Origin of the sequence: Alcaligenes sp. YSL9 (genome assembly GCF_030515105.1) — a bacterium.
GTDB lineage: Bacteria > Pseudomonadota > Gammaproteobacteria > Burkholderiales > Burkholderiaceae_B > Alcaligenes > Alcaligenes phenolicus.
Window position 1 is genome coordinate 518,015 of the sequence record NZ_JALXJU010000002.1, and the last position, 229,026, is coordinate 747,040.

General features: G+C 56.7%; 217 protein-coding genes, 8 tRNA genes and 1 pseudogene (2 of these 226 only partly in view). 107 read left to right on the forward strand and 119 right to left on the reverse strand.

Going from position 1 to position 229,026, the window contains the following annotated elements; all coding sequences use genetic code 11:
- The 8 genes from M2Q46_RS10470 to dacB all read right to left on the reverse strand — a co-directional run.
- Positions 1-349, reverse strand: partial view of an aromatic ring-hydroxylating dioxygenase subunit alpha gene (locus M2Q46_RS10470; protein WP_137431417.1) — the 5' portion only. The gene continues 875 nt to the left of window position 1, outside the view; 349 of the gene's 1,224 nt are visible here — the first part of the coding sequence; the start codon lies at positions 347-349; its stop codon lies off the left edge, out of view.
- Between the two features lie 534 nt (positions 350-883).
- A complete protein-coding gene (locus M2Q46_RS10475; RefSeq protein WP_302357202.1) occupies positions 884-1,762 on the reverse strand; it encodes a LysR substrate-binding domain-containing protein in 879 nt (292 codons plus the stop codon).
- Positions 1,763-1,920: 158 nt separating this feature from the next.
- Positions 1,921-2,310: a hypothetical protein gene (locus M2Q46_RS10480; protein ID WP_035271170.1), complete on the reverse strand. Its 390-nt coding sequence runs from the start codon at positions 2,308-2,310 to the stop codon at positions 1,921-1,923.
- Positions 2,307-2,696 (reverse strand): phage holin family protein, encoded by a 390-nt coding sequence (locus tag M2Q46_RS10485; RefSeq protein WP_009455164.1) that lies wholly within the window; start codon positions 2,694-2,696, stop codon positions 2,307-2,309. Before M2Q46_RS10485 ends, M2Q46_RS10480 begins: the two co-directional genes overlap by 4 nt.
- Positions 2,697-2,854: 158 nt before the next feature.
- Positions 2,855-3,172, reverse strand: coding sequence for a YqjD family protein (locus tag M2Q46_RS10490; protein ID WP_009455165.1), 318 nt, complete (start codon positions 3,170-3,172; stop codon positions 2,855-2,857).
- A 145-nt stretch (positions 3,173-3,317) separates the two neighbouring features.
- Positions 3,318-4,040, reverse strand: coding sequence for a hypothetical protein (locus M2Q46_RS10495; RefSeq protein ID WP_009455166.1), 723 nt, complete (start codon positions 4,038-4,040; stop codon positions 3,318-3,320).
- Between the two features lie 101 nt (positions 4,041-4,141).
- Complete coding sequence (upp, locus tag M2Q46_RS10500; protein WP_009455167.1) at positions 4,142-4,792, reverse strand: uracil phosphoribosyltransferase; 651 nt, start codon at positions 4,790-4,792, stop codon at positions 4,142-4,144.
- Positions 4,793-4,862: 70 nt separating this feature from the next.
- The gene (gene dacB / locus M2Q46_RS10505) at positions 4,863-6,311 is read right to left on the reverse strand and encodes a D-alanyl-D-alanine carboxypeptidase/D-alanyl-D-alanine-endopeptidase (protein ID WP_302357203.1); all 1,449 of its coding nucleotides are present in this window, start codon (positions 6,309-6,311) and stop codon (positions 4,863-4,865) included.
- A gap of 158 nt (positions 6,312-6,469) precedes the next feature.
- Between dacB and queA the strand changes: the two genes are divergently transcribed.
- The 5 genes from queA to secF all read left to right on the forward strand — a co-directional run bounded on the left by queA (position 6,470) and on the right by secF (position 12,024).
- Positions 6,470-7,534 carry a tRNA preQ1(34) S-adenosylmethionine ribosyltransferase-isomerase QueA gene (queA, locus tag M2Q46_RS10510; protein WP_302357204.1) on the forward strand — a complete coding sequence of 355 codons (1,065 nt, stop codon included), beginning with the start codon at positions 6,470-6,472 and terminating at the stop codon, positions 7,532-7,534.
- On the forward strand, positions 7,531-8,667 hold the full coding sequence (gene tgt / locus M2Q46_RS10515; RefSeq protein ID WP_115634229.1) for a tRNA guanosine(34) transglycosylase Tgt: 1,137 nt from the start codon (positions 7,531-7,533) through the stop codon (positions 8,665-8,667). Before queA ends, tgt begins: the two co-directional genes overlap by 4 nt.
- Positions 8,668-8,756: 89 nt before the next feature.
- Positions 8,757-9,101, forward strand: coding sequence for a preprotein translocase subunit YajC (yajC, locus tag M2Q46_RS10520; protein WP_003803689.1), 345 nt, complete (start codon positions 8,757-8,759; stop codon positions 9,099-9,101).
- Positions 9,102-9,161: 60 nt separating this feature from the next.
- A complete protein-coding gene (gene secD, locus M2Q46_RS10525; RefSeq protein ID WP_022983425.1) occupies positions 9,162-11,033 on the forward strand; it encodes a protein translocase subunit SecD in 1,872 nt (623 codons plus the stop codon).
- A gap of 52 nt (positions 11,034-11,085) precedes the next feature.
- The gene (secF, locus tag M2Q46_RS10530; protein ID WP_009463846.1) at positions 11,086-12,024 is read left to right on the forward strand and encodes a protein translocase subunit SecF; all 939 of its coding nucleotides are present in this window, start codon (positions 11,086-11,088) and stop codon (positions 12,022-12,024) included.
- 594 nt (positions 12,025-12,618) lie between these two features.
- On the opposite strand, the gene map is transcribed toward secF, so the two are convergent.
- Together map and M2Q46_RS10540 are read right to left on the reverse strand one after the other, a co-directional pair.
- Positions 12,619-13,386, reverse strand: coding sequence for a type I methionyl aminopeptidase (gene map / locus M2Q46_RS10535; RefSeq protein WP_226348957.1), 768 nt, complete (start codon positions 13,384-13,386; stop codon positions 12,619-12,621).
- Positions 13,383-13,604, reverse strand: a complete 222-nt coding sequence (locus M2Q46_RS10540) for a ParD-like family protein (protein ID WP_239055145.1) — start codon at positions 13,602-13,604, stop codon at positions 13,383-13,385. Before M2Q46_RS10540 ends, map begins: the two co-directional genes overlap by 4 nt.
- A gap of 262 nt (positions 13,605-13,866) precedes the next feature.
- Between M2Q46_RS10540 and miaB the strand changes: the two genes are divergently transcribed.
- From miaB to lnt, 5 genes are all read left to right on the forward strand, one after another.
- Positions 13,867-15,267 carry a tRNA (N6-isopentenyl adenosine(37)-C2)-methylthiotransferase MiaB gene (gene miaB / locus M2Q46_RS10545; RefSeq protein WP_009463849.1) on the forward strand — a complete coding sequence of 467 codons (1,401 nt, stop codon included), beginning with the start codon at positions 13,867-13,869 and terminating at the stop codon, positions 15,265-15,267.
- A gap of 3 nt (positions 15,268-15,270) precedes the next feature.
- On the forward strand, positions 15,271-16,266 hold the full coding sequence (locus M2Q46_RS10550) for a PhoH family protein (protein ID WP_009463850.1): 996 nt from the start codon (positions 15,271-15,273) through the stop codon (positions 16,264-16,266).
- Positions 16,259-16,735 (forward strand): rRNA maturation RNase YbeY, encoded by a 477-nt coding sequence (gene ybeY, locus M2Q46_RS10555; RefSeq protein ID WP_022983424.1) that lies wholly within the window; start codon positions 16,259-16,261, stop codon positions 16,733-16,735. Before M2Q46_RS10550 ends, ybeY begins: the two co-directional genes overlap by 8 nt.
- A 148-nt stretch (positions 16,736-16,883) precedes the next feature.
- Positions 16,884-17,765 carry an HlyC/CorC family transporter gene (locus M2Q46_RS10560; protein WP_009463852.1) on the forward strand — a complete coding sequence of 294 codons (882 nt, stop codon included), beginning with the start codon at positions 16,884-16,886 and terminating at the stop codon, positions 17,763-17,765.
- Complete coding sequence (gene lnt, locus M2Q46_RS10565) at positions 17,752-19,371, forward strand: apolipoprotein N-acyltransferase (protein ID WP_302357206.1); 1,620 nt, start codon at positions 17,752-17,754, stop codon at positions 19,369-19,371. Before M2Q46_RS10560 ends, lnt begins: the two co-directional genes overlap by 14 nt.
- A 53-nt stretch (positions 19,372-19,424) precedes the next feature.
- On the opposite strand, the gene M2Q46_RS10570 is transcribed toward lnt, so the two are convergent.
- On the reverse strand, positions 19,425-22,247 hold the full coding sequence (locus tag M2Q46_RS10570) for an EAL domain-containing protein (RefSeq protein ID WP_302357207.1): 2,823 nt from the start codon (positions 22,245-22,247) through the stop codon (positions 19,425-19,427).
- Between the two features lie 556 nt (positions 22,248-22,803).
- On the opposite strand from M2Q46_RS10570, the gene M2Q46_RS10575 reads away from it, so the two are divergent.
- The 6 genes from M2Q46_RS10575 to M2Q46_RS10600 all read left to right on the forward strand — a co-directional run bounded on the left by M2Q46_RS10575 (position 22,804) and on the right by M2Q46_RS10600 (position 23,475).
- Positions 22,804-22,879 (forward strand) — tRNA-Ala (locus tag M2Q46_RS10575).
- Between the two features lie 27 nt (positions 22,880-22,906).
- Positions 22,907-22,982: transfer RNA gene (locus M2Q46_RS10580), tRNA-Glu, on the forward strand.
- Between the two features lie 20 nt (positions 22,983-23,002).
- Positions 23,003-23,079: transfer RNA gene (locus tag M2Q46_RS10585), tRNA-Asp, on the forward strand.
- Positions 23,080-23,202: 123 nt separating this feature from the next.
- Positions 23,203-23,278: transfer RNA gene (locus M2Q46_RS10590), tRNA-Ala, on the forward strand.
- 25 nt (positions 23,279-23,303) lie between these two features.
- Positions 23,304-23,379, forward strand: a tRNA-Glu gene (locus tag M2Q46_RS10595).
- 19 nt (positions 23,380-23,398) lie between these two features.
- A tRNA-Asp gene (locus M2Q46_RS10600) sits at positions 23,399-23,475 on the forward strand.
- Between the two features lie 91 nt (positions 23,476-23,566).
- Here M2Q46_RS10600 and M2Q46_RS10605 read toward each other — a convergent pair.
- Complete coding sequence (locus M2Q46_RS10605; RefSeq protein ID WP_302357208.1) at positions 23,567-24,754, reverse strand: MFS transporter; 1,188 nt, start codon at positions 24,752-24,754, stop codon at positions 23,567-23,569.
- A gap of 121 nt (positions 24,755-24,875) precedes the next feature.
- Here M2Q46_RS10605 and M2Q46_RS10610 point away from each other — a divergent pair, with 121 nt between their 5' ends.
- From M2Q46_RS10610 to M2Q46_RS10630, 5 genes are all read left to right on the forward strand, one after another.
- The gene (locus M2Q46_RS10610) at positions 24,876-27,587 is read left to right on the forward strand and encodes a winged helix-turn-helix domain-containing protein (protein ID WP_302357209.1); all 2,712 of its coding nucleotides are present in this window, start codon (positions 24,876-24,878) and stop codon (positions 27,585-27,587) included.
- Positions 27,588-27,762: 175 nt separating this feature from the next.
- Positions 27,763-28,374, forward strand: a complete 612-nt coding sequence (locus M2Q46_RS10615; RefSeq protein WP_035271186.1) for a TetR/AcrR family transcriptional regulator — start codon at positions 27,763-27,765, stop codon at positions 28,372-28,374.
- 54 nt (positions 28,375-28,428) lie between these two features.
- Entirely contained in the window at positions 28,429-29,514 is a 1,086-nt protein-coding gene (locus M2Q46_RS10620) for an efflux RND transporter periplasmic adaptor subunit (RefSeq protein WP_302357210.1), read from the forward strand.
- Positions 29,511-32,573: an efflux RND transporter permease subunit gene (locus tag M2Q46_RS10625; RefSeq protein WP_088451106.1), complete on the forward strand. Its 3,063-nt coding sequence runs from the start codon at positions 29,511-29,513 to the stop codon at positions 32,571-32,573. Before M2Q46_RS10620 ends, M2Q46_RS10625 begins: the two co-directional genes overlap by 4 nt.
- Positions 32,574-32,688: 115 nt before the next feature.
- Positions 32,689-33,171 carry a DUF3293 domain-containing protein gene (locus M2Q46_RS10630; protein ID WP_035271189.1) on the forward strand — a complete coding sequence of 161 codons (483 nt, stop codon included), beginning with the start codon at positions 32,689-32,691 and terminating at the stop codon, positions 33,169-33,171.
- On the opposite strand, the gene M2Q46_RS10635 is transcribed toward M2Q46_RS10630, so the two are convergent.
- Complete coding sequence (locus tag M2Q46_RS10635; RefSeq protein ID WP_060186313.1) at positions 33,148-33,570, reverse strand: thioesterase family protein; 423 nt, start codon at positions 33,568-33,570, stop codon at positions 33,148-33,150. The two genes, M2Q46_RS10630 and M2Q46_RS10635, sit on opposite strands and share 24 nt — an antisense overlap.
- Positions 33,571-33,858: 288 nt before the next feature.
- On the opposite strand from M2Q46_RS10635, the gene bioB reads away from it, so the two are divergent.
- The 3 genes from bioB to M2Q46_RS10650 all read left to right on the forward strand — a co-directional run bounded on the left by bioB (position 33,859) and on the right by M2Q46_RS10650 (position 36,912).
- Positions 33,859-34,875 carry a biotin synthase BioB gene (gene bioB / locus M2Q46_RS10640; RefSeq protein WP_083054143.1) on the forward strand — a complete coding sequence of 339 codons (1,017 nt, stop codon included), beginning with the start codon at positions 33,859-33,861 and terminating at the stop codon, positions 34,873-34,875.
- 1 nt (position 34,876) lies between these two features.
- Positions 34,877-35,728 (forward strand): hypothetical protein, encoded by an 852-nt coding sequence (locus M2Q46_RS10645; RefSeq protein WP_060186311.1) that lies wholly within the window; start codon positions 34,877-34,879, stop codon positions 35,726-35,728.
- 164 nt (positions 35,729-35,892) lie between these two features.
- Positions 35,893-36,912, forward strand: a complete 1,020-nt coding sequence (locus M2Q46_RS10650; protein WP_257113013.1) for a BMP family protein — start codon at positions 35,893-35,895, stop codon at positions 36,910-36,912.
- Positions 36,913-37,014: 102 nt separating this feature from the next.
- Here the strand turns inward: M2Q46_RS10650 and M2Q46_RS10655 are convergent, their stop codons facing one another.
- The 3 genes from M2Q46_RS10655 to tet form a co-directional block, all read right to left on the reverse strand.
- Entirely contained in the window at positions 37,015-38,523 is a 1,509-nt protein-coding gene (locus M2Q46_RS10655; protein WP_257113012.1) for an MFS transporter, read from the reverse strand.
- Positions 38,524-38,690: 167 nt separating this feature from the next.
- A complete protein-coding gene (locus M2Q46_RS10660) occupies positions 38,691-39,200 on the reverse strand; it encodes a peroxiredoxin (protein ID WP_009463866.1) in 510 nt (169 codons plus the stop codon).
- Positions 39,201-39,397: 197 nt separating this feature from the next.
- Positions 39,398-40,585, reverse strand: coding sequence for a Tet(A)/Tet(B)/Tet(C) family tetracycline efflux MFS transporter (gene tet / locus M2Q46_RS10665; RefSeq protein WP_302357365.1), 1,188 nt, complete (start codon positions 40,583-40,585; stop codon positions 39,398-39,400).
- Between the two features lie 194 nt (positions 40,586-40,779).
- On the opposite strand from tet, the gene tetR reads away from it, so the two are divergent.
- The gene (gene tetR, locus M2Q46_RS10670; RefSeq protein WP_302357211.1) at positions 40,780-41,415 is read left to right on the forward strand and encodes a tetracycline resistance transcriptional repressor TetR; all 636 of its coding nucleotides are present in this window, start codon (positions 40,780-40,782) and stop codon (positions 41,413-41,415) included.
- Positions 41,416-41,602: 187 nt separating this feature from the next.
- On the opposite strand, the gene M2Q46_RS10675 is transcribed toward tetR, so the two are convergent.
- From M2Q46_RS10675 to M2Q46_RS10685, 3 genes are all read right to left on the reverse strand, one after another.
- Positions 41,603-42,928: a TRAP transporter large permease gene (locus tag M2Q46_RS10675; RefSeq protein ID WP_035271195.1), complete on the reverse strand. Its 1,326-nt coding sequence runs from the start codon at positions 42,926-42,928 to the stop codon at positions 41,603-41,605.
- Positions 42,925-43,560 (reverse strand): TRAP transporter small permease, encoded by a 636-nt coding sequence (locus M2Q46_RS10680; RefSeq protein ID WP_035271196.1) that lies wholly within the window; start codon positions 43,558-43,560, stop codon positions 42,925-42,927. The genes M2Q46_RS10675 and M2Q46_RS10680 overlap by 4 nt, the downstream gene beginning before the upstream one ends.
- Before the next feature lie 119 nt (positions 43,561-43,679).
- On the reverse strand, positions 43,680-44,663 hold the full coding sequence (locus tag M2Q46_RS10685; RefSeq protein ID WP_026485094.1) for a TRAP transporter substrate-binding protein: 984 nt from the start codon (positions 44,661-44,663) through the stop codon (positions 43,680-43,682).
- Positions 44,664-44,778: 115 nt separating this feature from the next.
- Between M2Q46_RS10685 and M2Q46_RS10690 the strand changes: the two genes are divergently transcribed.
- The 7 genes from M2Q46_RS10690 (at position 44,779) to glp (ending at position 50,550) form a co-directional block, all read left to right on the forward strand.
- Positions 44,779-46,749 carry a PAS domain S-box protein gene (locus M2Q46_RS10690; protein ID WP_302357212.1) on the forward strand — a complete coding sequence of 657 codons (1,971 nt, stop codon included), beginning with the start codon at positions 44,779-44,781 and terminating at the stop codon, positions 46,747-46,749.
- Positions 46,742-47,380 (forward strand): response regulator transcription factor, encoded by a 639-nt coding sequence (locus M2Q46_RS10695; RefSeq protein WP_239055136.1) that lies wholly within the window; start codon positions 46,742-46,744, stop codon positions 47,378-47,380. The genes M2Q46_RS10690 and M2Q46_RS10695 overlap by 8 nt, the downstream gene beginning before the upstream one ends.
- 79 nt (positions 47,381-47,459) lie before the next feature.
- On the forward strand, positions 47,460-47,963 hold the full coding sequence (moaC, locus tag M2Q46_RS10700; RefSeq protein WP_009463872.1) for a cyclic pyranopterin monophosphate synthase MoaC: 504 nt from the start codon (positions 47,460-47,462) through the stop codon (positions 47,961-47,963).
- A 19-nt stretch (positions 47,964-47,982) separates the two neighbouring features.
- On the forward strand, positions 47,983-48,240 hold the full coding sequence (moaD, locus tag M2Q46_RS10705; protein WP_009463873.1) for a molybdopterin converting factor subunit 1: 258 nt from the start codon (positions 47,983-47,985) through the stop codon (positions 48,238-48,240).
- Between the two features lies 1 nt (position 48,241).
- Positions 48,242-48,721: a molybdenum cofactor biosynthesis protein MoaE gene (locus tag M2Q46_RS10710; protein WP_302357213.1), complete on the forward strand. Its 480-nt coding sequence runs from the start codon at positions 48,242-48,244 to the stop codon at positions 48,719-48,721.
- Positions 48,714-49,244, forward strand: coding sequence for a molybdenum cofactor synthesis domain-containing protein (locus M2Q46_RS10715; protein WP_060186308.1), 531 nt, complete (start codon positions 48,714-48,716; stop codon positions 49,242-49,244). Before M2Q46_RS10710 ends, M2Q46_RS10715 begins: the two co-directional genes overlap by 8 nt.
- Before the next feature lie 100 nt (positions 49,245-49,344).
- Entirely contained in the window at positions 49,345-50,550 is a 1,206-nt protein-coding gene (glp, locus tag M2Q46_RS10720; RefSeq protein ID WP_083054421.1) for a gephyrin-like molybdotransferase Glp, read from the forward strand.
- Between the two features lie 229 nt (positions 50,551-50,779).
- Here glp and mobA read toward each other — a convergent pair whose 3' ends face one another.
- The 3 genes from mobA to M2Q46_RS10735 form a co-directional block, all read right to left on the reverse strand.
- Positions 50,780-51,379, reverse strand: coding sequence for a molybdenum cofactor guanylyltransferase MobA (mobA, locus tag M2Q46_RS10725; protein ID WP_302357214.1), 600 nt, complete (start codon positions 51,377-51,379; stop codon positions 50,780-50,782).
- Positions 51,376-52,620: a GTP 3',8-cyclase MoaA gene (gene moaA / locus M2Q46_RS10730; protein WP_035271206.1), complete on the reverse strand. Its 1,245-nt coding sequence runs from the start codon at positions 52,618-52,620 to the stop codon at positions 51,376-51,378. The genes mobA and moaA overlap by 4 nt, the downstream gene beginning before the upstream one ends.
- A 69-nt stretch (positions 52,621-52,689) precedes the next feature.
- Positions 52,690-53,796, reverse strand: a complete 1,107-nt coding sequence (locus tag M2Q46_RS10735; RefSeq protein WP_026485086.1) for a substrate-binding domain-containing protein — start codon at positions 53,794-53,796, stop codon at positions 52,690-52,692.
- Between the two features lie 201 nt (positions 53,797-53,997).
- On the opposite strand from M2Q46_RS10735, the gene M2Q46_RS10740 reads away from it, so the two are divergent.
- The 5 genes from M2Q46_RS10740 to M2Q46_RS10760 are packed head-to-tail and all read left to right on the forward strand — an operon-like array spanning position 53,998 to position 60,151.
- A complete protein-coding gene (locus tag M2Q46_RS10740) occupies positions 53,998-54,504 on the forward strand; it encodes a formate dehydrogenase subunit gamma (RefSeq protein ID WP_042483136.1) in 507 nt (168 codons plus the stop codon).
- Positions 54,501-56,069: an NADH-quinone oxidoreductase subunit NuoF gene (locus M2Q46_RS10745; RefSeq protein ID WP_302357215.1), complete on the forward strand. Its 1,569-nt coding sequence runs from the start codon at positions 54,501-54,503 to the stop codon at positions 56,067-56,069. The genes M2Q46_RS10740 and M2Q46_RS10745 overlap by 4 nt, the downstream gene beginning before the upstream one ends.
- A gap of 13 nt (positions 56,070-56,082) precedes the next feature.
- Positions 56,083-59,004: a formate dehydrogenase subunit alpha gene (gene fdhF / locus M2Q46_RS10750; RefSeq protein WP_060186304.1), complete on the forward strand. Its 2,922-nt coding sequence runs from the start codon at positions 56,083-56,085 to the stop codon at positions 59,002-59,004.
- Between the two features lie 32 nt (positions 59,005-59,036).
- Entirely contained in the window at positions 59,037-59,903 is an 867-nt protein-coding gene (gene fdhD, locus M2Q46_RS10755) for a formate dehydrogenase accessory sulfurtransferase FdhD (protein ID WP_302357217.1), read from the forward strand.
- Entirely contained in the window at positions 59,900-60,151 is a 252-nt protein-coding gene (locus M2Q46_RS10760; RefSeq protein ID WP_009463888.1) for a formate dehydrogenase subunit delta, read from the forward strand. Before fdhD ends, M2Q46_RS10760 begins: the two co-directional genes overlap by 4 nt.
- 60 nt (positions 60,152-60,211) lie before the next feature.
- Here M2Q46_RS10760 and M2Q46_RS10765 read toward each other — a convergent pair whose 3' ends face one another.
- Both M2Q46_RS10765 and M2Q46_RS10770 read right to left on the reverse strand, forming a co-directional pair.
- Complete coding sequence (locus M2Q46_RS10765) at positions 60,212-60,673, reverse strand: universal stress protein (protein ID WP_009463889.1); 462 nt, start codon at positions 60,671-60,673, stop codon at positions 60,212-60,214.
- Between the two features lie 87 nt (positions 60,674-60,760).
- Entirely contained in the window at positions 60,761-61,102 is a 342-nt protein-coding gene (locus tag M2Q46_RS10770; RefSeq protein WP_009463890.1) for a TIGR01244 family sulfur transferase, read from the reverse strand.
- 50 nt (positions 61,103-61,152) lie between these two features.
- Between M2Q46_RS10770 and M2Q46_RS10775 the strand changes: the two genes are divergently transcribed.
- Entirely contained in the window at positions 61,153-61,749 is a 597-nt protein-coding gene (locus tag M2Q46_RS10775; protein ID WP_239055132.1) for a GNAT family N-acetyltransferase, read from the forward strand.
- A gap of 9 nt (positions 61,750-61,758) precedes the next feature.
- Here the strand turns inward: M2Q46_RS10775 and M2Q46_RS10780 are convergent, their stop codons facing one another.
- Positions 61,759-62,517, reverse strand: a complete 759-nt coding sequence (locus tag M2Q46_RS10780) for a ChbG/HpnK family deacetylase (protein ID WP_239055131.1) — start codon at positions 62,515-62,517, stop codon at positions 61,759-61,761.
- A 60-nt stretch (positions 62,518-62,577) separates the two neighbouring features.
- Here M2Q46_RS10780 and M2Q46_RS10785 point away from each other — a divergent pair, with 60 nt between their 5' ends.
- Complete coding sequence (locus tag M2Q46_RS10785; RefSeq protein WP_022983235.1) at positions 62,578-62,955, forward strand: GtrA family protein; 378 nt, start codon at positions 62,578-62,580, stop codon at positions 62,953-62,955.
- On the opposite strand, the gene M2Q46_RS10790 is transcribed toward M2Q46_RS10785, so the two are convergent.
- Positions 62,894-64,564 carry a glycosyltransferase family 39 protein gene (locus tag M2Q46_RS10790; protein WP_302357220.1) on the reverse strand — a complete coding sequence of 557 codons (1,671 nt, stop codon included), beginning with the start codon at positions 64,562-64,564 and terminating at the stop codon, positions 62,894-62,896. The two genes, M2Q46_RS10785 and M2Q46_RS10790, sit on opposite strands and share 62 nt — an antisense overlap.
- Before the next feature lie 142 nt (positions 64,565-64,706).
- Positions 64,707-65,726 carry a glycosyltransferase family 2 protein gene (locus M2Q46_RS10795; protein ID WP_060186300.1) on the reverse strand — a complete coding sequence of 340 codons (1,020 nt, stop codon included), beginning with the start codon at positions 65,724-65,726 and terminating at the stop codon, positions 64,707-64,709.
- 343 nt (positions 65,727-66,069) lie between these two features.
- Between M2Q46_RS10795 and M2Q46_RS10800 the strand changes: the two genes are divergently transcribed.
- Positions 66,070-66,474 carry a group III truncated hemoglobin gene (locus tag M2Q46_RS10800; RefSeq protein ID WP_009463895.1) on the forward strand — a complete coding sequence of 135 codons (405 nt, stop codon included), beginning with the start codon at positions 66,070-66,072 and terminating at the stop codon, positions 66,472-66,474.
- 2 nt (positions 66,475-66,476) lie between these two features.
- Positions 66,477-66,929, forward strand: a complete 453-nt coding sequence (locus tag M2Q46_RS10805) for an Rrf2 family transcriptional regulator (RefSeq protein WP_035271217.1) — start codon at positions 66,477-66,479, stop codon at positions 66,927-66,929.
- Positions 66,930-67,005: 76 nt separating this feature from the next.
- On the opposite strand, the gene serA is transcribed toward M2Q46_RS10805, so the two are convergent.
- The 7 genes from serA to M2Q46_RS10840 form a co-directional block, all read right to left on the reverse strand.
- The gene (gene serA / locus M2Q46_RS10810; RefSeq protein WP_035271218.1) at positions 67,006-68,214 is read right to left on the reverse strand and encodes a phosphoglycerate dehydrogenase; all 1,209 of its coding nucleotides are present in this window, start codon (positions 68,212-68,214) and stop codon (positions 67,006-67,008) included.
- A gap of 219 nt (positions 68,215-68,433) precedes the next feature.
- A complete protein-coding gene (locus M2Q46_RS10815) occupies positions 68,434-69,435 on the reverse strand; it encodes a cytochrome-c peroxidase (RefSeq protein WP_009462237.1) in 1,002 nt (333 codons plus the stop codon).
- 275 nt (positions 69,436-69,710) lie between these two features.
- On the reverse strand, positions 69,711-70,415 hold the full coding sequence (locus M2Q46_RS10820) for an ABC transporter ATP-binding protein (RefSeq protein WP_009462239.1): 705 nt from the start codon (positions 70,413-70,415) through the stop codon (positions 69,711-69,713).
- Positions 70,408-71,229, reverse strand: coding sequence for an ABC transporter ATP-binding protein (locus M2Q46_RS10825; protein WP_302357222.1), 822 nt, complete (start codon positions 71,227-71,229; stop codon positions 70,408-70,410). The genes M2Q46_RS10820 and M2Q46_RS10825 overlap by 8 nt, the downstream gene beginning before the upstream one ends.
- The gene (locus M2Q46_RS10830) at positions 71,226-72,188 is read right to left on the reverse strand and encodes a branched-chain amino acid ABC transporter permease (RefSeq protein WP_250756716.1); all 963 of its coding nucleotides are present in this window, start codon (positions 72,186-72,188) and stop codon (positions 71,226-71,228) included. Before M2Q46_RS10830 ends, M2Q46_RS10825 begins: the two co-directional genes overlap by 4 nt.
- 3 nt (positions 72,189-72,191) lie before the next feature.
- Positions 72,192-73,112, reverse strand: a complete 921-nt coding sequence (locus M2Q46_RS10835; RefSeq protein ID WP_022983237.1) for a branched-chain amino acid ABC transporter permease — start codon at positions 73,110-73,112, stop codon at positions 72,192-72,194.
- Positions 73,113-73,132: 20 nt separating this feature from the next.
- Complete coding sequence (locus M2Q46_RS10840; RefSeq protein WP_009462245.1) at positions 73,133-74,302, reverse strand: ABC transporter substrate-binding protein; 1,170 nt, start codon at positions 74,300-74,302, stop codon at positions 73,133-73,135.
- 325 nt (positions 74,303-74,627) lie between these two features.
- On the opposite strand from M2Q46_RS10840, the gene M2Q46_RS10845 reads away from it, so the two are divergent.
- The 4 genes from M2Q46_RS10845 to M2Q46_RS10860 all read left to right on the forward strand — a co-directional run bounded on the left by M2Q46_RS10845 (position 74,628) and on the right by M2Q46_RS10860 (position 77,495).
- Entirely contained in the window at positions 74,628-75,065 is a 438-nt protein-coding gene (locus tag M2Q46_RS10845) for an Ivy family c-type lysozyme inhibitor (protein ID WP_009462247.1), read from the forward strand.
- Positions 75,066-75,138: 73 nt separating this feature from the next.
- Positions 75,139-75,333 (forward strand): heavy-metal-associated domain-containing protein, encoded by a 195-nt coding sequence (locus M2Q46_RS10850; protein WP_022983238.1) that lies wholly within the window; start codon positions 75,139-75,141, stop codon positions 75,331-75,333.
- 230 nt (positions 75,334-75,563) lie between these two features.
- The gene (gene ada, locus M2Q46_RS10855; protein WP_254002695.1) at positions 75,564-76,628 is read left to right on the forward strand and encodes a bifunctional DNA-binding transcriptional regulator/O6-methylguanine-DNA methyltransferase Ada; all 1,065 of its coding nucleotides are present in this window, start codon (positions 75,564-75,566) and stop codon (positions 76,626-76,628) included.
- A 117-nt stretch (positions 76,629-76,745) separates the two neighbouring features.
- Positions 76,746-77,495 carry an SDR family oxidoreductase gene (locus M2Q46_RS10860; RefSeq protein ID WP_302357224.1) on the forward strand — a complete coding sequence of 250 codons (750 nt, stop codon included), beginning with the start codon at positions 76,746-76,748 and terminating at the stop codon, positions 77,493-77,495.
- A 64-nt stretch (positions 77,496-77,559) separates the two neighbouring features.
- Here the strand turns inward: M2Q46_RS10860 and M2Q46_RS10865 are convergent, their stop codons facing one another.
- From M2Q46_RS10865 to ccmA, 10 genes are read right to left on the reverse strand one after another with little or no spacing between them, the layout of a single operon-like run.
- On the reverse strand, positions 77,560-78,297 hold the full coding sequence (locus tag M2Q46_RS10865) for a cytochrome c biogenesis CcdA family protein (protein WP_170978553.1): 738 nt from the start codon (positions 78,295-78,297) through the stop codon (positions 77,560-77,562).
- A gap of 1 nt (position 78,298) precedes the next feature.
- Positions 78,299-79,174, reverse strand: a complete 876-nt coding sequence (gene ccmI / locus M2Q46_RS10870; protein ID WP_022983240.1) for a c-type cytochrome biogenesis protein CcmI — start codon at positions 79,172-79,174, stop codon at positions 78,299-78,301.
- Positions 79,171-79,644 (reverse strand): cytochrome c-type biogenesis protein, encoded by a 474-nt coding sequence (locus tag M2Q46_RS10875; protein ID WP_302357226.1) that lies wholly within the window; start codon positions 79,642-79,644, stop codon positions 79,171-79,173. The genes ccmI and M2Q46_RS10875 overlap by 4 nt, the downstream gene beginning before the upstream one ends.
- The gene (locus tag M2Q46_RS10880; RefSeq protein WP_009462261.1) at positions 79,641-80,171 is read right to left on the reverse strand and encodes a DsbE family thiol:disulfide interchange protein; all 531 of its coding nucleotides are present in this window, start codon (positions 80,169-80,171) and stop codon (positions 79,641-79,643) included. Before M2Q46_RS10880 ends, M2Q46_RS10875 begins: the two co-directional genes overlap by 4 nt.
- A complete protein-coding gene (locus M2Q46_RS10885; RefSeq protein WP_088451144.1) occupies positions 80,168-82,135 on the reverse strand; it encodes a heme lyase CcmF/NrfE family subunit in 1,968 nt (655 codons plus the stop codon). Before M2Q46_RS10885 ends, M2Q46_RS10880 begins: the two co-directional genes overlap by 4 nt.
- Positions 82,132-82,581 (reverse strand): cytochrome c maturation protein CcmE, encoded by a 450-nt coding sequence (ccmE, locus tag M2Q46_RS10890; RefSeq protein ID WP_022983242.1) that lies wholly within the window; start codon positions 82,579-82,581, stop codon positions 82,132-82,134. The genes M2Q46_RS10885 and ccmE overlap by 4 nt, the downstream gene beginning before the upstream one ends.
- Positions 82,574-82,759 carry a heme exporter protein CcmD gene (gene ccmD, locus M2Q46_RS10895; protein ID WP_080655600.1) on the reverse strand — a complete coding sequence of 62 codons (186 nt, stop codon included), beginning with the start codon at positions 82,757-82,759 and terminating at the stop codon, positions 82,574-82,576. Before ccmD ends, ccmE begins: the two co-directional genes overlap by 8 nt.
- Positions 82,759-83,490, reverse strand: coding sequence for a heme ABC transporter permease CcmC (ccmC, locus tag M2Q46_RS10900; RefSeq protein WP_009462363.1), 732 nt, complete (start codon positions 83,488-83,490; stop codon positions 82,759-82,761). The genes ccmD and ccmC overlap by 1 nt, the downstream gene beginning before the upstream one ends.
- Positions 83,491-83,495: 5 nt before the next feature.
- Positions 83,496-84,164 carry a heme exporter protein CcmB gene (gene ccmB / locus M2Q46_RS10905; protein WP_022983243.1) on the reverse strand — a complete coding sequence of 223 codons (669 nt, stop codon included), beginning with the start codon at positions 84,162-84,164 and terminating at the stop codon, positions 83,496-83,498.
- Positions 84,158-84,778, reverse strand: coding sequence for a cytochrome c biogenesis heme-transporting ATPase CcmA (gene ccmA / locus M2Q46_RS10910; RefSeq protein ID WP_115634255.1), 621 nt, complete (start codon positions 84,776-84,778; stop codon positions 84,158-84,160). The genes ccmB and ccmA overlap by 7 nt, the downstream gene beginning before the upstream one ends.
- A gap of 222 nt (positions 84,779-85,000) precedes the next feature.
- On the opposite strand from ccmA, the gene M2Q46_RS10915 reads away from it, so the two are divergent.
- Positions 85,001-85,537 (forward strand): ureidoglycolate lyase, encoded by a 537-nt coding sequence (locus M2Q46_RS10915; protein WP_302357228.1) that lies wholly within the window; start codon positions 85,001-85,003, stop codon positions 85,535-85,537.
- Between the two features lie 45 nt (positions 85,538-85,582).
- On the opposite strand, the gene cynR is transcribed toward M2Q46_RS10915, so the two are convergent.
- Positions 85,583-86,470 carry a transcriptional regulator CynR gene (gene cynR / locus M2Q46_RS10920; RefSeq protein WP_009462356.1) on the reverse strand — a complete coding sequence of 296 codons (888 nt, stop codon included), beginning with the start codon at positions 86,468-86,470 and terminating at the stop codon, positions 85,583-85,585.
- Positions 86,471-86,578: 108 nt separating this feature from the next.
- Here cynR and M2Q46_RS10925 point away from each other — a divergent pair, with 108 nt between their 5' ends.
- Both M2Q46_RS10925 and M2Q46_RS10930 read left to right on the forward strand, forming a co-directional pair.
- A complete protein-coding gene (locus M2Q46_RS10925) occupies positions 86,579-87,229 on the forward strand; it encodes a carbonic anhydrase (protein WP_022983244.1) in 651 nt (216 codons plus the stop codon).
- 260 nt (positions 87,230-87,489) lie between these two features.
- Positions 87,490-89,289 (forward strand): autotransporter outer membrane beta-barrel domain-containing protein, encoded by a 1,800-nt coding sequence (locus M2Q46_RS10930; protein WP_302357229.1) that lies wholly within the window; start codon positions 87,490-87,492, stop codon positions 89,287-89,289.
- An 85-nt stretch (positions 89,290-89,374) separates the two neighbouring features.
- On the opposite strand, the gene M2Q46_RS10935 is transcribed toward M2Q46_RS10930, so the two are convergent.
- Positions 89,375-90,016 (reverse strand): DsbA family protein, encoded by a 642-nt coding sequence (locus M2Q46_RS10935; protein WP_302357230.1) that lies wholly within the window; start codon positions 90,014-90,016, stop codon positions 89,375-89,377.
- A gap of 488 nt (positions 90,017-90,504) precedes the next feature.
- On the opposite strand from M2Q46_RS10935, the gene M2Q46_RS10940 reads away from it, so the two are divergent.
- Positions 90,505-92,118: an ABC-F family ATP-binding cassette domain-containing protein gene (locus tag M2Q46_RS10940; protein ID WP_302357231.1), complete on the forward strand. Its 1,614-nt coding sequence runs from the start codon at positions 90,505-90,507 to the stop codon at positions 92,116-92,118.
- A 205-nt stretch (positions 92,119-92,323) separates the two neighbouring features.
- On the opposite strand, the gene M2Q46_RS10945 is transcribed toward M2Q46_RS10940, so the two are convergent.
- The 4 genes from M2Q46_RS10945 to M2Q46_RS10960 all read right to left on the reverse strand — a co-directional run bounded on the left by M2Q46_RS10945 (position 92,324) and on the right by M2Q46_RS10960 (position 96,937).
- Positions 92,324-93,112 (reverse strand): aminoglycoside adenylyltransferase domain-containing protein, encoded by a 789-nt coding sequence (locus M2Q46_RS10945; RefSeq protein WP_170978554.1) that lies wholly within the window; start codon positions 93,110-93,112, stop codon positions 92,324-92,326.
- 107 nt (positions 93,113-93,219) lie between these two features.
- A complete protein-coding gene (locus tag M2Q46_RS10950) occupies positions 93,220-94,104 on the reverse strand; it encodes an EamA family transporter (protein WP_115634260.1) in 885 nt (294 codons plus the stop codon).
- Between the two features lie 51 nt (positions 94,105-94,155).
- A complete protein-coding gene (asnB, locus tag M2Q46_RS10955; RefSeq protein WP_115634261.1) occupies positions 94,156-96,063 on the reverse strand; it encodes an asparagine synthase (glutamine-hydrolyzing) in 1,908 nt (635 codons plus the stop codon).
- A gap of 103 nt (positions 96,064-96,166) precedes the next feature.
- Complete coding sequence (locus tag M2Q46_RS10960; protein ID WP_115634262.1) at positions 96,167-96,937, reverse strand: crotonase/enoyl-CoA hydratase family protein; 771 nt, start codon at positions 96,935-96,937, stop codon at positions 96,167-96,169.
- 96 nt (positions 96,938-97,033) lie between these two features.
- Here M2Q46_RS10960 and M2Q46_RS10965 point away from each other — a divergent pair, with 96 nt between their 5' ends.
- Positions 97,034-97,831, forward strand: coding sequence for a helix-turn-helix domain-containing protein (locus M2Q46_RS10965; protein ID WP_115634263.1), 798 nt, complete (start codon positions 97,034-97,036; stop codon positions 97,829-97,831).
- Between the two features lie 144 nt (positions 97,832-97,975).
- Here the strand turns inward: M2Q46_RS10965 and ychF are convergent, their stop codons facing one another.
- From ychF to M2Q46_RS11010, 9 genes are all read right to left on the reverse strand, one after another.
- The gene (gene ychF, locus M2Q46_RS10970; protein WP_009461081.1) at positions 97,976-99,067 is read right to left on the reverse strand and encodes a redox-regulated ATPase YchF; all 1,092 of its coding nucleotides are present in this window, start codon (positions 99,065-99,067) and stop codon (positions 97,976-97,978) included.
- A gap of 131 nt (positions 99,068-99,198) precedes the next feature.
- The gene (locus M2Q46_RS10975; protein ID WP_302357234.1) at positions 99,199-100,020 is read right to left on the reverse strand and encodes a CPBP family glutamic-type intramembrane protease; all 822 of its coding nucleotides are present in this window, start codon (positions 100,018-100,020) and stop codon (positions 99,199-99,201) included.
- A gap of 3 nt (positions 100,021-100,023) precedes the next feature.
- On the reverse strand, positions 100,024-100,620 hold the full coding sequence (gene pth, locus M2Q46_RS10980) for an aminoacyl-tRNA hydrolase (protein ID WP_009461083.1): 597 nt from the start codon (positions 100,618-100,620) through the stop codon (positions 100,024-100,026).
- A gap of 128 nt (positions 100,621-100,748) precedes the next feature.
- On the reverse strand, positions 100,749-101,348 hold the full coding sequence (locus M2Q46_RS10985; RefSeq protein ID WP_035271240.1) for a 50S ribosomal protein L25/general stress protein Ctc: 600 nt from the start codon (positions 101,346-101,348) through the stop codon (positions 100,749-100,751).
- A gap of 96 nt (positions 101,349-101,444) precedes the next feature.
- Positions 101,445-102,395: a ribose-phosphate pyrophosphokinase gene (locus tag M2Q46_RS10990; RefSeq protein ID WP_009461085.1), complete on the reverse strand. Its 951-nt coding sequence runs from the start codon at positions 102,393-102,395 to the stop codon at positions 101,445-101,447.
- Between the two features lie 104 nt (positions 102,396-102,499).
- Positions 102,500-102,576 (reverse strand) — tRNA-Gln (locus M2Q46_RS10995).
- Positions 102,577-102,581: 5 nt separating this feature from the next.
- A complete protein-coding gene (ispE, locus tag M2Q46_RS11000) occupies positions 102,582-103,520 on the reverse strand; it encodes a 4-(cytidine 5'-diphospho)-2-C-methyl-D-erythritol kinase (protein ID WP_302357235.1) in 939 nt (312 codons plus the stop codon).
- 21 nt (positions 103,521-103,541) lie between these two features.
- Complete coding sequence (locus tag M2Q46_RS11005; protein ID WP_254002683.1) at positions 103,542-104,138, reverse strand: outer membrane lipoprotein LolB; 597 nt, start codon at positions 104,136-104,138, stop codon at positions 103,542-103,544.
- Complete coding sequence (locus M2Q46_RS11010; protein ID WP_226348149.1) at positions 104,135-105,880, reverse strand: tetratricopeptide repeat protein; 1,746 nt, start codon at positions 105,878-105,880, stop codon at positions 104,135-104,137. Before M2Q46_RS11010 ends, M2Q46_RS11005 begins: the two co-directional genes overlap by 4 nt.
- A gap of 122 nt (positions 105,881-106,002) precedes the next feature.
- Here M2Q46_RS11010 and mutM point away from each other — a divergent pair, with 122 nt between their 5' ends.
- From mutM to fahA, 6 genes are all read left to right on the forward strand, one after another.
- The gene (gene mutM, locus M2Q46_RS11015) at positions 106,003-106,830 is read left to right on the forward strand and encodes a bifunctional DNA-formamidopyrimidine glycosylase/DNA-(apurinic or apyrimidinic site) lyase (RefSeq protein WP_009461089.1); all 828 of its coding nucleotides are present in this window, start codon (positions 106,003-106,005) and stop codon (positions 106,828-106,830) included.
- 164 nt (positions 106,831-106,994) lie between these two features.
- Entirely contained in the window at positions 106,995-107,951 is a 957-nt protein-coding gene (locus M2Q46_RS11020) for an MBL fold metallo-hydrolase (protein WP_009461090.1), read from the forward strand.
- A 24-nt stretch (positions 107,952-107,975) separates the two neighbouring features.
- A complete protein-coding gene (locus M2Q46_RS11025) occupies positions 107,976-109,649 on the forward strand; it encodes an FAD-dependent oxidoreductase (RefSeq protein WP_115634267.1) in 1,674 nt (557 codons plus the stop codon).
- Entirely contained in the window at positions 109,637-109,846 is a 210-nt protein-coding gene (locus M2Q46_RS11030; protein WP_009461092.1) for a DUF2783 domain-containing protein, read from the forward strand. Before M2Q46_RS11025 ends, M2Q46_RS11030 begins: the two co-directional genes overlap by 13 nt.
- 15 nt (positions 109,847-109,861) lie before the next feature.
- Positions 109,862-111,166, forward strand: a complete 1,305-nt coding sequence (hmgA, locus tag M2Q46_RS11035; protein WP_115634268.1) for a homogentisate 1,2-dioxygenase — start codon at positions 109,862-109,864, stop codon at positions 111,164-111,166.
- Positions 111,163-112,488: a fumarylacetoacetase gene (gene fahA, locus M2Q46_RS11040; protein ID WP_009461093.1), complete on the forward strand. Its 1,326-nt coding sequence runs from the start codon at positions 111,163-111,165 to the stop codon at positions 112,486-112,488. Before hmgA ends, fahA begins: the two co-directional genes overlap by 4 nt.
- Before the next feature lie 171 nt (positions 112,489-112,659).
- Here fahA and M2Q46_RS11045 read toward each other — a convergent pair whose 3' ends face one another.
- On the reverse strand, positions 112,660-113,346 hold the full coding sequence (locus tag M2Q46_RS11045; protein ID WP_115634269.1) for a phosphatase PAP2 family protein: 687 nt from the start codon (positions 113,344-113,346) through the stop codon (positions 112,660-112,662).
- Between the two features lie 21 nt (positions 113,347-113,367).
- Entirely contained in the window at positions 113,368-114,783 is a 1,416-nt protein-coding gene (locus M2Q46_RS11050) for an FAD-binding oxidoreductase (RefSeq protein ID WP_026485046.1), read from the reverse strand.
- Between the two features lie 129 nt (positions 114,784-114,912).
- Here M2Q46_RS11050 and M2Q46_RS11055 point away from each other — a divergent pair, with 129 nt between their 5' ends.
- Positions 114,913-116,301: a phosphomannomutase/phosphoglucomutase gene (locus M2Q46_RS11055; RefSeq protein WP_302357236.1), complete on the forward strand. Its 1,389-nt coding sequence runs from the start codon at positions 114,913-114,915 to the stop codon at positions 116,299-116,301.
- 280 nt (positions 116,302-116,581) lie between these two features.
- Here M2Q46_RS11055 and M2Q46_RS18770 read toward each other — a convergent pair whose 3' ends face one another.
- From M2Q46_RS18770 to M2Q46_RS11095, 9 genes and pseudogenes are all read right to left on the reverse strand, one after another.
- Entirely contained in the window at positions 116,582-117,697 is a 1,116-nt protein-coding gene (locus M2Q46_RS18770) for a glycosyltransferase family 4 protein (protein ID WP_338018800.1), read from the reverse strand.
- Between the two features lie 255 nt (positions 117,698-117,952).
- Positions 117,953-118,975: pseudogene (locus M2Q46_RS18775) on the reverse strand (glycosyltransferase); the annotation flags it as partial.
- The gene (locus M2Q46_RS11065; protein WP_009461098.1) at positions 118,972-120,099 is read right to left on the reverse strand and encodes a glycosyltransferase family 4 protein; all 1,128 of its coding nucleotides are present in this window, start codon (positions 120,097-120,099) and stop codon (positions 118,972-118,974) included. The gene M2Q46_RS11065 and the pseudogene M2Q46_RS18775, both read right to left, overlap by 4 nt.
- Positions 120,100-120,162: 63 nt before the next feature.
- Positions 120,163-121,272, reverse strand: a complete 1,110-nt coding sequence (locus M2Q46_RS11070) for a glycosyltransferase family 4 protein (RefSeq protein WP_060186276.1) — start codon at positions 121,270-121,272, stop codon at positions 120,163-120,165.
- Positions 121,273-121,311: 39 nt separating this feature from the next.
- On the reverse strand, positions 121,312-122,673 hold the full coding sequence (gene murJ, locus M2Q46_RS11075) for a murein biosynthesis integral membrane protein MurJ (RefSeq protein WP_203145112.1): 1,362 nt from the start codon (positions 122,671-122,673) through the stop codon (positions 121,312-121,314).
- Positions 122,670-123,695: an SDR family oxidoreductase gene (locus tag M2Q46_RS11080; protein WP_022983250.1), complete on the reverse strand. Its 1,026-nt coding sequence runs from the start codon at positions 123,693-123,695 to the stop codon at positions 122,670-122,672. Before M2Q46_RS11080 ends, murJ begins: the two co-directional genes overlap by 4 nt.
- A gap of 14 nt (positions 123,696-123,709) precedes the next feature.
- Positions 123,710-124,984, reverse strand: a complete 1,275-nt coding sequence (gene tviB / locus M2Q46_RS11085; RefSeq protein ID WP_026485039.1) for a Vi polysaccharide biosynthesis UDP-N-acetylglucosamine C-6 dehydrogenase TviB — start codon at positions 124,982-124,984, stop codon at positions 123,710-123,712.
- A 55-nt stretch (positions 124,985-125,039) separates the two neighbouring features.
- A complete protein-coding gene (locus tag M2Q46_RS11090; protein WP_009461102.1) occupies positions 125,040-126,164 on the reverse strand; it encodes a glycosyltransferase in 1,125 nt (374 codons plus the stop codon).
- A gap of 198 nt (positions 126,165-126,362) precedes the next feature.
- The gene (locus tag M2Q46_RS11095; RefSeq protein WP_009461103.1) at positions 126,363-127,319 is read right to left on the reverse strand and encodes a LysR family transcriptional regulator; all 957 of its coding nucleotides are present in this window, start codon (positions 127,317-127,319) and stop codon (positions 126,363-126,365) included.
- 289 nt (positions 127,320-127,608) lie between these two features.
- Between M2Q46_RS11095 and uraD the strand changes: the two genes are divergently transcribed.
- The 6 genes from uraD to M2Q46_RS11125 all read left to right on the forward strand — a co-directional run bounded on the left by uraD (position 127,609) and on the right by M2Q46_RS11125 (position 132,727).
- Positions 127,609-128,139, forward strand: coding sequence for a 2-oxo-4-hydroxy-4-carboxy-5-ureidoimidazoline decarboxylase (gene uraD / locus M2Q46_RS11100; RefSeq protein ID WP_035271248.1), 531 nt, complete (start codon positions 127,609-127,611; stop codon positions 128,137-128,139).
- A 145-nt stretch (positions 128,140-128,284) separates the two neighbouring features.
- On the forward strand, positions 128,285-128,797 hold the full coding sequence (locus tag M2Q46_RS11105) for an ureidoglycolate lyase (protein ID WP_203145113.1): 513 nt from the start codon (positions 128,285-128,287) through the stop codon (positions 128,795-128,797).
- Entirely contained in the window at positions 128,794-129,585 is a 792-nt protein-coding gene (locus tag M2Q46_RS11110; RefSeq protein WP_022983252.1) for a class II aldolase/adducin family protein, read from the forward strand. The genes M2Q46_RS11105 and M2Q46_RS11110 overlap by 4 nt, the downstream gene beginning before the upstream one ends.
- Before the next feature lie 27 nt (positions 129,586-129,612).
- Positions 129,613-129,798: a 4-oxalocrotonate tautomerase gene (locus M2Q46_RS11115; protein WP_009461108.1), complete on the forward strand. Its 186-nt coding sequence runs from the start codon at positions 129,613-129,615 to the stop codon at positions 129,796-129,798.
- Positions 129,799-130,171: 373 nt separating this feature from the next.
- Positions 130,172-131,656, forward strand: a complete 1,485-nt coding sequence (locus tag M2Q46_RS11120; RefSeq protein ID WP_302357237.1) for a nucleobase:cation symporter-2 family protein — start codon at positions 130,172-130,174, stop codon at positions 131,654-131,656.
- A gap of 195 nt (positions 131,657-131,851) precedes the next feature.
- Complete coding sequence (locus tag M2Q46_RS11125) at positions 131,852-132,727, forward strand: hypothetical protein (protein WP_115634274.1); 876 nt, start codon at positions 131,852-131,854, stop codon at positions 132,725-132,727.
- Between the two features lie 65 nt (positions 132,728-132,792).
- Here M2Q46_RS11125 and M2Q46_RS11130 read toward each other — a convergent pair whose 3' ends face one another.
- Positions 132,793-133,710, reverse strand: a complete 918-nt coding sequence (locus M2Q46_RS11130; protein ID WP_026485032.1) for a LysR family transcriptional regulator — start codon at positions 133,708-133,710, stop codon at positions 132,793-132,795.
- A gap of 110 nt (positions 133,711-133,820) precedes the next feature.
- On the opposite strand from M2Q46_RS11130, the gene gcl reads away from it, so the two are divergent.
- From gcl to pyk, 6 genes are all read left to right on the forward strand, one after another.
- Positions 133,821-135,596, forward strand: a complete 1,776-nt coding sequence (gcl, locus tag M2Q46_RS11135; protein WP_035271252.1) for a glyoxylate carboligase — start codon at positions 133,821-133,823, stop codon at positions 135,594-135,596.
- A 28-nt stretch (positions 135,597-135,624) separates the two neighbouring features.
- Positions 135,625-136,413 carry a hydroxypyruvate isomerase gene (gene hyi / locus M2Q46_RS11140; protein ID WP_026485030.1) on the forward strand — a complete coding sequence of 263 codons (789 nt, stop codon included), beginning with the start codon at positions 135,625-135,627 and terminating at the stop codon, positions 136,411-136,413.
- A 39-nt stretch (positions 136,414-136,452) separates the two neighbouring features.
- Positions 136,453-137,337: a 2-hydroxy-3-oxopropionate reductase gene (locus M2Q46_RS11145; RefSeq protein WP_035271253.1), complete on the forward strand. Its 885-nt coding sequence runs from the start codon at positions 136,453-136,455 to the stop codon at positions 137,335-137,337.
- Positions 137,338-137,558: 221 nt separating this feature from the next.
- Positions 137,559-138,836, forward strand: coding sequence for a glycerate kinase (locus M2Q46_RS11150; RefSeq protein WP_060186272.1), 1,278 nt, complete (start codon positions 137,559-137,561; stop codon positions 138,834-138,836).
- 22 nt (positions 138,837-138,858) lie between these two features.
- Positions 138,859-139,257: a heme-binding protein gene (locus tag M2Q46_RS11155; RefSeq protein WP_009461115.1), complete on the forward strand. Its 399-nt coding sequence runs from the start codon at positions 138,859-138,861 to the stop codon at positions 139,255-139,257.
- Positions 139,258-139,286: 29 nt separating this feature from the next.
- The gene (pyk, locus tag M2Q46_RS11160; protein ID WP_009461116.1) at positions 139,287-140,708 is read left to right on the forward strand and encodes a pyruvate kinase; all 1,422 of its coding nucleotides are present in this window, start codon (positions 139,287-139,289) and stop codon (positions 140,706-140,708) included.
- A gap of 605 nt (positions 140,709-141,313) precedes the next feature.
- Here pyk and coq7 read toward each other — a convergent pair.
- The 6 genes from coq7 to M2Q46_RS11190 are packed head-to-tail and all read right to left on the reverse strand — an operon-like array spanning position 141,314 to position 146,202.
- The gene (gene coq7 / locus M2Q46_RS11165) at positions 141,314-141,982 is read right to left on the reverse strand and encodes a 2-polyprenyl-3-methyl-6-methoxy-1,4-benzoquinone monooxygenase (RefSeq protein WP_009461117.1); all 669 of its coding nucleotides are present in this window, start codon (positions 141,980-141,982) and stop codon (positions 141,314-141,316) included.
- Positions 141,983-142,013: 31 nt separating this feature from the next.
- Positions 142,014-142,649 (reverse strand): hypothetical protein, encoded by a 636-nt coding sequence (locus M2Q46_RS11170; protein WP_035271257.1) that lies wholly within the window; start codon positions 142,647-142,649, stop codon positions 142,014-142,016.
- On the reverse strand, positions 142,649-143,284 hold the full coding sequence (locus tag M2Q46_RS11175) for an SCO family protein (protein ID WP_009461119.1): 636 nt from the start codon (positions 143,282-143,284) through the stop codon (positions 142,649-142,651). Before M2Q46_RS11175 ends, M2Q46_RS11170 begins: the two co-directional genes overlap by 1 nt.
- 21 nt (positions 143,285-143,305) lie before the next feature.
- Positions 143,306-143,893 carry a cytochrome c gene (locus M2Q46_RS11180; RefSeq protein WP_026485026.1) on the reverse strand — a complete coding sequence of 196 codons (588 nt, stop codon included), beginning with the start codon at positions 143,891-143,893 and terminating at the stop codon, positions 143,306-143,308.
- Between the two features lie 55 nt (positions 143,894-143,948).
- Complete coding sequence (locus tag M2Q46_RS11185) at positions 143,949-144,539, reverse strand: cbb3-type cytochrome c oxidase subunit II (RefSeq protein ID WP_302357238.1); 591 nt, start codon at positions 144,537-144,539, stop codon at positions 143,949-143,951.
- Between the two features lie 7 nt (positions 144,540-144,546).
- Positions 144,547-146,202 carry a cbb3-type cytochrome c oxidase subunit I gene (locus M2Q46_RS11190; RefSeq protein WP_031232725.1) on the reverse strand — a complete coding sequence of 552 codons (1,656 nt, stop codon included), beginning with the start codon at positions 146,200-146,202 and terminating at the stop codon, positions 144,547-144,549.
- A gap of 593 nt (positions 146,203-146,795) precedes the next feature.
- Between M2Q46_RS11190 and M2Q46_RS11195 the strand changes: the two genes are divergently transcribed.
- From M2Q46_RS11195 to M2Q46_RS11205, 3 genes are read left to right on the forward strand one after another with little or no spacing between them, the layout of a single operon-like run.
- Positions 146,796-147,218: an OsmC family protein gene (locus tag M2Q46_RS11195; protein WP_009461122.1), complete on the forward strand. Its 423-nt coding sequence runs from the start codon at positions 146,796-146,798 to the stop codon at positions 147,216-147,218.
- A gap of 7 nt (positions 147,219-147,225) precedes the next feature.
- Positions 147,226-148,026: a thymidylate synthase gene (locus M2Q46_RS11200; RefSeq protein WP_009461123.1), complete on the forward strand. Its 801-nt coding sequence runs from the start codon at positions 147,226-147,228 to the stop codon at positions 148,024-148,026.
- A complete protein-coding gene (locus M2Q46_RS11205) occupies positions 148,023-148,517 on the forward strand; it encodes a dihydrofolate reductase (RefSeq protein ID WP_035271262.1) in 495 nt (164 codons plus the stop codon). The genes M2Q46_RS11200 and M2Q46_RS11205 overlap by 4 nt, the downstream gene beginning before the upstream one ends.
- Before the next feature lie 171 nt (positions 148,518-148,688).
- Here the strand turns inward: M2Q46_RS11205 and gcvH are convergent, their stop codons facing one another.
- From gcvH to apbC, 7 genes are all read right to left on the reverse strand, one after another.
- Positions 148,689-149,063 (reverse strand): glycine cleavage system protein GcvH, encoded by a 375-nt coding sequence (gene gcvH / locus M2Q46_RS11210; protein WP_021446974.1) that lies wholly within the window; start codon positions 149,061-149,063, stop codon positions 148,689-148,691.
- Between the two features lie 86 nt (positions 149,064-149,149).
- Complete coding sequence (locus tag M2Q46_RS11215) at positions 149,150-150,379, reverse strand: NAD(P)/FAD-dependent oxidoreductase (RefSeq protein ID WP_302357239.1); 1,230 nt, start codon at positions 150,377-150,379, stop codon at positions 149,150-149,152.
- 6 nt (positions 150,380-150,385) lie between these two features.
- The gene (locus M2Q46_RS11220; RefSeq protein WP_009461127.1) at positions 150,386-152,659 is read right to left on the reverse strand and encodes an arginine/lysine/ornithine decarboxylase; all 2,274 of its coding nucleotides are present in this window, start codon (positions 152,657-152,659) and stop codon (positions 150,386-150,388) included.
- Between the two features lie 9 nt (positions 152,660-152,668).
- Positions 152,669-153,232, reverse strand: coding sequence for a dCTP deaminase (gene dcd, locus M2Q46_RS11225; protein WP_009461128.1), 564 nt, complete (start codon positions 153,230-153,232; stop codon positions 152,669-152,671).
- A 128-nt stretch (positions 153,233-153,360) separates the two neighbouring features.
- A complete protein-coding gene (locus M2Q46_RS11230) occupies positions 153,361-157,419 on the reverse strand; it encodes a translocation/assembly module TamB domain-containing protein (RefSeq protein WP_302357240.1) in 4,059 nt (1,352 codons plus the stop codon).
- A complete protein-coding gene (locus M2Q46_RS11235; protein ID WP_302357241.1) occupies positions 157,419-159,197 on the reverse strand; it encodes an autotransporter assembly complex family protein in 1,779 nt (592 codons plus the stop codon). Before M2Q46_RS11235 ends, M2Q46_RS11230 begins: the two co-directional genes overlap by 1 nt.
- A 6-nt stretch (positions 159,198-159,203) precedes the next feature.
- Positions 159,204-160,289 (reverse strand): iron-sulfur cluster carrier protein ApbC, encoded by a 1,086-nt coding sequence (gene apbC / locus M2Q46_RS11240; protein WP_302357242.1) that lies wholly within the window; start codon positions 160,287-160,289, stop codon positions 159,204-159,206.
- A 102-nt stretch (positions 160,290-160,391) separates the two neighbouring features.
- On the opposite strand from apbC, the gene M2Q46_RS11245 reads away from it, so the two are divergent.
- The 3 genes from M2Q46_RS11245 to M2Q46_RS11255 all read left to right on the forward strand — a co-directional run bounded on the left by M2Q46_RS11245 (position 160,392) and on the right by M2Q46_RS11255 (position 164,030).
- A complete protein-coding gene (locus M2Q46_RS11245; protein ID WP_009461132.1) occupies positions 160,392-160,649 on the forward strand; it encodes a hypothetical protein in 258 nt (85 codons plus the stop codon).
- 218 nt (positions 160,650-160,867) lie between these two features.
- Positions 160,868-162,937 (forward strand): methionine--tRNA ligase, encoded by a 2,070-nt coding sequence (gene metG, locus M2Q46_RS11250; protein WP_035271267.1) that lies wholly within the window; start codon positions 160,868-160,870, stop codon positions 162,935-162,937.
- Positions 162,938-163,133: 196 nt separating this feature from the next.
- Positions 163,134-164,030: a cation diffusion facilitator family transporter gene (locus M2Q46_RS11255; RefSeq protein ID WP_035271268.1), complete on the forward strand. Its 897-nt coding sequence runs from the start codon at positions 163,134-163,136 to the stop codon at positions 164,028-164,030.
- A 42-nt stretch (positions 164,031-164,072) separates the two neighbouring features.
- Here M2Q46_RS11255 and M2Q46_RS11260 read toward each other — a convergent pair whose 3' ends face one another.
- Positions 164,073-164,978, reverse strand: a complete 906-nt coding sequence (locus M2Q46_RS11260; protein ID WP_302357245.1) for a LysR family transcriptional regulator — start codon at positions 164,976-164,978, stop codon at positions 164,073-164,075.
- Between the two features lie 231 nt (positions 164,979-165,209).
- Here M2Q46_RS11260 and M2Q46_RS11265 point away from each other — a divergent pair, with 231 nt between their 5' ends.
- The 10 genes from M2Q46_RS11265 (at position 165,210) to M2Q46_RS11310 (ending at position 175,928) form a co-directional block, all read left to right on the forward strand.
- Complete coding sequence (locus M2Q46_RS11265; protein ID WP_026485011.1) at positions 165,210-166,046, forward strand: bifunctional allantoicase/(S)-ureidoglycine aminohydrolase; 837 nt, start codon at positions 165,210-165,212, stop codon at positions 166,044-166,046.
- 174 nt (positions 166,047-166,220) lie between these two features.
- Complete coding sequence (locus M2Q46_RS11270; protein ID WP_042482892.1) at positions 166,221-166,694, forward strand: nucleoside deaminase; 474 nt, start codon at positions 166,221-166,223, stop codon at positions 166,692-166,694.
- Positions 166,695-166,825: 131 nt separating this feature from the next.
- Positions 166,826-167,995 (forward strand): YncE family protein, encoded by a 1,170-nt coding sequence (locus M2Q46_RS11275; protein WP_009461136.1) that lies wholly within the window; start codon positions 166,826-166,828, stop codon positions 167,993-167,995.
- 370 nt (positions 167,996-168,365) lie between these two features.
- Entirely contained in the window at positions 168,366-169,775 is a 1,410-nt protein-coding gene (locus M2Q46_RS11280; protein WP_302357247.1) for a GNAT family N-acetyltransferase, read from the forward strand.
- Between the two features lie 13 nt (positions 169,776-169,788).
- A complete protein-coding gene (locus M2Q46_RS11285) occupies positions 169,789-169,968 on the forward strand; it encodes a hypothetical protein (RefSeq protein ID WP_137430725.1) in 180 nt (59 codons plus the stop codon).
- 179 nt (positions 169,969-170,147) lie between these two features.
- Positions 170,148-170,933, forward strand: a complete 786-nt coding sequence (locus M2Q46_RS11290; RefSeq protein ID WP_026485007.1) for an aldolase — start codon at positions 170,148-170,150, stop codon at positions 170,931-170,933.
- Between the two features lie 39 nt (positions 170,934-170,972).
- On the forward strand, positions 170,973-172,301 hold the full coding sequence (locus tag M2Q46_RS11295; RefSeq protein ID WP_009461140.1) for an MFS transporter: 1,329 nt from the start codon (positions 170,973-170,975) through the stop codon (positions 172,299-172,301).
- Complete coding sequence (locus tag M2Q46_RS11300) at positions 172,298-172,906, forward strand: 2-hydroxychromene-2-carboxylate isomerase (RefSeq protein ID WP_083054187.1); 609 nt, start codon at positions 172,298-172,300, stop codon at positions 172,904-172,906. The genes M2Q46_RS11295 and M2Q46_RS11300 overlap by 4 nt, the downstream gene beginning before the upstream one ends.
- A 692-nt stretch (positions 172,907-173,598) precedes the next feature.
- Complete coding sequence (locus M2Q46_RS11305; RefSeq protein WP_035271274.1) at positions 173,599-174,477, forward strand: DNA-binding response regulator; 879 nt, start codon at positions 173,599-173,601, stop codon at positions 174,475-174,477.
- Between the two features lie 311 nt (positions 174,478-174,788).
- Positions 174,789-175,928 (forward strand): calcium:proton antiporter, encoded by a 1,140-nt coding sequence (locus M2Q46_RS11310; RefSeq protein WP_302357248.1) that lies wholly within the window; start codon positions 174,789-174,791, stop codon positions 175,926-175,928.
- Positions 175,929-176,060: 132 nt separating this feature from the next.
- On the opposite strand, the gene M2Q46_RS11315 is transcribed toward M2Q46_RS11310, so the two are convergent.
- Entirely contained in the window at positions 176,061-176,516 is a 456-nt protein-coding gene (locus M2Q46_RS11315; RefSeq protein WP_239055103.1) for a GNAT family N-acetyltransferase, read from the reverse strand.
- A 68-nt stretch (positions 176,517-176,584) separates the two neighbouring features.
- Complete coding sequence (locus M2Q46_RS11320; protein WP_060186258.1) at positions 176,585-177,487, reverse strand: LysR family transcriptional regulator; 903 nt, start codon at positions 177,485-177,487, stop codon at positions 176,585-176,587.
- 193 nt (positions 177,488-177,680) lie between these two features.
- On the opposite strand from M2Q46_RS11320, the gene M2Q46_RS11325 reads away from it, so the two are divergent.
- Complete coding sequence (locus tag M2Q46_RS11325) at positions 177,681-178,454, forward strand: SDR family oxidoreductase (RefSeq protein WP_251196522.1); 774 nt, start codon at positions 177,681-177,683, stop codon at positions 178,452-178,454.
- A 129-nt stretch (positions 178,455-178,583) separates the two neighbouring features.
- Here M2Q46_RS11325 and M2Q46_RS11330 read toward each other — a convergent pair whose 3' ends face one another.
- From M2Q46_RS11330 to M2Q46_RS11340, 3 genes are all read right to left on the reverse strand, one after another.
- Positions 178,584-178,793, reverse strand: a complete 210-nt coding sequence (locus M2Q46_RS11330) for a helix-turn-helix transcriptional regulator (protein ID WP_060186256.1) — start codon at positions 178,791-178,793, stop codon at positions 178,584-178,586.
- Positions 178,794-179,204, reverse strand: coding sequence for a hypothetical protein (locus M2Q46_RS11335; RefSeq protein ID WP_302357250.1), 411 nt, complete (start codon positions 179,202-179,204; stop codon positions 178,794-178,796). It lies immediately after the preceding gene.
- 244 nt (positions 179,205-179,448) lie between these two features.
- Positions 179,449-180,396, reverse strand: a complete 948-nt coding sequence (locus M2Q46_RS11340; protein WP_302357251.1) for a helix-turn-helix domain-containing protein — start codon at positions 180,394-180,396, stop codon at positions 179,449-179,451.
- A 285-nt stretch (positions 180,397-180,681) separates the two neighbouring features.
- On the opposite strand from M2Q46_RS11340, the gene M2Q46_RS11345 reads away from it, so the two are divergent.
- Entirely contained in the window at positions 180,682-181,317 is a 636-nt protein-coding gene (locus M2Q46_RS11345; protein WP_009461152.1) for a cysteine hydrolase family protein, read from the forward strand.
- A 108-nt stretch (positions 181,318-181,425) separates the two neighbouring features.
- Here the strand turns inward: M2Q46_RS11345 and M2Q46_RS11350 are convergent, their stop codons facing one another.
- The 3 genes from M2Q46_RS11350 to M2Q46_RS11360 all read right to left on the reverse strand — a co-directional run bounded on the left by M2Q46_RS11350 (position 181,426) and on the right by M2Q46_RS11360 (position 183,432).
- A complete protein-coding gene (locus M2Q46_RS11350; protein WP_302357253.1) occupies positions 181,426-182,463 on the reverse strand; it encodes a DUF72 domain-containing protein in 1,038 nt (345 codons plus the stop codon).
- A 245-nt stretch (positions 182,464-182,708) separates the two neighbouring features.
- Positions 182,709-183,122, reverse strand: coding sequence for a helix-turn-helix transcriptional regulator (locus tag M2Q46_RS11355; RefSeq protein ID WP_302357254.1), 414 nt, complete (start codon positions 183,120-183,122; stop codon positions 182,709-182,711).
- Positions 183,123-183,358: 236 nt separating this feature from the next.
- Positions 183,359-183,432, reverse strand: a tRNA-Gly gene (locus M2Q46_RS11360).
- Positions 183,433-183,634: 202 nt separating this feature from the next.
- Between M2Q46_RS11360 and trmB the strand changes: the two genes are divergently transcribed.
- The 4 genes from trmB (at position 183,635) to lysM (ending at position 186,163) form a co-directional block, all read left to right on the forward strand.
- Entirely contained in the window at positions 183,635-184,402 is a 768-nt protein-coding gene (gene trmB / locus M2Q46_RS11365) for a tRNA (guanosine(46)-N7)-methyltransferase TrmB (RefSeq protein ID WP_009463250.1), read from the forward strand.
- Positions 184,399-185,346 carry a prolyl aminopeptidase gene (gene pip, locus M2Q46_RS11370; RefSeq protein ID WP_302357255.1) on the forward strand — a complete coding sequence of 316 codons (948 nt, stop codon included), beginning with the start codon at positions 184,399-184,401 and terminating at the stop codon, positions 185,344-185,346. Before trmB ends, pip begins: the two co-directional genes overlap by 4 nt.
- Positions 185,347-185,388: 42 nt before the next feature.
- Complete coding sequence (gene thiS / locus M2Q46_RS11375; RefSeq protein WP_060186249.1) at positions 185,389-185,589, forward strand: sulfur carrier protein ThiS; 201 nt, start codon at positions 185,389-185,391, stop codon at positions 185,587-185,589.
- A gap of 130 nt (positions 185,590-185,719) precedes the next feature.
- Positions 185,720-186,163 carry a peptidoglycan-binding protein LysM gene (lysM, locus tag M2Q46_RS11380; protein WP_026484988.1) on the forward strand — a complete coding sequence of 148 codons (444 nt, stop codon included), beginning with the start codon at positions 185,720-185,722 and terminating at the stop codon, positions 186,161-186,163.
- Between the two features lie 102 nt (positions 186,164-186,265).
- Here lysM and ffh read toward each other — a convergent pair whose 3' ends face one another.
- On the reverse strand, positions 186,266-187,690 hold the full coding sequence (gene ffh / locus M2Q46_RS11385) for a signal recognition particle protein (RefSeq protein WP_009463242.1): 1,425 nt from the start codon (positions 187,688-187,690) through the stop codon (positions 186,266-186,268).
- A gap of 103 nt (positions 187,691-187,793) precedes the next feature.
- Here ffh and ccsA point away from each other — a divergent pair, with 103 nt between their 5' ends.
- From ccsA to ampD, 3 genes are read left to right on the forward strand one after another with little or no spacing between them, the layout of a single operon-like run.
- Positions 187,794-188,645, forward strand: a complete 852-nt coding sequence (gene ccsA / locus M2Q46_RS11390) for an inner membrane protein YpjD (RefSeq protein ID WP_009463240.1) — start codon at positions 187,794-187,796, stop codon at positions 188,643-188,645.
- Positions 188,638-188,889, forward strand: a complete 252-nt coding sequence (locus M2Q46_RS11395) for a PP0621 family protein (RefSeq protein ID WP_009463238.1) — start codon at positions 188,638-188,640, stop codon at positions 188,887-188,889. Before ccsA ends, M2Q46_RS11395 begins: the two co-directional genes overlap by 8 nt.
- A 13-nt stretch (positions 188,890-188,902) precedes the next feature.
- The gene (ampD, locus tag M2Q46_RS11400) at positions 188,903-189,529 is read left to right on the forward strand and encodes a 1,6-anhydro-N-acetylmuramyl-L-alanine amidase AmpD (protein WP_302357256.1); all 627 of its coding nucleotides are present in this window, start codon (positions 188,903-188,905) and stop codon (positions 189,527-189,529) included.
- On the opposite strand, the gene M2Q46_RS11405 is transcribed toward ampD, so the two are convergent.
- From M2Q46_RS11405 to M2Q46_RS11425, 5 genes are all read right to left on the reverse strand, one after another.
- Positions 189,517-190,629 (reverse strand): alpha-hydroxy acid oxidase, encoded by a 1,113-nt coding sequence (locus tag M2Q46_RS11405; protein ID WP_060186245.1) that lies wholly within the window; start codon positions 190,627-190,629, stop codon positions 189,517-189,519. The two genes, ampD and M2Q46_RS11405, sit on opposite strands and share 13 nt — an antisense overlap.
- Positions 190,630-190,650: 21 nt before the next feature.
- Positions 190,651-191,331 carry a Fe2+-dependent dioxygenase gene (locus M2Q46_RS11410; RefSeq protein WP_083054198.1) on the reverse strand — a complete coding sequence of 227 codons (681 nt, stop codon included), beginning with the start codon at positions 191,329-191,331 and terminating at the stop codon, positions 190,651-190,653.
- A gap of 99 nt (positions 191,332-191,430) precedes the next feature.
- Positions 191,431-193,626 carry a TonB-dependent siderophore receptor gene (locus M2Q46_RS11415; RefSeq protein WP_302357257.1) on the reverse strand — a complete coding sequence of 732 codons (2,196 nt, stop codon included), beginning with the start codon at positions 193,624-193,626 and terminating at the stop codon, positions 191,431-191,433.
- A 424-nt stretch (positions 193,627-194,050) separates the two neighbouring features.
- On the reverse strand, positions 194,051-195,955 hold the full coding sequence (htpG, locus tag M2Q46_RS11420; protein ID WP_302357258.1) for a molecular chaperone HtpG: 1,905 nt from the start codon (positions 195,953-195,955) through the stop codon (positions 194,051-194,053).
- Between the two features lie 94 nt (positions 195,956-196,049).
- Complete coding sequence (locus M2Q46_RS11425; protein WP_302357260.1) at positions 196,050-196,934, reverse strand: EamA family transporter; 885 nt, start codon at positions 196,932-196,934, stop codon at positions 196,050-196,052.
- 166 nt (positions 196,935-197,100) lie between these two features.
- Between M2Q46_RS11425 and M2Q46_RS11430 the strand changes: the two genes are divergently transcribed.
- Positions 197,101-197,412, forward strand: coding sequence for a monooxygenase (locus M2Q46_RS11430; protein WP_302357261.1), 312 nt, complete (start codon positions 197,101-197,103; stop codon positions 197,410-197,412).
- Positions 197,413-197,476: 64 nt separating this feature from the next.
- Here the strand turns inward: M2Q46_RS11430 and M2Q46_RS11435 are convergent, their stop codons facing one another.
- Positions 197,477-198,019 carry a carboxymuconolactone decarboxylase family protein gene (locus tag M2Q46_RS11435; protein WP_009463226.1) on the reverse strand — a complete coding sequence of 181 codons (543 nt, stop codon included), beginning with the start codon at positions 198,017-198,019 and terminating at the stop codon, positions 197,477-197,479.
- Positions 198,020-198,149: 130 nt separating this feature from the next.
- On the opposite strand from M2Q46_RS11435, the gene M2Q46_RS11440 reads away from it, so the two are divergent.
- A complete protein-coding gene (locus tag M2Q46_RS11440; RefSeq protein WP_060186239.1) occupies positions 198,150-199,004 on the forward strand; it encodes an AraC family transcriptional regulator in 855 nt (284 codons plus the stop codon).
- Here M2Q46_RS11440 and M2Q46_RS11445 read toward each other — a convergent pair.
- On the reverse strand, positions 198,996-199,889 hold the full coding sequence (locus tag M2Q46_RS11445) for a LysR substrate-binding domain-containing protein (protein WP_026484978.1): 894 nt from the start codon (positions 199,887-199,889) through the stop codon (positions 198,996-198,998). The genes M2Q46_RS11440 and M2Q46_RS11445 overlap by 9 nt on opposite strands.
- A 154-nt stretch (positions 199,890-200,043) precedes the next feature.
- On the opposite strand from M2Q46_RS11445, the gene M2Q46_RS11450 reads away from it, so the two are divergent.
- From M2Q46_RS11450 to M2Q46_RS11460, 3 genes are all read left to right on the forward strand, one after another.
- Positions 200,044-201,036 carry a tripartite tricarboxylate transporter substrate binding protein gene (locus M2Q46_RS11450; protein ID WP_035271329.1) on the forward strand — a complete coding sequence of 331 codons (993 nt, stop codon included), beginning with the start codon at positions 200,044-200,046 and terminating at the stop codon, positions 201,034-201,036.
- A gap of 15 nt (positions 201,037-201,051) precedes the next feature.
- Positions 201,052-202,218, forward strand: coding sequence for an amidase (locus M2Q46_RS11455; RefSeq protein ID WP_045930793.1), 1,167 nt, complete (start codon positions 201,052-201,054; stop codon positions 202,216-202,218).
- 261 nt (positions 202,219-202,479) lie between these two features.
- Positions 202,480-203,793 (forward strand): ferric reductase-like transmembrane domain-containing protein, encoded by a 1,314-nt coding sequence (locus M2Q46_RS11460; RefSeq protein WP_035271333.1) that lies wholly within the window; start codon positions 202,480-202,482, stop codon positions 203,791-203,793.
- Between the two features lie 95 nt (positions 203,794-203,888).
- Here M2Q46_RS11460 and M2Q46_RS11465 read toward each other — a convergent pair whose 3' ends face one another.
- A complete protein-coding gene (locus M2Q46_RS11465; RefSeq protein ID WP_115634288.1) occupies positions 203,889-204,497 on the reverse strand; it encodes a TetR/AcrR family transcriptional regulator in 609 nt (202 codons plus the stop codon).
- A gap of 144 nt (positions 204,498-204,641) precedes the next feature.
- Between M2Q46_RS11465 and M2Q46_RS11470 the strand changes: the two genes are divergently transcribed.
- From M2Q46_RS11470 to M2Q46_RS11490, 5 genes are all read left to right on the forward strand, one after another.
- Entirely contained in the window at positions 204,642-206,150 is a 1,509-nt protein-coding gene (locus M2Q46_RS11470; protein WP_302357262.1) for a DHA2 family efflux MFS transporter permease subunit, read from the forward strand.
- A 34-nt stretch (positions 206,151-206,184) separates the two neighbouring features.
- Positions 206,185-206,565, forward strand: coding sequence for an RNA-binding S4 domain-containing protein (locus M2Q46_RS11475; protein ID WP_060186234.1), 381 nt, complete (start codon positions 206,185-206,187; stop codon positions 206,563-206,565).
- 435 nt (positions 206,566-207,000) lie between these two features.
- Positions 207,001-208,155, forward strand: coding sequence for a mandelate racemase/muconate lactonizing enzyme family protein (locus tag M2Q46_RS11480; RefSeq protein WP_302357263.1), 1,155 nt, complete (start codon positions 207,001-207,003; stop codon positions 208,153-208,155).
- A gap of 30 nt (positions 208,156-208,185) precedes the next feature.
- Positions 208,186-209,160 (forward strand): tripartite tricarboxylate transporter substrate binding protein, encoded by a 975-nt coding sequence (locus M2Q46_RS11485; protein WP_302357264.1) that lies wholly within the window; start codon positions 208,186-208,188, stop codon positions 209,158-209,160.
- 115 nt (positions 209,161-209,275) lie between these two features.
- Positions 209,276-209,917, forward strand: a complete 642-nt coding sequence (locus M2Q46_RS11490; RefSeq protein ID WP_302357265.1) for an HD domain-containing protein — start codon at positions 209,276-209,278, stop codon at positions 209,915-209,917.
- A gap of 13 nt (positions 209,918-209,930) precedes the next feature.
- On the opposite strand, the gene M2Q46_RS11495 is transcribed toward M2Q46_RS11490, so the two are convergent.
- The 5 genes from M2Q46_RS11495 to M2Q46_RS11515 all read right to left on the reverse strand — a co-directional run bounded on the left by M2Q46_RS11495 (position 209,931) and on the right by M2Q46_RS11515 (position 212,517).
- Entirely contained in the window at positions 209,931-210,305 is a 375-nt protein-coding gene (locus M2Q46_RS11495) for a nucleotide pyrophosphohydrolase (RefSeq protein WP_009463202.1), read from the reverse strand.
- Positions 210,306-210,376: 71 nt separating this feature from the next.
- Complete coding sequence (locus M2Q46_RS11500; RefSeq protein ID WP_009463200.1) at positions 210,377-210,838, reverse strand: YaiI/YqxD family protein; 462 nt, start codon at positions 210,836-210,838, stop codon at positions 210,377-210,379.
- A gap of 3 nt (positions 210,839-210,841) precedes the next feature.
- A complete protein-coding gene (locus tag M2Q46_RS11505; RefSeq protein ID WP_083054211.1) occupies positions 210,842-211,108 on the reverse strand; it encodes a hypothetical protein in 267 nt (88 codons plus the stop codon).
- Between the two features lie 323 nt (positions 211,109-211,431).
- A complete protein-coding gene (locus M2Q46_RS11510; RefSeq protein WP_009463196.1) occupies positions 211,432-211,713 on the reverse strand; it encodes a peptidylprolyl isomerase in 282 nt (93 codons plus the stop codon).
- Positions 211,714-211,809: 96 nt separating this feature from the next.
- A complete protein-coding gene (locus M2Q46_RS11515) occupies positions 211,810-212,517 on the reverse strand; it encodes a TerC family protein (protein WP_035271346.1) in 708 nt (235 codons plus the stop codon).
- A gap of 457 nt (positions 212,518-212,974) precedes the next feature.
- On the opposite strand from M2Q46_RS11515, the gene M2Q46_RS11520 reads away from it, so the two are divergent.
- From M2Q46_RS11520 to M2Q46_RS11530, 3 genes are all read left to right on the forward strand, one after another.
- Positions 212,975-213,481 carry an RNA polymerase sigma factor gene (locus M2Q46_RS11520; RefSeq protein WP_247966005.1) on the forward strand — a complete coding sequence of 169 codons (507 nt, stop codon included), beginning with the start codon at positions 212,975-212,977 and terminating at the stop codon, positions 213,479-213,481.
- Positions 213,471-214,466, forward strand: a complete 996-nt coding sequence (locus tag M2Q46_RS11525) for a FecR family protein (RefSeq protein WP_302357266.1) — start codon at positions 213,471-213,473, stop codon at positions 214,464-214,466. The genes M2Q46_RS11520 and M2Q46_RS11525 overlap by 11 nt, the downstream gene beginning before the upstream one ends.
- 147 nt (positions 214,467-214,613) lie before the next feature.
- Positions 214,614-217,049 (forward strand): TonB-dependent siderophore receptor, encoded by a 2,436-nt coding sequence (locus M2Q46_RS11530; RefSeq protein ID WP_302357267.1) that lies wholly within the window; start codon positions 214,614-214,616, stop codon positions 217,047-217,049.
- Between the two features lie 123 nt (positions 217,050-217,172).
- Here M2Q46_RS11530 and M2Q46_RS11535 read toward each other — a convergent pair whose 3' ends face one another.
- From M2Q46_RS11535 to kynU, 12 genes are all read right to left on the reverse strand, one after another.
- Entirely contained in the window at positions 217,173-217,982 is an 810-nt protein-coding gene (locus tag M2Q46_RS11535) for a phosphodiesterase (RefSeq protein WP_302357268.1), read from the reverse strand.
- A 9-nt stretch (positions 217,983-217,991) separates the two neighbouring features.
- Positions 217,992-218,834 (reverse strand): carbohydrate ABC transporter permease, encoded by an 843-nt coding sequence (locus M2Q46_RS11540; protein WP_052159361.1) that lies wholly within the window; start codon positions 218,832-218,834, stop codon positions 217,992-217,994.
- The gene (locus M2Q46_RS11545) at positions 218,834-219,724 is read right to left on the reverse strand and encodes a carbohydrate ABC transporter permease (RefSeq protein ID WP_009463182.1); all 891 of its coding nucleotides are present in this window, start codon (positions 219,722-219,724) and stop codon (positions 218,834-218,836) included. The genes M2Q46_RS11540 and M2Q46_RS11545 overlap by 1 nt, the downstream gene beginning before the upstream one ends.
- Positions 219,725-219,736: 12 nt before the next feature.
- On the reverse strand, positions 219,737-220,999 hold the full coding sequence (locus M2Q46_RS11550) for an ABC transporter substrate-binding protein (RefSeq protein ID WP_257112951.1): 1,263 nt from the start codon (positions 220,997-220,999) through the stop codon (positions 219,737-219,739).
- Positions 221,000-221,018: 19 nt separating this feature from the next.
- On the reverse strand, positions 221,019-222,119 hold the full coding sequence (locus tag M2Q46_RS11555; protein ID WP_302357269.1) for an ABC transporter ATP-binding protein: 1,101 nt from the start codon (positions 222,117-222,119) through the stop codon (positions 221,019-221,021).
- The gene (locus M2Q46_RS11560; RefSeq protein WP_060186224.1) at positions 222,116-222,886 is read right to left on the reverse strand and encodes a DeoR/GlpR family DNA-binding transcription regulator; all 771 of its coding nucleotides are present in this window, start codon (positions 222,884-222,886) and stop codon (positions 222,116-222,118) included. Before M2Q46_RS11560 ends, M2Q46_RS11555 begins: the two co-directional genes overlap by 4 nt.
- 153 nt (positions 222,887-223,039) lie before the next feature.
- Positions 223,040-224,779 (reverse strand): amidohydrolase, encoded by a 1,740-nt coding sequence (locus M2Q46_RS11565; RefSeq protein WP_257112949.1) that lies wholly within the window; start codon positions 224,777-224,779, stop codon positions 223,040-223,042.
- A 91-nt stretch (positions 224,780-224,870) separates the two neighbouring features.
- Positions 224,871-225,422, reverse strand: a complete 552-nt coding sequence (locus M2Q46_RS11570; protein ID WP_203145142.1) for a peroxiredoxin — start codon at positions 225,420-225,422, stop codon at positions 224,871-224,873.
- Positions 225,423-225,510: 88 nt separating this feature from the next.
- The gene (locus tag M2Q46_RS11575) at positions 225,511-226,020 is read right to left on the reverse strand and encodes a TetR/AcrR family transcriptional regulator (RefSeq protein ID WP_239055079.1); all 510 of its coding nucleotides are present in this window, start codon (positions 226,018-226,020) and stop codon (positions 225,511-225,513) included.
- Positions 226,021-226,258: 238 nt separating this feature from the next.
- Positions 226,259-227,203 (reverse strand): hypothetical protein, encoded by a 945-nt coding sequence (locus M2Q46_RS11580; RefSeq protein ID WP_035271363.1) that lies wholly within the window; start codon positions 227,201-227,203, stop codon positions 226,259-226,261.
- 359 nt (positions 227,204-227,562) lie between these two features.
- Positions 227,563-228,936, reverse strand: a complete 1,374-nt coding sequence (locus tag M2Q46_RS11585; protein WP_026484954.1) for an amino acid permease — start codon at positions 228,934-228,936, stop codon at positions 227,563-227,565.
- Between the two features lie 37 nt (positions 228,937-228,973).
- On the reverse strand, positions 228,974-229,026 hold the 3' end of the coding sequence (gene kynU, locus M2Q46_RS11590) for a kynureninase (RefSeq protein WP_009463162.1). Its footprint extends 1,198 nt past the window's final position; the window shows 53 of its 1,251 coding nt (coding positions 1,199-1,251); its start codon lies beyond the right edge, outside the window — the gene reads right to left on this strand; the stop codon is at positions 228,974-228,976.

Consider the following 229,026-nt stretch of genomic DNA (forward strand, 5'->3'; position numbering starts at 1 on the left):
CGTGCAAGGGGCAGCTGATGCGGCGTACATTGCCTGCACCTTCCAGCAACAACATATTGCGGTGACGACAGACATTGGACAGTACATTGATGCCACCTTCACGAGTGCGGATGGCAAACAGCGCATCATTGCCTACATCGAAGGTGAAGAAGTCACCGGCGTTGGGGATGTCAGTGGCGCGGCCCACACAGAACCACTGCTTTTTCCAGACGGCATTCAGCTCAAACTGGAAAAACTCTTCCGAGGTAAAGCACTCGGGGGGCAAGGCGAAAACCTCGTCGGTTTCCTGCTGAAAGTAGCTGCGGTCAAATTCTTCAATCGCAATGGGCGAGCGTAGAGCGGTATTCATCTCAGTATCTCCTCTGGTTTGCATAAGCACCATGAATGGCTTTTATTAGGTCAGGCCAATCATGCGACAGGGAGCGACACTTGAAAATTGAGCAAATTTGACGGAACGATGAGTTTTTTTTGTTGCTGAATATGGATAACGAGAAAGCGGTAGGTCGCAAGCACTGCAAAGTGTGGAAATTCGCAGCGTCATGAAACCCGATTCATGGCTGCGTGTCAGGTATTTGGCAAGCAGGCATGAGCGGTGTGAGAACTATGCGAAGCTTGATATAGCCTCCAGTCACACGCATCAGATCGGGGTTCCACACCCTGATCGTTGAGAAGTGAGCAATGAACGACGTGCGATGAGCGATGAGCGATGAGCAATGAGCAATGAGCAATGAGCATCCAGCCTGGTTCAGAAAGGCCGACACATAAAAAAACCTGCATATTTGCAGGTTTTTTTAAAGACGCAGGGACAGCGACAAGATCAGCAAAGAGCGGAGAAAGCCCGGTCACCGAGCACAACACATAGAAGCCATCTAGCAGCTATCGCCTAGCGTATTGCAATCGACGCCACCCAATCCACAAACTCCTGCTCCTGTCGGCTAAGGTTTGCCTCCTTGGGGTAGGCCAGGAAATAGGCGTACTCTTCCAGGCACACATTGAACAGCTGGACGATTTCCTTCCTGTCGATCAAAGGCTTCAGCAAGGCCGGACAGCCCAGCATCACCCCTTGGCCATTCAAGACCGCATTCATGCGCACATTGGTGTCATCAATGTGAAAGCTCTTCTTGGCCGTCAGTTCCTGCCCCGCCGCCTTGCGCAACCACTGCTCCCAGCACAGCTGATTTTCTTCATGAATCAGCACATGTAGGTTCAGATCTTGCGGGGACATAATCTGGCCATGCGCCTGCAGGTAAGACGGCGCACAAACAGGCGTCAAATTGCCGGGGATGATACGCAAGGTTTGCAACTGCGGCCAATCGCCCTGCTTGCCCCAGACGATAGCAAAATTGATGTTGTCCCTGAAAAAATCCGGAGCCTGCAGCCTGTGCAGCAAGTTGATTTCAATGTCTGGATGCTTCAGCCAGAAGTCTCCCAACTGCCCGGTAAACCACATGCTGGACACAAAGGGCCGCAAGGATAGATTGATGCGGCTCTTGCCGTGCGGCATGCGCAATTCGCTCAAAGCCTGATTGATCTCGTAAAAAGGCCGTTGCAAACGGTCAAACAGAAACTGGCCCTGATCCGTCAGCTCCAGGGAACGGTTCTTGCGCAGAAACAGCTTGCAAGCCAAATACTCCTCCAGCACCTTGATCTGGTGGCTGACTGCCGAGGGAGAGACCAGCAGGTCTTCTGCCGCCTTGGTGAAGTTCAACCTTTGCGCCGACACCGTAAAGGTTCTTAAGGCATTCAGTAATGGCACCTGCATGACGGGCTATGTCTCCTGATGTGGGTAGCTTTGTTCTGGAATTATTTATTATCGGAGCATAAGCCTTGCCGCCTTCAAAAACCAGTCAGGCAGAACGCCGAGCTTGCGGCAGGCAAAAAAAAACCGGCCTGGGCCGGTTTTCAAACAGACAAGCAGACTTACTCGTCCACATCGGTTTTGCGTCGTACCGGAACCAGTACATTGCGTGCTTTCTCGCGTGCCGACTTGGAAGAATCAAACAGCTTCCAGGCTCCCAGAGCCAAAGCCCCGATACGCATCCAGCGCCCGCCGAAACTGCTCAGCACGGCAGAAGCACCGGACAACAGGAACGGATAACGGCGCGACAAGGACAGCGCGCTAGTGACCACACCGCCCATGCTCAAACCCGAAGGCTTGACGCTGTTCCACAAATTGCCGGGGCTTAAATCTTCGCCCAGGGAGTGGATCTGGGACGACATGGTCTGCCGCTCCAACGAGGCGCGGACTCGCAACAGTTCAATACGCACAGCCCGCTCCTGGGCGGACATGCTCTCTTGCTTCGTGCTCATTTGCCGTCTCCCTCGGAATCCCTCAAGCGCTCAATAAATGCGACATCGCGACGCAACTCGGACAAGGTGGCTGAAAAAGGAATCGGGCCTGTGGTCAGACGGCGGCGTACGGCCAGGAAAAGCCCCACCCCCAAACCGGCATACAGAACGACCAGCACTCCCAAAGCCCAGTAACGATAATCCGTAGGCCAGAAGTACAACGCCAGCAACAAGCTGAAAACCAGCACCGCCAGAGTGGAGAACAGCAGTGCGCCAAACACCATGCTGAAAATGGTGATCAGGCTTGCCTTTTGCTGACCGGCTTCCAGAGCGAACAGCTCCAGCCTGGTACTGACAGCCCCTATCAAGGTAGAACCAAGCTGACTGATAGTTTGCCTAAGCGCCATGATTTATCCCTGCTCTGCGACATCCTGCCATTGCATGCAATGACAAGAGCCTGATTTCTAAGAGGCTGCCGATCTGGACCGCAAAGTCCAGATCGGCAGGGCTGCTTTTTATGCTGCTGCAGCCCAGCAAAGGGCTCGCAGCGCAGAGCAAAGACAGATTAACGTCGGCTGATCAGCATACCGAACATCAGACCCACAATACCGGCCACGCCGATGGCTTGCCAGGGCTTGTCGTGGACATAGTTGTCGGTTGCCTTGGCGGCACGCACACTGTGCTCGACCACGGCTTCCTGAGCATCATGCAGGGAATCCCGGGTCACACGCAGAGAGCGCAGCGCTTTCTCACGCAGCTCACCGGCCTTGTCGCCCGTGGCTTCAGCGGCCTCACGCATCAGTTTTTCAGCTTCATCCAAGCTCGCTTTCACTTCTTCGATGAATTTGTCTCCGCTGTTTTCCACACTTTTCTTGGTAGCCATAAATAACTCCTTGCAGTTGAAAGGGACACGCGACAAATACGTATCGCCAAGTGAATGGCGCCATAGCAGCGCCGCACAAAATTCTTTAACCCGCTGTTTTCAGGATAAAGATACTCGGTGTACCTGAGACCAGTCAGTCGCAGGTTTACTTCAGTTGCGTCACATCCACCGTGGACGGGACACCGTTCTGAATACTTTCTTGCTTCATCACCATCTGCACATCCGGGCAATACCAATCCGTAACCTGGGAATTGATGCCCGGTATGGGAAGGCTGATGCCACTGAAACTGGCCTGGGTAGGCTCGATCTCGCGTTGATAACGAATAGGCCAACATTGGTAATTGCCCAATGCGGTCTGTACCGATTGTTGAGCTCCAACCGTCTTGGCACCGGTATGAATGCGCAAGACATTGGCGTTGGACTGGGAGCGCTTGTCCAGATTGATCTGGAAATCCTGGCGCGGGAAGGTCTGCCCTTCCTGCAGCCCACCGTGTTCGTAGGAAAACAGGCCCAGCAGGCGCAGGTCAAACGAACCTTGAACGGCTTCCAGCCCACCACGGCCATCATCGCGCTGGAAACGGGTGCGGCCATCGCGCACCGTCATCACGTAGTCAATATTGGGCTTGCTGGCCGGCAAACCGGCCAGGGCTACACTGGCCTTGCCCTGTACACGCGCCTGGCACTGATCACCGCCCTGCTTTTTCACGTCAGAAAAAGCCAGATCAGCGCCCAAGGCCAGAAAGCCCGAGCCAGTCAGTTGTATCTGCCCACCGTCACGCATGAAAGGCACGTCACACAAACCAGCCTGAGCCGAGCTCAGGCCCAACATGACCAACAGCGGTGCAGCCATCCAAGCATTCAGTTTCATGTACATCCTGATTCAGTGAAACTTAGATTCGACTCTTTATTATGCCTATCCCCTCTGGCGTACTAGCAAGGGATTGTAAAAAAGCACGACAAGTTCTGGACTTAGAGTTCGCCGTCCTGAACCTTCTGGCGAGTACCAAAAATACGGTCGCCCGCATCACCCAGCCCCGGCACGATATAACCATGCTCGTCCAGATGCTGATCAATGGACGCGGTATAGATATGGACATCAGGGTGATGTTTTTCAAGTGTGGCAATGCCTTCCGGAGCCGCCACCAACACCAAAGCGCGAATATTCTTGCAGCCTGCTTTTTTCAGCAGATCAATCGTGGCGACCATGGAACCACCTGTTGCCAGCATGGGGTCGATAATCAGGGCCAAACGCTGATCCAGCTCACCGACCAGACGCTCCAGATAGGTCTGGGCCTCAAAGGTTTCTTCGTTGCGAGCAATACCGATCACGCTGACTTTGGCGCCAGGAATCAAGCTCAACACCCCGTCCAGCATGCCAATACCAGCGCGCAAGATGGGCACAACTGTCACTTTCTTGCCAGCCAGCTTTTCCACTTCCACATTGCCACACCAACCCTCAATGGTGGTGGGTTCCAGGGGCAGATCCTTGCACGCCTCGTAGGTCAGCAAAGAGGCAATTTCCTGAGACATTTCGCGGAAATTTTTCGTGCTCAGATCTGCCTTGCGCATCAAGCCCAGCTTATGGCGGATCAAAGGGTGGCGTATTTCGTGTATGGGCATGATTGCTTCATCAAATTAGGGACTAACCAAAAACAGGGCCGCTGCACAGCAGCCCTCACTATCGTGATCGTTAACGTACTGCCAGCCACTTCACCACCGCGTCAAAAAAGGGTCGGGCAGAGGCAGAACGTTCGTCATTGACCATCATGACGACAATATACCGCTTTCCGCTGGCTCCCAGCACGTAACCGGCCAGTGCACGGCTATCGCGCAACGTGCCGGTTTTCAGGTGGGCACGGCCCTGAACCTCGTCATCGCGCAAGCGCGAACGCACCGTACCGTCCACACCGGAGATCGCAAAAGAGGAAATGTACTCGGGCATCCAGTTCGAGCGCCAGGCAACTTTCAGCATGTCAGCCATGCCGCCCGCCGTGACGCGGGCATTACGGGACAGGCCCGAGCCGTTATCCACCGTCCAGCCCGCTGTATTTACCCCCTGACGGCCCAGCACGTTCATGACCGCGCGCTCGCCAGTGGCCACGGTAGCACCGGGACCATTCATTTCCGCGCCCACGGTCAGCAGGATGGTGCGGGCCATCACATTATTGCTTTGCTTATTAACAAGACGAATCAGGTCAGACAGGGACTGGGAATCATGCCAGGTAATCGCCTGGGCACGGGCAGGCACACGGCCTGCCTTGATGTCGCGTGCCAAGGTGCCGCCCAGATCGCGCCACAGGCTGCGGAACAGCTTGTCGAAAAATTCGGTTTGGGAATGCACCAAACGGTACACGCTGAACTCGCCGCAGGAAGCGGCGGCTTTGCCACTGACTCGGACCACCATGCCACCGGCTTCGGGCTGAATCTGGGTACCAACGACTGGCGAACCGGGACAAGTTGCCGTCGACCACTCGACTTCACCCTGTACGCGCACGCCGGGCAAAGGCGGGTCGATAATCGCAATCCATTTGCGCGCCTGGGTGTCGGGTTGAAACACCAGCCGAGAGGCCCCCAGCCCTACCATCATGGCATCCGGGCTGGCGTTATAGGGACGGTCACCCGCATTATCGAAGTCACCCGGATTGATGGTGACGTTGCCGAAGATGGAACGATCCACAATAACTTCGGTCAGATTCTTCACCCCACGCAAGCGGAGCTCGCGCAACATGTCCCATAACTGCGGCACGGTCAAAAACGGATCGCCCCCCGCCTTGATGTACAAAGGCCCTTTCAAAGTGCCTTGTTCGTCCACCTGCAGGCCATCCTGGGCCATTAACGTCGTACGCCAGGTATATTCTGGCCCCAGAGCGGACAAACCGGCCCAGGTACTGACCAGTTTCATTACCGAGGCGGGGTTACGGGGCTCCTGGGGATTGACGCCGATCAGGCGCGGACCGTCCGCCTCGTCTACCACGATGGACAGAGACGATTGCGGCAAGCGGCTGGCGTTCCATACCGAAGCCAGCTCGGGCGGCAAGGCCTGGGCCAGGGCTAGTGATGCGCCTTGCACCATGAGCAAGGTGGCCAGAGCCACGTGCTTGCAACGACTCAAAACAGGCTTTGCCTTTAAAACGCCCATGCCCTCGTCTCCAACAGATCAATTCAGGAAAGACCCAAGCATACCGAAAGAAAAACACCACGGATATGGCCGTTTCAGCAATCTGGCGGCAAAGCGTTAAAATAGTCGGTTACCCCATCAGGCCCGGCCTTCTGGCCAGTGGCCCTTTACGACAAACCATGAGCATCGACCCCTCTTTAACTATCGCCCAGTTCGACTACGAGCTTCCCCCTGATCTGATCGCTCAAAGCCCGCCGGCCCAGCGCCAGGGCAGCCGTCTGCTGCATCTGGACGGTGCCAGCCAATTGCATGACCGCCAGTTCACCGACCTGCCCAGCCTGCTGCGCAAGGGTGACCTGCTGGTCTTTAACGATACGCGCGTCATCAAGGCCCGCCTGCATGGCCAGAAAAGCAGCGGCGGCAAGGTGGAAGTGCTGATCGAGCGCGTAACCGGCCCCGATACGGCTCTGGCCCATATCCGCGCCAGCAAGTCCCCCAAACCTGGCACTTTGCTGAAACTGGCCGACGGCAAGGTACTGGCCGATTGCACCGGGCGGGAAGACGCCCTGTTTGCGCTGCGCTTTCACGAGCCTGTGCTGGACATGCTGGAGCAATACGGCGCCACGCCTTTGCCACCCTACATTACCCACGCAGCGGACGAGGAAGACGACTCGCGCTACCAGACTGTTTACGCCCGTCACCCCGGTGCCGTGGCCGCCCCGACGGCTGGCCTGCACTTTACCGACGACATGCTGAACACCTTGCGCGAGCAAGGCGTGGACCAGGCCTTTGTGACCTTGCACGTGGGTGCAGGCACTTTTCAGCCTGTGCGTGTGGACAATATCAGCGAACACGTCATGCACGCCGAGCGTTACCATGTGCCCGCCGCCACCCTGGCCAAGATCGAAGCCACCCGCGCTGCCGGTGGCCGCGTCATTGCCGTGGGCACCACCAGTGTGCGTTCGCTGGAGTCTGCCGCCAGCAAAGAGCCCGGCATGAACCAGCGCTGCGCCGATGGCAGCATTGAAGGCGACACGCGCCTGTTCATTACCCCCGGCTTCCAGTACCAGTGGGTGGATGCACTGATCACCAATTTTCATTTGCCCCAGTCCACCTTGCTGATGCTGGTATCGGCCCTGGCGGGGATCGAACCCATACAACGTGCCTACCAGCACGCCGTCCAATCCCGGTATCGCTTCTTTAGTTACGGCGATGCTATGTTCATTGAGCCTCCTACCCCATGAGTGGACTGAAGTTTGACCTCTTAAGCACCGATGGCGCCGCTCGCCGTGGCCAGATCACCCTGAACCACGGTGTGGTGCAAACCCCCATTTTCATGCCGGTAGGCACCTATGGCAGCGTCAAGGCCATGATGCCGCACGAGCTGAACGAGATTGGCTCGCAGATCATATTGGGCAACACCTTTCACCTGTGGCTGCGTCCGGGCACGGATGTCATGGACAAGTACCAGGGCCTGCATAATTTCATGCAATGGGACAAGCCCATCCTGACGGACTCGGGCGGTTTTCAGGTATTCAGCCTGAAAGGCATGCGCAAGATTACCGAGGAAGGGGTGAAGTTTGCCTCCCCCATCACTGGCGAGCGCCTGTTTCTGACGCCTGAAGTGTCGATGCAAATCCAGTACTCCCTGAACTCCGATATTTCCATGGTGTTCGATGAATGCACGCCCTACTTGATTGACGACCGTCCCGCCACGCATATCGAAGCGGCTAAATCCATGCGCATGTCCTTGCGCTGGGCTCGCCGTTCACGCGAGGAATTCAAGCGTCTGAATAACCCCAATGCCCTGTTTGGCATTGTGCAAGGCGGCATGTACGAGGACCTGCGCGACGAATCCCTGGCTGGTCTGACCGAAATCGGCTTTGAAGGCTATGCCATTGGCGGCCTGTCCGTAGGCGAGCCCAAAGAAGACATGATGCGCATTCTGGCGCACACCACTCCAAAACTGCCCACGCATGCCCCCCGCTATCTAATGGGTGTGGGTACACCGGAAGATCTGGTCGAAGGGGTCAGCCAGGGCGTGGACATGTTTGACTGCGTCATGCCCACCCGCAATGCGCGAAATGGCTGGCTGTTTACCCGTTACGGCGACATCAAGATACGCAATGCCCGATACCGCGACGATACCCGCCCGCTGGATCCCAGCTGCACCTGCCATACCTGCAAGCATTTCTCGCGTGGCTACTTGCATCATTTGCAGCGTTCCAATGAAATTACCGGCTCGCGTTTGAATACCTTGCACAATCTGCATTTCTATTTGCAGATCATGCAAGAGATGCGCGATGCTATCGAGCAAAAGCGTTTCGCGGCCTGGCGGGAGCAGTTCCACCAGGATCGGGCGCGCGGTATTGAATGACACGCTGTTTGTGATACCGCAATAAAGTGCCGCTACAATACACCGTTAGTTTTTGACAACCCACACAAAAAAATCCTCAGGAGCCCCACATGTCCGCTGTTGACATTCTGACTCTCATCCCCGCCCAGGCAGCTGCCGGCGGCGAAAATGCCTTGATGGGCATGCTGCCCATCATCTTGATGTTCGTTGTGCTGTACTTCTTGATGATTCGTCCTCAAATGAAGCGTCAGAAAGAGCACCGCAACCTGGTCTCCAACCTGGCCAAAGGCGACGAAGTAATCACCTCCGGCGGTCTGCTGGGCAAAGTCAGCAAAGTTCACGACAACTACCTGACCGTTGAAGTGGCCAACCTGACCGACAAGCCTGTTGAAGTTCTGGTCCAACGCGTGGCCGTTACGACTGTTCTGCCCAAAGGCACGATCAAGTCGCTGTAATGCCTCCGACCCCGGACCTCGGTCCGGGGTTGCCATTTCTGCACCCGTCGTAGATATCCCATGAATCGTTATCCTCTCTGGAAATATGTCATCGTCTTGGTCGCGCTGGCGATCGGCCTGATCTATACCTTGCCCAATCTGTTTGGTGAGTCTCCTGCTGTCCAGGTTTCCAGCGCCAAATCCACGGTCCGGCTTGAAACCAACCTGATCAGTCACGTTGAAGAGCTGCTCAAGAAAAACAATATTCCTACGACGGGCTCGTATTTTGAACAAAACGGACCTAGCGCCACTGCGCGTTTCCGTTTTGAGTCCACCGATGTTCAGCTCAAGGCCAAAGACCTGATCGAGCGCGAACTGAACAAGGACTCCACAGCTACCGCCCCCGACTACACCGTCGCCCTGAACCTGGTGTCTGCGTCGCCTGCCTGGCTGACCGCACTGGGCGCCCACCCCATGCACCTGGGCCTGGACTTGCGCGGTGGCGTGCACTTCCTGCTGCAAGTGGATATGCAAGGCGCGCTTCAAGCCCGCTACGACTCCATGGTGGCAGATGCCCGCAGCGTGCTGCGCGAAGCCAAAGTGCCTGTTGGCGGCATCGAGCGTGATGGTCACTCGCTGCGCATGAGCTTTGCCTCGGCAGACGATCGCGACCGCGCTCAATCAGAAATGCGTCGCGCCATGCCTGATCTGGCTTTCACCCCTGCCGGTGACAGCGGTCTGACAGCCCGTTTGACCGAAGCCGCCACCATTCAGGTGCAATCGAACGCCCTCAAGCAAAACATCACCACCTTGCATAACCGAATCAATGAGCTGGGCGTAGCCGAGCCTGTGATTCAACAGCAAGGGTCCGATCGCATCGTGGTTCAACTGCCTGGCGTGCAGGATGTAGCCAAAGCCAAGGAAATTCTGGGTCGTACGGCCACACTGGAACTGCGCATGGTGGAAGACTCGCCTGCCGCCGTTGCGGCCTTGAACTCGGGCACCGTGCCCTTTGGTCTGGAGCGCTACACCGAGCGTGGTGGTGCCCCCCTGCTGCTGCGCCGCCAGGTTATCCTGACAGGTGAAAACCTGCAGGACGCCCAGCCCGGTCGTGATTCGCAAACCCAGCAACCCACCGTCAACCTGACGCTGGACAATAAGGGCTCGCGCATTTTCCGCGACATTACCCGCAACAACATCAACAAGCGCATGGCCATTGTGCTGTTTGAAAATGGCGTGGGTGAAGTGGTGACGGCTCCGGTTATCCGTAGCGAAATTCCTAACGGCCAGGTACAGATCAGCGGCAGCATGAATGCTCAGGAAGCCGCCGATATTTCCCTGCTGCTGCGTGCCGGTTCGCTGGCCGCCCCCATGAGCATCATTGAAGAGCGCACCATTGGCCCTAGCCTGGGTGCCGACAATATTCGCCAAGGCTTTAACGCCACGCTGTACGGCTTTATTGCGATCGCCATCTTCATCATGCTGTACTACCACCTGATTGGTCTGTTCTCCACCATTGGCCTGACCTTCAACGTGCTCTTGCTGCTGGCTGTCTTGTCCATGCTGCAAGCCACCCTGACCTTGCCGGGTATTGCTGCCATCGCCCTGACACTGGGTATGGCCATTGACGCCAACGTGCTGATCAACGAGCGTATCCGCGAGGAGCTACGCAATGGTGCCTCGCCGCAACAAGCCATTCACCTGGGTTTTGATCGTGCCTGGGCCACTATTTTCGACTCCAACCTGACCAGTCTGATTGTGGGTGTCGCTTTGCTGGCCTTCGGTTCCGGTCCTATCCGTGGTTTTGCGGTCGTCCACGTGATCGGTATTCTGACCTCCATGTTCTCTTCGGTGGTTGGGGTTCGTGCCCTGGTCAACCTCTGGTATGGCAACCGTCGTCGCCTGCAGGGTATTTCCATTGGTCAGGTCTGGAAACCACAGGACAAGAAGTAAAGTGCCGGGGCCGGTGCAAACCGGCCAGGCCCAACTACAGGCATAAAGCATCATGGAATTTTTTCGTATTCACCGCACTATCCCGTTCATGCGCCATGCGTTGGTGCTGAACCTGATCAGTTTTCTGACATTTATTGCAGCGGTCGTCTTCATTATTGTGCGCGGCTTTCACCTGTCCATCGAATTTACCGGTGGTACGGTCATGGAAGTGCACTATCAGCAAACCGTGCAGGTAGAAGATGTGCGCGGCTCGATTCAGTCGCTGGGTTATACCGACTTCCAGGTACAGAACTTCGGCACGTCGCAGGACATCATGATCCGCTTGCCCGTTCTGGACGGACAAGACTCTACCCAGCAAAGCGAGCAAGTACTCCAGGCCTTGAAGCAGCAGCACTCGGACGTGGAGCTGCGCCGTGTGGAGTTCGTCGGCCCACAGGTGGGGCAGGAACTGCTGCATAACGGTTTGATGGCCCTGGCCTTTGTGGTCGCCGGTATCTTGCTGTACCTGGGTTTCCGCTTTGAGTGGAAGCTGGCGCTGGCTTGTGCGATTGCCAACTTGCACGACGTGGTCATCATTCTGGGCTTTTTCGCGTTCTTCCAATGGGAGTTCTCGCTGTCGGTGCTGGCCGGTGTTCTGGCGGTGCTGGGTTACTCCGTGAACGAATCTGTTGTGGTGATGGACCGTATCCGTGAGAACTTCCGCAAGCAGCGCAAGATGTCGGTATCGGACATTATTGATCTGTCCATCACCCAGAACATCTCGCGTACCATCATCACCCACGGTTCTACCCAGATGATGGTGCTGTCGATTTTCTTCTTCGGTGGCCCAACGCTGCACAATTTCTCGCTGGCGCTGACCATCGGTATCTGGTTCGGTATTTACTCCTCCGTGTTCGTGGCCGCCGCCATTTCCATGTGGCTGGGCGTGAAGCGTGAGGATCTGGTCAAGCCGATCAAGAAAGACGAAGGCGGCGAGGTTGTAGAAGGTTAAGTTGCTTCTTGGCTCGCTGTTAACGAAAGCCCGACATTAAAACAATGTCGGGCTTTTTTGTTTCTAAGGCTGCTGGATTGCGAGTAATAGGGTGGCGGCAGTAAGCCTCTTTTTGTTTTATTGAGGGCCGGAGCAGGTCGGCGGGCGAGTCAGGTTATTCGCCGCGGGCAGAGGCCGGATGCGGGGTGCAAGGGTCGTGCTGTTTGAGGAGCACGCTTGCGGTTTGTCCGGGGGACAAACCGCGCTCCGAGTTCACGACCCGCCCGCATCTGGACTCTGACAAGGGGACCCGTGCGCAGCACGGGCGAATGACCCGCCAAGCCGACCTGCTCCGGCCCTCAATAAAACAAACGCCTGCCACCCTATATTGATCTGAAGGGATACTTCGGCACGACGGTTATACAACGGGCAATACTGCCATCACGATATGACGGGATCTCGCAGCTGTGGCGGCATCAACGAGGTTTACAGAAAATCTCATTTCCATCGGGCTGAAATAATTTGCTGCTGTCGTTTTCAGTGCACAAGCTGCAATGACTGGATGACACACTACAAGCCGTAAGTAATGCAAGGGAGGGACGACCAACTACTTAATTAATTCGGGATGGTTTCATCAGGCCGCAGCGTCAATACGCGCACACCACTGTCTGTCACCGCTACCGTGTGCTCAAACTGTGCTGACAGCAAGCCATCGCAAGTGCGCACGGTCCAGCCATCTTTCCCGGTTTGCACCGCATGGCCACCTTGATTCAGCATGGGTTCAATCGTGAAAGTCATCCCCTCTTTCAGTCGCAAACCTGTGCGCGGCATGCCCCAGTGCAAAACTTCAGGCGCTTCGTGCATTTCCCGCCCGATGCCGTGCCCACAGTAATCACGTACAACGGAATAGCCGTTCTTGCGTGCGTACTGGGAAATGGCAAACCCCACATCACCCAAAGTCGCGCCGGGGCGCACGGCTTGTATACCTTTCCACATCGCCATATAGCAGGCATCGACCAGTTTTTGCGCAGCAGGAGTCACCTGCCCCACCGTGTAGGTTTTGCTGGAATCCGCGATAAAACCGTTCTTCTCCAGGGTGATGTCGAAATTCACGATATCCCCCTCCTTCAGTACATCCGTCGTGGACGGCATACCGTGGCACACGACTTGATTGGGCGATGAATTCAGAACATAGGCGTAACCGTACTGCCCTTTGCTGGCGGGCCGGGCTTGCAGATCATGGACGATGTAGCTCTCGACCAGATCATTGATCTGCATGGTGTTCATGCCAATCAGATCTAACTGATCCAGGCGCGTGAACACTTGAGCCAGCAAACGGCCCGATTCGGCCATCAAGGCAATTTCATCTGCCGTCTTGATCATGCTGACTCCACCTGATCCAGAGGCACGGCAGGCTCACCCAAACCAGCCGCCTTCATTTCACGGGCGACAATCTCGTTAAAGCTCAAGGTCGGGTTCAGTTCGCACAACAGCCCCATACGTATCCAGAAAGCCGCCTGCGCATTGATGGAGCGACATGAAACCGTACTCGCCTTGCGTAGCTGGTCGTGCAGCTCGTCATCAATATTCACGATACCCATTTTTCAATCCTTATATGATCCATATACGAATCATATAATTCACAAAAACAGGACGCAAGTAGAAGCTGACTGAAAATCCTGATCCAGCTTCATGCCCCGACAAGACTATTTCCAGCCTTCCCACTCCAAAGGGCGGCCTGTCTGCAACAAGTCCTCCCACATGATCCCAGCTTGCTTGTGGCTCACGGGAGGCTGGGCGTTATAATGCCCGATTCATCATTTTCAATGGCCCGCGGGATATACACCCGTCACGGCTCCTTCTATGACCGACACCACAATCTCTACCCCCGCCAGCGCGGATGCTGCTACCAAGCCTGCCCGCAAGCTCTTCATTCGCACCTTTGGCTGCCAGATGAACGAGTACGACTCCGAAAAAATGGCCGATATCCTGAATCAGGATCGCCCCGTGGAGTTGACAACCAACCCCGAAGAAGCAGACATCATCCTGTTCAATACCTGTTCGGTGCGCGAAAAAGCGCAAGAAAAGGTGTTCTCGGATCTGGGCCGGGTTCAGCATTTGAAAGCGCTCAATCCCGATCTGGTCATTGGCGTAGGTGGCTGTGTGGCCAGTCAGGAAGGCGACACGATTATTCGTCGTGCTCCCTACGTGGATGTCGTGTTCGGACCACAAACCTTGCACCGCCTGCCCGAGCTGATCGTCAAGCGCCGCAACAGCGGCCGCTCGCAGGTAGATATCAGTTTTCCTGAAATCGAAAAATTCGACGCCCTGCCTCCCGCACGCGTGGAGGGTTATTCGGCCTTTGTGTCCATCATGGAAGGCTGCAGCAAGTACTGCAGTTTCTGTGTAGTGCCCTACACCCGTGGCCCCGAAGTCTCCCGTCCCTTTGACGACGTACTGATGGAAGTGGCTGACCTGGCCGACCAGGGTGTGCGGGAAGTGACGCTGCTGGGCCAGAACGTGAACGCCTACCGTGGCCCGACCGACGTCGCTGGCGAGATTGCCGACTTTGCCATGCTGCTGGAGTACGTGCACGAGATCCCTGGTATCGAGCGCATTCGCTACACCACCTCGCACCCCAAGGAAATGACCTCGCGCCTGATCGCCGCCCACGGCAATCTGCCCAAGCTGGTCCCCTTTCTGCACTTGCCCGTACAGGCCGGCAGCGACCGTATTCTGGCTGCAATGAAACGCGGCTACACTGCGCTGGAGTTCAAATCCATCGTGCGCCGCCTGCGTGAAGCGCGTCCCGACATCGTCTTGTCCTCGGACTTTATTGTGGGCTTTCCCGGTGAGACGGAAGAGGATTTCCAGAAGACACTGAAGCTGATTCGCGATGTGAATTTCGACCAGTCTTTCTCTTTTGTGTATTCGCGTCGCCCCGGCACACCCGCCGCCGACCTGGAAGACAACACCAGCAAAGAAGAAAAGCTGGACCGCCTGCACCGCCTGCAAGCGCAAATCAACGAGCAGGCCCAGGCCATCAGCCAGGCCATGGTCGGCAGCGTACAACGCATTCTGGTCGAAGGCACCTCGCGCAAAGACGACTCGGAACTGAAAGGCCGTACCGAAAACAACCGCATCATCAACTTCCCCGGCGACCCTCGCCTGATCGGACAAATTGTGGATGTGCACGTGACCCAAGTACTGACCAATACCTTGCGCGGAGAAATCGTGACCCATGACCGGGTTGCAGGAGCCTGATCTATGACTAGCCAACGCCGCCGCATGCCCACTTCCTTGCGCCTGGACGGGGACAATACCCATCTGGCCAATATGTGTGGCCCCTTGGACGAGAACATCAAGCAGATTGCCATTGCCTATGACGTCACCCTGCGTCGGCGTGGCAGTCATGTTTCGATTGAAGGCGAGCGCGCGGAGGAGGCTGCCAAGGCCATTGACTGGTTCCATTCGCGTGCCGTACACCGTGCGCTGAATATCGACGATATTCAGTTGGGCCTGGTTGAGCTAGGCGCCAGCCGCCGCCACGAAAAAGAGGAAAAGCCCGAGCCCCTGCCCGAGCTGCCCCCCGTCGGCCAGGAAGAAATTTCCCTGCGTACCGCCAAACGCGACCTGCGTCCTCGCACACCCGGTCAACGCGAGTACCTGCGCAATATCCTGAACAATGACATCAACTTCGGCGTAGGCCCGGCCGGGACTGGCAAGACCTGGTTGGCAGTGGCTTGCGCCATCGATGCGCTGGAGCGCGAATCCGTCCATCGCTTGGTGCTGACACGTCCTGCTGTCGAGGCGGGTGAGCGCCTGGGCTTTTTGCCCGGTGATCTGGCCCAGAAGGTAGATCCCTATCTGCGTCCTTTATACGATGCTTTGTATGACTTGATGGGTGTGGAGAAGGTACAGCGCCTGTTCGAAAAACAAATCATCGAAATCGCACCGCTGGCCTATATGCGCGGCCGCACGCTGAACCATGCTTTCGTGATCCTGGACGAAGCCCAGAACACCACACCGGAACAAATGAAAATGTTCCTGACGCGCATCGGTTTTGGCAGCAAGGCGGTAATTACCGGCGACCCCACTCAGGTGGACTTGCCTAAAGGCCAGCGCAGCGGCTTGAATCATGCCGTCAAGGTGCTGGAAAACGTGCAGGGTATTTCCTGCTCGCGCTTTAGCAGCCGTGATGTCGTGCGCCACCCGCTAGTTGCGCGAATTGTGGACGCCTACGAACGAGCCGGTGATGCCTGATCTGTCCCTGAGCGTCCAGTACGCTGTTGATTGCCCCGAGCTGAGCCGCTCCCGTATCCGCCGCTGGATGCAGCGCACGATTGATATGGCAGTCGAACGCATCCACCCCGAAGATCGCTTCACCGCCCTTTCCGCCACCTTGCGTATTGTGGACGCCGAAGAAGGCCAGAGCCTGAACCTGAGCTACCGGGAACGCGACTACGCCACCAATGTGCTGACCTTTGAATATGGTCAGGACGAGGACGGCGTGGTCCACGGCGATATCGTCTTGTGCCTGCCCGTGCTGGAGCGTGAAGCCCAGGAACAGCAAAAGCCATTTCTGCACCATGCCGCTCATCTGGTGGTGCACGGCTGTCTGCATTCCCTGGGTTACGACCACATTGAAGAGGACGAAGCCCAGGACATGGAAGCGCTGGAAACCGCTGTTCTGGCCAGTTTGCGCATCCCTGATCCCTACCAGGAGCGCTAGCTCGCCCACTTGTCACAAAGGGCCTCCCATCCCTGACAAAGCTGCGCCAATCCTCACTTGCCTTCCCGCATTCCGAATGATGACAGGTACATACCTTGTCATCATTTTTCGGTTATGCTTGTTTCTTCCTTAACTCGTCCTTCGGACAATGTCAGACTCTGCTCCCGACCCCGAGCCCCGCCCTTCCAAGGCCAGCTCAAACAATCCCATCTCTCGCTTAAGTGCTTTTTTCAATCGGCGTCACGAACCCGAAGACCGAGAAGACCTTAAGTCTGTCCTGGTTGCGGCCCACGCCCGCAAAGTTATCGACGACGAATCGCTGTCCATGATCGCCGGAACACTGGATATGGCCAACAAAACAGTGGCCGATATCATGGTGCCCCGATCCAAGATCGATATGCTGGACATCGCCAAACCGTTGACCGAGATGCTGCCCATCATTATTGAAACGGGCCACAGCCGCTTTCCGATCTACGAGACGGAGCGCGACAATATCATCGGTATCTTGCTGGCCAAGGACCTGCTGCTCTCGATCGCCAATCCCACACTGGATTTGCGCCCGCTGATTCGCCCTGCGGTATTCATTCCCGAGACCAAGCGCCTGAACGTCTTGCTGCACGAGTTCCGTGGCAGCCGCAATCACCTGGCCGTCGTTATTGACGAGCACGGTGGTACAGCAGGCCTGGTCACCATGGAAGACGTGCTGGAACAAATTGTGGGCGACATCGAAGACGAATACGATGAAGACGCCGAGCAGACCATTTTCCAGGCCGGCCCCGACAGCTGGCGTGTCATGGCACTGACTGAAATCCCCGATTTCAACGAAGCCTTCCAGACCCACCTCCCTAACGACGACTTTGACACCGTAGGTGGTTGGCTGGCGTCCGAATTGGGACATATCCCTCGCCGGGGCGATGTGGCCCAGCTTGATGGCATCAGCCTCACGGTTGTCCGTGCGGATGCCAAACGAGCCCTTTGGTTGCACGTTCAGCGAGCCACACCCGCCGAGCCTAATCTTGAACAAGCCTGATTCCAAACCTTTACCCCAGGCGCTTGGCGTCGCTTTACTGCTGGTCCTGGGGGGCTTGCATGCCCTGTCCTTTTCCATTGGCCCGCTGCCATCCTGGATTCTGCCCTTCTACCAGATCACCTTGTTGGCCATTGCCTGCTCGCAGATCATGGGTTCGACGTCCGTGCGCCAGGCCTTTGGTCGCAGTTATCTGTTTGGGCTAGGGCATTTTGGCGTAGGGGTTTACTGGCTGTACATCAGCATGCACCAGTATGGTGGCATGCCCTCCTGGATGGCCGCCCTGGGCGTTTTGCTGCTGGCTGCCGCCCTGGCCCTCTTTCCTGCTCTGGCTTCAGCGGTTTGGCAAAAACTGCGCCCCAAACACGATAGCGATTCCTGGCTACCACGATTATTGTTATCAGCAGGCTGGGCAAGCTGCTGGGCACTCAGCGAATGGCTGCGCGGCAATTTGCTGACTGGCTTTCCTTGGTTGAATATCGGCTACGCCCACGCAGAAGGGATGTTTACCGGCTGGGCACCCGTTGTGGGTGTGTATGGCCTGGCCTGGATGTCGGCTTTCAGCGCCGCCGTGATTGCCCAGTTTGCCGCCTCCAAAGACAAGAACCAAAGCCCTTCCAGCGCGATCGGCATTGGTATTGCCATGATTTTCGGCCTGATCGGGATCAGTCTGCCGCATATTGCCTGGGTCCAGCCCCATGGCGCGCCCTTTATTGCCCGCCTGGTGCAAGGCAATATCGATCAAAGCGCCAAGTTCGGCCCCAATATGAGCGAAGGCATAGAGCGTTACTACGAGCTGGCAAACCTGCCGGCCAAGACCCCCGAAGACGCGCCGCGCCTGATTGTTCTGCCTGAAACCGTTATTCCCGTGTTGCAAAACCGCCTGGAAACCAGCTTCTGGTTGCGCTGGACGGAACTGGCTCAGCGCCATCAAGCCAATCTGGTGCTGGGTGTCCCCATGGACCGTGGCACGGTCAACGGCAAGCTGAGCTACACCAACAGCGCCTTGCTGATCAGCCCCGAGACTCAGCCCCAGGACATCATCAACAGCACGGCCAGCTACTACGACAAGCATCATCTGGTGCCTTTCGGCGAATTCATCCCCACCGGCTTTCAATGGTTTGTGGACATGATGAATATCCCGCTGGGGGACTTCCATCGTGGCGCCTTGCCGCAAGCGCCCTTCAAGATGGCAGAGGGTCGTGTTGCCCCCAACATCTGCTATGAAGACGTGTTTGGCGAAGAGATCATCCAGGCCGTGCAAGGCAGTCCTGGCCAGGAAGGCGCTACCTTGTTGTTGAACATCAGCAATCTGGGCTGGTTTGGCGATTCCTGGGCCTTGAGCCAGCACTTGCAGATCTCACGTATGCGGGCTCTGGAAACAGGCCGTCCCATGCTGCGTGCCACCAATACCGGCATGACAGCCGCCATTGATCCTTATGGGCGTGTTCGTGCGGTTCTGCCGCCCCTGACGCCGGGTGTGCTGGATGTGGAAGTTCAAGGCACAACGGGCCTGACTCCCTACGTGAAATACGGCAATCTGCCCTTCTTGATCTGGGCAGGCCTGCTTCTGATTATTTTTGCCTGGCTCTCTCGTCGTCAGGACTGAGCACCAACAAACTCACGGCAGGCTTTGCGCTAGCAGGGATTGAAAGGATTCTGCTATTGCAAAGCCTGCGGTGCATTCGGGTACAAGCGCGCGGCAAAACCACCGGCACGCTCCCGATTCCAGGTCTTGCACCAGTCCACGAACTCATCCGCCGGGATGGGCGTAGAGCACAAATAGCCCTGCATATAGTCGCAACCGGCGTTGTTCAACAAATCCAGTTGCTCGTGACTGGTCACACCTTCTGCCACTACCCGCAAGCCCAGCTTTTGCGCCATGACAATCATGGCCTGAGTCAGCACCAGATCCTCGCTGCTCAGGGCCAGATTGCGGATATAGCACTGATCAATCTTGAGCACATTGATGGAAAACCGCTTCAGGTGCGACAGCGAGGAGTAGCCGGTGCCAAAATCATCCAGCGCCACACTCATGCCGTACTCACGCAAGGAGCGCAACTGCTGCAAGGCTTGCCCCTGATCGTCCAGCAACAAGCGCTCGGTAATTTCCACCACCAGCGCATCGCCCGGAATGCCTTGGGTTTGCAGATACTCCACCCACTCGCGCGCGCAGGAGCCATTGAGCTTGAACTGCGCGGGCGAGACATTCAGGCTGACCCGGAAACCGGGGTCCAGCTCGTTGCGTAGTTTCACCGCGGCCTGGGCAGCCGTCTCGAACACCCATTCGCCAATCAGCACAATCAGACCGGAATCTTCGGAAAACGGAATGAATTCTGAAGGGGGCACCAAGCCCAACTGCGGGTGTTCCCAGCGTATCAAGGCCTCGGCACGGGTGACCTGCCCTGTACGCAAATCCACAATGGGTTGGTAATACAGCTGGAACTGCTGCTCGCTTAGTGCCTTTTGCAAATCCTGCGAGAAACGCAGGCGCGCTTCCACGGCTTCGCTCATGGCAGGCAGGAAGCGGCAGTATTGATTACGGCCGCAAGCCTTGGCGGCGTACATGGCCATATCCGCATTCTTCAAAAGCTGGCCGGCATCATCGCCATCTTCGGGGAACAGTGTGATTCCCACACTGGCAGAAACAGACACCGAGTTCTTGCCCAACTGGAAAGGCTCTTCAATCGTGTCCAGCAAACAGCGACAAGTGCGCTCCACAATCGAGGTATCGCTGATATCCGAGATAATGACGGTAAACTCGTCACCACCAATACGGGCCACGGTATCTGTTACCCGCACACAGCGCTGCAAACGCTGGGCCACTTCCTGCAGCAGGACGTCGCCCTTCTCGTGCCCCAAGGAATCGTTCACATCCTTGAAAAAATCCAGATCCATAAAGATCAGCGCGAAAGGTAAACCTGTGCGACGCGACTGCTCGCGCGCTTGCTGCAAGCGATCCTGGAACATCTGCCGATTGGGCAAGCCCGTCAAATGATCGTAATGCGCCTGCTTCCACATCTGCGCTTCACGCTTCTTATGGCTGGTGATGTCGGTGAACAAGCCAATATGGCGATACACCGTGCCATCCGGGTTCCAGGCAGTGCTGATGGTCAAACGCTCGGCAAAATCCTCGCCGTTCTTGCGTCGATTCCAGATATCGCCCTGCCACCGCCCGGTTTCCGAAATCTCGCGCCACATCTTGCGGTAGAACTCCGTGTCCTGACGCCCCGAGTTCAGGATAGACAAGGTGCGGCCCCGCACTTCGTCCAGCTCGTAGCCGGTGATGCGGCTAAACGCCGGGTTGGCATCTACCACATGGCCAAAACGATCCGTTACAACAATGGCTTCGCAAGTGTTCTCGTACACCACGGCCGCCAAACGGCCCGTCACTTCGTTGCGCACCCGCGTGGTGATGTCCTGCACTACTGCCACCATGCCCATACGGCCCTCGAGCTCGATGGGAATGGCACAGATCTCGACATCAATGGATTTGCCGTCATAACGCAATGCCCGCGTTTCATAGCGCAAACTGCTGCCACCAGAACGCGAATCGGGCACCACTTGAGTCAAAGAAGGAAATCGCGGCGACAGAAAGACTTGATCAACCGTGAACTCCTGGCGCAATTGTGCACGGCTATATCCCAATGTCTCAGCCAGCTTTTTATTGACGAAATCAAAGCGGCCATCGCGGGATAAATAAACTCCCAATAAAGGGTTGTGGCTCAAACTGCGGCATATGGCGTTGAGCTGGGATAAATTGCGCTGCTGAATAGAAAGCTGCGCATCCAGCTGTTGAATCTGCAAACCGCAGTAATTCAAAATCTGCGACAAATAACGCGTTTCACTAGTGCCTGAACTGGTGCTTTTTGCAAGGTAATTGCCGCCAGTAAAAGCCTGGCCTTGAGCCACCAGCTGTCGCAAGGGATCGGCTGCCCAGGCACGCAACATAAAGTAGGACAGACACAGCGCGATCAAATCCAGACCCAGCATGAAGAACACCGTCCAGCGGTGCTGCGAGCGGACGCTTTCACGCGAGGCATCAAACGCATCCAGCAATTGCTGGGTGTTATGACGAAATAACGAGTCTTCCGCGTTCAGGCTGGCCGCTGGCAAGAGCACTTGCTCGGAGCTGACCGGAAAATCCAGACGCATCAAGCGCCGCTGCCATTCATTACTTAGTTGGGAGACCAGCCCCAGCAAGGGCTTGTCCAACGGGACCAGGACCACACCATCGACTACCCCGCCATCACGCAACAACTGCACCACCCCTTGGAACTGCTGATCCAAGTGGCGCAAACGGGCAGGCGTCGAACTGGAAGGCGCGGCCAGCGCCACGGAATAGCTGATATCAGAGAGCTGGCGCAGGAGGCCGCTACTTGCCTGCAGGCGAATTTCTGCCTGGTTTTGCTTGTAAATGACAGTAACCGTTGCGGAGATCAACAACAGCCAGACCAACAGCACCCAAATCAGCAAAGCACTCAAACTGATTCGTCTTTGTGCATCCACTGGAACAGGCAGAGGTGATGATATGCACTGCTTTGCTGACATAGCGCCATTAAATAAAAAAATGCAGGCTAAGTGAGGGGCCTACAAAACGTAATTATTGCAGGTGAAATGTTACTCAACGAAGCATACCATCATTAGATTACAGAGCAGCGCAAATTTCTCACAAACCCTGCATTTATGCGCCTAAGAAGGGAATTAGACGAGCCTGAAAGGGACAAAAAAACGACGCTAATAGTTGAAAGCATTTCCTTCTATTGAGCCACAAATGAAATGTTATGACACAAAAAAGATACAAAACTCCGTATAAAACAAAAAGATACAAGCGCATTTCAGGCTCACCCTGAGCCCTGTTTTCGGCTTCCGCACGCCGGGGGTATCGCCTCCTCTGCCTGCCCCATGCCCCTCCTCTGGCAGCCCCTCTGAAGTTTTTTCACTTTATTTTGGTTTTTTTCTTCAAAAGACTTGCACAAAGATAAAAACACCTTCATAATCTCAATTCTTCGTTGGTGGTCGACAAAAAGAACACCGAAATGGGGGTATAGCTCAGCTGGGAGAGCGCTTGCATGGCATGCAAGAGGTCAGCGGTTCGATCCCGCTTACCTCCACCAAAAAACGAAGATTAGCTGTAGAGTCCTGTCCCCTTCGTCTAGAGGCCTAGGACACCACCCTTTCACGGTGGGTACAGGGGTTCGAATCCCCTAGGGGACGCCAAGATTCTTGGCAACCGCTGCGGAGCGGTAGTTCAGTTGGTTAGAATACCGGCCTGTCACGCCGGGGGTCGCGGGTTCGAGTCCCGTCCGCTCCGCCAAAAGATTTAAAAATCAGTCCCAGACTGGTTTTAGCAGTTTGAAGTGGCAAGCCTCGTCAAGCCTGACACTTATTTCGATACTTTGGTTTTTTGACGCAGTTAAAAAACGAAGTAAAGAAAATTGGGGGTATAGCTCAGCTGGGAGAGCGCTTGCATGGCATGCAAGAGGTCAGCGGTTCGATCCCGCTTACCTCCACCAAAACGACGATTTAGTTGTAAGTCCTGTCCCCTTCGTCTAGAGGCCTAGGACACCACCCTTTCACGGTGGGTACAGGGGTTCGAATCCCCTAGGGGACGCCAAGATTCTTGGCACCGCTGCGGAGCGGTAGTTCAGTTGGTTAGAATACCGGCCTGTCACGCCGGGGGTCGCGGGTTCGAGCCCCGTCCGCTCCGCCAAAAAATTCAAAAAGCCTGATAGATTTCGATCTGTCAGGCTTTTTTCATTGGTGGACTCCGGCCTGCAAGCATGCGCACCAGAACACCTCTCTCAGCCTCTGGTGCCTATCGCTCGTCTACAAATACCGTGCAAAGAAAAACCGATAAGCACTAATGCCCCTCCAAACAGGCATACCGCATGCCACCCACCCAGACGCCAGGCAATACCAGCCCCCCATGAGCCAGTCGCACCACCCACGAACATGCCGCTCATAAATAGCGTATTCAATCGGCTCCTGGCCTCCGGACGGAGAGAGTAAATCACATGCTGATTGGAAATGAGTGCCAACTGCTCACCAATATCCAGCAACAAAATGCCCACAATCAAACCGGCAAGACTGCTCCAAAGCCCCAACACGGGGTATGACAGCAACATGATCAGGCAAGCAGCCGTGATAACAATCTGCGGTCCACGATGATCTGCGCTGCGACCCGCCAATGGAGCAATCAAAATCCCGGCAGCACCGACAACGCCCATCAAGCCAGCTACATCCGCTCCCAAGCCGTATGACTCCTGCATGTGCAATGCCAGAACTGTCCACAAACCCATAAAGGAGCCAAACAGGACCGCTTGAATACGGGTTGCTCTACGCAACAAAGGCTCTTCCCGCCACAGAACGATCAAGGACTTTATAAGGCTGAAATAACGTTGATGCACCTGGGGATTGCTATGGGGCAATTTGAGAAAAAGCATGAGCCAGGCAATCGCCGTCATCACTGCACCTAAGCAATATGTGGCCCGCCAGCCCCAATGATCGCCAATAAAGCCACCCACAGCCCTACCCAATAAAAGACCGCACAACACCCCGCTCATTACCGTGCCTACCACTTGTCCCCGGCGGCTCGGCGTCGCTAGTTCTGCCGCAAAAGGCACAATTTGTTGAGCGGCTGATGCAGAGATCCCCACCAACACGGACGCACAGACAACCCCCCAGGCATTAGGGGTTACCGCCAGACATACCAGCCCGACCAGCAAAACCGCCGCCTGCCCCAGAATCAATTTTCTACGGTCAACCCGGTCTCCAAGAGGGACCAGAAAAAACAGGCCGCAAGCAAACCCCAACTGGGTCGCCGTCGGGGCCAGATTAATCAGCCCTCTTTCCTGCGGAAATGCCTGTTGCAACAGTTCCAGAAGTGGCTGGTTGTAATAGACATTCGAGACAAATACGCCACAGGCAATCGCCATCACCATCAGAAGCGCCGTATCCAGACGACGCACCAAGGCGGATTCTTTGGACATCACTGACTCACAAAGTAAAAAGTAGGCTGTCATGGTGAAGGAGCACGTAGCCAAAGTCTTTGGCCTACAATTTCAGACGTCTGAAATCTGCTTTTCCGCCCAACTTTACCCAGAGACAAGCATGTCTAACGGTACCCACCCCGCCCCTCAGAAACACTCAAGATCCGCCCAGGCCCGCGACGACGATATGCTGGCATTTGGCCGGTACCAGCTATTTCCGGGCCTGCGGCTTTTGCTGCGGGACGGTGTGCGGTTGGAGGTAGGCGAGCGTGCGCTTGATGTGCTCATCTACCTTGTAGAGGCAGCAGGAAAAGTGGTGTCAAAAGACTCACTCCTTTCGCAGATATGGTCCAAGGATGTGGTCGAGGAAAACAGCTTGCAGGCACAGATCTCATCATTACGGAAAACTCTGGGTGACGATAGAGACCTTATTTCCACGGAGTTTGGCCGAGGCTATCGATTCACCGGCGCTGTGCAATCCCATCAAGCGGCAAGCCCAATTATTGCTCATCAAACACGGAGCAAACTGCCACGTCCCAGGTCTCCCTTGATCGGCCGTGTTGAGGAGCTACTGGAATTAAATCGGCTCCTTGCAAGCCAATGCCTGATCACGCTCGCCGGCCCTGCCGGTGTCGGCAAGACCCGTTTGGCCATAGAGCTGGCCTCTGAAGCAAGCCCACTTTTCCCTGATGGTGTTTACTTCGCGGACTTGTCCCAACTTGGCAGCCCCGCCTCTGTATTACCAAGCATCTCAAGCGCCTTGGCCGGCCTTGTCGGCACAGACACACGGGCCGCATCGCATCCAAACAGGGCACTCCTGCTAATTGATAACTGCGAACATGTCGCTTCGGCTTGCGCACACGTGATTGAACAACTTCTGGAGGCCGACCCGAAGCTGAGCATCCTCCTTACCAGCCAAACCCCTTTGGGACTGGAGGGCGAGCAAGTCTTTCGCATCACCCCTCTCTGCGTCCCCGCACACCCCATCAAGTTAGAAAACGCACGAGCATACAGTGCTATCGAGCTGTTCGTACGCCGGGTTATCGCCGCAGACTATCACTTCAAGCTGACCGAAGATAATCTGGATCAAATTACGGCACTCTGCAGAGCGCTGGACGGGGTTCCCCTGGCGCTGGAAATTGCTGCTGCCCGAGTTCCCTCGCTAGGGCTGGCTGCCGTCGCTGAAGACCTGGCTATTTCCTCGGGTTTGCTGGCCGCCCGGAAGAACCCATCCTCTGGGCGCCACCAGACACTGGGTGAGGCCATGCAATGGAGTTACCACTTGCTGAACTCGCGTGAACAAAACGCTTTTCAGGAACTGGCTATTTTCCCTGGCGATTTCACCCTCTCCGCTGCAGAACAAATCGTCTCTGCAAGACCCAAAGACTCGACCAGACTGCCCGACATTATTTACGGACTGGTTGAAAAGTCCCTGCTCACCCTGCAAGCCGGGACGCAAACTATCCGCTATCGCTATCTGAGTATGCTGCGCGCATATGCCCTGGAGCAGCTTGGGGATCGACAGGCTGTTTTGGCGGACAGACATGCGCACTTTACTGCCCAACTGGCATCCCAGGCTCAACATGACTGGATGTCCTTACCCACGCCCCCGTGGAGGCAGCAATATGAACACCACATCGATGACATCAGAACCGCTTTGGACTGGGCATTCCGAAATAGTCAGCACCGCAGTCTGGGGCTCCATATCCTGGCCAACTCCGCCCCATTCTGGATACAGCTGTCGCTTCACGATGAAGGTCGTCAGAGAATTACGGATGCACTCAAACAAAGCACAGGCTCATCCCTAGAAGAACAGCAGGAGATGATGATTCAAGCCGCCCTGGCCACCTCCCTGACCTGGTCACGCGGCCCGACGCCAGAGAATGGACAGGCATGGACCCGAGCTGGCGAGCTCGCATTGCAGCTGGGCGACAGGGAGATGCAGCTACAAGCGGAATACGGCCTATGGCTCTTTCATCTTCGTAGCGGCCGGTACACCCAGGCTCTGGAACACGGCCAGAACATGGCGGATTTGGCTCTACAGTTCTCTGACCGAGCCGCTTTTCTGACTGCCCGCCGTCTAATTGGCACGTCCTATCATTTTTTAGGACGGCACGCTGAAGCCTTATTTGAAATCGAGGCCATGCTTGATGCCTATGTGCGCGACGAACGCCATGGCTCTCACTTCCGATTCGGATTGGATCAGCGCGTCGCGGGCTGGGCTTTTCTTTCCCGCATTCAATGGGTCATGGGGAACACGAACAAAGCTCGCCATGCGGCCCAATTAGCGATCGAGGAGGCCATACCGCTGGATCACGCTTGCACCTTATGTTGTGCACTGGCGGAAGGAAGCTGCACGGTGGCAGCGCTTTCAGGGGATAGCCAGGAGGTCACCCGAATGTCGCAAGAGCTTAATCAGCTTGCTGGCCAACATGGTTTGGAGTTCTGGGCACGGTATGGTTCGGCATTTGCGCTTTGGGCAAAAGTCGCCGAGAACCCCGCTGAAGTTCCTTTCCAGACACTCCAGTCAGCTCTGACACAGTTACAGGAGCACGGGTTTGACACGGCATATTCTGTTTTCTTGTCTGACTTTGCACATGCAATGATCGAACAAGGGCATAGCCCGGAAGCGGTTGCACTCATCAAGGCCCGCCTTGCTGATGAGACCGCTGAAGAGCAACTATGGAACGCCCCGGAACTGCTGAGAATTCAGGCGCAGGCAATGATGCATCTCCCATCCGAACAACCATACGCATCAGTTACCTTGCAAAAAGCGCTATCCCTGGCACGCTCTCAACAAGCCAAAGCCTGGAAAGTCAGACTCAAAGCATGATCCCATCCTGCGGATGCCCTGCTGCCTGCTCAAGCCATCGGCTGATCTAAAAGGTTTGCCTGTCAAGAAGAGTCCCATCAAGCAAAAAAACGGGATATGTGGCCTCAATTTACTTGCCGCGGCTTAACAAGGAAGTTAATGTATTGCGTTATCGTTACTTCAACATTCAACTTCTATGCCAGCCAGTACCCTGGGCCAGCGTGGTCCGACCGAGCATCATCGCCGCGAACAGATCATTGAGCAGGCCAATACGCATTTCCGGCTCTACGGGTATCGCAAGACCTCTGTTGCCAGCCTGGCCAAATCCATAGGCGTGTCCAGCGCTTATCTCTATCGTTTTTTCGACTCCAAGCAGGCTATCGGCCAGGCGATCTGCCACTCTGTGCTCAAAGGCATGCACGTGCAGCTGCAACAGATTGTGGAGGGCGACTTGCCCCCTATCGAACGTCTGCGCCACTTCATTGAAACCGCCTGCACGCTAAGCCTGGAGCTGTTCTTGCAGGAAGGCCGCATGCAAGAAGTGGTCATTGAAGCGCTGCAAAACAATTGGGCAACAGTGGACCAGCACAGAGAAGATTTGCTGACCCAAATCACCGCCCTGGTGCGCGCGGGCCGTGAAAGCGGCGACTTTGAACGCCGCACGCCCTTGGACGAGGTGGTTCAAGGCATCCTGTTTGCCTTGACCGCCTGTCTACACCCTGTCTTGCTGGAAATACATCCGCCTGAAAAAACCCGCCAAGGTTTGCTGGTGGTCACGCAGCTTATCCTGCGCAGCCTGATGCCTTGAACATCACGCCCCAAGTTACAGTTCATCCAACCATTTACCTACCCGGAGTCCTGCATGGCTCTTTTTCGCTCTCTTAGTCCTGCCTTGAGTTTGTCCGCCGCCCTTGTACTGATGGGGTGCAGCCAGCAGACGCAGGAGGCCGACCCTCGCACTCAGGCTCCCTTAGTGATTCAAAGCGTGATTCAGCCCAAGGCCGATCAGCAGCGACGTTTCCTGGGACTGGTCAGCGCACGGGTGGAAAGCCCGCTGGCATTTCGGGTAGGCGGCAAGATTGATACACGCAAGGTCCAGAACGGCGAGCACGTGGAAAAAGGCCAGCTCTTGATGACGCTGGATCCCAAAGATCTGCAACTGGATTACCGCGCCCGTCTGGCTGCCGTGCAGGCCGCCCAGGCTCAGGCCGAACAAGCCCAGTCAGATTACAAACGCTTGTCCCTGCTGGTGGAGCAAGGCGGTGTTTCCCGTCAGGCGCATGAACAAAGCCAGAAGGCTCTGCGTAGCGCACAGGCAAATCTGAAGTCCGCCCAAGCACAAGCTGAAATAGCCCGCAACGCCGACCAATACAGTTCCCTGAAAGCAGAAGCCAGCGGCATCATTACCGCCCAGATTGCGGATGTTGGCCAAGTTGTCAGCCCAGGGCAAGCCGTGCTGCGCCTGGCCCAGGACGGTCCACGTGATGTCATTGTCAGCCTGCCCGAGCAGTGGGATATTCCGCTGGGTACTCGCGCCACTATTGAGCTGACGGACTCCCAGGAAAGCCTGCCCGCCCAACTGCGCGAGTTGGCCCAATCCTCTGACCCTGCAACCCGCAGCTATCAGGCCCGCTTTTCCTTCGAGGGCGAGAATGTCACCGCAAGACTGGGTTCCAGCGCCATTGTGCATTTGACGCCCCCGGATGCAGACGCCTTGAATCAAGTGCCACTGACTGCAATTTACGATGCGGGTAAAGGGCCCGGCGTGTGGGTAATTGATGATCAGAAAACTGTGCACTGGCAGCCCGTGACCATTGCCAAACTGGCCCAGGAACACGCTTACCTGTCCCAAGGCCCTGAAGCCGGCACCGCCATCGTGGCGTTGGGCGCTAACCTTTTACATGAAGGCCAGGAAGTTCGTCCTGAAACACGCGAGGTCAAGCAATGACAGGCCGCTTCAATCTCTCCGCTCTGGCGGTGCGTGAACGGGCCATCACGCTGTTTCTGATCATTGCCCTGGCAGCGTCCGGCATTTACTCCTTCGTGAAACTGGGTCGAGCCGAAGACCCGGCTTTTACCGTGAAAGTGCTGACCGTCACCGCCATGTGGCCCGGAGCCACCGCCCAGGAAATGCAGGATCTGGTGGCCGAGCCCATGGAAAAGCGCATGCAGGAACTGCGCTGGTTTGACAAGGTAGAGACGGTTACCCGTCCCGGCACCGCCTTGATGGTGGTGACCCTGAAAGACACCATGCCGCCGGCGGACGTTCAGAGCGAGTTCTATCAGCTCCGCAAGAAGCTGCAGGATCAGGCTCCGCGCTTGCCCAAAGGCGTGCAGGGGCCGTTTGTGAACGATGAGTACTCGGACGTGTCCTTCAGCCTGTTCGCGCTGCAAGCCCCTGGTTTGCCACCGCGCCTGCTGACTCGCGAGGCCGAGAAAGTACGCAGCCAGCTACTGCAAGTCCCCGGCGTCAAGAAGGTCAATATTCTGGGCGAGCAAAGCGAACGTATTTTTGTCGATCTGGACGAAGCCAAGCTGCACAACCTGCAGCTCAACCCTCAACAGATTCTGGAAGCCTTGTCCAAGCGCAGCGCCATGACAGCCAGTGGTGCCGTCAGCACCGATGGCCCGCGCATTCACATGCGCCTTAGCGCCGGACTGGAGGATGTAGAGGCCATCAGCAATACCTATATCTACGTGCAAGGCCACAATCTGCGTCTGGGCGACATTGCCACCATCAGCCGTGGATACGAAGACCCGCCCAGCTTCGAGATTCACCACAACGCACAATTTGCCATGTTGCTGGATGTGGTGATGCAGGAGGGCTACAACGGCCTGTATCTGGGCAAGGATCTGGAAAAGGCACGGGAAGATATTGCCGCTGCCCTGCCCCTGGGCTTCTCCCTGGATACCGTCACCAACCAGTCGGTGAACATTGCCTCCGCCGTAGGCGAGTTCATGTTCAAGTTCTTCGCGGCGCTGAGCGTGGTGCTGCTGGTGTGTCTGGTCAGCATGGGCTGGCGGGTCGGGATCGTAGTGGCTGCCGCTGTGCCCCTGACGCTGGCCATGGTGTTCGTCATCATGATGATGACAGGCAAGGTGTTTGATCGGGTAACGCTGGGCGCGCTGATTATCTCGCTGGGCCTGCTGGTGGACGACGCCATTATTGCGATCGAGATCATGATCGTGAAAATGGAAGAAGGCATGGACCGCCTGAAAGCCGCCGCCTATGCCTGGAACCATACGGCAGCCCCCATGCTGTCCGGCACCCTGGTGACGATTATCGGCTTTCTGCCGGTGGGTTTTGCCCGTTCCTCTGCCGGGGAGTACGCCGGCAATATCTTCTGGATTCTGGCCGCTGCCCTGCTGACGTCCTGGCTGGTCGCGGTGGCCTTCACTCCCTATATGGGCGTGAAATTGCTGCCCGCCATTCCAGCCCGTCCTGGCGGCCATCAGGCCATTTACGACACCCCCAATTACATGCGCCTGCGCCGCATGATTGCCTGGTCGGTACACCACAAGTTTCTGGTGGCCGGAATTGTGGTGACGGCCTTCGTGCTGGCGGTTGTAGGCATGGGTTTCGTCAAACAGCAATTCTTCCCCACCTCCGACCGGCCCGAGCTGCTGGTAGAGGTGCAGTTGCCCGAGGGCAGCAGTATTCAGTCCACGCAGACCGTTACTCGCAAGGTGGAGAGCTGGTTGCGCGAGCAGCCCGAAACCAAGCTGGTCACCAGCTATGCCGGGCAAGGCGCACCGCGCTTTTTCCTGTCCTACAACCCTGAACTGCCTGATCCCTCCTTTGCTCGTCTGGTGGTGCTGACGGCTGATCACCACGACCGCGATGCGCTGCTGCAACGCTTTCGCCAAGTGGTGGCCGATGGCCTGACACCAGAAGCGCGCGTCCGTGCCACTCAGCTGGTGTTCGGGCCATCCACCAAATACCCGGTGGAGTTCCTGGTACGTGGCCCTGATCTGAACAAGCTGCGTGATATTTCCGAGCAGGCCATGGCGGTGATGCGGGCCGACAAGGACATGCGTCAGGTGAACGTGGACTGGGGTTCGCGCGTACCCGTCCTGAAGCTGGACGTAGACCCACAACGTCTGCAAGCCTTGGGGTTGAATCGCCAGAGTCTGGCCGAACAAATCCAGTTGCAGCTGGATGGCACAACCGTTGCGGAATACCGCGAGGACCTGCGTAATGTGCTGGTTGTGGCGCGCAGCTCGGCCAGCAACCGCCATGACCCAACTCGCCTGTCCGGCCTGACCGTCATGAATGATCAGGGCCAGAACCTGCCCTTGGAGCAAGTCGGCAAGCTGGAAATCATGCAGGAAGAACCCAAGCTGGCCCGTCGCAACCGCCTGCCCACCATGACAGTGCGGGGAGATATTGCTCCGCACGTGCAACCGGCAGAAGTGGCCAACCGGGTGATGAAGGAGTTTGCCTCCTTGCAGGCTTCCCTGCCCCCTGGCTACCTGATCGAGATGAGCGGCATCACCGCCGAGGCCAAGAAGTCCAATGACGCGCTGCTGCCCGTCTTCCCGGTCATGATTGCCTTGATGCTGCTGGTTATCGTGATTCAGGTACGTTCGCTCTCGAACATGATCATGGTGTTCCTGACCGCCCCCTTGGGCCTGATTGGCAGCGTGCCCGCCTTGCTGATTTTCCAGCAACCCTTTGGCTTTACGGCGATTCTGGGGCTGATTGGTCTGGCGGGGATCCTGATGCGCAATACCTTGATTCTGATTGAGCAGATCAAGACCAACCGGGCTGAAGGTGCCTCGCCCTACGATGCCGTGATTGAAGCCACTGTGCAGCGTGCCCGCCCCGTCATTCTGACGGCGCTGGCGGCGGTACTGGCCTTCATTCCGCTGTCCTTCTCCGTGTTCTGGGGCTCCATGGCCCTGACACTGATCGGCGGTACAGCCATTGGCACCATCCTGACGCTCTTGTTCTTGCCCAGCTTGTATTCGATCTGGAATCGAATCCAGGATCCACGCGCCTCATAACTTGCTTGAAGGCTGAAACTGTGTAAATAATGGATGCATGGTTTGAACACAAACAAACCATGCATCCCACTGCCAGTCTTGTGGGTCCAGAGAACAGAACGACGCAAGATAGCTTATGTCTACACAGAAAGACCTGCCCGCCGCCCTGTCTCACGCTTTCGAGAAGGCGATCTACCGTGTACACAGCCCAAAGGGCGATATGGACGTGCGCATCGGCCAGCTCAACCGCCCTCTGAATCAATTACTGGAACAAGAAAACAGCCGTGGTGCGGCAATTTTGACCGCCTGCAATCCAGGCGCACAAATTTGCAGCCGTGCCTTTAACGATGCGGTTCAGGAAAGCTTGCTGCGCGATTTGCAGAAACTGGATCTGCGCTGGTGGCCCGCTGTGAATCTGGACCCCAAGGGCAAATGGCCGGATGAACCCAGCCTGCTGGTGCTGGACATCAGCCTGCAACAGGCACGCTGGCAAGCACGCCTGTTCAAGCAATTGGCTTTTGTCTATATACCGCTCAATGGCAAGCCGCAGCTGCATCAAGTGCAGCAGCGCCTGCCGGTGTCTGATCAGGCCGCTTCAAACAGCCCCGTTCCCTTCTAAGCGCTGACGAAAGTCTTCAGCAATGGCGGCACCTTTCAGCCGCCCTTCCGGCAAGACCTGCGCCCAGGCGCGCCACTCGTGGCCGGTTGCTACCAGCACGCCGTCCATATTGAAGACTTGATATTCAAGCTTGAAACGCCGGTCCAGCCATTGAGCCACATGCACGCAAACGCGAATCTCGCGATCATAGGTGACAGGTGCGCGGAAGTTGGCACCGACATCCACCAATGGCGTTACCGCATCATATTCCTGGCGCAAGATACGCTGGCTCAAGCCTGCTTGCCGCAGCCACGCCTGATACGTGCAATCAAACCAATAAAAATAATTGGGATAGAAAACAATCCCGGCCTCATCGCAATCACCCCATTCCACGGTGATGCGGCGCTCGAACACGTGCATGTTTATCCTTTTGCAAAATCGCCTGCCAGTTTACCTCGGATAAAAAGGTGGAAACCACAGTAATCAGGCACTGAATCAGCCGCTGAAACATTTTGAAAACACTACCTTTGAAATAGTTTGTATCCCTCACAATGATTGAAATTAAGCGAAGTTAGCGACAATTTCGTCTAAGCATCACTGAAATAGGCCCCATAGCGAGAAAAGCCTCCGGAGCCTGCCAGCCCCAGGAGTCGTCTTTCACAGGCAGAAAACCTAGCATAGCTGCGTCACTGAATAAGGTAGCCTGCCATGTCTGTAAATACCCCCGCACCCTGGACGATTCGTCGCATCATGGAGCTTTACGAGCTGCCCTTTATGGACCTCGTGTTCCAGGCGCAGACCGTACATAGACAGCACCACCCGGCCAATCAAATCCAGCTCTCCAGTCTGCTCTCCATCAAGACAGGCGCCTGTCCCGAAGATTGCTCCTACTGCCCGCAATCCTCCAAATACCAGACCGAGCTGGAACCTGAACCCTTGATGCCCCTGGAACAGGTATTGGAAGCGGCCCGCGCCGCCCAGGCACAGGGTGCTCAGCGTTTTTGCATGGGTGCCGCCTGGCGCTCTCCTACCGAAAAACAGTTGGACCAGGTAGTTGAGATGGTCAGCGCCGTCAAAGCGATGGGGCTGGAAACCTGTGTCACCTTGGGCATGCTCAAAGACGGTCAGGCGCAGCGCCTGAAAGATGCCGGGCTGGACTACTACAACCACAATCTGGACACCTCCCCCGAGTTCTATGGCCAGATCATCAGCACACGCACGTACCAGGACCGCCTGGACACGCTGGAACGCGTACGTGCAGCCGGTTTGAACAGTTGCTGCGGCGGGATTATCGGCATGGGTGAAAGCCGTCGCGAGCGTGCTGGTCTGCTGGCTCAGCTGGCCAATATGCGCCCTTACCCCGAGTCCGTGCCTATCAACCAATTGGTGAAAGTACCGGGCACGCCGCTGGATCAGGTCGATGATCTGGACCCCTTCGAGTTTGTACGTACGATTGCCATTGCGCGTATCCTGATGCCCACCAGCGCCGTGCGCTTGTCGGCGGGTCGCGAAACCATGGATGACAGCACCCAGGCCCTGTGCTTTATGGCCGGTGCCAACTCCATTTTCTATGGCGAGCAATTGCTGACTACCGGCAACCCGCAGTTTGTGGCGGACCAGGATCTGTTTGCCCGCCTGCAACTGGAAGCGGCCAAAACCACACTGTCCGAACCCCCTCTGTCATTGGAACAAACCCGTCCACGCGCTATGGTCGAGGCCCTCTAACATGCTCACTCTGATCGCCAGCATTCTGTGCAGTGTTGCCGTTTCCATTCTGCTGAAAGTCGCTCGCCAGCGGCAGATCGATGTCGCCCAGGCCATCATGGTCAACTATGGCGTGGCGGTCACCTTGAGTCTGGTATTGCTGCAACCGCATCCCAGCAGTCTGCTGAATCCTGCTACCCCCTGGTGGATTCTGATTGCCTTGGGTGTGCTCTTGCCCAGCGTCTTTCTGTTCATGGCGGCGGCAGTGCGGCAAGCCGGGATTGTGTTGAGCGATGCTGCCCAGCGCCTGTCCCTGTTCATTCCCTTGTTGGCGGCCTTTCTCTTGTTTGGCGAGCATCTGGCTGGTCAGAAACTGCTGGGCATCGCCCTGGCCCTGATTGCCTTGCTGTGCCTGCTGATACGTCCGCGGCAGGCCAGTAGCCAGGAAGCAGGCTCCGGGCATCCTGCCCTGATGCTGCTGGCTGTGTGGCTGGGCTATGGCGTGATCGACATCATGTTCAAGCAGCTTTCCAAAGCCGGTGCAGCTTTCTCCAGCAGTCTGGTGGTGTCCTTCTCGCTAGCCGGTGTGCTGATGCTGTGCTGGCTGCTGGCCAAGCGCACCAGCTGGCACAAAGGCAGCCTTTTAGCCGGTCTGGTGCTGGGCCTGCTGAACTTCGGCAATATTTTCTTTTATATCCGCGCCCACCAGATCTTCCCGGAGAACCCCACTCTGGTGTTCTCGGCCATGAATATTGGTGTGATTGCCATGGGTGCCATCATCGGCGCGGGCTTCTTCAAGGAAAAGCTCAGCGCGCTCAATATGGTGGGGGTTGCCCTGGCCATTGGCGCTATCGTGGCCCTGATTCCGCGGTGAACAATATCGGGCGTGTCTCATACATGCCCGCGTAAACGCACTATACGAGAATTCTTATATTTGACATTTAAAACTTCAGGGACCGCGGCTTTTCATCTCCTGTAGATTAGAAAAAAACGATTTTTACCGACGCCCACGTCGGAGACTACACAGGAGACATGATCATGACCGGATTTACCCGTCGACAGTTACTGCTGGCCGCCGCTTCTGCTGGAGCCGGCGCACTGGCTGCCCCTTGGCTTGGCCGCAGTGTGCTGGCGGCCAACAAACCCGTCGTTGCCGCCCTGTTCTGCGGCCACATTGATGACAACGGCTTCATGCAAGCTGGTTATCAGGGCTTCAAGAAGGCCATGGACCAGTTGCCCATTACTGGCCACTACAAAGACCAGGTGGCTAACGAAACCCAGGCGCAAATTGCCGCTCTGCGCGAACTGGCAACACAATACAAACCGGCCTTGCTGATCGCCCACGGCGGTCAGAACACCGATGCTGCCCTGGCCGTTGCCAAGGAGTTTCCGGATACCCGCTTTGTGATCACGCAAGGTGCCGTCACTGCGAGCAATCTGAGCAGCTATGACGTGCGCCAGGAAGAGTCAGCCTGGCTGGCCGGCGCCTATGCCGCCCTGATGACCAAGACCGGCGTGGTGGCCCACCAGTCCGGCATACGCGTGCCCCCTGGTTTGCGCGCCCGCGCTTCCTATGCCGCTGGCGTCAAGCACGCCAATCCGGATGTGAAGCTGCTGACAAACTTCTCCGGCAACCAGGATGATATTGAGCTGGCCGCGCGGGTCACCCAGGCACAGGCCAAAGCTGGTGCAGACATCATCTACACCATGCTGAACAAAGGCCGTAGCGGCACAACGCAGGCCTGCCGTGAACTGGGTATCAAAGAAATTGGCAATGTAATTGACTGGGTCGCCCGCGAGCCCGACGTATTCGTCGGTTCCGCCTGGGCCGATGTAGGCATTGGCGTATTTGAAGCTTGCAAGGATCTGAACGAAAACAAGTTCGAATCCGGCAAGATCTTCAAGGTTGGCCTGCAGCAACCGGATGCGGTGCGCCTGATCATGGCCCCGGACACACCGGATGCCGTGCGCCAGCGTATTGCAGCGCTGCAGCAGGATATTCTGGCTAGCAAGATTGAGGTTGAGGCCGAATTCAAAGGACCTGAGTTCCAGATTTAAGATCCGGGCAGAAATAAAAAACCCAGGCTTGGCCTGGGTTTTTTTTATGAGTGAATCATGCTCGTAAACCGCTATGAGAACATGCTCGATTCTGGCGGCGACCTAAGGGGCTGGATCTGAGGGTTTACGTGCTTTCTCTGCGTCTTTCTCAGCGCTCGAGCTTTCCACATCTGCCGCGCTCCCAAAAGCATCCAAGCCTTCAGAATTCACAGAACTTCCAACAACAGAATCAGCCCGTTTGTCGTCCTCGGCAAGTGTCGCCTCTGCAGCCTCATCCTCCGCCTTGCGCTCCGCAGCCGTGCTTTCCGTCGTCGCAGGCACCCGCTCTTCAACAGGCGGCAGATCCTCGAACACAGGGTCGTGCGACACGTCAGAGCTGATATCTACCCGTGGGTCCAGTGCCACCGCCGCAGCCGAGCTTTGCAAGCTGTCTGGCATAGGCACAAAGGTAGTAGGCGCATCCTGGCTCAAGTGATCGCCCAGTACCTTTTGCGGGCGGACCAGCAGAACCAAAGCCAAGCCACAGGCTGCCACGAAGATGTAGTAGAGATTGCTGCCGATATAAGACATCAGGCCGCCGGCAAGCAGCGGCCCCAGACAGGCCCCCAGGCCATACACCATATACAAAATGGCACTCAAGCCAACTCGCCGCTCCGGATCCACGTTGTCATTGGCAAAAGCCGCGCCCAAGGGGTACAGCGTAAATTGCAGAATCCCGAACAACGCCGAAAAAACCAGCAGAAACCAGAATGGGGCCTCAAACCAGCCCCACAAAGGAATGGCCAAGGCCAGCAAACAGATCGCGTTAATGCGGATCAGTTTGACGCGATTCATGCGATCCGCCAGCCAACCCACCGGCCATTGGGCCAGCACACCGGCGGCCACAGACACGGCGACAAACAAGGCAGCCTGCTCATTGCTTAGATGAACGCGCACCGCATACACCGGCGCCAGACCATAAAAGGCCCCGGTCAACATACCGGCGACCAGCAGCACCATCATGGACAAGGGCACGCGGTCCACGTAATAGCGTGCGTTAATGGGCGCGGGCACTTGCAAGGGTGGGTGACTGCGACGGGTAATCGCCACCGGCACCAGACTGAAGGCCGAACAGATCGCCACAAAAACCAACGGCTCGTAATTCAGATGCGGGAACAGGGTCAAAGACAACTGCCCCAGCACGGTGCCCAGGCTGGAGAACACCATGTAAAAGGCAAAAATGGTGCCGCGTTGACTATTGTCGCTTTGCTCGTTCAGCCAGCTTTCAATCCCCATGAACTGCACCACCATGGCCGCTCCCGCCAAAAAGCGCAGCAGCAGCCAGACGTACATGGAATCAACCAGAATCTGAACCAGCACACAGATGGTGACAATGGCAGCACTAGCGGCGTACGCCCGAATATGACCCACGCCCATGATCAGGCGGTGACCCATGCGAGCACCAAATACCAGGCCCAGGTAATACACCGCAATCAGCCCGCCAATCCATACCTCTGACACCGAGATGGCCGTCAGGCGCACCCCCATGAAGGTATTGAACAGGCCCGAGCTGAGCAAGAGCATCAGGGTCGCAAAGTACAGGGACGAAAACGCACCCACCGATGACAGCATCCAGACATCCTAAAAAAACCGCGGCACCGGCCCCCAACTCTCGCCACCATCCAGTTTCCGGCCTGGGTTTTGCGACAGGAGCACGGTAAAAAAAAGCGCCAGCTTGCCGCCAGCGCCTTGTAATCCTTCTATCCCTCGCCACGCCGGACTGGCGGGGGATCAGATATTTACGACTTTACCTGTTTCAACAGGGTGTCTGCATCCGATGTGTGCAGGCCGCCGTCGTTATCAATGTTCAGTTGTTTGACAACGCCGTCTTCCAGCAAGGCAGAGAAACGCTTGGAGCGCACACCCAGGCCTTTGGACGTCAGGTCAAATTCCAGACCCAATGCTTTGGTCCAGACAGCACTGCCGTCGGCCAGCAAACGTACTTTGCCATTAACGTTCAGGGACTTGCCCCAAGCGCCCATTACGAAAGGATCGTTCACTGCCACGCACCAGATCTCGTCTACGCCGGCAGCCTTGAACTCGTCTGCCTTGGCAATAAAGCCAGGCAAGTGCTGCTCGGAGCAGGTGGGGGTGAAAGCGCCAGGAACGGCGAACACGGCAATTTTCTTGCCTTTAACCAGATCAGCCACCTGAAAGTTGTTGGGGCCCATAGGGCAGCTTTCTGTGGCGGTTTCAATGTACTCGCTAAGGGTCGCGTCTGGAACGCGCGCACCGACTGAAATGGACATAAGGTCTCCGTATGAATAAATACCGCCAGTATGGCGGCCCGAACAATCTATGATACTAATAGACTGGCCTGCCTAATAGGCAAATAATACTTATCAGTACGTTTCACTTGCCTACACGCCCCAGAGAAAACGCGCCTTCAACAGCAAAAAAACCGTTTCCGAGCAAACCCTTTGCCAAACAGCGAAACAACGGCCTCTTAGTCCACAAGCTGCAAAGCGCGCCACAAGATGGGGAAACACAGCACATACAGACATCCCCCCAGTAGCCAAACCCAACCGTTCCACTGCGTAGCGGTATAACTGTAGAGCTGCGTGAACCCCAGCGGGCCGATCAAGGCGCCCAGATTATTCAAACTACCCAACACGCCCTGCAAGGTCCCTTGTTGATCGTTGACAACGCGCTTGGACATCATGGATTGCAGCGCAGGCATGCCCACACCACCTGCCGCCAGCAAAGCCAGCACAGGGAAGATCATCCAGCTATGCAAAGCAAAAGCCAGCAACACAAAACCTGCGGCGTCAGCCATCATGCCCAACATCAAGGTCTTGCGCTCACCCAGGCGCTGCGACAAGGGACCCACAGCAAAGGCCTGGAACAAGGCATGAGTGATGCCATAAGCGGTCAGGGACAAGCCCACCGTCATGGTGTCCCAAGCAAAGCGATCCTCTCCGAAAATCACCCACAAGGCGGCAGGCAGTTGGCCGATCAGCTGGACAATAAAGAATACGACGCCCAAGCCCAGCAAGCCCTGCCCTAAATCCTTCAAGCCCAAAAAACCAAAGGAGCTGAGATGCGGCGCCTGCTTCTTTTCCGCCGATCCACAAGCTACACGTGTTTCAAGCAGAAAAAGGCAGGCCAGAACAAAAGCACTGGCATTAAGCAGCGCCGCTCCCACAAAGGGCGCATGAGTCGACAAGCCCGCCAAGGTCCCGCCCAAGGCAGGCCCGGCAATCATGCCCAGGCCGTAGCATGCCCCGATATAAGCAAACCAGCGTGCCCGCTCTTGCTCCGGGGAAGCATCGGCAATGGTGGAAGCCACCACCGCAGCTGTCGCCCCCGTGATCCCAGAGACAAGTCGCCCTATATACAACACCCATAAAACGGGTGCCAAAGCCATGACGGTGTAATCCAGCGCTGCTCCAGCTAATGAGGCCAACAGCACAGGCCGCCGCCCATACCTGTCGGACAAGCGCCCCAGTAAAGGCGCAAACACAATTTGCATCAGGGCATACAAAGACAACAAGACGCCGTAATGACGTGCCACCTGCTCTACTGGAAGCAGTTCTCGCAACAGGGAAGGCAGCACCGGCATGATCAAACCTATCCCTACCGCATCCAGGCAAAGGATCAACAGAGCAATCAAGCAAGAGCGATTGTTCAACAGACTGTGGTGGGCACTGGAATCAGGCATCTAATTTATCACCGATAAGTTGGCCTTATTTTTAACTTATCAGTGATAAATTAGCAAGTACAGCACCACTGCCCTGCAGAACAAGGCGCAGCCCTGCCGTTTGCAGCCTTACCTTAATGCGCGGTCGATTATCATTGATAAATTACGAGCACGGAGATCCAGCCCACATGAAGAAGATCAGCAAAGAAACCGTCATCGAGACAGCCCTGGAGCTGCTCAATGAAGTGGGCATGGACGGATTGAGCACACGCAAGCTGGCTGAACGGCTTCAGGTGCAGCAACCCGCCCTGTACTGGCACTTTCGGGATAAGCGCGCTCTCTTTGATGCCCTGGCCCATGCCATGCTAGTCAATAAACATAGCCACGCCCTCCCGGAAGATAACGAGGACTGGCGTATCTTCCTGAGGAAAAATGCTCAGGGTTTCCGGGCGGCGTTGTTGTCTTACCGGGATGGTGCCCGCATCCACGCAGGGACTCGGCCCACTGAATTGCAATTGGACATTGCACAGGCCCAGATCGGCTTTTTGTGCAAGGCAGGCTTTGAGGCGAAAAATGCCGTTTGGGCGCTATGGACGATCAGCCATTATGTGGTGGGGTCGGTACTGGAACAGCAAGCAGCGCAATCCGAGCAGCAAGACACGGATGCTCCCAGCACTTCAGCAACGCAAGCGGACACTCCCCCAGACCTGCTGTCCCTGTTTCAGGAAGTTGAACAGGAAGGCATGGATGCCGCGTTCGATTTCGGCTTGAACAGCTTGATCGCTGGTCTTGAGCCTTTTTGTAAACAAGGTACAGAACGCTGAACCGTTAACCCACTGCACCCAGTCAGTGCAGCGATAAACTTTTCGAGATCCCAAGCGATCGCTCACAAAAAAGGCCGGGCTTTTTGCCCGGCCTTCAAGGTGATTCACGTCTTGCGCAGCTTGCATCAAGCCGTACTGCCACATCATGGGCTCACCTTGCCCTGCTCGCGGATAGCGATCAGGACTACTACAGCCATCCCATCATGCGGGGCAGCCAAAGCGTAATTTCAGGTACGAAGGTAATCATCAACAGGAAGGCCAAACCAGTCAGCAACCAAGGCAATGTGGACTTGGTAACTTCGGTCAGGCCCAACTTCGATATGCTGGACGCCACATACAGGTTCAAACCCACTGGTGGTGTCGCCAGCCCAATCTCCATGTTCACCACCAGCATGATGCCAAAGTGAACCGGGTCCATGCCCAGCTTCATGGCGACAGGGAACAGGATGGGAGCCATGATCAGAATCAGTCCCGAGGGCTCCATCACCATACCGATCACCAGCAACAGGACGTTCACGAACAGCAGGAAGGCGATCAGGCCCATGCCTTGCGACACGATCCATTCCGCGATGGCCTGTGGAATCTGCTCGGACGTCAGAATGAAGGCGAACATGACCGCGTTGGTGATGATGTACAGCAGCATGGCACTCATGGCTGCCGATTCCAGCACAATGCGTTTGACCTCGCGCAGCTTCACATCCTTGTAGACCCAGACCGCAATCACAAAGGCGTAAACCGCACTGATAGCTGCTGCTTCGGTAGGCGTGAACACACCGGAGTAAATCCCGCCCATCACGATAACGATCAGCATCAGGCCCCAGATGGAGTCCATGAAGGCACGCCAGCGTTCCTTGTAGGATGCGCGGGGCATACGGGGGTAACCCAGTTTCCAGGCGCGGAACATGGTCGTGGCACCCAGGAAAAACGCCAGAATCAAACCCGGAACCACACCGGCAATAAACAGCTGACCAATAGAAGCCGTACCGACCTTGACCCCATCCGGGCCTTCAACCATCATGCCGCTGGTTGCCACGGCGTACATCACCATCACAATCGAGGGTGGCAGCAAGATGCCCAGACCGCCGGAAGTCGCCACAATGCCAGTCCCGAATTGCACGGGGTAACCTTGTTTGACCATGGCCGGAATCATGATGGAACCAATGGCCGCCACGGTAGCAGGCGAGGAGCCACTGATCGATGCAAACAGCGCGCAAGCCAGTACAGCAGCCAAACCCATGCCGCCGGGCAAGTGGCCGACCATGGAAGCGGCAAAGCGAATCATGCGTTGTGCGACCCCGCCATGCGTGAGGAAGCTACCGGCCAGGATGAAGAACGGAATCGCCATGATCTCGAACTTCTCGATCCCGGTGAACAGCTTGAGCGCAATACTGTCCATCGGTACTTCGGTCATGGTGAACAGGAAACCCATCACCGTCAGACCCAGGGCAATCGATACCGGCATGCCTGTCAGCAACAGGATAGCCAGCAAGGCAAAAATAATCAGGGCGGTCATGCGCGCGCTCCTTCGGATTCAGACACACCGCGCTCTGTTTCAGCGATCAGATCCGCCGCAGGCTCGTGATGAGGCAAATGGCCCGTCTGGATAAAATTCATCAAGGCTTGCAGGAAGCGGAAGCACATCAGCAAGGAGCCCGCAGGCACCGCCAGATACACAATCCACACCGGCACTTCCAGGTCAGCCGACACCTGAGCAGTCTGGGCAATGCCATACACAAAGCGGCCACCAATCCAGGCAACAATGGCTGTAAACAAGGCACCGGCGAACAGGGAAATCACTACCAGCAGATGACGCCAGCGTGGGCCCACAGCGTTTACCAGCACGTCCACACCCACGTGAATACCAACACGAACGCCGTAAGCGGCGCCGAATTTGGCCATCCAGACAAACAGGTAAATGCACAGCTCCTGTGCCCAGAGCAAGTTGACGCCGGCCACGCTTCGGTAGGTAGAACGGGCCATGGCGGTAATGGACTCATAACCCTGAGCCCGCGACCAGGACACCAGATCCGCCAGCAGGCTGACCGAGTAGCGCTGGCAGACCGCTACAAAAATAATCACTACGGCCGCCACCATCAGAAATGAGATGAACATTTCCTCAAAGCGGTCCAGAAATCGTAAAAACATGGGTAGCTCCAGACTACAGTCTGCCCGCCCGGGGGCCGGGCAGACACAAGCATGTAGCGGGAAGAAAAGAAGAACAGGTCTGAATCAGACCTGTACAAGACAATCAGATGAAGCAGGCTTTATTCGGTAGCCTTGTAGAAGGCGTCGATCACGTCCTGGCCGATACGCGAAGCCATTTCCTTGTGCACGGGACGCAGCTGCTTGACCCATTCCTGACGCTCGGCATCGCTCAGTTGGTAGAACTGGGTCTTGCCGGACTCTTCCATGGCCTTCATGGAATCGTTGTTCTCTTGCTCTGCAATGTCGTTGGCGTAAACCGTGGCTTCTTCCATGGCTTTTTCCATACCTTGGCGAATATCGTCAGGCAGACCTTCCCAGAACTTCTTGTTCACGATCACGGCATAACCCAGGTAACCGTGGTTGGACACGGTGGCGTGCTTTTGCACTTCGTGCATTTTCTGGGTGTACATGTTCGATGGCGGGTTCTCGGTGCCGTCGACCACACCCGTTTGCAGAGCCTGGTACACCTCGGAGAAGGCCATCACCTGAGGCACAGCGTCCAGTGCCTTGAACTGGGCTTCCAGAACCTTGGAGGACTGGATGCGCATCTTCAGACCCAGGAAATCATCCACGCTTTTCAGGGGCGTGTTGGCGCTCATGACCTTGAAGCCGTTATCCCAGTAGGACAGACCCTTGATGCCCTTGGGCTCCAGCTTGTCCAGCAACATGCGGCCTACAGGACCTTCAGTCACCTTACGCAGGTCCTCACGGTTCTGAAAAATGAAAGGCAGGTCGAACACTTCAAATTCGCGTACGCCCAGAGGGCCAAACTTGGCCAGCGACGGAGCCAGCATGTGCACGGCGCCCAGTTGCAGGGCTTCCAGTTCTTCCTTGTCCTTGTACAGCTGCGAGTTCGGGTAGACCTCGACAACCACCTTGCCCTCGGTGTACTTTTCGGCCAGTTCCTTAAAGCGCACGGCGCCCTTGCCCTTGGGTGTATCTGGCGATACAACGTGGCTGAACTTGATGATCATGGGGTTAGCCAGAACAGGCGCGGACAAGAATACGGACGCCAGCAAGCTGGCCACAAGGGTCTTTTTCATGTTTGCCTCCGGTCGGTTAAGAGCCGACACGTTTTATTGATTGATGTGCTTGAAAGCGTGTAGCTTAAAAAAGCGGTCCCGAATTATCTATTGTGGAAATCCGAAACCATTTGTCATGATGCGTCTTGCCCGTCCGTCCGGATTCATACGCCAAGCGGCCTCGCGCACTCTGGCGGCCTACCCGATCAGCACCTATGTGCCTATTTTGGCCATCCTGATTATTGTGCTGCTGATGGGCGTGTTTGCCTGGGCGGTCAATAAGGAACGGGATGAGGAGCAGTCCAACGAGCTGATACGCAATGCCTTGTGGGTGGAGCAATCCCTGTCCTTTCAGCTGCGCTCGCACGAGAACAATTTAAGCCGCATTGCCAGCGAAATTGAAGTCCAGTCCCAGCCCGTCACGACCCAGACCGCGCTGACGCAATTACAGCACTTCAAGACCATCCACCCGGATCTGCTGAAAGTGGCCGTGCAGGATCGCTTTGGCACCACCTTGCTGGTGCGCCCGCCCGGTGCTGATACCCGGATTGCAGCCCACGTCAGCACGCCGCGCACGTCCACCTGGCTGCCGGCCTACTACTCCAATGAACACCAGGAAAGCGTGCTGGACCTGGTGGTTCCGATCTACGAAGACAACGATATTGTCGGCACCTTGCGCGCCACCTTTTCCCTGGCCACCATCCTGATGGAAAACGTGCCCTGGTGGATTGCCGAGCAATATCACGTCTCCCTGATCGACCAAAGCGACCAGACGCTGGCCACACGCTCCAAAGGCGAGCCGGGCGAAAGCCAGTTGCGCTACGCCATGTCGGTAGACCCGCCCTTGCATGGTGTGCGTTTACTGATGACGCCTTACCCACAAAAGAACATCCCCACCTTCACCTTGCTACTGACCGTGATTGCGGGCCTGGCCCTGCTGGCTGTGGTGAACCTGGCGATGCAACATCACTACGCCCGCAAGCGCCGTGAAGCCGAGCTGGCCCTGATGCAGGAGCAAGCCTTTCGCAGCGCAATCGAAAACTCCATGGTGACTGGCATGCGCGCCCGCGATCTGGACGGCAAGGTGCTGTATGTGAACCCGGCGTTTTGCGAACTGGTGGGCCGCAGCAGCGAAGAAATTATTGGTCTGGCCCCACCCATGCCCTGGTGGGTGCCGGAGATGATGGATGAAACACTGGAGCGTCGAGATCGACTGAAATCCTCCCGCTCGGTGCAAGTTTTTGACACCCTGTTCCAGCGCCCGGACGGCTCACGTGTTGATGTGCAGGTCTTTGAATCCCCGCTGATTGACGCGCAAAAACGGCACGTGGGCTGGATCAGTTCCATCATCGATATCAGCTCGCGCAAGCAGGCCGAAGCCCTGGCCAGTTCCCAATCCGAACAGCTCCACCACACGGCCAAGCTCATTACCATGGGTGAAATGGCCTCCACACTGGCCCACGAGCTGAACCAGCCGCTCTCGGCCATTGCCAGCTATGCGGCTGGTTCCCTGAACCTGCTGGGAAATGAACCGCTGGACCCGAAACAGCTGCGTCGCGGTCTGGAAAGCCTGGCGGAACAAACCCGCCGCGCAGGGCAAATCATCCACCGCATTCACGACTTTGTGCGCAAGCGCGATCCGCAGCTTAGCCCTCTGAATTTGCCCGATGCCTTGCAAGGCGCCTTGGCCATGGCCAAGGCAGGTCTGCGCCATCACCAGATTCAATTGATTGTGCCCTCCCACCCCGAAAACCTGCCCGTAATGGGCGACAAGGTACTGCTGGAACAACTGATTTTCAACCTGCTGCGCAATGCCGCCGAAGCCATGTCGGGCCTGGAGCCAGAACGCCGGGCACTGGAAGTGACCATGCAGGCCAGCAATGGTGTCGTGCTGGTGATGGTGGCCGACCAGGGCCCCGGCGTGGCAGCAACGATCATGGCAGAAGTGTTCCAGGCCTTTACCACCACCAAAGCCCAAGGCCTGGGTATTGGCTTGAATATTTGCCGCTCCATCGTGGAGTTGCACCATGGCAAACTCTGGTTTGAAAACGGGGTTCCCCACGGTGCCACTTTCCTGTTTTCCCTACCCTTGATCGAACATGACTAAGCGCGCTCCTTTGGTCCACATCGTGGACGACGACCCGGCCATCCGCGATGCCCTGGCCTGGCTGTTCTCCACCCGTCAGGTCAACACCGAACTCTGGGACAGCGGCGAGGCTTTTCTGCATGCCCTGAGCCCCGAAACGCAGGGCTGCATCCTGCTCGACATACGTATGGATGGACTGTCCGGCCTGGAAGTGTTCGAGCAATTGCGCGAGCGCCAATCCCTTCTGCCCGTTATTTTCCTGACCGGCCACGGCGACCTGCCCCTGGCCGTGACCGCGCTGAAACAAGGCGCGGCGGATTTCATCGAAAAGCCCTTTAACGATAACGATCTGGTGGACCGGGTACTGGACGTGCTGCGCAGCTACGAAGCCAGTCAGGAAGAACGGGACAACGAGCAGGCACTGGAGGAGCGGCTGGACACCCTGTCGCAGCGCGAGCGCGAAGTGCTGGCCCTTGCCCTGGAGGGACGGCTGAACAAGCAGATTGCCCAGGACCTGAGCATCACCATGCGCACTGTGGAAGTGCACCGCGCTCGGGCACTGGAAAAAATGCAGGCTCGCACCCTGATCGAACTGGCCCGACTGCTGGACCCGGCCCGCTTGCGGGAAGACCGCAACCCGCCGGGGCCTTAGCCAGAGCCACCGCGCCGGGTGTATATAATGCAACCATAAACAATTAGAACCGCGCACTAGGCCCGGTCCCGGAGCGATCATGAGCACCACTACCGAAAACACAGATTTGCACCTTTCCCATCTGGACGAAGATGGAAAAGTTCAGATGGTCGATGTCAGCCACAAATCCGCCACCTCCCGCTCGGCCACGGCCCGCGCCGTGGTGCGTTTGAGTCCCGCTGCTTACCAGTTGCTGTCGGCTCAGCACAATGCCAAGGGCGAAGTGCTGAACACCGCACGCGTGGCCGGTGTGCTGGCCGCCAAGCGCTGTGCCGAACTGATTCCCATGTGCCACAGCCTGCCCCTGGATTTTGTCGGCATTGATTTTGAAAGCGACGCCGCAGCAGGCACCATTGCCGTGCTGGCCACCTGCCGCACCCGCTACACCACCGGCGTAGAGATGGAAGCCATGACGGCCTGCTCCATTGCCGCCCTGACCATTTACGATATGTGCAAAGCGGCCGACAAAGGCATTGTGATCGAACAGACCCGTTTGCTGGAGAAAACCGGCGGCAAAAGCGGGACCTGGACTGCCCAGCTCTAAGCCCTTTCACGGAGATAGCATGACAAGCCCTTTGACATTGCGCGTCCTGTACTTCGCCCAAGTGGCCGAACGCACAGGCCAGCGCCAGGAAAACTGGGAATGGCCCCAGGAAGGTACCGTCCAGCAATGGACCGAGGCCCTGCTGCAACGCCACCCGAATTTAAGCGATATGGCCGGCCGCCTGCATGTGGCCGTCAACCAGTTTCACGCCAAGCCTACCGACCCTGTCCGCCCCGGCGATGAAGTGGCCGTGTTCGAGCCCGTCACCGGAGGTTGAGATGATTCGTATCCAGACTGAAGATTTTGATGTTGCCGCCCTGAATGCCGAGCTGCGCGCCACGGCTGGCGGCAAGGCCGGTGCCATGGTGACATTTACCGGTTATGTGCGCGATCAGGCCGATGGCACCGCCACCGAATCCCTGTTCCTGGAACACTACCCCGGCATGTGCGAGCGCGAAATTGAAGCGGTTTGCGATCAGGCCCGTCAACGCTGGCCCATACTGGATACGCTGGTCGTGCACCGCGTGGGCGAACTGCACCTGACCGAACAAATCGTTTATGTTGGCGTCACCAGCGCCCACCGTGGCGACGCTTTTCGCGCCTGCGAATTCATCATGGACGTGCTGAAAACCCGCGCCCCTTTCTGGAAGCGCGAAACCCTGGCTGACGGCAAGCGTTTCTGGGTACAGCAGCGCGACAGCGACGCCCAGAAAACGGACTCCTGGAATACCTCTGCGGACACCGACAAGTATGTCTAAAGCCAAGACCGATTTACCCGCTGTTCGCCTGAACGCTGCTGTGCTGACCATTTCGGACCGCCGTGGCCCGGATGATGACACCTCCGGCGATTATCTGGCGGCCAGCCTGACTGACAGCGGCCATTACTGCGTGCAGCGCGCCATCAGCAGGGACAATATCTACGCCATCCGCGCCCTGCTCAGCCAATGGATTCTGGACCCGGAAATCAATGTCATTATTTGCAATGGCGGTACGGGTTTCAGTCATAAGAAATCCACGATTGCAGCGGTCACGCCTTTGCTCGATCAGGTCATTACCGGCTTTGGCGAGCAGTTCCGCTACCTGTCGTACCAGGATATTGGCTCCTCTGCCCTGCAATCCGATGCTCTGGCGGGAACAGCCAACCGAACCTTGCTGTTCTGCATTCCCGGCTCGGGCGGTGCGTGCAAGCTGGCTTGGGAAAAAATCTTGAAAGAGCAGTTGGACAGCCACCATCGCCCTTGCAATTTTGCCTCTGAATATCTGGAGCCAGCCAAGCCCTGATACCTGCAACGGTATGACAGCGACAGCTCCCGAACGACCTCCTTTCCACCGTGCTCTGACGCACCGAGCCACGAATTGTTTTATCGAATTTATCCATCCTATGATCGAATTTGACGTAGCACAGCAAAGGCTGGCCCAGGCAGGGCAAGTTCCCACCCAAACCGAAACCTGCGATCTGTCGCAAGCCTTGGGACGCATTCTGGCCCAGGATATTCAAGCTCAGCTGGACATGCCACCCGCCGACAATAGCGCCATGGATGGCTATGCCCTGCGCCTGGCGGATATTGCCGACGGCAAGGTCCTGCCCATTCAGCAGCGCTGCTATGCCGGCGATATTCCTGAAACACTGAAAGAGAACATGGCGATTCGCATCTTTACCGGCAGCATGCTGCCACCCGGTGCGGACACGGTAGTGATTCAGGAAAACTGCCAGGAGGACGAACAAGGTGTGCGCATTCTGGAAATGCCCGTGGCTGGCGTGAACATCCGCCGCCGGGGCGAGGACATGCGCATTGGTGAAGTGCTGATCACAACAGGCACCAAACTGACCGCAGCCCATATTGCTCAGCTGGCTGCGCAAGGCCATGCTCAGCTACAGGTGTACCCGCTGCTGACCGTCGGCATTCTGACCACAGGCGACGAGCTGACTCCTGCTGGCCAGCCTTTGAAAGCCGGCCAGATCTACAACTCCAACGCCCCCATGCTGCGTGCGCAGCTGCAGGCGCTGGGTGTTGAAACTGTGCATGCGGTGCATGCCAAAGACACGCTGGAAGCCATTCAGGACGCCCTGAAAGAGCTGCTGCAACGCTGCGACCTGGTACTGACCGTAGGCGGTGTCTCGGTCGGGGAAAAAGACTTTGTGAAGCCTGCCATCGAAGGCATAGGCGGCCAGCTGGATCTGTGGAAAGTGCGCATGAAGCCGGGCAAACCACTGGCGCTGGCCTACATTGCCGATAAGCCTCTGGTCTGCCTGCCCGGCAATCCGGTATCTTCTTACGCCGTGTTTTCCTTGATGGTTTCGCCGCTGATTCGTCGTCTGCAAGGCCGCCAACACGTGCTGCCGACCACACGTTACGGCGTGCTGCAAGGTGAACGCCACTTTGAAGGTGACCGCGAAGAATTCATCCGCGTACAAGTAGACAACGACGAGCAAGGCCGCCTGTTGGTGCGCCCCTTCGACAATCAGGGTTCGGGCGTCATCAGCTCCTTGCCTTGGGCACAAGCGCTGGCACGTATCCCTGCTGACTCTCATATCGCCCCCGGAGATGTGGTGCGTCTGTACGAATACAGCCAGTGGCAGGCATAAGCTCGGACGCTTATTCACGCTTTGGCCTTGCCATACAAAAACCGCCCTGATCAGGGCGGTTTTTTTTGTGTTGTTTGTTTTGGTCTGGAGCTATTTAAAGATACTTCACGTAAAGCCAGCCTACTGCTCAGGAGGCCCGCATAACGGAACACTCATGCACGAACAGCCAGCCCCGCCTCTGCTTTCCTCTGCTCATCAATACTTGCGCAGCAAAGCCACTGCAACAGGCTTACCAGCTTTGCGCCTGATCCAGATCCTGCGGCGTGTTGATATTGAAAAAAGCATGTTCAGGCGCATCGCGGAAATCCACTTCCACCGCACCTATGCTCTCCAGCCAGCTCATGACACGGCGCTCGCCGCTAAGCAGATAGTCTTTCAGGCCCGCAGCCTGATCGGTGCGCAGTAACAGGCATAAAGGGTGGCTACGCTCTGCCTGCGCGTAGGCAGCCACAGCGCCCTGCTCCTCAACGGCCTTGATCAAACGCTTGCCCAGATCCACTGGCACAAAAGGCAAATCCACCGGGCAGGACAAGGCCCACGGCGTACTGATCTGATCCAGCACACTGGCCAAACCGGCCAGCGGACCCAGATAGCCCTCCAGCTCCAAGGCATCAGGGACCACACACCCCCAATGGACATACTGCTCGGGATTGCGATTGGCACTGATCAGGATAGTCCCCACCTGCGGACGCAGGCGACGTACCAGATGCTGCACCAAAGGCTGGCCCTGCAAGAGCAGCAAGCCTTTATCGATCTGGCCCGACAAATCAAAACGGCGGGCTCGTCCGCCCGCCAGCACAATACCGCTGATGTCCTGTGTGCTTATCATCCGCCGATATAACTCATTTCGATACGGTCACGACTCGTGGTTTGCTCACCCCGAATCTCGGAATATCGGTCCTGCCGTCCCGTCCAGACGCCGTGCATATAGGCGGCTAACTGTTCGTCGGACGCACCCGAGCGCAATTGCGCCCGCACATCATAACCCTGGGAAGCAAACAGGCACAGAAACAGGCGTCCTTCGGGCGAAAGACGCATGCGCGAACAGTCTCCACAGAAGGGTTGAGTGACGCTGGTGATCACGCCAACTTCGCCCGTCCCATCCTTGAAGCGCCAGCGGCTGGCGACTTCGCCACGGTATTGGGCGGCCACTGGCTCCAACTCGAAACGGGACTGGATACGTTCCACAATCTCCGCACCGCTGAGCACTTCTTGCAGATTCCAGCCATTGCTGGTGCCCACGTCCATATATTCAATAAAACGCAGAATCTGGCCCGAGCCTTTGAAGTGCTCCACCATGGGCAAGATCTGATCATCGTTCAGCCCTTTGCGCACCACCATATTGACCTTTACCGGGCTCAAACCCACGGCCTGTGCCTTGGCAATGCCATCCAGCACGGTGGAGACCGACACGCCGCTATCACTCAATTGAGTAAAACGGGCATCGTCCAAGGCGTCCAAGCTGACGGTGACACGATTCAGACCCGCGTCTTTCAAGGCCTGAGCCTTGCGACCCAGCAAGGTGCCATTGGTGGTCAAAGTCAGCTCCACCGCATCCCCTTCCGGTGTACGCAGCTTGGCCAACATGGCAATCAGCACTTCAATATTTCGACGCAATAGCGGTTCGCCACCCGTCAGGCGCAGCTTGCGCACGCCCAGAGCAACGGCCTGCCGTGCTACGCGCTCAATCTCTTCAAAACTGAGCAGGGAAGAATGAGGCAGGAACTCGTAGTCCGTGCCAAAGACTTCCCGCGGCATACAGTAGGTACAGCGGAAATTGCACTTGTCAGTCAGGGAAATGCGCAGGTCACGAAATGGGCGGTGACGCTTGTCCAAAGGTTGCCCTGACACAGCGGCAATCCGCACGGTCGGGCGGCGTGCAGGCTCTGCAGCACCCGCTTGCGCCCCCTGCTCGATGCCGGACGGCATAACCCCCGCTCCAGCAGGCTGCGGGTCACTCGGCTCCAAGGGCCGGGCCTCGGAACCTGGGGGAGCTGCTTCTTGATATGGCCTGTACTGAACCTGGTCTACGGACACCGGTTCACGTTTTGGCCCATGCTCATCGCTCATGGTGTTCTCTTTTTCAAGGACAGGGTTCGTCCCCGTCTCATGGTGTGTGTTTTCGTCATGCAATGGGGTCTAACGCCAGAGCATGTCGGCAGCCTGCCCGAATGCCTGTTCCAGCGTCATGATCTGTCCCAAACCCCGTGGGTCGTAACCCACCAGATCTTCCATGAATTGACTATACGCGGAACCGCCAATCACGTTCATCAGTTCCTGCATAGGAGCCTTATCCAGCGCTTCTTGCTCGACCGCAATGAAATAACGCTCCTGGGCCAGGGGAATGAACTCCAGCCCGCATCGGCTGGCCGCTGTTTCCACACCCAGGCCGGTATCGGCCATGCCACTGGCAACGTGAGCCGCCACCGCCATATGCGTCAATTCTGTTGTTTCAAAGCCCAGCACCGCATTCGTGTTTACCCCTAACTGCCCCAGCAGCAAGGTCGCCAGAAAGCGGGTACTGGACCCCATCTGACGGTTCACAAAGCGCACATCGGGCCGCAACAAGTCCGCCATGCCGGTGATGTTCTTGGGATTGCCCTTCTCCACAAACAAGCCGGTCCGGCGAGTGGAAAGGAAAATCAGCCTGTGACGCGCTGGAGACAGCCACTGCCCATAACGGCGCATGGCAGCCACCTCGAACTCACCCACCGGAACCTGAAAACCGGCCAGATCGCAATCCCCGCGCTCCAGCGAAGCCAGCGCTTCAATGGCTGTGCGGTAGCGCAGCTCCAGCGGCAGACCATCGTGCTCATTGGCAAAGCGCATCAGGCCTTCAATCGCAAATCCGTGACTGGCCTGAAAGCGCAAACGGTCCAGAGGCTGCGCATACAAGCGGCCCAGCTCCTCTTCCAGCTCGGAAGCCATGCTCTCCAGGGTTGGCGTCAGACGCGCATCCAGTCGCCGATTCGCCCACAGCAAACGCTGGGCGAACTCGGTCAGTTTGGTGCCTTTGCGCCGGGAGGTTTCCAGCAGGGCCGCATCAAACTGTTTTTCGGCATTACGCAACAAGCCCCAGGCATGTCTGTAGGAAAACTGGCATTCCTTGCTGGCTCCCGCCAAGTGCCCCAGTCGCTCGATGGCACCCAACAAACGCAACACATCCCCCATGGGAAGGTCCACGCCGTCTGCATTTTCCAGAATCCATTCAGAGCGCAGCCGGGCTTTGAATTTCTGTTTGGTCATGTGTTTTTAAGACCAGTGTGTTTTCGTATTTATGTTTTGTGCTGCATGTACCAAACATTATATATGCGAAATATTGCTTATTGAAGTTATGGACTTAAGTGGTTAGATTACAAGGGAAAACACTGTCAAATAATATGCACGGCTGTGCATAAAAAAACATGGAGGCGCAGGCTCCCTATCCGGGCACCGCGCACACAGGACATGCAAACAACCCCTCATCACCAGGAGCAGGACCTGTCCGGTCTGACTCCTGAAGAGGTCGCCTTGCAGGCCGTGCAGGAGCACGCCGGCCAGAAAGGTAACCTGTTGCCTATTTTGCACACGATTCAGGACCGGATTGCCTGTATTCCCGAGTCCGTGGTGCCGGTGCTGGCCGAGCAGCTGGCGCTGTCCCGTGCGGAAATCCATGGCGTTATCTCTTTTTACGCCCACTTCCGCACCCAGCCCCACGCGACTCATACCCTGGAAATCTGCCGGGCTGAAGCCTGTCAGGCGCGGGGCGGACTGGAGCTGACGGCTCATGCCCGTCGCCGTCTGAACTGCGACTTCCATGAAAACAGCGACGACGGCCAGTACACACTGGAGCCCGTCTACTGTCTGGGTCTGTGCGCCCAATCCCCCGCTGTCATGCTGGACGGCGTACCCCATGCACGCGTCACCCCCGAAAAACTGGACGCCCTGCTAAGCAGCCAGGAGGCCCAGTCATGAGCACCATTACCGTTTACGTTCCGCGCGACACCGCAGCGGTCGCCATGGGCGCCCATGAGATTGCCCGGCAACTGGCGGCCCAGGCTCAGGAGCGCGGTCTGGATGTGCAGATTGTGCGCAATGGCTCGCGCGGTTTGCTATGGCTGGAGCCCATGGTGGAAGTGCAAACGGCTGAAGGCCGCGTCGCTTACGGCCCTGTCCAGACTGAAGATCTGCCCGGTCTGTTCGACGCTGGTTTTCTGCAAGGCGGTGCACATAAGTTGTGCCACGGCCTGACGGACGCCATCCCTTACCTGAAGAATCAGGAACGCCTGACTTTTGCCCGTGTGGGGATTATTGATCCGGTCAGCGTGGCCGATTACCAATCCTGTGGTGGCTTCGAAGGTTTGCGCAAGGCGCTGAGCATGGAACCGGCCGCGATTGTGAAAGAAGTGACCGACTCCGGCCTGCGAGGTCGTGGCGGTGCGGCTTTCCCGACCGGCATCAAATGGAACACGGTACTGAACACCCCGGCACAGCAGAAGTACATTGTCTGTAATGCCGACGAAGGCGACTCGGGCACGTTTTCTGATCGCATGTTGATGGAAGGCGATCCGCTGTGCCTGGTTGAAGGCATGGCGATTGCCGGGCTGGCTGTAGGTGCGAACTATGGCTACATCTACGTGCGTTCCGAATACCCGCTGGCCGTGCAAGCGTTGAACGAAGCCATCGTGGCGGCGCGCGCAGCAGGCTGGCTGGGCAAGAACATTCAAGGCAGCGGCTGCGAGTTCGATCTGGAAGTGCGCAAAGCAGCCGGCGCCTACATCTGTGGTGAAGAAACCGCCCTGCTCGACAGTCTGGAAGGCAAGCGCGGCGTGGTGCGTGTGAAACCGCCTCTGCCCGCCATCAAAGGTTTGTTTGGTCAGCCTACGGTCATCAATAACGTAGTGTCCCTGGCTTCCGTGCCAGTTATTCTGGCCAAGGGCGGTGCTTACTACCAGAACTACGGCATGGGCCGCTCGCGTGGCACGCTGGCATTCCAATTGACCGGCAATCTGCAAAACGGTGGCTTGGTGGAAAAAGCCTTTGGCGTCACCCTGCGCGAATTGCTGTACGACTACGGTGGCGGCAGCGCCAGCGGTCGTCCCTTGCGTGCAGTGCAAGTCGGTGGCCCCTTGGGAGCCTATCTGCCCGAACACCAGTGGGATGTCCCGCTGGACTATGAAGCCTACATGAAAATCAATGCCATGGTCGGCCACGGTGGCCTGGTGGCCTTTGACGACACAGTAGACATGGCCCACATGGCGCAGTACGCCATGGAATTCTGTGCCATCGAATCCTGTGGCAAATGCACACCCTGTCGCATCGGCTCTACGCGTGGTGTGGAGACCATCCAGAAGATCCGTCGCCGCGAAGACATGGATAACCATGTCGAGCTGCTGCGCGACCTGTGCGACACCATGTTCTCCGGGTCCTTGTGCGCCTTGGGCGGCATGACCCCTTATCCCGTCCTGTCCGCGCTGGAACACTTCCCCCAGGATTTTGGACTGGCCCCGCAAACCGAGCAGGACCTGGCCAAGGTCTAAGACGGAGATCACCATGAAAGAAACAGTCGCCGTACGCGAACGTGACCTGGGCACCCCAGCCTCGACCCAGACCGAGATGGTCAACCTGACCATCGATGGCAAATTGATTGAAGTGCCCGTCGGCACTTCCGTGATGCACGCAGCCGCCTTGGCCGGCATCAATATTCCCAAGCTGTGCGCCACCGATTCGCTGGAGGCCTTTGGCTCCTGCCGTCTGTGCCTGGTGGACATTGAAGGCCGTCGCGGCCACCCTGCTTCCTGCACCACCCTGGTGGAAGAAGGCATGGTCGTCCAAACCGAAAACGACACCCTGCACAAGCTGCGCCGCAACGTGATGGAGCTGTACATCTCCGATCACCCGCTGGACTGCCTGACCTGTCCTGCCAACGGCAATTGCGAACTGCAAGACATGGCCGGTGTGGTGGGCCTGCGCAGCGTGCGCTATGGCTTTGATGGTGCCAACCACCTGGACGATACTACCGACAATTCCAACCCTTACTTTGCCTACGACTCCAGCAAATGCATTGTCTGCAATCGCTGCGTACGTGCCTGTGAGGAAGTTCAGGGCACCTTTGCGCTGACTATCGACAAACGCGGTTTTGAATCACGTGTCACCGCCGGCCAGAACGATGGTTTTCTGGGCAGCGATTGCGTCTCCTGCGGTGCTTGTGTCCAGGCCTGCCCGACTTCTTCCTTGATGGAAAAGTCGGTTATCGACCTGGGTCAGCCCGAGCACGCCGTCATCACCACCTGCGCCTATTGCGGTGTCGGTTGCGGCTTCAAGGCCGAGATGAAGGGCGACAAAGTCATTCGCATGACACCCTGGAAAGACGGCAAGGCCAACCGTGGCCACGCCTGCGTGAAAGGTCGTTTCGCCTGGGGTTACGCCACGCACCAGGACCGTATCCTGAGCCCCATGATACGCAAGAGCATTACGGACCCCTGGCAGGAAGTGTCGTGGGACGAGGCCATCAATTACGCCGCCTCCGAGTTCCGTCGCATTCAGGATCAGCACGGTCGTGACGCGGTGGGCGGTATCACCTCCTCGCGTTGCACCAACGAAGAAACCTATCTGGTGCAAAAGCTGGTTCGCGCTGCCTTTGGTACCAATAACGTGGACACCTGCGCCCGCGTGTGTCACTCCCCGACCGGCTACGGCCTGAAGATGACCCTGGGTGAGTCCGCCGGTACGCAAACCTTTGACTCGGTGATGCACACCGACGTAGTGATCGTGATGGGTGCCAACCCCAGCGCCGCTCACCCCGTATTTGCGTCGCGCCTGAAACGTCGCCTGCGCCAGGGTGCCCGCCTGATCGTGATCGACCCGCGTCAGACTGAACTGGTCAGCTCGCCGCACATCCAGGCCGACTATCACCTGCCCCTGCGTCCAGGCACCAACACCGCCATGCTGACCGCCATGGCCCACGTGATCGTCACCGAAAATCTGGTGAACGAGGCCTATGTGGCCGAACGCTGCGATACCGCGGCCTTCAATGAATGGCGCAGCTTTGTCAGCCAGCCCCAGAACTCGCCGGAAGCCATGGCCGAGATCTGCGGTGTGTCCGCCGACGACATCCGTGGCGCAGCCCGTCTATATGCCACCGGCGGTAACGGTTCGATCTACTACGGCCTGGGTGTGACAGAACACAGCCAAGGCTCCACCACCGTGATGGCCATTGCTAACCTGGCCATGGCTACGGGTAACGTAGGCCGCGAAGGCGTGGGTGTGAACCCGCTGCGTGGTCAGAACAACGTGCAAGGCTCCTGCGATATGGGCTCCTTCCCGCACGAGTTCCCCGGCTACCGTCACGTCTCCGACACCAGCGTACGCCAGCAGTTTGAAGAGGCCTGGGGCGTATCTCTGCAATCTGAACCCGGTCTGCGCATTCCCAATATGTTTGACGCCGCCTTGAGTGGCAGCTTCAAGGGACTGTACTGCCAGGGCGAAGACATTGTTCAGTCCGACCCGAACACCCAGCACGTGGCCGCCGCCATGGCTGCCATGGAGTGTGTGGTGGTACAGGATCTGTTCCTGAACGAAACCGCCAAGTACGCCCACGTGTTCCTGCCCGGTTCATCCTTCCTGGAAAAAGACGGCACCTTCACCAACGCCGAGCGCCGCATTTCGCGCGTACGCAAAGTGATGGAGCCCAAGGCGGGCATGGCCGACTGGGAAGTCACCTGCGCTCTGGCCCGTGCTTTGGGCTACCCCATGAATTACGAGCATCCCGGCCAGATCATGGACGAGATCGCCCGTCTGACCCCGACCTTTGCCGGCGTGTCTTACGATCGTATCCAGGAGCTGGGTGGCAGCGTGCAATGGCCTTGCAACGAACAGGCGCCTGAAGGCACCCCCACCATGCACATCGACGAGTTCGTGCGCGGCAAGGGCCGCTTCATGCTGACTCAGTACGTGCCCACCGAAGAGCGCAGCAGCCGCAAGTTCCCCTTGCTACTGACCACCGGCCGTATCCTGTCGCAATACAACGTGGGCGCACAAACCCGCCGTACCGACAACGTGGCCTGGCATGCAGAGGACTTGCTGGAAATTCACCCGGTGGATGCCGAAGATCGCGGCATTCGCAGTGGCGACAAAGTCTCGGTCAAGAGCCGTGCGGGCGAGACCGCCCTGCGCGCGACGGTGACCGAACGAGTGCAGCCAGGGGTGGTCTATACTACTTTCCACTTTCCCGAGTCGGGCGCCAACGTGGTCACCACCAACAACTCGGACTGGGCAACCAACTGCCCCGAGTACAAGGTGACGGCCGTGCAGATTCAGCGCGTGACCTCCGAGTCGGCCTGGCAAAATCGCTGGAACCGTTTCCACGATATTCAGCAGCGTCTCCTGCAAGGCGAGACCGTCCCGGCCGAGGATTTGGCCCAGGCGGATCACAGCCATTCGCATGAGCATGCCGAGGCCGTCGCGAAAGTATGATGCGTCCCAACAGGCCCTAAGGAGTTGCCCACGTGAGCCAGGCAGATTTTCGTGATGCCAGCGCCCCTGCCACCGTATGGCGGCAGGCGCGTACCCCAGCAGAAGCACAAGCTGACACCCTGCCCCAAGAGGATCAGGATGCGCTGGCGCGCGAACAGGCCGTGGCTCTGGAGTTCAATGGCATCAGCCATAGTGCCTTGTTATGCAGCCCCAGCGATCTGGAGGATCTGGCTTACGGATTTTCCATGACCGAGGGCATCATCCGTACCGCTGACGATATACGCGGCGTGGATGTGCTGGAAGGCGAGCGCGGCAGCCTGCTGCAAATCGAGATTGCCAGTGCTTGCCAGCATCAGCTCAAGGCGCGTCGCCGTCAGCTGGCTGGCCGTACAGGCTGTGGCCTGTGTGGACTGGAAAGTCTGGACGAGGTACGCCGACAGCTACCCCGTCTGGACGCTCCCGAGCACCGCCCCGAAGCTGCCGCCATCTTCCAGGCCCTGGATGCCTTGCGCTCCAGCCAGCCCTTGCATCGTCTGACGGGCGCTACCCATGCGGCTGCCTGGTGCAATCTGCAAGGCGATATCCTGGCCGTGCGTGAGGATGTAGGTCGCCACAACGCGCTGGACAAGCTGCTGGGCCACATGCTGCGCAACGATATTGATCCCCGCTCTGGCATGGTGCTGATCTCCAGCCGTGCCAGCTTCGAGATGGTCCAGAAGGCCGCTGCCATGGGCATCAACTTTGTGGTGGCCGTCTCCGCCCCCACCGCCTATGCCGTGCAGATTGCCGATGAACTGGGTGTCATGCTGGCCGCCTTCGCCCGTGACCGCAGCTTCACGCTGTACAGCCATCCCCACTATCTGAATTCTGCCGAGTCACGCTCGGCCACATCACCATGAACATTGTTCCTTTGATTCCCATGGCCAACCAGATCGGTCAGTTCTTTGAAATCCTGAGCAATCGGGAGCAAGGACTGCGCGAGATTGCGGAACATATCCAGAAATTCTGGGACCCGCGGATGCGCCGCTCCCTGCTGGATTTTGTGGAACAAAATCCCAGCGGTAAAAGCGAAGATGGCGAGCTGCTGCCTATTGTTTTGCAGGCAGTCGTGACCCATAAACAGCAGCTGGAGCCACGCAGCCAATAAGACGTGCCGCAGACACAGAAAAGCCCGCCTAGGCGGGCTTTTTCTTTGGGCTGAAAACGATTAATCGCTTTCTTTGACGCGGTACACCAGCACGGTATTCTTGGCCATATTCAGCACCTTGATGGTCACGCTACCCAGCAACAGGCGGGAAAGACCACTGCGGCCGTGGCTACCGATAAAGATCAGGTCGCAGCCTTCCTGCTCAGCGACCTGCACAATCCCATCGGCCACATTGAAATTCGATACGGATCTACCAGTGGCCTTGACGCCAGCGGTCTCGGCACGGTCCAGAATCTGCTGCAAGTACTTCTGCGACTGTTCCTTGGCAGTCTTGTCGTAGTCCTCGTCGGTGATGGCGTAGGCAGCAGCCATACCATCAAAACCAACGGTGGCAGCAAATGGCTGCGTCACGTGCAAAGCCAGAACCTCGGCACCAATTTGGCGGGCAAAGGTCACGCCTTTGTTGGCTGCTTGGGAGGAGAGCTCGGAACCGTCAGTTGGAATCAGAATTTTCTTGAACATGGCATAACCCCTTTGAATGGAGACAGATAGCTTACCGCTGCATACCGACACAGGACAAGCTAGTACAGACCTGAACCTTGAGCCAGGTCAGGATTCGTTCAATGCGCGGAACAATACGGCACAGCGAGTACCCGTGCGGCAGTAGGCCAAAGTCGGGCCTGGCAAGGCTTCAAGCAATTGACCAAAACGGGCAACATCAGCAGAAGTAATAGCGCTACCCACTACTGGCTGATACTCCACCTGCAAGCCTGCCGCCTGGGCGGCCTTCATCACGTCTGCCGACAAGGGCTGGTCGGGACCGCCTTCCATATCGGGACGATTGATGATGACACTTTTAAAACCGGCATCGGCCACGGCTTGCATGTCCTCTCCCGATAATTGAGGGGCGACGGCCAATTGCTCGGTCAAAAACTGGTGCGGGAAGGACATAGAAACTCCTGAAATCGGGATAAACTAAATCAGTTCAAAGGAAAAATAGTATGTTCCCCCCTGAGAGTACGCAAGCCCCTTTCTCTGCGTCCCTGCCACAAGGCAATCACGCCAGCGCCTTGCTGATACGTCACGCGACCTTGGACGATATGGCAGCAGTGCAAAACATCTATGCCTATCACGTGCTGCACAGCACGGCGACCTTTGAACAAAGCCCGCCCGACGAACAGGAAATGGGTGCCCGCTATATACAAGTGCGCGAGCAAAACTTGCCCTGGCTGGTCGCGGAACTGGACGGGCAGATCGTGGGCTATGCCTATGCAGGCACGTATCGCTCCCGCCCGGCCTATCGATTCACGATAGAAGACTCCATCTATCTGGCTCAAGGTCAGATTGGCAAAGGTCTGGGCAAAGCCTTGCTGGAACAATTGCTGCTGGAATGCGAGAAAGGCCCGTGGCGGCAAATGGTGGCCATCATCTCCGGCCATGACAGCCGGGGCTCGATTGCTCTGCACCGTTCGCTGGGCTTTGCCCATGTAGGTACTCAGCCAGCGGTAGGCTATAAATTCCAGCAGTGGATTGACGTGGTCATCATGCAGCGCAGTCTGGGTGACGGCAGCCAAAGCCAGCCAGCCCAGACGCCCTGATCTTCCTTCTCAGGCAATGCGCAGGCTGTATTGATCCAGCCATTGCTGCATCTCATCGCCAGCCAGCACCTCGTACTCTGCCTGACGTTGCAAGCCTACAGGATCGTCCTGCACGCTGCTCAAGGAGGGATGGCACATCATGCTGTCCCCGTGCTGCATCACCGCCAGCCAGGCTTTGACCAGGGCACTGTAGCGCTCCTTGCCACCCTGAAAGTCGTATACACCGGTAAAGCTGCTATTCAAGGTGGCACCTTTGGCTCTGGCCAGACGCAACAAATCTCTGGAACCCAGCCCGGCAATAATCTGCGCCTTGAATCGGTCCTTAAACGCAAAACCCGTAGCCAGACGCTGGGCACCGGTATAACGCAGCCAAGGCATGGAAGCCGCGTAACGACGCTCCATTTCTGCCAGCAAGGCCTCGCGAATCATGGGTAGCTGATGCACGTGCTGATGCCCGTCGATATAGTCCGGGCCCTGCCCCATCAACTCTTCAAAACGATCCAGCTGGCGAGCCACGCTATCCTTGACCTTCTGATCATCCAGACGATGCAGCAGGCTGCGGATAATCACCTGCTTGAGCGGCATGGCATACACGCCCGCTTGGGAAGCAAACTCGGTAAAATTCAGGTGCAAACCTTTTTGCAGCGTGCTCTGGCGCAGTGCTGGTGCATTTTGCACAAAGCTGTCCCCATCGACCAGGCAGGATGTTCCTGTCAGGCGTCGGGCCTGGGCCAATTTCAGTATGGCCTCGTCCACGGCGGGGGCCATGCCAAAATCATCCGCGCATATACTGATCTGCCTGTCCTTGGCCACTGCTCGCTCCGCTTTATGTCTCGTCAAATCATTCTGTTCATACTGGTCGGCACTTTGGCCGCCTTCACACACTGGGGCATTGTAATCGCCCTGGTGCAAACGCTGAGCCTGTCTCCGCTGCTGGCCAATCTTTTTGGCTGGCTGATTGCGTTCCTGGTGTCCTTTGGTGGCCACTACTGGCTGACATTCCGCTCCCAGAATGCCCGCTTTCTGCCGGCTCTGACACGTTTTTTTCTGGTGTCTGCCGCTGGCTTCGCCGTCAACGAAGCCAGCTATGCGTTTTTACTGAATCATTCCGGTCTGCGTTACGACTTGCTGCTGGGCCTGATTCTTATCGGTTTGGCTGTGCTGACGTTTCTGGCTGGGCGGCTTTGGGCGTTTCGCCGCACATAAGCTCGTACTCGTCGTGATCAAAGCGCCACAGAGCAATACGCTGATCTTCATACAGGCGCTGAGCATGGTTAAGCACCTGGCTTTGGCGCACGGCATCTGGCGAGCCGATCAACCAGACTACCGCCTTGCTGTCCCGACATAACTGCTGACGAAGGGTTGCCCGATCTATCAAGGTCAGCGCCCCACGTTGCGGCTCAAAGCGAGCTGCCTCCAGCAGCTCCTTGCGCCAACTATCGGTGCGCATGATTTCCGGATCATCCCAGCGTCCCATCACGCTGATGTTCTGCAGGCCCGGAACATAGAAACCCAGGTCATAACGGTAATTATTCAGAAAGACGACACGGTCACCCTTTTGGTATTCACTGGCCAGTACACGGCCCAAGGCCTGACTGTTAACCTGTGGGCGCAACATCATCGTCACCACGGCAAACGCACAAATCGCAACACAAACACCCATGCTCCAGACCGCAAAGCGCTCTACCTTTGCTTCCCCATCCCGCTGACTACGGCGAATCACCACATCCGCCAGAAAAAAAGCCCAAGGGCCAATCGCAGGCAGGACATAGCCCACCAGCTTGGACGTAGGAATGGAAAAGAAAACCAGCACAGTCAGCAATGCCGACAGCATCAAGCCTCGTACTGCTCCCAAACCGTCGGAAGCATTAGCAGAACCACGAAAGCGCTTGAACAAGAATGGCGTCCAACCCAAGGTGGCAACAGGCATCAGGGCAAAGTAGAACCAGAAAGGCTGAGGGTTGTTAAAGCCGGTTTCCAGAAAGCGCTGGAAGTGCTGATAGACGATGTAATAGTCAAAAAATCCGGGGTAGCGCGCCTGCATGGCCCACATCCAGGGCGTGGCAACCAGCAGCAAGACTCCCAGGCCTGTCACAGAAAACAGACGCAACAACGTACGCCACTGGCCTCGACCCAGCAGCCAGAACACCAAGATACCGCCGGGGATCAAAATCCCGATCAAGCCTTTTGCCAGAAAAGCCAGGCCTGCGGTGGCATACAGCCCCATCAAGGCCCAACGATAGGAGCGCCCCTGCTCCATCTGCAAGGCAGCATGACCACCCAAGAGCACACAGCTACTGATCAAGGCAGCAACCGTCATGTCCAGATTGGCGTAATGGGAAGCACCGAAAAGCAAGGGGCTGCTGACCAGAATCAAAGCCGTCCAGCCCGCATGTTGCTGGCTGGCATGACGCTTCAAGAACGCGTGCATACCGGCAATCAACAAGGCCGCCATCAAGGCAGGTACCAGACGAGCAGCCACAAAATTCACACCCAACACTTTCAGGCTCAGGGCAGTCAGCCAATAATGCAAGGGAGGTTTATGGAAAAACGGCAGGCCGTCCAGACGCGGCACCAGATAATCACCGGATTCCAGCATGGACAGGGCCACGCCGACATAGCGCCCCTCATCCGGAATCAACAAGGGGTACGCCCCCAGGGTCAGCGCAAACCACAGCAGTGCCAGCAGCCCCACGGACACACTAGAGAGCGTACCCAGGCGCTGGACGCCGCAACGTAACCAATAGGCCGGTCCACGCGCTTGTCCAAGCGGTAGCGTTGCACCGGAAGAGGAAAAGGAATTATCGATACTCATCGCTCAAAGCCAAACCAATAGGGGTAGGCAGCTACTTGTGTAGCTGTCGAAGCGATTCAGAATATCGATGTAGCGTTCAATTACAAATGAGAGCAGTTCGCCAATTAAACGATCCGGCCTGCCTTCAAAACCAGGCTTGCCTTCAGCCTTGCTGCGGGTCCTGATCGGGGGTCGCTAACTGCTTCTGGTCAGGTGCCGGTTCAGAGGCCTGAGCCAGTCCCTGCCCCCGGCGACGATGCACCAGATACAAGGGCCGATGCTTGACCTCGGCAAAGATGCTGGCGACATACTCGCCCACCACACCCAGCGAGAGCATATTCACCCCCGCGAAAAACAGTACCACCGTAATCAAGGTTGCCCAGCCCCGAACGGCATCCCCATACAACAAGTGCTTGAAGATAATGAACAAGCCGTAGCTGAAAGACAGCATGGCCAACACTGCCCCTAACAGGCTCAACAACCGCAGTGGCCAGGTGGTGAATGCCGTCAAACCATCCACCGCAAAGCGCAATAGTTTAGTGGGGCGGAATCGGCTGACACCATGCAAGCGTTCGGCAGGCGAGTAGTAAATGGGCTCGGACGGAAAACCCACCCAGGCAAACAAGCCTTTCATGAAGCGGCTGCGCTCGGGCAAGGCCATCAAGGCATCAACGACACAGCGATCCATCAGGCGAAAATCGCCTGCATCACGCGGCACACGCAAACCGTTAGACGTGCGCATCAGCTTGTAAAACAAACTGGTGCCCGCCCGCTTCATCCAGGTCTCGTCGTCACGGGTTTCCCGCACGGCATAGACCATTTCCAGGCCTGTAGACCAGCGCTCCAGCATGGCTTCGATCAAGGCAGGGGGATGCTGCAAATCCGCATCCATGCACACGACTACCTGCCCGCGGCTGGCCTCCAGCCCTGCCGTCAACGCCGCCTCTTTGCCAAAGTTGCGCGATAACTGCAAATAAACCAATTGAGGGTAGGTTTGACGCAATTGCTCAATAACCAAAGGCGTTGCGTCGGTACTGCCATCGTCAACGAAAATGATTTCAAAGTCCGGAACCAGTTCGCGCAACTTCGCCACCAAAACCGGCAGCAATGCGGGCAGGTTTTCTGCTTCATTCAAACCAGGGATAACGCAAGAAAGCGTTTGGGCCTGTCGTTTTGTAATCATTATTCCTTGAGCACCGTGCTGTAACAAAACCAAGGTCTAGCCAACAAAAAGTAATCGTAGCCCGCCAGACCGCCTAGTGCAATTTACCTTCGGTGATACTTGTCTTTCTTAAAGAGCACCGTTCAAGACTTGTACAGCCCTTGCGAGCCGGCCAGACTGGCCAAACACCGCAAACGCAACATCCATACGCTGAAACGTGCAAGCAGTGTAGGAAAGCAAGCGTTGAATCAGCGTGAAATCCGGCGTGAAAATGTCCCGTTCCCAAGCGTTTTCTTTCCGGCTTGACCCCGATGAGTCCTACCAATAAGATAGATAAAATATATATCTTTAAATTCAAAATATTATGGCTCTAAACCCTTTGTGTACCCGCCAGGAAATTCATGACCTGGTCTGGGACTTTTACGATCGCATCCGCATGGACGACGTCCTTGGCCCCATTTTCTCCGAGCGCATCAAGGATTGGGATACGCATCTGGGCGTAATGGAAGAGTTCTGGTCATCTCTATTGCTCAAGACCGATGGCTTCAATGGCAATCCCATGGCCAAGCATTTGTCGCTCAAGCATATTCAGGCCAGCCACTTTGAACAATGGCTACGCCTGTTCAAGGAAACCTGCCAGGAGCGTGAAAACCAGGCCATGGCCGCGCTGGCATTGGAATATGCCCAGCGCATCGCCCGCAGCTTCTGGTTTGGCTACCAATTCCAGCACAACCCCACTCAAGTGGCCAGCGAGCTGCAACTGCCCTGATCATGCGTCTGACCAACCTTACCGACTACGCCCTGCGTCAATTGATGTATCTGGGTCAGAACGAAGACAGGCTCTGTACCATCGCGGAAATTGCCCAGTACCACCAGATTTCCCAAGCCCATCTGATGAAAGTCACCCACCTGCTCGCCAAGGGCGGGTGGATTCAGACACAGCGCGGGAAAAACGGCGGAATGCGGCTGGCCCGTGCGCCGGAAGACATCAATCTGGGCGAGCTGGTGCGCTATACCGAAACCGATCTGGCGGTGGTGGAGTGCCTGGGCAGCGGCACCCACTGCATCCTGAGCGGTCGCTGCAACCTGAGCAATATCCTTAAACAGGCGCTGGCCCAGTTCCTGAGTTATCTGGATAACTACACCTTGCGCGACATTATTGTTCCTGGCAGCAGCCCGGAACAGACAATTGCCTGGCCCACCAAGTCCATGCACTCGGCCTGATCGCAGACGGACGGATAGCAGACGGCCCCGGATTCAAAAGAATCCGGGGCCGTTTGTTTAGGGTCCGACTACCGCTTCAAGCCGGGAAAATCAGATCGCTCCGTACAGTACCAGGATGGGCACGCACAGCTTCCAGCAAACCCTGCTCGGGAACACGATCCAGGTCCGTCATGGCATAACCCAACTCGCCTTGCGTTTGCAGCTGCTGGCGGGTGATGTTGATACCGTGCTGGGCCAGAATATTGTTCAAGCCACCCATCGCGCCGGGAACGTTGCGATGAACATGCAGCAGGCGCACAGCACCCTGGATGTCGTAGTAAGACACTTCGGGGAAGTTCACCGCGCCCTTGGTAGCGCCGCTACGCAAATAGCTAACCAGTTTCTCGGCCACTTCACGGCCAATGTTTTCCTGGGATTCCTGAGTACTACCGCCAATATGCGGCGTCAGGATCACATTAGGCATACCGATCAAGGGGCTCTTCAAAGGTTCGTCCACGCTTTTCGGTTCGGTTGGGAACACGTCCAGCGCAGCACCCGCCAGATGACCGCTAAGCAAAGCCTGGTGCAAGGCATCAATATCCACCACCGTGCCGCGAGAAGCGTTGATCAGGATGGAACCGGGTTTCATGGCCGCAATCGTCTCGGCATTCATGATGTTGTGCGTGCCCTGCCCGCCTGGTACGTGCAAGGTGACCACATCGGACTCGGCCAGCATCTGCTTCAAGCTGCCATAGACACGGGCATTGCTCAGCGGCAGTTTGGATTCCACATCGTGGTAGAGCACGCGCATACCCAGCGCTTCGGCCAGAGTACCGACTTGGGAACCAATATTGCCGTAACCAATCACGCCCAAAGTCTTGCCACGGATCTCGAAAGCGCCATCGGCACTTTTGTCCCAGAAACCCTGGTGTACGCGCAGGTTCTTCTCGGGGATACGACGTAGCAACAAGATGGCCTCACCCAGCACCAGCTCGGCAACGGAGCGGGTATTGGAGAACGGCGCATTAAAGACCGGTACACCATGGTTCTGGGCTTGATCCAGATCCACCTGGTTGGTACCAATACAAAAGCATCCCAGCACTTTGAGCTGGTCTGCGTGCTCCAGCACCCGGCTGTCAAACTGGGTACGGGAACGAATTCCGACAACTTCGGCGCCTTTGACAGCGTCCAGCAGCTCCTGACCCGACAAGGCTCCCTTGTAGGTCTGAATATCGGTCAAACCCGCAGCCTCAAAAACTTCACGGGCGCTAGGATGAATGTTCTCAAACAGGACAATGCGACTCATGATGGTTCCAGTCATTGAAATAGTATCTAAATGGTACTATTTTTTTAGCCCGCCTGATCGAGCATCAACAATAACAGCAGGGGATTCTTGTCTTGAAACCAAGCAAGGCCATGAATCCACAGCCAAATACAAAAACCCAGGCCAGGAAAATAAAAAATCCAGGACCTGGGTCACTTCAAGGCGGCCTAGCTCATGAAAAGCCGCCTGAATAGCCTGCTATCAAGAACCAAATGGCACCGGACGTGGTGTGTTGTCACGCGAAGGTGGCAGAATTGGCAGCACGATTTCAGGCTGTTTGCCCGTCAGCGTTTTCAGGAACGCGACGATCTGGGCATTTTCCTCTGCAGAGAAACTGCGACCCAACTGCAGACGACCCATTGTATCCACTGCTTCAGTCAAGGTATTGACGGCACCATCGTGGAAGTAAGGGTAGGTCAGCTCGACGTTACGCAAGGTAGGAACCTTGAAGTTGAAACGGTCAGCATCCTTACCCGTCACAGCCGCACGGCCTTCAGCCGGGTTGGTGGTTTGGTACGGCTCGATCAGACCCATTTTCTGGAAGGAGGTACCGCCCAGATTAGGACCGTTGTGGCAGGCCACGCAACCACTATTCTTGAACAGTTGATAGCCAGCCAGCTCCTGATCGGTAATGGCTTTCTTGTCACCCTTCAACCACAGGTCAAAGCGGGAATCGGGCGTCACCAAGGTTTCTTCAAAGGCAGCAATTGCGGAGGTGACTTCATCAATACCGAAGTCGGCCTTGCCAAAGACTTGCTTGAACTCGGCCTTGTACTCGGGGATGGAGCTCAGGAACTCCATGGCCAGCTCGTGTGTGAACGCCATTTCCTTGGGGTTGGCAATCGGGCCACCGGCCTGCTCTTTCAGGTCGCTGGCACGGCCGTCCCAGAACTGGGCCACGTTCAGGCTGGAGTTCAGGACGGTAGGCGAGTTGATGGGGCCTTCCTGCCAGCGATCCCCGATGGAGGTACGGATATTGTCCGTGCCACCCATGCTCAGGTTATGACAGGAGTTACAGGAGATGAAACCAGAACGGGACAGGCGAGGTTCAAACCACAGCTTCTTGCCCAGTTCAACGCGTGCCGGATCAGTGACAACTGCGGCGGGAATCGGCTGTACAGGCTCATTTTCCTGAGCTTGCGCGGCACTGCCGAGCAGTAGACCGGCGGCCAGAGCAGAGAGAGTGAACAGGCGTAATTTCATAACAACTTCCTTATGGGATGACAGAGCTTCCTGCCAGTGAGTGGTCCGGTTAGGACCCATAACCCTGCTGGCCTTATGGACATCGTAAGGAATGCCATTTCATTACACATTGATACATCGCAAGGAAATAATCTTTCCAGAGATGCTTAGGGAACTTTCAGAAGAAAGTGCAACTACTCCGCCACAATCCCCTATAGCGCCTTGACGAAACGCATAAAAAATGCCGCCTGCAATCAAGCAGGCGGCATCTTGGGATTGTTGCAGTTTGTGTTTTTTTACACGCCCAAATAGCGCGTCCACAAGGTGCGATCAGCCCCCAATGCTTCGGAGTTCCCCTGCCAGACCAATTTGCCACGTTCCAGAATAATGTGGTGATCCGACAAGGCCATCAGCCGCTCGACATATTTGTCAATCAGCAAGATGGTTTGCCCTTCTTCACGCAAGACGGCCAGACAGTTCCAGATTTCTTCACGCACCTTGGGCGCCAGTCCCTCGGAGGCTTCATCCAGAATCAGCAGCTTGGGGTTGGTGACCAGCGCACGGCCAATGGCCAGCATTTGCTGTTCACCGCCCGAGAGCTGGTTGCCCATATTGGACGCACGCTCACGCAAGCGCGGGAAAAAGTCATAGACACGCTCGGGCGTCCAGGTCTTGTTGGCTTTGGGGTTGCGGTTGCAAGCAAAGGCCGTCAAGTGCTCGGCCACGGTCAGGTTGGGAAAGCACTGACGCCCTTCGGGCACAATGGCAATCCCGGCACGGGCAATACGGTCCGGATTCCAGCCCGCAATGGACTGGCCGTCGAACTTCACATCGCCGCCGCGCACCGGCAACTGGCCCAGAATGGTTTTCAGCAAGGTGGTCTTGCCCATGCCATTACGGCCCAGCACAGTCACAACCTGCCCGCTACGAATGGACAGATCTACCCCGAACAGCACCTGGCTGGCGCCATAGCCGCTTTGTAATTGAGTCGTTTCAAGCATGGCTTTCCACCTTGGTTGGAACTGGCGTGTCGTCGTCGCCCAGATAAGCTTGACGCACAGCCTCGTTATCGCGGATTTCGGCAGCCGTGCCGGTAGCAATGATGTGCCCCGCCACCAGCACAGAAATCCGGTCAGCCAGACGGAAAACGGCTTCCATATCATGCTCGACCAGCAACATGGTGGCTTTGCCACGCATGGTTTCGATCAATTCAGTCAGGCGCAGCGTTTCGTCCGGCCCCATCCCGGCCATAGGCTCGTCCAGCAACAGAACTTGCGGACGGCTGGCCAAAGCCAGGGCGAACTCCACCTTGCGCTGCTCGCCATGCGGCAACACACCGGCCTGGGTATGCAGCAAGGACGCATCAATGGCACATTCGGCGGCCAAAGCACGGGCTTGCTCGTACAGCTCGGTTTCCGCCTGACGAGCACGCCAGAAGCGGAAGCTGCTGCCACTGCATGCCTGCAAAGCCAGCACCAGGTTATCCAGCACCGTGTAGTTCTTGAAGATGTTGGTGATCTGGAACGAACGTGCCAGACCGGCAGCCACACGCTGGTGACCCGACAAGGAAGTCACATCCCGGCCACCCAGCAAGAGCTGGCCCGAATCCGGGGTCAAGGTGCCCGACAGCAAGTGAATCAGGGTCGATTTACCTGCGCCGTTCGGGCCGATCAAACCATGAATTTCACCGGGCACCAGGTCCAGGGACACATCATTGGTAGCCTGCAAAGCACCAAAGCGCTTCATCAGACTACGCGCTTGCAAAGCGGCCGAGCCGCTGCCCGCCTTGGAGGCGGTTGCTATCGTGTTCGTCATGCTTGCTCCTTGGCGGTAGTAGCGGGATCAGCGGCCGAGCGGATACGCACCAGTCCGGCCAGCCCCTTGGGTGCAAAAAACACCACCAGCAGCAACAAGATACCCAAAGGCATGTGCCAGTACTCGGTCCAGTTGCGCAGCAACTCTTCCAGCACCAACATCACGAACGCGCCCAGAGCACCGCCATACAGCAAGCCAATCCCCCCCACCAGCACCATGATGATCAGGTCAGCCGACTGGGTCCAGTTCATCAGGCTGGGCGAGACAAACAGGTTGTGGTTGGCCAGCAAGGCACCAGCCAGACCCATGATGGCTCCGCTCAAGGTGTAAGCCGTCAGGCGAATGCGGTAGACGGGGTAACCCAAGGTTGTCATGCGGCTTTCGTTTTCACGCGTGCCCATCAAGGCCTGCCCGAAACGGGCTTTAACCAGACGATTGAACAGGAACAGCACCGCCACCAGAATAGCCAGAACCAGGTAGTAAAAGCTCAGCTCATTGCTCAGATCAATCCCGGGCAAGGATGAATGGCTGTACATGTTCAGGCCGTCCTCGCCACCGTACTGGCGCAAGGAAATAAACAGATAAAAGATCATCTGGGCAAACGCCAGCGTGATCATGATGAAGTACACACCACGAGTACGCAGCGACACGGCACCGGTCAGGAAAGCCAGCAAGCCGGAGATCACCATGGCGGCAGGCCAGGCAATCAGGCCGCTTTGCACGCCTTCGGTAGCCAGGATACCCACGGTGTAGGCCCCTGCCCCGAAAAACGCGGCATGGCCCAGGGCCACCATCCCGCCATAACCCAGCACCAGATTCAAGGCGCTAGCAGCCAGGGCATAGATGAAGATACGGCGTACAAACGAAATGTAGAACTCAAGTCCGTACATCGGTGCAATCAAGGGGAAAGCCAATAAGGCCACCAGCACCAGGGCGGAAAAAATACGCGAAGTAGACATACATTAACCTCGCGCCGGGAACAGGCCCGAAGGACGGAAAACAAGAACAACCGCCATCAGGACATAGATCGAAATGGCGGCAATCGTAGGACCGACGCTGGAAGCCACATCTGCCGGGAAAACGTTACGCAGCAACATGGGCAGGAATGCACGGCCAGCGGTATCAACCATACCCACCAGCAAGGCACCTACAAACGCGCCACGAATCGAACCAATCCCGCCAATCACGATGCAGACCAGAACCAGGATCAGAATGTCCTCGCCCATACCGATCTGAACCGCGGTAATCGGACCCAACAAGGCACCAGCCAGCGCAGCCAGAGCGGCTCCCAGAGTGAACACACCCAGGAACAGGATGGGAACGCGTACCCCCATCAGGGTGGCCATTTGTCGGTTGGAGGCACCTGCTCGCACCAGCACCCCAGCTCGTGTTTTGGTCACGAAGGCATACAGGGCCAGCGCCATCACCAGACCGACCGCAATAATCATCAGACGGAAGGCGGGATAGAGAAAGTCAGGCAAGAGTTCTACCGGCCCGGACAACAAGGCAGGCATATTCAACATAACGGGGGTTGGGCCCCAAATCATTTTGACCACATCATTGGCGATCAAAATAACGGCGTAGGTTCCCAGTACCTGAGCCAGGTGATCACGAGTGACCAGCTTGCGCAGAATGAGAATTTCCAAGGCAATACCGACCAGGGCTGTCACCGCCACCGCCACCACAATGGCGGCGGTAAAAGACCCTGTACGCTGCATGGTTTCCGCGGCCACATAGGCTCCCGCCATATAGAGGGAGCCGTGGGCCAGGTTCATGATATCCATAATGCCGAAGACCAAAGTCAGGCCCGCGGCAATCAGAAACAACATCAAACCAAACTGCAAACCATTCAGCAATTGCTCGCTAATCAGAATAAGCGACATGCTTTTACCACCTGTGAATCTTAATTAAGTTTGCATTCTTTGGCGTAGACGTCCTGGTAGGAGTCAAACACCTTGCTGACCATACGGTTCACAAGACGTCCGTCCTGATCCTTGACCACTTCACGCAAGTAATAAGCCTGCACGGGGAAGTTGTTGTTGCCGTAGGTAAATGGGCCGCGAACCGAGTTGTAGTCGGCGGCTTTCAGTGCCTTGAGCACCGCTTCGCGGTCGGACACCTTGCCATCAACCTGTTTGACGGCGGCGTCGATAGCCAGAATCACGTCATAGGCCTGAGCAGCGTAAACCGATGGATAGCGGCCGTCGTAGGCTTTGCGGAACTCTTCCACAAAGGTCTTGTTGGCAGGAACATCCAGGTCAGGCGACCACTGAGCCGTGTTCAACATGCCCAGGATAGGCTCGCCCACGGCGGGGATGATGTCCTCGTCACCCGAGAAGGCTGGGCCCAGCAACACCACATCTTTATTCAGGCCAGCGGCCACGAACTGTTTGATGAAGTTGATGCCCATGGCGCCGGGCAGGAAGAAGAACACGGCCTGGGGCTTGGCCGCACGGATCTGTGCCAGTTCAGCCGAGTAGTCAATCTGGCCCAGCTTGGTGTAGAGCTCGTCGTTGACGGGTTTGCCGTAACCACGCTTGAAGCCGTTCAGGTGATCCTTGCCGGCTGGATAATCAGGGGCAATGATGAACATTTTTTCGTAGTTGCGATCCGCAGCCACTTTACCGGCGGCCTCGTCAAAGGCATCGTTCTGGTAGGACACGCCAAAGAAGTACGGATTACAACCGGCACCGGCCAATTGGCTAGGACCCGGATTGCTGGTCAGGTAGGGCACTTTGGCCGAGAACAGAGCGGGAGCCACTGCCAGGGCTACGTTGGAACCCACGGGGCCGGTAAAGAAGTCGATCTTGTCGCGCTGCACGAAGCGATTGACCAATTGGCGGGCCTGGTCGGGATTACCGGCCATATCTTGTTGAATGAACTCGGCCGGGAAACCGCCCAGCTTGCCGTCCAGTTGTTTGATGGCCAGATTAAAGCCATCACGAACTTCACCACCAACGGCAGCGAACGGACCGGATGTGTCCATTGCCATCCCCACTTTGATGGTATCGGCATGAGCCAAAGAACCGCCAAAAGCCGCCGCCAGAGCTACGGTCAATGCAATACGTTTCATGTTATCTCCTTGCGCCACCGCGCTTATAGGCTGTCTTTAAATAAGATGCACAGCAGATCGAACTACAAATTCAACTATGCCAACCATTCATTTATAAATAGTTTAGTTATGAAACAATTTTGCTGGCAAGCTGTGGTTTTTACCTACACCCCTCAAATGCCCTGGTAATTCGACAGGGAACAAAGCCCCGTGCCAATCCCATGGACGGATAAGCACTATAACGACTGTAGGGATAGCCGTTTATGCAGGTTTTCCTTGATTTTGTTAACAATCCCGCACTAAGCGCGCTGCTAAACTGAGGGCTCGCCTCATTATTGGAGATCCCATGCGTATTTCCCATTCTCTGTGCCGCCTTGTCCTTGGCAGCGCCCTGCTCGCCCCTTTCCTGAGCAATGCACAGTCCTCGGAATCCGTTTATCTGGCTGACCTGGCCAAGTCCAACAAGCAAGTGGCCCAGCAGTATCAGAGCCTGATGCAGGACGTCGCCAAAAACGCCAGCTGGGTTAAAGATTTCGGTACGGCTTCGCCGGGCGAAACCGTGTCTCTGGATGGCCGCGACTACCAGGTTTTCCAGGGCTGCAAACCCCATGACTGCACTAGCTCCAGCTACGTAGTGCTACTGGACACCCAAAAGCAGACCATCTCCTACGGTGCTTTTGTGGAAAACAAGGAATCAGGCCCAGGTTTGGCCAGCAGCCAGATTCAATGGCTGGGCAATCCCGAGTTTGATCAGATCCGCCTGATGTCACCGGCCCTGTTTTAAAAAAACAGCACTTGACCTTGCCCCCGTGGCAAGCCTTAAGCTGACTCCATTGTTTTTATCAAAGGAGTCAGCTATGTCCACCTTCTCCGTACCCGACATGACCTGCGGCCACTGTGTACGCAGCATCACTGAAGCCATTCAGGCTGTCGCCCCTCAAGCCACCGTCAGCACGGATCTGGAAAAACACCAGGTTACCGTTCAAGGTCTGGATGGCGCACAAGCCCTGAAAGTGATTGAAGAAGCGGGTTACACCCCCAGCGCCCTGTAAGCACGGCGCGCCTTTCACGGTGCCAGCGCTTCAGAGCCAACAAAAAGGCCGGTTGATACCGGCCTTTTTTTCATACTGCTTCGTTTAGCACGCACATACCGTCAACAACTGACAGGCTCTTGTGTGGTGTCAGCCGGGTCTGTCAATATTGACCGCAAGAATCGGAGTGCTTGCGATGAAAGACCCGCGTATTCTGGCTTCGTAATTGATGATGTCAGGATCCCTGCCCTATGACTACGAACCCTGCTTACAAAACCGACGATCAGCGCTGGGCGGCTGTGCAGGCGCGAGACCCCGCTGCCGATGGCCAGTTCGTCTATGCGGTGCGTACCACAGGCGTGTACTGCCAACCCAGCTCAACAACACGGTTGCCCAAGCGCGAGAATGTCGAATTTTTCGATTCGCCCCAGAGCGCTGAAGCGGCAGGCTATCGTTATAGCCGTAGGGCCCATGGCTCTCAAACCAGCACCGCAGCCGAACGGGCCGCCATCGTGGCTCGTGCCTGCCGCCTGATCGAAACTTCGGAGACGCCGCCATCGCTGGACACGCTGGCAGCCGCGGTGGGCAAAAGCCCCTTCCATTTTCATCGGCTGTTCAAAGCCGAAACAGGTTTGACGCCCAAGGCATACAGCTCGGCCTATCGTGCTCGCAGACTGCGCGAGGAACTGAGCAGTCCGGATACGACCATCACCAATGCGATCTACGACAGCGGATTCAACTCCAACAGCCGATTCTACGAAGCCTCTGAACAGTTGTTAGGCATGCGTGCACGGGACTACCGGGCTGGAGGGGCCGGTGCTGTCATCCGTTTCGCTGTAGGTCAGTGCTCTCTAGGAGCGATTCTGGTAGCCCAAAGCCAACGCGGCATCTGCGCCATCTTGCTGGGCGACGATCCCGATCAACTGGTTCGTGACCTGCAAGATCAGTTTCCCAAAGCCGAAATCATCGGCTGCGACGGCGAGTTCGAGCAATTGATCGCTCAAGTCGTGGGCTTCATCGAAACGCCCTCTATTGGCTTGCACCTGCCACTGGATGTACAAGGAACGGCCTTCCAGGAACGAGTCTGGCGCGCGCTCTGTGAGATCCCGCCAGGCGTCACCGTCAGCTACACCGACATCGCCGAACGCATAGGCTCGCCCAAAGCTGTGCGTGCCGTGGCCCAGGCTTGCGCCAACAACCACATTGCCGTGGCCATCCCATGCCACCGCGTCGTACGCCGAGATGGCGATCTGGCCGGTTACCGCTGGGGGATAGACCGAAAACGTGAACTGCTACGCCGCGAAGTACAAGACTGATAGTTGGCTGCCTGCCCAATCATCAAGAACGGGTTTTGAAGGCAAGAAACGGAGTTCCCCGTCAGGCCAGGACACATACGATGTGAGCTCCCAATAGAAATACAGGAGATTTCACTCATGGCTTTGCTTGATGGAAAGGTTGCCCTTGTTACCGGCGCATCCTCTGGTATTGGACGCGCCATCGCATTGAAGTTTGCTGAGCAGGGAGCGGCACTTGTTCTTACGGCAAGGCGTGGCGCATTGCTTGAGGCCGTCGCCAAGGAGATCCGGCAGTCTGGCGGCCGTGCCGAGTTTGTGACGGGGGACATTACGCAGGCTGAAACCCATGAGCAACTGATCGAAGCCGCGACCAGCAGATTCGGTGGGCTGGATATTGCGATCAATAACGCCGGTATTGTCGGTGCCCTCAAGCCGCTGGCCGAGATGACACTGGAAGAATGGCAAGCAACACTGAATACCAATCTTGAGGCAGCCTTTCTGGGTGCCCGTAGCCAGATTCCGGCCATGCTCCATCGCGGAGGCGGCTCGATTGTTTTCACATCGAGCTTTGTAGGTACCAGTGTCGGCCTGCCCGGTATGAGCGCTTATGGTGCCGCTAAAGCGGCGCTCATGGGGCTGGTCAAAGGCATCACGGCGGACTATGCGGCGCAAGGTATACGTGCCAACGCTCTTTTGCCTGGCGGAACTGACACAGACATTGCCGGAGATCAGAGCACCAAGGATTGGGCGGCGGGGCTGCACGCCATGAAGCGAATCGCCCAACCTGAAGAAATTGCGTCCGCAGCGCTCTTTCTGGCCAGCCCCATGTCCAGTTTTGTGACCGGCTCCGCCTTGTTCGCGGATGGTGGCAATGCGGCCGTGAAGTGACAATGCGGTGCTTCCTGATAGCTGATGAAGCACCACACTGATAACAGGCAAATACTGAGGCTTGTTAGCCCAGTTGCCCTAACACCGGGAAGGTCTTGAGCACCCAGATAGCAAACCGCGCCAGCTCGCCGGTTGCCATGGCCCAACCCATCACAATCAGCACCAGACCCGCCCCCCAGCGCACATAGCGCCCGATCTTCCTGATCTGGGTCATGCGCTGCAAGAAGGGGGTCAGGAAGCAGGCGGCCAAGATGAAAGGTACGCCCAGACCCAAAGCGTAGACGGACAACAGGATACTGGCCTTGCCCGCACTGGCCGTGCTGGCTCCCATCATCAAAATGCCCGCCAGAATCGGGCCGATGCAGGGAGTCCAGCCAAAGCCGAACGCCAGCCCCATTACCGTTGCCCCGCCAGGGCCTGCCGCTTTGCCGGATTCAAAGCGATAGTAGCGTTGCAGACTCAAGGGCATGCGCAGCACCCCCATCACACTAAAGCCCGCCAAAGCCACCATGACACCTGCCGCCACATTCAACTCATAGCGATAGGCCATCAACAGCTGACCAAGGTAAGAGAGGCTGGCTCCCAAGGCGATAAAAACCAGCGAAAAGCCAGCCACAAAACAAACGCTGCGGCCCAGTAGCTGGCTGCGCTTGACCTGCGTATACACCTGCCCGTCCCCGGCCAGATAAGACAGATAGCCGGGAACCAAGGGCAAGACGCAGGGGGAGAGAAACGAAGCCATCCCCGCCAGAAACGCCGTTATCAGGGCGATCAGGCCCAAATCCAAAGACACTATTTCCATATCAAGGGGCCGTGGCAGGTTCCGCTGCAGGGGCGGCCGGCATACGCATACGTTCGCGCGCCAGTTGCAAGCCCTGGTTCACGACCTTGGCGGTTTCCGAATCGGGTGGAAACTGCGCCAGCAAACGCTGCCAGTAGTCGATCGCAGCCGGATACTCCTCTTTATGCAAAGCGGCAGCGCCGGCCAGCATCAAGCCCAATGGCTCTTCGGGATACAGCTCCAGCGATCGCTTGACCAAACGACCCGGCAAACCGTCCAAGGTATCGACACCGGCCAGCAGCATGGATTCAGCATATTCAGCCAATGCCGTCGGGTCTCCATCCACCACGGCCATGGCCTTGGCATACGCCTGTGTCGCTTCCTGATGGCGGCCGTAATAGCGATGCGAACGGGCCATCATCAACCAGGCGCCCGGATCGTCCGGGTTTTCTTTCAGACGCTGCTCCAGACGGGCCACCATGGCCTCAATATCCACGGGCTGTGCGTTGGCCTGCTGCTGCACGGCGGCAGGATCGAGCATGGCCGGATTTCCCAGATAAAAGTACAAGGCGATAGCCGCGACCGGGATGCTGACCATCAAGGTCCAGGCCAACTTCGGTGCGCCTGCTTGCTGCACAGATTCCGTTTTCAGCCCTTCGTTTTCTTCCAGCACACGCTGGCGCAAATCCATCTGCGCCTGTTCAAAGTCCTGAGCAGACAAGACACCGGCCTGCTTGTCCCGTTCGATTTCCTTGAGCTGCTCACGCAGAATTGCCAAATTGGCCTGCTTGTGTTCAACCACACGCTGCACGGCGGGCTTGCGCTTGACGCTCAACATCAAATACACCGCGCACAGCAGCACCAGTAGCGCGGCCACAATATAAAAAACAATAGTCACGATTGTTCATCCCGAGAAGAGCCCTGCAAGAGAGCATCGGCTTGACGACGTTGTTCCTCGGTCAAGGCCGTGTCATCACCCGCGCGGCGTCGACGGCGCAGCGTAAAGGCATAAACCAGAAAGCCAGTCAGCAATAACAGAGCTGGCCCGAACCAGAGCAGCAAGGTGGTGGATTTAAAGGGCGGGCGATACAAAATGAAGTCGCCATAGCGATCCACCATATACGTGCGGATCTGATCGGGGCTGCGCCCCTGCCCCAACTGCTCCATGATCTGCTGACGCAAGTCCACCGCCAGCTCGGCACGCGATGCCGCAATGGATTCGTTCTGGCACACCAGACAACGCAGCTCGGCCGCAATTTCCAGCATCACCGATTCCTGGGCACCCTGCCCCCCCGACTGGGCCTGCGCCGCCGGCACCAGAAACCACACACTGGCCATCAAGGCCGCCATCCATTGACGCATCATCATGGCTGCTGCTCCAAACGACGGATCAAAGGCAACAAGGTTTCCTCCATGGATTCACGCGACACGGGGCCTATGTGCTTGAAGCGCACAATACCCTGCTTGTCGATCACAAAGGTTTCCGGCACACCGTACACGCCGAAATCAATGCCCACACGACCGTCCCTGTCCATGACAGAGACCTCATAAGAATTGCCATTGCGTAGCAGCCACTCGCGGCTTTCTTCAGGTACGTCCTTGTAGTTCAAGCCCACAATCGGCACCTTGTGTTTGGTGGACAGCTCTTTGATGAAAGCATGTTCGGTCAGGCACGGGTAGCACCACGAGGCCCACACGTTCAGCAACCAGACGCGTCCCTTCATTTGCTCCCCCGAAAAACTGGCTTCGGGATTGTGCAATTGAGGCAGGCTGAACGCTGGGGCCGGTTTATCGACCAAGGGCGAAGGCACTTCGCTGGGCTTCAAGGTCAAACCAATGCCCAGAAATACCAGCAACAGTACAAACCCGATCAAGGGAACAGTAAAACGGTTCATGCCTGCACCTGCGTATTCATAGCTTTGTTTTGCACAGCGGCGCGGGTTTGCTTGGCGCGATAGCGTCGATCACTGATTGCCAGTGCACCGCCCAAGGCCATCAGCAAACAACCCAGCCAGATAAAGTCCACCAGAGGCTTGTAGTACAGACGAACACTCCAACCGCCCTGATCAAAGTTGTCGCCCAGCGCCACGTAAATATGACGCAAACCATTGGCGTTGATGGCCGATTCCGTCATAGGCAAGGCCGAGGACAGATAGGTGCGCTTTTCCGGATACAAGGTGGACACCACCTTGCCATCCTGCAGCAGTTCTACCGTGCCGCGTTCGGCTGAATAGTTCGGGCCGGGCACAATACGCACGCCCTGGAAGCGCGCGTCATACGCGCCCACCTGCGCCGTCTGACCGGGCTGCAACAAGACATCGGTTTCTGTCTCGTAGTGGCTGACCATGGTCACCCCCAGGACAAAGACAGCGACCCCGATGTGGGCCAAGTGCTGACCCAGCCAACTGCGTGGTTGCGAGAACACGCCGGACCGCGTGGCGCGCACACGCTTGACCACATCAAACAAGCTGCCCAAAACAATCCACATGGCCAGACCCGCGCCCAAGGCGGCAGTGCCCTGCCACTGGCCGTACAGCAAAGGAATGGCTGCACCCAGCACGATACTGAACACGATCACCAGGGCCAGTTGGCGCACCATATCCATCATGCTGGCACGCTTCCAATTCGCCATGACGCCAAACACGATCAGAACCAGAGCCGGGATCATCAAAGGCACAAACACCTTGTTGAAATAAGGTGGCCCCACGGAGATTTTGCCCAGGCCCAGCGTATCCATAATCAGGGGATACAAGGTCCCCAACAGCACCGTGCCCGTCACCACTACCAGCAAAACGTTGTTGACCAGCAGCAAGGACTCACGCGACACCACGGCAAACTGCCCACCTGCTCCGACACGCGGTGCGCGCCAGGCAAACAGGATCAGGGAGCTGCCCACAATGACGGCGAACAGACTCAGAATGAACACACCTCGGGCCGGATCTGTAGCAAACGCGTGTACTGACGTCAGCACGCCGGAGCGCACCAGGAAAGCGCCCAAAATGGACAGCGAGAAGGTGCTGATTGCCAGCAACACGGTCCAGTTCTTGAAGCTGCCACGTTTCTCCGTGACCGCCAACGAGTGAATCAGGGCGGTACCCGCCAACCAGGGCACAAAGGAGGAGTTCTCTACCGGGTCCCAGAACCACCAGCCGCCCCAACCCAGCTCGTAATAGGCCCACCAGCTACCTACGGCAATACCCAAGGTCAGAAAAAGCCAGGCCGAGGTTGTCCAGGGACGTGACCAACGCGCCCAACTGGCGTCTAGACGGCCTGCCAGCAAAGCGGCAATCGCGAAAGCAAAGGCCACCGAAAAGCCCACATAGCCCATATACAGCAAGGGAGGGTGAACAATCAGGCCAATATCCTGCAAGAGCGTGTTCAGATCCAGACCTTCGGCCGGAACCGGGAACATGCGCTCAAAGGGGTTGGAGCTAATCAACACAAACAGCAGAAAACCGGCGGTAATCAGACCCAAGACGCCCAGCACACGGGCCAGCATGGCTTCCGGCAAGGAACGCGAATAAATGCTGACAGCAAAGGCCCAACCCGTTTGCATGAACATCCAGAGCAGCAGCGAGCCCTCATGCCCGCCCCACACTGCAGCAATGCGGTAGAACAAAGGCAGTTTAGTGCTGGAGTTCTGCGCCACATAGGCAACAGAGAAATCAAAGCTCACAAAGGACCAGGCCAGACACAGCAAGCTGAAGGCCACCAAACCGAATTGCCAGCGGGCTGCGGGACGTGCAAAAGCCATCCAGGCCAAATTGCCACGCCAGGCACCATACAAGGACACAATGCCTTGGGCCAGCGCCAGTACAAAAGTCAGAATCAGGGCAAAGTGTCCAAGCTCCGGGATCATGGCTGGGCTCCTTGTTTCGCGCGCTCGGCCTGCTCCATGGCATGCATGGCCTCGGGCGGCATGTAGTTTTCATCGTGCTTGGCCAGCACTTCTTCCGCCACAAAATGGCCCTGTTCGTTCAAACGACCTTGGGCCACCACGCCTTTCCCTTCTTGAAACAGGTCCGGCAAAATTCCCGTATAGCTGACAGGCACCTGGGCCGCGCCGTCTGTCACCACAAAGTTCACGGCCATGCCTTGGGCGCCACCACGGCGAATGCTGTCCATCTGCACAATGCCGCCCACCCGGAAGGTCCGGTTTTCAGGGCTTTGCCCCTGGCTGACTTCAGTAGGGGTAAAAAAGAACACCAGGCTGCTTTGGAAGGCATTGAGGATCAGGGCGGTTGCCGCCCCCAACACGATCAATGCGCCCAGAATCAGGACCAGACGATTTTGTCGCTTAGTCATGGCGCTGGTCCCCCAGGGCGCGCTCATCACGTACCCGCTGCCAGGCCCGTGCCCGCCCTGCCCGGACGCTGAGCACTTCACCCAGCATCAACACGGTACAGGCCAGCACCGAGCCCCACACATACACGGCATAGCCGCCCATAGCGAAAAAATCGCCCACACTCGACCAATGCATCATCAGCCCTCCGTCAAGTTGCGAACCCAGGCGGTATGCGCCTCACGTTCAAGAATCAAATTGCGCACCCGGTACAGTGCGATAGCAATGCTGTAGCACCACATGGCCAGACTCATCAGCAACATGCCTGTCAGCATGACGGTGGCCATGGATGGCGAGCTGGTCAGCGATACCGAAGCCCCCTGATGCAAGGTGTTCCACCACTGCACCGAGAAATAGATAACGGGCACATTCACCACCCCGACCAAGGCCAGGATGGAAGCGGCTTTGTCCGCCCGGCGCGGGTCGTCGATGGCACCACGCAAGCCCATGAAACCCATGTACAAGAACAGCAGCAACAATTCGGAAGTCAGACGGGCATCCCAGACCCACCAGGCGCCCCACATAGGCTTACCCCACAGGGCTCCGGTGACCAGGGACAAGACCGTACAGATCGCCCCGGTCGGGGCCAGCGCGGCTGCCATCATGGCGGCGGTACGACTATTGAAAACCAGGCAGATCAAGGACCAGAAGCCCATGGCCAGATAGATCAGCATGGACATCCAGGACACGGGCACATGCAGGAAAATGATGCGATAGCCTTCGCCTTGCTGGAAGTCGGTAGGGGCCAAAAAGAAGCCTACATAAGCGCCGACCAGAAACAGCAGAAAGGCCAGGATGGCAGCCCAAGGGATAATGCGCCCGGCCAGAACATAGAAGTTTTGAGGAGCGGCGTAGCGATACAGAAAGTTCATGGAATTTACTCAAGAGCAAGGCGCAACGCCGCTGCCGTAGCAGGTGGCGCAAAGAACAAAGCCAACAGTAAAAAAGCGGCCAGAACGGACAGATGCGCTTGCGCACCCAATCCGGCCTGAACCGCTTGCACCGCCCCCGCCCCGAAAACCAGCACGGGCACGTAAAAGGGCAAAATCAATAAAGCCAGCAAAACCCCTGCCGAGCGCAGGCCCAACACCAGAGCCGCGCCAATCGCCCCCAACAAGGTCAGAACGGGCAGGCCCAGCGCCAGGGACAGCATCAGCACGCCCAGGCTGGACGTAGGCAGACTGAATTGCAGCCCCAGAATCGGAGCCAGCAAAAGCAAGGGCAAGCCTGTCAAAAAGGTATGTGCCAGCACCTTGCCCAAAACCCAAAGGCTAAGCGGCAGGTGAGAAAACAGAACCTGCTCCAGTGCACCATCCTGCTCGTCCTGTTCAAACAGGCGGCTTAGCGACAGCATGGTGGCCAGCAAGGCCGACACCCACAGCACGCCAGGCGCCATCTTGGACAGCAAGGCCGCATCCGCCCCCACACCCAAGGGAAACAGGCTGCACACCACCAAAAAGAAAACCAGTGGAATCAGGACATCGCCGGGGCGACGCATCGCCAGGCGCCACTCACGCTTCATCAAGGCTAAAAAGAGACTCAACATGCCTGCCCCAAATCCAGGTGCTGCACCTTCAAATCCCAGGGCAAGGTCTGGTGGCTAGTTAGAATGACAGCGCCCTGCTTATGCAGATGCTGCGCAATCAACTCGCCCAGAAACTTCTGACCGGCGCTGTCCAGCGCAGTCAGCTGCTCGTCCAGAATCCACAAGGGGCGATTGCTCAGGGACAGGCGCACCAGAAACACGCGGCGACGTTGTCCGGCTGACAGTTGCCGTACAGGCACGCGACGGTAAGCCAGCAAACCGCCAGCCAACAGAGCCTGATCACAAGCCCCCTGTTCCAGCGGCACACGATCCTGCATGAGCAGGCTGTCCAGATTCTCTTGCACCGACAAGCTGCCATTAAGCCCCGGCGCATGCCCGCCATACACCAGCTGCCGTCGGTAATCGCTATCATTGCTTTGCACGAGACGGCCGTGCCAGATCAGTTGGCCTTCGTCGGCCTGGGCGATATTGGCCAGGATACGCAACAAGCTGGTTTTGCCGCTGCCATTGGGCCCACTGACCAAACAACATTGGCCAGCTTCAAGCCTTAGGCTCAGCTCGGAGAACACACGACGCTGGCCCCGTCTACAGGTCAGCGAAACAGCTTGAAGCACAGCAACCCCTTGTCAAGAAAGCAAACAGAGCGAAGCCGCCCCTGAAAAAAGGCGGCTTGCTTAGCTCGCTAAGTAAAGACGAGCCCTCTTCAAGACAGGGGATGTTTTACTTAGTTCCACAATACCCACGAGAAACTCAAGCTTATTGATCTAGGCCAATCCGGGTTCAAGGCTGCATTCTTGATAAGATGCTGCCTTAGTACTTTCTTTGAGCAATAAACCATGAGCACCCCAATCACCCTGACTCCCCAGCCCCTCAGCCCCGAGGCTTTTGCTCCTTATGGCTGGATGTTGGGTAAAGGTCTGGCCACGGCGCCGGCGACGGCCGCCTTCAGCAATGCCGCCACTGACTTCTGGCACGAACATGCGTTTGACACAGGTCCAAGCGGTCAGACCGAAGTGCTATGGGTGAATTACCGCATTCAAGACCCCAACATCACGACCCTGGAAAACCACCTGCTGACGCAACAGGCACTGATCCCGCTGACTGGCGAAGTAGTCCATATCGTGGCCGAAAGCAAAGCCGAAGGCGGCCCGGATCTGTCCACCCTGAAAGCCTTCCGTATCCCTCAAGGACAAGGTGTGTGCATGCGACCCGGTTGCTGGCACAGCAGTCGGGTTGCTGGGGGTGAAGTGGCCTGTCTGATGTTGACGCGCATCTCTACCACGGTAGATCTGGTCGCCCATTTGAACGAGGGCGAACCCGCCACGGAAAGCGAGTTGCGTCCTCTGGAACAAAGCGTGGTGGTGGCGCTATAAGGTGCCCGCAGCAGAGCGCGACCATCGCTCTGCCCGACACCCGCATCAAAACGTCGATGCCGCGCCGTATTTCAGCGCCAGCTCAATAAAGGCGCGCATTGCAGCAGATTGATAGGCGCCCTTGCGCTGCATCAAAATGGCCCGCCGTTGCGGCGGGGCCGGGTCCAGACTCACAGCCACCAAATACTCGCTATTGCCGGCAATCGCGGCAGGCAACAAGGTCGCCAGACCCGTGCGCCGAACCACCTCGATCACGGCATTGAGCGAGTTCGACTCCATCGAAACCTTCAAATCCAGATCATGCTGACGGCAATGGCGTTCGATCTGCCCACGCGTGGCGAACTCGGGCGTCAACAAAACCAAAGACTCACGCATCAGCGTATCCCTATCGATGCTGCGGCGCTCGGCCAAGGGGTGCGTGCGGCTCATCACCAACGCCAGCGTCTCCACCAGTAAAGGCTGAAACTCCACGGCAGCCGAAGTCGGCTTTTCAAAAGCGATACCAATATCCAGCTCGTCTTCGACCAATTGCGTTTCCACACGCTCCTGCAGCATTTCCTGCACCACCAGGCGCACATTGGGATAGCGTCGGTAAAAGGCTTCCACCAAAGGGCCAATCAAGTAAGACGTAAAGGTAGGCGCCACCGCCACTCGCAAGGAGCCTCGACTCAAATCGCTGACGTCATGCAAGGCCCGCCGCCCCTCTTCCAGATCCTGCAAGGCTTGCCGGGCATAGCGCAAGTAGACCTCGCCCGCATCCGTCAAACGCACAAGACGTCCGGTGCGATCAAACAGTTGTGCGCCCAGATGTTCTTCCAGCTGGCGTACCTGCTGAGACAAGGCCGGTTGAGACACGTGCAAGGCGCGTGCGGCGCGGGTAAAGCTTTGATACTGGGCAACCGCCAGAAAATAATTAAGATGGCGCAAAAGCACAAGGGACCCTTCTATAAGCAAACCCAATGCAAAGCATCAGAAATCGGTATTTTACCTTATGACCCTGAAGGGTTAATCTTCTATCCAAGCCGAACTACAAGGACAAGGATGAAAGACATTATCGACGGTTTCCTGAAATTCCAACGGGAAGCCTATCCCAAGCGCGCCAAGCTCTTCAAAAATCTGGCCACACAACAAAACCCCCGCGCTTTGTTTATCTCTTGCTCCGATAGCCGTCTGGTCCCCGAGCTGGTAACACAACGTGAACCCGGCGATCTGTTCGTGATTCGTAACGCTGGCAACATCGTTCCCTCCTATGGTCCGGAACCCGGTGGTGTGACCGCCTCCGTGGAATACGCCGTGTCCGCCCTGCGTGTATCCGACGTCGTGATTTGTGGACACTCGGATTGTGGTGCCATGACCGCCATTGCCTCCTGTCAGTGCCTGGACCATATGCCCGCTGTAGAACACTGGCTACGCTACGCCGACTCGGCCCGCTTGGTGAATGAAGCCCGCACCCACGCCAACGAGCAGGAACGCATCTCTTCCATGGTGCGTGAGAACGTGGTGGCCCAGTTGGCCAATATCCAGACTCACCCTTCCGTGCGTCTGGCCATGTCCGAAGGCCGCTTGACCCTGCACGGCTGGGTCTACGACATTGAGTCGGGCACGATCGACGCCTATGACGGTGGCAGCATGAAATTTGTGTCCCTGGCTGACAACCCGGATGTATGTGCTGCTCCCTTGGTACGCCGATAAGTTCCTAGCGGACAAAATAAAAAACGCCATGCATTTGCATGGCGTTTTTTTTGCTACCTGCCTACGTTTATCCCCCCCTCAAAAACCTGTGCCTGTCTGTGTCAGGAATAAACGCCTCCCCACTATGATGGTCCTGAACCGATGATCTTTTCATCCCTCTGTTCCATCCGGGTCGCGCGTTCATCTTGAACATCAGGATATAACAAGCAAAGCGCTGTTCAGAACATGCCGCTCGGAGACTCTTTTTTAATGGCTGAACAATGAAAAAAACATGTCTTGCCCTGGCCTTGATGGCCTTGCATGCCGGGACACAGGCACAAGGCTTCTCCAACACCTACTTTATCGGCGACAGCCTGACTGACAGTGGGCAGTTCGGCTCGCGCTTTACCACCAATCCTGGCCAGGTCTGGTCCCAGGTACTGGCTCAGAAACTGGGAACCGACGCGGCCCCTAGCAGCCAAGGTGGTAACAACTATGCCGTCGGCGGAGCCCGCGTGGCTGTCGATGAGCTGCTGGATCCCAGCAAGCCTCCCAGCCCCACTAATCCCCCTTTGCCCGCCATGACCACGCAGACCGCTCAACTGCTGGCCATGCACAATGGACGCCTGGACGGACAGGCCCTGTACACCGTCTGGGGTGGCGCAAATGACTTGTTTGCCGCCGTAAAAGATCCGTTCAATATGTCCCAAATCGTGGCTGATTCCGTCGGCAATCAAGCCGCCTTGATCAACACGCTATCGCAAGCGGGCGCTCGCTACATTCTGGTCCCCAACATTCCTGATCTGGGCATGACTCCAGAGTTCGCCGGCTCCCCTATCAGCGCGGGTATCGCCACCTTGCTCAGTGACAGCTACAACCAGGCGTTTACCCAGCAGCTCAGTTCCAGCTCTGCCAATATCATTCCCTTGAACGTCTCGGCACTCTTGCATGAAGTGGCTGCCGACCCGCAGGCCTACGGCTTCAGCAACGTCAATACAGCAGCTTGCGGCAGTGTGTCCTCTCGCCTGTGTACGCCTGCCGATCTGGTGGCTCCTGGTGCAGACCAGAACTATCTGTTTGCTGATGGTGTCCACCCCACGTCAGGCGGCCATGCTGTTATTGCCGACTATGCCCACGCTGTCGTCAGCGCCCCCAGTCAGGTAGCCATGCTGGCCTCCGCAGCCAATACCGCCGGGCAGATGCAAATGCAGCACATTGACCGTCGTCTGCAAACCGTCAGTTCGTCACAAGACAGGGATCTGGCAGTCTGGTTCCAGGGAGAGGCCATCACGCGCAATGGCAGCAGTGCGAACTCACGTCTGGATGGCACGCAGGCAGCCTGGAAGCTGGGTTTGGATAAGCGTCTGGCTGATTGGACGGTCGGTGCCTACCTGTCTTACGACAATCTGGATGGCGATACGGACGAAAAAGGCACTTATAGCCAGAAGCGTCAGTCCGCTGGTCTGTACGGCCGCTGGCAGGCCGAGAATCTATGGGTGAACGCCCAGCTTTTCTACAGCGATCTAGACAATAAAACCCGCCGTCATATCCGTCTGGGTGCCGCCACGCGCGAGCACCAGGCCAAAGCAGGTGGCAGCCAATACGGCGGCAAGATCAGCACGGGTTACGACTGGCAGGCCGGTGCCGTCACCCATGGCCCGTTGTTAAGCCTGAGCATGCAGAAATCCAAGATCAAGGCTCTGTCGGAAGATGGCCGAGGTTTGTCTACCTCCATGGGTTTTGATGCTCAGGACCAGACTTCGGTACAAAGCAGCCTCGGTTACCAGATCAATGTTGCTGTCAGCAATCAGTGGGCCGTTCATGCCTCCGCACAGTGGCTGCATGAATTCAAGAAACCGGCAGAGCTGCTGGGCGCACGCTTGCAGGACGGCGTCTACAACCACCACCACTTTTATCTGCCTACGGATCAAGAGCGCGTGCGTGACACAGGCCTGTTGGAATTGGGTGCGACGGGTCAGCTAAGCAATAACTGGACGCTGGGAGCCGGTGTCAGCACCCAGGTTGGTAAAGGCACCAGCGCTCAAACAGCCTTGTACCTGAATACGGCTTACCGCTTCTAAGTCGGCAAGTCTTCACAACTATTGCGGCATCCTGGCCTGGCCAGGATGCCGCAATTTCAATCTGCTTTACGTACCGATCTGCTGATCAGCCCAACAAGGAATCCAGGGTCTGATTCAGCGTTTCCAAAGGAGTACCAACCGCCGGTAGCTTAGTCACTTTTCGACCATCCACATACAGCAAGGTCGGATAGGATTGCGCGCCTAAAGCCCGAGCCAGGGCAAAATCAGCCAAGGCTTGTTCCCGGCCTGAACCGTCAGTCAAATGGCGTCGCACAGCATCTACATCCAGGCCATTGGCAGCAGCGATTCCCAGGCAGACCTCCTGATCAGACAAGCTGCGTCCGTTCAAGTAGAAAGCCTGCTGCAACTCGTGCACCCAATGAATGGCCTGCTCCGGATCTTGCGCTCGCAGCACCGCCAAGGCCGTGGCCGCTTCCAGTGAATCCATGACAGTCGAGCCCTCCTCTGCCAAGGCTTTATAAGCAGCCCCAAACGTCGCCCCCGTCATTTGCGCGATGCGCTCGTTGGATTCGGAAATATAAGGGTAGCGGGACATGGGCGCAGCCCGGTCACCCACGAACAAGCCACCCGAGATAGCAGTAAAAGGAATGCGGTGCTTATTGGCCGCCTCGAACTCGACCATGCGTTCGGCAAAGCCCCAGCACCAACCGCAATACACATCCTGCACATACACAATCGAACGAGCGGGTAAATTGAATGTGTTCATGACATTCCTTCAAAATGGTGTGGCTTCCCGGAATGGGAGAGAAACGGCACTCCTGATCCTAGCCCCCAGACATGAAATGACACAGAGGATAAAAAGACGAGGACTCCACTTTATTGAATAAACGTCAGGAAATAAACTTCATTTCCTGACAGGTGGCAGCCTCTCGCGGCTCAATATTTCAAGCGGCCTGCAGCAGCACAGGCCTCACCGCGCTGAAGCTTGTAAAACAAGATCCCAAAACTGTGAGACAAGCCCAGGCTTCTGAGCCCAAACCCGCTCCTGTGTTGGAATCACACGACCTTCATGGCTCCCTTGAGAGCCCGACCGGCTTTACCTTCCCGGCACAATGCTTTTATAGTGTGGCTTCGATTCATTTCCCGTGAGGTATTCGTCCAATGCGCCACTAATGCCGCCGTCTCTTTGACGGCCAGTCTCCACCAGCCCCCACAACGCAGGGGGAGTTCCTGGCATTAATGGAAGCATTACGCATGACGAATCCTTATCTGACGCTGGAAAGCGTGTCCTATACCTTGCCGCAAGGCAAGACCCTGTTTTCCCAACTGAACGAAACCTTCGACTCGCGGCGCACTGGCCTTGTCGGACGCAACGGTGTGGGCAAAACCATTCTGGCTCAAATCCTGGCCGGAGAAATTCAGCCTGGCAGCGGCCGTTGCCTGCGCTCGGGAAAAGTGCATTATCTGGCGCAGCAAGTGGCTTCTGTCAGCGGCTTGCGCGTCGCCGATCTGGCGGGCGTAAAACCGGCACTGGACGCCCTTGCCCGGATTGAATCCGGCAGTAGCGCCGTAGAAGACTTCAATCTGATCGAAGACCGTTGGGATATTCGACAGCAATTGCAGGAAGCGCTGGAGCGCAATGGCCTGGGTCATCTGACTGCCGAGACGCCTGCCGAAACATTAAGCGGCGGCCAGGCCATGCGGGTGTCGCTAATCAATGCCTTGCTGTCTCAGGCCGATTTCCTGATTCTGGATGAACCCAGCAACCACCTGGATCGCGACAACCGGCTTGCGCTGATTGAGCAGCTACGACACTGGCCCCATGGCCTGCTGGTCATCAGCCATGATCGCCAACTACTGGACACGATGGAGCACATTGTGGAGCTGTCTTCCCTGGGGCTACGTAGCTATGGCGGCAATTACAGCCACTACGCCGAGCAGAAAGCCTTGGAGCAGCAAAGCGCCATGGACCAGCTTGAGCACCGCAAGCTGGAGCGTCAGCGCGCAGAAAGCACCATGCAAGAGCAGCGTCAACGTCAGGAGCGTAGACAGGCACGTGGCAATCAACAGGGCAAGCAGGCCAATCAGGCCAAAATCCTGCTGGACAGGCAAAAGGGCCGCAGTGAAGCCACCACCGGCAAACTGCGTCAACAACACGTGACGGCTCAAAAGCAGTTAGCGCAACGCGTGCAGGAAGCGGCCGAGTTGATCGAACAGGACAGCGCCATCAATCTGCATGCCCTGCCCTTGGTGCCGCTAAGCCGCCAACGCGTTGTGGAGCTGGATGAAGTAAAGCTCCCTTTTGCCCCGGTAGACCAAACCCCAATCTCGATGCTACTAAGCGGCCAGCAACGGATAGGTGTCATAGGCCCGAACGGATGCGGGAAATCCACGCTACTCAAGGTCATTGCAGGCCAATTGGCACCCGTTTCAGGCCACTGCAAAGTAGTGCCACAACATGTTTATCTGGATCAGGGCTTGGCCGATCTGGATCCACAGCAAACCGTGCTGGAGCAGATACAGGCCGTCAACCGCAAAAGCAGCGAAGGCGACTTGCGCATGCGTCTGGCACAACTGGGACTGGACGCCCAAAAAGTCACCGGCCCCAGCGCTGCCCTGAGCGGTGGCGAACGCCTGAAAGCCGCCCTGGCCTGCGTGCTGTACGCGGATCCTCCGCCACAACTGCTGCTTCTGGATGAACCCAGCAACCATTTGGATCTGCCTTCAACCTTGGCCCTGGAAACCATGTTGAGCAGCTACCAGGGCACGCTGATGGTGGTCTCGCACGACGATGCCTTCATGAACAATCTTGGGCTGACGGAACGGCTGGAATTTAGTGAAGAAGGCTGGAAATTACGGCCTTGGTAGCGGAGCAAAAACATAAGTGACTCGCCCCCGCTATCTTGACTGCAAACACTGATGGCGGTGGATCCGAGATCCGAATTCCGGAGCAATTGCCCACTAATAACAAGGTTTTGAAGCTGCTGCGCTTAATGAATTGAACTATCACTTCAAATTCACTGTCTTTACGCGAAAAACCTGACGCTTTCCAAAGCATCGAAGCTGCATGATTTTAGATGCACTCGTACAAAGTCTGCCTAAGGTTCCCAAGTAGTTCCCTTGCCAAACGCTCTGCTTCCTCACCCCTCGTATCCCAACGATCAACCACCTCACCGACATACGCCAGACGCGCATATTCCAAGGTCTTTGCCAGCTCCGCGGACAGCCTGGGAATAGCCCACTCTGCTGCCTGCTCTTTAGTCACAAAATCCCCATGAACACCTGTTCGCCACATGCGCGCCAAGGTCAGCAGAACATTGCGCTCGTCTCCACGCAGCCCTTCATGCAAGGGATCTACACCATCCCGCATTGCCTGGCGTATATGCTCGATCGGTGTAGCCGGAACATCTGCCAGCACATCGCTCCCCCATAACAACTGCGCCTGCTGGCGGGCCTGGGCCAAGAGCAAGGTATATTCCGGGTCAGCAGAGGCGTCGGACAAGTAGCCCTCCTTGAAGGCATCCCGCAGCCATTCACCGTAAATAAACTCCACCTTGGCCGGATGAACATTGCGTTGAAGATCTGCCAGACGACACACCACCAGCTCGATACAACGCGGACCACCAGGCGTGGCCGGATGAGGGGCTGAAACAGACAATAAAGCTGCAATCAGATCCTGACGCTGTTCATCTGACAGGGGAGCATCAACCACCGCCAATATATCCAGATCGCTATGTGGCCGGAGCCCTCCGGCCACAGCGGAACCGTGCAGATAAAGAGCTTGCACATTAGGGGTCAAGATTTTTTGTACGAGTTCCAAGGTAGCGCGCAACTGGTTGTTTGGATTTTCTGAATCCAGCATTCAACAAAGTCTCTTCAAAAACAGGATTAGCGACATAAGACAGCCATCAAGGTTGGTGGCCCCTTCCTGCCATGCACCCTCACAAACCCCGACTGCCCGTCAAACTCTTAGCGCGTCGCTGGATACGAAACCGGACGCACTGGCCCTTTATAAAGCCCAAAGGCCAGACCCGCAATAATCGCGCTGATCGACAAGGCCTCAACAAAACTTACTTGCTCGCCCAATATCAGCATGGAACTGCCCAAACCAAACACCGGAATCAGCAAGGACAAGGGGGCTACCGTGGACACCGGATACAGCTTGAGCAAGGAATTCCAGCCCCAGTAAGAAAAGTGCGTAGCCAGATAAACCTGAAACAGAATCGACATGACCGACATCAGGTTGATCGCCTCTGGCAGAGTCGTGAAGGGTTCGGCCCCGTGCAGCCAGTACGAAACCAGAAAAAGTGGAATAGGTGGAAACAGGCTGGCCCACACCATGAACGAGAAAATCTCCTTCACACCGGACAGTTTGATGATCACATTCCCGATACTCCAGGACACGGCACTCAACACAACCAGCACCAGCCCGAAGGTGGCATCCCCACCACCCTGAGACAAGATAATGCCCACCAGGCCCACAAACGCGATCAAGGCTCCCAGCAGTTGCGTCGCTCGCAAGCGTTCCTTGAACAGCAAAGCGCCCCAGCCCATCGTAAAGAAGGCACTAAGCTGAATCAGCAGCGAGGCCACGCCCGGATGGACACCCACCTGAATGCCATAGTTGATAATCCCCCACATGCCCAGGCCAAAAATAAAGCCATAAATCACCACATAGCGAAACGGGATATTGGGTCTGGGAATGAAGAACACCAGCGGCAAGGCCGCCAGAGTAAAACGTATCCCCGTAAGCAGAAAAGGCTCCATGGAAAGCAAGCCCAGCTTGGTGATCGGGAAATTCACTCCCCAAACCAGAGTGACCAAAATGGCAAGAATCAGGTGTTTTTTTTGCATGTCCGACAGCTCCAGACGAGGCCGGGGGGTCAATTCCCCCGGCCTGCTCCACTAGTTGATTGAAAACCGCTTCTGCATCAGGCAAAGCCCCGCGATTTCCATCAACAAGTGATCAGCAGACAAGCGCTGCTCACTAGAAAGCGTGGGGATTTTCTTCAGGAAATTTCTGACTCGACCGGCATCGAAAAAGGGCACCCGATTCAAGAGATCGCTATGAAGGGTGTCACTGACAAACTGATGCAGCCGCGACTGAGGTGCCAGACTGGCTGGCGGCGCACGGAAGTACTGTTTTTTGCGCTCGTAGATTTCAGCAGGCAGGTAAGGCCGCATTGCTTCACGCAAGGCGTACTTCTCCGTTTTGCCGCGTACTTTCATGGGAATGGACAGGTTGCACGCATACTCCACGACACGGTGATCCAGCAGCGGAGGACGTCCCTCCAGACTGCCTGCCATCTCCATGCGGTCACCCAGCGACGTCAGCACCAGATTGGGCAAACTGGATTTGGCCACCATATACAGGGCCCGATTCACAGGCGACCAGGACGCAAAGGAATGCGGCTTGAGGCGGTTATAGAACTGGCCATAAGGATCGCGATACGCATTTCTGTCCATAAAGCCCGTGCTGTACAGGCTGGCCAAAGGATCAAAAATTCCGGCCTGCCCATCCAGCCAGGAGACTTTGTGTCCCAACTCGCGATTCACCCAGGCCGTCCCTACTTCCTGACTATCCAGATAACGGCCAGAACCTGCCCCCATCTGCTGCAACAACTCGGACACTACGGTCTGGTCCTGCCCCTGGTTGTCGTACAACAGCATGTCACGGCGGCTATGGGGATAACCGGCAAACACCTCGTCTGCCCCTTCGCCGGTAATAACGGCTCGCATCCCATTGCTCTGTACAAATTTGCACAATAGGTACTTGCCTACGCTATGAGCATTGGTGAAGGGCACTTCAGCGTGCCAGAGAGCATGTTCGTAATTGTCTGCAAGGTCATTGGAGCTGACGCTAAGCACATTCATGTGTGCTTGGTTATGCCGGGCAGCAATCTCGGCAAAATGGCGCTCGTCGTAACCCTCTTCACCCTCAAAAGACAGGTGAAATGCTTGCAGCTGCTGACCTTGCAATTGCGTGCACATGCCCAGCATGGCTGAAGAGTCCAGGCCACCACTCAGGCAAACCCCAATTGGTACATCCGCATGCAGACGCAGTTTGACCGACTCCTCGACCACTGCGCGCAGCCCCTCAATCTGCTCTTGTTCAGAGCGCGCTTCCAGAGTCTGGCCTGAATCCGGAAAGCTCCAATCCCAATAGCTCTCGGTCTGAACGCCGCTTTGATCCACGATCAGCCAAGAGCCTGGTCGCACGCTGCGGATCTTCTGGAACACGGTACGATCGCGCAAAATGAAATAGCGATTCGCGTACGAATCCTCATCCCACTGAGCCGGCACACCAGCTGCCAGCAAGGCTTTGATCTCGGAGCCGAAGTACCATCGGCCATTATGCTCGGCGTAGTACAGGGGCTTGACCCCGATCCGGTCCCGGATCGCAATCAGTTGGCGACGTGCACGGTCATACAACAGAATCGAGAACTCGCCGCGCAGCTCTTTAAGCGCACGCACACCATGTCGCCGGTACAAATGCAGTGCAATTTCACTGTCTGACGATGTTTTAAAGCGGCAACCACTGTCTTCCAGTTCTTTGCGAATGCGTTTGTAGTCATAAAACTCGCCATTCACCATCAGAACCAGATCACCCTCGTCCGCGACAATAGGCTGGGTGCCATTTCCCAGGCCCACCAAACCCAGTCGCACATAACCAAAACCCACTTGCCCCATGGGGTCAAACCAGGTGCTGGAGCTATCGGGCCCGCGATGGTGAATTTCGCGCAAAGCCTGATCAAACATATTTCGGGGCAAGTCCGTAGGGACTGCAGAGAACACACCGACATAACCACACATACAGCTCTCCCTTACTGCTCATTTGTTTTTGATGCCAAGTCACAGCGCCATCGCTTGATTGGCGATTTAATTGAGAAACTTCTGCTTCTTGCTGATGCCGGGCTTAGCTCACCTTGTTCTTTTTCTTGTCCAGAAAATCTGCCAGCCTGGCACTGGTTTCCGGATCAGACTGAACCACGGCGGCAATCAAGGCCTCGGTCAGCAAACCGTCTTGCTGGCTTTGATCCGTGATACGCGGCAGCACATGAGTAATGGCGTAATTGGTCATGGGCAGATTGGAGGCAATCGTCCTGGCCAGCTCCTTGGCTTTGGCCAGGGCCTCGCCTTCGGGCGTCAGATACTGGGCAATACCTTTGGTGATGCTCTCCTCGGCATAAACGCTACGGCCTGTCAGCATCATGTCCGTCATCAGGCTCAAGCCCGCCAGACGAGGCAGGCGCACGGAGCCACCTACCCCCACGTAAAGACCACGCATGCCTTCAGGCAAAGAGAAAAAGGCAGTCTCATCGACCACTCGGATATGGCATGCCGTGGCAATTTCCAGTCCACCACCAATTGCCGCGCCCGACATGGCCGCCACGACGGGGACCTTGCCGTACTGAATCAGCTCGAAGGTCTCGTGCCACTCACGGAAGAAATGCACACAATCAATCACCGACTGATTGCGCACTTCACCCAGATCCAGGCCCGCACAAAAATGCTTGCTGGTGCTGTAGAGAACAGCTGCCCCAATGTCGCTGCCTATCGTGGAAAAAACACGACGCAATTCATGCATCACCGCCAAGGACATGGCATTGCGCTTTTCTGGCCGGTTCAAACCCACCAGCAGCACCGCACCTTCCTGCTGCACCGTTAAATACTCAAAATCGTCCATTCCCTCTTATCCCCAAGTAATTAATGTTTGCTGATCTTATGGGGACTGCCGGATTCCCACCTTTAAAAGTGGGTCAGTTTTTGGCAAAATTGGGCCATGAGCATTTCCGTGAATGACTACCCTCTGGAAAACTCGAACTGGGATGTGGAAGTCAGCCTGCGTGCCTTCACATCAGGGTCGATCTTTCCCAAGCACGTGCACCAGTGCGGACAGCTTGCCTATGCCGCATCGGGGGTTTTGTCGATGTTCACGGAAAAGGGAAACTGGGTCGTGCCCAGCAAAAGGGCACTGTGGGTGCCGCCGGGCGTGGCGCATGAAATGCATATGCGTGGCGATGTCACGATGGTGAATACTTATCTGACACGACAGGCAATCGAACAGGCGCAACTGCCTGACGACTGCCAGGTGTTCGGCGTCTCGCCCTTGCTGCGACATCTCTTTAGCGCAGCCATGGAACTACCTGCCGAACGGCCGGATTGCGAACGTACTCATCACGTCATTGGTCTACTGGTAGAAGAAATCCGGCTGATGCCCAGGCTGGGCCTGAGTGCCCCCTTGCCCTCTGACAGCAGACTCGGGGCCGCCTGTCAGCGCTTTCTGGATAATCCCACCCAGAATATCTCTACTGATGAGATGGCCGCCTGGGCCATGCTAAGCCGCCGCACCTTCACCCGTCGCTTCAAGGAGCATATGGGCATGACGTACCTGGCCTGGCGACAGCAAATGTGCCTGCTGGTGTCGATTACTCGTTTGGGAAATGGAGAGCCGGTCACCCGAGTGGCCTCGGATCTGGGCTTTAGCAGCCCCAGCGCATTTTCTACTATTTTTCGTCGCGCTTTGGGGCAACCGCCTAGCCAGTATCTGGCGACGAGCAGGGAAGTGCCGGTTTATTAAGTCTAACGCTCGCTTTTCATTAGCTTAATTTTCTGGCTTTTTTTATAACCTTTAAGAGCAACGTCACGCGTCATAAAAAAACAGGCCTTTGGAATATCCAAAGGCCTGCTATTTACTCTGCACGTCAAAAGACGCTCTAGGGTATTAGACGTTGAACAAGAAGTTCAGCACGTCACCATCTTTCACAACGTATTCCTTGCCTTCAGCGCGCATCTTGCCGGCTTCCTTGGCACCTTGTTCGCCCTTGCAGGCTACGAAGTCGTCAAAGGCGATGGTCTGTGCACGGATGAAGCCGCGCTCAAAGTCGGTGTGGATCACGCCTGCAGCTTGGGGGGCGGTATCGCCCACGCGGATGGTCCAGGCGCGGACTTCTTTAACACCTGCAGTGAAGTAAGTTTGCAGGCCCAGCAGGCTGTAGGCGGCGCGGATAACGCGGTTCAGGCCTGGCTCTTCCATGCCCAGATCGGACAAGAACTCAATCTTGTCAGCGTCGTCCAGTTCAGCGATTTCAGCTTCTACGGCAGCACATACAGCGACAACAGGAGCGCCATCAGCGGCAGCATAGTTCTGCACGGCTTCCAGGTGTGGGTTGTTGGTGAAACCGTCTTCTTTCACGTTGGCCACGTACATGGTGGGCTTGGCGGTGATGAAGCCGTAGGATTTGATCTGGTGCAGTTCGTCTTCGTCCAGCTTCAGCGAACGCACGGACTTGCCTTCGCCCAGTGCTTTCTCGATACGCTCCAGCAGAGCTACCAGCTTGGCAGCGTCTTTATCGCCCGAGCGAGCCAGTTTCTGGTTACGGTGCACGGCTTTTTCAACCACGCCCAGGTCGGCCAGCGCCAGCTCGGTGTTGATGATTTCAATGTCAGCCAAGGGGTCCACTTTACCGGCAACGTGAATCACGTTGTCATCGGCAAAACAGCGCACCACGTGCACGGTGGCGTCGGTTTCACGGATGTTGGCCAGGAACTGGTTACCTAGGCCTTCGCCTTTGGAAGCACCGGCGACCAGACCAGCGATGTCTACAAATTCCACCACGGCAGGCAAAATGCGCTCGGGGTTCACGATCTTGGCCAGATCTTGCAAACGCTGGTCAGGAACTTCGACCACACCGACGTTCGGTTCGATGGTGCAGAAGGGGTAGTTTTCAGCCGCAATGCCGGCTTTGGTCAGAGCGTTGAACAGAGTGGATTTACCAACGTTGGGCAAGCCAACGATGCCGCATTGCAGTGCCATGAGTATCCTGAAAATCAAAGAGTTATATAAACGATGCGCTATTGTAGCGCCCTTGGGCGCTACAGAGCCTGCAGACGGGTCAGAACAGTCGTGCCGGGGACACAGGCTAGCGCCTTGAAACCCGGGCTTGCCTATACAGGAATGCCGTCAAACAGCTTGAGCAGGCCAATAATCAGCAAGACCGGGCCACCATTGAAGATGGCATGCAGCACGATCGATGCACCAATGCCTCGACGCACTCGCAACCAGGCCAGTACCAACCCTGTCAAACATTGGGGCAGCACCAGCATGGGCAGCAAATACCAGCTCATACTGTTGAGCTGGAAGTTATACAAATGCAGCGCTCCAAAGGCCAGCGTTGCACCATAAAACACCCAGGGAAAGAAACGCCAATAGCGTCGCATGGATGAAAAGCGCCATGCCCTTCCCTGCAAGGCACCCACCAGCTTGCGCCACCAGCTACTGCCTGCGGGCAAGGCTTGGCGTGGCATGCCGGTATAACGGCTAACCCAGACAGCCAGGCACAAGACCAGCAAGCCTTGTATCAACCACCAGCCTGGTCCCTGAAACATCAGGAACACCGCCAGCGGAACAACCGTCAGCCATTGTGACGGCCGTCTCAGCACGAAACGAAAGACCAGCTCTTCCACAATGGGTGCCCAGATAATGGCTTGCACCCAGGGAATACGCGTCGGGTCCAGGCGATGCTGCGCACCGCCCACACCTGCTACCGAGACAGCGATCGGGCCCAGTACCAGCGCATTAATCAGCCAAAGCATGCCCGCCCATTGCAGCAGACGCTTCCAGGGCAAGGGAGCAAACCAGTCCAGATACCAGCCGTCACCCTGGACTCTGCCAGGCAAACGCCGGGCGCTGCGAGGGTGACGCAGAAAATAAAAGAAATCTTTAAGCTCGTCCCGGAAACGCATCTGGCTGCTTGGCGCTGGCTTCATGCGTCAAGCCTTCTGGGGCGCGTAAAGCTGGCGGGTCGCCTGCTCAAAGTCGCCACGCAGCAAAGCAGGCATCATGACGCGGCAACGGTTCATACCGTCCTCGATCTCGCGCAGCTCTTCATTGCGAGGGGTATGCAGTACAAAGTTCACCACTTGCTGGGCCAGGCCCAAGGTGCGAGGGTGACCAATGCCCAGGCGCAAGCGCCAGAAATCCGGTGTCCCAAAGGCGGACTGGATGTCGCGCAGGCCGTTATGCCCGGCGTGCCCACCGCCTTTTTTCATCTTCACCTGACCGGGCAGCAAATCCAGTTCGTCATGCAGGACCAGCACCTGTTCGGGTTTGAGCTTGTAGAAACGCATCAAGGCACCGGCGGCTTGCCCGGACTTGTTCATGAAGGTAATGGGTTTGGCGATGATGACGTTTTCACCTTCAAAACGCGCTTTGGCCACCCAGGAGAAAAAGGATTTTTCCAGGTTGAACGTTGCATGCAGATCATCAGCCAACTGGTCTGCCAACCAAAAGCCCGCATTGTGACGGGTGGTTTCGTACTCAGGGCCAGGATTACCCAGGCCAACAATCAAACGGATAGGCTCAGACATGAATGTTTTCGCAGAAAGCGCCTGCTCCGGCAAAGGCGCAGGCACAAATAACAAACCCCCGCCAGCATACGCTGACAGGGGTTGATTCGCCAAGCTGCGAGCCGACCGAAGCCGGCTGGCAATCTTGATTACTCGGCGCTTTCTTCTGTTGCTTCCGAAGCAGCAGCACCACCGCCAACTGGCAAAGCAGCAGCCAGCAGAGGGTTGGCTTCGTTACCAGCGTAAGTAACACCACGTGGCAGCTTGATGCTGTCCAGGTGTACGTTGGCGTTGGCAGTCATGCCGCTCAGGTCCACAGTGATGGACGCTGGCAGGTTAGCTGGCAAGCAGGTGATTTCCAGATCGGTCAGGATGTGGCTGATAACTTGGCTGCTCAGCTTGACGGCTGGGGACACGTCGCCACCTTCAAAGTTCAGAGGAACTTTGGTGGTGATGGCTTGCGAAGCCAGAACGCGTTGGAAATCAACGTGCAGAACTTGCTGCTTGTAAGGGTGCCACTGAACCGAGCGCAACAGCACTTTTTCAGCTTTACCGTCCAGTTCCATCGTCAGGATGGAAGCGTGGAAGGCTTCTTTGCGCAGGTTGTGGTAGGTCTCGTTGTGATCCAGAGCGATCACGACGGGTTGTTCGTCGCCACCGTAAACGATAGCTGGAACCTGGCCAGCGCGACGCAGGCGGCGGCTCGCACCCGTACCCTGTACATCACGCGAAGTAGCGGTGAATTTCATGTAGAACTCCAATTGCAGAACGCTTAATACGTACTGCGGAAAGTGGTAGCGAACTACCAAGTTGACGTGCGCCGCGACCAGCGCACGCTAAAAAACTTAATCAGTGAACAAGGAGCTGACGGACTCGGCGTTGGAGATACGCAAGATGGTCTCGCCCAACAGTGCTGCACAGGACAGCTGGCGAATCTTGCTGCATTCACGTGCCTTGGCGGACAAAGGAATGGTGTCCGTTACAACCAGCTCGTTCAATTGGGACTGCGTAATACGTTCGATAGCTTCGCCCGAGAGCACAGGGTGCGTACAGTAGGCGTAAACCGCCTTGGCACCGCGCTCTTTCAGAGCTTCAGCCGCTTTGCACAGCGTACCGGCCGTATCCACCATATCGTCCATCAGGATGCAGGTGCGTCCATTGACATCACCAATGATATTCATGACTTCGGAGACGTTGGCACGTGGGCGACGCTTGTCGATAATGGCCAGGTCCACTTCCAGTTGCTTGGCCAGTGCACGTGCGCGCACCACACCGCCGATGTCAGGCGAAACAACCACCATATCCTGGTAGTTACAGCGCCAGATATCGCCCAGCAAAATGGGGGAAGCGTAGATATTGTCGACAGGGATATCGAAGAAACCCTGGATTTGGTCAGCGTGCAGATCCATCATCATGACGCGATCGACACCGACCACTTGCAACATATTGGCCACGACTTTGGCAGAGATCGACACACGCGCCGAACGGGGGCGTCGATCCTGGCGGGCGTAACCAAAGTAAGGGATGGCGGCGGTGATGCGACCGGCCGAAGCACGGCGCAAGGCATCGACCATCACCATGATTTCCATCAGATTGTCGTTGGTGGGAGCACAGGTGGGCTGCAGAACGAAAACATCGCGACCGCGCACGTTCTCGTTGATTTCAACCATGGCTTCCCCATCAGAGAAGCGACCCACCGTCATTTTCCCCAGCGACATATCAAGGTGGTTGACGACATCGACAGCAAGGCGAGGATTAGCCGTGCCGGTGAAGATCATGAATCGGTCTTGTGCCATGATGGGAGATAGATTTTGATGCAGGAAAAGCAAAGCTGTTGATCGAAACCCCTACAAGGAAACGACTCAACAGCTTTACATTATCGCAGGCTAGGCCTGAAAGGTGGCTGGGGAAGAAGGATTCGAACCTTCGCATGCTGGAATCAAAATCCAGTGCCTTAACCAGCTTGGCGATTCCCCAAATACTTACTTAATCCAGTCGCGTAGCGGATGATCTTGCAAACCTGAACAAACCCAAGTTTGTTCGACCAGCAATTTACCACCATTTGATTCTTCGCTACCAGAAAAATCTATTTTACTGCTATTTTGGTCAATTTCAAACTGACCTGTCTTGGCGCTTTGTTCGTCTCTGCACTCAACAAACAAACAAGAACCTGAGCCCGTCATTCTAGCATTCAATTTTAATCTTTGCAAGCCCCGTTTTAAATTTCTTAAACCAGGATAAAGACTGAATGCTACTGACTCCAGATTGTTTCTGCCAAAATAAGGATTGTCGTCCTTGGCTTGCCAGAATTTTTCTTGCCAATCAGTAAAGAACGTCATTGTGATGGGTTTTTCATCACGTGTCAAGCATTCGGAGGTAAATATTTCCCCCGTGGATATAAATTGCGGCGGACGGATGATGATGTAGTGTCGTGGCGGCATCTGAATGGCTTGCAACTGCTCGCCCACCCCTTGGGCAAATGCGGCCTGTCCGAATACAAAAACCGGTACATCGGCGCCCAGGGGCAAGCCAATATCCATCAGGGCCTGACGGCTCAGGCCCAGGTTCCATAAACGATTCAGGGCAATCAAGGTGGTGGCCGCATCGCTGGAGCCGCCGCCCATCCCCGCTCCCGAAGGAATATTCTTGATACAAGAGATGTCTACGCCTTGCCGAGCGCCGGTCGCTTGTTGCAGGGCACGAGCCGCTTTGATCACCAGATCCTGCTCAGGCTCCACATCGCTCAAGGTACTGTGTGCCCGATGGATCTGCCCATCGCTACGTGGTACGAAGCTCAGGTAATCATTCAGGTCGACAAAACGAAAAGCAGTTTGCAAGAAATGGTAGCCGTCCTCACGACGACCCGTGACGTGCAAAAACAGATTGATCTTGGCCGGAGCCGGGACGTTGTAGAGCGCCATTACACAAACCTGCTCGGGACTTTACTGATCCACGACCAAGCGCACGCTGATGGAGCGGTTGGCTTCATGACGATTCAATTGCAGCAGGCGCGGGCCTTGTTCGTCGTAACGCGAGAGCGTCACACGCCAGCCGGACTGCTCAAAACTGCTTAGCTTTTGCTGGTCATCCCGGCGTTCGCTTTGAACCGGGGCACTACCCGTGCGGCCATGCAGCCAGTCACGCAAGCCTGCAACAGGAACAGGACTGCCCAAGACCTGTTCAACCAGGGCATCGGGATGGGAGGCCATTTCCTGACTACCGTCTGTGCGTTCCAGAATGGCGCGCCCCGGTAACACCCAGACTCGCGCCAAGGTATTACCCAAAGGATTGCTCAAATCCAGCATCAGCTTTTGGCCGTCGTCGCGCCAGGAAAAGCCCCCCTGCACGGCTTCGACCTGCGAGCTGGAATGAGTCACGCTCAGCGCAAAACGGCCTGAACGAGACAAGGCGCTTGCCTCTTGCGACGCATCCGTAACGCTGCCAAGGTCAGATTTGGGCGGTGTCGCACAAGCACTGAGCAAAGCAACCAGGGCCAAAGCCCCTGCTCGGGTCCAAGCCCGCTGTTTCAAGATACTCACGGCAGCGGTACTCCCAGACGCTTGATGGTTTCTGTCAGTGTTCGGTTTTCGGGGTCTTTGCTCAGGCCAGCCCGAAAGACCAGCATGGCATCATCACGACGGCCTTTGACCCACAGCACTTCACCCAGATGGGCGGCAACGTCCGCTTCAGGCAGGCGCTCGTAGGAACGCTGCAAGTATTCCAGCGCGGCTTGCAGATCGCCAACACGGAACAGATACCAGCCCACGCTGTCCAGAATATAAGGATTGTCCGGCTCCAGCTCCATGGCTCGTTCCAGCAAATCCTGGGCCTCGTCCAGACGGCGATTCTGATCCGCATAGGTGTAGCCCAAGGCGTTATACGCATTAGCATGGTCCGGGCGCAGCTCAATAACACGACGCATCAAGGTTTCAAACTTGTCGTGCTTGGCGCGCTGCTCGTACAACATGGCCAGGTTGTATTTGATCTCGGCGCTATCGGGCAACTCACGGTCCGCCCGCTCCAGCACTTCCAGAGCCTGGTCGGTACGACCGCTGTCTTGGTAGATAGAGGAATACGTCAAAGCCACAACGACCTGTTCGCTCATGTCGCGTGGCCGGGAGTTTTCAAGGGTACGACGTGCTTGCGGCAGATTGCCTTGGCGAGCCTGCAGGACGGCTTTATGAATCTGGGCCTGGAAACGCAGCGCGGGCTCTTCAATCAAGTCCAGCTGGCGAATGGCTTCGTTCATATCGCCCTGAGCTTCAGCAATTTGCACCAAGGACAAGCGGGCTTCAGAAATACTGGCCAAAGCCGTGTTGACGGCGTCGTTCAAGGACTGGCGGCGCTGCTGCTGGACCGCAATGTATTGCTCCAGCAATTTACGGGCCTGGTCAAACTCCTGGGCACGAATATGAATTTCGGCCTGGGTGTAGAGCAGATCAAAATCTTCAGGATTGGCGCGTTGCAAGGCGCTGACGATGGACTGGGCTTCGTCGAACTGCTGGCGCTCTACCAGCCGGTTGGCCAGCAGCAGTTGCAACTTGCGGCTATCCGGATTGGCTCGCACGAAGGTACGTGCACTTTGCAAGGCAGCCGAAGGATCAATCTTGATACCGTATTCCAGCACGCGCTGCGCGGCGGCTTCGGAATGCGGGTCCAGCTTCAGGGCTTCCCGTGCTTCGCGCTCGGCCCGGCTCATGTCCCCGGCACTCCAGGCGGTATCCGCCAAGGCCAGACGGGCAATGGGCAAGGAGCGCACGGGTTGCTGCAAGGCCTTGTCCAGCACTTCCAGCGCCAAACGGCGATCCACCATCTTGCTGACCATGCTCATGGCTTGGACCACGGCCTGCTCTTTATCCTGGGCGCGAGAGATACGCAGCCACAAGGCATCGGCCAAGCCTTCGGTCTGACCGCTGGAGGCTTCCAGGGCCAGAGCCGTTGCTTTAGCTTCGGGATCATTCGGGGCCAGCAAGGCCCATTCTTTAGCGGCGCGCAGCGCACGACCCAAATCACGGTCGGCCATGGCGTATTGAAAGGCGTTTTGAGCCAGGCGAGGATCGCTGGTGTCACGCGCCAAAGACAGGAAAGTCTGGCTGGCAACGTCGTATTCACCACGCGAAGCAGCCACTTCGGCAACCAGAATGCGATACAGAATGTCCGAAGTCAGGCTGACCAAAGGCAATTGCCCGCTGCGCAAACGAATCTTGTCAGCAGGCGGCTCCGCCTTGAGTATGGGAAGTGAGGGTTGGGCTTGCACCGAAACCGCTGCAAGCAACGACATCAGGCCCAGCTTTAGTGCTAAGGTCAGAGCATTCATCCAGAAAAACCCGTGCCCTGATACGCGCGACAAAACGCCCGATGGCACAATAAAGGAATCAGATTTGTTGATGGTATCACCCCCCCATGCCTGAACTGCCAGAAGTTGAAACAACTCGTCGCGGAATTGCGACGGTTATCCAGGGAAAAAATGTCCGACAATTCCTGGTTCACGAGCCCCGTCTGCGCTGGCCCGTGCCTGCCTCTTTGCCACAATGGATTGAAGGCCAGGTCGTCCGGAATTGCACGCGTCGAGGCAAATACTTGTTGTTGCATTTTGAACAAGGTGTCCAGATCGTCCATTTAGGAATGTCCGGCTCCTTGCGTCGTGTGGATCTGGATGAAGAACGCCGCAAGCATGATCATGCGGAATGGATCTTTGATGAGGCCCGCTTCCTGCTGCACGACCCACGACGATTTGGTGCGATATTATGGCATGCCCATAGGGACGGCCCTCTGGAAAACCACCTTTTGCTACGTACTTTAGGCGTAGAGCCTTTCGACCCCCTGTTCACCCCCGAGTATCTGCACCGACATCTGCAAGGGCGGCGTGTCGCCATCAAACAGGCCCTGCTGGGCGGCAAGATTGTGGTGGGAGTCGGCAATATCTACGCTTCCGAATCCTTGTTCCTGGCCGGTATTCACCCCGAACTGCCCGCCGGTGAAGTTTCCTTGCATCGTTGCGAAAAACTGCACTCGGCCATCTTGAGCACCTTGCAATCCGCCCTGGACTCCGGGGGCAGCACCTTGCGCGATTACGTCAATGCAAGTGGTGAACCGGGCGCTTACTTCGACATTCACGCCAATGTATATGAGCGTGCCGGCAAACCCTGCCCACGCTGCCAACAACCTATCAAACGGATAGTCCAAGGCCAACGCGCGACCTATTACTGCTCGCGCTGCCAGCGCCGCTAAACCCTCCCCCTTTTTTCTGACAGCGTCTGATGCCGGTTCCGGCAGGCAGGCGCTCGTCTGCTTTTTTGCCAACTAAGCCTACCCTATTCAGGTATTCACCTATATCTAACTGATTCACCATAAACTAATCTGACACCATCCCTATCGACTGTGGAGTCATTTTCATGAGCAAGTCCTTCGCCTCGCATAACGACCTGGAAGACAAAGTCGTTGCCTTTGAAAAACTGTCCGACAACGCCTACGCCTATACGGCTGAAGGTGATCCCAACACGGGCATCATCATTGGTGACGAGGCCATTATGGTGATCGACACCCAGGCCACGCCGGTCATGGCTGAAGACGTGATTCGTCGCATCCGCGAAGTCAGCGACAAACCCATCAAGTATGTCTTGCTGTCGCACTACCACGCCGTACGGGTGCTGGGTGCCTCGGCCTACAACGCCCAGGAAATCCTGGCCAGCCGCGACACCTACGACCTGATCGTGGAACGTGGCGAGCAGGACAAGGCCAGCGAAATCGGCCGTTTCCCCCGCCTGTTCCGCAACGCCGAATCCATTCCTCCCGGCCTGACCTGGCCCACCATGACCTTTGAAGGTCATATGACGGTGGACCTGGGCAATCTGGAAGTACACCTGATGCAAGTGGGTCGTGGCCACACCAAGGGCGACACCATCGCCTGGCTACCCAAGCAGAAAATACTGTTCGCCGGTGACCTGGTGGAATACCAATCCACCCCGTACGCAGGCGACTGCTACTTTCGCGAATGGCCCCGCACACTGGACCGTCTGGGAGACTTCAAAGCTGAACAAATGGTTCCTGGCCGTGGCCCGGCACTGAAAAACGCCACCGAAGTGCGTCAGGCCCTGGCCGGCACGCGCGCGTTTTTGACAGACCTGTACTCCAGCGTGCAGCAAGGCGCGGCAGCCGGTAAAGACCTGAAGACCATTTACCGTGAAACCTACGATTTCATGAAGCCTCGCTACGCAGACTGGGTCATTTTTGATCACTGCATGCCCTTTGACGTGTCCCGTGCCTACGACGAAGTCAACGGCCACGAAGACCCACGCATCTGGACCGCCGAACGCGATCTGGAGATGTGGAAACAGCTCGAAGGTCAGTAAGACGCAAGGCCAGGGAGAAAGAAAATGGGAGACATTAATTACCAGACCCTGGAGCTGACGCAAGCGCCCCCACCGGCTACCCATGCCCGCCACCCCGTTGTGGTGGTGGGTGCCGGCCCGGTGGGGCTGACCATGGCCCTGGATCTGGCGGCCAAAGGCCACCGGGTCGTGATTCTGGACGACGACACCACGCTGTCCAAAGGGTCACGGGCCATTTGCTTTGCCAAACGCACCCTGGATATCTGGGATCGATTGGGCGTGGGCTCGCGCATGATGGACAAAGGCGTGTCCTGGAATGTGGGCAAGGTTTTTTTCCGCAATCAGGAAGTCTGGAGCTTCAATTTGCGGCCCGAAGAAGGCCACCAGCGCCCCGCCTTTATCAATTTGCAGCAGTATTACTGCGAAGGTTATCTCTACGAAGCAGTCTGCGCTCAGCCCCTGATTGAACTGCGTTCCGGCCATAAAGTGCTGAACGTGGTGAATCAGGCAGAAGGCGTGCATCTGGACGTAGAAACGCAGCAAGGCAATTACACCCTGGAAGCAGAATGGCTGCTGGCCTGCGACGGCTCGCGCTCGGCCATTCGCCGTGCCTTGGGTGAAAGCAGCAGCGGACGCGTATTCAAGGACCGTTTCCTGATTGCAGACGTACGCATGCAAGCCGACTTCCCCGCCGAGCGCTGGTTCTGGTTTGACCCACCCTTCCACCCCAATCAATCTGTCTTGTTGCACAGCCAGCCGGACAACGTCTGGCGTATCGACTTCCAATTGGGCTGGGATGCCGACCCGGTTGAAGCCGTCAAACCAGAAAACGTGCTGCCCCGCATTCGTGCCCTCCTGGGTGCCGACGCCCCCTTTGAGCTGGAATGGGTCAGCATTTACACCTTTGCTTGCGAGCGCATGGAGCGCTTTCGCCATGGCCGTATTCTGTTTGCTGGAGACTCGGCCCACCGTGTCTCGCCTTTTGGCGCACGCGGCGCCAACAGCGGTATCCAGGACGCCGACAACCTGGCCTGGAAGCTGAATCTGGTTCTGAATGCCCAGGCTCCCGACAGCCTGCTGGACAGCTACAGCCATGAACGTGAATTGGCTGCAGACGAGAACATTCGCCATTCCAGCCGTTCAACAGATTTCATCACGCCTAAAAGCGAAGTCAGCCGCCTGTTCCGTGATGCGGCCCTGATTCTGGCGCGTCGCCACGCCTTTGCCCGTGTACTGGTCAATAGCGGCCGCCTGTCCTTGCCCAGCGCCTACCCGGACAGCCCCTTGAATACGGCTGACACACACGAGTTCTCCGCCACGGCCACACCGCTAGGAGCCTGCGTCCCCGATGCACCTATAGAACAAAACGGTCAGCAAGGCTGGTGGCTGGGTCAATTGGGCAGCGGCTTCACTCTGCTGGAGTTTGGCGAAGGCCAGGCCAGCCAGTCTGAAGTGGTAGACGAACTGGTCGCCCAAGGTCTCTTGACCCGCCTGCGTGTCTGGCCCGCTGGCACCAGCGCTACCCAGGCCCAGGGCGGCATCATCGACAGCCAGGATATGCTGCGCCAGCGTTACGACGCCCAACCCGGTTCCTGCTATCTGATTCGCCCCGATCAACACCTGTGCGCCCGCTGGCGTCATCTGGATGGGCAAGCTGTCCGGGCTGCCTTGCACAAAGCCTGTGGCCATTTCCTGGAGAGTGCTTCATGTCTACACTGAATACCGATACCCCCCTGGAACGGGCTGACGACTTCTACCAAATGTTGATTGATGCCCACCAAGGCCTGAGCACAGCACAAAGTCATGCCATGAATGCCGCTTTGGTGCTGTTGCTGTGCAATCATGTCGGCTCGCTGGATGTGATCAAGCAAGCCTTGGACGCCGCCCGCCAGACCTGCCTGGAGCAGGCTGCCTGAATCTGGAGACCCCTAATGAGCTCTTTGAATTATCAGATTGGTTTTGGTAACGCTTTTGCCACCGAGGCTCTGCCCGGTGCGCTGCCACTGGGACGCAACTCGCCGCAGCGCTGCCCTTACGGGCTGTATGCCGAGCAGTTGTCCGGCACGGCCTTTACCGCTCCGCGCGCCGATAACCGCCGCTCCTGGCTGTACCGCATTCGCCCCAGCGCCAAGCAAGGAGCATTTACGGCATTTGAAGGCGCTCCCCACTGGAATGAAGACTTTGGTCAAGGCCCGGCCAACCCCAATCGCCTGCGCTGGAACCCGCTGAATCTGCCCGGCAAGCCGACCGATTTTCTGGCTGGTGTCCATACCTGGGCAGGCAATGGCAGCAGCGACTCGCAAAGCGGCGTTGCCATCCATCTGTACGCCATCAACCAGTCCATGGGACGGCGCGTGTTCTATAACGCCGACGCCGAAATGATGTTCGTGCCCGAGCAGGGTCGCCTGCGGCTGGTCAGCGAACTGGGCATCATGGAAATCGAGCCTTGCGAGATTGCCGTCATGCCGCGTGGCGTCCGCTTCAAGGTAGAGTTGCTGGACGATGTGGCCCGTGGCTACTTGCTGGAAAACTTCGGCGCTCCTCTGCGTTTGCCCGAACTGGGTCCGATCGGCTCCAACGGCCTGGCCAATGCCCGCGACTTCAAAACACCGGTAGCCTGGTACGAAGATGTCAGCGAGCCGCATGAGCTGGTCACCAAATTCACAGGCGGCTTCTGGGTTGCGCAACTGACGCACTCGCCCTTGGACGTCGTGGCCTGGCATGGCACGCACGCCCCCTACAAATACGATTTACGTGACTTCAATGTGATCGGCTCGATCAGCTACGATCACCCCGATCCCTGCATTTTCAGCGTATTGACCTCGCCCTCCGACACACCCGGCACGGCCAACCTGGACTTTGCTATTTTCCCGCCACGCATTCTGGCCATGGAAAACACCTTCCGCCCCCCTTGGTTCCACCGTAACTTCGCCAGCGAATTCATGGGTCTGATCCAAGGTGTGTACGATGCCAAGGCCGATGGCTTTGCACCCGGCGGCTCCAGCCTGCACAATTGCATGAGCCCGCATGGCCCCGATGCCAACACCTTTGACAAGGCCAGCAGTGCGGACTTGAGCAAGGCAGACTATCTGCGCGGTACCATGGCCTTTATGTTCGAGACCCGCAAAGTCATCCGCCCCTCGCCACAGGCCTTGCAAAGCGACAGCCTGCAAGCCAATTACGATGCCGTCTGGGACGGACTGGAAAAACACTTCTCTACGGAACAAAAGGCATGACCCGACCTTATCTGAATGACACTCACGACCCCAAGCTGCAAAGCTGGGTGCCCGGCGCCAACGAGGCCGATAACGGTTTCCCTATCCAGAACCTGCCCTTTGCCGTGGCCCGTCGCCGTGACAGTCAGGAAGACTTCCGCGTCATGGTGGCCATTGGCCCCTACGCGCTGGACCTGGGCCTGCTGGCCTGCGATACCCCCTGGCACGGCAAAGCCGCCGACGCCCTGGCCGCTTGCGTCAAACCTGCACTGAACGGCCTGATGGCCTTGGGCCAGGAATACTGGAGCGCGCTGCGTGCCGCCTTGTCACATGACTTGCGCCAAGGCTCCTCTGCGGAGTCGCGCCTGCGCCCCATGCTGATCGAGCGCAGCAAGCTGGAATACGCCCTGCCCGCCCAAATTGGGGACTACACCGATTTCTATATTTCCGTGCACCACGCAACGGCGGTGGGCAAACAGTTCCGCCCTGATGCGCCCTTGCTGCCCAACTACAAGTGGGTACCCATTGGCTACCACGGCCGTGCCTCCAGCATCGGTGTGTCCGGCCAGCAATTCCCACGACCCGTCGGCCAGACCCGCCCACCCGAAGGGCAGGAGCAGCCCAATTTTGGTCCTTGCCAACGCCTGGACTTCGAACTGGAAATGGGCATTCTGATTGGCAAAGGCAACGAAGCCGGTCGCCGTATCCCTATCGCTCAGGCAGACGAGCACGTTTTTGGCCTGTGCCTGTTCAATGACTGGTCGGCGCGCGATCTGCAAGCCTGGGAATACCAGCCTCTGGGCCCCTTCCTGGCCAAGAACTTTGCCTCGACGATCTCCCCCTGGGTAGTGACACTGGAAGCCCTGGCTCCCTTCCGTCGCCCCTTCAGCCGCCCCGAGTCTGATCCCCAGCCTCTGCCTTATTTGCAGGATCAGACCAACCAGGAAAGTGGCGTTCTGGACGTGGAACTGGAGGTGTACCTGAGCACCGAACAGTCTCGCCAGCAAAAGAAAGACCCCGCTTTGCTCTCGCGCAGCAACTTCAAGGAAGCGTATTGGACTGTGGCCCAATTGGTCGCCCATCACAGCGTCAACGGCTGCAATCTGCAAACTGGAGACCTGCTGGGCACCGGCACCTTGTCCGGCCCGGCCAAGGGTCAGGAAGGCTCCTTGCTGGAAATGAACCAGGGCGGCAAAAACCCCATCGACCTGCCTTGGGGCGAACAGCGTAAATTCCTGGAAGATCAGGACGAGATCATTTTGAAAGGCCTGTGCCGTCAAGATGGCTACCCGACCCTGTCTTTTGGTGAATGTGCCGGTCGAGTATTGCCTGCCGTGCCTTAAGTTCAAGGCACCAAAACCTGCGAAGGTCTGATTGGCAAGAGACGCTTGCTTGTGAACAACACCCCGCAGCCGCTACCTGGCTTCGGGGTGTTGTTACGTAAAACCTATAGAAACAGGCTCGCAAAAACAAAAAAGGGACTTGAAGTCCCTTTTTGCAGATTCATGGAGCCACTAGGCAGGCAATTGCTTATGTCTGGCCCAAGACCACAAGATATAAAACAGCACGCAGCCATACAGCCCCAGAACAGCGCCTGAAGCCAGCACTTGGCTAAGAAAATGGTAGCCCTGCATGATACGTAAAAAGCCGAACAACAAACCGGCGCTGACACCCAGCACAAAGCCCCCGGCGGCCAATTTTCGGCAGCCTGTCATGACGCCCACAAAGAACAGGGACAGGAGCACAAAGCCGGATGCGGCATGAGCACTGGGCAAGGCATTGCCTGCTTCAGCCCAGGAGTACGCCCAGAAGTAGGTGGGCATGGATTCTGTACCGCCAAACATGGCCAGATTAAAGGGGCGTGGCATGGCGGTCAGATGTTTCAGTACGCCTACCATTAACGGGCCACTACCCATGAAGAAAGCCGCCCCCGCCCAGGCCAGTTGGCGGCGGGAGCCCTTGGGCTGCCGCCAGGCCACGATCGTCCATACCACTGCGCCGCCAAAGGGAACGAACCACACCAGCCTGCGCCCGAATAAATCGACAAAAGGCTGCAATCGCCAGGAAAAATCCTGGACTTGTGGGTCATAGAAATAGGCACTGAGTGACAGGTCCGTTGCTGAACCCATCGTCACTGCCGCAACGATTCCCAAAACAGTAAAAAAAACGGCACTGGCAACGATATAAGGACGAAAAAACATCTACACACCAAGTAGCTTCAATCAGTCGGGCAATACTTTACCGGGGTTCATGATCCCCAAAGGATCCAGCGCCGTCTTGATCTGCTTCATCAAGGCCAGGGAAACTGGGTCTTTATAACGGGGCAGCAGTTGGCGCTTGAGCTGGCCTACGCCATGTTCGGCACTGATGGAGCCATGGAAACGGTGCACGCTGTCATGGACCAGCGCATAGATCTCATCCTGACGCTTCAGCAGCTCCTCTTCCGTGAAAGCCGTGCCGCGCGCAACGTTGTAGTGCAGGTTGCCATCACCCAAATGCCCGAATGTCACGTTCTCCAGACCCGGGAAGGCTTCTTGCAAAGCCTTGTCCGTCTCGTGCACGAACTGGGACATCACAGACACAGGGATGGACACATCATGCTTGATGCTTTTCCCATAGGCTTTCTCTGCCAGTGGAATGCTTTCACGCAAATGCCAGAGCGCCTTGCTTTGTGCGATGGTCTCGGCGATAACGGCGTCTTGCACCAGATCTTGCTCCAGAGCCTGACCGATCACGCTTTCAAAACGCTCGCGAGCATGCTCCAGGCTTTCGCTATCAGACAGCTCCAGCAAGGCATACCAGGCTGCTTTTTCAGCTGGACCCTGGAACGGCATGCGTTGATCGGGGTAGCAGTGCAACACAGCTTGCAAGCAGTTGCCTGCAATCAACTCAAAGCCGGTCAAGGACGCCGCCAGACCCTGACGGGCCAATGCCAGCACCTGAACGGCATCTTCAATCGTATTCAATGCCAGCAAGGCGGTGCACGCTGCTACAGGCTGGGGATAGAGCTTGATGGTCGCGGCGGTGATGATACCGAGAGTGCCTTCGCTACCAATAAACAGGTTGCGCAGGTCGTAACCGGTATTGTCTTTGCGCAGCCCAAGCAGCCCATGCAGAATTTCACCTTGGGCAGTCACCACTTCCAATCCCAGGGTCAGGTCACGAGCATTGCCGTAACGCAAAACCTGTGTACCGCCTGCATTGGTGGCCAGATTGCCGCCAATCGTGCAGCTGCCTTCTGCGGCCAGACTCAAGGGGAACAGACGCTGATGATCGCGGGCGGCCTGCTGCACATTTTGCAAAATGCAGCCTGCTTCCACCACCATGGTGTCGTTGTCGGTATCCACGCTGCGAATCTTGTTCAGGCGCTCCAAAGACAGCACCAGCGCAGTGGCGCTGTTGTCCGGCGTTGCGCCCCCGCACAAACCGGTATTGCCGCCTTGAGGGACAATAGGCACGCGATGCTCGGCACATAGACGCACGACCTGGGCCACTTCTTCTGTCGTTGCAGGCCGGGCCACCGCCAAGGCAGTACCGGTATAGCGTCCACGCCAATCCTCCAGGTACTGCTGCATGGATTGTCCTGTCAGCACATGTTGCTGACCAATACGCTGTTCAAGTTCGTTCAGAAAAGTCATGACCCAAGCCACTCAAGAAAAACAATCAGGCGCTCTTGCTGTCGCGCTACAGCTCTTAATGGTAACTCACGAAAGCCGGTGGCATTCGCGCTAAACTTCTTTCTTTGTGTATTCGTTCAGGACGCGACAGTGACCCACATTCCCGCTCTACCGACCGCTGTATTCAAAGCCTACGATATTCGGGGCACCGTTCCCGAGCAACTGAATCCCGACTTCGCCTACCAATTAGGTCTGGCCCTGGCGGCCTTGGCCCGTGAACAAAACGTGCAAACCCTGGTAGTGGGTTACGACGGCCGCCACAGCAGCCCTGCTCTGTCTCGTGCCCTGCAACAAGGGATCCAAGCAGGCGGAATCAACACAGTCGATCTGGGTATGGTTCCTACTCCCGTCGTCTATTTTGCGGCCAATGTACTGGAAACCGGCTCGGGCGTAGCCATCACAGGTAGCCATAATCCGTCCAACTACAACGGCTTCAAGATGATGATGGCCGGCAAGACCTTGCACGGCCAGGATATCCAGGGTCTGATGAAACGCATGCAAGCCGGTATTGAGCCTGCGGCTCAAGCAGGCACCGGCGAGAAAAAGGACTTGCTGGACCAGTACGTCAGCACCATCGCCGAACGTGTCAAACTGGCCCGTCCCATGAAAATCGCCCTGGACTGCGGCAACGGCGTGGGGGGCGTCGTGGCTGCTCGCCTGTTCAAGGCCCTGGGTTGCGAAGTGGACATGCTGTTTGAGGATGTAGACGGCAGCTTCCCCAATCACCACCCGGACCCGGCCGAGCCGCACAACCTGCAAGACCTGATCTCCCATGTTCAAAACACGGACTGCGAAGTGGGTCTGGCCTTTGACGGTGATGCTGACCGCCTGGGTGTGGTGACTCGAACGGGTCAGATCATCTGGCCTGATCGTCAGTTGATTCTGTACGCGCGCGATATTTTGCAGCGCGAACCTGGCTCCACGATTATTTTTGACGTGAAATGCAGCCGCCACGTCGCTCTGGAAATTGCCAAGGCCGGGGGTGAGCCCTTGATGTGGCAAACCGGCCATTCGCTGATCAAGGCCAAACTGGCCGAAACGGGTGCCCCTTTAGCGGGCGAAATGAGCGGCCACGTGTTCTTCAAGGAAGGCTGGTACGGCTTTGATGATGGCTTGTACACAGGCGCACGTCTGCTGGCGATTCTCTCGCGCGGTGACAACCCGACGGCAGAGTTGGAAGCCTTGCCGCAAGACCTGTCCACACCGGAACTGAAACTGCCGCTGGCCGAAGGCGAGCCTCATGCCTTGATTGCCCGCCTGCAAAAAGAAGGCCGTTTCCCCAGTTCCAATCAGCTCAACACGATTGATGGTGTACGTGCCGAGTATCCGGACGGCTTCGGTCTGGCTCGCGCCTCCAATACCACTCCAGTGATTGTGCTGCGTTTTGAGGCCCAGTCCCAAGAGGCGCTGGATCGGATCCAGGGAGAATTCCGGGCGGCACTGCTGGCTTTGAAGCCGGATGCAGCATTGCCTTTCTAAAGCCGTGGAAGTTCACTCATGCCCAGATCCCTGCTCGCTGGTCTCTAGTCTCTAGTCTCTAGTCTCTAGTCTCCAGCGCAGTATAAAAATGCCTCCACGCGGCAACTTTGGCTTGCTGTCCCCCAAGGGGGCACTTTTTACCGGGACGACTAGCCTTGGGGCAGCACAGCGATAAAAAAAGAGCTGCACTGCCTCTGAAACCTTGGATTCAACCCCAAGTCACAGCAAGCAGTTCAGCCCGTTTTTTATGCCTTGGCCCAAGCCCCAGGCAGCCAAAGCCTTAACGGCTCAAATACTGATACAGATCCAGATGAGCCTCGCTGATACGGCCTATATCAAAAGCCTCTTCAGCCAGACGGCGGCTTTCCGCCCCCATGGCTTGCCGCTTGGCCGTATCTTCACCCAAGTCCATCACAGCCGCCGCCAATGCCTGCGCATTACGCACTGGCACCAGCACACCGGTCACGCCAGGTTCGATGGCATCACGGCAACCGGGTACATCCGTTGTAACCACCGCGCGCCCGCAGGCTGCGGCTTCTACCAAGGACTTAGGCAGGCCCTCACGGTAGGACGGCAGCACGGCAATGTGTGATTGAGCGTAAAGCTGCGCAATATCGCTACGTTCGCCCAGACACTCCACCACGCCCTGCTTTTGCCAGCTCTGCCACTCCTGATCGCTGATACTGGCCGGATTACCGGGGTCGGGACTGCCAGCCAGTACCCATTTAACCGGGCTACCTTGAGCAGCGCTGATGCGTGCAGCTTCAACAAACTCACGCACACCTTTATCTACCAGCAGGCGCGATACCATCAGGGCAACGGGCGGGCCTTCGGGCTCTGGCAAAGCCTGAAACTGATTCAAGTCCACGCCTGAGCCACGAATCAGGACGCACTGATCGCGTTTGACAACACGGTCTTCCAGCAAGACATCACGGTCATTGCTGTTCTGGAAAATCACGCGGCTATTCGGATGTCCCAAGGCAATGCGGTAAAGCTGCAGGGCAATCCAGCGCACCGGATCAAAGGACTTGTCGCGCTTGGTAAATACATAGCCCAGCCCGGATACAGCGGCCAGAAAACCAGGCACACCGGCCAGTCGCGCTGCAATCCCGCCATACAGAACCGGCTTGATGGTGACCGCATGCACCAGCTCCGGACGCTCACGGCGAAACAAACGCCACAGGGCCCAAATAGTTTGCAGCTCTTGCAAGGGGTTGGTCCCGCTGCGTGTCATGGGCAAAACATGGTGATGCAGGCCGTGACGCTCGATCTCGGCAACCGCCGGGCCGTCCATGGTAGCGACATGCACGTCATAACCCTCACGTTGAGCGGCTTGCGCCAAAGGCAAACGATGCGACAGGAAAAAAGCGGGGTTATTGACCACGAACATCAGCATGCGCGTTTTCTTGCTGGTATTGTCCGTCAAGGCACTCAAGGCCTGACGGCTGCGCTTGCGCTTGGGGGGATACTGCGCCGTCAAGGTCTTCCAGGCCTGCGTGTAATTCTTGACCATGCCTTCCAGGGAGAACAGGCGGGCAACCCGTTCACGCGCATGCTCATGACGAGCCTGCCAGGAAGGTGCACCCAGTTCATCAACCGCGCTATTGATCGCGCCTGCCAAGGCTTCAGCATTGCTGGGGGGTACAATCCAGCCCTCATTACCGACGATCAAGGCAGCATCACCCACATCGGTGACCACATTGGACACCCCCGCAGCCATTGCTTCGCAGACCACGTTGGGAAAACCTTCTGCCGAGCTGGACAAGACATGCACGTCCAGCGCATTCATCAGGCGAGGGACATCGCTGCGTCGTCCCATCAGGATGACGCTCTCGCGCAACTGATGCTGATCCAGCAAGCGCATCAAGGTTTCGTTATTACTGTCCATGCCATCGCCAATCAAAAGGCAACGCAAGCCTGGATGACGGTGCAGGCTGCGAGCTAAGGCGGCCAGCAGATTGGGATGATCTTTAAGCGGATTCCAGCGGGCCACACTGCCAATAACAGGCGTATCCAGTGACAGGCCCAATTCTTCGCGCACTTCTTCACGTGCCTGCGGGTCAGGATGCCAACGGCTTAGATCGTAGCCATTGGGAATCACTTTCATGATGTCCGCACGATAACCCCACTGCTTGTGACGTCGGGCGGCATTTTCTGCGCAGGACACAATCAAATTGGGAATAAAACGTGACAGGCGGGCGCACAGCCAGGCCACCATACGAGCTTTCGGGCTGCCTTGATACAGATTCGCGCCCGAGTTACGAATACCCCAGGACACAGCCGGAATGCCGACCAGTCGCGCTGCGGCACCACCGATCAGATCGGAGTGATACATCCAGGTCTGCACCACATCGGGCTGCAAATCGCGCAGCAAGCGCGTCAGCGATCGCAGACCTTTCAGAAAGCCCAGCGGCGAGTGCATGTGCAGGCAGTACAAAGGAATGTCTGCAGCCCGTAGTTGCGGCCCGAAAACATCTTCCTCGCCCAGAGAAATCACAATATGTTCGGTATCTTGACCGGGTGCTGTCACCAAGCGGAACAAGACGGTTTCTGCCCCACCCTGCCCCAGTCCCGCAATAATATGCACGACTCGCAAGGGCGGCGTTACTTTCTCCAGCTTGTCATCCACGGCGTCTGTGTCCTGATTGAACGACCTTGGCTGCATTGCACTCATGCTTTGGCTCCCTCTTCGATACCGCCACGGGCGGCCTGAAAGACCTGGTCCCAGTTAAGCAAAACCTGCTCTAGTTCATAACGCTGACGCACCGCTGCAGCGGCACGACGGCCCAAGACGCCCCGAAAGACGCCATCCCCCATCAGCTCGGCCAGGGCGGCAGTCAAGGCACCTTCATCCCCTACCGGCACCAGCAGGGCATCCTTGCCATCGGAACTGATTTCGCGCGGGCCGCTGGGGCAATCAACCGTCACGGCGGGCAGGCCCATGGCCATGGCTTCCAGCAACACGTTCGGAAAGCCCTCTACTTCCGAAGTCATGACAAAGGCATGGGAGCGCGCCATTTCCTGCCAGGGCTCAGCGGTCTTGCCGGCCAGTTCGATACGGTCGCCCGCGCCGGACATGGCAATCTGCTGCACCAATTGGGCTCGCTGCGGGCCATCACCCCAGATTTTCAATTTCCACTCCGGATGCTCGGCGGCCAGGCCTGCAAATACGCGGATCAAGACATCAAAACGTTTGGAGGGCACCAGACGCCCCATGGCCATCAAGGTGCAGTGACGGTTCTCCTCCACCCGCACCTCGCGCTGCACGGCATTCAAGGCCTGCGGCAAGGGGTTGGGAACCACCATGACCTGCTTCATGCCCGGCACCATGGCCTGGAACGCCGCCACACTGGCTCGGGTTTGCACAGTCACTACCTGCGCCTTGGGGTACAGACGGCGGCGCAGGCTTTGCAGCAGCTTGCCTGCGCTGCTGCTAAAGGCCGGGTTGGTGCGTTCACCCACCACAATAGGGACGCCCATGCCGCCCAGCCCCAGCAACACATTGATATTCACATTGGTCAGAAAAGACACGATGACATCAGGCTGTTTTTCATGCACCAGCTTGCGCATGGCGCGCAGCTTGGCCAAGGGTTTGGGCAACCAGCTACCGCGCATGCGATGGGCCAGCCACACCAGTTCCACCTTGGAGTCAATAGGGTAAAAGGCGCTGCCTCCTCCACTATAAGTAGGCACCAGGGTGACCTGATCGCCCCGCAAACCCCAGGCATTGGCCAGGGTGGAAGCGACGCGCTCGGCGCCGCCTGCGTTCAGGGAGCTGACGAAAAACAGAATATTCACTGGGCCTCCGTGGGCTCATCGACCGGGTAGCTTGGGCCTGCTGGCACTAGGCAAAGCGCCATTTTAAGGCCGACGCAAGCACTGTTCCAACACTTGCTGCCATAGCGCCAGAACTCGGGCCGAGGAAAAACGATCGCGCACATCCGTGGCGCGGCGTGCCAATCGCTGACGCTTGTCGTCGTTGGACATCAGGTCGGATAAATGGGCTGCCAGGGCTTCCACGTCTTCAATCGGGCGTACCAAGACGCCGTCAATATTGGCGCGGATAATCTCGCGCGGGCCGGTATCGCAATCAAAGGCAACAGCGGTCAAACCGCTGGCCATGGCTTCCAGCAGGCTGTTGGACAAGCCTTCCATGCGGGAGCTGAGTACATACAGATCTGACTGCTCGTACCAGTCCGCCATATTGCCGACGCGACCGGGAAGCTGAATCCGCTCTTGCAGCTCCAACTCTTCAATTCGTGCTTCCAGAGGAGCACGCTGCTCGCCCTCGCCCAGAATCACCAAGTCCCAGTCCGGGAAATAGTTGGACAACATGGCAAAGGATTCGATCAGGGTGTCAAACCCTTTAACCGGGTGCAGTCGCCCCACCGCCAGCAAACGTTTGCGGCCTTCTGGCAGTTCGGGCACCGGCACGACAGGCTCGGCACTATCCATAGGCCAGCGTACGGCATTAGGAATTACCTGAACCTGGCTGCCGGGCACATGCTCGCGCAACCAGTCTGCAGTACCAGCAGTCAGCGCGATCACGGCATGAGCTTGCGGATAGGTACGCAAACGGGCTTTTTGCCAGAAAGAGGACAAGGACTGGGAGGGCGGATGCGTATGCTCGGTAGCAATCACCTTGCAGGGCAAGCCTTTGGCGGCAGAAATGGCCAGTACCGAGGAAGTGGTCATCATGCCCAGCACCACATCGGGCTTGTTCTTGCGTATCAGGGATCGCACCCGGCTCACGCGCCGCCAGTTCTTCCACAAGGCATCCAGGCGGCCACGACTGCTGCCTGCCGTTCCCAGCACGTGGCGCTCTACGCCCTCTGCTACGGTATACGCGTCTTTGTCACGGCCGGCCTGCGTCACCAGAGACACTCGATAGCCGCGCGCCACCCAGGCTGCGCTTAAATCGACGGCGACACGTTCTGCCCCGCCCCCACCCAAAGAGTGGATAAGCAGCATGATATGAGGGCGAACTCCCGAATGACTGTGCACGTTTTCCTATTCCTGCGAACCAGATGCGAAGGCACTGGCTGGCCTCAAGGCCAAGATGAAATAACAAGTGAAAGAAGCCGCATACATCAGGCTGGTCGCCAGCATGATGCCCGACGGGCCCATGCGCGCCGCCAGAATCGGGTTCAGGGCCGCTTTCACCAAAAAATTGATCACGGCAATAATTGCCATGGATTTATAACGGTTCTGACTGGCCAATAGCTGTACCAGAATCAGCACCCCAAAATAAAAGGGCAGTTGCACCAGTCCCCAGCTAAAAACCTGGGCGACGGTAGCCGTATCCTGCGCGGTAAACGCGCCACGTTCAAACAGCAGTGCCACGCCCCAAGGAGCCAGCAGGACGCCGATGGCCGCCGCTACTCCACCAGCCGCCAACATCATGACCGACCATTTCAAGGCCATGGAACGAGCACGGGCGTTATCGCCCCGGCTTTGAATATCAGCCAGCACAGGCAAGGCAGCACGACCTACAGAGGCCGCCCCCACACCTAGAACCAGGGCCAGCAAGCGCGTGGCATAACCCAAGGTCGCGTTGGCATTCGCGCCCAGATTGGCCGCCGTATATTGGTCGATAGGGCCGACAAAGCTCATGGCAACCTGCCCCACCAGCATGATGGTGGCGGCCTTGAGCAAATCCGGCCACTGTTCGGCACGCAAGCTGATCGTGGGACGAGCCCAGATCTGATCAGCCCGAGAAGCCAGAATCATCAGCCACACGGCCTGGATAGTCATGCCCAGCAAGGTGCCCCACAACAAGGGGCCAATGCCAGCATTGGCGCCTGCGGCCAGCACCCAGATCAGGATGACAAAGGCAGGAACACTTTCCAGCAAGGTGTTGATGTGACGCTCATGCGCCCGCAAACGGGCGGCACTCAGGCCAATCATCAGGGTCAGAGCCGCCGCTGGCGCAAAGGCAAACAGCAGTTCCTGGCTCATTTCATGGACTGCAGGACTTAAACCCTGTCCCGTCCATTGCAGCACCCAGGGCCAGCTAATCCAGATCAATGCACCCAGCACGCAGCCCAGCACAATGCACCAGGCCTTGAGTTCACCCAGAAAACGGCTGCGCGCAGCCGGTTCCAGACGATGCAAGCGCACCAGAACGGGAATCAGCACAACGGACATGGAGCCAACGATTGTCACTGGCAGCCAATTGGCCATGACCATCGTGAACTGATAGGCATCGACTACATCGCTCACACCGTAGCGATAAGCCACCGCCATTTCTTTGAAAGCGCCCGCTGCCTTGCCCAGCAACAGAAAAAACGCCACCCGCATCGCCCCCAGGGCGATGCGACGGTGGTCGTCATGCAAACTAGACAGACGTGCTTTCAGGCTGGCCCAAATCAACTCAGAAACGCCACGTACCAGGGCATGGCTGTGTTCAGGCCCTGCAAAATCGTGTGAGTCGGCTCGTAACCCAATTGGGTGCGAGCCTTAGTGATATCGGCTTGAGAGTGCAGCACATCGCCCGCGCGGAAGTCCGCATAGATGGGCTGTTTGGTGTAGTTCACACCATTTGCACTCAAGGTCTGCTTCAAGTGCTCGAACAGCTCGTTCAAACTGGTGCGAGCATTGACGGCCACGTTATAGACTTCGGCCACAGCAGGTTTTTGCTGCACGGCGGCCAAGATATTCATCTGAATAACGTTGTCGATAAAGCAGAAATCGCGGCTGGTCTGGCCATCCCCATTGATTTGCACATCCTGGTTCTGGATCATGGCCGATACCCATTTGGGGATCACCGCAGCGTAAGCACCGTTAGGGTCCTGACGTTTGCCAAATACATTGAAGTAACGCAGGCCCACGCTGGAAAAGCCATAGGCACGGGCAAACACGTCCGCATACAGCTCGTTCACGAACTTGGTGACGGCGTAGGGGGACAGTGGACGACCAATCGTATCCTCCACCTTGGGCAAACCGGGATGGTCGCCATAGGTGGAACTGGAAGCCGCATAAACAAAGGCTTTAACCTGTTCGTCACGCGCAGCCACCATCACGTTCAAGGCGCCGTTCACGTTGACCTCATTGGAAGTCAGCGGATCGTTCAAGGAACGAGGCACCGACCCCAAAGCGGCCTGGTGCAGCACATAGTCCACGCCTTTAACAGCTTCGCGACAGGTATCCAGATTGCGGATATCGCCTTCAATAAAGCGAAAACGAGCCCAGCGCTCGGCACCAACCTGATCACGCACTTCGTCCAGATTGTATTGATGGCCGGTTGCAAAGTTATCCAGACCTACCACCTGCTGATCCATTTTCAGCAGGGCTTCCAGCAGGTTGGAACCGATAAAGCCGGCACAACCCGTAACCAGCCAGGTTTTAGGCTGATTACGCAGTTGCTGGCTCGCCTGTTCAAATGCAGCGCTCATAATGCTTTCCAAAATTAAAGACGCAGATCGGATTGTTCGCGATCAAACACATACTTCAAGTCGTAGAGCACATGCTCGGGCTTGCCCCATTGGCGCACACCTTCCACACCCAGTTCCTTGAACTGCTTGTGGGCCACAGCCACGATCACCCCGTCGTACTCACCCGCTTTAGGAGTCTCGACCGGAGTAATACCGTATTCATGTTGCGCTTCTTTAGGGTCAACCCATGGATCGTATACATCTACGTGAACATCGTATTGCTTGAGTTCATGCACGATATCGACAATACGGGTGTTACGCAGGTCCGGGCAGTTTTCTTTAAAGGCCAGACCCAGCAACAAGACGCGCGAACCTTGCACCTGAATGCGGCGCTTGGTCATGGCTTTAACCAGTTGGGAGGCCACATAGCCGCCCATGGAGTCGTTCAGACGGCGGCCAGCCAGAATGATCTCGGGGTGGTAGCCAATGGCTTGCGCCTTGTGGGTCAGGTAGTACGGGTCCACGCCAATGCAGTGACCACCCACCAGACCAGGACGGAAAGGCAGGAAGTTCCACTTGGTGCCCGCCGCTTCCAGCACGTCCAGGGTATCGATGCCCAGACGGTTGAAGATCAGAGCCAATTCGTTGATCAGGGCGATATTCACGTCGCGCTGGGTGTTCTCGATCACCTTGGCCGCTTCTGCCACACGAATGGAGCTAGCCTTGAAGGTACCCACCACAATGATCTCGCGGTACAAGGCGTCGACCAATTCAGCGACTTCAGGGGTCGAGCCGGAAGTGACTTTCTTGATTGTGGAGACGCGGTGTTCCTTGTCGCCTGGATTGATACGCTCCGGACTGTACCCCGCGTAGAAATCTTCGTTAAAGCGCAGGCCCGACACTTGCTCCAGCACAGGCACACACACTTCTTCGGTCGCACCGGGGTAAACCGTGGACTCGTAAACCACGATGTCACCACGCTTGAGCACTTTACCGATGGTCTCGGAAGCGCGGACCAGAGGAGTCAGATCAGGCTGCTTGAATTCATCGATAGGCGTGGGCACAGTCACAATGAACACATTGGCCTGGGCCAGTTCATCGGCCTCGCAGGAGTAGCTCAAGCCACTGGCCTGGGCCAGTTCTTCGCTCTCGACCTCCAACGTGCGGTCTACCCCTTCCTTGAGTTCGGCGACACGACGCGCGTTAATGTCAAAACCAATAACGGAACGCTTTTTGCCAAACTCTACAGCCAAAGGCAAACCGACATATCCCAAGCCGATGACGGCCAGTTTCACATTCTCAAGTTGCAACTTCATTCTCCAGTTAGCGCTATGCGCAAGGAATAATCTTGAACGCCTGACAGTATCAGTCCCGATCTATCCGCCGCCGTACCGAGGGTAGCAGCAGCCAGGAAGGGCGACGCCACGAAACCAGACGGGAATAGAGCCAGATATAAACCAGTGAGAAGGCCAGCATGCTGGCACACAAAGCCCAGGTATTGTCCCACCAGATCGTGGCCGGCACCAAACCGATCAGGGCCAGTACCCACAGGTACGGCGAGGTCATGGCATTACAAAACGCGGGCAAGGCTCCGCCACTGTCACGACTGAACGTGGAACGCACCAGACGACGGAACACCAGTTGATGCAGGTGCAGCGCGTCCGGCTGGTCCACAGGCACACCGCGTTTGAAACGGCGACGCCAGATCGAAAACATGGTTTCAAAAACAGGGTAAAACAGCACGGCCAAGGCGTAAAACGGCGACACACTGGGGTTGCGCACCACCAGTTGCACAGCCAGTTCAGCCAGCATGAAGCCCAGGAAATACGCGCCGCCATCCCCCAGAAAAACCCGTCCAAAAGGAAAGTTCCATACCAGAAAGCCCAGGGTGGCCGACGCCAGCGAGGCGGCAATCAGGAAAATCGGAATGTCCTGCACCTGCAAGGCCACCAGAGCCAAGGACAGCGCCATCAAGGTGGCGATCATGCCGGCCAGGCCATTCATACCGTCAATAATATTCAGGGCATGGGTACAGCCGCCTACCGCAATCATGGTAAAGAGCAGCGAAATGGGCCAGAAACCCAGAACCCAATCAGCCCAGCTCACCCCAACACGCGACACACCGCCCAGCAACCACCAGGCAATCGCGGCCGACAGGAAAGCGGCCAGCAAGCGTTTCAGGGAACCTACGTCCTTGGTGATGTCCTCGACCAGGCCCGCCACAAATACCGGCATGGCAGCCAGAAACAAGACCGGCCACAGCCAGGTCAGTGTCATATTGCTGGGCCCAAGGACCAGCAAGCCAGCCAAACTGCCTGCCACCACGGCCAGACCACCCACACGCGGGGTAGGACGAGAATGGGACGCTTGGGGTTTACTAAGGTCGCTGTCCCCGGTCAGACGGCCATGCCAACGTTCGGAGGCCACGATCAGCCCGCCGACCATAAAAGCCACGACACAGATATACAACCAGGTAAGAGACTCCCCCATCTGAGGTAAAGACACCGCAAAACACCTGCTAGGTTAGGAACTACACATTATCAACCTGCCTTCCGGCTTGTGTCCGTGACCAGTCGCATTAAATGCAACAATTTCCGTCAAGTCCCGTATCACTTTCGTGTAGGCAGGAGTAGCTCGCTAATTTGCCCGAGCGCGAGCCCGAAAGCAAGTATTTTGCGGGATTGGGGCTCAGGAATCGGGTTGCGGCAACGGTTCTGTCGAGGCCAGCTGATTACCGCACTCGGTCAGGAGTCGCCGTAACCAGCGATGGCTGGGCGAATGCCGGTTACGTTCATGCCAGAGCTGATAAAAGCGCATGGGCGGAAACTCCAGCGGGGCCTCCAGAATCGCCAGGGGCAATAGTCGACAATAAAACTCGGCGAAATGACGCGAAGTCGTAAAAATCAGGTCTGTATTCTGTAGCAAATACGGTGCTGCCGAAAAGGACTGCACCGCCACGCTTTCATCACGCTGAATACGTAAGGTCGCCAAGGTTGTATCGATGACACCGCGCTGGTTGATGGAATACGGCATGGGCACCACATGGCGCGCCCGCACGTAATCATCCATGGTCAGCCCCTTGCGAGCCAAGGGGTGCGTTGCCGCTACCAGGCAGACAATCTGATCTTCCAGCAGCACGGACAGATGCATGCGATCGGGCGGTTCGGGCCAGTTCCCAATGACCATATCCAGGTCGCCTTCCGCCAAAGAACGCTCAAAATCAAAGCTGGCATCCAGAGAATGCAGATTCAAGCGTGCCCCCGGTGCCTCGCGACGCATGCGCTCGACCACTCCGCCAATAAAGACAGGCGCCAGATAATCTGGCGCTCCGATATGAAACTCACTGCGACTTACCTGAGGGTCGAAACTGTCGGGCGCATTAACCATACAGTCGATCTCGGCCAGGGCTCCTTTAGCGTGGGCCAGCAGGCCAATGGCGCGCTCGGTAGGCACCATGCCCCCTTTTTCGCGCACCAGCAAAGGATCGCCAATAATGTCACGCAAGCGTCGTAAGGCCGCACTGATAGCAGGCTGCGACTGGTTCATTTTGAACGCGGTACGCGAGACGCTGCGCTCGGTAACGAGTAAGCAAAATACCCTCAAGAGATAGGTATCAAGCGGGTTATCCCCACGTCGGGCGGCCATCTTATTCTCTCCTTCTTACGCTTTTTTCCAGCATGATAATGACATACATGCACAATACGAGATGGCATATATCATTTATACGCCTAATTCTATTTTATTTATAAACAGAAAACTTAAACTGGTCCCATATAAGAAAATCATAGCCCACAGGCGGTGGTTTATAAGGGTTTGAATAAATCAAACATACCGTGTAAACGCCCACCCATTACCCTTGATAAAACGGCCTCCAGGCCTGGTCCTGGAGCCGCCTCGGCTCGCACTATTTACGCTTAGATAATCGGACTGACACATGACTACTCAAACCCTTACCACCACACAGGCGCTCACCGAACTCTCCAGCCTGGATCAGAGCCAATTTGTGGACAAGCTCGAAGGTATTTTTGAACATTCCCCCTGGGTCCCTGAGCGTAGCTGGAACCAGCGTCCCTTTGAAAGCGTGGATCAGTTGCACGCCTGCATGGTGCAAGTGGTCCAAGAAGCATCGCACGAAGAACAGAAGAACCTGATCTGTGCTCACCCCGAGCTGGCTGGTAAAGAAGCCGAGCAAGGGACCCTGACCACCGCATCGACAGGCGAACAACGTGGCGCCGGCCTGGATCAGTGTTCGGCCGAAGAGCTGGCCCGTCTGCGTGGCCTGAATGCCCAATACCGTGAGCGCTTCGGTTTTCCCTTCGTGATTGCCGTCAAGGGTTTGAGCCGTTACCAAATCATGGATACAGTAGAAGCTCGTCTGAACAACAGTGCTGAAACCGAGTTTCAAGCTTGTCTGACTGAAATCGGCAAGATTGCCCGTTTCCGTCTGGATGCGCTGCTGGGCTGATTTTGCTGCCTGCCGGGTCTTGTTGACCCATCCAGTTCACGGGGTAGCGCCAGCCTGCGGGCACGCTGCCCTTTGTTTCCTCTGACCCTTCGTGGCGCGGCTGCTTTCAGCCCCACGCGGGTCTGCCCTACCAAGGACCTCTACCATGACAATCACATTGAAGTTGGAAACCCTGACAGCCGAAGCCTTCGCCCCCTTTGGTGATGTCATCGAGGCCTCCGACACGGTTCAGCACTTCACCATCAATGAAGGCAATACCGAGCGCTACCACGACCTGGCCAAGATCGAGCCGGGTGCAGACGGCCACGCGATTGTGTCCATTTTCCGTGGCCAGCCACGCACCCTGCCCTTTACCGTGGAAATGATGGAACGCCACCCCAAAGGTAGCCAGGCCTTCATTCCGCAGTCCGGCCAACCGTATCTGGTGATTGTGGCCCCTGCTGGCCCGACTCCCAAGGCAGGCGATCTACGCCTGTTCCTGGCCCGTGGCGACCAGGGCGTGAACTACGCAACTGGCGTTTGGCACCACCCCTTGATGGCACTGAATCAAGTGGCCGACTTCATCGTGATTGATCGCAAAGGTCCCGGCGACAACTGCGATGTGATTCAGCTGGAAGAAAAAGCCATCATTGCTGAACTGGAAACCACAGCAGCGTGAGCCAGTCCTGTCCCATCACGCCGGACATAGCGGCCATTTACGCCCATCGTCCGGCCGATATTGATCCTGAGCACTGGCGCGCCCGTGTCAATCTGGCCGCCGCCTACCGGCTGGCGGCCCGCCAGGGCTGGGACGATATCATCTACACCCATATTTCCCTGCGCCTGCCCGGCCACGACGACACTTTCCTGATCAATCCCTTCGGTTTGCGCTTTGATGAAATCTGCGCTTCCAATCTGCTCTTGATTGATACCCAGGGCCAGGTTGTGGACGGCACAGGCCGTCGTGCCAACCCCAGCGGTTTTGCCATTCACGGCGCCGTTCACCGCGCCCGAGCGGATGCACACTGTGTCATCCACTTACATACAGATGCCTCGATTGCCGTCTCGGCTCTGTCCTGTGGACTGCTGCCTCTATCGCAACACGCCATGCGGTTCTGGCAGGATATTGGCTATCACGACTATGCCGGTCTGGCCTTCCCACCCCAGGAGCAAGAGGCCCTGCTCAAGCAATTAGGCTCCTATCCCGCCCTGCTCTTGCGCAATCACGGTGCCCTGACCTGTGGCCGTACTGTTGCCGAAGCTTATGTCCTGATGGATGCCTTGGAGCGCGCCTGTCGCATTCAGCTCTCGGCCATGGCTGCCAGCCCGCAACTGCACCTGCCCCCAACGGATGTGCTGGATTTGACACATCGCCAGCTTTTACCCGGGGATGAGCCAGAGGGCTTGTTAGAATGGCCAGCCTTGCTGCGCAAGCTCTATCAGAGCGAGCCGGATTTTTGCCGCTAAGACCCTTTCCACCCCTACGGAGCTTTTATGCCTTCTATTAACGTACAACTATTCGACGGCCGTCCCGTGGAAATCAAGCGTGAGCTCGCCCAGGCCCTGACTAAAGAAGCCTGTCGCGTGCTTGGCTGTACCCCGGAGGCCGTCGATGTGGTCTTTACCGACGTCAAACGCGAGGACTGGGCCACGGCCGGCGTCCTGTGGTCGGACAAATAAATCAGACCCATGAAAAAGCGGCCACAGGGCCGCTTTTTTTATATCTTTCAGCACCTTAACGGCTCTTCAAACGTAAATCAAACAGTAGTTTGGAGGCTGCTAACATAGATTTTCAGGACGGACTAGGTGGGCAATACCCCTAGCACTGAAAAATGCATGAAAAAAGCAGGAATCTGCTAGGGCGTGGCCTGAACACAGGCCCCATCTACAGGGCTTATATCCTTTCCCCCCTGTCAGCATCAGCCTGCCATACGCTTTTACGTATTCTACTTATCAAGCCGTACTGCCTTCCAGTGATACGGCCCATCCGATAACTTTATGCTTACGCGGCCCAGGCATCGGCTGCGCATAACGTATTAATAAGGAGACCCGGATGTCCGCCAACCCAGAAGTGTCCACACCTGCTGCTTGTGACGGTGTAGACGAACGCCTACCAACGGGGCGCCTGGCAACCCTTGGTTTGCAACACGTCATGGTGATGTACGCGGGCGCAGTTGCTGTCCCCCTGATCATTGGTGCGGCCTTGGGCCTGTCCAAGGAACAGATCGCATTCCTGATTAATGCCGACCTGCTGTGCTGTGGCCTGATCACCATCATCCAGGCTCGTGGCCTGGGTATGTTTGGTATCAAACTGCCCGTCATGATGGGCGTGTCCTTTGCAGCGGTCAGCCCCATGATCGCCATTGGCCTGGATCCGCAACTGGGCCTGCCCGGTATTTTCGGCGCCACCATTCTGGCCGGTATCTTCAGTATTCTGATTGCTCCGGTATTTAGCCGTCTGATGGGCCTGTTCCCCCCGGTCGTGACCGGCATCATCATCACCGTTATTGGTGTGACACTGATGCGTGTAGGTCTGAACTGGATTGGTGGCGGCGCTCCCACTATTACAGATCCGGCCACCGGCCTGTCCATCCCCAACCCCGAATACGGCTCGCTGGAAAACCTGGGCATTGCCCTGATGGTGCTGACTGTGATCCTGCTGATCACCAAGTTTGCACGCGGTTTCCTGGCAAACGTGGCAGTGCTGATTGGCCTGCTGGTCGGTTTCTTTGTCTCTTTGGCCATGGGTCGCATCACCTTTGAAGGTCTGGATCAGACCAGCTGGTTTGCGGTGGTGACTCCATTCCACTTTGGCGTGCCTACTTTCAGCTGGGCCCTGCTGGGCGCAGCGGCAGTCCTGTCCCTGATCATGGTGGTGATCATGGTTGAGTCTCTGGGCATGTTCCTGGCATTGGGTTCCATCTGCGGCCGTCCTACCGACCGAGAAGCGCTGGTGCGCGGTCTGCGTACCGACGGTCTGGGTACCCTGGTGGGCGGCATCATGAACACCTTCCCGCACAGCTCGTTCTCGCAAAACGTGGGCCTGGTCAGCGTGACCGGCGTGCGCAGCCGCTGGGTATGTGTCATGGGGGGTGCCTTCCTGATCATGCTGGGCCTGTTCCCCAAAATGGCTTTCATTGTGGCCTCCATCCCCAACTACGTTCTGGGCGGTGCTGGCATTGTGATGTTCGGCATGGTGGCCGCTACCGGCATCAAGATCCTGATGTCGGCCAACCTGAACCGCAACCCTTACAACCCCTATATCGTGGCCATCAGCCTGGGCTTTGGCATGATTCCCCTGGTTGCCGAGCACCTGCTGGACAAGATGCCCCCTGCTCTGGCTCCCTTGCTGCATAGCGGCATCTTGCTGGCTGCCGTATCTGCCATCTTGTTGAACCTGTTTTTCAACGGCATGGAAAAATACGCCGACCAAGGTCACACCGTTGAATCCACCGCTGCTACCCAGGCCCGCAAACAGGCCGCCGCTCAAAAAGTGACTGAAGACAGCGGCAATCACCTGGCCTCGCAAAACGGCTAAGCCCCTTTTTGATCAGCCGCCCTGCCTGAAATGGGCGGCTGTTCAAATTTCCGCAGTACCTTCATAAAAGTATCGACTGTCCATAATTAATCTAAGCAAGGTCAGTAACACCCACTCAAAGAAAACTAAGGCCGCAGGCCGTAAGGGACATCAGATCCCAAGGACCTGCTTGCGCTCAAACAAAGAGGAGACACCATGAAAAAGCTACATCCTGCTCGCTGGGCATGCGCCCTGCTGGCCGCCCCACTGCTGTCCAGCCCCGCCTTGGCAGCCGACTGGAGCGACACCTTTTTAGGCTACCGCTTCAGCACGCAATACACCGAGCCGATGAACGATCGGACTATCCAGAAGCACATCCTGAGCCTGACACACGTTAACGGCTACAGCCTGGGCCAGAACTTCTTTAACCTGGATATTCTGCAGTCGGATCGCTACGACCCGTCCAGCGGCAATGGCAGCAATGGCGCCACCGAGTTCTACGCCACCTACCGTCACCAGCTCTCCATGGGCAAGGTATTCGACAAGGATCTGAGCTTTGGTCCCGTGAAAGATGTGGCCATTACTGCAGGCTTTGACCTGAACACCAAGAACACTGCCTTTGCACCTCGCAAACGCCTGCTGGTGCTGGGCCCGACCTTCAAATTCGATGTCCCCCGAGGTTTTGTGGACCTGAGCCTGATGGTGGGTAAGGAATGGAACCACTGCGGTCTGGGTGCCCCCGCCTGCCCCGACAGCCGCAGCTCCTTCCACACCCAGTTTCTGGCCAGCCTGAACTGGAACCTGCCCTTCGATGTGGGTTCGGTCCCGCTGAAGTTCCAGGGCTTTGCCAACTACGCCGGCCCCAAAGGTGACGACTACGCAGGCATCAGCACCAAGTCTGAAGTGCTGGTTCGTACCTCCCTGATGGCTGACGTGGGTAAAGTGGCCTTCGACAAGAAGAACACCCTGTGGGTGGGTATTGGCTACGAGTACTGGTACAACAAGTTCGGTAATCGCTATATGGCGAACGGCAACCTGAAGCCTGGCATCAAAACCAGCGCCCCCACCGTACAAGTGGAATGGCACTTCTAAGCGCCATGCAGCATAAAAAAAACCGCTTTTCGAAGCGGTTTTTTTTATTCAGAAGACCAAAGCAGTTAGAACTGCACCTCGCCGTCCCAATAACCCGGGGTGTTGTAGATGGCTCGCAAATAGTCGATAAAACGTCGCACTTTGGCTGGCAGATAACGCTGTTGCTGATACACCGCCTGGATGTCGTAGCTGGGAATCTCGAACTCATTCAGCACCGTCACCAGCTCGCCTCGCTTGAGTTCTGGCTGAATTTCCCAGGTGGAGCGCCAGCCAATCCCCCAACCTTGCTTGACCCAATTAAAGAGCAATTCACCGTCATTGCAGTCCAGATCACCATCAACCCGTACCGCCAAAGGACGACCATCCCGCAAGAAGGTCCAACCGCGTTGCTGCCCACCCTGCAAATTGAACGCCAGGCAGTTATGACGAGCCAGATCTTCCGGTACGCGCGGCACCCCGTGACGCTCGAAATACTCGGGCGTACCACACACCACACGCCGGTTCGGATACAGACGTACCGCCACATAGTTGGGGTCTGTGACCTCGCCAATACGCAAGGCCATGTCATAACCTTCGCGCACCAGATCCACCACGCTGTCGGTGAAGTTGAAAGACAGCTTCAGCTCGGGGTAACGCTTCTTGAAGGACAAGGCATGCGGTGCCACATGACGACGCCCAAAGGCAGCCGGAGCCGATACCACCAGGTGCCCGCGCACCACTTTACGCTGGGCGCTGATGCTGGCTTCGGCCTCTTCAAAGTCCTTCAGAATTTGTTTGCACTGCTCCAGAAACTGCTCGCCCAGATCAGTCAACGTCAGCCCGCGCGTGGACCGGTGCATCAAACGCACTCCCAGTCTCTGCTCCAAGGCATCCAGGCGCCTACCCATCACCACCGGGGTAACGCCTTCGATCACGGACGCAGCCGCAAAACTGCCTTTTTCAGCGACCAGCGCAAAACTTCGAATTTCGGTATAACGGCTCATTCAATACTCCAAGTATCGATAGAAACAATCGTACCACCATTTCTAGGCAGGGCTATCACTCCTTATTATCGAGTTGTGAATTTCGTCAAACGATGATCTAGGAGATATCAATGGCTCGAATGAGAGCAGTGGACGCCGCCGCCGCGATTTTACGTAAAGAAGGCGTGAGCACCGTATTTGGCGTGCCTGGCGCCGCAATCAACCCCTTCTACTCCGCACTGCGCAAGGAAGGTGGCTTTGATCACATTCTCGCCCGCCACGTGGAAGGAGCTTCCCACATGGCCGAAGGTTTTACCCGTGCCAATCCCGGCAATATCGGCGTATGTATCGGTACTTCCGGCCCCGCTGGCACAGACATGATCACCGGCCTGTACTCCGCATCGGCTGACTCGATCCCAATTCTGTGCATTACCGGCCAGGCCCCTCGTGCCCGCCTGTACAAGGAAGACTTCCAGGCCGTGGACATTGAATCCATTGCCAAGCCCGTGACCAAGTGGGCCGTCACCGTGCGCGAACCCGATCTGATCCCGCGCGTGTTCCAGCAGGCTTTCCACATCATGCGCTCTGGCCGTCCTGGTCCTGTGCTGATCGATATGCCTATCGACGTGCAAATGGCCGAGATCGAATTTGATCTGGATACCTACTCCCCGCTGGAAGCCTACAAGCCTGCTGCCACCCGTGCCCAGGCTGAAAAAGCCATCGAACTGCTGAACGCTTCCGAGCGTCCGCTGATCGTATCCGGTGGCGGCGTCATCAACGCCAACGCATCCGAGCTGCTGCAGGAATTTGCCGAGCTGGTCAACGTACCCGTTATCCCGACTCTGATGGGCTGGGGTACTGTGGCCGACGATCACCCATTGATGGCTGGCATGGTTGGCCTGCAAACCTCGCACCGCTACGGCAACCAGACCTTGCTGGCATCGGACTTTGTATTCGGTATCGGTAACCGCTGGGCCAACCGCCACACCGGTTCCGTAGACGTCTACACCGAAGGCCGCAAGTTCGTGCACGTGGACATTGAGCCTACACAGATCGGCCGTGTATTTGGCCCTGATCTGGGTATTGCCTCGGACGCTGGCGCTGCACTGAAGCTGTTCATTGAAGTGGCCAAGGAGTACAAGGCTGCCGGCAAGCTGCGCGACCGCGCCGCCTGGGTAGCCGACTGCCAGAAACGCAAGGCCACCTTGCAGCGCAAGACCAATTTCGACAACGTGCCCCTGAAGCCTCAGCGCGTTTACGAAGAAATGAACCGCGCCTTTGGCCCTTCGACCACCTACGTCAGCACCATTGGCCTGTCGCAGATTGCTGCCGCCCAGTTCCTGCACGTGTACAAGCCACGTCACTGGATCAACTGCGGTCAGGCAGGCCCATTGGGCTGGACGATTCCTGCTGCACTGGGTGTGGTTGCGGCTGACCCCGGTCGCGAAGTGGTAGCCATTTCGGGCGACTACGACTTCCAGTTCATGATTGAAGAGCTGGCCGTAGGCGCACAATTCAAGCTGCCTTACCTCCACATTCTGGTCAACAACGCCTACCTGGGTCTGATCCGTCAGGCACAGCGCGGCTTTGAGATGGACTATTGTGTACAGCTGGCCTTTGACAACATCAACGCCCCAGAAACCGAAGGTTATGGTGTGGATCACATCACCGTGGTGGAAGGTCTGGGTTGCAAGGCCATCCGCGTACACAAACCCGAAGACATCCAGCCTGCCATTGAACAGGCTCGCGCATGGATGAAAGAGTTCAGCGTGCCGGTTGTGATCGAACTGATCCTGGAGCGCGTCACCAACATTGCCATGGGTACCGAACTGCACAATGTGACGGAATTCGAGTCCCTGGCCGAAGCGGGTATTGACGCCCCCACCGCCATCTCGCTGATGGACTGATTGCTGATTTAAAAAACGGAGTAGCACTATGCCAAAATTTGCCGCCAACCTGACCATGCTGTTTAACGAGCACGACTTCCTGGATCGCTTCCAGGCAGCGGCCGAAGCTGGTTTCAAGGGAGTGGAGTACCTGTTCCCCTACGCCTACGACAAACAGCAGCTGGCTGACAAACTGCAACAACACGGTTTGACCCAAGTGTTGCACAACCTGCCTGCGGGCGACTGGGACGGCGGCGAGCGCGGCATTGCAATCCTGCCCGAGCGCGTGGGTGAATTCCAGGACGGCGTAGGCCGTGCCATTGAATACGCCACCGCGCTGGGCTGCAAGCAAGTCAACTGCCTGGCTGGCAAGCTGGCCGAAGGTGCAGACCGCGAACTGGCTCACAAGACCTTGGTCAGCAATCTGCAGTTTGCTGCCGCCAAGTTGAAAGACGCCGGCCTGCGCCTGCTGGTTGAACCCATCAATACCTTCGACATTCCAGGTTTCTACCTGAACCGTACCGAACAGGCCGCGGCGCTGTTGCAGGACGTGGGTTCGGACAATCTGTTCATCCAGTACGACGTCTACCACGCCCAGCGCATGGAAGGCGAGCTGGCTGCCACCATGAAAAAGCACCTGGACAAGATTGCACACATCCAGATCGCGGATAACCCAGGCCGCAACGAACCGGGCACAGGCGAGATCAACTACGCCTGGCTGTTCAAGTACATCGACAGCATTGGCTACCAGGGCTGGATCGGCGGCGAGTACAAGCCCGCCGGCGTGACCAAGGATGGCCTGGGCTGGATGACTGAACTGACTGAAGTCACTGCCTGATCGTCGAATACCTGCAGATAATTATTAGGAGATTACACAATGGCTAAAATCGGTTTTATTGGTTTGGGCATCATGGGCGCACCCATGGCCGTCAACCTGATCAAAGGTGGTCATGAGCTGTTTGCCTACACCCGTGGCGACTTCCCCAAAAGCGTGAAAGAAGCTGGCGCCACCGTTTGCGCCAACGGCACCGAAGTAACCCGTCAGGCTGACATCATCATCACGATGGTGCCCGACACCCCGCACGTGGAAGATGCGCTGTTTGGCGAAGACGGCATTGCCGCCGGTCTGAGCGCTGGCAAGATCGTGGTGGACATGAGCTCCATCTCCCCCGTGGCCACGAAAGACTTTGCCGAGCGCATCGTCAAGCTGGGCTGCGAATACCTGGACGCTCCTGTGTCCGGTGGCGAAGTCGGTGCCAAGGCTGGCTCGCTGACCATCATGGTCGGCGGCAAGCAGGAAGCCTTCGACAAGGTCAAGCCCCTGTTTGAATTGATGGGCAAGAACATCACCCTGGTCGGCGGCTACGGCGACGGCCAGATCACCAAAGTGGCCAACCAGATCATCGTGGCCTTGACCATTGAAGCCGTGGGCGAAGCCCTGCTGCTGGCCTCCAAGGCCGGTGCCGATGCGGGCAAGGTTCGTGAAGCGCTGATGGGCGGTTTCGCCAACTCCCGTATTCTGGAAGTTCACGGTGAGCGCATGGTCAAGCGCACGTTTGATCCAGGCTTCCGCATCGAACTGCACCAGAAAGACTTGAACCTGGCCCTGACCACGGCGCGCCAGCTGGGTGTAGCACTGCCCAACACCGCAACGGCTCAGGAGCTGTTCAATACCTGCGCCGCCCACGGTGGCGCCGCACAAGACCACTCCGCCATGGTCCGCGCTCTGGAAATCATGGCCAACTACGAGATTGGTCAATAAGATCGGTTCAAGGATGCTCCCGTCCGGACTGGTTTTTTCCAGATATCAAGCCAGTACGACCGGGACATCCAGCAAGCGGGCTGCGGCCCGCTTTTTTTTACCGCCAAGCCCCCCAGACAGCACACCCTTTCTAGAAGGCTGCAAGTCAAAGCGGGGAGGTGAAGGCGTGTTGTAGCGCAGTAAGATGGTTTGTTGCCGTCACTCTGCATTAGGATTGACCCATGAAGATCGAGCCACAAGACTTACTCAGCAAAATGTTTCAAGCTGCCGTCAACGCGGCTCAGCCTGAACATTGCATCCCGCCTTATCTGCCCGATGCTCCCAAAGGCCGCACCATTGTGATCGGTGCTGGCAAAGCATCGGCAGCGATGGCCCAGGCACTGGAGCGTCACTGGGACAAAGGCCCCATCAGCGGTGTTGTCGTCACCCGCTATGGCTACGGCGTGCCTTGTGATCACATCAAGATTCTGGAGGCCTCTCACCCCGTGCCGGACCAGGCCGGTGAAGACGCGGCCCGCGAAATTTTGCGCACGGTCAGCGATCTGAACGAAGACGATCTGGTTATTTGCCTGATTTCCGGTGGCGGCTCGTCTCTGCTGCCTCTTGCCGGAGAAGGCATCACCCTGGCGGACAAGCAAGCCATCAACAAAGCGCTGCTCAAATCGGGCGCTTCAATTGGTGAGATGAACACGGTACGCCGCCACTTGTCTGCCATCAAAGGTGGCCGTCTGGCAGCGGCTTGTGCCCCCGCCCGCGTCCTGAACCTGCTGATTTCCGATGTTCCCGGCGACAAGCCCATGGACATCGCTTCTGGCCCCACGGTGGCAGATCCCACCACGTGCGAGCAAGCGCTGGAAATCATCACCCGCTACGGCATCGAGATTCCTGCCGCAGCCCGTGCCCTGCTGGAGAGCGGCGATGGCGAAACCATCAAACCCGACGATCCACGCCTGGCTCATGTCACCACCCATCTGGTTGCTACACCCCAATTGGCCCTGCTGGCTGCAGCTCGTGTCGCTGAAGCCCGTGGCGTGCGTCCCGTCTTGCTGGGCGACAGCATTGAAGGCGAAGCGCGCGATGTAGGCAAAGTCATGGCTGGTATTGCCCTGAGCGTTTCCCAGCATGGCCAGCCTGCCCAGGCCCCCTGCGTGCTGCTCTCGGGCGGAGAAACCACCGTGACCTTGCGCGGCCAGGGCCGTGGCGGTCGCAATGTGGAGTTTCTGTTGTCCACCGCCATTGCCTTGAACGGGGCACCCGGTATCTACGGTTTGGCAGGCGATACCGACGGTGTGGATGGCCAGGAAGAAATTGCCGGAGCCTTCTGCGGTCCGGACACTTTGGAGCGTGCCTGGCAACAAGGTATACGCCCAAGGGCCAGTCTGGACAATAATGATGGTCATGGCTTCTTTGAAGCCTTGGATGACGCATTGGTTACGGGCCCTACCCTGACCAACGTCAACGATTTCCGTGCAATTCTGGTTTTACCCCCTAGCGATTAACGCTTTTCTTAAAGGACTGGACATGAGAGACACGAAAGTACTGACCCTGGCCGATGTTAAAAAAATTGCTGCTGCTGCCGAGCAAGAAGCGCTGAAGAACAACTGGGCTGTCAGCATCGCCATTTGCGATGCAGGCGGTCACGCGCTCTGGATGCAACGTATGGACGGCGCTCCCTTGATGAGCGCGCAGGTTGCTCCCGCCAAGGCACACACATGCGTGCTGGGCGGTGGCAAGCCCAGCAAGGTTTTTGAAGACATGGTCAACAATGGTCGCTTTGCCGCTCTGTCCATGCCCATCACGCCACTGGAAGGCGGCGAGCCGATTGTGGTGGACGGTCAAGTCATTGGTGCAGTCGGCGTGTCCGGCGTAAAGGCACCTGAAGACGCTCAGATCGCCCGCGCCGGTATCGCTGCTCTTTGAGCTATCGATCCCCCTAAGGACAACAACCCATGAAACGTCAACGTCATTCCCGCATTCTGGCTACCCTGGGTCCTGCCAGTTCTACGCCAGAACGCATTCGTGAACTGTTCGAGGCCGGCGCTGATGTGTTCCGCCTGAACTTCAGCCACGGCACACATGAAGACCATGCCGCGCGCTATCACACCATTCGTCAGATTGAAAAGGAAACCGGTCGCAGTATCGGTATTCTGATGGACCTGCAAGGGCCCAAGCTGCGCGTTGGCAAAATGCAAGATGGCCGCGTGACATTGGAAACCGGCCAGAAATTCCGCCTGGACCTGGACCCCGCCGAAGGGACCAGCCAGCGTGCCTACCTGCCTCACCCCGAAATCTTCGCTGCACTGGAAGATGGGACAGACCTGCTGCTCGATGACGGCAAGCTGCGTCTGCGTGTGGACAGCTTTGGTCCGGATTTTGCAGAAACCACGGTCATGGTCGGCGGCCCGCTGTCCGACCGCAAGGGCGTGAACGTACCCGGCGTGGTACTGCCCATCTCGCCCTTGACCGAAAAAGACCTGATCGATCTGAAGTTTGGACTGGAATTGGGCGTGGATTGGGTTGCGCTGTCCTTTGTGCAACGTCCTGGCGACATCCGTGAAGCCCGCGAGCTGATCGGCGACAAAGCCTGGATCATGGCCAAGCTGGAAAAACCGCAAGCGCTGGAACACCTGGAAGAAATTGTCCAGCTGTGTGATGGCGTGATGGTGGCACGTGGCGACCTGGGCGTGGAAGTCCCACCCCAACGCGTGCCTGTGTTGCAGCGTCAAATCGTGCGTACTGCCCGTGCGGCAGGCCGTCCGGTGGTCGTCGCTACACAGATGCTGGAATCCATGATTACCTCGCCTGTGCCTACACGTGCTGAAGCTTCCGATGTGGCTACCGCCATCTATTCGGGTGCCGATGCCGTCATGCTGTCCGCCGAATCGGCCTCCGGCCAGTTTCCACTGGAAGCGGTGTCCATCATGGACAGCATCATCAAGGAAATCGAAAACGATCCTAGCTGGCGCACCATTCTGGAAGCCAACCACAGCACCGCTGAAGCCAGCACCGCAGACGCGATCTGCTGCGCCCTGCGTCGCGTGGCCAGCATTCTGGAACCGGCAACGAACGTGGCCTACACCACGACTGGCTTTAGCGCCTTGCGTGCCAGCCGTGAACGGCCCATCGCCCCTATCCTGGCACTGACACCCCGTGTGGAAACCGCACGCCGTCTGGCCTTGGCCTGGGGCGTCCATGCCGTGCCTTGCGAGGACGTCAGCGATCTGGGCGAGATGATCGACCACGCTACCGATATGGCAGCGCAACATGAGTTCGCCCAGGCGGGCGACACCATCGTGATGATTGCCGGTGTTCCTTTTGGCACCAGCGGTCGCACCAACCTGCTGCATGTGGCCACGGTTCCACAGAAGTAAGTTCGCTCAACCTTGGCGATAAAAAAAGCCTTGTCCATCCACAATGATGGGCAAGGCTTTTCCTATTCAGACTGTGCAGTATTTTTTTCATGTGAAGCCAAAACAGCGGCGGCGAGCCGCACGGGCATCAACAAGGCCAGAAGCCCCGTAAATGCTGGCCCTTCAAGACAGGACACTCACAAACAAAAGATGCGGGCAAAAAAAAACCCGAGATCTAGAGATCTCGGGCAAATCCACCAAAGGAGGAGGGTGGAGGAGACAATCGTGGCAAGTTGGGCTACCAGATAAAGTATCGAGCCAGAAAGCTAAGGGTTATTACGCTTGTTTTTCCCGCTTTCTTTTCAACATCCAATAACTAAAGTCTACCCACAAAAATGGTGCAATGCAAGATAAATGCTGTGGAAAACCCTTAGATGCGTATCTTGTCGCATTAATGCATCAATTTCCTAACGCAAATATCAGCCCAGGTATCTAGTCGTTAACCCTAGGTCGCCAAACAAGCTCCAAACCTACAAAGAAAAACGGGGCAATTACTGACCCGTTTTGCTACTTGCATCCATGAAGGCTCGGCACTCATCAATAAGTGATTTGGCCCAGAACCCGTTTTACAGGCGATAAGCCGTCGTCGTCATGACTTTGGACATCATGCGCATCAAGGTTTTAACGGGTGGAGGCAAACCCACAGCCCCGTGATTCTCGGCGGTACGACGATGCTCAATCTCGTCATCGCGCATTTTTTCTACGATCCGGCGCGAGCGATTGTCTGTAGCAGGCAAGGACTCCAGATGGCTTTCCAGATGCTCTTCAACCTGGCGCTCGGTCTCGGCCATAAAGCCCAGGTTATAAGGCACCCCTGCCCGGCTGGCGAGCAAGCCTAACGCGAAAGAACCGGCATACCACAAGGGGTTGAACACGCTGGGGCGGCTATCGAGCTCGCGCAAACGGTCATCGCACCAGGACAGGTGATCCACCTCTTCCTGCGCAGCTTGCAGCAGCACTTCGGTTGCCTGGGGATCTTTGCACAACATGGCCTGGCTACGGTACAAGGCTTGGGCGCAAATCTCGCCTACATGGTTCACACGCATCAAGCCGGCAGCATGGCGGGCTTCGTCAGCCGTAATCTCGGACACTTCCTTGCCAGCGGGATTCGGGCGCGACGCGCGTGCCGAACGTCCCAATACTTCCAGGGCCCGATTCGTCTCGCTCAGAATCTGGTCAAAAAAGCTGTTGCGTCGGTACAGACGGGTATCGCTGTTGGAAACGGTATGGCTCATGAGGACACCTGCAAAACAAAATGGATGGGTATTATTGCCGCAAAAAGGCGATCACTGCCTTGCTCTCAGACAAGAGCCAAAGCAATGGCAGCACACAAGCCATGATAACCAGGCCTATGCCGGCAATCTCTTGGTCAGACTGCAGATAGAAATTACAGAGCCGAACCGGGTTGTCGTAATAAAGCAGACCAACAATGGCCATCATCCAACTGAAGTTACCAAAGAAGAACAGACGAAACACCAGATGGGCGCGGCGCCAGGACTCCATGAACAACATGCCCATCAAGACCAGACCGATATATTTGGCAGTGGCCATGGGAGGCGATACCAGCACATCGTCCAGTGCTTTGGGAACCATCCAGTAAGCCGCCGCAAAGCTGACCATGATCAGGCCAGGCAAACCATATTCATTCAAGGCGTAATACGGGCGTAGTAAAGACTGCATGGCAGCCGAACGTCCAACTCCCTGGTAGCGCAAGGCCAGTTGCAAGGTAATGCCCGACAGGACCAACAAGGGAATATGCACCAGCATGTGCAGACTCATGGAGGCGGTCAGCGGGCGATCCCAGAAGGCTGCGGCAGCAAACAGCAAAGCTGCCACCAATGCCAGGGCACTACCAAAATAAGGACGTACTTTAGGGGATTCGACGACACGTTTTAAGGACATTACATCGCTCCCTTCTTATCCAGATCCTCGAGGGCACGCTTGGCATACGCCAGGGCCAACATAGGTTCACCGTAATCCACGATACGACCCAGGCGCGGTTCGGCACTGACAACGTGATAGGCCGCGTTGTGCTCGTACTCATCAAAAGGGGCGGGAATAACGACGATACCAAAATCATCCAGCACACGTTGACGCTGTTCGCCGGGCATCATGGTGACAAATTGCCAGACGTCCGGGTTGGCCTTCATGGTTTTGCTATAGCGGCGCAGGTGATCAGGCGAATCGGTGGGATCAAAACTGATGCTCAGCAGGCGGATACGGTCCTGCAAGCCTTCGTCCACAATCGCTTTTTGCAGTTGCTGATACTCCGAGCCCATCGCCAGACATAGCGTGACACAGCGGGTATAGATGAAATTGACGATGGTAATACGGCCATCGTTTTGCAGCAGAGAGCTTAGCTGGGTACTGCCCCCGGCAGGGAGCAGTACTTCGACATCGGAGATCAGACGCGGCGAGGCGGCAACATCATTGCGACGGGCCGTCTCGGCTGTCAGGGCGGAGAACCCTTGCGTCAAATGGGCCAGTGCCCCAATACCCAGGGCGAAGACCAGGAGAATACTTATAAATAGTCTCATCGCTGGCCCATCATTTCAGTCTTACTCTTCCATGGGAGCCAGATCAGCGTCCCCATTCCAATGATCGGTTTTATCAGCTGTTTTTTCACGTTCGGCTTTGACAAAGGCCACGTCCACAGGATCGGCGCTATTGCCACCCAATTCTGTACGCAGGTAATTAACAACGGCCGTCATTTCCTCGTCATTGAACTTCTCGCGGAACTCGGGCATCGCACCATTGTACTTATTACCCTTGACCGTGATCTCACCCGTAATACCGTGCAGCATGATCTGGACCAAAACTTCAGGCTTGCGCAGCACCCACTCGGAACCCACCAGTGGAGGGAACACGCCAGGAACACCAGCACCCGTTGCCTGGTGACAGGCGGCACATTGGGCCACGAACAGCTGCTGACCATCGACTGCGCCTTCCGGCAATTCGAAGTCGGCAACGATACGGTTGTCGCCCACGGTTGCGTCATGGCTCAGGTCACTGCTGAAAATATAGTAGATGCCCCACAGGAACAGACCTGCAATGATCAGCAGAACCACCCAAGGGATCGGTGCTGCGTTTTCTTCCGGATCGGAATGCTCACGCAGCTGTGCTTCATATTTACGATTGTCGCTCATTCTAATTCTCCGAGGCGCCCCGCCTTGCGGGGCGCGCTAGCTCAGCAATGCCTGTTTATTTGATAACGCTGGCTGGCGCTACGGGATACGTACGATCCAGCGCCAACAGGTATTCAACCAGGTCCAGGGCCTCTTGCTTGGCCACAACCACCTTGCCTTCTGGTGCGAAATCACCTGGCAAGTTGACAACCTTGTCGCCTTCCTCTGCCTTGTCCTTGAGCTCGAACATGAAGGGGTAAGAAGGCATATTGCTGCCAGGAGTATAAGCACGAGGCTGATACAAGTGACCCAGGTGCCAGTCCACGCTAGGCTGACGAGCACCAATATTGAGCAAGTCTGGACCAGTACGCATGGTGCCGAGCAGGTGAGGTGTGTCGTAGAAGTAGTCGCCTGCTACCGAGGCACGACCCCAGCCACGCTGGAAGTCAGGAGCCTGGTTCTGGCTGCGTGGCTGCTGCGAGTGACAGTAGACACAGCCCATATCAATGTATTGCTGACGACCGCGCAGTTGCACTTCCGTGTAAGGCTTCAGGCCTGGAGAAGGCTCCACCCTTTTAACTTGCAGGTAAGGGACAACGACCAGAGCCGATGTGGCCAGGGCGAGCGTCACCATGGCGCCGCCCAATAGTTTGTATTCGCTTTCCATGACTAAATCATGCCTCCACTACATTGCGAGTTGCCGAGCGCTGGTGAAACAGGGCTGGACCAATACGACGGCTGCCATAGCGCAAAGCCATTGCCACAAAGTGGAAGGCAAACACAAGGTGACCCAGAGTCATCAAACCACCACCAATCGAGCGCGACTTCAGGTAAGGCATCGTGACAAACACCGATTCCATGAAGGCTTTGGCAGGATCAAGCATGGCCAGACCTTGCAGCCAACCGCCAATACTCAGACCAATAGCGTAGATGGAGAAACCAATCACAACCAGCCAGAAGTGCAGGGAGATCAGTTTGGGGTAAGGCCATTCCCAGGACATCACGCGTGGCATCACGTAGTAGATGGCACCGAACATCACGATGGTAAAGAAGCCGTACAAGCCGATATGGGCGTGGGCAACCGTGAAGTGCGTGAAGTGGGTAATCGTGTTGATGCTGCGCAGCGCTTCAAAAGAACCTTGAATGGAGCTGACGGTGTACATCATGCCGCCCAGCACGATAAAGCGCAGGGTAGGCGAGTGAATCAGGGTACGGAAGTGACCCTTCATGGTGTAGTGCTGGTTGATCGAGAAAGCCAGCACGGGGATGATCATCATCATGCTTTGGACGATGGACAGGGTAACCATCCACTGCGGCACAGGACCACCAACCAGGTGGTGACCACCAACCTGACCGTAGAAAAATGCCAGACCCCAAAAACCCACCAGAGACAGGTTGTAGGAGCTGATAGGCTGACCGATGATCTTGGGCAGGAAGTAGTACACCGAAGCCAGAGCCATCGGGGTGTAGAACAGACCCAGCACGTTGTGGCCAAACCACCAGTTCATGGTTGCTTGTTCAACACCCACGTGCACGGCAGGCAGGTTGCCGACCAGGAACAGGATGGGGAACCAGAACAGGGCTGCGCCCATGTACCACACCGACACATACAGGTGGTGAGCACGACGGTTTTGCAAGGTGAAGACCAAAGGCAAGGCTGCCAGAGCACCACCGATAACCATCAGGATATCAACCTGCCAAGGCATTTCCAGCCATTCCATACCGTCGGTGATACCCATCGCGATACATGTCAGACCGATAGCCAGACCAATGTTCCACAAGATCCCGCCCGTGATGGCATAACGCGCACCGATCAGGGGAGTCTTGAGCAAACGAGGCAGCATCCACATGGCAACGCCGAACGCGGCCATTGGAGCCCAGCCGTAAGCCACACCGTTCAGGTGCAGCGTACGCATGCGACCAAAGGTCATCCAGGCGTGTTGCGTCAGAAATTCGGGATCGTGCAGCTTGATCGAGCTGATCAAGCCTGCCGTCGAGGCAAAGAGCAGCCAGAAGACCGAACAGGCCAGCAAAATGAAAGTGACCTTGGCGGAGGAGCGGTCGGCTTCCACGCGTTCTGCCAATTCAAGGCTCAGCGCCTGACGATCTTCAGCCGAAATTGCCTTGCGGCCCATCTCTTCTTGAAGTGCCTGACGTTGTTCAGGGGTGGCGGAGGGGTCATCTACCTGCCCGATTTCGCCTTTGGAGAAGATCTCTCGCGAAGCAGCGGGACTGTGGTCAAAGAAGTTACGGCGTAACGACCAGATGAAAACAAAGAGTCCTGTAACGGACAATATGAAAGCTAGTAGCAGTATTGAAACGGTATTCACAATGATCCAGGCCTGGTTAATGTGAAGCTGCCAAGCAGCTCGGCGGCACCTTGACGCGTCGCAGATCAAAAGAGCATGGACGCAAAAAATCTGCGACTGCCTAGGTCGCGAGAGCCGTCATGTTAAAACACCCGCTTGTGACGTCCGAATAAAGCCCCCATTGAAAGCAAGGTTTATTGAGACAGAACAAATACGAGCACGACATTTTTTGGTATACGGGCGACAGCCATTATAGGCGAGGGTAAACCCCTGTGACATATCTGTTTCAAAATGCCGTGTACCGCACAGCAGTTTATCCTAGGACAAACAACAAAACCAGTCTAAATCTTACAAAGAGCATGGTTCTGCTCTGATTTGTCCATATGGAATTTCTTATACGGGTGCCACATCCGCCACCATCAGATGCCCTGAGAAGTAACAAGGCTCACATCCGGGCTTCACATTTCAATTAGCAATAAAGCTGCAAAAATCCGCGTCAAATCACGCTAAACCTGGTTTCCATCCAGGCGCGACACAGCCCTCATCAAAAAGTACAATCACCGCTATCAATCTACTGACGAGTCTTGGCTCGCACTGCAAACAAAGGAATTCATATGGAATGCACAATCGACTGGGGCGGCAAAGACGGAATGTTGTTCGTTGCCCGTACAGGCAGTGGTCATGTGACGGCCATGGACGGTGCACCCGAAGGTGGCGGCAATAACCTGGCTCCACGCCCCATGGAAATGCTGCTGACCGGCGCCGGTGGCTGCGCAGCCTACGACGTGGTGCTGATCCTCAAGCGTGGTCGGCACGCCATTACCGGCTGCCAGGTCAAGCTGACCGCCGAACGCGCCGACACCGACCCCAAAGTCTTTACCAAGATTCACTTCACTTTTGTGGTCACTGGCAAGGATCTGCCCCAGGCCGCCGTTGAGCGTGCCGTACAACTGTCGCACGACAAGTACTGCTCCGCTTCGGCCATGCTGGGCAAAACAGCCGAGATCACCTATTCCGTCGACATTCAGCAAGCCTGAGGCCACCATGTCCCTGTATCCCTACGAAGACCTGCTGCGCCTGGTCTACACCCAAGGCACTCCCAAAGGGGACCGCACCGGCACCGGCACGAACTCGGTATTTGGTCACCAAATGCGCTTCGATCTGTCGCAGGGTTTCCCGCTGATCACCACCAAGAAACTGCATACCCGCAGCATCTTTATTGAGTTGCTGTGGTTTTTGCGTGGTGAGTCCAATGTGCGCTGGCTGCAAGAGCGCGGCGTATCCATCTGGGACGAATGGGCCGACAAGGACGGCAATCTGGGCCCGGTCTATGGTGTGCAATGGCGTTCCTGGCCCACTCCCGATGGCCGTCATATCGACCAGATCAGCCAGTTGGTGGAGCAAATTCGCAAGAATCCCGACTCACGTCGCCTGATTGTTTCGGCCTGGAACGTAGCGGATGTGGGCCAGATGGCCCTGCCCCCATGCCACGCCCTGTTCCAGTTTTATGTGGCCGACGGCAAGCTGTCCTGCCAGCTCTACCAGCGCAGTGCCGATATTTTCCTGGGCGTGCCCTTCAATATCGCCAGCTACGCCTTGCTGACTCACATGATGGCGCAGCAATGTGATCTGGAAGTGGGTGATTTCATCTGGACTGGTGGTGACTGTCACCTGTACTCCAACCACTTCGAACAAGCAGAGCTACAGCTCTCGCGCGAGCCTCGCCCCTACCCCAAGCTGACGATCAAGCGCAAACCCGCCAGTCTGTTTGATTACGAGTACGAAGACTTCGAAATCACCGACTACGATCCTCATCCCCACATCAAGGCGCCGGTTGCCGTATGAGTTCCACTCCTTTCATTCGCCTGGTCGTTGCCTATGCGGCCAATCGCTGCATTGGCAAGGACAATGACCTGCCCTGGCGCCTGCCTTCCGATTTGCAGCACTTCAAACGCGTAACCATGGGTTTGCCCATCATCATGGGCCGTAAAACCTGGGAGTCTCTGGGCCGCCCCTTGCCCGGCCGCCCGAATCTGGTGATCAGCCGCAATGCGGATTACCAGGCAAAAGGTGCGCAGGTATTCAGCAATCTGGACGAAGCCCTGGCAGCCTGCCCCGGCTTTGAAACCGCTTGTGTGATTGGTGGCGAACAGCTGTTCCGTCTGGCCCTGCCTGTGGCGCAAGAACTGATTGCGACCGAGATCAAGGCTGATGTGGACGGAGATACTTTCTTTCCCGAACTGCCTACCGGAGAGTGGCAAGAAGTGGAGCGCCTGCCTCAGCCTGAGGAAAACGGTTTCACTTACGACTACGTGACGTACCGCCGCCGTAGTTAAGAAAACCGGCTACTTGGCCCAAGCTATCCGTCTCACTGCACGCTTAACCGCGTAGGCTCGAAACCAAATAAAAGGCCTGAATCCGATGACACGGCTTCAGGCCTTTTTTGCGATCAGTCCGCCGAAATCAGGCAAGACCAAGGCGTATTCCTGCTAACTCAATATCTGAACTTACTCAGCCACCGCGGCATAAGCAGGGCCATCCAGCAAACCTTGCAGATCAGCAGGATTGTCAGCCTTGAGCTTGAAAATCCAGGTATCAAATGGAGCTTCATTGATCAGATGCGGTGCATCGGACAAGGCCTGGTTGAACTCCACCAGCTCGCCCGCCACAGGCGCGTAAATGTCGGAGGCGGCCTTCACCGACTCCACCACACCCGCTGTAGCACCCGCAGCCAGACGCGTCCCTGGGGTGAAGTCACCCACAAACACCAGGTCGCCCAACTGATCTTGAGCAAAGTCGGTAATGCCAACCAGCACAACACCGTCTTCATCTTTGGCCCACTCGTGGCTTACCACGTACTTTCTATCTCCTGGCAGCTGCATATCGCCTCCCTGACTGACCAGCCAACAATTCCGATGATTTCAGAAACGGCAGCAGACCATGCCCACTGCCCTTCCTGCTCGCATACTTAACCCTGCTCTGCCTGTGCCTTCAAAGCACGTGCACACGCTGCTGCCGACGCCCAGGCCCATTGGAAGTTATACCCGCCCAGCCAGCCGGTGACATCGACCGCTTCACCGATGAAGTACAGACCAGGTACTTTACGCGCTTCCATGCTCTTCTGATTGAGCTCGCGTGTATCCACGCCACCGCTCATCACTTCCGCCTTTTTATAGCCTGCGGTGCCACTAGGTTTCAACTCCCAGCCATTAATCACCTGTCCCACCGTGCGCAACACGCGATCCGGCAGATCAGCCAGACGTTGCTGTCCCACGCCTTTGGGCAACAAGTCCGAGGTATCCAGCCATTGTTCGACCAGACGGCGCGGCCACAAGGTCGACAAGACCGTGACCAGTTGCTGACGGTTACCCGCTTTCAGATCCAATAATTGTTGCGCGATGTCCTGACCGGGAGCCAGGTCCACACTAATGCTCTCGCCCGACTGCCAGTAGCTGGAGATCTGCAAGATACCCGGCCCGGACAAGCCACGGTGCGTAAACAGCAGATCTTCCAAAAAGGCCTGACGTTGCTTGCCCTGCCCTGTGCTGACTTCCACCTCCAAAGCCATGCCGCTCAAGGCAGAGAATGGTTTCCAATCCCGACCGTCAAAGGTCAAAGGGACTAGAGCGGGGTGTGGCTCAATCACTTTCAAGCCGAAGTGACGTGCCACGCGCAAGGCATAGTCCGTGGAACCCAGCTGCGGAATCGCCATGCCACCCGTGGCAATCACCACTTGCAAGGCATTCAAATCCCCCTGACCGGTGCGCAGTACAAAGCCATCCTCGGTACGGCCGATGGACTGCACCGAACAGGGCATGCGCCAGGACACCAGCCCTTTCAAACACTCCTGGCGCAGCATCTGGATGATGGACTCGCTGGAGTCATCACAGAACAACTGGCCTTTGTGCTTTTCATGAAAGCCGATGCGGTACTCTCGCACCAGCTCCAGAAAATCCTGGGGGGTATAGCCCGCCAAGGCCGAACGGCAAAAATGCGGATTCTTGGACAGAAAATTCTCTGGCGAGGTGCCCGTGTTGGTGAAGTTGCAGCGCCCTCCACCGGAAATACGGATTTTCTCGGCCAGCTTTTCAGCGTGATCAATCAGTACCACTCGCAAGCCACGCTGGCCTGCGATACTGGCAGCCATCATACCGGCCGCACCTGCGCCGATGACGGCAACATCAAAAAAAGGGATCACGCGGATTTACTCGTTGGTTTCAGACTCAAGCACACAATCTACGTAGTAGCGTGGCAGTCCATCAGGGCCGATATCCTGCGCCAGTCCATGCACATAGGTCTCAAAGCCAGGGAAGCGGGCATTGAACTCGCGTGCAAATTGCAGGTACTCCACAATGCGCGAGTTAAAGCGTTCGCCAGGAATCAGCAAGGGAATACCGGGCGGGTAAGGCGTCAGCAAGACACCCGTCACACGGCCTTCCAGTTCGTCAATGCCAACGCGCTCGATATCGCCGTGCGCCATCTTGGCATAGGCATCCGAAGGCTTCAAAGCGGGAACCATGTCGCTCAGGTACACCTCGGTCGTCAGACGGGCCAGATCATACTTGCGATAGGCCTGGTGAATCTGCTGACACAGGTCACGCAAACCCATGCGCTCGTAGGTAGGCTGAGTCTTGCAGAAGTCCGGCAAAATGCGCCACATGGGCTGATTGCGGTCGTAATCGTCCTTGAACTGCTGCAAGGCGGTCAGCAAGGTATTCCAGCGGCCCTTGGTGATGCCAATAGTGAACAGAATAAAGAAGGAGTACAGGCCGGTTTTCTCGACTACCACGCCGTGCTCGGCCAGATACTTGGAGACCAGAGCGGCAGGAATACCCTGTTCAGCAAAGGTGCCGGAAATATCCAGGCCAGGAGTCACTACCGTGGCTTTGACCGGGTCCAGCATGTTGAAGTTGGTCGACAACTTGCCAAAGCCGTGCCACTCCGCATCGGAGCGCAGAATCCAGTCGTCACGCTCGCCTATGCCTTCTTCAGGCAGATTGTCCGGTCCCCAAACCTTGAACCACCAGTCGTTCTCGCCGTATTCCTTGGACACCTTTCGCATGGCGCGACGAAAGTCCATGGCCTCGCAAATGCTTTCTTCGACCAATGCGGTGCCGCCAGGCGGCTCCATCATGGCCGCCGCCACATCACAGGACGCAATAATCGCGTACTGCGGGCTGGTGCTGGTGTGCATCAGGTAGGCTTCATTGAACACGTTGCGGTCCAAGGGGCGGTTCTCCGCATCCTGCACCGTAATCTGGGACGCCTGCGACAAGCCAGCCAGCATTTTATGCGTGGAGTGCGTGGCGTAGATCATGGTGTCTTTGGTGCGCGGACGGTCCGCACCAATGGCGTGCATGTCGTGATAGAAATCGTGGAACGCCGCATGCGGCAACCAGGCCTCATCAAAATGCAGCGTGGGGATCTTGGAATCCAGAGTCTCCTTGATCATTTCCACGTTGTAGATCACGCCATCGTAAGTACTTTGCGTCAGCGTCAGAATACGGGGCTTTTTGTTCTTGGCCTTGCTGGCAAAGGGATTGGCCTCGATCTTGCGCGCAATGTTTTCCGGCAGGAACTCGTCTTGCGGAATCGGGCCAATAATGCCCAGGTGGTTGCGCGTGGGGCGCAGAAACACCGGGATAGCGCCCGTCATGGTAATGGCGTGCAGAATCGACTTGTGGCAGTTACGGTCCACAACCACCACGTCGTTATTGGCCACATTGGCGTGCCAGACGATCTTGTTGGACGTGGACGTGCCGTTCGTCACGAAAAAGCAGTGGTCGGCATGGAAGATGCGGGCAGCATTGCGCTCGGCCTCGGCCACCGGGCCGGTGTGGTCCAGCAGCTGGCCCAATTCATCGACCGCATTACAGACGTCGGCACGCAGCATGTTTTCACCAAAAAACTGGTGAAACATCTGGCCAACCGGGCTTTTCAGAAAGGCTACGCCTCCCGAATGCCCTGGGCAGTGCCAGGAATAGGAACCGTCAGAAGCGTACTTGACCAGCTCGCGGAAAAACGGCGGCGCCAGGCTTTCCAGGTAGGAGCGGGCTTCGCGGATGATGTGACGCGCCACGAACTCGGGCGTGTCCTCAAACATGTGAATGAAGCCGTGCAGCTCGCGCAAAATATCGTTGGGGATATGCTGCGAGGTGCGTGTCTCGCCGTACAGATAGATGGGGATGTCCTCGTTGCGGAACCGCAGCTCGCCAATAAAGGAGCGCAGGTTCTTGATCGCATTGGCGACATCCTCCGGGGAATCCACATCGAATTCCTCATCATCAATCGACAAAATGAAGGCGCTCGCGCGGCTTTGCTGTTGCGCAAAAGAACTAAGGTCACCATAGCTGGTGACCCCGAGAACCTCTACGCCTTCGGCCTCTATCGCCGAGGCCAGGGCTCGAATGCCCAGGCCCGACGTATTTTCGGAACGGTAGTCTTCGTCGATGATGACGATGGGAAAACGAAACTTCATCCAGAACTCCTAGGTACGAGGCAGGGTAACGCCTAGCTGACCTTGATATTTGCCGCCGCGGTCGCGGTACGACACTTCGCACACTTCATCGCTTTCAAAGAACAACATCTGTGCACACCCTTCACCGGCGTAAATCTTGGCTGGCAGCGGGGTGGTGTTGGAAAACTCCAGGGTGACGTGGCCTTCCCACTCGGGTTCCAGCGGAGTCACGTTCACGATGATGCCGCAACGGGCATAGGTGCTCTTGCCCAGACACATGGTCAACACACTGCGAGGAATACGGAAGTACTCAACCGTGCGGGCCAGCGCGAAAGAATTGGGCGGAATAATGCACACATCACCGACAAAATCCACAAAGGATTTCTCATCGAAAGCCTTGGGGTCCACGATGGTCGAGTTGATGTTGGTGAAAATCTTGAATTCGTTGGCACAACGCACATCGTAGCCATAGCTGCTGGTGCCGTAGCTGACGATACGTTGTCCGTCTACATTGCGCACTTGGCCTGGTTCGAAAGGCTCGATCATGCCCTGGGCAGCAGCCCGCCGAATCCAACGGTCGCTTTTGATACTCATAAGAAATTAGCCGCCTTAAATCAGTAACCGGTTATTTTATCGTTTAGATACACACACAAGCCAATTGCGGCGCAAATATGTCATTTGCGCCACAATTCTCTGCCCGCTTTGCGCCGGGCAAGCCCGCATCAATCCTTCGAGAACCAGCGGTAAATCAGGGCCAGACCGTTTACCGTACCGGCGCTGACCTCAGCCGTCAGGCCTCGTGCCAGGCGGTAGCTGGCTCGACCCACCGTTCCGGTATCGGCCATGGCCTGCTCCAGGCTAACGGAAATATCCGCCGTCAGTGCCTTGGTGATCGCAATAAACTTGCGCTCTTCGTTGCTGGTGCCGCTGTTCAGGGATTTGACCACACTTTCCACCGGCAAAATGCTACCGGCACTGCCCAGGTCGCCCGAGCGCATGGCCACTTCATCAATCCCGAACTTGCGGTAGAAGGGCTCGCCATCGCCCAGGAAGGACGTCCCGACACTGAGCAGCAAGGCCATGTCACCACCAGAATCATCCGGCCCGTGGCCCAGCAGGAGCCAGGACAGTTTTTCAACTTCGCTGACTTCCGGGTAGGACACCAAATCAATTCTGGGCTTGCGAGCCGTACCGGCTACCTTAACACCTGCCTCTACTGCCTGACCGGTACGCAAGGCTTCGATGTCCAGAATAGGCGAGGTAATGTCACCCTGGAAGGTCACGGTTCCGCGCTTGAGCAGCAACTTCTGACCATAGAGCTCAATTCGCCCGCCACGAGTGCGCAAGGCACCCATGCCGGTCAACTTGCCGCCGATCATGGTGACCCTCAGGCTGCCAACCAGACCGGAGTTCACGCCGTAACCCGTCAGGTAAAAACGCGGCCCCAGATCCACATCAATTTCCATGCTCATGTCGGTTGCAGCCTGGGAAGGCTCGGAAGCCGGTTCGTCGCCTGCCCGCACAATCACCACATCGCTATCAACAGTGGGAATACCACCCAACATGTCCAGGTTGAACCAGCCCGCATCAGCAACAACCTTGCCGGTAATGGCAATACGCGGCAGTTCCATGTCCAGATTGATATTGCCGGACATCATGGCGTAACGATCGGAGCGCTGCAGAATCGGGAAGCGGAAAATATCCACGTCAAAGGCCCCTTGCTGAGTGCTCAGGTTCCACTGCCCCGACACAGTCAGCTTGCCATCCTTGGCGTCCGGGCTCTCTTTCAGCCAGGTTGCGGTACGCCATTCCTGCGGCTCTACTCGTGGGCGAGCCGGGAACGTCAAGGACTCCAGGCGGAAGATGTCACCATCGAAACGGGCATCCAACTGACCGTCAATTAGACGGATGCCGTCATCCAGACGTGTGAAACGCAACTCGCGGCCCCTTACCGTGCCACGACTGGTCCAGGCCCATTTCGCACCCACATCAATATTCACGTCTGCATTCAAGCGACCGCCCAGCTCCATGGCATCGCCCAGGAACAGGCGTGTCCAGCTCAAGTCGTCAATATTGGCTTGTATGCTGACCGTTTTGCGATCGTTCTCATTCAAGGCCAGCCCGTGAAGAGGAGTCTGGGCCTTGGCTGTGACGTAACCCATTTCCTTGGTACGCACATCCATCTGGGCATCCAGACGGCTGGTCGTGGCCGAGGTAGGTTTCGCATTGATGACGATACTCAGATCTTCCAGCCCCAGGGACATGGGCGGCTCAGCAAAAACCTGTACATCCCCCGCCACGCGGTCGACCCGCACCTGGCCGGACAAGGCGCCATTAAATTTCAGGTCCCAGCGCGCTTTGATATCAATTTCGGGCGGCTGGGTTTTCTTGTTCTTGGCAATCTTGACGCCACCCTTGGCCTTGTCAGCGTTTTCTTCTACGCCGACTTTACGCAGCAAGCGCGCGATGCGAGGCTCGGACAGCACCAGATCCAACAACTCACCACGGCTGGCCCATTGTCCAGGCTGGTAAGTGGATTCCTGATGACGCAGATTGATCCAGGGTTCGCCATCAACCGTGGTGCTCAACGTACCGGCACCAACTCGCACTGACCAGGGAGCCAATGGCTCGGGTGCCTTGGGAGCGTTTGCTGTTTTATCGGCTGCATTTTCGGGAACGCCAGCCTGTGCCTTCGCTTGCTCTGCTGCCGATGAAGCAGACGGAGCAGCATTGGCCGCAGCAGCAGGCTTAGTATCGGGGCTGCCCTTAGTTTCAGGATTTATACCGGCCTGAGCCGCTCCTTCTTCCTTGGCGGCCCCCTGGCCTGCTGCACCACCTTCAACCTTGGATTGGCCCTTGGCCTCTGCTGTGGCAACTTGAACAGGAGGCTCCGGCGCCCGCAGAGCATCGGTAAAACGCACAGGCAGTGCCGACTGCAAACGCACGATCAATCCGGCATGGTCGGCCACCAAACGGTTTACCTTGCCATCCCAATACGCGGCCTTGCCCTGATCGGCAAAATGCCAGCCACCTTCCAGTGCCAGATCGGCCTCGGCCATGCCTTGGCCCAACTGCCCCTTGGCCTTGCCGCCCAAGTCGTACTGACCCTTCAACTGCAGGGTGTGATGAGCGATATCGCCACGCAACTGCCCTTCTGCCGACGCCTTGCCCAGCTCCAGGCCAGGCCACAGTTGCTCGGCACGAGGCATCTTCGCCAGCAAATCCAGCTCGGCCTTGCCAGACATGCCAAAACCACCTTTCAACTGAACCTGGTTATCCCCGATCTTCATATCGGTGAGCACATCCGAAACCGACAGCAAACGCCACCAATCCGCTTGGCCCGGCTGAGCCGGAGCCGACGCTTTTGCCTTGATCTGCCCGATAGCGGCCTGCTTGTTCCAGCGACTGCCCTGCAAAAGCTGCACATCCACATCCGCGGAGAGCAATTGTTCTTTATCCGCCAAGACCACATCGAACTGGCCTTGGGTATTGATCAGGGCGTCGGGCAGCACATCGCCCAACAAGGCATGCAGATCCAGCTTGTCGCTGCGGAACTGACCTTTGAAATGATCCTGAACGTGCACACCTTCCTGCGTGGCATCCCAGGCGAAGTCTGCATCCAGCGAGGACTCGTCCGGCAGTTTCACCGCCACCTTGGCCTGACGCACTGGCACGGAATCCAGCGGGCTCAATTCTGCGCTGGCGTCCAGGCTATAGCCCTGGCCCTGACCGTTAAGCAGCAAGGTGGCTTGTTCCAGAGAGCCATTCAAGGTGATTTGAGCGTTGACCACACAATCGGGCAAAGGCTCGGGCTCAGGAACAGCAACTGGTTCCTGGATACGTTCTTCATCGCCAAGACCCGTACTACCCTCGGGCTCGGAGCTGATGACTCCGGCGACACCATGGGCGTCTACGGGCTGATCGACTGGCGGGCTGGCAGGAGTTGCATGACTCGGGGCGCTGGCCTCAGCTTGACCTTGCTGTGTTATTGCAGCCTTGGCACTGGTCTTGGCCGTTTCAACAGTGGCTGTTTGTTTGGACCGATCGACTACTGCCTTCTCGGCAGGTTTGCCGGATTTCGACGGCTCTGCATAAGCAGGCAAATACTGTTTCGCACAAATAGGCGAATCGGCCGTCAAACCGCGAGCAATGATTTGAATATCGGCTCGTGCCGGGTAAGGCGCTTGCAGTCCCGCCAATTCCACCTCACCCTGAAAACCAGCGCGGATGGACTCATTAGCCACCATCAAATCGTACAGTCGAAGCTGCGCGCTGTCGGAATCCAACGCCAGTGCCGAAGACAAATCCGCAATCGCGACCGGCAAGGGCGTGCCATCCTGCGTTAACAAGAACTGCCCCAAAGCCAGCTTGTCCACGGCAATACTGATAGGCAGCTCGGGCATTGTGAAGGGCTCATCGGACTTGGGCTCGTCCGAGGAGGTCAAGGCCACATCCACTTTCTGAGCACTAAGCTCTACCACGTGCAGGCGGCGTTCCCACAGTTCTTTCCAGTTGGCCTGCAAGCGCAAACGCTCGATATCCACATGGGTGTCCGGCAAGCCCAGCACCAGGTGGTCGATACTCAAGCCATCCCAAATGGTTCCGCGCACGCCTTGGGCGCTGCCCTGCGCATAGGGCAAAGCCGTGCGCAAGGCCCAGCTTGTACCGGCCTGACTGGCCAGCACCCAATACACAAAGCCGCAAACAAGCAGCAGGGCAATCACCACAAAGGGAATGCCCCACAAAGCGAAATATCGGAACCAGCGCCGAACCCAAGCCATTAAAATGCGATTCCCAAAGAAAAGCTCAAACGTACGCGTTTGTCTCGCTGACCATAGGCCAGATCAAGATTGAAAGGGCCAGCAGGGGTGCGCACCACCGCACCCAAACCGTAGCCCCAGGCTAAATCCATATCACCAAAGCTGGGCGCAGCGTCACCCACGTCAACAAAAGCGCGCATGCCATACATGCTGGTGAAAAAGTGCGTGTATTCCACGCTGGCTACGGCCATGGCTGGCGCCCCCACCACGGCGTCGCCTTGTCGAAGGCCAATGCTTTGATACTTGTAGCCACGGACACTGCGAGCGCCCCCGGTGCGATAACCGAAGTCAGGCGGTGTGCGGTCCGTCATGCGCCAAACCTTACCGATTTCACCCCGCAGGGACAAAATATCCCGCTCCCCAACTGGCCACCACTGCTGCAATCGCAAATTACTGCGGTAAAAGGTCTCGCCCTTGTCCAGCGTGACACCGGCACCTACGCCGAAATCAATCAGACTGCCTTCGCGCGGATCGTACTTCTTGTCTACGTCCCGACGCAGCCATTGCCAGGTTGCAATGGCAGAAGGTGTTTCACGGGTGGGCAGACCGGAAATCTTGGTCTTGTCCCAGGCGCCCAGTAAGCCCCATTCGGTTTCATATTCCACGCGGCTATTGCCCGCTGCCTGTCGTTCCTGGCGCAGCTTCCAGCCCAGGGCCGCCCGCTCCGTGTCCAAACCTTCAATGTCGGAACGATCGTACAAGACACCAAAACTGTTCTTGTAGCCGCTAATGGTGGGCGGCAAGTGAATGTCATAAAAGGCCCGCTGACGTTTTTTATCCACGCCAATACCGGCCTCGGTCCAGATCGGCAGGCCAAACACAATATTCTTTCGATACAAGGCCTCAACACGCGCACCGTGGTCGCTGTCAAAACCCAAAGAACCGGTGAACTGCCTGGATGGCGCTTCTGTAACCCGTACACGTACAGGCAGTTCTACATCACCATCTGGAAGCTCTTTCTTTTTGCCGGCTTCTTCATCCAGGGTGACAAAGGCACCCCGGAAAAAAGTGGTGGCAGCCAAAGATTGCTGCCACTCGTCCAGCTTGTCCTGATCGTAAGGATCACCGGGGGTATAGCGCACATAACGGTCTACCAGAGACTGGGGAACTCGCTTCAGGCCAGTGGTTTCCAGCGGCCCCATGCGAACCCTCGGCCCGCTATCCACTTTCAGGGAAAGGTCGGCCACGCCTTCATCGGCCAATACGGTCGCCCGCGTGTCTATGTAACGAGCGTAGTAAAAGTCCTGGCGCTGTACGCTTTCCAGCAGATCCGATTTGGCGGAGGACCAGACCGAATTCAAAAAGGAATCGTTCACTTTCAAAGGAAAGCTGGCTTTTATCCCTTCCAGACGCACCTGGTATTCCGGCTCCTGAATCTTGCCTTTGAAGTCCAGGGCAATGTCTCGTACACGCGTGATTTCGCCCGGCTGAATAATGATGTCCCAATATTCACCGCTGGAATCCTCGCCCACCTCCAGCGTGACTACAGAATCAAAATAACCCTGAGTCTGCAAGGCGGAGACGGTCGCATCGTGAGCCCGGCGCCGCAGACGCGAGACCTCTCCCAAGTCCTGGTCTTCCGCCAAACGTGTAATGGCACTGACCGCGCGCTGAATTTCTTTCAGCGCCTGGGGGGGCACGCCCCCCGGATCAATAATGACATCGGGAACGGAAGACTGAGCCCATACTGCAGGGCTCAGGACTATCGAAAACAACAGGCAAAAGCCGGATTTGCGCATACGTACTCAAAGAGGACGAGGAACAACCTTGGGGCGCTGCCCCGACGTGTCTGGAGGAAGTTGCGACAAGTTAGCCGAAACGCGATTGGCAATCTCGTGATACAGGCGGGCCTCGGGACTGTCTGCGCTGGCAATCACCGTCGGGGTACCGGAGTCGGTCTGAGCCCGAATGCTCAATGCCAACGGCAAGGCACCCAGCCAAGGCACGTTGAACTGGCTAGCCATATCGCGACCACCATGCTGACCGAAGACCGGGTCAGCATGACCACAGTTCGAGCAGATATGGACCGACATGTTTTCCACAATACCCAGAACAGGCACATTCACCTTCTGGAACATGTTCAAGCCACGCTTGGCGTCGATCAGCGCCAGATCCTGAGGGGTGGTCACAATCACCGCGCCCGTCAAAGGCACTTTCTGCGACAAGGTCAAGGCGATATCGCCAGTGCCGGGAGGCATATCGATAATCAGGTAGTCCAGATCATCCCAACGCGTTTGTGTAAGCAGCTGTGTCAACGCCTGGGTTGCCATCGGGCCGCGCCAGATTGCGGGAGCGTCTTCGTCCAGCAGGAAACCAATCGAGTTGGCTTGCAGACCGTGACCGATCAGCGGCTCCATCATCTTGCCGTCTGCACTGCGCGGGCGCTCGTGCAGGCCCAGCATGGTGGGCACGCTAGGGCCATAAATATCCGCATCCAGCAAACCAACACGCGCACCTTGCATATGCAAGGCCAAAGCCAGGTTCACCGACGTTGTACTTTTACCCACACCGCCCTTACCCGAGGACACCGCAATAATGTTGCGGATATTGGGCATGGGTCGCAACCCTTCCTGCACAGCATGCACGCCAATGCGGGGATTCAAATGCAGCTTGGACAGGGTGGCACCCACGCCTGCCAAGGCTTGCTCGATACGTTCGCGCAGCTGTCCCTGAATGTCATAAGCCGTATAGGGCAGGTGCAAAGTCAGCTCAACCTGGTTCTGGTCAATGCTCAGCTCGCATCGACCCGCATCGACCGATAACTTCTTTAACGTGTTGGGATCGGTCACACTCGCCAGGGCTTGCAACACGCGCTCGGAACTCACTGTCATTTATCCAAAACCTTGATATAAAGAAACATCACCATACCTTTAAACCAGAAAATTAGCGGTTCAAGAGGAATTTTTTTACACTTATGATGTCATACTAACCCTATGAACACATTTAACCAGATTATCCGCACAGCCCTCTTTGTCTTGCTGACAATTTTCGGTGCAATCATGGCGTTTATCTTCATGGTTTCTACCGCTATTGCGATCGGCATTTTATACATTGTGGCGCGTATTAGTGGCCGTCCTTTCGGCGTTAAAGCCTACTGGGACCAGCGCCGCCGCCCTGCCGCTGCCAGCAAACAGTCGACCACACCACGTTCGCGTGATGTCACCGACATCGAGATGCGCGAGATTCCTTAACAGTTCTTGACTGTTCGCCAAGCCTTTGGCGAGCAGCAACGCTGATTAGGCACTGCCCCCGAACACCCTGAGTCGTCAAAGGCTCAGGGTGTGTGCATTTGTATCATTCGCAATTGCCCATCAGCACTTTGCCCGTGGACATTCCTCGGTCTGGCGCAGCACAAGTGTGCAATAGACCGTAGAATCCTTGTTCCCTTTCTCTTTTATTTTGTTAAGTCATGTCACGAACGATATTTGTTACGACCGCCCTGCCGTATGCCAACGGCTCGTTTCACATCGGCCACATCATGGAATATATCCAGGCCGACATCTGGGTTCGGTCCATGCGAATGTCGGGACATACTGTGCATTTTGTGTGTGCGGACGACGCCCATGGCGCGCCCATCATGCTCAAGGCAGAAAGCGCTGGCATTACCCCCGCTCAGTTGGTGGACAAGATTGCGGCCGAGCGCCCCACCTACCTGAACGGCTTTAACGTCAAATTCGACCACTGGCACCGTACGGACTCGCCAGACAACGTCGAACTGGCCCAGGATATCTACCGCACGCTGAAAAGCGCCGGCTTTATTGACACCCGCACCATCGAACAGTTCTACGATCCGGTCAAAGGCATGTTCCTGCCCGATCGTTACATCAAGGGCGAGTGCCCCAAGTGTCACGCCAAGGACCAGTACGGCGACAGCTGCGAAGTCTGTAGCGCGGTTTACGCTCCTACCGAACTGATCGAGCCCTACTCCACCCTGACCAATGCGCGTCCGGTGTTAAAGACGTCGGAGCACTTTTTCTTCCGTCTGTCCGACCCGCGCTGCGTGGCCTTCCTGCAAGAGTGGACCACGGGCAAGAACGCCCAGGGCAAGCCGCGTCTGCAATCGGAAGTGCTGGGCAAGACCCGCGAATGGCTGGGTACAGGCGAAGGCGCAGAGGCCTCTCTGAACGACTGGGACATTTCCCGCGACGAGCCCTACTACGGCATCCCGATTCCGGACGCTCCCGGCAAGTATTTCTACGTCTGGCTGGACGCCCCTGTGGGTTACCTGGCCTCCTTGAAAGCCTACTGCGCCAAGGCCGGTCTGGACTTTGATGCCTTGCTGGATCCGGAAGGCAGCACCGAGCAGGTCCACTTCATCGGCAAGGACATCGTGTATTTCCACGCCCTGTTCTGGCCTGCCATGCTGAAGTTCTCCGGCCGTAAAGTGCCTGATGCATTGAACGTGCACGGTTTCATCACGGTTAGCGGCGAGAAAATGTCCAAGAGCCGTGGCACCGGCATTTCGCCTCTGCGCTACCTGGAGCTGGGCATGGATGCAGAGTGGATGCGCTATTACATGGCCGCCAAGCTAAACTCGCACGTCGAAGACATGGATTTCAATCCTGACGACTTCATTGCCCGCGTCAACAGCGACCTGATTGGCAAGTACGTGAACATCGCCAGCCGTGCCGCCAACTTCATCAGCAAGCATTTTGATGGCAAGCTGGCATACCAGGGCGACACCTCCGAACTGCAAAACCAGCTCAAGGAAGTCGCCGAGAAAGTCCGCGCCGACTTGGAAAGCCGCGAGTATGGTCGTGCCGTGCGCCAGATCATGGCTCAGGCCGACATCATCAACCAGGCGTTCGATACGGCCCAGCCCTGGGTCATGGCCAAAGGCATTGCGACGGCCGAGCAAGCTCAGAAAGATGCGCTGCAAGATATTTGCTCGCGCACCCTGGCTGGCTTCAAGGGCTTGTCCGTCATGCTGACCGCCATCTTGCCCACCCTGACCCATCGCGTGGCCCACGAACTGTTTGGTCTGGACCGCGACTTTGTCTGGGACGACGTGGCTGCCTTGCCTGATCACATCGCTCCCTTCAAGCATCTGATGCAGCGTGTCGACAGCGCCATGGTGGACGAGCTGCTGGCTCCGCCACCCGCTCCCGTCGTGTTGCCCGGTGGCGAAGCCATTGCCGAAACCATCGACATCAAGGACTTCATCAAGGTGGACCTGCGCATTGCCAAAATCGTCAGTTGCGAAGCCGTGGAAGGCTCGGACAAGCTGCTGCGTCTGAGCCTGGACGCTGGCGAAGGCCGCTTGCGCCAAGTGTTCTCCGGCATCAAGTCGGCTTACCAGCCCGAAGATCTGATCGGCAAGCTGACGGTACTGGTCGCTAACCTGGCTCCTCGCAAGATGCGTTTCGGCGTATCCGAGGGCATGGTTCTGGCGGCCAGCCATGCGGATGATGCCGTGGATCAAGGCATCTATATTCTGGAACCATTCCCCGGTGCCCAGCCCGGTATGCGCATCAATTAAGACGCATTCCTGATACGCAAAAGAGCCTCGCCGAAAAAGCGAGGCTTTTTTGTCTACATATACCAAAGAACAGGCTCAAAACAGCCTGCCAAGCCCCTTTCAGCGACCCGTAACCCAGGAAAGCCGATACACTCTTTATCTTGAAACTGCTGTATTGATGCACAGTCTGCTGCTTTGAATGCAAGGACCTCTTGGCATGGAAAACATCCCCCCTTCTGAACTGGATCGGCACCTTGGTGCACAGCGCTCCACCTGGGTCAGTGTCATCGTCAATATCAGTTTGAGCGTGCTGCAAATTGTGGTGGGTCTGTTTGCTCATTCGCAGGCCCTGATTGCTGACGCCATCCACTCCCTGTCCGACCTGCTGTCAGACTTTGTAGTGCTGATCGCCAACCGCCATAGCCGTCGAGGTCCGGACGCAGATCACCCTTACGGACATTTGCGGTACGAAACGGCGGCCACCCTGGCCATTGGCGGCCTCTTGCTGGCCGTAGGACTGGGCATGTTATGGAATGCTGTGTCTTCCTTGCGCGACCCCAGCAGCATCGAAGCAGTACACCCGATTGCCCTGGCCATTGCCTTCATCGCACTCTGTAGTAAAGAACTCCTGTTTCGCTACATGTTGCGTGTCGCGAAGCGTTTGCGCTCGACCATGCTGGTTGCCAATGCCTGGCACGCGCGCTCCGACGCTGCCTCCTCGCTGGTCGTTAGCGTCGGGGTGATGGCCAACCTGGCAGGTCTGCCCTTGGGCGACCCCTTGGCCGCCAGTATTGTCGGTTTGATGATTCTGCGCATGGGCTGGAAGTTTTCTATTGGCGCATTTCACGACCTGACCGATAAAGCGGTCGATCAGGAAACAGAAGAGCGCATTGCCAAGCTCTTGCGCGAGACCCCCGGTGTGGAAGGCATACACCAGCTACGGACCCGCAAACTGGGGGACATGATCTGGGTAGAAGTGGATCTGGAAATGGACAGCACCCTGACTATTGCTCAAGGTCATGCCATTGCCGTGGCCGCACGGGACCGTGTGATGGCCGAAGAGCCCGTGCTGGATGTCATGACACACTTTGATCCGGTCACACCCAAGCGCTAAACCCTGTCTAAGCTCTACGAGCCTCGCCAGCCCAACAGCAGGCTATCCAGGACGGCGGGCGCTCTCGGGCGCCAGCATCTCCACCAGCACACGGGACAAGGCCGTCACCATCTCATTGGCATGGGGTCGATGCAAAATCGCCAGTTCAAAAGCATCGATACGGGGCAGACCTTGTGCTTGCCCCAATTCAACATGGTCATCGCGCACCGCACGCCGCGGCAGCAAGCTGATCCCCATCCCGTCTGCCACCGCCCCCTGAATACCGCTCAAGCTGGAACTGGTAAAGCTGATACGCCAACGACGTCCCAAGGACTCGACAGCACTGATGATTTCCTCTCGATACACACCCCGACGCGGGAAGGTCACCAAGGGGATGGGGTCCAGATGAAAGACCGGATCAGTCGCGCTATCCACCCAGGCTGTCTGCTCGGGTAGACAAGCCACCGCTTCACGGGCATTGTGACGCTGCTTGACCAGCACCAGATCCAGCTCACCCTGATCGTAAGCGGCCAGCAGGTCGCTGCTCAAGCCGCTACTGACTTCCAGACGCACCTGCGGGAAGCGACGGTTGAAGCCCGCCAAGGCCCGCATGGTCTGTCCATTGGTAAAGTCCTCAGGCACGCCAAGACGCACGGAAATAGTCACCAGAGAACCGGACAGGGCTTCAGACAGCTGATGATTCAAAGCCAGCATCTGGCGGGCGTAACCCAACAGGGTCTGCCCCGCTTCAGTCGTGCTGACGCCCCGGCTAGCCCGGTCCAGCAGACGCAGCCCGGCCAGTTCCTCCAGGCGCCGCACTTTCTGGCTGATCGTGGACTGCGTGGAATGCAAACGCGTTGCGGCCGCCGTGAAGCTGCCGCAATCGACTACCGTCAACAAGGCCAGCAGCAGGTCCAGATCGTACAAAGGCCGATTCAGGCTGGGACTGCTTGATAGTTGATGATCCATATGCTCAAACCCTTTCTGAAATCCGCCAGGGCAATCCACCCCACCGCCCTTTTATTCAAAAAACAAATACTAGAGATTTATACATTTAATTTGTAAATATCACCAGCAGTCGTTAAGGTGTATTGGTCCCGCGCATTACAACGACATCCCGCCTGTGCCTTTTGCCAGCCGCCGGGATTGCGCCGTGCCGTTCGACAGATTTTTCCTTACTGAATTTCAATGGGAATCAACATGTCCAAAGTCAATTACTACGCCCCTCCAGGTGGCCATCCTCCTCAGACTCAGTTGCTGACGGACCGCGCCATGTTCACCGAGGCCTATGCCGTGCTGCCCAAAGGCGTGCTGCAAGACATCGTGACCAGCTACCTGCCCGGTTGGGAAAATACCCGTCTGTGGGTATTGGCACGTCCTCTGTCCGGCTTTGCCGAGACCTTCTCCCAATACATCATGGAAGTAGGCCCACAGGGTGGCAGCAACAATCCTGAGTCCGACCCCGAAGCCGAAGGCGTGATTTTTGTCGTCAAGGGCCAGCTGGAACTGGTTCTGGAAGGCACCAAGCACATCATGGAAGAAGGCGGCTATGCCTTTATTCCTCCTTCCACCAACTGGACCTTGCACAACCGCACGGGCGAGCTGGCCAACTTCCACTGGATTCGCAAGCGCTACCAGCGTGTGGAAGGCCTGGATGCCCCTGAAGCCTTTGTGACCAACGAAAAAGACGTGAAACCTGGCGTCATGCCTGACACCGAAGGCCGTTGGAGCACCACCCGTTTCACCGACATGTCCGACCTGCGTCACGACATGCACGTGAACATCGTGAACTTTGAACCCGGTGGCGTGATCCCTTTCGCTGAAACGCACGTGATGGAACACGGTCTGTACGTTCTGGAAGGTAAGGCGGTGTACCGTCTGAACCAGGACTGGGTTGAAGTGGAAGCCGGTGACTTCATGTGGCTGCGCGCTTTCTGCCCGCAGGCTTGCTACGCAGGCGGACCAGGCCGTTTCCGCTACTTGCTGTACAAAGACGTAAACCGTCATGCCAATCTGACACTTGGCGGCACTCGCTAATATGGTCTGAAACAGAACAGCCGCTGCCCGTCAGCGGCTGTTTTGCATTACAAACACGCCAAACCGGAACGCGTCCCCCTGATGCCGCCTGTGCCCGCAGGTGTCCCACAAGGCGCAAATAGGGACTCTGGTTTCAAGGCTCATTCCAACCTTGCTTCTCTACAGGAGAAAAACATGAACGATAAACACTATCTGCTGCGCTCCATCCAGATCGCCGAAGAGAATGTCGCCCGCGGCGGCCAGCCCTTTGGCGCAGTGCTGGTGCGCGATGGTCAAGTTCTGGCCGAAGGGGTTAATGAGACCTACATTGCCCATGATCCCACCGCACACGCTGAGATCCAGGCGCTGCGTACTGCCAGCCAGAACGTGAAAAGCAGCAGCCATGCAGGCAGCACCATGTATGCCAGCGGCATCCCCTGCCCCATGTGCATGGCCGCCATGATCGCCTCGGGCGTGGAGCGCGTGGTGTATTGCGCCGACGATGAGGAAGGCGAACCCTTTGGCTGGTCCACCGAATCCTTCTACAAAAAAATGCAGCAGGACTTTGGCAAGCAGGGCGTGAAAATGGAGCACCTGCCCTTGCCTGAAAAACGCAAAGTGTATGAAGCCTGGCAAGCCCGGTTTGGAAACGGCTCCAAGCAGGACTAAAACAAAGACCATTCAAAACCCTGCCATCAAGCAGGGTTTTGCGTATTTACATAGACAGACAAGTCAGAAAAGTTTATAAAACAGAGCAGTTATAGTAACGATTCTCATTTATTGAATCCCAAAGGAAATACATGATTGCGTCCCGCCCAGCCTCTTTAAAAATGATTGTTGCCTCCGTAATGGGCGCTTTGCTGCTCAGTGCATGCCAGACTGCACCGCAATCGCAACAAGCGGGCCAAACATCGTCCTTTAATGCGACTGCGCCTCAGGCACAGGTCACTTTCCGTCAGGACACCATTGATGGTGCCTACGAAATTCTGGCCGCCAAGGACAGCAAGCAGTTGTTTGTTGCTGCTACTCCTTTGTTTGAAGACCGTGCTGCTGGCTTCCTGCACGTCCTGGACCAGGACACGCTGCGTGAATCGCAGTTGATCCAATTGCCGCGCCGTGCCTTTGCACTGGGCCTGAACCAGAAAACTCACACTCTGTACGTGGGCAACACCCTGGACGGCTCGCTGCTGGCAATCAACAGCCTGAATGGCACCGTCAAGCAACTGATCCAACTGGGTCAAAAAGAAGACAAGGGCGGCTGGGAACACACCCGTAAAGTCGTTATTGACGAGCAAGACAACCGCATCTTCGTAACCAACCCCTCCGAAGGGGGTCGCGTATGGATTGTCGATGGCGCCGACGGTCGTATCCTGCACAATATCGATAACGTGGGCTTGTGGCCTGCTGGCGCTGCCTACGATGCCAACACCAAGCGTCTGTTCGTGGGCCACGGCGGCAAGGATGAAATTGCCGTCATCAACCCGGCCACCGGCGCTATCGAACAGCGCTTCACCACTGGCGATGCAAAAAGCGATAAACGTGAAGATTCCCGCCACTTCTTCGTGAACATCGCCCTGAGCGCGGATGGCAAGAAACTGTTTGGTGCTGACGCCAATACCGGCAAGATCTACCAATTCGACACCAGCTCCGGCAAAGTGGAAAACACGGCTGAAGTGGGTCTGGGGCTGCTGGATATCGTGTACAACGACGCTCGCAAAGAGCTGATCGCCACCAACCGTGGCGTGGATCGTGAAACACCAGCCGGTACCGGTTCGGTCACCATTCTGGATGCCAACACCTTGGCTGTTAAACACCGTATCAGCGCCCCTGTGCACCCCAACAGCGTCACGCTGAGCGCTGACGGCCAGACCGCTTTTGTCACTATCAAAATCCCTCATGGCGACAAGAGCCCGCACTACCTGAAAGGTGCCAAGGACAGCGTTCTGCGTCTGAACCTGAATCAGCTCTAAGCCCCTGGCTTAAAGCCTGGTCCCAAGCCGAGACTGCCCACAAGGCAGCTCGGCTTTTTTTGTACCTGCCACTTTGGTCTGCCAGGCGGCCTGCCCCTCATCTGTGCCTTGGCCGCAGGATAGTTTTGTCCGCTGTTCAAGCCCTAAGCCAAGGCCCGCCATCGCTGGCTCTTGGGCGTTTCAACGCTGTTTTAGCAATGCGGTCTGGAAACAAGCAGCAAAGCGGATTGCTGCAACCGGCCACTTGCTCAATAGAATCAATTAGTGGCCTAGCAAGACGCCTCTTGTCTCCCGGCCCCACACTCCCTTTCCCGCCTCCAGCTGTGCCACAGATTGGCATTTCTGGAGCGTTTTCTATTGAAGACAAGTCATGGTTCAGCTGAACGCGTATCACCAGCCTATTGGCCCCTCGCTCCCTCATTGGCAGGCCCGCCCGCAGCCAGCACGCTGCGTTCTGCACGGCAAATACTGCCGTCTGGAAGCCGTGAACCCGGAACAACATGGCGACAGCCTGTACGAGGCCTACAGCAACGCCAGCGATGGCCGCGACTGGACCTATTTGTCTGTAGGCCCCTTTAACAACCGCGCACAGTTCGACCAGCACCTGCAAACCATCAGCCAGGCCAGCAATGCCGTGCATTACGCCGTCGTCGAACAAACCACGGGTCGCGCATTGGGCACCTTGTCCCTGATGCGTATCGACCCGCAAAACGGCTGCATTGAAGTGGGCTTTGTAGCCTGGTCACCCGCTCTGAAACAAACCCGTATGGCCACCGAAGCCCACTACCTGTTGATGGCTTATGCAATTGATGGACTGGGCTACCGTCGCTACGAATGGAAGTGCGACACACACAATGCCCCCTCCCAAGCCGCTGCACGACGATTGGGCTTTCGTTATGAAGGTATCTTCCGTCAGGCGATTGTGTACAAGGGCCGCTCGCGCGATACAGCCTGGTTCTCCATTACCGACCAGGACTGGCCAGCCCTGAAAGCGAATTTCCAGGCCTGGCTGGCACCTGAAAACTTTGACGATCAAGGTCGTCAGAAACATCGTTTGGGGCAGCAAACAACTGTCGCTCCAGCTGGTCCCGGGGCCTGCCGCTTAAAGCAAATGCTGGCCCTGCAAACCGAGCTGAATCAGCTGATTGATCCGAACTGGCGAGTGGCCAAGCAGGACTACTACCGGGCGATCTGGGTGGAATGTGCGGAGCTGGCCGATTACCTGGACTGGAAGTGGTGGCAGCATAGCGAGCGCAATCTGCCGCAACTCCAACTGGAGCTGATCGACATCCTGCATTTTGGTCTGTGCGATGTACTGCGTGCCAACGATGCGCTGCGCGAGCAAGAAGCCGCCACCGCACTGGATCAGCTCCAGCACGCTTCAGCCACCGCCAGCGACTCTACGGCCATCATGACGGCTCTGGAACGCTTTACCTTGCGCGTTCTGGAGACACGCCAGTTCGATTTCAGCGGCTTTGCCCAACTGGCTGCTCTTTGTGGTCTGACACTGGACACGCTCTACCACTCCTACGCGGGCAAGAATGCCCTGAACCGCTTGCGCCAACTGCGCGGCTATCAGCACGGCCACTATCACAAGCAGTGGGGCGGGCAGCAGGACAACGAGCATCTGGCACAGCTGCAATTGCATCTGCCCACCGAGCATGACCATTACCCCGAAATGATCCTGCATGCCCTGCAAGACAGCTACGACACGTTTTTTTCGGGAGACACTCAGGTCCGGAACGGAGCCTGCGTACCGCCTCCCCTTTCTTCACGTTGACAAAGGACTGTCCATGTACCTCGATTGCGATTGTTCCATCAATGTCTTTCTGGACTCGCCTAAACCGGACTCCAATCCCGTGGAAAGCAATGACACGCGACATCCACCCGACCCCCGGCCACAGCCGCATAAGGTGCAGCATCCTTGGTCCCGCTCGCGACGCCGCGAGCGCTCCCGCTGGCGCCAGGGCTAATGCCCTTGCGCTTGTCTCCCGGCCCGGCCCCACTGCCGGGCTCGTCTCCTTGATAAGGCCCCAAGCAAATGGAATAGGAGCTATGAGCCAGCGCGCATAGCTCCTCTTGATGTAAATCAAGACAATGAATCCCATCGTCGGCACAAGGATCGACGAGGCCAACCAAAGGAGACAAGCACATGGATACCCCACTCAGAGACAAATCCTATTTTGACGAACGCGCCACCAAAGAGATGGCCACTCATCTGCAGCAAGTGCAACGCGACACCCGCGAAACCATGGCATTTGCCTGCCGCATCCTGGCCATGACCGAGCAGGAAGCTGGTTTGGCCGGCCAGATCAGCGTCCGTTCCGAGCGCCCCGGTGCGTATTGGACCTTGCGCTTTGGTCTGGGTTTTGACGAAGCCACCCCCGAAGACTTCATTGAAGTTGACCGCGACTTGAATACCCTTAGCGGCGAAGGCATGGCCAACCCGGCCACCCGCTTTCACCTGTGGGTCTACGAAGCTCGCCCCGACGTCAATTCCATCATCCATACACACTCGCCCTGGGCCACGGTATTGGCCACCGCCCGCCAGCCCTTGGTGATTTCGCAAATGGACATGACGCCTCTGCACAATGACTGTGCATTTTTGGGCGAATGGCCTGGCGTGCCCATTGCCGATCAGGAAGGCGTCATCATCTCCAAAGCCCTGGGTGACAAGCGTGCCATTATTCTGGCCCACCACGGTTATCTGACCGCAGGTAAAAGCTGCCAGGAAGCCACTTACCTGTCGGTGTATCTGGAACGCGCCGCACGTCTGCAAGTGCGTGCACAAGCGGCCTTTGGCCCACTTACCCCTGTGGACGATACCTTGGCGGCCGAAGCGCACGACTATCTGCTCAAGCCCTCCATTGTTAACGCTACCTTTGACTACTGGTCCCGTCAGACCCAAGGCATTGCGCCCTTAACTAAAACTCGCTGACGCCCGCAACCAATACCCCGCTTCCACCAGGAGGTCGCCATGACGATGCCTAACAATGGACAGGCGCGTTCGTCGCGCCAGTACGTTACCGCTGGCTTGGCCAGCATGATGGGAACCACCATAGAGTGGTATGACTTTTTCCTGTACGGCACCGCTGCCGCACTGATTTTCAACAAGATCTTTTTCCCCGCCTTTGACCCGATTACGGGCACGCTGGCGGCCTTTGCCACCTACTCTGTGGGCTTTTTCGCCCGTCCTTTAGGAGGATTTGTTTTCGGCCATTTTGGCGACAAGCTGGGCCGAAAATCCATGCTACTGATCACGCTCTTTCTAATGGGAATCCCCACCATCCTGATCGGCCTGATTCCCTCTTATGAAAGCATTGGCTACTGGGCCGCTGTGCTGCTGGTGCTGATGCGCTTTCTGCAAGGTATCGCAGTAGGCGGAGAATGGGGCGGGGCCGTGTTGATGGCGGTTGAACATGCCCCGGAAGGCAAAAAGGGCTTTTTTGGCAGCTTGCCGCAAACAGGGGTAGCCCCCGGCCTGATCCTGTCTTCCCTGGCTATGGGAGCCGTCGCCAGCTTGCCTGAGGAAGACATGCTGTCCTGGGGTTGGCGCCTGCCCTTTCTAGCCAGCGTCGCCCTGCTGCTGGTGGGTTGGTGGATACGTGCCAAAGTGGCCGAATCCCCCGACTTCGAGCAAATGAGCAAAAAGGGCAAACAGGTTCCGATTCCTGCTCTGGAAGTTCTGCGTCATTACCCACGCGAAGTCCTGCTGGTCGTGGGAGGCCGTCTGGCAGAAGTGACCTGGTTCTACACCGTGGTGACCTTTGCCCTGGCTTACGCCACCACCACCTTGGGAGTAGAGCGCAGCGTCATGCTGGATGCCACCGTCTGGGGTGCCTTTGCGGCCTTGTTCACCATGCCCCTGTTTGGCGTATTGGGCGACCGAATCGGCTTCAAATGGGTCTTTATGGCAGGCACGATCTGCATGCTGGCATTCTCCTCCACCTTTTTTTCCATGCTGGGCAGCCTGGATTCCAGGACCATCACCCTGGCTTTGGTGATTGCGATTGGGCTGGTGTATGCCGCGCTGTATGGCCCGCAAGGTGGCCTGTTTTCCACGCAATTTCCACCTGAAGTGCGGTACAGCGGCATCTCCATTGCCGTGCAGGTATCCGGTGCCATCGGTGGCGGCCTGGCTCCCTTGGTGGCGACCTCCCTGCTGGCCTATGGCGATGGTCAACCCGACTACATCGTCTGGTACCTGAGCGCGCTGGGTCTGATTGCTTTTGCCAGTACCTGGTTCATGCATGGGCCGACGCACTTCTCCCTTCCCGCCCTATCCAGCCGAAAGGTACGCACATGAACGCAGCCGGTATTCACTACTACTTCTGGATGAATTCGGACTGGGCCTACCTGGGAGCCGACAGACTGGAAGCGATTGCTCGCAAGCATGGCATCCCTATCCACTACAAACCCGTGGACTTGCCGCAAGTCTATGCACGTACAGGCGGGGTCCTGCTGGGACAGCGCTCACCAGAACGTCAGGCTTATCGCATTGCAGAGCTTAAACGCTGGTGTCGCAAATTGGACATACATGTCAATCCCACACCGCGCTTCATGTGCCCAGACGCCACGCTGGCCTCCACCCTGGTTATTGCTATCAATCAGGCTGGTCTGCCGGTACTGGATCTGTACAAAGCCATTTTGCGGGCGCAATGGTGCGAGGAGCAGAACATTGCTGACCCCACGCAACTGGCTCGAATCCTGCAAGCACAGCAGCTGGATGCAGACTACTGGCTGAAACAGGCACCGCTGATGCAGGCGCAGTATCAAGCCCACACCGAAGAGACCATTAAAGCCGGTGTCTTCGGTTCGCCCTCCTATGTGTATCAGGGCGAACTGTTCTGGGGTCAGGACAGGCTGGACATGCTGGACGAAGCCATCGCCCTGCATCCTGCGCCAGCTTGAAGCACAACCCCGACACCAAGCCTGACTGTTTTTAAAACAAGGGCGGGGCAAGGTTTATCTACCTTGCCCCGCTCTACTTGTTTACAGCTTGGTTCGCAGGCTCAAGCCCTGCCCCCAAGCCATCAAAATGATTCAAACGGTCTATCCCGAAATCGCTCTAATAGCCATAACAGTCATCAACGGCGAGCATCCGTGCTTGGTCAAAATCCAACAAAAAAGCGGCAAATAAACGCCTCGCTACGGGCTGCGCTTGCTGCTTGAACAAATCGTCACCCAAAGAGCCTCACAATCTTCCCCGGACGGCCTCATCCAGATGCACACTAGTGCGGGCAAAACCGCGGCTGGCCTGCCTGGACATAGTCCTTTATTCAGAGGTAAAAGCCGTAGAATCACGCCTTTTCCTGCCAGGAAAATTCACCGATACGCCAGCGTAGCATTCCTGAAATTGGACTTTTGGGTCCGCCTTAAGGCCCGAGTTTCGGGCTTTCGGCATGCCGCCTGCCAAAAATGAAATGCAATGAGCAATTTTGAAAATTTACTTTTTCCATTGATACAGAATGTTATGTCTGCCGTACGAATCATATCGATAGATTTTATCTATTCATTGAGTCTGTATTCTGAGGAAATTGGCTACTTGAGCAATGCCAGTAAAGGTAGCCGTCTTCGTCAGAAGAAGGGCGCGGGGCTTTATATTGAACAAATACGCCACTATAAAGTATCAGCCAGATCAAAAAATCAGGATTCTGCTGATCTCCAATAACACTCGACAGCACGAACAACTTCTTCAAGCCCTGCTGGCTGGTGCTTTTCGGGTTTCTGTTGCTGCTGACGGAGTGCAAGGATATACCAAGGCCCAATTAACGCTACCCGAGCTTATCCTGATGGATAAGCAATTGACGGGGATAGACGCTTTGTCCTTGACCCATATGTTGCAAGGATTAAAAGCCACGGCTCAAATCCCCATCATCATTCTGGATTCACGCATGGATGGCAGCAGCGATGAATGCGTCACTTTTCTAAAAGCTGGTGCGGTTGATTACATTGGCAATCCGTATGCGGTCGATGAAGTCAAAGAACGTATCAACGTGCCCTTGCGCTGCCCCAAGCAGATGGCGCCTGCACTTGTACCGGGCAAGATGCCAAGCCAGCGGCCCAGCACGACAGCCGAAACCAGCATGCTGATCCATGCCATTCAGAAAACCATTGATGCCAATCTGGGTGCGCCACCCAGTCAAAAAGAACTGTGCGATATGTTCAAGATTTCACGTCGAAAAATCATGAATATATTTCAGCGTAATTTTGGCCTAAGTGTGAGCAGTTATATCCGATTGCAGCGTATGTATCGGGCCGAGTATTTGCTGAAGACTACGGCCTTGAAAATTGATGTGATTGCAACCGATTTAGGATTTTCCAGCCCGGCCAATTTCTCTACCGCATTCAAAACGTATGCGGGAGTGTCTCCCGGAAAATTCCGCCAGGCTATGGAGAAGAACAAACCCTATACAGAAAACACACCATGTATTCGCTCCATGGGCCCACCTGTTTTCTCATCTGGATGGTGCCCGCCGTAAATGGCAACAGGAAAAGAACAAGGTCCACAGGAGACTCGATCCAGACTCACATAAAAATAAAACAGCCGAACGAAACAATGCCAGGAAGGTGATAAAGGAACCCGCCCTTCACGCCTCCACCTTGGCCAGATACAGAAAAAGATGGCTGCACGCCACACAAATCCGGTTTCAGAGGGTCCGCACTTGCCGCCAAGGGGCAAGGTGATAAAATCGTGGCTACTTGAATAGTTCAATTCAAAACAGATCCGGGACGACCTGGATCTGCCTTTTCAGTACAGGGACGGCCCTACCTCTTTGGCGGAGCATCCACGATGGCCCACCCTGCATCACCCTCAACTCAACTCATTACTCCCATCACCTGGCTGCGTCTGCTCGGTTCCTGGTCCATTGTTGTCCTGTTCATGATTTTCGGCGGGCAATGGCTGGGAGACTCCCTGAACGGCACCACGGCGGCCATCGTCTTTCTGGTGCTGTTCGTGACCATCCTGGCGGCCTCGTTTGGTGTGGTCCGTGAAGCCGACCACCTGGCCCACCAACTGGGCGAGCCCTACGGCACCCTGATCCTGACCCTGTCCATTGTGCTGATCGAAGTTATCCTGATTGCCTCGGTACTGCTGGGGCCGGGCGACTTTCCCACCATAGGTCGGGACTCGATCTACGCCGTGATGATGATCATCCTTAACCTGATCACCGGCCTGTGTCTGATTGCCGGCGCAGCGCGCAATGGCGATCAGGAGTTCAATCGCCAAGGCACCAATACCTACTTGTCCATGATCGTCTTGCTGACCAGTGTGGGCCTGATTCTGCCCAACTACACCAGCAATGCGGGCGAATTCGGCACCACCCAGGCCATTGGCATTTCGGTTCTGACGGGCCTGGTCTATGCCACCTTTCTATATCTGCAAATGGGCAGTCACCGCCATGACTATGTGCAGCCTGATCAGGCGATACAAAGCACTGACGATACGACACCCACACCGCGTGATCCCCAGGCGACTCGCGCGATGCTGATACGCAGTCTGGTGCTGATCGCCCTGATCCTGCCTATCGTCCTGTTGGCACACGATCTGGCCATTGTGACGGACTACGGTATCGCCGCCTCGGGCGCCCCCGTTGCCGTCGGCGGTGTACTGATCGCAATTATCGTATTCACCCCGGAGTCCATCACTGCGATCAAGGCGGCCATGAATAATGAAATGCAGCGCGCCATCAATCTGTGTCTGGGTGCCTTCGTCTCTACCGTGGGGCTGACTGTGCCGGTAGTGCTGATGATTGGTCTGATCACCGGCAAACAAGTGATCATGGGCATCAGCAATATGGAAATCGTGTTGTTTCTGATCACGGCACTGCTCAGTATCTTGAGCTTTAGCGGCAAGCGAACCTCGCCCATTCAAGGCTATATGCACCTGATGGTTTTCGCCGTGTTCGGGCTGCTGCTGTTTTATCCCTGAGAAGAACAAGGCAAACAGAGCCAAACCGGCTTTGTTTGCACCTATCCAACGGGACAGACAAGCATAGCGGGCCTTCGTGGCCCAAGCGCCTGTCACTCAAGGTCTATGATTTACTGACAGAAACCGAGCTGCTCAGGATCGATCCGGTTCCGAACGAACACACTTGTACTCGAACTCGTTCATACCATCGGCAAAGTCCACGTGCTCCCACCCCAGGTGCGTAAAAAAGCGGCAGGCACGCTGGTTCTCCGGGAACACAAAAGCAACCCATTTACGACATGGGGGATGGCCTGGCCAAGCCAATACCGCTTCCAGCATGGCTCCGGCCTGACCATTGCCACGTAATGGCGGCGCAACGGCAATATCGGTAATTGCATGTGGCAGATTTCGCCCATCTCCCCAGGCACACCCAATCAAACCAATGGGCTGACCGTTCTGCTCGGCAACCAGCTGGGCGCCATCGCTTTGGTTCAACACGTGCTCCAGCCACTCCTGATCCAGTGGCCCCAACTCGCGGTTCAAGTCCTCGTCCTGGAACCATTGCTGTATCCAGTCCCAGTCCGTCGCACGAATTCTTCTGATTTCCATCGCTACCCCGTTTTGAGTTGTCCGCTGCAGCTTGGAGCAGCCCCAGAAAAAAACGTTCGAGACCAGCCTCATTCCAAGGCGGAATGACGCAACAAATTTTCCAGCCAATCCGCAAACACCTGAAAACGACGCGACAAGTGTTGGCGATGCAAATACAGCAAGGACATGGGCATGGGAGCGGCACGGTGATCCGGTAGCACCTCCACCAATTCACCTGATTGCAAATGCGCCTGCACATCGTAAGCAGGGATCTGAATTAGCCCCAAGCCGGACAGACAGCAGGCAATATAGGCCTCGGCATTATTCACCGTCACACGACCTGGCAGATCCAGCACCTGACGCTTGTCCTGCTCCATCCACTCCCAAGGAGCCACACGCTCGCTGGTGGGCGAGGCATAACGCACCACTTGATGGTTTTCCAGATCCGTTGGCGTCTGGGGCATGCCATAACGGGCAAGATAAGCGGGGCTGGCTACATTGATCAAGGGCAAGCTGCCCATTTTTCTAGCGATCAGGCCCGAATCACTTAGGGGTCCCACTCGCAGCACACAATCCACCTGCTCCTCGATCAGATTCACCTCGCGGTCCGTCACGCCCAGATGCACATGGACATGCGGATAGCGCTCCAGAAACTCCGGCAGCGCAGGTGCCACAATCAGGCGGCCTACCCGCCCCGGCACATCCACCTTGATCGTGCCACTAGGTCCTACACTGGCTTGGCGAAACAGGTTTTCGGTTTCCTGCACATCAGCAATCACGCGCAGACAGCGCTCATAAAACGCCGCACCATCTTGCGTGACTGTCACTTTGCGCGTGGTGCGATTCAACAGGCGAGCGCCCACTCGCCCTTCCAGCTCCTGAATGGCGGCCGACACCGAAGAGCGCGGCATACCCAAGGTATCCGCCGCGCGGGTGAAATTGGCACACTCCACGACCCGCGTAAAGATGCGAAACAGGTCAATGCGGTCCATAACTTTCTCCAGATAAGCAGCGGCAAAACACGGGCAGAACTGCTAGACCCGGTTGACTCAAGCGGCGGTGCGTATTGTTCGTTTTTTCAGACAAATGATGTCAGAACTAGATGATTTAAACAATTTCAGCGACCTATATCATGAAAAAACGAAAAGGCTTGCAGCCCGCAGCCCACACTAGCAAGGAGTCATCATGGCAAAGCACAGCATCAAAGGTAAAACCGTTCTGATTGCAGGCGGGGCAAAGAATCTGGGCGGCCTGATCGCCCGCGACCTGGCAGAGCAAGGAGCGCGCGCCATTGCCATTCACTACAACAGCGACAGCTCCCAAGCGGATGCCGAAGCCACCGTCAAAGCCATCCAGGCAACTGGTGCACAAGCCGTCGCCTTCCAGGCCGACTTGCGTTCGGCTAGTGCCATGGAAAAACTGTTTAGCGATACCGTCGCCGCAATTGGCCGCCCTGATATCGCCATCAACACGGTGGGCAAAGTACTGAAAAAGCCACTGACCGAAGTGAGTGAAGCTGAGTACGAGGAGATGAGCGACATCAACTCCAAAACTGCTTTTTTCTTCCTGAAAGAAGCCGGCAAACACGTACAGGACAATGGTAAAGTCTGCACCCTGGTCACATCCCTGCTGGGTGCCTTCACCCCCTTTTACGCCGCGTATGCCGGCACCAAAGCACCGGTAGAACACTACACCCGCGCCGCCGCCAAAGAATATGGCGCACGCGGTATTTCCGTCACGGCGGTGGGCCCTGGTCCTATGGATACGCCCTTCTTCTATCCAGCCGAGGGGGAGGATGCCGTGGCCTATCACAGGACCGCGGCCGCCCTGTCCCCCTACTCCAAGACCGGGCTGACGGACATTGAAGATGTCGTGCCCTTTATCCGTCATCTGGTCAGTGACGGCTGGTGGATTACCGGCCAGACCATTCTGATCAACGGTGGTTACACCACCAAGTAAGAAGGCAAGCCAGTGTCTGAGCCTGCAAGATCACTGCTTCGGGCTTGAGCACTGGCTTTTCTCAATACCTGCGCATGGATGTCCAAAAGGCATCCACAAGTGGGAATGCCAGCCAGAACGTAACCGCGTTCAAGCCCGAGATTCCTGATACGGGTTCTCGAAAATATCTTCTACGGTCTGCTCGAACAAGGCACTAATCTTGAATGCCAAATCCAGGGACGGTGCATGTTTGCCCGTTTCCAGCGCATTGACCGCCTGCCGGGACACCCCCAAGCGCTCCGCCAAATCTGCCTGCGTCCAGTTCGCCTCGGCCCGCAATACACGCAATCGATTTTTCATTTAATCGCTAGTCCGGACAAAGGGTGAAACCAAGGCGAAGACAGCCCAAAAGAAGGGGTAAATCAGCCAGGCAGGAATATGGGGCGCAGCGGCGTAGGTTTCCCCAAAGCCCCAGGCAGTCCACAAGGTCAGTGTCGCTCCTGAAGCCAGCACAAAGCACTTGGCCACAATCACCCGCACGAACTCATCGCTTTGCGCCATCAAGCGCAAGGTGACCCACACTTGTCCGGCCACAGGCAAGGCGACGGCTATGGCAATCAGCCAACCAACAGGCCGACCGAGCAGGCTGTCAAACAGGCCCAGAATGGTCAAGGCATTGACCAGGATATACACGCCCATAAAGAGCAAAGTGCGAATCAGATAGCTGCGACCTGGTGACGGCGCAGAGGAAGAGTTCCGGTTGGCAAGCATGGTTAAGCACCTGAATGTAAAGTAAACCTGACTTTATAGAAGTAAAAACTACTTGTCAATAAGTAATGTTTACTTTACATTTTTGAATATAGAGCCAGTCAACCAGCAAGCATTCCGATTGGCTGGCTGGTCTATTTGGGCCTACACGTTCTGACCATAAAAACGAGATTTGCAGCTGGCACCTGCGCGCGTTGCTACCCCCCAACACGCAGCCTGGATATAAAGCCACTTGAACAGGCAAAGTTCAAGACCTGCCCGTGTAGCCTAGCGTCGAGGGAGATTGCCCAAACCGCGCCTGAAATAGACGGCTGAAATGAGAGAGGTCCTTGAAGCCACAGGCCATGGCCACTTCGGTCACCCGTTTAGGTTTCCCGCCCTCCAGCAAACGGTAGCTATGGATCAAACGCTGCTCCCACAGCCATTGCATGGGGGTTGTCGCCTCAAAAGCAAAGAGTCGGTACAAAGTGCGAGTCGCCATAGACGAAGCACGGGCAATCTGGTCCACATCCAGCGTATCCTCATGCAAATGTGCACGCATATAAGCCTGAACCTGCTCCAGCCGCCGCTCCTGACGAGTGCCCCGAGAAAGCGCAGGAGCGTCAGACTCGAATACCGCGGAGAAGATATCCAGCACAGAAGCCGTCACTCGCCGATCCATACCGTCCGCTGCCGCCTCCCCCATACCAAGCAGTTGCTTGACCAAGGCACCAGCCATCGGCCCCAGACGCGAGTGGGCTGCAATACGACGCGCTGCCAGATTGCCCACCGAGGGCAAGCGCGATGCCAATAAGGGGCGGGGAATCATGACCATGGCCGCGTGAGCCAAAGAGCCCAGCTCCAGATCAAAAGGCCGAGATTGATCCTGAAGTACCAGATCCCCTGTTCCCAGGCTGACGTAGCGTCCGTCCTGGCTCAGTTGAATATGACCATCCAGCATGAGCCACAGCATGAAACAGTCGCGCTGATCTTTACGGATATCGGCCGGCCGTCTGTTCACCCGTATCGCCTCCCCCTGAGGGGTGGCAGACCAGATGCTGCTCAGGCCCAAACCACCAAAACTAGTGAGGGTGACCCGCGCCTGAAACTGGGGCCGGGCAATCTGGCTGCACTCGGTCTGTGAAAACTGCCTGCAAGTGACCTCGTGCCAGTGCTCAAAGCTGTCTCCGGGCTTGACCGCTATGATCGCTGTCATAGGTTCAGTCTCCATAATCGGGGCTATCTGCACCGATGGATTAATCGTTTTTCAACAAGATTACGTCCATTACCCAAAGACAGACAAGCCCTGAAAATACCAAGCCTCAGCTCCCTGCCCGTGTACTGTCCAGGATGGCAGGCACAGTCAAAAAAAACGTAAAACTGGCAGTGGCAGCCAAGCCAGAACTGCGCCACCCTCCTACTCTACAAGCGTCTATGACACCGGCAGCGGCAATACCAAATACACAGTCGCCCGGCCGTGAACAAACCAAAGGAGAATGAAATGGCTATTCAGATTGATCAAATCAACCCCAGCAGCACGGCGGTCATTGTGATCGACATGCAGAACGACTTCATCGCACCCGGCGCCCCACTGGAAACACCCATGGGCATGGAGTTGATGCCCCGCCTGCAAAAACTGCTGGGCCACGCTCGCCAAACTGGCATGGAAGTGATCTTCACCGCCCACGCCCACCGCCGCAACGGCTGCGATATGGGCCTGTTCGGAGAGATTTACCCTCCGATTCAAAACCAGGTGGGGCTGGTAGATGAGACAGCGGGCGTTGATATCTACCCCGAAGTAGCCCCACAGGGGGACGAAGTCGTCATCAAAAAACACCGTTACAGCGCGTTCTTTGGCACCGACCTGGACATCATCTTGCGTACTCGCAAGATCGACACCGTTGTCATCACCGGCGTGACCACTGAAAACTGCTGCCACGCTACGGCTCGCGATGCCATGTTCCATGGCTACAAAGTGGCCTTTATCTCTGATGCCACAGGCACCTACAACTACCCGGATATGGGCTTTGGGGCGATTCCGGCTGAAGAAGTACACCGCGTCACCTTGGGGGTGCTGGCGGTATCCACCGCGCATGTCATGACGACGGATGAGCTGATTCACAAATCCAGACAATAATCACGAACCGGACCAGAACCTGCATGCATTGAGCCTCCAGCTCATCAGGCAGCACCACAGGTCTTGTGAACCGCCCCACTTTTAAGGATCGCTTCTCAAGACCTGTGGTTATTTTTCTTGTGCCACAACAAGTTGCGCCAGCCGCTGAATGGAGAGCGGCGCACAGCCTTCCGCATCATTGCTGATCGTCACATACGCCGCCTGCCCCGCCCCCGTGATCCCGCGAATCGTGCGGGCCAGCACCGTGCGAGTATGCACGTCCTCGCTGACAATGGCATCGAAGGGGGTATGCTTTTTTTGAGCATCGGCATAGCCATAAGCACCAAACTCCCGGTTCAAGTTCCAGCGACACACCAAGGGTCCCGGCCACAAGGCGCGCAAGACGGGCAGTTGCTCTTCAATCGGCGGCATCTTGCCATGCAGCCCCAGACAAAATGTCGCGCCATTGGCCTTGAGCGTATCGACAAGATGTTGAGTCAACAGCTCTGGATCTCTTACCTCTACCGCAAGCACCACCTGTGAGCCTTGCGGCAAAGCCTCACGCGCCGCTGCCAGCATCTGCCCCAACTTGCCGAACAACTCTGCCGGACGATTCAACCAGCCCCAAGACAGAGGGCTTAACTGGAAGACCAAGACGCCCAACTTTGCACGCAAGCCCTCGACTGCAGGCTGCACGAACTGCTCTACAGCCAGACGAATATCCAGAAAGTCCGGATTAGATTTGCGTACCTTGCCCTGCTCATCACGAACTTGGGCATCCGTAATCATGGAAGGACATTTCACAACGAAGCGGAAATCTTCATCAACCTGAGCGGCATAGGCGGAATACTGCGTGACCGTCAAAGGACGCCAGAAGGTGCGATCCACACAGACGGTGCGCATCAAGGGATGCTGGTGATAGGCCTCCAGGCCGTGCTTGGACAAGATACTCGACTCGTACTCGCCATCCCAGATCAAGCCTTCCCAACCGGGGTAGGACCAGGTGGAGACACCGAAACGCAAGGTTTCAGGAAGCTGGGCGGCCAGATCACTTAGCTCCAGCGCGGAAGCAGCAAGGCTGACTTTGGTGATTTTGCGTCGGGAAGGAGCAGCGGGCTTTGAGGCGGGTGGCTGGGGAATGGCATCGCCGAAAAGATCTTCTTGCATGCTGGGTATAGTGCCATGGGAATGAAGTTAAGCAAATGCCGGCTCACAATCCACCAGATCCGTACTTTGCATGCCTAGCCCTTTGGCGACGCTACGCCAACGACTAACAGCCTGAACAATCTCCGCCCAGATTGCTTCTGCTTCCTTCACCGTTAACCTGAAGTATGGTGCCCCACAACATGCGCACTGGAACCTGGAACCCAGGTGCACCTCCAGGTCTGAGCGCTTGGCAGATCGTGTCGTCATCAGAAACCTTCCAACTTGTCAGGATTCACAGAGGCCGAATCATCTTGCGACTTGGCCCCCGAGGTTTGATCCGCTTTGATACGTCGTGGCCGCCTGACGCGCTGGGGCAACTGCTCACGCAGCAAGTCCATCCCCAAGGCATCATTTTCCATGGTCATTACTTTAGTCACATCATTCAAGCGTCCCAACACATGCAAAGCGCTTAAAAAGGTATGCAAGGCAGTACCGGCATTACCATCCTCCATGCGCCGGACTGTGCTCAACGACGTACCAATACGCTGGGCCAAATCCTCTTGGCTTAATCGTCGCGCACGGCGAGCCGCAGAGATATCCCGCCCCAGCTGCAGCAAGGCACGGTCTACAGGACGCGAGATGACACTACGAGGAGCATTTTTATTCTCTGAATCAGTCATATTTTTATCCATTCATATATGAACAAATATAAATCATAAGAACTCAAATATGAACAATAAGGACGCAGTATATGCTTTCAGTGAAACTCTCCATACCCAAGTGGGTACAGGTGCTTGATCACACGCCAAGAAGCGGCACAGCGCTACAAGACACCTGTACAAGCAAATGGCCAATATGCTCATCACGCGACAGTGCGGTGAACAGCCGATAAAAGTATTGGGGGAGATATCAGAACTGGAGCGGGTGATGGGAATCGAACCCACGACGGATGCTTGGGAAGCATCAGTTTTACCATTAAACTACACCCGCCCTGATGGAGAGGTCTGCCTCAAAAGCAGACGATCCCGCGAATGGGGAAGCGAAAATTATAGCGCGATCTTTTCTTCATGCGTTGCCCCGGCCCTATCTTTTTCGCGTGCCACCACATGAATTCGGCGGCAAGACTCACTACAATAGAGTTTTCCCGCTTTTAGCTGATACGCGAGCCATTCCTGATGCCCGCGCCACAACCATGACCTCCAGCAACGAAAAACAATCCCTGCTGTCGCCCAATGTCGCGAACAGCAATTCCGGCGAGACCCATATCCGTAGCTTTGTTCATCGGCGCGCGCACATTACGCCCAGCCAGGAACAAGCCCTGGCGCGCCTCTTGCCCCTGTGGTCGATCAGCTACCGCGACAACATCCTGAAACCGGAAACGGTGTTTGGCAATGACAATCCCCTGATTCTGGAAATCGGGTTTGGCATGGGTGAAACCACCCAGAAAATTGCCCAGGCCCGCCCGGACGACAATTTCCTGGGCGTGGAAGTCTTTAATGCCGGTGTCGGTGCCTTGCTCAAGCGCATTGATGACAACCAGATCAGCAATATCCGCATCATCCAGCATGACGCGGTGGAAGTGGTGCGCGACATGATCGCTCCCGGCTCGCTGGCCGGTATTCATATCTACTTCCCCGACCCCTGGCCCAAGAAGCGCCATCACAAGCGTCGTCTGGTGCAATCGCCCTTTATTCAGTTGCTGACCAGCCGTCTGAAACCCGGTGGTTACATCCATTGCGCCACCGACTGGGAAAACTACGCCGAACAAATGCTGGAAGTGCTGTCCGCCGAGCCCATGCTCAGCAACACGCACGAAGGCTACGCACCCCGCCCCGACTTCCGTCCACTGACCAAGTTCGAGAACCGTGGGCTGCGTCTGGGTCATGGCGTGTGGGATCTGATCTTCACCCGCAATGACACCCCTACTCCTGAACTGAACTGGCCCAAGAAAGAACAATGAGCGCTACCCTGTTCCCGCCTATAGAGCCTTACGTCCAAGGCACGTTGCACACCGATGATGGGCACCATATCTACTGGGAATGCTGCGGCAACCCGGCAGGTAAACCGGCCATTTTCTTGCACGGTGGGCCGGGATCAGGATGTTCTACCGATCACCGTCGCTTGTTCGATCCGCAAAAATACAATGTGCTGCTGTTTGATCAGCGCGGTTGCGGACGTTCCTACCCTCATGCCAGCCTGGAGAACAACACCACCTGGCATCTGGTGCAGGACATGGAGCGACTGCGCAAGGAAAAGCTCAAGGCCGACAAGCTGCTGGTCTTTGGCGGCTCCTGGGGTTCGACTCTGGCGCTGGCCTATGCCCAGACTCACCCCGAGCACGTCAGTGAACTGATTGTGCGCGGTATCTTCATGGCCCGCCCTGAAGAGCTGCACTGGTTTTATCAGGAAGGCGCCTCTCGCCTGTTCCCGGACATCTGGGAACAGTATCTGGCCCCGATTCCCAAGGAAGAGCACGGGGATCTGATTAGCGCCTATCACAAGCGTCTGACGGGCGACGCCCCCGCTGTGCAGCTACGCGCCGCACACGCCTGGTCACAATGGGAAAGCAATACGATCACGCTCTTGCCCAGCCAGAATCACCTGGATGCCAAGTCCAGTGATAAAGCCGCTTTGGCCTTTGCGCGTATTGAAAACCACTATTTCATGAACCGGGGTTTTCTGGAGCCGGATCAGTTGCTGAAAAACGCCCACCGCTTGCATGGCATTCCCGGTGTCATCGTGCAGGGACGCTATGATGTGTGCACTCCGGCGCATACAGCCTGGCAACTGCATCGCGCCTGGCCCCAAGCAGAATTTCATATGGTTGCGGACGCAGGCCACGCCTACGACGAACCCGGCATTTTGGCCCGGCTGCTGGCCGCCACCCAGAAATTTGCCATCTGAATCACTCGTCCGGCCCTGGCCGGACCATATCCAGAGACAAGAATGAACATTACCCTGAACGGCCAGAGCAAGACTCTGGCAAACTCCGACACGGTTGGCACGCTGATTATCGAGCTGGGCTACGAGAACAAGCGTATTGCCGTGGAACTGAACGGCGATATCGTGCCCAAAAGCCAGCACGCCAGCACCCCGATCAAAGAAGGCGACACCATTGAAATCGTGGTTGCCGTCGGTGGCGGCTGATACTCGCCCTTTAAAATGCACAATTGCTGACATTCAGCTACGGCTTCGGGGATAAAAATGAGGTCATAATGGGCCGTCTCGCCTGCCATCAAGCAGGCAGCCGTAGAACCCTAACTTCAGGAGCAAAGCGATGGGCGTATTCAGTTTTCTTAAAGATGTCGGCGAAAAACTCTTTGGTGCCAACGAAGCCAAAGCAGCAACAGCTGACGAACTCCAGAAAGAACTGGCCAAACACCAACTTTCCGCCGACGGTCTGAATCTGACGGTTGATGGCGACAAAGTCACGGTTAGCGGCCAAGCCGCCTCCACCGAACAAGCCGAAAAAATTGTGCTGGCTCTGGGTAACACCCTGGGTGTCTCTCAAGTCGACAACCAGCTCAGCGTTGCTCAGCCTTCCGCAGAAGCCACCATGTATACCGTACAGAAAGGCGACACCCTGTGGAAAATTGCTGAAACCAACTACGGCAAGGCAAACGGCGCAAAATACACGGTTATTTTTGAAGCCAACAAGCCGATGCTCAGCCATCCTGACAAGATCTATCCCGGTCAGGTACTGCGTATTCCTGCGCTGTAACAACAACAGCTCAGGACGAAAAAAAGCCCGCGTATGCGGGCTTTTTTTGTTGGTGGTCCTGCCAGAGCGATTCACGCCTTTGCGGCAAGCTCCAAGCGCTTCTTAGCGAAAGCCCTTGAAGCCCTTGCCAGCCAGACCTTTCAAGGCACCCATACCGCCCAGGCCGCGCATCATCTTGGCCATGCCGCCTTTTTTCATCTGCTTCATCATGCCTTGCATTTGCTCGAACTGATTGAGCAAGCGGTTGACCTCTTGCACTGGCACGCCAGAACCGGCAGCGATACGACGCTTGCGCGAGGCTTTGAGCAGTTCGGGCTTGGCCCGCTCGGCCGGGGTCATGGAGTTCAAGATCCCTTCCGTACGACGCAATTGCTGTTCAGCCTGACCACCTTGCAACTGGGACGCGGCTTGCGAGAACTGGGCAGGCAGTTTTTCCAGCAAGGAACCCATATCACCCAGCTTCTTGACTTGCTGCAGCTGGTCACGGAAGTCGTTCAGGTCGAACTTGTCGCCCGATTTGATCTTGTCGGTAATCTTTTGCGCTTCGGCGATGTCGATATTGCGCTGGGCCTGCTCAACCAGCGAAACAATATCGCCCATGCCCAGCACGCGCTGAGCCATACGCTCGGGGTGGAATGGCTCCAGACCATCCAGCTTTTCGGAAACACCCACAAACTTCAGCGGCTTGCCGGTGACATGACGTACGGACAAGGCCGCACCACCACGTGCATCACCATCCAGCTTGGTCAGCACCACACCCGTCAGCGGCAAGGCATCAGCAAAGGCCTTGGCCACGTTGACCGCGTCCTGCCCCTGCATGGCATCGACCACGAACAAAGTTTCAATCGGGTTCAGCAGATCGTACAGAGCGCGAATTTCGCGCATCATTTCTTCGTCAATACCCAGGCGACCGGCCGTGTCGACAATCAGCACATCAAAGTGATGACGCTTGGCGTGATCCAGGGCATTGCGGGCAATGTCGGCCGGTTTCTGGCTGGGATCGGAGGGCAGGAACTCGACGCCCACCTGGGCGGCAACGGTTTTCAGCTGCTCGATAGCGGCTGGACGATACACGTCGGCACTGACCACCAGAACTTTCTTCTTGCCTGTCTTGCGACCATGCTGAACGTGGCCGCCTTCGCTCAGCCATTTGGCGAGCTTACCGGTGGTGGTGGTTTTACCCGCACCTTGCAGACCGGCCATCAGAATAATCGCGGGAGGCTGAGCCGCCAGGGACAGCTCGCTGGCGTTGTCACCCAGGTCTGCGCCCATCAGATTGGTCAGCTCCTGGTGAACAACACCCACCAGTGCCTGGCCAGGATTCAAGCTGTCGGCAACTTCAACACCAAGCGCCTTTTCTTTGACCCGTGCGACAAACTCGCGCACGACGGGCAAAGCCACGTCCGCTTCCAGCAAAGCCAGACGCACTTCCCTCAACATATCCTGAGTATTGGATTCGGTCAGACGAGCCTGTCCGCGCATGGTTTTCACCACACGCGACATACGCTGGGTCAGATTTTCAAACATAGGACTGGGTTCGCTTAAACTAGGTTATCGTGTGGTCTACGAATAAGAATAAAATGGCCACTTGAGGTACGCCCCGTACCGTTTTTCAGGAAATCCGGGACTTATGTCTGCAAGTATTGTATTTCACTTGCTCGCCGCACTGGCGTACATCGTGCTGTCGATCTCGCTCTGGCGTCCGTTGACTCGCGGCAGCACCCGAACCGTACTGAACGCCCCCAGCCGGGTGGCCTTGCTCTGCGCCATCATTGTGCACGGAGCGGGCCTGCTGCTGACTATTGTGCTGCCCCAGGGGCTGCATCTGAGCTGGGCACTGGCCTTGTCAGCGGCAATCTGGCTGGGCATGGTGGTGTTCTGGTTCCAAAGCCTGTATCTGCGTCTGGACAGCCTGCTGCTCATTCTACTGCCTGCAGCCACAATCGTCAGCCTGCTGGCCATGGCCTTTCCCGAAGGCCATATCGTCAATCATGTCGGCAATGAATGGCTACGGATTCACTTGATGATTGCGCTGGTCGCCTATGGGCTTAGCACCGTGGCGGCTTTGCACGCCGTTTTGATGACGGCTCTGGACCGTCAGTTGCACCGCCCTATTCTTCATCAGGAGCAACGCGGTTTGTTCAGCCGGGTTCTGGACACCATGCCGCCCCTGCTGGTGCAAGAGGAGCTGCTGTTTCGCCTGATCCGTGTCTCTTTCGTAATTCTGACCTTCACGATTCTGAGCGGTGCCGCCGTCTCCATGGCGATAGACGGTAAATTTTTGCCCGCCGACCACAAAACTGTCTTTACCTTGCTATCCTGGGTTACATTTGGTGGCTTATTATGGGGTCGAAAACAGTATGGATGGCGTGGTCGCGTTGCCTTGCGCTGGACCTTGGCCGGTTTTGCCTTCCTGCTGCTGGCCTATACAGGCAGCCACTTTGTACTAGACGTCATCTTGCAACGAGGGAAAATTGGGTAAAGTCTTATTTTGGGTTGTCGCCATCCTGGCGGCCATGATCATTGCCCGCATCGTGTCGCAAAACAAGGCCCGCAAGCGCAATCCACCCAACCCCACCATGCGTCCCCCGCGCAAGCAAGGTGCTGCTGAAGAAATGGTCCGTTGCGCACACTGTGGGATTTATCTGCCACGCTCCGAAGCCTTGATGAGCAATCATCACACCTGGTGCAGCCTGGAACACGCCAAGCGCGGCCCACGCAGTTAACGCCATAGCCCGCATGCACCACGCTTACGACCTGGACCGACAGGGCTGGCTGAAACCTCATGCCAATGTCCTGCGCGCCCTGTCACCCAATCAGGATGACCGCCCCGAGGGCGACACCCCGACCTTGCTGGTGCTGCACAATATCAGCCTGCCACCGCAAGAGTTCGGCGGGCCCTACATTCGGGATTTTTTTCAGAACAAGCTGGATATCAGCGCCCACCCCTGGTTCGAGAACATCCGGGACCTGAAAGTTTCGGCTCACTTTCTGATCCAGCGCACTGGCCACATCATCCAGTTTGTTCCCACTACCCGCCGCGCCTGGCATGCGGGTGTGTCGCGCTTTGAAGACCGCGAGCGCTGCAATGATTTCTCTATTGGCATTGAACTGGAAGGCAGCGATTTCGAGCCATTCACAGAAGCGCAGTACCGGGAGCTATCCCGCCTGAGCCGCGCCTTACGTATGCGCCATAACTTGCGCGCCGTACGTGGCCATGAGCACATCGCTCCGGGGCGCAAGACAGATCCGGGCCCTTTCTTTGATTGGGAACGGGTGAAGCGGGAACATGGCTGGCCCAAAGAAACCTTGCCGGAACAAGAGTTGGGACCAAAGCCAAGACAAGTGCCAGATCAAGACCGATAAAGTAGTTCAGGGCCAATATCGGCCAAGGTATTGCAGCCGGTCAGCGCCATCGCCACTTCCAGCTCCGCCCGCAAAATATGCAGGATATGAGCAACACCAGCCGCTCCTGCAGCGGCCAGGCCATAAATATAGGGACGGCCAATCATCACGGCTGTTGCTCCCAGCGCCAATGCCTTGAGCACATCTGTTCCGCGACGAATACCGCCATCCATCAGGACCGGCACCCTGCCCTGCACGACCTGACAAACCTGAGCCAAGACGTCCACAGAAGCGGGGGCACCATCCAAGGTTCGCCCACCGTGATTGGACACAACAATCCCGGCAACCCCCATCTCCAGGGCTCGCTGAGCATCACGGGGTCGCATGATTCCCTTCACCCAAACAGGCAAAGGACAGTTCTGCACCAGCCAGGCCAGATCATCCCAAGTCGGGGCCGTATCTAGCAAACCACTGCCAAACAAAGGACTGGTGCCTGCTGCGCCTAAAATCGCCTGCTGCGTGGGGGCACCCCGCAAATTCACGGCATCCACACCTGCGGGCAAGGCAAAGCCCGCACGCTGCTCCTGATTACGCACACCATTTACCGCAGCATCCACTGTCAGCATCAGCGCGGTATACCCTGCCGCTTCAAGCCGCCCCAGTAAATCCAGAGTAAATGCGCGATCCCTTTGCCAATACCACTGCGCCCACAAGGGGGCATGCGCCTGTGCGGCAATCTCTTCAAAGGAATGACTGGACTGCATGCTAATTACACTGGTCGCTCCCATCGCACCCGCGCCCAACACACTGGCCAATTCACCGTCAGGGTGAGCCAATCGCTGATAAGCCACGGGAGCCAGAAGAATCGGGTAGTCCATGGACTGCCCTTGCAGCGTCAAACAGGTGGAAGGCTGATCAAACGTGCTTAAAGCAGCAGGCCATAAGCCCCAGCGCCCGAAGCTGGCCAGGTTATCTTGCAGCGTCAGCTCATCCGCCGCCCCTGCACTGAAATACGCCCAGTCCTGCGCGCGCATACGCTGACGGGCATACGGTTCGTAATCCCTCAGGCAGGCAATCTGAGCCGGGATGCTACTGAGCGGGGGCAGTCGTTCTTGGGACATGGTCAATCAGGCTCCAGGCAATCAGACATCGCTCCATTCACGCAGCAAATTATGATAAATCCCCGTCAGGCGTGACAGCTCCTGGGCATCCGCATTCTGCTTGGCCAGTTGTTGAATGCTCTGATCCAGCTCCCATAGCAACTTGCGTTGATGCGCATGGCGCACCATGCTTTGCGTCCAGAAAAACGAGGCATAGCGCGTTCCTTTAGTGACAGGCTGGACGCGATGCAGACTCGTTCCGGGATACACCACCATATGTCCTGCAGGCAACTTGATGGACTGCGTGCCATACACATCTTCAATAACCAGTTCCCCACCCTCGTACTCATCCGGATCGCTAAAGAACAAGGTCGTGGACACATCCGTACGCAAGCGCTGAGCCGTGCCAGGAACCGTAAAAATCGCGTTATCAATGTGCTTGCCGTACTCCCCGCCACCCTCGTAACGATTAAAGCGTGGCGGCAGCATACGCAAAGGCAAGGCAGCGGCAATAAAGCCGCTGTGCTGACCCAGTACGTGCATCAGAAACTCGCCCATCTGGCGAGACACGGCTGCATCCAGAGGCAGTTGCAGGTTCCGTTTGCTGTGCTGGGCCAGATAACCCGCCGTCGCACGCCCATCCTCCCACTGCGCCTGCTCCAGGGCCTGGCGACAGTCTCGCAATTGCTCAGCGTTGAGAACGTCCGGGATAGTAATCAGCATGGGATACCTGCAAGAACAAAAAAAACACAAAGTCGTACGAGAAGCAGACAGGCCGCCTCAAGAGGGCGGCCCATCTGACTTTACACTACAAGGTGCAACTTACTCGAAGCGGTAAGAGGCATTAAACATGTAGGACCGGCCTGGACCGACGTTGGCAAAAATACCAACGTGAGAGGCATCATACATGCGCACATTGCTGATGTTGTTGACGTTGAACTGGAAGGACACGTTCTTGTTCAGGTCGTAGCGCGCCATCGCATCGTAACGCCAGTAAGAAGGCAGTTTCAATTGGTTGGCGTCATCCACAAAGCGCTTGCCTACAAATGTGGCACCTGCGCCCAAGGTCAACTCGGGCATGATTTTGTAGGTTGTCCAGATATTGAAGCTCTGCTTGGAGATGAACTTCATCTGGTTGCCGTCAAAGACGTTATTGCCGCTGCGATATTTCTTGATCTTGGGGTCCAGATAGGTGTAACCAGCCCACAGATTCCAGTTCGGAGTAATCGCACCAGCCGCGCCCAACTCCAGACCACGCACACGATTGCTGCCACTCAAGGACACGTCACCGGTCAACGGATCAGTAGAGCGAGCATCTTTCTTGTCGGTCTGGAAAATGGCCGCTGTCAAAGACAACTTCTCGTCAGCCACATCCCACTTGGTCCCCAGTTCCCAGCTGTAGCTGCGCTCTGGTTTCAAGTCACGAATTGCTGCTCCGCCTGCCGGGCCATCTGCACCACCGGCCTGACCCAGGTTTTCACCCGTAGGATTTGAAGATGTACCGTAGCTCAGATAAATGGAACCATTTTGTGCGGGTTTGTAGACCACGCCCAACTGGTAGTTCCACATATCGTCTTTGCGAGACTCTTTGGTGTTGTCGGCTTCAAAGCGATCAAAGCGTAGACCACCATTGATCATCCACTGATCATTCAAGGTCACAGTGTCAAAGATGTAGGCCGAACGGGTCTTGATATCGCCGGTTTTGGTCTTGGGACCGTACTGCAGCGAATAGTTGTACTGTCGATTAGGGTTCGGGTCGTAGAACGAGTCAGTATCACGGCCTGGGCCACCCGTCATCGCTTTGTTGTGGATTTCCTCCTTACTGATTTCCACACCTGCAACGATGTCATGCTTGATCGAACCAGTATTAAAGCTGCCGTAAACATCTGTCTGGTTCAACAGAGACTCAGCAACACGGTAGTTCGTACGGTCGTCACGACGGAACTGCAAGCCAGCACCTTCCGTCGCGCAAGCCCCGCCTGCACCTGCGGCGCAGTTATCAAAAGACGGACGCGTCATCAGATAGTGATTCAGAGTCTTGCTGTAACGCGTGACGTTACGCACCGTGAAACGATCATTCAGATCATGTTCGACGCTGGCCGAAGCGTTATCGGCAATGTACTTGCGAAAGTCCACATTGCGGCGACCGTAAAAGTTATCGCGGTCCGCTTCCAGTGGGGTGACGCGATCCGGATTGGCAGCATTCTTGAAAGGAAAGCCCAAGTCCGGCATGTCCTTGTTCTCAAGACGCGAGTAAGACAAGGTCACACGCGTTGGCGTACCCAAACCAAAGGCGATGGAAGGAGCAATGCCCCAACGATCAATCTTTACACCATCGCGCCCTGCCACTTCGCCGCCCATACGCATCAGATTCAGACGGATGGCGCCGGTATCCGAGAAAGCGTAGTTACCGTCAGCAGTCAGACGATATTGATCAGACGTGCCATAGCCCGCTTCCACCTGGAAGAAGTCTTTCAGCTTGGGAGACTTGGTCACCAGGTTCAGGCTGCCGCCGGTACCGCCACGGCCGGTATAAGCCGAGCTGGGACCTTTCAAGACTTCAACCGATTCCAGGTTGAAGGTCTCGTGCGAGCCACGGGAGTAGTCGCGCACACCGTCGATGAAAATATCGGTACTGGCTTCGTAACCCCGGATAAAGGGACGGTCACCCATAGGCGTGCCTCCTTCGCCCGATCCCAGGGTAATGCCAGGAGTCGTACGCAACACATCTTGCAGCGACGTTGCGCCACGGTCCCTGATCACCTCCTCCGGGATCACGGTGATGGAACGCGGGGTGTTAAGCAATGTCTCGGAAAACTTCACCGATTGCGCTTTATGCGCTTGAAAACCATCAATGCCATTAGCATCCGTCGTGCCTTGAACTTTGATGGATTGCAGCTCGGTCACGCCTGGATTGGCGGTTTGAGCAATTGCAGGAGTTGTCAGAGCAGCAAACAATGCTGCGGACAAAACCGTCTCGGCGAACCGACGAGGCGGCAGGGTGGAAACAAACAACATCACCAGCTCCATGTGGTAGTTATCGCTCTTTTTTTGGCAGTGCCATCGAATCAAGTCCGATCGCTCGCTATTAGCGATGTTTCGCTGCCAGATAAGCGCTTTTAAAGGAAGCGGTAATATCAATCATTCTTATTATGAAGTCCATCCAAATCTTACGATTTCCTGAAATTCGGTTCAAAAACCGCGTTTTTGTCCTTACATTGTGGCGTCCATACATCGTATTACGATCAATTCTCATTAAGATGGACAAAAAATAAAAAATCGCTTAGCCACAAATGTTTGTTTAGTCCCTTATCTTCCCGCTTCTCCCCTTAGACCTCTGCCAATGGACGCAAAAAAGCCTTGATCTTAAAAATGAAGATCAAGGCTATGAGGATAAACGCTTGCTGACTCCACCCACAGGCAGAGCCAGCAAGATTCAGGTTTACAGATTCAACAGCAAGCGGTTCACACGCTTCACAAAACTGGCGGGATCTTGCAATGCGGCACCTTCGGCCAGCATGGCTTGTTCCAGCAGCAACTGTGCCCACTCACCAAAAGCCTCGTCGTCAGCGGCCTGGACTTTGGCGATCAAGGCGTGCTCCGGGTTGATTTCCAGAATCGGCTTGACCTCGGGAGCTTCCTGGCCAGCGGCTTGCAGCATACGCAGCAGGTGCGGGCTCAGTTCGTTAGCATCGACCACCACGCAAGCTGGGGAATCGACCAGACGGGCAGTAATGCGCACTTCCTTGACCTTCTCGCCCAGTGTGGTTTGCAGACGCTCGACCAGAGGTTTGAAGGTTTCAGCCACTTCGGCCTGGTGTTTCTTTTCTTCCTCGTCCGCCAGCGAATCCAGGTCCAGGCCACCCTTAGCCACGGATACCAGTTGCTTGCCTTCAAATTCGCGCAAGTAAGACAACATCCACTCGTCCACACGGTCGGACATCAACAGCACTTCGATGCCTTTCTTGTGGAATACTTCCAGATGCGGGCTGTTAGATGCAGCGGCAAAAGTGTCAGCCGTGACGTAGTAAATCTTGTCCTGACCTTCTTTCATGCGACCGATGTAGTCGTTCAGGGACACGGTCTGGGCCGAACCTTCCTGATTCGTGGAGGCAAAGCGCAGCAAGGCAGCGATACGGGCCTGATTGCCCATGTCTTCGCCAGTGCCTTCTTTCAGGACCTGGCCGAACTGGTTCCAGAACTCGGCATATTGCTCGGGTTGGTTCTCGGCCAGATCTTCCAGCAAGGACAGGATGCGCTTGGCACTACCCTCACGGATGGCACGCACATCACGGCTTTCTTGCAGGATTTCACGCGAAACGTTCAGCGGCAGGTCGGCCGAATCGATCACACCGCGCACAAAACGCAGGTAAGCAGGCAGCAGCTGCTCGGCGTCGTCCATGATGAATACGCGTTTCACGTACAGCTTCACGCCACGGCGAGCATCGCGGTCCCACAAGTCAAACGGGGCCTGCTTGGGGACGAACAAGAGCTGGGTGTATTCGCTACGACCTTCGACCCGGTTGTGTGTCCAGGCCAGAGGGTTCTCGTAATCGTGAGCGATATGCTTGTAGAACTCCTGGTACTGCTCGTCGGTGATTTCCGACTTGGAGCGTGTCCACAAGGCGCTGGCCTGGTTCACGCTTTCCCACTCGTCCTGCTTTACTTGTTGCTGCTTTTCTTCGTCCCACTCTTCCTTGCGCATTTGCACGGGCAAGGAGATGTGATCGGAGTAGCGACGCAGCACGTTGCGCAGTCGCCAGCCGTCCAGGAAATCGTCCTCGCCTTCACGCAGGTGCAGGGTGATGGTGGTTCCGCGCTCGGCTTTTTCAGCGGCGGCAATGGTGAACTCGCCTTCACCAGCGGACTCCCACAGCACGGCTTCCTGATCGCCACCGGCACGACGTGTCAGCACGGACACTTTATTGGCCACGATAAAGGAGGAGTAAAAGCCCACGCCAAACTGACCAATCAGCTGGGTGTCTTTTTGCTTGTCGCCCGTCAGTTGGGAGAAGAACTCTTTGGTGCCCGAGCGCGCGATGGTGCCCAGGTTGGCAATGGCTTCATCACGGGACATGCCAATGCCGTTGTCAGAAATGGTGATCGTGCGCTGGTCCTTGTCGAACTCCACGCGGATACGCATTTCTGGGTCGCCTTCCAGCAAAGCCGGATTGTCGATAGCTTCAAAGCGCAGTTTGTCACAGGCATCCGACGCATTGGATACCAGCTCACGCAGGAAAATCTCCTTGTTGCTGTACAAGGAGTGAATCATCAAATGCAGTAATTGTTTGACTTCAGCCTGAAAACCCAAGGTTTCGGACGTATTCGCAGTGTCAGTCTGGCTCATGGTGAAAAAGCAAAAAAATGGGTTGATTGCCGCACGCCAAAGCGCGCCCTATTGCAGACAGATAGGGACGACCCACCATATTTCAAGAGACGGATCAGGCCGCCGGCCCGGATGTCAGGGCAATGACTCCGCTGATCATGATGGCGCAACCGAGCAAACTCCAGACATTGGCCTTTTCGCGCAGGACGACCATACCCAATATGGTGCCGGCCATCATGGACATTTCCCGGGCGGGAGCCACCATGGACAAGGGCGCCCCCATACTTAATGCCTGCAAGACCAGAATGTAGGACATAGGCGAGAGCAGGCCCACGGCCGCCGCCAGTTTCCAATAAGGTTTAAGTTTGACGAAGCCTTCACGCCCACGCTTGGCAATGAAGGGAGCCAACATGCCCAGACGCAACACATTGCTGAACCAGTCCAGCAAAAACGGCGAGATCAGCAAGACTTTGACGCCATAGGCATCCACCACGGTATAGGCCGCAATCAGAATCCCTGTCTGCATACCCCAGCGCACACCCGTCAAGGCAGCGGGGCTGAAGAAACGACGCAGATGGCCTTGCGTGGCGATCAGCAAAATCCCCATCACGACCAGCAAGATGCCGAGCACTCCCAAAGGACGCACAGGCTCACCCAGCAGGATAAAAGCACCAATGGAAGAGAGCATGGGGCCCGTACCACGGGCAATGGGATACACCACGGACAGGTCTGCAACCTGATAGCCTTTTTGCAAACTCAGGCTATAGCACATGTGCAGCAAGGCACTAAGCACCAAACAGGTAATGGTCTCGCTGGTCCAGGGCATATTGCCTTGCGTAAAGACCACCCACAGCGTGATGGGGAAATAAAACAGAATGGCAAAAAAGGAATAGGCGAATACAAAATGCGCCCCTGCCATCGCCGCCCGTTTAGAGAGCAAGTTCCAACCCGCATGAATGAACGCAGCACACACCACCAACAACAAAGCGGTCCAGGACATGAGGGCTTCCACCAGCAAATAGCAAAAGAAAAACTATACGCCCCCTTCAAGGGGGAGGCCAGCCAATCACGGGCCTTTCAACGTCCCATGACAAATAAGAGACAATACTGGACAATTCAAACATCAAGGTATGATGTTCGACACGTATTTTGATATGGAGCCGATCATGAGCACCCTGCTGTATGTTGATTTTCCCTACCCTGGCCCTTGGGGTTCAGAGATGAGCGAAGCCATGCAAGAACTGGCGCAATCCATCTGCCTGGAACCTGGCTTGATCTGGAAAATCTGGACCGAGAATAAAGAACAGTCCAAAGCAGGTGGCGTGTATCTATTCAGCGATCAAGCCAGCGCGCAGGCGTATCTGGAGATGCACAGCAAACGGCTCACCAGCTTTGGCATCACCGGCATTGATGCGCGCTTTTTTGATGTGAACCAGCCGCTGACAGCTATCAATTCCGGTCCCTTGTCAGCCAAATAAAACACAGACAACAGACGCAAGAAAACCCGCCTGCATATCAGCAAGCGGGCTTCCATATCGATGCTTAGGCAGTCAGCTCAACGGCCTTGAAATCCACCGGAACCTCCAGCGCATTGTTGATGTAGTTGGTGAACAGGTTCAAGGCAGTCACACCGACCAGTTCCACCACCTCACCTTCGGAAAAGCCGGCATCGCGCACGGCTTGCACATCGGCAGCCGAAACTTGCCCACGCTGATCCACCAGCTTGAGCACAAATTTCAAAGCGGCGGCGGTACGCGGGTCATCCGACTGACCACGCTGAGCCTGGGCCAGTGTCTCCGGACTTAGGCCAGCATTGGCACCCAGCACATTATGGGCAGCCAAGCAGTATTCGCAACGATTACGGTCGGCAATGGCAACCGCCAATTGCTCGCCCAATTTCGCACCCAGCTTGCCACCGGCAAAGGCACCGAAAGAGCCCCACATGCTGCGCAAGGCGGCGGGCGAATTGGACACCATACGGAACATGGCAGGCACGCTGCCACCAAAGGCTTTTTGAATTTCCTGCAAAGCAGGCTGGCTGGCGGCGGGAGCTTGGGCAAGGTCAGGCAATGTAAGACGCGACATGATGATCTCCTGGTGAAGTGGGCCGGGGTGGCCGGAAAAAGCTTGCAGGGATAGTGTCTCGCCAAGATCAAGATCATTGGATAAGATTAGTCCCGACAACTTACCTTTTCATCCAGATGAGGATGTTTTCATGAACCTGGATCGCCTCTCCCTTCTGCTGGAACAATTCCGTGTTCGGGCTCATTTGTTCTACAACGGCTCTTTGTGTGGCGTAACCCGCTTTGCGGCCCAACCCGGACGGGCCTTCTTGCACATTCTGCGACGCGGCCAGTTAAGCGTGCGCCACGATCCGCGCGATCCCGTGCCGGAAGTCCTGACCATTGACCGCCCCAGCCTGCTGTTCTACCCCCGTCCGCTGGAGCACGCTTTTTACGATCTGCCCAATGAAGGCTCGGATTTCACCTGTGCCACCCTGGATTTTGATGGGGGTGAGCATCATCCCTTGGCCCGCTCCCTGCCCGATCTGATTATTGTGCCGCTGGAAGAAGCGGCCGGCCTTGAACAGGCACTGGGCCTGCTCTTTGCAGAAACGGAGTCCGTGCGCTGCGGCCATCGCCTACTAGCAGACCGTCTGTTCGAGATCGTGTTGCTGCAATTGCTACGCTGGCTGTTTGACCATCCTGATCGTTGCGAGATTCCCGTAGGCCTGTTCCGAGGTTTGTCACACCCACCCATCGCGCGCGCACTGCTGGCTATTCAGGCCGATCCCGGTCGGGACTGGACCGTGCAATCACTGGCACAGGAAGCCAAGATGTCGCGCAGCGCCTTTGCCGTGCAATTCAAGCACTGGGTGGGCGACACACCGGCAGACTATCTGGCCCAATGGCGCCTGTCGCTGGCCTGCCAGCGGCTGGCCCAAGGCCAATCTGCCAAACGTATTGCTCTGGATCTGGGCTACGCCAACCCCTCTGCCCTGTCCCGCCTGTTTCGGCAGCGCACGGGTCAATCCATGCGGGAATGGTTGGCCGCCCGTCAATCAGCTTGAGCGATTCTGCTCCAGCACCGCCAGAAAATTCACCAAGGCCGGGTTGGTATTGTCCGAGACATAAGCACTCATCAGCTCGGCCGCAATATCGTCTGCATCCAGCAAAGGCAGATACTCCAAGGTATCGGTGCGCAAGCGCGCCAGGGAAGCGGGAACAATAGCTGGAGCAATGCCCGCTTCAACCATGACCAGCACCGTGGGCACCATGCTTTCCTGTGCAAAGCGCGGCAGGCAGCCTGAGCGCTGCAACATGCGCTGCTGCAAGAGATGAAAGTAACGCGACTGTTGCCGCGAATACGCCACCATTTCGTAAGAGAAAGCCTGGTGCAAGGTCAGCCCCTGACTATGCTCCTGAGCACGTGGATCATCCCGCCTGACGACAAACATCATGGGTTCGGACTCCACCAGTTGCGGGTTCAAATCGGGCACGGCAAAGGAAGGCCGAATCAAAGCCACATCCACCCGGCGCTCGTAAAGAGCCGCAGGCATATCGCTGGAGTTCATCTCGTAGATCTGTATATCCACCTGCGGGAAGTCCTGTCGAAAGCGATACAAATGCTTGGATACCCCCGCATAGGCGCTGCTGGGGGTCAGGGCTATGCGCAACATGCCAGTCTCGCCTCTATGCACTTGCTGTACCGCTTGCAAGGTCTGCTCCAGCTCGTTGCCGATCAAGCGCAGGCGGCGCTGCAACTCCGCTCCCGCCGCCGTCAATTGCACCGTGCGTGTGGTGCGGATAAACAAGGTCGCCCCTACCTGCTCTTCCAGCCTGCGTATGGCCTGACTCAAGGGTGGCTGGGTCATGAACAAACGCTGGGCTGCCCGGCCAAAGTGCAGCTCTTCCGCCACCACCAAGAACATCTCGCTTAATTTGGAGTCCAGCATATGCCCGCCAATTAGGTTAGGAAAAAGATCAATAATGATTATTTTTAATATTAGACAACATAATCAGCTCTTACTACCATCCGTCCTGACACTTATCAAAAACAGGGCCATACTGCACGTCACTGCGAATATTGGCCCAACGCAGGAGATAGACATGACGGTATTCAAGCATCGCGCCCCTTTACTGAGTGGCCTGCTCACACTGACTTTGTTGGGTTCCGGTTCGGCCATGGCCGACGCGGCTTACCCTTCGCAGCCCATTACGTTTGTGGTGCCCTACGCTGCAGGTGGCAGCTCGGATACCCGCTCGCGCATGCTGGCTCAAAAAATGAGCGACAGCCTGGGCGTGACCATTGTGGTGGAAAACAAGCCCGGTGCCAGCGGTAATATCGGCACCAGCATGATTGCGCGCGCCAAGCCCAACGGCTACACCATCGGCCTGGGCAACTTTGGCCCCATGTCAGTGAACAAGGCGCTGTACGGCAGCAACCTGCCTTTTGATCCTGAACAGGATTTGCAGCCCATCGCCCTGATCGAACGCGGTGCCATGGCACTGGGTGTAAACAGCAACTCGCCCTACCAGTCTCTGGCTGATCTGGTCGCCGACGGCAAGAAGAACCCCGAAAAACTCGACTACGCCTCGACTGGCGCTGGTGGTGCCTCGCACTTGCTGACTGAACAGTTCAAGGCCACCTCCGGCTTTGACGCCGTACACGTGCCTTACCGTGGTGGCGCTCCTGCATCGAACGACCTGCTGGCCGGCAACATCTCCTTCTATCTGGAATTGGCCAGCCTGTTCCTGCCCCACATGCAAATCGACAACCCACGCCTGCGCGTACTGGGCGTGACTTCGGAAGAGCGTCTGAAAGCCATGCCTGACACCCCCACCTTCAAAGAACAAGGCGTGGATCTGGTGGCATCGAACTGGTTTGGCGTGATTGCCCCCGCCGGCTTGCCTGCTGATGTACTGGAAAAACTGAACAAGGCTGTCAACGACGCCCTGAAAGACCCCGACTACCGTCAGATTGTGGAATCCCAAGGCGCGGAAGTTGTAGGTGGCACACCTGAAGAATTTACCGCTTTTGTGAAAGAAGAAACCAAACGCTGGACCACACTGATCAAGGCACAGAACATCTCGATTCAGTAGTTCCAGTTCTCGCTTATGACTGCAAACCCTTCCCCTCTCGCTACGCAGGACCAGGCTATCCAGGCCTGGTCCTGGCTGGCTGATCCCGCCACCTGTATCAGCACCAATCCCACTGGCCCCTTGGCGGGTTTGAGCTTTGGTGTGAAAGATGTGCTGGATGTTCAAGGCATGCCCACGTGCTACGGCGCGCATTTCCCCAATGCGCTACCCGCCGAGCGGGACGCCGCCTGTGTCGCCCTGCTGCGTCAGGCCGGTGCCATTGCCCTGGGCAAAACCGTCACCGCCGAATTTGCCTACGCAGCCCCCGGCCCCACCCGTAATCCACTGAACCTGGAGCACACGCCCGGCGGTTCTTCCAGTGGTTCGGCAGCGGCCGTAGCAGCTGGCATGGTTGATTTTGCATTGGGCACCCAAACGGGGGGCTCCATGATGCGCCCCGCTGCGTTTACCGGCATTCTGGGTTTCAAACCCAGCTTTGGCGCGGTGCATCGCAGCGGTCTTTTCCTGTTGTGCGACAGCCTGGACACGATCGGCTACTTCAGCCGGGACTTGTCCGTGCTGCGCCGCGTGGCCACTGTCCTGCAAGGCTTACCTGATAGTCGAGTCCCCACCGCGCCGCGAATTGGCGTGCTGGATGGCAAAGATCTGGGCCCGATCACACCCGCAGCACTGGCCGCGTTGGAACAAGGCTGTGAGCATCTGGAGCAACAAGGCGCCCACCTGGAGCGTCTGCCTGCGGACCCACAACTGAAAGAGCTGCTGATCCTGCAAGGCCAGATCATGGCTTATGAAATGGCCCGCAGCCTGCTACCCGTCTGGCAAGCCAGCCCGGATGCCTTGCGCCCCATTACCGTGCAAGCCATCAAACAAGGCCTGGAATTGCCCGCAGCGGATTACCACGCCTGGCAGGCGCGCCGTCGCCAATTGCAAACAGAATGGCAGGATCGTTATGGTCATTTCGACGCATTGCTAACTCCAGCGGCTCCCGGCCCGGCTCCCTATGGACTGGATAGCACGGGCTCTTCAATACTGAATCGTCCTTGGTCCTTGTTGGGCTGGCCTACCTTGAGCCTGCCCGCGCCCGGTCAAAACAGCCCACTGCCCTTGGGTTTGCAACTGATCGGACAGCCTCACCAGGACGCGGCTTTGCTGGATCTGGCATCGCTTATCTGCCCGGCTTGATGGACCTGAAAAGCAATCAAAAGAACTACTCCGCAACAAGCTGAAATAGAGTAAACAGCAACCAGAATCATTAACAAATTCTTTAAATAACAAATACTTAGGAGTGCTTTGAGTTTTCTCAAAACACTCTTGAATATTGGCTCCGCAAACGGCCTGGCAGCGTACTAACATCAATAAGGTGTTCCCGGTGCGCTGCGTCGGTACGTTCATCACATCGCGACTACGCAGCACCCGGCTCTTTCAAACAATCCGGAAAAGACCATGCGTCGCCCTCTCTTACTGCTGCTCTCCACTTTCTTTCTGATCTGGGCTGTTGAAGCCCTGTGGCTGGCCCCCTCACCACCGGGCGATATGCTGTGGGTGGTCCGACAAGAAGGCATGCTGTTAACCGGGATTCTGGCACTGGGCACCATGACGGCCATCATGATTCTGGCCCTGCGTCCCCGCCGTCTGGAACCCTGGTTAGGCGGCATGGACAAAGCCTACAGGCTGCATAAATGGCTGGGTATCATCGCCATTTTGCTCAGTCTGGCCCATTGGCTCAGCAAGGAATCCAAAGGTCTGATCTCGGCAGCGATCGGCACGGGCGGCCGTCTGGCCAAAACCCCGGTTCCTGAATGGGTCAGCCTGTTCAAGCCCTATGCAAAATCACTCGGTGAATGGACGTTTTACGCGCTGATTCTGATGCTGATCATTACCCTGGCGCACCGCACGATTTCCTATAAAAAGTGGTACAGCCTGCATCGCCTGATGCCAGTGGCCTATTTGATCCTGATCTTTCATGGCGTGGTACTGACGCCCCCTGCTTACTGGAGCGGTATAGGCGGCTGGGCACTGGCCATCACCATGGTGATCGGGACAGCAGCAGCCGGCATCCAGCTGCTACGCAACTTGAGTTCGGCCTACCCGCATACGGGCACTGTGATCTCCTGTACGTCACAAGGTGATGTGCTGGAGGTGCAATGCCGCATGGACCAATCCTGGCCAGGTCACCAGGCTGGGCAGTTCGCTTTCTTACGTTTGAAGGGTGAATCCGAGTCCCATCCCTTTACCTTGTCCGATGCAGATCAGGACAACCAGATTGTGCGCTTTCATATCAAGCAACTGGGCGACTGGACCCGCAGCCTGCCCGAGCGTTTGCATGTTGGCCAGAACATTGAGCTGGACGGCCCTTATGGACGCTTCACTCAGCCGGACCGCGATGACAAGGGCATTTATATCTGGGTGGGTGCGGGTGTCGGGGCCACGCCATTTCTATCCTGGTTAAGCCAGGAACATCAGGACGGTCACGCTCCCTACGCCTATCTGCAATATGCCTGTCAGCATAGTACTGACCCATTGGCTCAGGCCTTGAGCAAGGCTGCCAAAGAGCACCCGGACGTGAATCTGGAAATTTATGCCGATGGCCGTCGCTGGACGCCCAAAGAGGTGCTGCAGCATTACCATGCCGACAAACCTCTGCATATCTGGTTCTGTGGACCGGCTGCAATGGGCCGACAGTTGCGACGTGAGCTCAAGCAAACACTGCCTGCAAAATCCTGGACCTTGCACAAGGAACACTTCCAGTTCCGCTAAGCCTTTGCTCATCCAGCAACTGGCCTTGTTTAGAAATCAGAACAAGGCCAGTTCTGCGTATGCTGAGTGCAGCAATCCAGTGCGGCTAGAACAGCCTACATATTTTGGTGAGGCGGCGTCGCCCCGAGCATAGACACAAAAAGAGTCACCAGATTGTTCTCCATGACGGCCCACTGCTCTGCAGTTTCCAACCCCATATTGTCGACCGCGCCATGCATGCCCTGGTAGATCACCCAGGCGGTCAAATCCACGTCGGCCACAGACCAGGCCCCCGCTTGCTGCCCTTCGTTCAGGATCCTGTGCAAGGGCTCGGTTACCGTATTGCGTTCGCCCTGGTAGTTGCTGCGCATATGGTCTGAAAACACCAGATCATGCATCTCCAGCGTGTCCCTATAGGCCTGAACCGAAGCGCGAATCCAGCAAGCCAGACGCTGCACCCAATCATCTTCCGGCGCCTGCTCCAGCGCCCCCTGCACCCGGTCATGAAACTGCTGGATGAACTGCTCGCGCAGGGCAGCCAGAATCTCTTGCTTGGAGCTGAAGTAGTGATAGAACAAGCCCTTGGACATGCCCGCCCGCGACACAATTTCATCCACCGGCGTGGCATCAAACCCTTGTTGCAAAAACAAGGTGGCAGCCGCCTCCAATAAGTCTCGGCGACGAACTTCAGAGGGTTGGGTACGAGGTGTTTTGGCAGCGGTCATGGATGTCAAAGTATCAGAAAAACCCCGACAAAGTGCCTCGTCGGGTGTCACCGCGCTATTTTAGCCAGCCTATTTATTTTTAATTGACTGACAGTCAGTCAATATTTTATAGTCGTCGATAATAATTCTCATTTATCAAATATCATGACTCGCCGACTTGCTCTAACCATCGCCATTTACCTGGGGACTTTTATGGTCACCCTGGACATCAGCATCGTGAATCTTGCCTTGCCACGCATGCAACAAGCCTTGCAAACCGATATGGCCGGGCTGCAATGGATCGTGGATTCCTATGCGCTGTGCCTATCCGCCTTCATGTTGTCTGCCGGGCTGCTGGGGGATCGCTACGGACGCAAGAAGAGCTGGTTGCTGGGCGTGCTGGCCTTCACCGTCGGCTCCATGATGTGCGCCTTGGCCGGTTCACTAAGCGCCCTGCTCTGGGGTCGTGTCGTGCAAGGCATGGCCGGGGCTTTACTTATTCCTGGAGCCCTGTCGATCCTGACCCACGCCTTTCCAGACCCGGCCCAGCGTGCCCGCGTCATTGGCGGCTGGTCTTCCTTCAGCGCCCTGGCTTTGGTACTGGGCCCGATTCTGGGCGGTGTGCTGGTCGATGTAGCCGACTGGCCTTCGATCTTCAGCCTGAATCTGCCACTGGGCCTGCTGACCCTGGGCTTGGGCATGTGGGGTATTCAGGAGTCGGCCAATCCCGAACACGCAGCTTTCGACCCTGTCGGCCAGTTGCTTAGCGTTATCTGGCTTGGCTCCCTGACCTATGGCCTGATCTGCGCGGGTGAGCAAGGCTGGCACGCTACCGAGACGATTCGTTCCCTGGGCGTGGCCGCGCTCACCTTCGTGGCGTTTATCTATGCCCAAACCCGTGTCGCCCGCCCCTTGCTGCCTCTGAGTCTGTTTCGGGACTACCGCTTCAGCACTGCCAATATCGCCTCCTTTGTGCTGGGCTTTGCCGCCTATAGCAATGTGTTTTTCCTGTCCCTGTTCTTCCAGAACGCCCTGGGCTGGAGTGCCACCCAAACCGGCTGGGGGCTGGCTCCCCAGTTCATTGGCATGGCTGTGCTGGCCTCCCGTTTCGGTGCCTTGAGCCAGCGCTTTGGATTGAAGCTGATCCTGACTACGGGCTTTGGCCTGATGGCTGCCGGTTCCTGGTTGATGACGTTGCTGCAACCCGGCGCTTCCTACTGGATGGCTGGTTTCGCCTTGGCCGTACTAGGCATTGGCATGGGTTTGTCGGTGCCGGCGTGCAGTACCTTGGTCATGAATCTGGTGCCGCGTGAGCGTTCCGGCATGGCATCAGCCACCACCAATGCCATCCGCCAAACCGGCATGACCCTGGGCGTTGCCCTGCTGGCTTCCTTGATGAGCCAAGGAGCAGTCAGCTCCCTGTCCAGTCGTCTTGATCCGGTCAATCCCATGCTGGAACAGGCACAACAAATTATCAGCTCCGGTCAGGTGACTCTGCCTGCCTCAGCAGATTCCTTGTTCTGGATGCAAGCCATCCAGCACGCCTGGGCAGACGGCTTTCACCGCGTCATGTTCTGGGCCGGATTGCTGGCCGTCTTCAGTCTGGTTCTGCTGCTGCGTCTGCGTTTGCCTCGTGTACAGGCTGCTCCTGCCGCTGCGGTGGAACTGCATTAAGCCCAGCTTTTGCAGACTGGATTTACAATAGCGCATGGACAAATTACGACTGGATAAATGGCTCTGGGCAGCGCGCTTTTACAAGACGCGCAGCCTGGCTTCCGAGGAGATCACCAAAGGGCGGGTTTTGCTGAATCAGCAAAGCACCAAGCCTGCCCGCGAAGTCTCAATCGGTGATGTGATTACCTTGCGCAAGGAGACTCCTGCCATGGAGGTTCACGTCACCGCCTTAAGCAGTGTACGTGGCCCCGCGCCGGTTGCTCGCCAGCTGTATCAAGAGACGGAAGAAAGCAGCACACGACGCGCGCAAGCCGCCGAACAACGCCGTCTGGCACCTGAACCTGCACTGGACTTTGATGCTGGACGTCCGACCAAAAAAGATCGTCGTCAGATGCAGTTGCTGCGGGGGAAATAGACCGCTCCCTGCTCGTACTTCGCGACATAGAAAAAGCCCTGCCAAGCTGCCCTGCCTGGCAGGGCTTTTTTTATGATTCGTTCTTTCGATGAGTCTATCGCCAGCGTTTCACGGCGATCTGCACAGGGACTAACAACCCGCTCCTGCTTGCCTCTTCCCCGCCGGTCTACCTGCTTATGCCGCAAGCGCCTGCACTGCTTTTGAGCACCCCACAAAACGTCTGCACCCCCGTCCGCTAAAGCATCTGCCGATGCAGAAAACCTTCAACTAAAAACCTTAAAAACAACGCTGCAAACCCTTTTTGATATATCAGATTGCGCTTTTATATATCAATTAAATCAAGGGTTTACACCATTGATTGTGCTTGCAACAAAACGCTATAAACCTAAAACAATTACATGCAAACGCATTCAAAAAGCGTGAGGAGACAGGAAAATGAAGATCACAGCAGTACGCGCCATTCCCTTGAACGTGCCTTTCAAGCTCGATAGCGCGGGCATCCAAAAACCCACCAACCTGGCCATCTGCCATGTGGAAATCGAGACCGATGAAGGCATCACCGGCTATGGACTTAGCGCCATTACCGAAGAGCACCCTGTTGCCAGCACGATCAACGATATTCTGGCCAGCGACCTGATCGGGCAAGACCCCCTGAACACCGAGCGCCTGTGGGATCGCATGTACTGGAACGTGTGCCCTCGTGGCCAGACGGGCTATGCCATGCACGCCATCTCTGCGTTGGACATTGCCTTGTGGGACATCAAGGGTAAAGCCCTGGGTCTGCCCGTATGGAAACTGCTGGGTGGTGCCCGTGAAAAAGTACCGGCCTACGCGACCTTCGGCTTTGCTTTCCTGGGCGAAGAAGAGTTGGTTAAAGTCGCGCGCGACTGCGTGGATCAAGGCTTCAAGGGCCTGAAGATGGTGGTAGGCCATCATGGCTTGCAACGTCGCGACGAACCGCGCCCCCTGTCCGAACTGATCCGCCAGGACATGCGCCGCATGAGCCTGGTACGCGAGGCCATCCCCGCCGACATTCCGCTGTACATCGACGGCAATTGCAGCCTGGACTATGTGCACGCCAAAGCCATCGCCCGCCACGCCCGTGAGCTGAACGTCGGCTTTTTTGAAGAGCCCATTACCCAGAATGACACGGGTCGATTGCGCGAATTGCGTCAAAGCACTGGTATCACCATTGCCGCTGGTCAAAACGAAGGCCAGTCCTACCGCTTTCGGGATCTGTTGATGCAGCAGGCTGTCGACATTCTGCAGCCCAACGTGCTGATCTCCGGCGGTTTCACCCAGTCCCGCAAGATCTTCGCTCTGGCGGAAAGCTTTAACGCGTCCGTCGCCAATGGCGGGGCGTTCCCCTCCCACAACGGTCACCTGCACTGCGGATTGCTCAATGGCGGCGATGTGGAATGGCACCTGGCCGCCAGCGCCATGATGGCCGAGATCTACACCGGCCTGCCCCAGCCCGAACAAGGCTGGCTGCGCATGCCCGACGCCCCCGGCCTGGGGCTGACACCACGACAAGATCAAATCGACAAGCTGCGCAGCAACCCCGGCAGCCTGGGCTCCGGCAAAGGCTGAAACCGACGACTACCGAGGAGGTAAAAAAACATGAAACCCTGGTCCCGTGTTGTACTTGCCCTCAGTTTTATCTTTGCTGCCGCGCCCCAAAGCTGGGCAGCTTCCCCCGCCTGGGCCGAACGCCCGGTGCGGCTGATCGTCCCTTCTGCCGCGGGTGGTTCGGGCGACACCCTGGCTCGTCCTCTGGCCGAAGCTCTGGGCAATGAAATAGGTCAAACCGTTGTTGTAGAAAATAAAGGAGGTGTAGGCGGCGTGCTGGGTGCCAGCATGGTGGCCAACTCCAGCCCCGCCGACAATCAGCTCTTGTTTGGTGCCGTGCATCACATGATTGCGCCTGCCGTGTTGCAGAACTTCCCCTACGACACACGCAAGGACCTGAAAGCCGTCACCCTGATTGCCGCCATGCCCAATGTGCTGGTGGTGAATGCCAATTCGCCCTATCACAGCGTGGACGACCTGCTGGCCGCCGCCAAGCAAGGGGCTGGTGTGAACTATGGCACCAGTGGCGTCGCTACCATGCTGCATCTGATGGCCGGCAAGCTGGAAAAGAAATCCGGCACCACCATGACCGCCGTGCACTACAAAGGCAGCGGCCCGGCTGTGATGGCGCTGATCAGTGGCGATCAAGTGGACTTCATGTTCGAGACCATGCCGTCGGCCGTGGCGCAGATACGCAATGGCCGCTTGCGCGCCCTGGCCGTATCCAGCCCGGAACGCGCTCCTGCCTTGCCGGATGTACCCACGCTGAAAGAACGGGGCATGGATGAGATCAGTGCCCAGACCTGGTACGGGATTTTCATGCAAGGAGATGTACCGGATGCCACCGTGCAAAGCGTGGCAGACAGCATTCACCGTGCCTTGAATACCGACAAGATCAAGGAAATCTGGGAAGGGAACGGCGCGACCCTGGTCACCAACAGCCCAGCCGAGTTCACGGTCTATGTGGATCAGCAGTTGAACTATTGGGCCGACTCGGTCAGTGATCTGGGGCTGAGCAACTTCTAACTCTAAAAACTGCAACTCACCTTCAGGGCTGCCACTGGCAGCCCTTTTTCTTGAGCCTGCCCTGCCCCTGCTGCTTCGCGTTATGCTGTGGCACCCGTTACAGCAAACCATAGCCATGTCCAGCCTGTTCCACCCCTTTGAAAAGCTTGCCGCCCAACTCCTGCCCCATAGCAGCACCAGTCACAACGACGGCTCCCACGACCAATCGCACTTGCAGCGCGTCTGGAAGAACGTCTGTGCGATTCAGGAAAAAGAAGGTGGGAATCTGCGGATTTTGCTGGCAGCAACGGTGCTGCACGACTGCGTGGCGGTAGAGAAGAATTCGCCATTGCGCTCTCGTGCTTCCACCCTGTCGGCGGAGCAGGCACGACACATTCTGACCAGGCTGGGATGGTCAGAGCAGGACTGTGAAGCCGTGGGCCAAGCAATTCAAAGCCACAGCTTTTCAGCAAACATCCCGCCCGTCAGTCTGGAGGCCCGCATCTTGCAGGATGCAGACCGCCTGGATGCCATTGGCGCTTTAGGGATAGCTCGCTGCTTCTATACAGCGGGGCGAATGGGCTCCAGCTTGTATGAGCCGGAAGATCCAAAAGCAGAGAGTCGTCCTCTGGATGACAAGCGCTACGCGCTGGATCACTTCCCGGCCAAATTATTCAAATTGGCCGAGGGTTTTCAGACTGAACGGGGGCAAGCAATCGCGCGTGAGCGACACGCGCGGATGGAACGGTTTATAGAGGAAATGCTGGGGGAGCTGTAATCCCTAGCCCCTTTTACAACTCCGTATATTTCTTGTTCGTCCCCCGCACTTTGTCAGCGGGGTATTTCCGGGCGTTTTTTACCAGCTTGTTGGTAACAGCCTCATTCATATCCACACCCAGAACGAAGGCCAGACGGCTCAGGTAGATTTGCACGTCAGCCAGTTCATCGCGCACGGCTTCAGCAGTTTTCGGGTCTTTGCCTGCTTCGCGGGACTGGTCTTCTGTCAGCCATTGGAAGATTTCGATCAGCTCGCCCACTTCGTTGGTCAGGGCCATGGCCAGATTTTTGGGGCTATGGAACTGGTCCCACTCACGCTCGCGGGCGAACTGGGCAACGGCCTCGTTCAGGCCAGTCAAATTCATCAAGGGGCGTTTTGAGTCTGTCATTACGTACTTCACTCTAAAAATTTCAATCCAGCGACAGACTCACACAAGCACCGGGGGGATGGCAAGTCTGTTTACGATCTCGCAGCCGTTTGCAGGCTCATCATCAGGCGGTCCAGTGCGTTGGCAAACTCACGCCGGTCGGCCTGGCTGAAGGGGGCCGGACCTCCGATATCCACACCAGTGCTGCGCAGTTCTTCCATCATGTCGCGCATGGCCAAGCGCTCGCCTATGCTGTTGGCATCCAGGCGTTCACCCCTGGGGGTCAGGACCAGGGCTTTACGCTCCAGCACCTGGGCAGCCAAAGGGATATCGGCAGTAATCACCAGATCTCCCACGCTGGCGTGCTGGACGATGTAGTCATCCGCCACGTCAAAGCCCCGCGCCACCTGCACCGCCCTCAACCAGGGCGATGGCGGGGTGCGCAGCATCTGATTCGCCACCAGGATCACATGGCGACTCCAGCGCTGCCCGGCGCGGTACAGAATTTCTTTGATGACTACGGGACAAGCGTCCGCATCGACCCAAATCTGCATGGGTTACAGGCCTAGAGCTTGAGCCAACAGGCGATCAATGACCTCATTGGTCGAGACGCCTTGCTCGGTAGCACGAGCGCGCACGGCATCAATAACGGGCTGGGTCAGCTTGACGGGAAAGGACACCAGGCCAGCAGCCTGATCCAGACGACGTTGTTCGCGCCGATCAGCCACGGCGGAGTCACCTGCAAAGCGTTGTGGCGTACCCGCTTTTTTTACATTGCTCAGCAGTTTGACGGCGCTGAGTTTTTCCATATCGGTGCGTTTCATCGGATTTCTTTATAAGAATGGGCTGGTTCGCTCACGGTAAGCGAACAATACGGCGACAAGGCCGTTAGCCGGTATGGCTGGCATACTGCGCAGCTTGCAGGAAAATGTCCAGGCTTTTTATGTATAAGCCCTGATAATCAAAGCTTTAGTTTCTGTAAGCAGCCACCGCCCGGCCCTACACCCAACCACCAATCACCAGTCACCAGTCACCAGTCACCAGTCACCAGTCACCAGTCACCAGTCACCAGTCACCAGTCACCAGTCACCAGATCAGCATGCGCAAAAAAACCCGCCGTAGCGGGTTTTTTATTGGCCTGATCGTATCAGTCCTGACGTGCAGTCACTTCTACCAGGTGGTAGCCGAACTGAGTCTTGACGGGGCCTTGCACAACGCCAACGGGGGCGCTGAACACAACCTGATCGAACTCGGGCACCATTTGGCCACGGCCAAATGTTCCCAGCTCACCGCCCATGCGGGCCGATGGGCAGCTGGAATTTTCCTTGGCCACCTGAGCAAAGTCAGAACCACCTTCGATAGCGGCTTTCAGTTCGTTCGCTTTCTCTTCGGTGCTGACCAGAATGTGGCGTGCGGAGGCTTGTGCCATGGTGTACTCCTTTTTTTAGAAAATCGTTTGAGCTTAACCCAGAACCATGCCGGAAGCGAAGCCCCCGGCGCCGGTTCTACACCTGCTGTTTCAATTTCAGGCCTGGGCAGCTTTCTTGCGCTTGGCCGCGGCAATGCCATGACCCAGGGCTACGATCAGCAAGGCACCCACCACTTCAGCAATCAGCTTGGTGCTGGTGGAGGCTTCACCAAAGAACTCGATGAACTTCACGTCGGTCACGATCATGCCACCGGCAATCCAGCCCAGCAGCGCGGCGCCGAAGGTCACCACGATAGGGAAGCGATCGATCAGCTTCAGAACCAGGGTGCTGCCCCAGATAATGATAGGCACACTTACGACCAGACCAAAGACAACCAGACCGATCTGATGATCCGGATCGGCGGTTTGAGCCGCACCGGCAATGGCGATCACGTTGTCCAGACTCATCACAAAGTCGGCAATGATGATGGTTTTAACGGCTTTCCACAGGGTGGCACTGCCTTCCACATTACCGTGACCATCATCTTCAGGGATCAGCAGTTTCACACCAATCCAGACCAGCAACAGGGCACCGACCACTTTCAGGTAAGGCACGGCCAGCAAGGTCAGGGCAAAGGCAATCAGGACGACGCGCAGGCCAATGGCACCGGCCGTACCCCACAAAATACCTTTGACACGTTGTTTGGCAGGCAAGTTACGGCAAGCCAATGCGATAACCACGGCGTTATCGCCCCCCAGCAATATATCGATCAGGATGATCTGAAATACTGCCGCCCAACTCATTGTTTGCAAAAACTCCATCATGTGTAAGACCGCCTTTTCATATTGTTTGATTGAAAGCTGACGACCATCTTGCATGACTGTACAACGAGAAAATGACGACTCGTGTACAAAACAAAAATGGCCTGATCCATTAAGGACGCAGGCCATATCGTTTTTAGAGGATACACCTTGCCCTTTAATGGCAAGGTCTTGCTTGCAACCCTAAGGTTGCCCGGGCACCGGGAACATGTGCAAAAAACACAGATTGCCGTGATGACGATGCGCCGGAAAGTAAGCTACTCCCCCTGATAGTTCGCAAGTATAACGATCTTGTATGAAACAACAAAGCTTTTCGCCGGACATGACGATTTTTCGGTGCAAGTTCCGGATCGACGTTGCAAGCTGGCCTCACGCCCCGATAGGGCCTGAATAAAGCGCCATTGAGTTAATGAGAACTATTTGCAATAATTTGCTTTTTGTCATTCAAGCCCCTGCCCCCATGTCCAATTCGGACCTCTCCCGCAAAAGCTGGCTGGCCTATTATGGCGAGTTCATGCAGTCCTGCCTGCGCCGCTTTGGCGGCGCCGCGGACGCGGAAGACGTCGCCCATGATGCGGTAGAGGCCCTGCTTCGAAAAGATCAGAAAACACTGACAGCGGCCCATGCCCGCAACTTTCTGTACAAGTCCGCGCGCCATCGGGCCATTGATCTGTGGCGTCGCAACAGCCGCTTCCAGCACCTGGCCTGGGACGAGCTGCATGAAGACGCTCACCCCATCACCGACGGTGCCGATGCCCAGGCCAGTGCGGAGCAAGTGCGCCACGCCCTGGTTGCGGCCCTGGAAGCCTTGCCTTTGAATCACCGACGGGCTTTTGTCTTGAACCGCATCGAAGGCTGGACCCAGCCTGAAATTGCCCGTCATCTGAAACTGTCCATTGCCAGCGTGGAGCGTTATATTGCGCTGGCCAGCCAGTTTATCCGCGAGCGCCTGCGCGATGAGTTCTGAATCCCCTTTCTACCCCAGTGATGCCACCTCCCCTGCCGAGGCCGCCGCCCAATGGTCGGCCCGCCTGCATTCGGGCCGCTTCAGCCCGGCTGACGAGCAAGCGCTGGAGGAGTGGTTGCAGGCTGACCCGGAAAATGAGCGCGAATTTATGGCGGTGGAGCAGTTAAGCTCCCTGGCCAGCACGCTGGACAAGGATTTGGTCAAGCTGCTGTATGGCGGCAAAGTGCCCCAGCGGCCCGATCTGCGCCGCCGCAAACTGATCCGTAATACCGGCGCCCTGGTCGCTGTCGCGGGCTCTGCCGGTTTGGCAGGCCTACTACTCAGCCCCCAGGCTGTTTACGCTGCTAGCCTGCAAACACGTGTGGGCGAGCGCCGCTGGGTTCCTCTGCCAGACGGCTCCAGCCTGGAGCTGAATACCGCCACCCAAGCCGAGCTGCGGTTTTATGAAGACAGCCGTCATCTGGATCTGATTCAGGGCGAAGTGATGTGCGCGGTAGCATCCAGCCCACAACGCCCTTTCATCGTCAAAGCAGGCAATACGGTGGTGCGCGTTACCGGCACCAGCTTTACGGTTCGCCGTGATGCCGAGCAAGTCAAAGTGCTGGTCGAAAGCGGCAGTGTGGAGGTGTCCAGCGGGCACTGGTGGAACCGCCAGACCCGGTATCTGGCCGCCGGTTCTGGCGCCACAGTGTCCGTTCAGAATGGGCTCAGCATTCAGGCCGAGGTCGATGTGGCCGCTGCCACCGCCTGGCGGCAAGGACGCCTGATTGTGCGGGACCTGTCCTTGTCCGAGGTCGTTGCTGAAATCAACCGCTATCGCGAGCATCCCATCCGCATCGCTGACGGCAGAATCGGCCAGCAGCGTGTCACCGCGTCTTTCCTGCTGGACGAACAAAGTGCCGTGCTTCAAGCCCTGCAACAGATCCTGCCACTGCAGGCCAAGACACAAGACGATGGCAGTGTCCTGCTGAGCAGCGTCTCGTAATTACAATTAGTTTCAAATAAATCGATTCAAGCTGAGGGGTTTAGTAAGACTGACTCGTATTTAGATTCAGCGTTCCTCAACATCGCGTTTGACGAACATCTCTGAATCCGGGCGTCGCCCTGCCCGCCCCTACCCTGAATCTGCACCGTGAACCGAACCGCTTTCCTACCCCGCCTGCGCCCCGTCCTGCTCGCTTTGATGCTGGCCAGTGCCAGCACCCCTGCCCTGGCCCAAGACAATCCTGTCCCTATCCACATTCCTGCCCAGCCCTTGTCCGAAGCGCTGCTGAAACTGGCCGAACAGACCCAGCTGCAGGTGTTTTTCTCGCCTTCGCTAGTGCAAGGTCTGAGCACGACACCGATTCAGGGCCGCATGCGCCCGGAAGACGCGCTACGCAGCCTGCTGCAAGGCTCTGGCCTGGAATACCGGCGCGAGAACAACACCATCACCCTGTCGCGCCCCAATACGGACGCCACCATGCTGGACCCGGTGCGCGTCGTGGGCCGTCGCCTGCCCGTGACGGAAGGCAGCCAGACCTATGCCAGCCACGGCGCGACCACCACGGCCACCAGGCTGAACATGACGCTACGCGAAACACCACAAACTATCAGTGTCATGACGCGCCAGCGCATTGAGGACCAGTCACTGGACAACATCGGCAGCGTGCTGCAACAAGCGCCCGGTATTTCCATCCAGCACATAGGCAGCGACCGCTACACCATCTACTCGCGTGGCTATGCTATCGACAACTATCAGCTGGACGGCCTGTCCACACTGTCCGATATCGTCAGCCAGAACATTCCTCAGGGGCTGGCAGATATGGCGATTTATGACCGCGTGGAAGTGCTGCGTGGAGCCTCTGGTCTATTGACCGGCGCAGGCGACCCATCTGGCGTCGTCAATATGGTCCGTAAACGTCCAACAGCCGATTTTCAGGGCCATGCTGAAGTGAGCTACGGGTCATGGGATCAGATGCGGGCTCAAGTGGACCTGGGCGGCCCGATTAACGAGAACGGCAGCCTGCGTGGCCGTCTGGTTGGAGCCCATCAGGAAGGCAACAGCTATATGGACTACTTCACAACAAAAAAAGATGTGGTCTACGGCATACTTGAGGCCGACATTACAGACACCACGCTTGTCACCTTGGGGATGGATTATCAAAAAAATGATCCGCGCGGCTCCTCTGGCTCCGGCTTTCCTTTGTTCTACGACACCGGCGAACAGACCGATTTTGATATTTCCACCAATGCAGGGGCTCGTTGGAACACCAATACACTGGAGTCTCACAACACCTTTGTGAAACTGGACCAGCAACTGGGGGCAGACTGGTCACTGGCCATGTCCCTGAATTACCTGAAGGCCCGTCGAAGCGGGAAAAGTGCGGATGCTTCCTGGGGCTATCCCAACCGTGAAACGGGCGACGGCGTGCAGCTTTACGGAGGTGTTTCAGATGCCACACAGTATCAAACCAGTTTTGATATTCACGCAAAAGGCCCTTTTCAACTATTTGGACAGGACCACGAACTGATCGTCGGCTTTAATTCGTCGCGCTACAAGAATCGCCATGACACCATGGACGACGATATCGAAGGCACCTCCATCAATCTCCACAACTGGAACAACAACCCGGCCTTACCCAATACGACTGGAGAAAAGCTGTTTGACTATGATCTGACCGTCAAACAGTACGGTGGGTATTCGGCGCTACGCCTGAAACCCAGCGACAAGCTGGCTGTCATTTTGGGGGGGCGCCTCAGCAATTACCGCTACAGTCTTTCCCAAAGCTATCCTGACCCCGGTATGCAGCGCTTTAACAGCCTGAAAACCATGCACGAAGACAATGTCTTCACCCCGTATGCCGGCATTGTGTACGACCTGAATGAAGAGCATTCGATCTACGCCAGCTACACCAGCATCTTCAAGCCACAAAGCTATCGCGACCGTAGCGGCAACTTTCTGGACCCGCGCAAAGGTAATAACTATGAGATCGGTCTGAAAAGCGAAATGCTGGACGGCCGCGTGAACAGCAGCATTGCGCTGTACGAAATCCGCCAGGACAATCTGGCCGTGGCCGACAGTGGCTTTATCGTGCCGGGTACCGAGCGCGAAGCGGCCTACACGGCGGTCAAAGGCGCCAAGACCCAGGGCCTGGATATGGAAGTGACGGGCGAGCTGCTCGATGGCTGGAACATGGCCTTTAGCTACACCTACAGCCAGACCAAAGACGCCCAGGGCGAGCGCATCAAAACCCTGGTGCCACGCCATATGGCCAAGCTGTGGACCACGTATCACCTGCCCGGCAGCTGGAATCGCCTGACGATTGGGGGTGGTGTGAACTGGCAAAGCCAGATCCATTTCACCGCCACACCGTGGGATTTGGGCAAGACTGTCAGCGGAGAACAAAGCAGCTACGCCGTCGTCAACCTGATGGGCCGCTACGACTTCAGCAAGCAATTGACGGCCACCTTGAACGTCAACAATCTATTCAACCGCAAGTACCTGAGTGCGCTGGATCAGACCTTCTACACCGGCTATTACGGCGCACCGCGTAATGCCATGCTGAACCTGCGTTATTCCTTCTAATCACGTGAAAGCGGCTAGCAGGCAAACAGCCCCCGTAACCTGGAAAATAATCCAGGCCGCGGGGGCCACTGCGGGTTTGCTGATCGCTACCGCCTTGTGCCAGCGTTGCTGAACCCGGAAGGCTTACACGCACTTCAGGGCACTCAAGTCCCCCGTATACGGAAAGCGCAATTCCTCGTAGCCAAAGGGCTGAAAATGCACCGTCAAACCATCTGCGTTGGGCAAGATAAGCGCGTAACTGGCAGGCTCGAAAGTCGATGTTGCGGCCCCCTCGCGCTCCAGATCCAGTTCGTGCTGATGGTTGGTGCCATTCACCGTCACAAAATGCAGGCCGTTCCACACGCCGCTGGCGCAGCGATGCACGTGGCCGGAGAACAAATGCACGGGCGCGGGATGAGCCTTGAGCAAAGGCAATAAATCCGACGCATTACTCATACGCAGCCAATCCATGGACGGATACTGCAAGGCAGGTAAAGGATGGTGCGAAAACAGCATCACCGGCCCGCGATGCGCCGCCAGCTCCTGCTGCAACCATTGCAGACGCCGCGTACACAAAAAGCCGTTGGTATAGCCGTCCTCCAAGGTATCCAGGTAGATCAGGCGCCAATCGCCCAGGGTCTCGGCATGCTGTACAAAGCCGGGTAAATCGGTCGAGATCTGCGGAAATACACTGTGAAAAGCGCTGCGGCTGTCGTGGTTGCCCATCATCAAACGTACAGGCGGAATCAAATCCTGCAAGCCTTCACGCAGGCGCTCGTATGCGCGTGGATGACCGGCATGGGTCAGGTCGCCCGTCAGCACGCACAAGTCTGCATCGGCATGATGACGATTGACGTGCTGTACACAGCTACGCAAGCGATCCAGAGGGTCCGAGCCAAACAACAGGCCATCGGGCGGGGTAATGTGCAGGTCCGAAAACTGGATGATCTTCATCAGAATTCCTTAACGAATGCCGGCGCGTAAAAAGGCCTGCATGAACTGCTTTTGAAACAGCAAAAAGCCCAACAAAAGCGGCAAGATAGTCATTAATGTGGCGGCACTGATCAGGGAGATACTGACCCCGCTTTCCGGTGCGCCAAACAGGGATAAACCTACGGTCAAAGGACGGGTATGGTCAGAGCTGCTGATCACCAAGGGCCATAGAAAATTGTTCCAGTGCGTCGACACCGACACCAGGGCATAAGCCAGATACACAGGCTTGACCAGCGGCACGTACACACGCCAGAGCACACCCAGGCGGCTGCATCCTTCCAGTCGCGCCGCATCCTCCAGTTCACGCGGCACTTGCTTGAAAGCCTGGCGCAACAAGAACACACCAAAGGCACTGGCCATATAAGGCACACCCATGCCCCAGACCGTGTCCGTCCAGCCCAGCAAGGCCACCATGCGGTAGTTCTCCACAATCAGCACTTCAGGCAGGATGAACAACTGCAAAAGCAACAGCATGAACAAAAACTGACTGCCAAAGAAACGAAAGCGGGCAAAGGCGTAAGCGGCCAGGGTACACAGCACAAACTGCCCGAGCAGAATGGTCAGCACCAGCACGGTGGTGTTGAAGATGTAGCGCAACCAGGGCGCACGGTCCCAGGCGGCTGCAAAATTGCTAACGGTCCAGCCTGCGCTCCAGTCAAAACTCAAGGCGGCGGACGGGTCGCGAAATGCAGCCCAGCAGGCGTATAGCAAAGGGGCAATCCACAGCAGGGCCAGCGCATGTGCCCCCACCGTATCCAGGGATGGCAAACGCAAGCTGCGGCCCGGAGCAGTCAAAACAGTGTCCATGTTCATCACTGGTAGTGCACGCGTCGTTCAGCGTAGCGAAATTGAAAGATGGCGACAGCACCCAGCCCCAACAAGAGCACAACTGTCAGCACGGCGGCACTAGGCGTATCCATATAGGCAAAGGCGGTTTCCCAGATCCAGTACAGCATCAGCTTGGAGGCATTATTGGGGCCGCCCTTGGTCAAGATAAACAGGTGATCAACCAGCTTGACCGAGTTGATCAGCGCGTTGATCAAAATGAACAGGGTCGTGGGTGCCAGCAAGGGCAAGAGCACACGGCGGCCATACTGCCAGCGGGTCGCGCCTTCCAGACGAGCGGCATCGCGCAGCTCCGGCGGAATGGTTTGCAAGGCCGCCAGATAAAAGATCATGAAAAAACCGGCTTCTTTCCAGATCGTCACCACCATGACCGCGCCCAGGGCGGTTTGCGGCTGGCCCAGCCAGTTGGTGGCCCCGGCGCCAAACAGCTTGGCAATCTGATCCAGTAAACCCAGATCCGGTGTGTAGAAAAACAGCCATAGATTGGCGGCGGCAATCATGGGCAGCATGGTGGGCGTGAAGTAAGCACAACGCACCCAGGCCCGCATACTCATGGCCCGGTTGGCCCACAAGGCCATCAGCAAGGCCAGGGCCATGGACACCGGAATCACAATGGCGGCATACCAAAGATTGTTCTTCAGAACCAGCCAGAACGTCGGGTCAGCCAGCATGGCATCGTAGTTGTCCATGCCCACAAACTGGGCCGGACGACGCGCCGTGCCTTTACTCAACAAGCTGGACCAGAACGTGTGCAGCGCCGGGATAAAGGCAAACACGCTTAGCAGCACAAACAGCGGCGTCAACAAGAGGTAAGCAAATACCCACTCTTTACGCAGCACACGCAATGGTTCAGCCATTCCTGCACCTGCTTAGTTGAAAGGACGCAGCAGACGGTCTGCGGCAGCCTGGGCTTCGTCCAGAGCGGCCTTGGGCGTCTTGGCATTGGTCAGCACGGCTTGCACAGCGTTGGACAACAGTTCACGTACACGTGCTGTCTCGTAAGTGGCAAACTCGGGCGAAGCTACGGCCAACTGATCGCGGGCGACCACAGCCTGCGGGAACGTTTTGGCGTACTCGACCAGAGCAGGCGTTTCGTAGGCGGCAGGGCTGACACCGACATAGCCCGTAGCCATGGACCACTTGGCGGCACGCTCAGGGGCCGTCATCCAGCGCACAAAATCCAGAGCCGCTTTCTTCTGTTCCTCGTTCGCGCCCTTGAACAGGTAGAAGTTGCCACCGCCGGTAGGCGAAGCCGCTTTTTCCTTGGCGGGCAGCATGGCAACACCAAAGTCGAACTTGGCTTCATTCTTCACCGCAGTCAGGTTGCCCGTGGTGTGCCACATCATGGCGGTCTTGCCTTGGACAAAAGCCTGACGCAGCGTGCCCCATTCAATGGTGCCAGTGGGGCTGACTTTGTGCTTGTAGGCCAGGTCGTGGAAGAACTGCAGCGCCTCCACCGACTTGGGGTCATTGAAGTAGACCTGCGTGCCTTCTTCATTCATCAGCTGACGGCCATTTTGCAAGGCCATGGCCTGGAACATCCAGTAGGGGTAGCCGGTCGACGGAACCATCAAGCCGTGATGCTGGTCATTAGTCAGTTTCTGGGCGGTTTGCACCAACTCGTCCCAGGTCTTGGGAGCTTGATCCGGATTCAGGCCCGCTTCACGGAACATGTCCTTGTTGTAGAACATGACGATGGTGGAGCGCTGGAACGGAATGCCCCAGACCTTGCCTTCCAAGGTGCCGTTAGCCATCAAGGCGGGATAAAAGCTTTTCAGCCAATCCTGGCTGGTGGCGTCCTGAGCCACATCGCTAAAGGCTTCAACCAGGCCTTGTTCCACCAGATCATGCGTATCCAGTGCGCCCAGCACAGAAAGCTGCACCGGCTCGCCCGCACGCAGGGCCGACAAGGCACGTACACGGGTTTCATCGTAGTTACCGGAGTAGACAGCTTTAACGGTGACTTCCGGGTTTTGGGCCTGATAGTCCTTGATCATTCCATCGACCACATCGGTCAGCGGCCCCCCTACGGCAATGGGGTAATACATGGTCAATTCCACCGCGCTATGGGCATTGGCGCCCAGGCCCATCAACAGGGCGCTGGAGGTGGCAAGCAAACAATTCTTCAACATGGGTAGACTCGCAGTACGTTTAGGGAAGAACAGCAGGAGGAACAGCGAAAGGAGCAGCAGTCAGAGCATCCGCAGACGGCAGGCGAGCCCCGCTGTCCTGGTTAAAGTAAAAAGCGTGAACAGGGTCCCAGCTCAAGCCACAGCGAGCACCCGCCTCGACGCTGCGGCTGTGCGGCGCGCGCACGATCAGGGTGTGGCCATCATCAAGCTGCACATACACATAGGCATCGGCCCCCTGAAACTCCTGGTGCACCACGGTGGCAGCCACATACTGCTCGCCCGCTTCGTGCAAGTTCAGGTTCTCCGGGCGCACGCCCACCAGCACACGATGCGGCTGGTCGTACTGACGGCGCGAGGGCCACAACTCCAAGGGCACGTGGTCACTGTGAATCATCATCATGGGTGGGCTGCCGATAAAGCCGGCGGTAAAGACGCTATTGGGCTGCCCGTACAGGTCCTGGGCACTGCCCTGCTGCTCAATATGTCCGGCATTGAGCAGCACCACGTGATCGGCCATGCCCATGGCTTCGGTCTGATCGTGGGTGACGTACACCACGGTCAAACCCAAGCGTTGCTGTAGAGCACGGATTTCATGGCGCACGGTGTGACGCAGCTTGGCATCCAGGTTCGACAGCGGCTCGTCCATCAGGCAGATACGATGGCCCGACACAATGCTGCGCGCCAGGGCTACACGCTGCCGCTGCCCGCCCGACAACTGGCCGGGCTTGCGCTCTTCCAGACCTTCCAGATTGGTCAGCGCCAGGGCTTCACGCAAACGCTCTTTTTGCTGCTGACGATCGGCACGGCGTACTTGCAGGCCGAACAAGATGTTGTCAGCCACATTCAGATGCGGGAACAGGGCGTAGGATTGGAACACCATGCTCAAACCACGCTTGGCGGGCTCCATGTAGGTGGCGTCCTGCCCATTGATCAAAAGCCGACCCTGATCGGGGGTTTCCAGCCCGGCAATAATGCGCAGCAAGGTGGATTTGCCGCAGCCCGAAGGCCCTAGCAAGGCCGTAAATTTACCTTCCTGAATAGACAGGTCCATTTGCTTGAGCACGGCCTGTTCGCCCCAGGCTTTACCTATGCCTTGCAGCTCGATAGCGGCGCGACTCATGCCTGCACCTCGTCAGCAATCACGACCTGAACACGCGCAGGAATTTGCTCGCGGTAAGGCTCGGGAATGGGCTGGTCGCTAACCAGAATATCCACATCTTCCAAAGAGCCGCTACGCACAGGAGCACGACGGCCAAACTTGGTGTGATCCAGCACCAGGATCCGCACCCGGCAATTGCCGCGCAGGGCTTTGTGGCAATCGGACTCGGCCATATCAAAATCCAACAAGGCACCGTCCGAGTCAAAGCCCCCTACCCCGGACACGCCAAAGTCCGCCTTGAAGCTGTTGAACAGGCGTTCGGCGCCGGGGCCCAGAATTTCGGGGTTGGGTTGACGCAGTTCACCACCCGTCAGTACCACGCGGTGGCTCATATTGTGGGACAGGGCCAGAGCGGCACTGATGTTGTTGGTGACCACGGTCAGATCGCGATGGTCGGCCAGCGCCAGGGCCACTTGCTCGGGGGTGGTGCCAAAACCCAGCAGCAGGCTGGCACCGGGAGGAATCAATGTGGCAACGGCTCGCCCGATACGGGCCTTGGCTTGCAAATGGGTAATGCGGCGCGTTTGGAAAGGCACATTGCGCTCGACCACGTTCAGCTCGGCACCACCATGGCGGCGGCGCACCAGATCGGCTTCATACAAGTGGTTCAGGTCGCGCCGGATAGTCTGCGGCGTCACCCCGAAATGCGCGGCCAAGCCATCCACTGACACCGCCCCTTGGGCGGCCAGCAGATCCACAATAATGCTTTGCCTGACAGATAGGTTCATAACACGGCGTATGGGTTTCGTTTGAATACCCGGCAGTGTAGGAACGCGAAGTTACGAGTCGGTGACGCTCAGATGAAAGTTTTATGACGCCCAAATGTTCATATGAACATTTGGGCGCTCAATTCAGACAGCATTCGCACGGTCTGTCTGGTGTTAATGACGGACAAGCTGCTTTGTCTCCACTGCCCCATCCTGTTCATAAATCAGCTTACCCCGCTTGATGGTCTGAACCACTTGCAAGCTGGTCAATTGCTCAGGGGCGACCGAGGTCGGGTCTTGCGACAGGACGACAAAGTCCGCCAGCTTGCCCGGCTCAATCGAGCCTTTCTCCTTCTCCTCAAAATGCTGAAAAGCCGGCCAGATGGTCATCGCCTTAAGGGCCGTCATGACATCCACTCTCTGATCCGGCCCCAGAATATCGCCCGATCGAGTGCGACGAGTCACGGTCGCCGACAGCACCCTCATGGAATCAGGAAAGGCAACCGGCGCATCGTGGTGGGTGGAAAACATCAAACCGTGTTCACGCACCCAGCCAGTGGGAGAAATATTGTCGGCATTGACCGGCCCCACTGTGCGGTCACGGTGCCAATCCCCCCAATAAAAGGTGTGCATGGGGAACAGGGAAGGAAAAACATCCAGCTCCGCTATGGTCGCCACCTGGTCCCGGCGCAAAAACTGCCCATGAATCAATACGGCTCGCCGATCCCGGGGGCCATACTTGTCACGGGCTGTTTTAATCGCAGCCAGCAAAAGGTCCGAGGCGGCCTCACCATTAGCGTGAGTCAGTAGCTGTATATCGTTCTTGAAGGCCCAGTCCACCGACTCAAACACCTGATCTGGCGTAACCGCCGCATAACCCCGGTAATCGGCGCGGTAGCCTTCTGGCGGTCTGTAATAGGGGCGGTCGCGATAGGCCGTAAACCCCTGAGGAGAGCCGTCAATCGTAAGCTTGGCACCGGCCACCCGGAAACCGTCGGTGTAATGCCGCGAGACATGACGCGCGATAAAGTCCCAGTCCTGCAGCACATCAACGTAGACGGCGACATCAATATCGATCTTGCCCGCCGTCGCTGCTGCCTGCATTAAAGGCACCGTATCGGACGTCGCGCGCCCCTCCTGCCCGGTCGTGTAGCCATAACGCTTTAGCAGATCGGTGCCGGCAACAAACAGAGCCTGAACCTGTTCGGACGTAAGTTTGCCCATCTGACTGGTCAAGCTGGAGAAAAAAGCCATCTCCTCCAGCACCCCATCAGGTTGAGTCCCGCCCTCTTCCCGCCGAATGACACCGCCTGCAGGATCTGGGGTCTGGGCGGAAATGCCCGCCATCTCCAACGCCTTGCTGTTGAGCACTCCAATGTGGCTGGACTGATGAATGATGATAATCGGCACTGACTCGGACACCGCATCCAGCTCATGTCGATTGGGATGTCGCTGTTCCGCCAGCTGGGCATCGTCATAACCAAACCCCAGGATCAGACCCACCTCCCTGGTTTTACTTTGCTCACCCAGCCATTGCCTGAGCGTCTCCTGCAGACTGTGGATATCTGTCACCGCGCCATCCGGAGGCGATAGCAGATTGGCGGACATGGCCTGCAGACCGATCATGAAAGCGTGGCTGTGTGCGTCCACAAAACCCGGCAGCAAGGCCTTGCCCTGCAAATCGATCACGGTAGTGTCCTGACCTTTGTAGGCTTGCATCGCCTGCAGGGTACCCACATCCAGAATCAGACCATTCTTGACCGCAACCGCCTGGGCTGCAGGCTGGCTGTCATTCATCGTCAGCACGGGTCCTCCCATCCAGATCTGATCGGCTATTTCTGCCGTCCAGGCAGAGCCAGCCATCACCATGCTGCTAGCCAGCACAAACACTTTCAGTGTGCTTTTGAACGACATATGCTCCCCTTTCTATTCAGAAAAAAGTTGCCGACTCGTTTACTGTACCCCTCGCCATGCTGTCCGGAACAACAAGCTGCTATCCCGGTTTTTACTTGGCCCCCTGTTGTGCGGACCAGTCGCGTACGGCACCCAGGGTCTTGTTCACGTGTTCGTCCGGCTCCATTGCCGTATATTCAAAAATGATTTTTCGCTCAGGCGAAATGACGTAAGAAATGCGGGAAGCACGCTCGGTGTGCGTCCCCAGGCCCGCGTCATAAGCCTTGATGACCTGGCCTGTAGTGTCCGCACCCACCGCGAACTTGCTGCCGCAAGGTCCGGTGGAAAAATCCTTCAGGGTATCGATATTGTCCGAAGACAAGCCAATTACAGTGGCGCCAAAGTGGCTGTATTCGTCAATGGCTTGCGCAAAAGTATGCGCTTCGACAGTACAACCCTGGGTGAATGCTGCCGGATAAAAATACAGGACGACTGGCCCTTTTTTTAAGGCCTCATCCAAATTGAATTCAAAGGTTTTACCGGCCAGAGCGGCCTGCACGGTAAAGTCCGGCGCGGGGGTGCCCACGTCCAAAGCGGCCTGTGCGCCACCTGCCCCCGCCAGCAGGGACAAACCCAAAGAGAAAGCTGCTATTGCCTGTTTCATGCCATTGCCTCCGTATGTGTGCGCTGCACCAGCAAGCAGCGTAATCCGCACAGATATGAAAGCACAAGGCCTGGTTTTCCGGTCCCGATCAGGGATGAACGATGCCGCTCCACAGCAGGACAAACACATTATGGGGTGCATCATGGCGGGCCAGACGGCCAGCTCGAATCAGCCTGGCAGCCTTGCCCAGCAAGGCAAACAAGGACTCGCATAACCAACTGGCCGCCAGATCGCGCCGCAAGTCCCCGCTTTCCTGCCATTGTTGAAACTGCTCAATCAACGCCTCTCGTACCGCTTCACTGCGGGCCGTGGAATACTCCTCTACCTGCAACTGCAGCTCAACGTACATGTACAGATCCACAATAGGCAGCAGTTCCTGGATTAGTCGTTGAATGGCTTCTTGTGCCCTTCCCTCGCACAGACGGGCGCGTTCAATAGCCTGCTCCGCACTATTTACCCCTTCCTGGAAGATCTCCATCATCATGGCTTCGCGAGACGGGAAGTAGCGGCACAGGGTTGCACGACTCAAGCCCACCAGACCGGCCAATTGCCCCATGGACGCCCGCGGCTGGTCAGCCAAAGCGCTTACAAGGCGCAATAGCAATTCCTCGCGAGGCCGAGGCTTTGCTGCAGTCATAATTTTTCCCCTAGGTAATACAGGACTGGATCGGGCACGGGCTATTGCCAGATCGCTGCGAATCGGTCTTCTTGTTTGGCACCACTGGAGATCAGGAAAACGAACAGGCACGCTACCTGGGTGGAGCGTGCGCTAGTGTAACGTCATTCATTGAGAAACCGTATTTCACCCATGGAATAATGACTATGCAGGTGATTTTTTAAACGCTCAGACCGGCACGCGGAGCCGGCCAGAAAGCATCTGTCAGCAAGGTATCCGGATCCAGATCCAAAGGGCCGGGCCGGGTTTCCGGCACGCAGCGGCGCAAGGCTTGCTGCATCCGGTGCAAGGCCAGCTCGCCCGTGGCCCCGGCAGTGACCCGATCCCACCAGAAGCGATGCACATGGCGTACCTGCACGGGTACGCTAGGCAGGCCCAGCCTCTGGGCCATGGCCAATCGGTGCAGACCACGATTAATTTTCAGAATACGGCCATCACGGGAGATCACCACACCCAAGGCATCTTTGCCGCGCCTGGGATCAAAGCCATCACGAGCCATATCGTCCAGAAAACCCAGGTAAATGCGCAGGTACTCAATAATCTTTTCCGGCGTATCCAGAAATACACCTTGCTGATACGACTCCCAAGGATTGCCCTGTTCAATACGCTTCATCAGCTTTTTGAAACGCGCCGTTTGTTCCAGCTGATGCCGGTTTTCATCCAGATCGCTGATCAGGGAGTAACGCGTTCCGACGCGCAAATCCTCACGCCGCTGGTCCCAGCTTCCCTCCCAGATAAAGGCCAGGGAGGACGGCCGTTTTTCCTCTTTGCGAGGCGCCTGAATGGCCATGCGGATCAGCTCTCGCGGGTTCACATGCAGGGTTAAAGCCTGCTCCCCCAAGGTTTCATGGACGATATGACGCGGCAGGCCAAACGCCTCGATCCGACGGCTGCCAGCTTTGCTGTGCATCCAGCGCTGCAGCATGATGCGGCCCAAGGGGAAACCCAAGTACTGCTGGGTCTTGTCCCGGCTATGGGCCACCCAATGGGCCAGCAGCACGCGCTGCCGAATCTCGGGCGCCGCCAAGCTGCTAAAAGCAGCATCCGCGCCAGGGCCCAGCAAGGCTTTGCGATTCGATTGACGCAACTCACGTGGATGAGTCATGCGCTTTCCATGACGGTTCACAGTTTTCCTCCCAAGCACTCGCGGCCCTGGCCGCCCCCAACAAAGAACAGCGGCCCAGAACGACTGACAGTGGCCTTCTTGAGCAATCACAATACCAAATGACACATAATAGTCTCAAATAATACACATTTTTATTGAATCGATTCTCCGCAATCCACAAGGCTGACAAGGATCAAACCGGCCCCACACCGCATCCTTGCCTGTTCAGACACACACGCCTCAACATCACTACGCTCCCGCTGTTATCCGACAGGACGAGCTTCTTGAAACGCACGCTGCAAAAAAAAGCCCCTGCCAAGGCAGGGGCTTGTTCAAACAGAGCCAGAAAGTCAGATCACTCAGGCAGCCTTACGAGCGCCTCGTACAAAGTAAATCACGACCAAGGCAAGCAGGAACGGCACACCAAACAGCAAGGTGTAGTGAAAGATATTGATGAACCAGGTAGTCACCAAAATCGCCACAATGCCAATCAAGCCCAGCAAGGTGCCGATGGGATAGGCCGGCATACGAAAACGTAGCTGCACACCGTCCTGTGCCACGCGGCGGCGGAAGAACAAATGAGTCAGGAAGATCATGCCCCATGTGAACAAGGCGCCAAACATGGACAGGGCAATCATCACCGGAAAGGCGGTTTCCGGATTGTTGGCATACACCACTGCGGCCACGGCCACACCGCTGGCCGATAAAGCCAGGGCATTCAAGGGCACACCATTGCGCGCCACCTTGCCCAGCGCAGCGGGCGCATCACCGGCACGCGACAGGCTGAACATCATGCGGGTCGAGATATAGAGCATGCTGTTCATGGCCGACAAGGCCGCAATAATCACAATGAAGTTCAGGATGCTGTCTGCATAGGGAATGCCGACGGACTGCATCACCGTAATGAAAGGACTGGTTGTGCCTTCCGCTACCAGCACCTGCCAAGGCACCAGCATCACGATAAGCGACAAGGACAGCAGGTAGAAAATGATCAAGCGCCAGATGGTGGCCTTGAAGGCCTGGCGCACGGCTTGCTCGGGGTTTTCTGCCTCGCCCGCCGCCACGGCAATCATCTCGATACTCAGATAGCTGAAGATGGAAATGATCACCCCTACCCACACCCCATACCAGCCATTGGGCATGAAGCCACCCTGGCCAAACAGGTTTTCCTGCACCTGTGCGGGCTTGTAATAGCCCGTCAACATGCCAATGGCCAGCACGATGAACGCAATAATGGCGAACACCTTGATCAGGGCAAACCAGTACTCCACCGAGCCAAAAGCCTTGACGCTGTAGGCATTGACGGCAATCAGCACGGCCGAGAAAAAGGCGATCCAGATCCAGGGTGAGACGTCCGGGAACCAGAACTTCATATAGTCCGCCACCGCCGTCACCTCGGTGCCCACGGCCAGAACAATGCAGGCCCAATAGCTGTAGCGCACCAGGAACCCAGCCAGCGGATGAATATAGAACTCCGCATAGGCTCCAAAAGAGCCCGATGTGGGGTGTTCCACCGTCATCTCGGCCAGGCAGCCCATCAGGACCAGAGCAATGAAGCCGCCAATCACATAACTCAGTACAACGCCGGGACCAGCAAAGCCAATGGCAAATTTGCTGCCCAGGAACAAGCCGGTACCGATGGCGCCCCCGATCGCAATCATGCTCATTTGGCGGGCGCTCAGTTTTTTATGCAGCCCGGCTTCGCGCGATTGTATTTGCTCAAATCGGCTCATGTCTCCTCCTTTATGCTTATTTTTTATATCAGCCTGATCAGGTCACCTTGGAGCGTGTTTTATAGGCGGGCTTGTCCCATTCCTTATCGG

Excerpts from the sequence above, each read along its gene's own strand:
- M2Q46_RS10770 (WP_009463890.1), bottom strand. The coding sequence starts at position 61,102 with ATGTCCTTCCCGCACCAGTTTTTGACCGAGCAATTGGCCGTCGCCCCT.
- M2Q46_RS10945 (WP_170978554.1), bottom strand. The coding sequence starts at position 93,112 with ATGCTGGATTCAGAAAATCCAAACAACCAGTTGCGCGCTACCTTGGAA.
- serA (WP_035271218.1), bottom strand. The coding sequence starts at position 68,214 with ATGAGTCGCATTGTCCTGTTTGAGAACATTCATCCTAGCGCCCGTGAA.
- metG (WP_035271267.1), top strand. The coding sequence starts at position 160,868 with ATGTCACGAACGATATTTGTTACGACCGCCCTGCCGTATGCCAACGGC.
- secD (WP_022983425.1), top strand. The coding sequence starts at position 9,162 with ATGAATCGTTATCCTCTCTGGAAATATGTCATCGTCTTGGTCGCGCTG.
- dcd (WP_009461128.1), bottom strand. The coding sequence starts at position 153,232 with ATGAGTATCAAAAGCGACCGTTGGATTCGGCGGGCTGCTGCCCAGGGC.
- M2Q46_RS11130 (WP_026485032.1), bottom strand. The coding sequence starts at position 133,710 with ATGAGCCGTTATACCGAAATTCGAAGTTTTGCGCTGGTCGCTGAAAAA.
- M2Q46_RS10625 (WP_088451106.1), top strand. The coding sequence starts at position 29,511 with ATGACAGGCCGCTTCAATCTCTCCGCTCTGGCGGTGCGTGAACGGGCC.
- M2Q46_RS11440 (WP_060186239.1), top strand. The coding sequence starts at position 198,150 with ATGAACCTGGATCGCCTCTCCCTTCTGCTGGAACAATTCCGTGTTCGG.
- M2Q46_RS10965 (WP_115634263.1), top strand. The coding sequence starts at position 97,034 with ATGAGCATTTCCGTGAATGACTACCCTCTGGAAAACTCGAACTGGGAT.
- M2Q46_RS10795 (WP_060186300.1), bottom strand. The coding sequence starts at position 65,726 with ATGATTACAAAACGACAGGCCCAAACGCTTTCTTGCGTTATCCCTGGT.
- M2Q46_RS10495 (WP_009455166.1), bottom strand. The coding sequence starts at position 4,040 with ATGAAACTGAATGCTTGGATGGCTGCACCGCTGTTGGTCATGTTGGGC.
- M2Q46_RS11230 (WP_302357240.1), bottom strand. The coding sequence starts at position 157,419 with ATGGCTTGGGTTCGGCGCTGGTTCCGATATTTCGCTTTGTGGGGCATT.
- M2Q46_RS10880 (WP_009462261.1), bottom strand. The coding sequence starts at position 80,171 with ATGAACCGTTTTACTGTTCCCTTGATCGGGTTTGTACTGTTGCTGGTA.
- ada (WP_254002695.1), top strand. The coding sequence starts at position 75,564 with ATGACTACGAACCCTGCTTACAAAACCGACGATCAGCGCTGGGCGGCT.
- M2Q46_RS11525 (WP_302357266.1), top strand. The coding sequence starts at position 213,471 with ATGAGTTCTGAATCCCCTTTCTACCCCAGTGATGCCACCTCCCCTGCC.
- secF (WP_009463846.1), top strand. The coding sequence starts at position 11,086 with ATGGAATTTTTTCGTATTCACCGCACTATCCCGTTCATGCGCCATGCG.
- M2Q46_RS11275 (WP_009461136.1), top strand. The coding sequence starts at position 166,826 with ATGATTGCGTCCCGCCCAGCCTCTTTAAAAATGATTGTTGCCTCCGTA.
- M2Q46_RS11495 (WP_009463202.1), bottom strand. The coding sequence starts at position 210,305 with ATGACAGACTCAAAACGCCCCTTGATGAATTTGACTGGCCTGAACGAG.
- M2Q46_RS10845 (WP_009462247.1), top strand. The coding sequence starts at position 74,628 with ATGCGTATTTCCCATTCTCTGTGCCGCCTTGTCCTTGGCAGCGCCCTG.
- M2Q46_RS10610 (WP_302357209.1), top strand. The coding sequence starts at position 24,876 with ATGTCTAACGGTACCCACCCCGCCCCTCAGAAACACTCAAGATCCGCC.
- M2Q46_RS11115 (WP_009461108.1), top strand. The coding sequence starts at position 129,613 with ATGCCTTCTATTAACGTACAACTATTCGACGGCCGTCCCGTGGAAATC.
- M2Q46_RS10690 (WP_302357212.1), top strand. The coding sequence starts at position 44,779 with ATGATGCGTCTTGCCCGTCCGTCCGGATTCATACGCCAAGCGGCCTCG.
- ychF (WP_009461081.1), bottom strand. The coding sequence starts at position 99,067 with ATGGCACTGCAATGCGGCATCGTTGGCTTGCCCAACGTTGGTAAATCC.
- thiS (WP_060186249.1), top strand. The coding sequence starts at position 185,389 with ATGAACATTACCCTGAACGGCCAGAGCAAGACTCTGGCAAACTCCGAC.
- M2Q46_RS11470 (WP_302357262.1), top strand. The coding sequence starts at position 204,642 with ATGACTCGCCGACTTGCTCTAACCATCGCCATTTACCTGGGGACTTTT.
- M2Q46_RS10800 (WP_009463895.1), top strand. The coding sequence starts at position 66,070 with ATGGCTCTAAACCCTTTGTGTACCCGCCAGGAAATTCATGACCTGGTC.
- M2Q46_RS11335 (WP_302357250.1), bottom strand. The coding sequence starts at position 179,204 with ATGCTTGCCAACCGGAACTCTTCCTCTGCGCCGTCACCAGGTCGCAGC.
- M2Q46_RS11205 (WP_035271262.1), top strand. The coding sequence starts at position 148,023 with ATGAGTTCCACTCCTTTCATTCGCCTGGTCGTTGCCTATGCGGCCAAT.
- M2Q46_RS10645 (WP_060186311.1), top strand. The coding sequence starts at position 34,877 with ATGCTCACTCTGATCGCCAGCATTCTGTGCAGTGTTGCCGTTTCCATT.
- M2Q46_RS11355 (WP_302357254.1), bottom strand. The coding sequence starts at position 183,122 with ATGACTGATTCAGAGAATAAAAATGCTCCTCGTAGTGTCATCTCGCGT.
- M2Q46_RS11090 (WP_009461102.1), bottom strand. The coding sequence starts at position 126,164 with ATGGGGGAGTCTCTTACCTGGTTGTATATCTGTGTCGTGGCTTTTATG.
- M2Q46_RS10680 (WP_035271196.1), bottom strand. The coding sequence starts at position 43,560 with ATGTTTTTACGATTTCTGGACCGCTTTGAGGAAATGTTCATCTCATTT.
- tgt (WP_115634229.1), top strand. The coding sequence starts at position 7,531 with ATGAGTGGACTGAAGTTTGACCTCTTAAGCACCGATGGCGCCGCTCGC.
- M2Q46_RS10990 (WP_009461085.1), bottom strand. The coding sequence starts at position 102,395 with ATGGCACAAGACCGATTCATGATCTTCACCGGCACGGCTAATCCTCGC.
- M2Q46_RS11570 (WP_203145142.1), bottom strand. The coding sequence starts at position 225,422 with ATGAAACAGGCAATAGCAGCTTTCTCTTTGGGTTTGTCCCTGCTGGCG.
- M2Q46_RS11430 (WP_302357261.1), top strand. The coding sequence starts at position 197,101 with ATGAGCACCCTGCTGTATGTTGATTTTCCCTACCCTGGCCCTTGGGGT.
- queA (WP_302357204.1), top strand. The coding sequence starts at position 6,470 with ATGAGCATCGACCCCTCTTTAACTATCGCCCAGTTCGACTACGAGCTT.
- M2Q46_RS11585 (WP_026484954.1), bottom strand. The coding sequence starts at position 228,936 with ATGAGCCGATTTGAGCAAATACAATCGCGCGAAGCCGGGCTGCATAAA.
- M2Q46_RS10940 (WP_302357231.1), top strand. The coding sequence starts at position 90,505 with ATGACGAATCCTTATCTGACGCTGGAAAGCGTGTCCTATACCTTGCCG.
- M2Q46_RS10960 (WP_115634262.1), bottom strand. The coding sequence starts at position 96,937 with ATGGACGATTTTGAGTATTTAACGGTGCAGCAGGAAGGTGCGGTGCTG.
- M2Q46_RS11415 (WP_302357257.1), bottom strand. The coding sequence starts at position 193,626 with ATGTTGTTTGTTTCCACCCTGCCGCCTCGTCGGTTCGCCGAGACGGTT.
- M2Q46_RS11535 (WP_302357268.1), bottom strand. The coding sequence starts at position 217,982 with ATGAAGATCATCCAGTTTTCGGACCTGCACATTACCCCGCCCGATGGC.
- M2Q46_RS11515 (WP_035271346.1), bottom strand. The coding sequence starts at position 212,517 with ATGATGGAGTTTTTGCAAACAATGAGTTGGGCGGCAGTATTTCAGATC.
- ccmB (WP_022983243.1), bottom strand. The coding sequence starts at position 84,164 with ATGTTGAGTCTCTTTTTAGCCTTGATGAAGCGTGAGTGGCGCCTGGCG.
- M2Q46_RS11500 (WP_009463200.1), bottom strand. The coding sequence starts at position 210,838 with ATGCAGATTTGGGTCGATGCGGACGCTTGTCCCGTAGTCATCAAAGAA.
- ccmD (WP_080655600.1), bottom strand. The coding sequence starts at position 82,759 with ATGATGCATTGGTCGAGTGTGGGCGATTTTTTCGCTATGGGCGGCTAT.
- M2Q46_RS11010 (WP_226348149.1), bottom strand. The coding sequence starts at position 105,880 with ATGTCGTTGCTTGCAGCGGTTTCGGTGCAAGCCCAACCCTCACTTCCC.
- hmgA (WP_115634268.1), top strand. The coding sequence starts at position 109,862 with ATGAGCTCTTTGAATTATCAGATTGGTTTTGGTAACGCTTTTGCCACC.
- M2Q46_RS10850 (WP_022983238.1), top strand. The coding sequence starts at position 75,139 with ATGTCCACCTTCTCCGTACCCGACATGACCTGCGGCCACTGTGTACGC.
- M2Q46_RS11325 (WP_251196522.1), top strand. The coding sequence starts at position 177,681 with ATGGCAAAGCACAGCATCAAAGGTAAAACCGTTCTGATTGCAGGCGGG.
- M2Q46_RS10930 (WP_302357229.1), top strand. The coding sequence starts at position 87,490 with ATGAAAAAAACATGTCTTGCCCTGGCCTTGATGGCCTTGCATGCCGGG.
- M2Q46_RS10760 (WP_009463888.1), top strand. The coding sequence starts at position 59,900 with ATGAACATTGTTCCTTTGATTCCCATGGCCAACCAGATCGGTCAGTTC.
- mutM (WP_009461089.1), top strand. The coding sequence starts at position 106,003 with ATGCCTGAACTGCCAGAAGTTGAAACAACTCGTCGCGGAATTGCGACG.
- M2Q46_RS10860 (WP_302357224.1), top strand. The coding sequence starts at position 76,746 with ATGGCTTTGCTTGATGGAAAGGTTGCCCTTGTTACCGGCGCATCCTCT.
- M2Q46_RS11460 (WP_035271333.1), top strand. The coding sequence starts at position 202,480 with ATGCGTCGCCCTCTCTTACTGCTGCTCTCCACTTTCTTTCTGATCTGG.
- M2Q46_RS11435 (WP_009463226.1), bottom strand. The coding sequence starts at position 198,019 with ATGTCGCGTCTTACATTGCCTGACCTTGCCCAAGCTCCCGCCGCCAGC.
- apbC (WP_302357242.1), bottom strand. The coding sequence starts at position 160,289 with ATGACAGTGAGTTCCGAGCGCGTGTTGCAAGCCCTGGCGAGTGTGACC.
- M2Q46_RS10935 (WP_302357230.1), bottom strand. The coding sequence starts at position 90,016 with ATGAACACATTCAATTTACCCGCTCGTTCGATTGTGTATGTGCAGGAT.
- M2Q46_RS10805 (WP_035271217.1), top strand. The coding sequence starts at position 66,477 with ATGCGTCTGACCAACCTTACCGACTACGCCCTGCGTCAATTGATGTAT.
- coq7 (WP_009461117.1), bottom strand. The coding sequence starts at position 141,982 with ATGAGCCATACCGTTTCCAACAGCGATACCCGTCTGTACCGACGCAAC.
- M2Q46_RS10830 (WP_250756716.1), bottom strand. The coding sequence starts at position 72,188 with ATGTCTACTTCGCGTATTTTTTCCGCCCTGGTGCTGGTGGCCTTATTG.
- fdhF (WP_060186304.1), top strand. The coding sequence starts at position 56,083 with ATGAAAGAAACAGTCGCCGTACGCGAACGTGACCTGGGCACCCCAGCC.
- M2Q46_RS10835 (WP_022983237.1), bottom strand. The coding sequence starts at position 73,112 with ATGTCGCTTATTCTGATTAGCGAGCAATTGCTGAATGGTTTGCAGTTT.
- ybeY (WP_022983424.1), top strand. The coding sequence starts at position 16,259 with ATGCCTGATCTGTCCCTGAGCGTCCAGTACGCTGTTGATTGCCCCGAG.
- M2Q46_RS11095 (WP_009461103.1), bottom strand. The coding sequence starts at position 127,319 with ATGGCCGCCCGACGTGGGGATAACCCGCTTGATACCTATCTCTTGAGG.
- gcl (WP_035271252.1), top strand. The coding sequence starts at position 133,821 with ATGGCTCGAATGAGAGCAGTGGACGCCGCCGCCGCGATTTTACGTAAA.
- M2Q46_RS10815 (WP_009462237.1), bottom strand. The coding sequence starts at position 69,435 with ATGAAATTACGCCTGTTCACTCTCTCTGCTCTGGCCGCCGGTCTACTG.
- M2Q46_RS11475 (WP_060186234.1), top strand. The coding sequence starts at position 206,185 with ATGGACAAATTACGACTGGATAAATGGCTCTGGGCAGCGCGCTTTTAC.
- M2Q46_RS10490 (WP_009455165.1), bottom strand. The coding sequence starts at position 3,172 with ATGGCTACCAAGAAAAGTGTGGAAAACAGCGGAGACAAATTCATCGAA.
- M2Q46_RS11280 (WP_302357247.1), top strand. The coding sequence starts at position 168,366 with ATGGTTCAGCTGAACGCGTATCACCAGCCTATTGGCCCCTCGCTCCCT.
- M2Q46_RS11175 (WP_009461119.1), bottom strand. The coding sequence starts at position 143,284 with ATGAGACTATTTATAAGTATTCTCCTGGTCTTCGCCCTGGGTATTGGG.
- pip (WP_302357255.1), top strand. The coding sequence starts at position 184,399 with ATGAGCGCTACCCTGTTCCCGCCTATAGAGCCTTACGTCCAAGGCACG.
- asnB (WP_115634261.1), bottom strand. The coding sequence starts at position 96,063 with ATGTGTGGTTATGTCGGTGTGTTCTCTGCAGTCCCTACGGACTTGCCC.
- pth (WP_009461083.1), bottom strand. The coding sequence starts at position 100,620 with ATGTCTGAGCCTATCCGTTTGATTGTTGGCCTGGGTAATCCTGGCCCT.
- M2Q46_RS11270 (WP_042482892.1), top strand. The coding sequence starts at position 166,221 with ATGAACGATAAACACTATCTGCTGCGCTCCATCCAGATCGCCGAAGAG.
- upp (WP_009455167.1), bottom strand. The coding sequence starts at position 4,792 with ATGCCCATACACGAAATACGCCACCCTTTGATCCGCCATAAGCTGGGC.
- M2Q46_RS11450 (WP_035271329.1), top strand. The coding sequence starts at position 200,044 with ATGACGGTATTCAAGCATCGCGCCCCTTTACTGAGTGGCCTGCTCACA.
- M2Q46_RS11300 (WP_083054187.1), top strand. The coding sequence starts at position 172,298 with ATGAACGCAGCCGGTATTCACTACTACTTCTGGATGAATTCGGACTGG.
- M2Q46_RS11070 (WP_060186276.1), bottom strand. The coding sequence starts at position 121,272 with ATGCTGCTTATCCACTCTTTGGGTGGGGGCGGGGCAGAACGTGTCGCC.
- pyk (WP_009461116.1), top strand. The coding sequence starts at position 139,287 with ATGAAACGTCAACGTCATTCCCGCATTCTGGCTACCCTGGGTCCTGCC.
- M2Q46_RS11235 (WP_302357241.1), bottom strand. The coding sequence starts at position 159,197 with ATGCGCAAATCCGGCTTTTGCCTGTTGTTTTCGATAGTCCTGAGCCCT.
- M2Q46_RS11490 (WP_302357265.1), top strand. The coding sequence starts at position 209,276 with ATGTCCAGCCTGTTCCACCCCTTTGAAAAGCTTGCCGCCCAACTCCTG.
- M2Q46_RS10635 (WP_060186313.1), bottom strand. The coding sequence starts at position 33,570 with ATGCACGTGTTCGAGCGCCGCATCACCGTGGAATGGGGTGATTGCGAT.
- M2Q46_RS10550 (WP_009463850.1), top strand. The coding sequence starts at position 15,271 with ATGACTAGCCAACGCCGCCGCATGCCCACTTCCTTGCGCCTGGACGGG.
- M2Q46_RS11550 (WP_257112951.1), bottom strand. The coding sequence starts at position 220,999 with ATGTTGAAGAATTGTTTGCTTGCCACCTCCAGCGCCCTGTTGATGGGC.
- M2Q46_RS11565 (WP_257112949.1), bottom strand. The coding sequence starts at position 224,779 with ATGTCGTTCAAAAGCACACTGAAAGTGTTTGTGCTGGCTAGCAGCATG.
- map (WP_226348957.1), bottom strand. The coding sequence starts at position 13,386 with ATGATCAAGACGGCAGATGAAATTGCCTTGATGGCCGAATCGGGCCGT.
- M2Q46_RS10480 (WP_035271170.1), bottom strand. The coding sequence starts at position 2,310 with ATGAGCACGAAGCAAGAGAGCATGTCCGCCCAGGAGCGGGCTGTGCGT.
- M2Q46_RS11345 (WP_009461152.1), top strand. The coding sequence starts at position 180,682 with ATGGCTATTCAGATTGATCAAATCAACCCCAGCAGCACGGCGGTCATT.
- M2Q46_RS18770 (WP_338018800.1), bottom strand. The coding sequence starts at position 117,697 with ATGCTGATGTTCGTGGTCAATAACCCCGCTTTTTTCCTGTCGCATCGT.
- M2Q46_RS11125 (WP_115634274.1), top strand. The coding sequence starts at position 131,852 with ATGAAAAAGCTACATCCTGCTCGCTGGGCATGCGCCCTGCTGGCCGCC.
- M2Q46_RS11455 (WP_045930793.1), top strand. The coding sequence starts at position 201,052 with ATGACTGCAAACCCTTCCCCTCTCGCTACGCAGGACCAGGCTATCCAG.
- hyi (WP_026485030.1), top strand. The coding sequence starts at position 135,625 with ATGCCAAAATTTGCCGCCAACCTGACCATGCTGTTTAACGAGCACGAC.
- glp (WP_083054421.1), top strand. The coding sequence starts at position 49,345 with ATGATCGAATTTGACGTAGCACAGCAAAGGCTGGCCCAGGCAGGGCAA.
- M2Q46_RS10820 (WP_009462239.1), bottom strand. The coding sequence starts at position 70,415 with ATGCTTGAAACGACTCAATTACAAAGCGGCTATGGCGCCAGCCAGGTG.
- M2Q46_RS10950 (WP_115634260.1), bottom strand. The coding sequence starts at position 94,104 with ATGCAAAAAAAACACCTGATTCTTGCCATTTTGGTCACTCTGGTTTGG.
- M2Q46_RS11260 (WP_302357245.1), bottom strand. The coding sequence starts at position 164,978 with ATGGATCATCAACTATCAAGCAGTCCCAGCCTGAATCGGCCTTTGTAC.
- M2Q46_RS11330 (WP_060186256.1), bottom strand. The coding sequence starts at position 178,793 with ATGAAAAATCGATTGCGTGTATTGCGGGCCGAGGCGAACTGGACGCAG.
- M2Q46_RS10825 (WP_302357222.1), bottom strand. The coding sequence starts at position 71,229 with ATGACGAACACGATAGCAACCGCCTCCAAGGCGGGCAGCGGCTCGGCC.
- M2Q46_RS10840 (WP_009462245.1), bottom strand. The coding sequence starts at position 74,302 with ATGAAACGTATTGCATTGACCGTAGCTCTGGCGGCGGCTTTTGGCGGT.
- M2Q46_RS11185 (WP_302357238.1), bottom strand. The coding sequence starts at position 144,539 with ATGGAAAGCGAATACAAACTATTGGGCGGCGCCATGGTGACGCTCGCC.
- ccmC (WP_009462363.1), bottom strand. The coding sequence starts at position 83,490 with ATGAACTTTCTGTATCGCTACGCCGCTCCTCAAAACTTCTATGTTCTG.
- M2Q46_RS11560 (WP_060186224.1), bottom strand. The coding sequence starts at position 222,886 with ATGAACCTATCTGTCAGGCAAAGCATTATTGTGGATCTGCTGGCCGCC.
- ampD (WP_302357256.1), top strand. The coding sequence starts at position 188,903 with ATGCACCACGCTTACGACCTGGACCGACAGGGCTGGCTGAAACCTCAT.
- M2Q46_RS11045 (WP_115634269.1), bottom strand. The coding sequence starts at position 113,346 with ATGTTTTTTCGTCCTTATATCGTTGCCAGTGCCGTTTTTTTTACTGTT.
- M2Q46_RS11510 (WP_009463196.1), bottom strand. The coding sequence starts at position 211,713 with ATGGCACAAGCCTCCGCACGCCACATTCTGGTCAGCACCGAAGAGAAA.
- M2Q46_RS10975 (WP_302357234.1), bottom strand. The coding sequence starts at position 100,020 with ATGAAGCCAGCGCCAAGCAGCCAGATGCGTTTCCGGGACGAGCTTAAA.
- M2Q46_RS11320 (WP_060186258.1), bottom strand. The coding sequence starts at position 177,487 with ATGGACCGCATTGACCTGTTTCGCATCTTTACGCGGGTCGTGGAGTGT.
- moaA (WP_035271206.1), bottom strand. The coding sequence starts at position 52,620 with ATGAGCGATGAGCATGGGCCAAAACGTGAACCGGTGTCCGTAGACCAG.
- M2Q46_RS11050 (WP_026485046.1), bottom strand. The coding sequence starts at position 114,783 with ATGACTTTTCTGAACGAACTTGAACAGCGTATTGGTCAGCAACATGTG.
- trmB (WP_009463250.1), top strand. The coding sequence starts at position 183,635 with ATGACCTCCAGCAACGAAAAACAATCCCTGCTGTCGCCCAATGTCGCG.
- M2Q46_RS11200 (WP_009461123.1), top strand. The coding sequence starts at position 147,226 with ATGTCCCTGTATCCCTACGAAGACCTGCTGCGCCTGGTCTACACCCAA.
- M2Q46_RS10660 (WP_009463866.1), bottom strand. The coding sequence starts at position 39,200 with ATGTCCATTTCAGTCGGTGCGCGCGTTCCAGACGCGACCCTTAGCGAG.
- gcvH (WP_021446974.1), bottom strand. The coding sequence starts at position 149,063 with ATGCAGCTGCCAGGAGATAGAAAGTACGTGGTAAGCCACGAGTGGGCC.
- M2Q46_RS11120 (WP_302357237.1), top strand. The coding sequence starts at position 130,172 with ATGTCCGCCAACCCAGAAGTGTCCACACCTGCTGCTTGTGACGGTGTA.
- M2Q46_RS10715 (WP_060186308.1), top strand. The coding sequence starts at position 48,714 with ATGTCTAAAGCCAAGACCGATTTACCCGCTGTTCGCCTGAACGCTGCT.
- M2Q46_RS11480 (WP_302357263.1), top strand. The coding sequence starts at position 207,001 with ATGAAGATCACAGCAGTACGCGCCATTCCCTTGAACGTGCCTTTCAAG.
- M2Q46_RS10775 (WP_239055132.1), top strand. The coding sequence starts at position 61,153 with ATGTTCCCCCCTGAGAGTACGCAAGCCCCTTTCTCTGCGTCCCTGCCA.
- M2Q46_RS11580 (WP_035271363.1), bottom strand. The coding sequence starts at position 227,203 with ATGACTCATCCACGTGAGTTGCGTCAATCGAATCGCAAAGCCTTGCTG.
- M2Q46_RS10650 (WP_257113013.1), top strand. The coding sequence starts at position 35,893 with ATGACCGGATTTACCCGTCGACAGTTACTGCTGGCCGCCGCTTCTGCT.
- yajC (WP_003803689.1), top strand. The coding sequence starts at position 8,757 with ATGTCCGCTGTTGACATTCTGACTCTCATCCCCGCCCAGGCAGCTGCC.
- moaD (WP_009463873.1), top strand. The coding sequence starts at position 47,983 with ATGACAAGCCCTTTGACATTGCGCGTCCTGTACTTCGCCCAAGTGGCC.
- M2Q46_RS10630 (WP_035271189.1), top strand. The coding sequence starts at position 32,689 with ATGTCTACACAGAAAGACCTGCCCGCCGCCCTGTCTCACGCTTTCGAG.
- htpG (WP_302357258.1), bottom strand. The coding sequence starts at position 195,955 with ATGAGCCAGACTGACACTGCGAATACGTCCGAAACCTTGGGTTTTCAG.
- M2Q46_RS10485 (WP_009455164.1), bottom strand. The coding sequence starts at position 2,696 with ATGGCGCTTAGGCAAACTATCAGTCAGCTTGGTTCTACCTTGATAGGG.
- M2Q46_RS11025 (WP_115634267.1), top strand. The coding sequence starts at position 107,976 with ATGGGAGACATTAATTACCAGACCCTGGAGCTGACGCAAGCGCCCCCA.
- M2Q46_RS10620 (WP_302357210.1), top strand. The coding sequence starts at position 28,429 with ATGGCTCTTTTTCGCTCTCTTAGTCCTGCCTTGAGTTTGTCCGCCGCC.
- uraD (WP_035271248.1), top strand. The coding sequence starts at position 127,609 with ATGACTACTCAAACCCTTACCACCACACAGGCGCTCACCGAACTCTCC.
- M2Q46_RS11020 (WP_009461090.1), top strand. The coding sequence starts at position 106,995 with ATGAGCAAGTCCTTCGCCTCGCATAACGACCTGGAAGACAAAGTCGTT.
- M2Q46_RS11295 (WP_009461140.1), top strand. The coding sequence starts at position 170,973 with ATGACGATGCCTAACAATGGACAGGCGCGTTCGTCGCGCCAGTACGTT.
- M2Q46_RS10925 (WP_022983244.1), top strand. The coding sequence starts at position 86,579 with ATGAAAGACATTATCGACGGTTTCCTGAAATTCCAACGGGAAGCCTAT.
- lysM (WP_026484988.1), top strand. The coding sequence starts at position 185,720 with ATGGGCGTATTCAGTTTTCTTAAAGATGTCGGCGAAAAACTCTTTGGT.
- M2Q46_RS10875 (WP_302357226.1), bottom strand. The coding sequence starts at position 79,644 with ATGATGATGCGTCAATGGATGGCGGCCTTGATGGCCAGTGTGTGGTTT.
- M2Q46_RS11245 (WP_009461132.1), top strand. The coding sequence starts at position 160,392 with ATGAACACATTTAACCAGATTATCCGCACAGCCCTCTTTGTCTTGCTG.
- fahA (WP_009461093.1), top strand. The coding sequence starts at position 111,163 with ATGACCCGACCTTATCTGAATGACACTCACGACCCCAAGCTGCAAAGC.
- M2Q46_RS10655 (WP_257113012.1), bottom strand. The coding sequence starts at position 38,523 with ATGCTGTCATCGGTGGGTGCGTTTTCGTCCCTGTACTTTGCGACCCTG.
- M2Q46_RS10745 (WP_302357215.1), top strand. The coding sequence starts at position 54,501 with ATGAGCACCATTACCGTTTACGTTCCGCGCGACACCGCAGCGGTCGCC.
- M2Q46_RS10675 (WP_035271195.1), bottom strand. The coding sequence starts at position 42,928 with ATGACCGCCCTGATTATTTTTGCCTTGCTGGCTATCCTGTTGCTGACA.
- M2Q46_RS10790 (WP_302357220.1), bottom strand. The coding sequence starts at position 64,564 with ATGAGTATCGATAATTCCTTTTCCTCTTCCGGTGCAACGCTACCGCTT.
- M2Q46_RS11350 (WP_302357253.1), bottom strand. The coding sequence starts at position 182,463 with ATGCAAGAAGATCTTTTCGGCGATGCCATTCCCCAGCCACCCGCCTCA.
- ispE (WP_302357235.1), bottom strand. The coding sequence starts at position 103,520 with ATGGCGCTCTACAACGTCCCGGCTCCGGCCAAGATCAATCTGTTTTTG.
- M2Q46_RS11555 (WP_302357269.1), bottom strand. The coding sequence starts at position 222,119 with ATGAGTCGCGCCGCTATCGAGCTGCAAGGCATAGGTAAAGCCTGGGGC.
- M2Q46_RS10765 (WP_009463889.1), bottom strand. The coding sequence starts at position 60,673 with ATGTTCAAGAAAATTCTGATTCCAACTGACGGTTCCGAGCTCTCCTCC.
- M2Q46_RS10985 (WP_035271240.1), bottom strand. The coding sequence starts at position 101,348 with ATGAAATTCACCGCTACTTCGCGTGATGTACAGGGTACGGGTGCGAGC.
- M2Q46_RS10865 (WP_170978553.1), bottom strand. The coding sequence starts at position 78,297 with ATGGAAATAGTGTCTTTGGATTTGGGCCTGATCGCCCTGATAACGGCG.
- M2Q46_RS10780 (WP_239055131.1), bottom strand. The coding sequence starts at position 62,517 with ATGGCCCCCGCCGTGGACGAGGCCATACTGAAATTGGCCCAGGCCCGA.
- ccsA (WP_009463240.1), top strand. The coding sequence starts at position 187,794 with ATGTCTGCAAGTATTGTATTTCACTTGCTCGCCGCACTGGCGTACATC.
- M2Q46_RS11030 (WP_009461092.1), top strand. The coding sequence starts at position 109,637 with ATGTCTACACTGAATACCGATACCCCCCTGGAACGGGCTGACGACTTC.
- M2Q46_RS10685 (WP_026485094.1), bottom strand. The coding sequence starts at position 44,663 with ATGAAAAAGACCCTTGTGGCCAGCTTGCTGGCGTCCGTATTCTTGTCC.
- tetR (WP_302357211.1), top strand. The coding sequence starts at position 40,780 with ATGAAGAAGATCAGCAAAGAAACCGTCATCGAGACAGCCCTGGAGCTG.
- M2Q46_RS11170 (WP_035271257.1), bottom strand. The coding sequence starts at position 142,649 with ATGTCCTTAAAACGTGTCGTCGAATCCCCTAAAGTACGTCCTTATTTT.
- M2Q46_RS10915 (WP_302357228.1), top strand. The coding sequence starts at position 85,001 with ATGAGCACCCCAATCACCCTGACTCCCCAGCCCCTCAGCCCCGAGGCT.
- M2Q46_RS11155 (WP_009461115.1), top strand. The coding sequence starts at position 138,859 with ATGAGAGACACGAAAGTACTGACCCTGGCCGATGTTAAAAAAATTGCT.
- M2Q46_RS11520 (WP_247966005.1), top strand. The coding sequence starts at position 212,975 with ATGTCCAATTCGGACCTCTCCCGCAAAAGCTGGCTGGCCTATTATGGC.
- M2Q46_RS10885 (WP_088451144.1), bottom strand. The coding sequence starts at position 82,135 with ATGATCCCGGAGCTTGGACACTTTGCCCTGATTCTGACTTTTGTACTG.
- M2Q46_RS10540 (WP_239055145.1), bottom strand. The coding sequence starts at position 13,604 with ATGGGTATCGTGAATATTGATGACGAGCTGCACGACCAGCTACGCAAG.
- M2Q46_RS11285 (WP_137430725.1), top strand. The coding sequence starts at position 169,789 with ATGTACCTCGATTGCGATTGTTCCATCAATGTCTTTCTGGACTCGCCT.
- M2Q46_RS10605 (WP_302357208.1), bottom strand. The coding sequence starts at position 24,754 with ATGTCCAAAGAATCCGCCTTGGTGCGTCGTCTGGATACGGCGCTTCTG.
- M2Q46_RS11145 (WP_035271253.1), top strand. The coding sequence starts at position 136,453 with ATGGCTAAAATCGGTTTTATTGGTTTGGGCATCATGGGCGCACCCATG.
- M2Q46_RS11255 (WP_035271268.1), top strand. The coding sequence starts at position 163,134 with ATGGAAAACATCCCCCCTTCTGAACTGGATCGGCACCTTGGTGCACAG.
- M2Q46_RS10695 (WP_239055136.1), top strand. The coding sequence starts at position 46,742 with ATGACTAAGCGCGCTCCTTTGGTCCACATCGTGGACGACGACCCGGCC.
- ffh (WP_009463242.1), bottom strand. The coding sequence starts at position 187,690 with ATGTTTGAAAATCTGACCCAGCGTATGTCGCGTGTGGTGAAAACCATG.
- bioB (WP_083054143.1), top strand. The coding sequence starts at position 33,859 with ATGTCTGTAAATACCCCCGCACCCTGGACGATTCGTCGCATCATGGAG.
- M2Q46_RS11290 (WP_026485007.1), top strand. The coding sequence starts at position 170,148 with ATGGATACCCCACTCAGAGACAAATCCTATTTTGACGAACGCGCCACC.
- M2Q46_RS10560 (WP_009463852.1), top strand. The coding sequence starts at position 16,884 with ATGTCAGACTCTGCTCCCGACCCCGAGCCCCGCCCTTCCAAGGCCAGC.
- M2Q46_RS11405 (WP_060186245.1), bottom strand. The coding sequence starts at position 190,629 with ATGTCCCAAGAACGACTGCCCCCGCTCAGTAGCATCCCGGCTCAGATT.
- M2Q46_RS11465 (WP_115634288.1), bottom strand. The coding sequence starts at position 204,497 with ATGACCGCTGCCAAAACACCTCGTACCCAACCCTCTGAAGTTCGTCGC.
- M2Q46_RS11195 (WP_009461122.1), top strand. The coding sequence starts at position 146,796 with ATGGAATGCACAATCGACTGGGGCGGCAAAGACGGAATGTTGTTCGTT.
- M2Q46_RS11485 (WP_302357264.1), top strand. The coding sequence starts at position 208,186 with ATGAAACCCTGGTCCCGTGTTGTACTTGCCCTCAGTTTTATCTTTGCT.
- M2Q46_RS11105 (WP_203145113.1), top strand. The coding sequence starts at position 128,285 with ATGACAATCACATTGAAGTTGGAAACCCTGACAGCCGAAGCCTTCGCC.
- M2Q46_RS11310 (WP_302357248.1), top strand. The coding sequence starts at position 174,789 with ATGGCCCACCCTGCATCACCCTCAACTCAACTCATTACTCCCATCACC.
- M2Q46_RS10735 (WP_026485086.1), bottom strand. The coding sequence starts at position 53,796 with ATGACCAAACAGAAATTCAAAGCCCGGCTGCGCTCTGAATGGATTCTG.
- M2Q46_RS11410 (WP_083054198.1), bottom strand. The coding sequence starts at position 191,331 with ATGCTGATTACTATCCCGGACGTTCTCAACGCTGAGCAATTGCGAGAC.
- M2Q46_RS10740 (WP_042483136.1), top strand. The coding sequence starts at position 53,998 with ATGCAAACAACCCCTCATCACCAGGAGCAGGACCTGTCCGGTCTGACT.
- M2Q46_RS11445 (WP_026484978.1), bottom strand. The coding sequence starts at position 199,889 with ATGCTGGACTCCAAATTAAGCGAGATGTTCTTGGTGGTGGCGGAAGAG.
- M2Q46_RS11505 (WP_083054211.1), bottom strand. The coding sequence starts at position 211,108 with ATGAAACGCACCGATATGGAAAAACTCAGCGCCGTCAAACTGCTGAGC.
- M2Q46_RS11080 (WP_022983250.1), bottom strand. The coding sequence starts at position 123,695 with ATGAGCGCTGCATTTGAACAGGCGAGCCAGCAACTGCGTAATCAGCCT.
- M2Q46_RS11220 (WP_009461127.1), bottom strand. The coding sequence starts at position 152,659 with ATGAAGTTTCGTTTTCCCATCGTCATCATCGACGAAGACTACCGTTCC.
- M2Q46_RS11265 (WP_026485011.1), top strand. The coding sequence starts at position 165,210 with ATGTCCAAAGTCAATTACTACGCCCCTCCAGGTGGCCATCCTCCTCAG.
- M2Q46_RS11180 (WP_026485026.1), bottom strand. The coding sequence starts at position 143,893 with ATGAGCGACAATCGTAAATATGAAGCACAGCTGCGTGAGCATTCCGAT.
- M2Q46_RS11150 (WP_060186272.1), top strand. The coding sequence starts at position 137,559 with ATGAAGATCGAGCCACAAGACTTACTCAGCAAAATGTTTCAAGCTGCC.
- M2Q46_RS11315 (WP_239055103.1), bottom strand. The coding sequence starts at position 176,516 with ATGGAAATCAGAAGAATTCGTGCGACGGACTGGGACTGGATACAGCAA.
- M2Q46_RS11540 (WP_052159361.1), bottom strand. The coding sequence starts at position 218,834 with ATGAACATGGACACTGTTTTGACTGCTCCGGGCCGCAGCTTGCGTTTG.
- mobA (WP_302357214.1), bottom strand. The coding sequence starts at position 51,379 with ATGATAAGCACACAGGACATCAGCGGTATTGTGCTGGCGGGCGGACGA.
- M2Q46_RS10785 (WP_022983235.1), top strand. The coding sequence starts at position 62,578 with ATGTCTCGTCAAATCATTCTGTTCATACTGGTCGGCACTTTGGCCGCC.
- moaC (WP_009463872.1), top strand. The coding sequence starts at position 47,460 with ATGAGCACCACTACCGAAAACACAGATTTGCACCTTTCCCATCTGGAC.
- miaB (WP_009463849.1), top strand. The coding sequence starts at position 13,867 with ATGACCGACACCACAATCTCTACCCCCGCCAGCGCGGATGCTGCTACC.
- ccmE (WP_022983242.1), bottom strand. The coding sequence starts at position 82,581 with ATGACTAAGCGACAAAATCGTCTGGTCCTGATTCTGGGCGCATTGATC.
- M2Q46_RS11340 (WP_302357251.1), bottom strand. The coding sequence starts at position 180,396 with ATGACAGCGATCATAGCGGTCAAGCCCGGAGACAGCTTTGAGCACTGG.
- M2Q46_RS11425 (WP_302357260.1), bottom strand. The coding sequence starts at position 196,934 with ATGTCCTGGACCGCTTTGTTGTTGGTGGTGTGTGCTGCGTTCATTCAT.
- M2Q46_RS11545 (WP_009463182.1), bottom strand. The coding sequence starts at position 219,724 with ATGGCTGAACCATTGCGTGTGCTGCGTAAAGAGTGGGTATTTGCTTAC.
- dacB (WP_302357203.1), bottom strand. The coding sequence starts at position 6,311 with ATGGGCGTTTTAAAGGCAAAGCCTGTTTTGAGTCGTTGCAAGCACGTG.
- M2Q46_RS10475 (WP_302357202.1), bottom strand. The coding sequence starts at position 1,762 with ATGCAGGTGCCATTACTGAATGCCTTAAGAACCTTTACGGTGTCGGCG.
- M2Q46_RS10710 (WP_302357213.1), top strand. The coding sequence starts at position 48,242 with ATGATTCGTATCCAGACTGAAGATTTTGATGTTGCCGCCCTGAATGCC.
- M2Q46_RS10615 (WP_035271186.1), top strand. The coding sequence starts at position 27,763 with ATGCCAGCCAGTACCCTGGGCCAGCGTGGTCCGACCGAGCATCATCGC.